Raw genomic sequence first — 224,134 nt, 5'->3', positions numbered from 1 at the left:
AGCGTTTATCGTGGGCATAGCGCACGGTGTTGCTCTCCTGGGAACAGGCTCCTCCCAGGGTATCGTGGCGACCACAGGTGTCGGCGGCGATTGTCAGCAACGGATTGCCGAGATTCGAATAGAGCACGCTGCCAGTGGTCAGATAGACCTTGCCCTGACGACGCAGCGTGCGCTGAGGATCGTAGCGTTCACGCGGGTTGTCGGTGTTGTAAAACAGGGTATCTATCGCCTGATTGCCTTCGAGGTCGAGCAGGCGCAGCGTTTGCCCTTTTTTGACTTCGAACAGCCACGGCTCGCCTGCCGGGATCACGTGCCGATAGACGGCATCTTCAGGACGACGATCAGAGTGGACAACGGTCATCGCAGCCTCCTTACAGGGCAAAAAGTTGAGTGTTGTGAAATGCACGCTGGTTTTCGCCACGATTAACGATCGCCTCGCTGACGGCCTGCATATCGTCGGCCTGATACCAGCTCAGCTGGACCGGACGGGGATGATAGTCAGTGGCCGGATCCTGCGGATGTGGCAGCGCGGTCAGCACCATCAGCACGTCCATGGGCGCGTAAAGCTCAACGAAATCCCCCGCGCGGCTGTTGTCCGTGCTGAACCCGAAACGGCCCTGCCCATCAACCGTGACCTTGCTGAAAAAGTTGACGACCATCAGCAGATCTTCCAGACCCAGATCCCATTTGCCCATCTCAACCAGCAGATTATCCACGCCGTTGCGATAGAAGCCGTTGCGCAGCTCCTGATAGCGACCGGCACCGTACTTCTCCTGTGTTTCCGCCGCATTGAGTACGCCGCCAAATGGATCGTGCCAGCCGCAGCTATCGGCAACAATCGCGGCCATCACGCGGCCCATATCGGAGTAGAAACAGTGGCCGGTGGTCAGGCGTGCGGTGTGCTGACCTTTCAGGGTGTCCGGCAGATTCAGCCGTTCACTTTTCTCGTGCGGATTGAGCATCATCATGCTGACGTTCGCGCCGCCTTCGATATCGGTCAGGCGCAGGATCTGCCCTTTACGCAGAATCAGTGAGGTATGCGCGCCACCGGGTAGCAGCTCTTCGCGCAGGCTCGGGGCTGAATGAAAAAGTTCTGTCATTGAGCGGTCTCCTTTAAAGGGTAAATGTTATTTCTGCTGCCGGTCGCCAGCTGAGACAGCCGCGTTTCATTAAGCGGGATGTCGTAGGTGATACGTGCCCCCCACGCATTGGGGGCCTGCGGGTCGATGCGCACCTTGTCGAACACCAGCAGCCGGGTGCCGAGATTGAAACCTTCAGCAAGGTCGTGCGTGACCATAAAGACCGTCATCCGGGTTTCGCTCCACAGCTGGAGCAGCAGTGCATGCATATCTTTTCGGATGCCAGGATCCAGCGCGCCAAACGGCTCATCCAGCAGCAGCACGCGTGGCTGCATCACAAACGCCTGTGCAATCGCCAGCCGCTGTTGCATTCCGCCGGAAAGCTGCGCCGGATATTTATCCAGCGAATGGCCCAGCCCGACTTTCTGCAGCATCCGTTTAGCCTGTTCGCGTGCCTGGCGTTTTCGGGCACCAAATAACCGGCCTGTAAGAGGTGACGCCGGAAGTTCGAGGCCAATGGCGACGTTATCCAGCACGTTGAGATGAGGGAAAACCGAATAGCGCTGAAACACCACGCCACGGCTGCGATCCGGCTCTCCGGGCAGTAGCTCACCGTTCAGCGTGATTGATCCCCGCGTCGGCTTCTCCTGACCGAGCAGCAGGCGTAAGAATGTCGATTTACCGCAGCCGGACGCGCCTACCAGCGAACAGAATTCGCCCTCTTTCACCTGCAGATTGATGCGCTCCAGCACCACGTGGTCGCCATACTCCTGCCAGATATTTTTGATATCGATAAAACTCATTCCCGGCCTCCTTCCGCCCAGGGGAAACAGGCTTTGTGCAGCTGACGCAGCGAGAGGTCCATCAGCCACGCCAGCAGCGTGATCCAGATGACATAAGGAATGATCACATCCATCGCCATATAGCGGCGCACCAGAAAGATGCGATAACCCAGCCCGGCGGTCGCGGAGATGGCTTCGGCGGAGATCAGAAAGAGCCATGCCGATCCCAGCAGCAGACGCAGCGAGGTGATCAGCCGCGATAACAGCTGCGGCAGCACGACCCGCAGCACCACCGTCCAGCTGTTCGCCCCCAGGGTTTGCGCTTTGATAAACAGCTCTGCGGGGATTTCCCGCGCCCGATGCTCCAGATCGCGCGCCAGCATCGGCGTAATGCCAATGACGATCAGCATCACTTTTGACAGCTCATCCAGCCCGAAGACGATAAACAGCATTGGCAGCAGCGCCAGCGGCGGGATCATCGACACCACGGTCATGAAAGGTGACAGCGCCGCGCGGGTCATCGGAAAAACGCCCGCAGCGATGCCGATGCACAAGCCAATTACCGAAGAGAGCGCCAGGCCAGTCAGCAGACGAGTTAAGCTAATCCACGTATCCGCCCACAGCAGATACTCCCCGCTGCGCTTGTCCGGCGTGAACGCCATCCGGTCGATGGCCGCGATCATCTGCGACAGGCCGGGCAGCAGTTTGTCGTGGGGATTCGCCTCCAGACGCACTGCCGAACTGATAAACCACGCGGCGATCAGCAACACAAACGGTAACAGCATCAGCGTCAGGCGCATTCCCTGCCGGGGATAGCGGTTGATGTGGCGCATGGCAAAAACTCCTGAGTCCGGTGATTACAGCTTGCCCGCAGCGGCCAGCTTCAGATAGCTGTCGTCAAAGCGCAGTTTGATGTTTGCGGTGTCGCCGACGGTGACGTTGCCCGGGAAGCGCATGCCGATGAAGTCAGCGCTTTGCGCGCCCTCACCCAGCAATCCTTTATCAAAGGAGAACGCAGCGACGCGTTGCATGGTTTTCGCCAGTTCAGGGGATGAGACAAAGGTCTGGGTTTCGGCGGGGGTCCAGAACAGGTGGGTGGTTTTCAGCTGCGCCTTATAACCGGCGAGGTCCGTACCGGAATCGGCCGCCATAGCACTCAGCGCCTGGGTGTCTCCGGCCTGCATCTTCGCCATCATCTCAAACCAGGCACCGGTCAGCGCCTTGCCGAGTGCGGGGTTATCTTTCAGGGTGTCGGTATTGACCACCATCATGTCAATTAACTCGCCCGGCACGGCCGATGAGCTGAACACTTCTGTCGTCTGCGGCGTCTTTTTGATGACCGAAAGCTGCGGGTTCCAGGCCACAGCCGCTTTAACGTTGCTGGTGCCGAACGCTGAGACGATATCGGCATCGGAGGTGTTCACGACTTTTACGTCTTTTTCCTGCAGTCCGGCCTTCTCCAGCCCGCGGACGAGAAGATAGTGCGAAACCGATAGCGCAGGCAGATAGACCGACATCCCTTTCAGATCGCTGAGCTTTTTGTTTTCGCCTTTCAGCACCACGCCGTCGTTTCCATCGGAATAACTGCCGGTGATCAACGCCGTGCTATCAATGCCGCCGGCTGCAGGAATGGTCAGGGCATCCATATTCGTCATAGTGCAGCCGTCGAACTGCCCGGCGGTGTACTGGTTGATCGACTCGATGTAGTCATTGAGCTGAGTGATACGGATTTTAATGCCATATTTGCTGGCCCATTTATCAATGATCTTCTCATTGCTGATGGCGCCCCAGGGCATCCAGCCCGCGTAAATGGTCCAGCAGATGTTGAACTCTTTTTTAACGGCGGCGAAAGACGGCGCGCTGACCAGCAGCGTCAGCGAAAGAATCAGCGTCAGGAGGGGGGATTTCTTCATGGTTGACCTCTGGTTGGCACAAAAAAACGGGAGCAGCGCAGGACACCAGATGGTGCCGCTGTCTCCCGGGCTTTTGTCCCGCCGTGTAACCTCGCAGAGGTCGCCAGCTCTCGGACCAGACATTCACCTGCGTGAACCGGAACCCTAGCCAGCTATTTGCTATCAATGTGTCATACGCTGCTTACTGCTAAGACTTCAGCAAATGGCGTGCCAGAAATAAAAACAATAAATATCAGCAATTTAGACAGTTTTCGGCACGGAAGGCACCGGGATGGTGAACCAGCAACGGGCATTGCACATAATCAGTGCTGTGTTGGGGATAAGGGCGATATGCGCAGTCAGTCTCTTTTTCTACCTGCTGCTTTCCCAAAATAATGACCCAGACCGTGACGCAGATCACCTATCGCTATATAATCAAATGCATAACGATTTTCGAGGATAGTTAATGAAGCGCTTCTGGCAGACATGCACATTCGGTTTAGTGATACTCCTTCCACTCTCTTCTCAGGCATCGCGCCAGATCACCGACCAGATTGGCCGTCAGGTTTCGATTCCTGACCACGTTGACCGCATTGTTGTGCTTCAGCACCAGACGCTGAACCTGCTGGTGCAGATGAACGCCACCGATAAAATCGTCGGGGTGATGGCGAACTGGAAGCAGCAGCTCGGCGACGGCTATGCCCGACTCGCCCCTGAGCTGAACCATATGGCTACGCTTGGGGATCTGACGCATGTTGATCCGGAGAAACTGGTGGCGCTGCATCCGCAGGTGGTGTTTATCACCAACTATGCCCCGCACGAGATGATAGACAGCATTACCGCGCTGGGGATCCCTGTCGTGGCTATCTCGCTGCGTCATGACCTGCCGGGTGAGCAGGACAAAATGAACCCGACTCTCAGTGATGAGGAAATGGCCTATGACAAAGGTCTGCGCGAAGGCATTACGCTGATTGGCGAGATCGTCAATAAACCCGCCCAAGCGAAAGCGCTGATTGAGGCCACCGATCAGGGGCGTAAAATCGTCAGCGACCGCCTGAAAGATATTCCGGCGGACAAACGTATTCGCGCCTATATGGCCAATCCGCAACTGACTACTTATGGTTCCGGGAAATATACCGGTCTGATGATGCAGCATGCGGGTGCGGTTAACGTCGCCGCGGCGACCGTGAAAGGATTTAAAACCGTGTCGATGGAGCAGGTGATCGCCTGGGATCCGCAGGTGATTTTTGTCCAGGACCGTTACCCTTCTGTCGTGAATGAAATCAACAGCTCTCCACAATGGCAGGCGATTGACGCGGTCAAAAACCATCGCGTTTATCTGATGCCGGACTACGCCAAAGCCTGGGGCTATCCGATGCCGGAAGCGATGGGGCTCGGCGAGCTGTGGATGGCAAAAAAACTCTATCCGCAGAAGTTTCAGGATGTCGACATGAACAAACTGGCTAACCGCTGGTATCAGCGTTTTTATCGCACCACTTATCAGGGGCCAGAGTAATGCAGGTACTGGCGGCGGGCAGCCTGAAAGACGTCTGGCCGACACTAATGGCGTCCTTTCCGGAGCCGGTTGGAACCCGTTTTGGTCCGGCTGGCCTGCTCCGCGAACGGATTGAGGCTGGTGAGCGGTGCGACCTCTTTGCTTCAGCCAGTGAAGATCATCCGCAGACGCTGCGGGCTGCCGGACGCGCGCTGGCAGTCATGCCGTTTGCCACCAACCGGCTCTGCATTACGGTGCGCAGCGATTGTCTTCTTCCTGGAGACGACTGGTATACGTTGCTCACCCGTGACTCGCTGCGAATCGCCACGTCCACACCTGGTGCCGACCCGTCGGGTGACTATACGCAGATTCTTTTCTCCCGGATGGGTAATGCCGGTGAAGCGGTGCGCCAGCGCGCCCTCGCGCTGGTTGGCGGGCGTGACTCAGCAGCCATTCCCGCAGGCAGGCTGGCAGCGGAGTGGATTATTCAGGCGGATATGGCGGATCTGTTTATCGGCTATGCCAGCTATCGGACAGCCCTGAGCCGGATTGCCGGACTGACGGTAGTGAATATTCCGGCGGCTGTTAATCCTGTTGCACGCTATGCCTGTGCGGTCATCACGCCACAGGCGCAAAGGCTGGCGATGTTCTTAGGTTCAGAGCAGGCAAAAAGGGTATTGCGGGATGCGGGATTTGGTTGTGAATAAAAGCGCTTTTTCAATTACTGTGCGCCCCGTCAGCCTGCCGCTTCGGGGGCGCCAAATCAAATCAGAGCTTAGCGAAATCCACTTTAAGCTTGTGACTGATGTGTTCCGCCTGTTCAGTGGCTTTGTCGCCCTCACCTGTCAGAGTAAAAGCAATGGCGAAGGCGAAATCAAACGCCGCGCCCAGATCCTGTCCGCTCAGCAGATTGCCATCTTTCACAACCGATGCATTAACGTAAACGCCATCGGTCACACCCTCTGAAGAGGTACCGGAACTGACATAACGCCGTCCCTTCAAAAGCGCGTGAGGTGCCAGCACTCTGGCCGCTGCGGAACAGATTGGGCAGACCAGACGACCCGCTTCATCATGCCGGCGAATAAAATCGATCACCGCAGCATTCGCTGACAGATTTTTGCTGCCGTCCGGGCCGCCTGGCACAATCACCGCATCAAACAGCCGCTCGCGATTCTCCTCCAGCAGCTCATCGGCCACGACCTTCACCTGATGGTAGCTGGTGACTTCCCTGTAGGGCTGACAGGCCACAGTGGTCACGCGAATGCCCAGACGTGAAAGAATATCGAGCGTGATGATGGCTTCAGCTTCTTCAAAACCGGGCGCGAGCAGCAGGGCAACATTCTTATCCATGAAAAAATCCTTTTACATTGTGGGTGTGGTTGGAGCAAAGAACGTTAATCCTGGTCTGTGCAGACACACCGTTTACTGATCCGAATCAAATCCGGGCGGGGTTTATTTCAGAGGTTAGCAACGGTAGCGAAAACACTGCCGTCATGTGTTATGGCAAACGCCGCTACTTAAAACTCTTCAGGTTCTCCCGGCAGCGGCTCGGTCAGTTCCTGCCCTTTTACTCCTGCATAGGTGATCACCAATTCAGCAGGTTCATCCAGAGTATAACCACGATGCGCGCTATTAACCGTTTCATTCAGAGCTTCACCTGCTGTAAACGTGCGCTGTTCGCCGCTCTCTTTATCCTCAACAATCAGTGCGCCAGAAAGAACAAACGCCGTATTCGGCATCGGGTGGGTGTGCCAGGGCAATGACGTATGAGCAGGCAGTGACAGTCGCATCACTGTCAGTTCAGGTTCGCCAGTGGGATAAGCATTTATCACCTCACCGTTCCAGGCCTGGCTGCTGCGCATCACTTCGACCGCGTTAATTTCGTTATCCTGCTTTGACATGGTTAATCCCTGTTGTTACTCAATAGAATGCCAGTAGTGACTGAGCAATAAGCGTAGAAGAAAATGGCGCTGAGGGTTTCATACGTGATGAATCAGTAAACGATCAGTCAGCCAGTGCAGAAAAAATAGCGGGAATGATCGGGCCAGCAGAGTGGATGGTTAATTAATGTTCGAAATGTGCTTTGCGGTTATAAGATATATTCCACCGTCAGTACGCAACCTTTGCGTTCTGTATTATCTTTGAAGCCATCTACTATCTGAGGGATTTCTGATAATGAAAGGTTTGTTTACGGCATTACTCGCCAGTTCTGTTTTATTATTATCCGCCTGCTCTAAAGACGACGATAACAAAGTTAAAGTCGCGATTAATACCGGGCCGGATGAAGCAATCTGGCAGGTGGTACAGCAGGTTGCTAAAGATAAATACAAGCTCGATGTCGAAGTTCTTAACTTCAATGATTATGTGCTGCCAAACGAAGCACTGAATAACAAAGAGGTTGATGCCAACGCCTTCCAGAGCCTGCCTTATCTTGAAGATCAGTCGAAAGAGCGCGGCTATAAATTTGCGGTGGTAGGCAAGACTTTCGTGTTCCCGATTGCGGCCTATTCGCACAAAATCAAAAACATCAGTGAACTGCAGAATGGTGCGACTGTTACTATCTCTAACGAGGCGACCACGCTGGGACGCAGCCTGCTGTTACTTCAGGCGCAGGGTCTGATTAAACTGAAAAACGGTGTGGGTTATTTACCGACCTCGCTGGATATCATCGAAAATCCAAAAAATCTGAAGCTGGTTGAAGTGGACACGCCACAGCTGACCCGCACGTTAGACGATCCTAACGTCTCTTTATCCATCATCAATACCAACTTCTCGGCTCAGGCTGGATTATCAGCACACCGCGATGGTTTATTTATGGAAAGTGCCTCGTCGCCTTACGTCAATGCACTGGTATCACGGGAAGATAATAAAGACAGCGACAAAATTCAGAAGCTGAAGTCTGCGCTGCAGTCACCAGAAGTTGCGGCCAAAGCGGAAGAAGTCTATAAGGGTGACGCCATTAAAGGCTGGTAAACCGCCCGGTAATCGATCCTGAACGATCAATAAAGGCCGCACTCTGATGCGGCCTTTTTTATTCTGCATTTTTCATCTGCACGCCTGTCGGCACGGGTTGCGTGCAGGCGACCGTCAGGAAAGCCAGAGGTGAAGTTACGCGGCTGCACCTTTAGGCTGAGCAGAGAGATGTCCCGCCCACAGACTCGCTACCCATTTCACCCCTTTTGAGGTGAAGCGCGCCTGAGAAAACGCGTGCTGGTTTTCACCGGTACCGGTATGCAGCGTAAAGTAGCCCGCCTGCAGATGGTAGTGTTGCGGCGTCAGCGTTCCTTTGGCGCGGTACATGATGTTGCGCTCCAGCAGGAACTGGCGGAACTCCGGCTCTTTCACTTTCAGCATCTTGCAGAGCTGACGAAAACCCAGCGAGTCGTCAACTTCTACGAAGCTATCAAAGAACGCCGCCTTGGGAGCCGAGAGGGCCAGCTGCTGCTCCGCTGCCTGACGCTGTTCAAACTGCTCGGCCCATGCGCGAGCCGCTTCAGCCGGGTTGGTGAAGTCAGGCAGATGCGTGGTTTTTTCACGATCCTGCCAGCGGTCCAGCACTTCAGCCGTAAAGCCGGGGGAAAGACGCGCTACAGCCAACAGAGAGTCACGCTTGCTGAGACGATACTCCTGGCGCACTTCTCCATCCCGCTCATAGTCATTTACTTTGAGTGGCTGAGAAAGACGCTGAGCCGTTTCCAGACTTTTGATTAACCGCTTCACTTCTCCGTGTGTAATGCCGGTCATCTGAGCCAGTTCACGGCTGCTCATTGTGACCGATTGTTCCAAAGATTTGAGGCTTTCAGTCGAAATCATCATGGGTTCACCCCTCGCTAACGCTACCAATACCCGGCGGGCAGTCCATTTATTATACAAATACCTGTTCAAATATCCAGTATTTTATTTAAGCAGTAACGTAAATGGAACCGGTTACGCAAACATGGGAGCAGAAGACGTTTTCCGGTCTGGAAGGCGTGTTCAGGGCGAGCTAATCGATGGCAGGCGCACATTTCCTGCAGCCAGTAAGGCTAATGACGCCATCTGTTATTTACATATAATCACATTGATGGACACAGACTCTTTACATTGCAGTATAGTGAAGGCTCTCAGCAGGTTACTGACCTGCGATGCTCACTATTTTGATTCGGTGTGCTGAGGCTCAGTCTGGCTCGTTACCACTGAATGTTATCTATTACTGGAGTAAGTCATGCAGCCGTTGAAAGTCGCCTTTATCAAAGCTAACTGGCACAGCGAAATCGTTTCTCAGGTTCTGACCGGGTTTGAACAGGAACTGGAAAGTCGGGGTGCCACATACGAGATTAAAACATGGGATGTTCCTGGCGCTTTTGAAATGCCGCTGCTGGCACAACGTCTGGCACAGACAGGCAATTACGATGCGATTGTCTGTGCGGCACTGGTGGTGGATGGCGGCATCTATCGCCATGATTTCGTCGCTCAGGCGGTCGTGAGTGGTCTGATGCAGGCGCAGCTGACGACTAACGTGCCCGTCTTCTCCGTGTCACTGACCCCACACAATTTCCAGCCATCGGCAGAATTCATCGACTTCTATACCCAGCACTTTGTTAAAAAGGGTCAGGAAGCGGCACGCGCTGTCTGTCAGATCCACGCGCTCGACCTCTGATTAACCTGTCATAGATGCGTATAACGCATCTGCCCGCGCCGTTAAGGAGAGAAAGTTGGAAAATTTACGCCCGCCCCTACCGCCATTTACACGGCCTGAACAGGCAATAGAAAAAGTACGGCTCGCTGAAGATGGCTGGAACAGTCGGGATGCTGAACGTGTCGCGCTGGCCTATTCGGCAGATAGCCGGTGGCGTAATCGCGATACCTTTCTGACCGGCCGGGCAGATATTGTCGCGTTCCTGCAGCAAAAATGGCAGCGGGAGCAGCAGTATCGGCTGATTAAAGAGCTGTGGAGTTTTGACCAGAACCGGATTGCAGTGCGGTTTGCCTATGAGTGGCACGACGAGCAGCTACAGTGGTATCGCTCTTATGGAAACGAGAACTGGGCATTTGATGAGCAGGGTTTGATGACGCAGCGTTATGCCAGCATCAACGACCTGAAAATCAGCGAAGAACAGCGGTTGTTTCACTGGCCACAGGGGCGTCGCCCGGATGACCATCCTTCCCTGAGCGAGCTCGGTCTATAACAGGCTTTTCTAGCGGAGAGCGCTGCTCTCCGCCGTTATCAACTCAGCCCTGCTCGCCCTTGTTCTCGACAAAGGTCGCTTTGTTGCGGGTGATCGTATAGGCCACTTTTTTGACATTTTCAGGTGACGTGGTCACTTCAACTGGCGCAATGGTGACACGGCCCATACCAAACAGTGTCGGCACATATCCCCCCACCTGATGCTTACCCGCCGGCACATGCAGCAGTTTGCTTTCACCATTCGGCAATCTGCCAGCCTCTTTACCATCTACCGTCAGGAATACACTGGAACCATCATCCGCGCGGGTCTTGATATGTGAGACATCGATCTGTGTCGGACCAGCAGCAAATTCATCTGGTGCATCGCTGGCGGCGTGTTTCGCACAGCCGGTCAGTACAGCAGCAACCGTCACAACGGCGAGAGTAAAACGATAACGCATTGGACACTCTTTCTCCTGATCATCAGAACCGACTATTTTAGCGGTTTGCAGGCCGGATGTAAGGGGGTGGGAAGTCAGCATGCTCTTAAAATGGACAAAACAGCGCTGCTTTTACGAGCTAATTGCGTAAAGAATCTTTACTGAATAAATACACAGTCTTTTTATGATGAGTTATAGCGCATTTAAACTGCTGATCGCGCTGAATTTAACCTGTTCAGTAACCCGAATAAGCGCAGCGTGACGCGTGCTGTTTTGCGCTTTTAACAGGCGTTAACGCTGTTAATTCACGATTATAAGGTTCATAGTGGTTGTTCATCCCCGGTTAATTCCGGCGGCCTTTCCCTCAGCAGAGGGCACGATATGCAATTTCATACTACTGATACTGTTTGTGCGATAACCGGCACGCATCCCGCGAATCTGAAGCGCTGGATGAAGCAGGGATTACTGACATCACAGCAGAATGCTGACGAGTGGAGTAATGCTCATCTTAGCGAAATCCACACCCTGGTTGGTTTAACGGCAACCGGTGCAACACTTAACGAGATCAGGCAGGGTCTGCAGGACGCCTCAGCGGTCAAGACTTACGGCTGGGCGGCGCGCAAGGGCGACATGCTTTGGCAGCTTGAATTTGGCACACCGCTGTCGCTTTCACGTCAAATGCACAACATGTCCAGTAACTACAGCGGTGATGATTTAATCACTAATTTGCTGCGGCCGCTTAGCGTCTGGCTTTATGCCGATCACCGTCAGGGCGCGTCACGACGGCTCCACCGTTTTGAGCAAACCGTCAAGCAGCAGGCGGACAAAGTGATGCGCGTCTCATCGCGCAATGAATCGTCCGTTCCTCTGTTTCTGGAAGCAGTGAGCGTACTCGATAAAACAGAAATCTGGCTGGAGGCGATTCGTCTGACGGCGATGGGCTTTAATGTCGCGGTTGACTCACGTGCCACCGGACAGCCTGCTATTAAAACCGCCATCCATCAGCATCATGTGATGTGGTGTGGTGCAGGGATCAGTCAGGTAATGCAGGACTATTTTGAACAGCAGAGTGAAGATGGTTTTCCGGTTATGCTCAGTGGACCTGATCGTAATCTGCATTTTTCACAGACCTCCTCTTCCAGCGCTGCCTGACAGCAGGCAGCTTTTCCATTCCCCCGCTTTTCCGCGCCAGTAAATAATCTTTTCCGTTAAGAATCTCTTAAGGTGGCTACGTATACTGGTGCCTCAACCTGACTCATTGACGAGACTACGATGAAAAAGACTTTACTGACCCTCAGCCTTTGCCTGTTGCCACTGACTTTCACCGCTGCGCATGCGGCATCTAATCTGACCGGTTGTGCCGCTAAAAAGCAGGAGATTGAGACCCAGATTTCCTTCGCCCGCCAGCACAATAATACCCATCAGGTTGCCGGCCTTGAAAAAGCGCTGCGCGAAGTAGATCAGAACTGCACTGAAGGGAGCCTGTTAAAGCAGCGCCAGGAAAAAGTGGCAGAGAAAAAGTTTAAGGTGCAGGAGCGTGAACAGGAGCTGGCAAAAGCGAAAGCGGAAGGACGCAGTGCCAGCAAGATTCAGAAGCGCGAAGATAAGCTGGCAGAAGCGCGTGAAGAGCTGAAAGAAGCCGAACAGGCTTTGCACCAATAAATCTTCCGGGCCAGCCTTTCAGCGCTGGCCCGCTATTTGTCTTCCCCCGCCCTCAGCAATCTTATTTAATCTAACCAGATGATTAAATTGCTTATTTCCTGCCCAATCCATTACTTATGGTAATCCTTTGATTACTTATTCTCATGCACTTAATTGGTGCACCAAAGTCAATGAAGTTAAGATCAATTATTTAACTTTTTGAACGCCCTCAAAGAATTGAAAAATAGCGAGATCCTCCCTTATATGCAGTCCGTACGCACCTGGATCGCATGATTATTCGCCTTTAAGGGGCATCTCTCAAAATCTATTCACTGAGTATGCCCCAAATTGGGGCGCAACTGCACTTTTACAGGGCAGGCATCCCATCTTATTTGTTTCAGAAGTGTTAGATTATGTCCGCGCCATACAATGCGCTCACCATCCACGGCTCCACACAATAAATAACTTCATTAAGAAAGGTTTTTTATGGATAAGTTATCTTATGCGTCTGAAAGCAGCACATCTGCCTGGTCCACCTACTTACAGCAAATCGACCGGGTTGCGCCCTATCTGGGCGACCTTTCACGTTGGATAGATACTTTGCGGCATCCAAAACGTGCGCTGATTGTCGACATTCCTCTCCAGATGGATGATGGCTCAATTCGCCATTTCGAAGGCTATCGCGTTCAGCACAACCTTTCACGCGGCCCGGGTAAAGGTGGTATTCGCTATCACCCGGCTGTCGACCTGAACGAAGTCATGGCGCTCTCTGCGTGGATGACCATTAAATGTGCTGCGGTTAACCTGCCTTACGGTGGGGCTAAGGGCGGCATCCGGGTCGATCCCTTCAAACTCTCCGAGGGTGAACTTGAGCGGCTGACCCGTCGTTATACCAGCGAGATCGGCATCATCATTGGACCGCAAAAAGATATTCCGGCACCGGACGTCGGCACTAACAGCAAAGTGATGGCGTGGATGATGGATACCTACTCCATGAACCACGGCACCACGATTACCGGTGTAGTGACCGGCAAACCGATTCACCTGGGCGGTTCACTGGGCCGCGAAAAAGCGACCGGCCGTGGCGTGTTTATTACTGGCCGGGAAGTGGCTCGTCGTTCAGGTATTGAAATCGAAGGCGCCCGCGTGGCGGTTCAGGGCTTCGGTAACGTTGGCAGCGAAGCAGCACGCCTGTTTGACGAGGCGGGCGCGCGCGTGGTGGTGATTCAGGACCACACGGCGACGATTTATAATTCAGATGGCATTGATATGGCCGCGCTGAGCGAATGGCAGATCGCCCACAAGCAGATTGCCGGTTTCCCTGGTGCGCAAAGCATTGATAAAGAGGCGTTCTGGACCACTGAGATGGATATCCTGATCCCGGCCGCGCTGGAAGGTCAGATTACCCGCGAGCGCGCAGAGATGCTGAGCTGCAAAATCGTGCTGGAAGGCGCAAACGGCCCGACCTATCCGGATGCCGATGACATGCTGGCAACGCGCGGCATTATCGTAGTGCCGGATGTGGTCTGTAATGCCGGCGGCGTGACCGTCAGCTACTTCGAATGGGTTCAGGACATGGCCAGCTTCTTCTGGAGTGAAGATGAGATCAATCGTCGCTCCGATAAGATTATGACTGAAGCGATGGTTCATATCTGGGAGAAGTCAAAGGAGAAGGATTGCTCGCTGCGCACTGCGGCGTATATCGTGGCGTGTGAACGGATCCTGATGGCACGTAAAGATCGCGGTATCTACCCGGGTTAATGCTTATGGCGCTGTTGTCTGCGACAGCGCCGTTTTTCTACTTCATCAGCACCTGAAACTGCGGATTGAATTCATCAAAGATCGGTAACGCTGCGGCCCCCAGCGCAGCGGTATCGCTGCCGGTCATGCCCGTCTTCAGTCGCATATCTAACAGGTAACGTCCACGCACCGACTGATAAAGCGGCGGCAGGCGCGCGACCATCTGCTCCAGCAACGGCGCAGGCATCATCCCGCCAATAATCACCGCCTCTGCATCAAACACTGATTCCAGAATATTGATTGCCTGACGCAACGGCGTTATCACGCTCTCAATCCAGGCGGTGAAACGCGCGGGTTCAATCTGCAGCAGATCTTCAGGCAGCGCCCGCATCGGATCGAGACCACAGAATTCATAGGCGGCCTGTAATGAGACATAACGTTCCAGGCAACCCTGATTACCGCAGTAGCAATCACGTCCGCCCGGCTCTACCACTATGTGGCCAATCTCTCCGGCATTATGAGCATGACCGGTATAGATGTGGCCATCGGTGAAGATGCCGGCACCCAGTCCGGTGCCGATGTAGAGATAGATAAAGGAGTTAAGATGGCGCGCCGTACCGTGAAAGCGTTCGCCGATGGCGGCGACCGTGGCGTCGTTTTCCAGCGTTACCGGCAGGCCGCTGAGGGCGGCGAGTTCCGCCTCGATATCCACCTGCTCCCAGCCGTTCAGCGTGGTCGGCCCGACGGATGAAATGCCCTCCACGCCAAAAGGTCCCGGCATCACCACGCCGATCCCCAGTACCTTTTTCCACTGCGTGCCCAGAAAAGCGCGCATCTCCTCCAGCACGCCAGCAATGCACGCCAGGGTGGCAGCAGGCTGAGGCTTTTGCACCAGCACGAGGCGGCGGAAATGCACTTCACCGCTCAGATCGACCAGCACCAGCAAGAGCGTCTGGTGATCGAGATGAATGCCAATCGACCAGGCACTGGTGGGATTGAGTGTGACCGGAATTGAAGGCTGACCGCGCCCGCTGCGGCGCGGCTGACGGCTGGTCAGCAGTCCGGCCTGCTCCAGTTCCGCCACGATATTCGACACAGTCTGTGGCGTCAGTGCCGTCATGCGCGCCAGTTCGGCACGAGTCAGCTCACCGTGCAGGCGAATGGCTTCAATCACAACACGCCGGTTGTGCGCCCGCGCATGTTCAAGGTTTGTACCCGAGGTTTTCATGTTGTTTTCCATTACAGCGCGACCCGACAGTATTGGTCTCTGATAGCTTTCGGGCAAACAATATCTTTGATCCTGCACGCAAATCCCGCGCATCAGAATAGGCAATTTTGCCATAAAAGCGCAGTCTGAGTTTCAGCGTTGTTACGGCACTGTTGCGTTGTTTTTAATCTTGTGGCACGCCGTTTGCTTGATACTGACAGGTCAGTTCACCCGCTGACCAGAATTATGCCCCCGATTAAATCAATCAAATTGATTTAATTAACCGACAGCCTGTTGCTGCCCTGTTGCTAACTAGTGGAGAAGACCATGTCACAGCGTTACACCCCTCAACTGAAAGCCGGTTTTGCCGCCTTACTGATGTTAAGCGCAGGCAGCGCGGTGGCGGCCAGCCAGATTAATGCCCTGTTTATGACCCAGGCGGCCTATAGCGAGAATGACATTCGCGCGATGACGCAGAATTTTCAGAAGCAGCATCCGGATGTCACCGTCAATCTGGAGTTTGTTCCCTATGAAGCGCTGCACGATAAGATTGTGGCGGCGCGTGGCGCAGGCGGCAATGGCTATGATGTGGTGCTGTTCGACGCCATCTGGCCAGCGGAATTTACCCGCTTCGATCTGTTGCAGGATGTCAGCGCGCGCATTACGCCAGAGGAGAAAGAGAAAGTCTTCCCGGGCGCGATGAACACGGTGATTTTTAAAGGTAAAACACTGGGGATGCCGTGGATCCTTGATACCAAATACCTCTACTACAACAAAGCAATGCTGGCGAAAGCCGGCATCACCACGCCGCCACAGACCTGGCAGCAGGTGCTGGATGACGCGAAAATCATCAAAGAGAAAAAGATTGTGACTTACCCGCTGGTCTGGAGCTGGTCTCAGGCGGAAGCGCTGGTATGTGACTACACCACGCTGGTATCAGGCTTTGGTGGGCAGTTCTATCAGAACGGTAAGCTCGACTTCTCCAGCCCGGCTTCACTCAAGGCGCTGAACCTGATGAAAAGCTCGCTCGATGACGGCCTGAGTAATCCGGCTTCCCGTGAATATCTGGAAGAGGATGTGCGCAAATCGTTTTCGAATGGCGATGCGGCGTTCGCGCTGAACTGGACCTACATGTACAACATGGCAAACGACCCTAAGCAGAGCAAAGTAGCCGGTGATATTGGCATCATGCCTGCGCCGGGTGATGCGCCAGGAAAAGTGGGTGCGGTGAATGGTTCGATGGGTCTGGGGATCACCAAAGGCAGCACGCATGCTAACGAGGCGTGGCAGTATATTCAGTACATGACTTCGCAGCCGGTGCAAAACCAGTATGCGAAGCTCAGCCTGCCGATCTGGAAATCCTCTTATCAGGACGAGGCGGTGAAAAAGGATCAGGAGAGCCTGATTGCCGCAGCGGACAAATCGCTAAACGTGATGCTGTCACGTCCTGAAACCGCCGACTATTCACGCCTGTCGAACCAGCTGCAGCAACAGTTACAGCAGGTCTTACTGGGTAAAACCCCGGCGCAGGACGCGATGGCGACGGTGGACAAAAGCGCCGCCCGGCTGCGTTAAGGAGTCATGATGCTGAGTCTGCGTCAACGCGAACAGCGTCAGGCATGGGTGCTGCTGGCACCCATGCTGCTGGTGATGCTGCTGTTAACCGCCTGGCCCCTGCTGCGCACCATCTGGCTCAGCTTTACCGATGCTGCGCTGATTGGCAGCGGTGAAACGCCTGCCTGGATTGGGCTGGAAAACTACCTCTATGCGCTGAGCGATCCCGACTTTCGGGCATCTATCTGGCGCACGCTCTACTTCACGCTGGTGTCTGTCACCTTTGAAGGCGTCATTGGCGTGCTGGTAGCGCTGCTGCTGAATCAGAAATTCGTCGGGCGCAACGTGCTGCGGGTGCTGGTGATTCTGCCGTGGGCGCTGCCGACCATCGTCAATGCCATGATGTGGCGGCTCAACTTTAATCCCGATTACGGCAGCATCAACGCCCTGCTCAGCCAGCTCGGCATTATTGATGGCTATCGCAGCTGGCTGGGCTCGCCGGACGCGGCGCTCAATGCGGTGATGTTTGCAGATATCTGGAAAAACTATCCGCTGGTTACGCTGCTGGTGCTGGCAGCGCTGCAGTCGATCCCTGAAGATCTGTTTGAGGCGGCACGGCTGGATGGCGCATCTGCCTGGCGGCGTTTCCGCGCCATTACCTTCCCGGCGATTGTTGCTCCGCTGGGCGTCGCGCTGGTGTTACGTACCATCGATGCCTTTAAGATCTTTGACATTATCTACGTGATGACGCGCGGCGGGCCGGTGGACAGTACCAAAACTCTGAGCTTTTTTGTCTATCAGGAGTCCTTCAGCTACCTGCGTGCCGGCAGCGGTGCCGCTTACGCGATCCTGATGACCCTGATGTGCGCTCTGCTAATCACGTTTTACCTGCTGATGTTATGGCATCAGCGCCGCCGGAGTTCCGCTTATGAAAACTAAACTGCGCCGGGTGCTGCGTTACGGCGCGGCGTTGCTGGTCGCCATCAGCATTCTGGCCCCGATGGGCTGGCTGTTTCTGATGAGCGTCAGCTCCGCCAGCGATCTCTCCCGCCTGCCACTGGAATGGCTGCCACGTCAGTGGGATTTCAGTCGCTATCAGGGGCTGGTTTCGCTGGCTCCCAACCAGCCGGGCAACATTTTCCTGCATGCACTGGGCAACAGCCTGCTGGTGGCGACGGTCGCCACGGCGATTTCGCTGCTGCTGGCGATACCGGCCGCCTTCAGCTTCTCACGCTACAGCGGTCGCGATGCCTGGCTTTCCGGCGCACTGGCGATCTACATGGTGCCACCGGTGGCGTTTGTGCTGCCGCTCTACTTTCTGCTGCAACAGCTGGGGCTGCTCAACACCCGTCCCGGTCTGGTGATGGTCTACTGCTCGCTGATCCTGCCGTTTCTGACCTGGATGCTGAAGAATCAGTTTGACTCGCTGCCGCGCGATATCGAACAGGCGGCACGGCTGGATGGCCTGCGCTTCTGGCAGGTCCTGCTGCGTATCACGCTGCCGCTGGCGAAGCCGGTACTGGGTGCCGCGGCACTGTTTGGCTGGCTGCTCGCCTGGGATGAGTTTTTCTATGCGCTGCTGTTCACCAGCAATATTTCGGCACAGACCCTGCCGGTCGCGATTGCCGGCTTCACCGCCGGACGCGCCACCGATGACGGGCTGATTGCAGCGATTGGCATTCTGGCGTCGGTGCCGCCTCTGTTTATTGCCATCTGGTTGCAGAAGACGCTGGTCAGCGGTCTTACCAGCGGCGGGAGTAAAGGATAATTATGGACAAGACCATCGCGCCCACGCTCTATGTGGTGGGCAATATCAATGTTGATTTAATCATGAGTACGCTCAGCGACTGGCCGAAACGCGGCACGGAAGTGATGCTGCAGCACAGCGAGCTACGTCCCGGCGGGTCTGCGGGTAACTGCGCGCTGGCGCTGGAGGCGATGCAGGTGCCGCATCGGGCCATCGCTAATCAGGGCGACGATGGCTTCAGCCACTGGCTCGCCAGTCACTTTCCCCACAGCGCCGCACACTGGCCGCGTTACGCCTGTGAGACCTCGCTGACGGTGGGCGTTACCCATCCCGATAACGAACGATCGTTTCTGAGCAATCACGGCCATATTACCGTGCTGACCGCGGACGATGTGCTGGCTCAGCTGCCGTTGCAGGCGACGCCGGGCGACATCGTGCTGCTGTGCGGCACCTTTCTCTGTCTTGAACTCTATGACCACTATCCGGTGCTGCTAGCCGAGCTACAAAAGCGTGGCTTCAGTGTGGCCGTGGATACCGGCTGGCCGCCTGCGGGCTGGAGCGATGAGCTTCGTCGGGAGATGGGCGGATGGCTGGCGGACTGCGACTGGCTACTGCTGAATGAGGTTGAAGCGCTGGGTTTAGCAGGCGCAGATTTGCTGGAGCAAAGCGGTAAACAGCTGGCCGCCCGTCTCAGTGGTCGCGGCGGCTGTGTGATCAAGTGTGGCGCAGAGGGCGCACGTCTCTGGTCCGCCGCCTCTGTCCAGTTTGCCGCCGCCCAGCCGGTAACGGTGGTGGATACCATCGGTGCCGGAGACAGTTTTAATGCCGGTTTTCTGGCTGCACTGCTCTACCGCCAGTCATCGCTCACCGCGCTGCGCTGGGGCATTGAAGTGGCCTCACAGGCGATAAGCAGCTCTCCGCGTCGCTATCCCAGCTGGCAACAACTCCAATTAACCAATGAGGTGCGCTGACCATGGCCAGTGTTGAACTTGTACAGGTGGCAAAGCGCTACGGAAAGCAGAGCGTGTTGCATCCGCTCGATTTAACCATTCCCGACGGCAGTTTTACCGTGCTGGTCGGCCCCTCTGGCTGCGGCAAGTCTACCCTGCTGCGGCTGCTCGCCGGTCTGGATAGCGTCTCTGACGGGGCGATTATGCTGGATAAAAAGCAGATCAACGACCTCGATCCCGCCGACCGGGATATCGCGATGGTGTTTCAGAGCTATGCGCTTTATCCACACCTGACCGTTGCCGAAAATCTGGCATTTCACATGCAGGTAAAGAAGGTGAAGCGTGAGGAGCAGAAAAGCAAAATTGCCCGTATCGCGGCTATTCTGGGTATCGATCAGTTGCTGCAGCGTTATCCACGCGCATTGTCTGGCGGACAGCGGCAGCGTGTAGCGATGGGTCGGGCGATGGTGCGCAATCCGCAGGTATTTCTGTTCGATGAGCCGCTCTCTAACCTGGATGCGCAGTTACGCATGGAGCTGCGCGCCGAGATTAAGTCTCTGCACCAGCGTTTCAAAACTACGATGGTCTATGTGACACACGATCAGGTCGAGGCGATGACGCTGGCGGATCAGATTGTGGTGATGAAAGATGGAGTGATTGTGCAACAGGGTGCGCCGCTGGCGATTTACGACCGGCCGGTTAACACCTTTGTGGCGCGGTTTATCGGTTCACCGCCGATGAATCTGCTGGATGCGCATTTCCAGCCTCGCGATGGTCTGCCCGGCGTCTGTTGTGGCGAGCAGTGGCTACCGTTGCCCGGTCGCTGGCACCACGCCGCGCGGCAGCAGGCCGATCAGCCGGTGACGCTGGGCGTACGACCCCACGATCTGATTTTTGACGCCAGCGGGCAACCGGCGACGGTGAATATTGTGGAGATTACCGGCGAGTCGACACTATTACATCTGAACTGGCAGAGTTTCCCGCTGCATATGCAGCTGACTGGTCGGAGCGATGCCGTGCCGGGCGGCACGCTGCCGGTGACCGTGAATCCGGATAAGATGCACCTGTTCGATGCCCGCAGCGGTGTGCGGCTGACGGAACAATGATAAAAAAACCCGCCGCTGGCGGGTTTTTACTCTGTGAAGCAGATATGGGCTCAGGGAGCATACGTCCGCTTTACGCCAGATGAAACTGCTCCACTGTCTGCGACAGCTGCTGCGCCTGGTCTTCCAGCGAACTGGCGGCGGCCGACATCTGCTGCACCAGTGCGGCGTTCTGCTGGGTGACGCCATCCATTTCATTGACCGCAATCGTTACCTGGCTGATGCCGCGCGCCTGTTCGCTTGACGCTGTAACGATCTCACCGATAATCCCCTGCACCGAATTCACCGCCTGCATCATCTCCTGCATGGTCTTACCGGCATCGTTTACCAGCCGGACGCCACTCTCAACACGTACGCTCGACTCTTCAATCAGTGCGCCGATCTCTTTCACCGCATTAGCACTGCGCTGCGCCAGATTTCGCACTTCCGACGCGACCACCGCAAAACCGCGGCCCTGCTCACCGGCGCGTGCTGCTTCTACCGCCGCGTTGAGCGCCAGAATATTGGTCTGGAAGGCAATGCTATTGATCATCGTGGTAATGTCGCCAATCTTTTTCGAGCTGTCATCGATCTGCGCCATGGTCTGTACCACCTCGCCCACCAGCGAGGCACCGCGACTGGCAATGTGCGTCGCGTTTTCAGTCAGGCTGGTCGCCTGCTGCGCATTGTCGGCATTCAGGCGGATCGTGGCGCTGATCTGCTCCATGCTGGCTGCGGTCTGCTCCAGTGCGGCGGCCTGTTCTTCAGTGCGTGACGCCAGATTGAGGTTGCCGCTGGCAATTTCGCCCGCGCCCTGTCGTACAGATTCACTGGAATCTTTAATCTGCCCGACAATCTGCCGGAGCTGGCTTTGCATAGTATGAAGCGCAAAGAAGAGGCTGCTGCGATCGCCGTTTTTCACTGCAATCGCGTTATCCAGCTTGCCATCCGCGACGGCCAGCGCAATATTTGCCGCTTCAATTGGCTCGCCGCCAATCGGCCGCAGCACCTTACGGCTGAAAAGCATGCCGAGTACGGTACCGACCAGCAGAATACTGACCACCATCAGCAACAGCGCCCACATCAGTTGCCGGTTGGCAGCAGCCATCACCTGACTGACCGGTGCGACGACGCCGAGATACCAGGGCTTGTCGCTGTTACCAATCACTACCGGCTGCCACGTGATTAATGCCTCTTCGCCCAGCACGGCATCAAAATGCTGTACGACTTTCGACGTAAAGCCATCTTTTTCGCCTTTCCAGGGCTTACCGGCTTCTTCTTTCACGGGCGAGGACACCACATTCCCGCCATTTGAGAGCAACAGCGCATAGCCGCTGCCCTGCCAGGGTTTGATCTGATTCACTTTCTGCTGCAGTGAGGCCAGTGAAATGTCAGAGGTGACGATCGCTTTTAAGGTGCCCTGATCGATAATCGCGGCAGCCACAGAAGTCAGAAGTGTCGGCACGCCGTTATAGGCATAGCTATAAGGTTCGGTAAGCGTATCTTTTTGTGATTTTTGCGGGATCAGATAGTAATCGCCCTGACCCGGCGTCAGATAGGAGAGCAGCGGATGCATCGCATATTTACCTGATGCGTCACGATCCACAAAAAAGGCATAGCGTCCCTGTGGCGCCTGGCCCGGCTGTGACGCGAACTCCGCATCGCGGCCATCAAACGCATTCTGTTCGAATATCACCGACATCGACAGATAATCAGGGTTGGCGCGCAGCGCATACTCCATGACTTTATCGGCCACTTTACGGTCGGTAATAGCGGCCTGAGGCAGCGCAATCAGACTTTGCCCGAGATGACTGGCAACATCACGAGCATGACCCAGCTCCTGCTGCACCTGAAGCGCACGGCTCTGTGCTATCTGCTGCAGATAGTTTTCTGCGAGTACCTTTTGTTCTTTACCCGATTGCCAGCTGAGGACGCCGATAGTCACGGTAAATCCCAGCATGATTGTTAAACCACCCATAATCAGCATCTGCGCACGGGTACTCATTCTTTTCTTATGTGTTAACTGACTGGCCATAGTGATTCCCCTGGAATTTACCTGTTTCTTTCCCTCCTTGTGATTACGTTGCTCCTGAGATCATCTATCGGCGGCGTTTTTTTGAACTTTAGTCACCGTAATTCTGGCGGGCTGCCTGTCTGACTGTGAGTCATTCAGGGAAATTGATCGCAAAGAGGATACGGCGCTGCGTATGAACAGGCTTTTTTTGATCTGCAACAATACTGCTGCCCACCTTTACTGTCAGTTTATGTCAACAGTTGCTGTAGCCCCTTGTCACTGTGGAGAGAGATCAATGATCGGTAAATCAGGATTAGCCATTGGGATGGTTGTCTGGCTGGCGTATGTTGCCTGGATCGTTCACTACTATTCAGACACCTTTATGCAGTTCTCCCGCTAAGCAAACAGGACCTTCGGGTCCTTTTATTTGTTCTTAATTCCTTACGGTTGGCCTGTGAGCCAGATATTCGCTATTATCGACTCATTCTGTGAGCCGAATAGCAAACTCTATTCGGCTCATCTCCTCTTACTATGAGTCCACTATGAGCGTTTACTGGATCTGGCAGCAGCCGGACTGGCCCGATTTTCAATGGCAGGATGCCGTTCTGCTACCGCGCCTGCGCCATCTGCAGCAGCAGCGCGGGTTGCTGCTGGGACGAGCCAGCCTGCAGTCAGACAGTGATTCGCAGACGCTGGATACTCTGCTGAGTAATATCCTTTCCTCTTCCGCGATTGAAGAGGAACGGGTAAACGTGCAGTCAGTACGCTCATCGCTGGCGCGCCGGTTAGGCGTCACGGAAGAACAGCCTTATCCGGTCTCCGACCGCTCAGAAGGGCTGGCCGCCATGATGCTGGATGCCATCAACAATCGCAGCCAGCCACTGACGCCTGAACGATTATTTCAGTGGCATCACTGGCTCTTCCCGGCAGATGAATGGACGGTACAGCGCCTGAGCGTCGGGACGCTGCGCGGCAGTGAGCCGATGCAGGTGATCTCAGGCCGCATCGATCGCCCTACGGTGCATTTTGAGGCTCCGCCGCGACAGGGACTGGAGCCGCAGCTGACACAGTTTGTTGAGTGGTTCAACAGCAGTCAGCATGACGTGATGCTGGACCCGCTGCTGCGCGCCGCCATCTGTCATCTCTGGTTTGTCACCCTGCACCCGTTTGATGACGGTAATGGGCGTATCACGCGTGCGTTAACCGATCTGGCACTGGCGCAGGCCGACAGCCAGAGCATCCGCCTGTATGCCATGTCGCCCGCCATTCTGGCGCAGCGTGCCGGTTATTACCGCATTCTTGAGCAGACGCAGAAAGGCGGCCTTGATATCACAGACTGGCTGGTGTGGTTTCTTGATATCCTGGATGAGAGCCTGAAGCAGGCGATGAACGTTATCGATCGCACCCGGATGAAAGCGCGTTTCTGGCTACGTCATCAGGGAATGGGATTGAGCGTGGAACAGGTAAAAGTACTGAACCGGCTGCTTGACGGCGGTGAGCAGGGTTTTGAACTGGGGATCAGCGCCAGTCAGTATCAGAAGGTGGCTAAAGTAAGTAAAGCGACCGCGACCCGTCATCTGGCGGATCTGGTAGAGAAAGGCTGTCTCTACCGGCTGGAGGGTGGCGGACGAAGCACGCGCTATCAGGTTGTTACCCGCGATACGCACTAAGCCGGGTGAATCTGGCTAAGGAAAGGCGTGGTACATTGCGGCGGCCGCGATGTACCACTGAGCGCGGCAATTACTCTTTGAGTGAGGCCCCGTTTGTCGCAATAACCTCTTTATACCAGTGGAAGCTTTTCTTACGGCTGCGCGCCAGCGAACCTTCCCCGTTGTCATCGCGGTCTACATAAATAAAACCGTAGCGTTTAGACAGTTCCGCTTTAGATGCGCTCACAAGATCGATCGGCCCCCAGCTGGTATACCCCATGACCTCAACACCATCTTCAATCGCTTCACGCACCTGCACCAGATGATCGTTGAGGTAGCTGATGCGGTAGTCATCCTGCACGACGCCGGTGGCATCAGGAATGTCTTTGGCACCCAGTCCGTTCTCAACGATGAACAGCGGCTTTTGATAACGCTCCCACAACAGATTAAGCAAGGTACGCAACCCGACCGGATCAATCTGCCAGCCCCATTCAGAGCTCTGAAGATGGGGATTAGGCACCATGCTCAGAATGTTACCGCGCATCTTCTCATTCAGCGCCTCATCGGCGGTAACACAGCCGGACATGTAGTAGCTGAACGAGATAAAATCGACGGTCGATTTGAGTATCTGGCGATCGGCATCCGTAATATCCAGCAGAATGTTGTTGTCGCGGAAGAAGCGCAACATATAGCCCGGATAAGCTCCCCGGCACTGCACATCGCCAAAAAATTGCCATTTCCGGTTCTCCTGCAGCGCTTCCAGCACATCGTCGGGGTTACAGCTTAGCGGGTAGACCAAACCACCCAGCAGCATATTGCCGATGCTGGCATCCGGGTTGATCTCGTGACAGGCTTTAACCGCCAGCGCACTGGCGACCAGTTGATGGTGAATCGCCTGATAAATTTCGCCCAGGCTGCTGGTTTCCGGCAGACCCACGCCGGTCATCGGCGCATGCAGAGACATGTTAATTTCGTTAAATGTCAGCCAGAGGCTGACTTTCTTCTGATAACGGTTAAACACCGTGCGTGCGTAATGTTCAAAGAATCCGATTACCTGACGGTTGCCCCAGCCACCATACTGCTTAACCAGATTCCAGGGCATTTCATAATGTGACAGGGTCACGAGCGAAGTGATGTTATGCGCTGCCAGTTCATCGAATAAGCGGTCATAAAAGGCCAGACCAGCCTCGTTGGGTTGCTGCTCGTCACCGTTCGGGAAAATACGCGTCCAGGCAATTGAAACCCGCAGACAGCCGAAGCCCATCTCTGCAAACAGCCTGATATCGTCCGGGTAGCGGTGGTAAAAATCGATCGCCACATCTTTAAGGCTCTGGCTCCCCGCAACGCGCTCCACGACCGGGCCAAAAATCCCCTGTGGCTGGACGTCAGAGGTTGAGAGGCCTTTCCCCTCTTCACGCCATGCGCCTTCAACCTGGTTAGCGGCAACAGCACCGCCCCATAAAAATGAATCCGGGAAAGTTTTCATCCTGTTCTCCTTTTATCGATGAATGATGCTGAGTAAAGGTGTTCCTGCAGTCGCAGTGTTTCCTGCGACTTTCATCACCTCACGATACTCATCGCTGTTAGTAATAATGATCGGGGTTGTCAGGTCATACCCGGCATCAAGAATGGCCTGACGATCGAACTCCAGAAGCAGATCGCCAGGCTTAAACCTGTCACCCACATTTACATGTGCAGTGAAAGGTTTGCCGTCGAGCCGGACGGTATCGATACCCACATGGATCAGCAGCTCAATCCCGCTATGACTCAGCAAGCCGATGGCGTGCCGGGTCTGAAACAGGGAGGCAACCTCACCCGCGAAGGGCGCAATGACTTTGTTGTCGGAAGGAATGATGGCCGCGCCCTGTCCCAGCAGGCCACTGGCGAAGGTTGCGTCCGGCACCTGATCAAGCGCCAGTAGGGTGCCGGTCATTGGTGAGAGAATGTCATCTTCGCCAGGCATCACCGGGGTTACTGTGTCTGGCGTGCTGTTACGAGGCATACCCGCTACCAGCGTCATGGCACAGCTCAGGAGCAGAGCCAGCAGCGTGCCGATAATTCCGCCCCATAACGTGGCATCGACACCGCCAGGCGGGATCATCTGAGCGATGGTAAAGATATTGGCGAAGCCAAAGGAATAAACGTGGGTGTTACTGAAGCCGACAACGGCACCGCCGATTGCGCCGGCTACGCAACCAAAGATAAAGGGGCGACGCAGAGGAAGATTAACACCATATACAGCAGGTTCAGTGATACCAAATATTCCCGCGGTCACGGATGACCCCGCCAGCACCTTTTGACGCGCATCACGGCTGCGCAGCAAAACCCCCAGCGCCGCACCAATCTGGCCCATGACAGCAGGTAACAGCATAGGCAGCATCGAGTCATGCCCCAGAACGGCCAGATTGTTGATCATCAGTGGCACCAGTCCCCAGTGCAGACCAAAAATCACACAGACCTGCCACAGCGCGCCCATGGCCGCCCCAGCCAGCCACGGAGCCAGCGCATAAATCCACTGGTAGCCGTTCGCCAGCAACTGGCTCAGCCACGTGGCCAGTGGACCAATTACCAGGAAAGTCAGCGGCACCGTGATGCTCAGACAGATCAACGGGGCAAAAAAGTTCTTCATAGAGGCGGGCAGCAGCCGGGTGCTCTGTTTTTCCAGCCAGCAACTCACCCACGCGGCGAGAATAATGGGTATAACCGACGCGCTGTAATTAAACCAGGTTACAGGAATACCGAGAAACGCATCCATCATGGCGCCGGACTGCTGGCTGGCATTGAAAGCAGCAATCATCGTCGGATGGGTGAGCGCCCCGCCAATCACCATGGTGATAAAGGGATTACCGCCGAACTTTTTACCCGCGGTGTAGCCTAGCACCAGCGGAAAAAAGTAAAAAAGGGCATCACTTGCCGCAAACCAGATTTTGTAGGTTCCGCTTTCAACAGACAGCCAGCCGCAAACCACGGCCAGCGCCAGCAAGCCTTTAAGAATACCGGAGGCGGCAAGAATCCCGATAAAGGGCGTGAAAATGCCGGACACAACATCGATCAGGCGACTGAAAAGATTACCTGACTTCTTATCTTCGGCTGATGCAGCGGCCTCATCCAAAAGTCCCGCTTCGGCACGGACAGCCAGCCAGACATCATGAACATGGTTGCCAATCACTACCTGAAACTGCCCGCCGCTTTCGACGACCATAATGACGCCCGGATTTTTCTTTAGTCCTTCCGCATCGGCTTTATGGTTATCTTTCAGTTTAAAACGAAGCCGGGTGGCACAATGCACCAGACTTACGATGTTCTCCCTGCCGCCAATATGGCCGAGGATATCCTGCGCCAGCGTGTGATATTCCATCTCGATTTCCTTAAACCGATGTCCATGGACATCCGTTGACTGAGCCAAAAATAAAAAAACCTGAGAACGGCCTCCTTTCAGAGGCCGCGCTCAGGTTTTGCCTGCATTAAGCAGTAACAATCCAGTTTACAGGGCTTATTACCCTTCTTTTCTCACCCGCTCGATATGAATGGCAAGAAACATGATCTCTTCTGCGGTCAGCTCACGCTGATAGCTTTGTTGCAAATGCTGCGCGATTTTCACCGCGCATTTCCAGGCTTTTGGATAGTTATCTTTTACTGCCGTATGCAACGACACATCGTCATCGTCGACCACGGTTCGCGTCAGCATCCGCTGAGCAAAAAACTTCAGATGAGTGACAAACCGCTGGTAACTCAGTGACGATTCGTTATATTCCAGCTGCAACTGATACTTCACCAGTTGCAGAATCTCCTGCATTACCCGCGTGACATCCATGACTTCCGGCATTTCGTTATGGAGCTGTGCCGTTACCAGATGAAGCGCGATAAATCCGGCTTCATCCTCAGCCAGTTCGACATTCAGCCGACGGAAAATGAGTGCCCTGGCCTCCTGCCCCAGCTCGAACTCTTTGGGATAGAGACGTTTAATATCCCACAGCAACACATTTTTAATCGCCAGACCTTTTTTTTGTCTTTCAATGGCAAAGAAGCAGTGGTCGGTCAGCGTGATATACAGGCTCTCCTGCAGTTTCCCGAGACGCTGTATCGCAAGATCAATAATGCAATTGCAGGTCGTCATCACTTCAGGCGGGATTTGATGTAACAACTCCTCCAGCCGACGGACCAGCAGATCACTTTGTGGTGCAAACACTTTCTCAATTTGCGCGTCATTGAGACTGTCACCGACGCGCTTCTGAAAGGCCAGTCCACGGCCCATAACGACCTGCTCGCGCCCCTGCTCATCCTGAACCATCACCACGTTATTATTCAGAATTTTGGCGATTTTCATCGGAACCCCAGAAACAAAAAAACCTGACATCCGGCAGAGGCCAGAAATCAGGTTTTGCCTGCCTAAGCAGTAACAATCCAGTTCCGGCACTCTATCAGTTTTCGTCGTGACCTCAATCGGTCAGAACAAAAAGCGTGACAGCGATCGTAATCCTCTTATTCGCCTAAAAATTTACGACCGTTTTAAGCTCAGTCACCCAGGCATCCTGCGTATGGGATATGCCCGCCGGATGATGCCAGTACTGAATCCCGGGTTGCAGTTCCAGCCAGGAAACGGGGCGAAAACGGTAATAGAACTCGCCGTTTAGCGAATGGCCGGGCACCGGATGATATGCCGTATCGTGGTAGTCCGAAACACCACCTATCGTATTCATATAGCGCTGATTTCGCGCGTACTGACTGCTCATGTCCGTCCAGGTCAGGCCAAAACCAATCCAGTCTTCCGGACGGGCGTCAAACAGTCCCCGATAGCGGAGTGAAGCGGCATAGACCGAATGCATGTAGTTAGTTCGCTGATCGGCCAGGCTCATACTGAATGAAGTACTTAACCCGCGACTGGCGTCATCCTGATGTCGCGTCAGTTGCTGATTAAGTCCGGCGTAAAGAAACCATGTCCGGTTATGAGAAGCATAACCGCCGGGATCACTGGCTCCTGCGCCCCCGGACCGGCCGCGATAGAGGTCAGTTTGTGGGGCATTGGTAAAAACCACCCCCAGGTTGTAGGCACCCGGCAGGTCGCTAATGATCGGGCGGGCTTCGATTTCTACCGGCAGCAGGACACCTTTGCTGCGCCTGGTTGAGCCACTCCAGGCGTGATGACGGCTGGCAGCATCCGGGTTCTGCTCCATTACTCCCCCTTTTAACGTCACAACAGGTGTAAACCGGTATTCGAGCGTGGTTCCCCACGTGTGCACGTTCCAGTTGTTCCAGGTCAGTGAGTTAGCAGATTTTCCACCGCACTGAGAAAGCATCTGGAAATCACAGGGTATGATCTGATCGAAGGTCTGAACCTTGTTCATCATTCCGATACGCCATGTCATCCTGCGGTCATCGAAACTTCGGGCAAAAGTCAGCCAGCCCAGGCGGGTGATCGATTGCCCGCCCCAGCTCTCCTGCGTAAGATCGTTAACATTCATCCGCGGATCCTGCACGCGTCGGGTGGTCAGATCGTCGTTGTGATTACGATTAACGATATTCGCTTCGATACGTGCATCGGGAATATTTGTCCAGCGCGACAAATCCTGATTAAAGGTCAAAGCAAACTGATCGATATAAGCAACGTGTGAGGCATGATTGTAGCCACCGCCGCCATTCCAGCCAATTTCATTCAGATAACCCAGGTTATAAGCAAATCCATTATCGTTAAGCGATTTACGAAGGCCATACATATCACCCAAAACAAGATCCGGTGGAGATTCAAACCCTAATACCGTTCCGCTCCATTCCTGCGCCGTCGACAAGGGTGAAAAGGTCAATAATGAGAGTGCGCACAGCATGCTTTTATATTTCATCTTAGCAACCTGTTTTGATTTTAATGATGTACGGTTCGCAGGAGAGTCCTTAACCTCCTGTCATCTACCTCATGTTTCCCCGGCCTGAAGACGCTGGGTCGTTATCGCGCAGGTTATTGATGACTTTCGCCATGCCAGAGTAAATTTAAGGCAAAAAAAAACCTAAGCACCCCACAGTGGTAAAGACTGCGGAACGCTTAGGTTTTGCCTGTTATCCAGTAACAACCCTTCGCTGAAAACGGCTCTACCCTAACACTGCTTTTTTAAATTGAATAGCACTGCCGGATTATTTCACAAAAAATGTGAGCCAATTAACAATTGATATCTCTCATTTCATATGGCTGGTGTAAATTAACAATCCAAATGAAGTAAGAAACCCATCAGGGAATGTTATATTAGTTTTCTTGCTAATTCATTTAATTAAGATTGATGGTATTTATCAGTAGAATTAAAATAGTCACCCGGCTTAAAAAGCTTAAAAATGAATGATCCAAAATCCAGATTATTGAATCCTGATTGATGCTATAGCGCTGAGTTTAAAAAAAATAGCTGGCTGGTTTGCATAATTTACAGGGAAATTGCAGGCAGGCATTCAGCGCAAGGGAACGACAGGAGGATTTGTTTTGAATGACCTGACAAAAGATCAGATGACCCGTCAATCAGAAACAGCAACGCCGGAAGGTTCGCTTCCGGCGTTGTGGCAATCAGGCAGCTTTAACGGCGCGTACTTTCTTCGCCGCTGGCTCTTCCGCCTGATCATCCGCACCCTCTTCTGCCACGGCCTCAGGCTTCGTCGCGCCTGCGGCCACGTCCGGCAGTTTGCTGGTGCGCAGAATATGCTGAACCGCATCTTTCTGCTCGGCAATCAGCAGGCCCAGCGTTTCTGCCTGAGATTCGTCCAGTGCAGGTTGATGCTGTAACAGCCAGTCAGTGAAGGCTTCGGCCATATCGAGCATTTTGTCGTAGGCATCGGCCTCTTTCTTATTGGCAAACGTCATCTTCTCTTCACCCTTTCTGACTACAACAAATTTTGTTTCAACAGCCATCTTTTCGCCCTCAGGTACTGTGTATGCATACAGTATATCATGCCGGTCATGCTTTGCCAGCAGAGAATAGAGTTTATCGGTTATGCACGAGCTAACCTTAACCGGACGCAGGTTTTTTTCTTTTTCCTGTCGCTTTTCTGCCGGACGTTACGCTGACTACACCAGCAACTCTTCAAGGAACATCGCCAGAGCCTTGCGCGGATCGTCCTCTTCGGAGACGATCACCTCGATCCCCCACTGCCCCAGCACCTCTTTGGCTACCGGGTTATTACGGTTAGTGAACAGATACGATTTTGGCCGGGCCGTCGCCAGCCCGGTGCGGCCCCACATCTTGGTCAGACGGTAAAACAGCAGGCGAATGTTGAAATCACTGATGCTGTAGCCGACAAACAGCACGGAGTTGCCCATTACGTCATGAGTCAGTTTGATGTCGAGCGGTGAGTCAAAATAGAGGCGTTCAAAATAGCTGCTCTCATCGAGCACGATAGAGGTGTCATCATCGAAGTCACCGTGCAGCTTGATGATGTGACGCTTATCCTCGGTCAGGGAGACCAGGTCAGCGGCGTTTGCCACTTTGTAATAGGGAACGCCGTGCGCCTCGTGCGCCGCTTCCAGCCAGCGATCATAATTGGTGGTGTAGATGCGCGAGAAGTTACCCTGGGTAATCATGGTATGAATTTCAGAAGACCGGACATCGATATCCGGCCGGTGCCACTCGCGATCCATCCAGCTGCGCAGCGGGCCAAGCGAGCCTTTCTTTTGCTTGTAATACTCCGCCAGCGACAGGTGCGTACCGTAGGTATTGAAGATTTTGGGATCGTAACCCAGCTCGTTAGCCAGGTGAGCAATCAGTTCATGCCACTCGGGGAGGCCAAAATTACGCGAAATACCGGCACCGGCAAACAGAATCAGCTTGCCGGAATCATAGGCGCGTTTGAGTTCAGGTTTCATGCCGCTCCCCGCGAGGTTTTTAAAAAGGTGGCGAAGCGATCCAGCGCGATGCGCCGCATCGAGATCTCATTCTTGAGTTCGCCCATTTCTGCAAAAGTCTGCTCATAGCCTTCGGGGATAAACACGCAGTCCCACTGGAAGCCGCGCGTCCCGGCGGGTTTCGCGGCGATGGTGCCGCGCAGTTCACCCGAGAACTGATACATTTTGCGGCCGTCGCAGTAGCCGAGCACCGTTTTGGCCGTCACGGCCTGGCTGTCCAGTCCCTGCACCAGCGCGGTAAAGCGCTCAGCGTCCAGGCGGTTCCAGAAGATGCGGGTCAGACCGGCGGGCAGACCATTGAGGCCATCCAGATAGAGACCGGTATGCTCAACAAACAACGGTCGCCCAATCAGCGAAAAGGCTTTAGTCAGTTTATCGCGCACCAGGTCCAGCTCGTTTTCAGTCTGAATTTCTTCGATGCGACGGGCGATGGGTAATACTTCGACCCCGACAGGCTCGAGTATCTTACGCACCTCCGCCAGCTTTTGCTCATTGGCAGAAAGGAATCTGATTTTCATGGGGCTTCCAGGTCAATTACTCCGCCACGCAGTGAGGATTTTTTACGAGAACAGGCGGGCAGGATAAATCACTAACGCTGGAGAGTGTAGTTCAATTCTGTGGTCATCAGATTGCAGAACCGGCTTCAGCAGGTGAGCCGGTTCTGCCGACTCAGTAAACAATGCCCGGCGGATTCACCGTGGAGTGCGTCACAGCTTCATCCTGTTCACCCCAGCGGACCAGCACCTGCTGATACTGCCCGCCCGTAATGGTGCCATCCAGCGCGGTCTGCAATGCGGGTGCCAGGCCATTCCCCTTTTTAGTGGTCACGGCAACCCAGGCGCGAAACGGTCCGCTGCCAACCAGCTTTGTCTGACCGCGTGACGCCACTTTCCAGGCAGCCATCGAGTGCGGGCCAAAGATCGCATCGGCCCGTCCCGACAGCAGCGTCAGCGTCGCTGAGGCATCATCGGTAAGGTAAATCGGCGTCACCGCGGGCAGACCTTTAGCCCGGTTCTGCTGATCCCAGCTCAGTAATATGCGCTCCTGATTGGTGCCCGACGACACGATAATCCGCTTACCGGCAATATCAGGCGGACTGCTGATCTGGCTGATTTTACTGTCGCTTTTTACCGCAAAGGCATGGTTATCAGCGCGATAGGTCGCAAAATCGAACTTCTTCTTACGCTCTTCAGTAACGGCAATGTTAAACATCGCGACATCATAGCGTCCGGCGCTGATGCCCAGAGGCCAGTCCTCCCACGAGGCCGGAACCAGCTTCAGCTTTAACCCCAGACTGTCAGCCAGCAGCCTGGCGATGTCCGGATCGCTGCCGATCCGCGTGACGTTGTCAGACGCCAGCAGCGATAGCGGCGGTGAGTTAGTTGCGGCGGTCGCAACCGTCAGCGTGCCAGGCTCGATAAAGTGAAAGTCAGCCGGGATTTTCGCGATCGCCTGCGGATTCGCCGGGGCATGGATTGGCGTCTCATTTTTCAGCACATCGAGCTTCTCCGCCGCCGGACAGCTCAGCGCCGGGAGCAGCGTCAGCGCTGTTAATGTCAGCGCCCTCATAACACGCGCGCCAGAAAACGGCGGGTGCGATCATGGCGCGGATTGTTCAGTACCTGCGTGGTGCTGCCCTGCTCAACAATCCGGCCATCCACCATAAAGACCACGTTGTCCGCCACTTCACGCGCAAAGCCGATCTCATGGGTCACAATCACCAGCGTGGTGCCGGAACGCGCCAGCTTTTTAATCACATCGAGCACTTCACCAACCAGCTCCGGGTCCAGCGCCGAGGTCGGCTCATCGAACAGCATAACGCGGGGATTGAGCATCAGGGCGCGCGCAATGGCGATACGCTGCTGTTGCCCGCCCGAGAGATGACGTGGCCAGGCATCAGCTTTATGGCGCAGGCCGACAATATCCAGCAGTTCGCCCGCCCGCGCTATCGCTTCAGATTTCGTCAGCTGACGATGGGCAATCGGCGCTTCAATCAGGTTATCCAGCACGCTGAGGTGCGGAAACAGATTGAAGTTCTGGAACACGTAGCCGACGTTGATACGCTGCCGCAGAATCGCCTTCTCTTTGAGTTCATACAGCTTGTCGCCGCGCTGCTGATAGCCGATGAAGTCGCCATCAATCTGAATGAATCCCTCGTCGACCCGCTCCAGATGATTGATGGTGCGCAGCAGCGTGGATTTGCCGGAGCCGGATGGCCCCAGAATCACCGTGACCGAGCCAGGCTCCAGCGACAGCGAAACATCATCGAGCGCTGTGTGTTTACCAAAACGCTTGGTCACGCCGGTAATGCTGATAGCACCGGTTGTGTGTGAAGTGCGGTAATCAATGGCTTCGGACATGGCTGATCTCCTCGGTCGGATGAAGTGGCGTGACGCGGTTGCGCCATTGTTGCCAGCGCGAAGGCTGCGGCTCACGGTTCACGCTGCGGGCCAGCCAGCGCTCAACGTAATACTGAATCACGGACAGGACGGTGGTGATAATCAGATACCAGGCGGCACCGACCATCAGCAGCGGGATCACTTCCTGATTACGGTTGTAAATCATCTGGATGGTGTAAAACAGCTCCGGCATCGCCAGCACATAAACCACGGATGTGCCTTTTGCCAGGCTGATGATTTCGTTGAATGCGGTCGGAATAATGGCGCGCAGCGCCTGTGGCAGAATGATGCGGAAGGTCCGTCGTGAGGCGGAAAGCCCCAGCGCGGAAGCGGCTTCCACCTGACCGTGATCGACACCAAGGATCCCGCCACGGATAATCTCCGCACTGTAAGCCGCCTGCACCAGCGTCAGACCAATTACCGCCGCCGGGAACTGGCCCAGCACGTTAATCGTCTGAAACGCGCCCCACGACAGGCCGGTAAACGGAATGCCAATCGACAGCGTGTCGTAGAGGTAGGAGAAGTTATAGAGAATGATCAGCACCACGATGAGCGGCAGCGAGCGGAACAGCCAGATGTAGCCCCACGCCAGGGTGCTCAGCAGCCACGACGAGGAGAGACGCGCCAGCGCCAGCAGACCGCCAAAGAAGAGGCTGAAAATAGTGCCCAGCAGAGTCAGCAGCAGCGTCTGACCCAGGCCGTGCAGGATCACCGGATCAAAAAACCACCGGGCAAACACGCCCCACTCCCAGCGCGGGTTAAAGGCCACTGACTGAATCACGCCCGCCAGGATAAACAGCGCCAGGATAGCGCCTGCGGTGCGCGCCGGATAACGTGCCGGGACCACCTGCAGATGTTGATGTTTACTCATCGTCACTCCTTAACTTGCCGCTGCGACGTTATAAACGCCGATCACTTTAATAAAGCGCAGTCGCCCGTCATGTGGCGGCTGGCCGTAACGCTCCAGATCGCCGCTCAGATCGAACTGTGGCTGATAGCCGTGACCGGTATAAAGCCGCACCGCCTCCGGCTGTCGAAAGCCGGTGGTGAGAAACAGCCGCTGATAGCCCGCCTGCAGGGCGCGCCGTTCCAGCTCCTGCAACACCACCAGCGCCAGCCCCTGACGGCGCAGATCGCTGCGGGTCCAGATGCGTTTCAGCTCAGCGGTCTGCGGGTCATAAGGTTTATAAGCGCCCATCGCGATGATTTCGCCGTCGCGCTCCAGCACAATAAACAGTCCCTGCGGCGGCAGATACCATTCGGTCAGCTCCTGCTCCTGCTCGTTACGGCGGGAGAAAAAGTCGCCATAACGTGCCGAGTATTCACCAAACAGACCACCCAGAATGGGTTGCAGCTCGGGGGCCTCCGGCGAAACTTCGCGGAAAGTTGATTCACTCATGGTCAGCTCCTTAGTCGCCCAGGCCAGCGGGGTTGATTTCAGAACGATCGATATGCTCAACGCCTTCACCCCAGCGGTTCAGTACCTTCTGATAGTCGCCATTGCTGATCACGCCATTCAGCGCGGTGCTGATCGGTTCCGCGAGGCCGCTGCCTTTCTTCACCGTAACGGCAATGTGCGCCGCTTTTGGCCAGCCGCCATCCACGCTGCCGACCAGTCGGGTTTTACCGGTCAGCGCCGCTTTCCAGGCACCAATCACGTTAGGACCGAAGTAGGCATCGGCTCGCCCCGCCTGCAGTGCCAGGGTCTGGGCGGCATCATCTTTGGTATAGACCGGCGTAAAGGCTTTCAGGCCCTTTGCCTGATTCTCTTTATCCCACGCCAGCAGAATCGCCTCCTGATTGGTGCCGGATCCCACGATGATCCGCAGTCCGGCAATGTCTTCCGCTTTGGTCAGTGACTGAATCGGGCTGCTGGTTTTGACATAAAAGCCGAGTGAGTCTTTGCGATAAGTGGCGAAGTCGAACTTCTCTTTGCGCTCTTTAGTCACGGTAATGTTGGAGATCGCCGCATCATACTTGCCCGAGGCCACACCCAGCGGCCAGTCTTCCCACGACGTGGGAACGATGTTGAGTTTTAATCCAAGGCTGTCCGCAACCAGTCGGGCAATATCCACCTCGCTGCCGAGCAGGGTTTTGTTGTCATCGGAAAACACCGTCAGCGGCGGGGAGTTCTGCGCCGCCACGGCCACGGTAAAGGAGCCCGGCACCACAAAGTGATGTCCCGCGGGCAGTTGCGCGATGGCGTCAGGATTTTTCACCGTATTAACCGGCGCTTTATTGGCTTCCAGGCTGACGCGCTGGCCGTTATAGGAAACGCTGGTGCCTTCAGCCAGCGCATGGCTGCTGGCGGCCAGAATAAGCAGGGCAAGAAGACGCGATGTTTTTTTCATGACGTAGGCTCTTATTTTGAGGTGAACTGATTAACGGGTTGTTTCAGGGCGAAGCTGTCGCGCAGGGTGCTGCCAGGGTAGTCGCGGCGCGTCAGGCCGCGAGCCTGCAGAATCGGCACCACGCGGTCGACAAAACGCTCAAAGGTATCGGGTGTGCCGCCATTAATGATGAAGCCGTCTGTGGCGTGGGTCTCAAACCAGAGCTGCAGGCCATCCGCGACCTCTTCCGGCGTGCCATGAAACAGCGGACGAGGTGTTGCCGCTTCAAGTGCCGCCTGGCGCAGTGTATGGCCATGCTGCTGTGCTTTGCGTTTGATCTCATCGGTGGTGCTGCGGAAGCTGTTCTGCCCGATGTCGCCGATGTCCGGGAACGGCTGATCCAGCGGATATTGTGAAAAGTCATGGTGGTCGAAGAAACGACCGAGGTAGTTAAGTGCATCGGTAATCGACACCAGCGCCGCCGTGGTCTGATACTGGCGTTCTACGTCTTCCGCATCATCGCCCACGATCACGCTGACACCCTGGAAGATGTGCAGATCCTCTGGCTGACGACCGTTCGCTACCAGCTGCTGTTTCACATCCTGATAAAACGCCTGGGCTTCTTCACGGGTTGGCTGATGGGTAAAGATGGCGTCAGCATGGCGCGCCGCCAGCTTTTTACCGTCATCGGACGCACCTGCCTGGAAGATAATCGGACGGCCCTGCGGCGTACGGGCGATGTTGAGCGGTCCATGCACCTGGAAGAAATCGCCGTGATGATCAAGCGTATGTAGCTTCGCGGGGTCAAAGAACTGGCCGCTTTCCTTGTCCCGTACAAAGGCATCCTGCTCCCACGAATCCCATAAGCCTTTCACTACCTGCAGATACTCGTCGGCAATGCGGTAACGCAACGCGTGTTCCGGGTGTTTCTCGCGGGAAAAGTTTTTGGCGGAACCCTCCAGCGGCGAAGTGACAACGTTCCAGCCCGCACGCCCGCCGCTGAGGTGATCGAGGCTGGCAAACTGACGCGCTACAGTGAACGGCTCGCTGTAAGAGGTGGAAACGGTACCGACCAGCCCCAGATGTTCCGTGACGCCCGCCAGTGCCGAGAGCAGCGTCAGCGGTTCAAAACGATTAAGAAAGTGCGGGATCGATTTCTCATTAATAAACAACCCGTCGGCGACAAACAGAAAATCGAGCTTGCCCTGCTCCGCCTTGCGGGCGATTTTTTTGGCGTACTCCAGATTAATACTGGCATCGGCCTGCGCCGCAGGATGGCGCCAGGCAGACATGTTTCCCGACGCGCCATGCAGAATAGTGCCCAGCCGAAGTTGTCTTGTGGTCATGATGCTCTCTCTTTTTTAGTCGTAGCGATGCCCGACGAGGGTTGTCAGAACCCCCGTGTTTTTACGGACTGCAAATGAATTCAGTTCAGAATGGCTTCCCGACATCGCGCATTGAGGTGTTGCAGCGCCTGGCGGGCCAGTCGGGCGAAGTAGTCGGCGGCGGGGGCAATCAGTGCCTCATCCGGGGTAAAGCTGGCATGGTGCAGACCGAAATCACTGGCGCTGCCGATGCTGACAAACGCACCCGGCACCTGTTGCAGATAGAACGCAAAATCCTCACCCAGCAGATGCAGTTCGGCGGATTGCACCCGATAACCAGCCTGCTGCGCGACGTCACTGCTGAAGGTTGCCCAGTGCGCATCGTTGATTAGCACCGGCGGACCGGGATGCCAGCTCAGGGTCGCCTGCGCGCCATTGGCTTCAGCAAAGTGCTCAACCAGCGTGCGCACCCGATGTTCAAGTTCGGCACGCAGTTGCAAATCGTGAGTGCGGGCCGTGCCGCCAAACTCTACGCCACCCGGCAATACGTTCCAGCTTTTGCCGCCGTCGATACGGGTAATGCTCAGCACCAGACTGTCCAGCGCACTGAAGCTGCGGCTGGTGAGTCCCTGTAAGGCCTGGATAATCTGACTGGCGGTGACAATACTGTCGACGCCCTGCTCCGGGTAGGCGGCATGTGCACCTTTGCCGGTAACGCGAATAATAAATTTGTCTGTATTGGCATAGAACGCGCCACTGCGGGTGGCAAAGGTGCCGACAGGCAGTGAAGGCTCGTTGTGCATGCCGAAAATAGCCTGCACATCATCCAGCACGCCCGCATCAATAAACTGGCGTGCTCCGCGCGCTATCTCCTCAGCGGGCTGAAACAGGATGCGCACCCGACCAGGCAACTGATCGGCCCCGGCGTTAAGCTGTAACGCCGCGCCCAGCATCACCGCGCTATGGAGGTCGTGACCGCAGGCGTGCATCACGCCGGGATGACGGGAGTGAAAACGCACGCCGCTCGCCTCATGGATCGGCAACGCATCGATGTCGGCGCGTAGCGCGATGACGGTCTCCCCGCTGCCAATTTCCGCCACAAGACCCGTTTTAAGGGGATAGTCGAGCAGCCGGATGCCCGCCGCCTGCAACCAGCCCCGCAGCCGGGCGGTGGTGGCGAACTCCTGACCCGACAGCTCCGGCCAGGTATGCAGTTCACGCCGCCATTCAATCAGTTGTGATGCATTGCTCATGATGACTCTCCAATCAGACTCAGGCTGCAACCAGATGATGCGTAGCCAGCAACTCCAGTGACTGCAGGCGGGCAACCGGCTCGGTAATCGGCGTGTCGATAACGAATTCATCAATGTCGAAATTATGGTGCAGCGCATCCAGCTGGGCATGAACCTGTGCTGCGGTGCCTTTCAGCAGTGACGGCGTGCGCGGCTCAATCTGATAATCGCGATATCCACCCTGACGCACATAGCGCTCAGCCTGTTCAAGACTGCCAACGTTGACGCCAGGCCCGTCTTTCACCGACACATGATAATGACGCAGCGTGGAAACCAGCAGGTCAGCCTCGGCGGGCGAGTCGGCCACCACGACCTGAACAGCCACCAGTGCGCGCTGGCCGTTACTGAGGCGAGAGAAGGTAATCAGTGCATGCTCCAGCAACTGGCGGTCGCCATTGATATGAGCTGCAAAGACGAACTGCCAGCCCAGACTGGCCGCCAGCCGTGCGCTCTCTTCACTGGCACCCAGCAGAAAACGGTTAGCAGGACGTGATGGCAGCGGCGTCGCGGCTAAACTTTCGTCATCAGGCTGTACCTGTGTAGGTTTAAGCCAGCTATCCAGCAGCTGAAGCTGTTCGGCAAAGCTGCCTTTTTTAGCCGCATCGACACCCTGTTGCAGTGCATGGGTAGAAAGTGGCAGTCCGCCCGGCGCTTTGCCCACACCAAGATCGATGCGGCCCGGTGCCAGTGAGGCGAGCAGGTTAAAGTTTTCCGCCACTTTATACGGGCTGTAATGCTGCAACATCACCCCGCCCGAGCCGACACGAATATGGCGGGTCTGGGCAATGATCCAGGCAATCAACACTTCCGGTGAAGGACTGGCGAGCTGTGCAGTATTGTGATGTTCCGCCAGCCAGAAGCGGTGATACCCCCACTCCTCAGCTAACTGCGCCAGCTGCAGCGTGCGCTGCAGTGCTCCTGCAGGCGACTCGCCCTGCAGTACAGGCGCTTTGTCTAACAGACTTAATCGATATGCCATTCACCTGGTCCTTGTTCATTCTGGTTGCGGACCAGTGTGCTGCGCAGTCGATTATTGGTAAAACATCATATTGTTTTATGCTTTATTGAATTCGTCATAATGGGGAGAAGTGAGCAGTGGCAGAGAAATAAATGACGCTGAAACAGGATGTCAGCCCGCCAGACAACGTTAAACGCTGTTCACCGCCTGATTTTAATATGATTTAAACCGACTAAATGGCAAAGGTTTGCAGAAAATCGTCTTATGTATGGAGAGGTGAAAAGTGTCTTTGTTGGGGTTAGCGAAACATCCGGCTGCAAAGATTCTGTACCCGAATTTTTCAGCATAAGGTAGAAGATTATAAACGGCATCAGGACCAGAGAGTGTAATAAGATTGAGATAGTCCTTAGAAATAGTCAAAAGAAGCTTCTATAAATAGTCTTTCTCTCTGGGTAGATTAACCGTAAATAATAGTTACTAAGGCCGCTGTGAATTTTGCTTCAACGGGAAATATCGGGTGTTAATAATCGCCACATTCACCTCGCAGGGAACACCATCATCAAGGAAAACCGTCTCATTGAGCTGAATGACCGCATCCCCTGCCGCTAAGTTAAGCAGAGTCAGAGTCTGTGAATCCGTGAGGTTCACGGCCGTCAGATGCTGATCCCTGAGCTGCACTTTCTTACCGGTAACCTCTTCAATATAGGCATATTTTGAGACTTCCAGCTTGCTGAATTCCAGGCTATTAAACATATTCACCGGCAGATGAATATGTTCGAGAGCCACAGGGATATCATCGAAACACATCAGGCGTAAAATTTTATAAATCTGATCGCTGTTTTTAATACGGAGCGCCTGCGCCATATCGGCTGACGGGACCTTAATTATGCTGACCGAAATGATTTTCCTGACGCCTTTATGACCTTTTCGTTGTGCCTGAAAATCAAACGGTGAAAGCACATGGTATCGGTGCGCCTGGCTGCTTATTTCAGTAGAACCTACAAAGATACCTGAACCTTTAACGCGGTAAATTCTCTGCTGCTCAACCAGAATACGTGTCGCTTCACGAACCGTGGCACGGGTAATACCGATACTTTTTGCGATGGATATTTCTGTATCCAGCTTTTCTCCGGGGCGAAGGCCATCATCCTTAATTTTATTGAGGATGTAATCTACAACCTCTTTTTGCTTTTCTGTGATGCCATCAACCATCGAATCTCTTCCTGTATGCGTGAAGGTGAAACGCCATCAATCCGTGTCAGTACAGTTCTGCCTGACATTGCCGGACAAGTACTACTTCGGCTACCTGAATATGTGACCAACTTATCAAATTGGCACTGATGTTAAGGCTGTTCAGCGATATTTTAACTTTACAGGTTGTGTCCGTACACGTCGAAGGACATCATCAGGATGACTAGACATCTTCAACATGTACAGATGTGATGACGAAGATGAAATATAACCTTAAGCCCGTAGTCAGCAACTAAGTTTTTCGTAACGCTATGAATAGTGGCTCTTTTAATAATCATATGGCCTTCATTATCCTGAGCTTCTATGGTCTGAAGGCTCAGTTGAAAAGTGGCGGAGGGAGCGTTTAAAAAAAACTGACTGTACATACTCAGGCATTCTGAGGAGGAGCAAAACGATGTCACACCTGGCGAAGTGGTTAAACAATGAGAAAGTCCAGTACGTTGAACGCGTTGCGAACTGGCAGGAAGCGATAGCGATAGCCGGGCGGCCTCTGCTCACTGAAGGCGCAATATCGCAGGATTATATTGATGCCATTATTCGACAGAAAGAGGAGATTGGTCCCTTTTTTGTTATCGCGCCGCAGATTGCCATGCCTCACGCGCGCCCTGAGGAAGGCGCACACAAGCTGGGCTTGTCGATTGTGCTGCTGGGCACAGCAGTGAATTTTGACTCTGAAGAGAACGATCCGGTAAAGGCGATTTTTATGTTTGCGGCACCGGACAGTAACAGCCATATCGAAATGATTTCCCAGCTGGCGGACGTTCTGTCCGATGAAAACATCATGGCACGGCTCTTTAATGCAAGCAGCCAGGACGCACTTATGACGATTTTATCAGGCGTCTGACCGCCCGTTAAAACGCGACTTTTAATCAACAGTGAATGAGGTTTGATATGAAGATTATGGCAGTGTGTGGTTCAGGTCTGGGCAGCAGCTTTATGATGGAAATGAACATCAAGAAAGTGCTTAAAACAATCGGCGTTGAAGCGGAAGTTGAACATTCGGATCTTGGTTCTGTTACTCCTGACGTGGCGGATGTGTTTGTGATGGCAAAAGATATTGCCTACAGCGCAAACCTGCCAGAACAGAAGGTCATCATCATTAACAATATTATCGACCTGAAAGAAGTGGAGCAGAAAATACGCGAGTATTTTGAGAAAAACTGACGCTAATAATCAGATAAACGCCTTACCTCGAGGTTAATATGTTTACTCAAAATCTTTTGCAGTTCGTCGTCGATGTACTGAAAGTGCCCTCAATCCTGGTCGGGCTGGTGGCATTTTTCGGACTGATTGCGCAGAAGAAGCCGTTTCCTGATGTGATTAAGGGCACGGTAAAAACTATTCTGGGCTTTCTGGTGCTGGCAGGTGGCGCGACCGTTCTGGTCGGTTCTCTGACGCCACTGGGCGACATTTTCAAGCATGCGTTTGATGTTCAGGGCATCATTCCAAATAACGAAGCGATGGTCTCTATCGCGCTGGCTAAATATGGGGCGCCAACCACCATGATCATGGCCTTCGGCATGGTTGCCAACATCGTGGTCGCCCGATTTACCCGACTCAAATATATCTATCTGTCAGGACATGTGACGTTTTATATGGCCTGTATGATCGCGATTATTTTATCGGTCGCTGGTTTCGAAGGTCTTCAGCTTATTTACACCGGATCATTGCTGTTGGGTATTCTGATGGCTACCTTCCCGGCTATCGCCCAGCCCTATATGCGTAAGATCATCGGAGGCGACCATGTCGCGCTGGCGCATACCGGGACCATTGGTTATGTCTTATCGGGCTGGATCGGTTCTGTGGTGGGTAAGGGATCGAAATCCACCGAAGAGATGAACATGCCAAAAAACCTGAGTTTTTTGCGCGACAGTACCATCTCTATCTCGCTGACGATGATGATTATCTATTTAATCCTGTCGGTCTCCGCCGGTAAAGCGTATGTAGAGGCTAATTTCAGCAATGGTCAGAACTACCTGGTGTACTCCTTTATTCAGGCCATTACCTTTGCCGCTGGCGTCTTTATCATTCTGCAGGGCGTGCGTTTAATTCTGGCTGAAATTGTCCCAGCCTTTACCGGCTTTTCAGAAAAACTGGTGCCGGAAGCCAGACCCGCGCTCGATTGCCCGATTGTCTTCCCCTATGCGCCGAATGCGGTGCTGGTTGGCTTTATCTCCAGCTTTGTCGGTGGCCTGGTCGGACTGTTTCTCCTGGGTCAGCTGCATTGGGTATTGATTCTGCCCGGTGTGGTTCCTCACTTCTTCTGTGGTGCGACAGCCGGTGTGTTTGGTAATGCGACCGGTGGTAAACGCGGAGCAATCTGCGGCGCCTTTGCGCATGGCCTGTTGATCACCTTCCTGCCTGTCGCCCTGCTGCCGGTACTCGGTCAGATTGGACTGACCAACACCACTTTCTCGGATACAGATTTTGGCGTCACAGGCATCCTGCTCGGTAATATGGCGCACTTTATGGATAAGGGAACCATTACCCTGATTATCACCGGCATTTTTGGCCTGCTTGTGGTTTATAACTTTATGGCTAAAAAGAAGGTTCCTGCTGAAACAAATGAAGTGTAATCAGGCGCTGTAATGCTAACCGGAAAAGGCTCTCTGCCTTTTCCGTTCTTCATATCCGACCGATTCGCCCGAACCACCGCTATTACCACGGTGACTGACCGCAGCACGCCCATCCTGATATCGATTTCTGTCAGTTTTCGCATCTTTGTTTTGCCCGCACGCTAACGCACCACGCTACTGCACCCCTCATTTCTGATTCAACCCGGTCCTGGTTTCCCTAAAAAAAGGACTATTCCGAACGCAAAAAGTGATCTGAATCACACTTTCAACATTAGACATACTAATAAATAAAATTTAACAACAAAACAATTGAATGATAATGATTAACATTTACACTCTCATCCGCATATAACAAAGCGTTAAACGCTGCCAAATCCACAAATAATATGCGGTATTTTCTCTTTTTAAGGTGAAAACACTAATCCACGTAATGGTCAGGGTTTTTATCTGGTTAGTTAGTTTTATGTTTACTGGAGTTGTTGAGCGGATTTCTAACGCTGCTGACGTTGTGTCGGCAGGGTCACTGGTATTCACGCACAGGAACTGAAAATGCTTTTACGCTCATCCACTCAGACGGCACTGGACCTCGCGCCAGCCTCCAATGCCAGCGGAGCCGAAACGGCTATTTTTAACGATCAGCAACTGGCGGCCTGGTCGCAGCAGACTCAGGAGGTGCTGGCGCTGATGACGCGCACCGTGACTGGCGTAGAGAAGCCTTTCAGCGGGATTCTGCCCCACGAACTGGCGGCGGAGTTCAGCGATGTCGATCTCGATCGTCCGCTGGGCAATAACGATGACGCGCTGGCAGAGTTGAGTCAGCTCTATCTGCGTGACGCCGTCTGGTTCCACCATCCTAAATACCTTGCGCACCTGAACTGCCCGGTCGTGCTGCCCTCTCTGATGGCCGAACAGATTATGGCGGCGGTAAACAGCTCGGTTGATACCTGGGATCAGAGTGCCGGCGGCACGCTGATTGAGCAGAAGGTGATCGACTGGACGCTGGGCCGTATTGGTCTGCCTGCCGGATCGGATGGGATCTTTACCAGCGGCGGCACTCAATCCAACCTGATGGCAATGCTGCTGGCGCGTGACAGCTGGTGCGCGGAACATCATCCGGGGCATCTGATTAAGCATCGCGGCCTGCCGGAGACGGCGTCGAAGTGGCGGGTGTTTACCTCGAAACTCAGCCACTTCAGTATTCAGAAGTCGATGGCGATTCTGGGTCTGGGCTATGACGCGGTTATCGCCGTTGATCACGATGACCACTACCGCATGGATGCAAAATGCCTGGAAGAGGAGATCGTACGCTGCCGCAGTGAAGGGCTGATCCCGATTGCTGTGGTCGCCACCAGCGGCACCACCGACTTTGGCAGCATCGATCCGCTGCCCGACATCGCCCGTCTCTGTGAAGATTATGGTCTCTGGATGCACGTTGATGCCGCTTACGGCTGCGGTCTGCTGGTTTCTGAGAATCATCGCGCACGGCTGAACGGCATTGAGCGTGCTGACTCCGTCACTGTCGATTATCACAAATCGTTCTTCCAGACCGTTAGCTGCGGCGCCTTCTTTGTGCGCGACAGCCATGACCTGAAGCATGTCACGCACCATGCAGATTACCTGAATCCACTCAGCGCGCAGCAGGAAGGCACGCCCAATCTGGTTAACAAAAGTATTCAGACCACACGCCGTTTTGACGCCCTGAAAATGTGGCTGACACTGCGCGTGATGGGCCCGGCGGCGCTGGGTGACGCCTTCGATACGCTGATAGATCTGACCCAGGCCGCGCACCAGCTGTTAACTGCGCATCCTGCCATTGAAGTGCTGCATGCGCCTGAGCTGACGACCCAGATTTTCCGTTACGTTCCCGGCAAACATGCCAGCGACGCGCAGATCGACGAGATCAACGCTGCCATCCGTAAAGCGCTGTTCCGTTCCGGTAATGCGGTGATTGCGGGCACCAAAGTCGACGGTCGTCAGTACCTGAAATTTACCCTGTTAAATCCCACCACGACCACGGCCGACATTGAAGATGTACTGAGCCTGATTGCGCACTATGGCCGCGAACAGGTGCGTGCCTCTGCGCTGAGTGCGGCGAATCATGGAGAGATCTGAAATGAATAATCCCGTTTATGACTTTATTGGTATCGGCATCGGCCCGTTCAACCTTAGCCTGGCCTGTCTGAGCGAGCCGGTTGAGGGGCTGAATGGTCTGTTCCTGGATGAGAATCCGGGCTTTGACTGGCACACCGGCATGATGCTGGAAAATGCGCATCTGCAGACGCCGTTTATGGCCGACCTGGTGACGCTTGCCGATCCCACCAGCCCGTACAGTCTGCTCAACTACATGAAGGAAAAGGGAAAGTTATACTCTTTTTATATCCGTGAAGACTTCTTTCTGATGCGCAAAGAGTATAACCAGTACTGCCAGTGGGCCAGCTCAAAACTCTCTAATCTGCGCTGGAACAGCCATGTCGAGTATGTCAGCTATGATGAGGCCGCCGGGATCTATCACCTTCAGGTGACCGACACCCGAAGTGGTGAAAAACAGCGCTATCAGGCGCGTCATCTGGTCCTCGGCACCGGGCCAAAAGCCTGGATGCCAGCGTGCAGCCAGCCGCATCGTCAGCGCCTGACGCACTCCAGCCACTATCTGGCTAACAAAGCAGAACTGCAGCAGAAACGTTCGATTACCGTACTCGGCAGCGGCCAGAGCGCCGCGGAAATCTACTACGACCTGCTGACCGATATTGACCGCTTTGGTTATCAGCTCAACTGGATCACTCGCGCGCCGCGTTTCTATCCGCTGGAGTACACCAAGCTCACGCTGGAGATGACCTCACCAGAGTGGGTCGACTATTTCCATGCCCTGCCCGCCACCACCCGTGACGAGCTGAATGCGCGCCATAAGAATCTCTATAAAGGCATCAACAGCAGCTTAATCAATGACATTTATGACCTGATGTATGTGAAACAGCTCGACGGTGATCTCAACGTCAACCTCTTCACCCACTCGGCGCTGACCGCGATGCGCTGGCTGCCGCAGGGCGAATTCGAGCTGACGCTGCATCAGGAGGAGCAGGATTGCACCTTCACCCGTCGCACCGAAGGACTGGTGATGGCGACCGGCTATCACTATCAGCCGCCGATGTTTTTAGAAGGCATCACCGCACGCCTGCGCTGGGATGACAAAGGCCGCTACGACGTGCAGCGCAACTACAGCATCGACCATCATAATCAGATCTTCGTACAGAACGCCGAGCTGCATACCCACGGCTTTGTCACGCCGGATCTCGGCATGGCCTGCTACCGCAACTCTGTGCTGCTGCGTGAACTGACCGGACGCGAGGTCTACCCGATTGAGCGCCAGATCGCCTTCCAGACCTTCCCGGCTAAATCGGAGCACTGAGATGAAATCACTACCACTGTTCAGTGCCGATCGCCCCGCAGGCACGTTCACCCTGAGACCCATGCTGGAGAGCGATGCCCCCCTAATCCACAGCTGGGTCACCCGTGATTACGCCCGCTTCTGGGGCATGCAGCAGCAGAGCCTGGAGCAGGTCGCGGCGTTCTACCAGACGCTGACGGCAACGGATCCGCATGCAGCGCTGATTGGCTGCTGCAACGATCAGCCCGTCTGCCTGATTGAGTGCTATCGCGCCGGCGACGATGAGGTCGGTAAATTTTATCCGGCCGCGCCTGATGATTACGGCATGCACATTCTGATTGCCCCGGCCAGCAAGCCGATTAAGGCCTTCAGCTGGCAGGTCTTCACGCTGGTGATGGACTACATGTTCAGCCGCCCCGAGGTGCGTCGCGTGGTGGTCGAACCGGACGTGCGCAATGAAAAAATTCACGTGCTGAATAAGCGCGCCGGGTTCCACTACCAGCACACCATCGACATGGGCCATAAAACTGCCTGGCTGGCCTTCTGCCAGCGGGAAGATTATCAACACGCTTTACAGCAGGAGTCGCAGACCATGAACATCCTCCCATCACTGACAGACGGCACGCATCTGACGGGCGACCACTGGGCGCAGGCAAACCGCATGCTGATCCGCAAAGCAGTTGCTGAGTTTGCGCATGAAAAAATCATTGCGCCGCAGGAAACGGACGATGGAAGTTATCAGCTGGCGGTGCCGGGCGGTGAAGCAACTTACCATTTCCGGGCGTCGCGGCTGGCGCTGGATCACTGGGAGATCGACGCAGATTCCCTGCGCAAGCAGGAGAACGGTCACGCGCTGCCGCTGGATGCGCTGAAATTTATCGTTGAGTTTAACGGTGAGATCGGGATTCCGCAGGCGCTGCTGGCAACTTACATGGAAGAGATCAGCAGCACGCTGTGCAGCAGTGTCTATAAGCTGCAGAAGAATAACCCCGACAGCCAGGCGCTGGTTGCAGCCGATTTCCAGACGGTAGAAGCGGCGATGACCGAAGGCCATCCCTGCTTTGTTGCCAACAACGGACGTATTGGCTTCGATGCACAGGACTATCTGGCCTATGCGCCGGAAGCGGCCGCGCCCGTACATCTTATCTGGGTCGCGGTCCACCGCCGCAACGCCCATTTCTCCAGCCTCAGCGAGCTGAGCTATGAGCAGCTGATGCGTGATGAGCTGGGCGACACTACCGTGGAACAGTTCAATGCGCAGCTGATAAAGAAAGGGCTGGCGACAGAGGACTATATCCTGATGCCGGTACATCCATGGCAGTGGCAGAACAAACTGCTGACCGTGTTTGCAGCGGACATCGCTAATCACGATATTGTTTATCTCGGCACCGGCGATGACGCATACCAGGCGCAACAGTCCATCCGTACCTTCTTTAACCGCAGCCAGCCTGAAAAGCGTTACGTGAAAACCGCGCTGTCAGTACTTAACATGGGCTTTATGCGCGGTCTGTCACCCTACTACATGGCGACAACACCTGCGATAAACGGCTGGCTGGAAAAGCTGGTGGCGGGCGATGACTGGCTGAAACGCTGTGATTTCCGCATCCTGCGTGAAGTTGCGTCGGTTGGCTATCACAACCGCTACTACGAGCAGGCGATCAAAGGCGACTCCGCCTATAAAAAGATGTTTGCTGCGCTGTGGCGCGATAATCCAGCCGCCAGCCTGCAACCGGGCCAGCGTCTGATGACGATGGCCTCTTTCCTGCACGTCGATCACCACCAGCAGCCACTGCTGCCCGCGCTGATCGCGGACTCCGGTTTACCTGCTAAGCAGTGGATTGAACGCTATCTGACCTGCTATCTCAGCCCACTGCTGCACTGCTTCTATCAGCACGATCTGGTGTTTATGCCGCACGGTGAAAACCTGATCATGCTGCTGGAGAACAACGTTCCGGTCAGCGCCTATATGAAGGATATCGGCGAAGAGATCGCCGTGATGAACCCGGACGCGGTGCTGCCGGAAGGCGTGCAGCGTCTGGCCGTCGAAGTGCCGGAGGAGCTTAAGTTGCTCTCCATCTTCACTGATGTGTTTGACTGCATCTTCCGCTTTATCAGCGCGATTCTCGATCAGTCAGAGACGCTGCCGGAAGACGATTTCTGGCAGGCAGTGGCGCAGTGCGTGAAGGATTACCAGCAGGCGCATCCGGAGCATGCGACTAAATTCGCGCGTTATGACATGTTCGCGCCCGAGTTTACCCGCTCCTGCCTGAACCGCCTGCAGCTGGCGAATAACCAGCAGATGATCAACCTGTCCGATCCCGCCGAGAACCTTAAGTTCGCCGGTACGCTGGTCAACCCGATTGCCCGTTGGCGCTAAGCGTTACACTGTCACTAAGTAATTATGCGGTCACCCTGGTGGCCGCTTTTTTAATGGTTTTATTGCAGGAATCTTCAATGGCTTCTTTTCAACCGCTGGCAAAGCTGACCCGGCGACATCTGATCTTTCCGCTTTCTCTGGTGCTGTTCGAGTTCGCTACCTATATCGCCCATGACATGATCCAGCCCGGCATGCTGCTGGTGACCCAGGAATTTAAAGTCGGGCCAGAGTGGGTCTCCACCTCGCTCACTGCCTATCTGTTCGGTGGCATACTGCTGCAGTGGCTGCTGGGTCCGCTCTCGGATCGTATCGGGCGACGTCCGGTGCTGCTCAGCGGCGTGGCCTTTTTTATGCTCTCCTGCATCGCGACCCACTGGGTGCAAAGCATTGAGCAGTTTGTCCTGCTGCGGTTTCTGCAGGGGATCAGCCTCTGCTTTATCGGTGCGGTGGGTTACGCAGCGGTGCAGGAGGCGTTCACGGAGTCGCTGAGCATCAAAATGATGGCGCTGATGGCCAACGTTGCCTTGCTCGCCCCGCTGGCCGGGCCGCTGGCTGGCGCGGCTTTTCTGACCGTGGGAGAATGGCGCACCCTGTTCTGGCTGATTGGTGCGGTTGCGGCGCTGGCGCTGGCCGGGCTGTGGTATGCCATGCCTGAAACAGCAGGCGATCGTCAGAAACCGCTGTCGCTGCGATCGATTATCAGTGGTTACGCGGCGTTGCTGAAGGATCGTCAGGTGATGCGTGGTTCACTGGCTATCGGACTGGTCACCGTACCCTGCATCGCCTGGGTGGCGCTATCACCCGTGATTTTGATCCACGGCGCGCAACTCAGCCGCATCGACTATGCCCTGCTTCAGCTGCCGGTCTTTGCCGCGATGATTGCGGGCAACCTGACGCTGGGCCGCTTATCCAGCCGTCTGCCGATTGAACAGCCGATACGGCTTGGTGCCTGGCCAGTAGTCTGCGGACTGGCTATTGCGGCGGTCGCTACCCTGCTGGATCCGCAAAGTTATCTGTGGCTCACCGCCGGAATGAGTCTTTACGGCTTCGGCACCGGGCTGATTAACGCCGGACTGTATCGCATGACACTCTATTCCAGCAATGCCGGAAAAGGCAGCGTGGCGGCAATGCTGGGCATGATAAGCATCCTGATTATTGCACTGGGCATTGAAGCCGCCAAAACCGCGTATTTCAGCTTTGGAACCGGGGGCTTCAGCCTGGTGAACCTGATCTGCGGGCTGCTGTGGCTGGGTCTGGTGAGTGCGTTCCTGCGTGCAGGCCAGCGGAAATTATGTGCCGAATTGTAATAACACCCCTGCTGGTCGTTAAGAAAATATAAACCCGCGGAATGGCAGATTTTTATTTGCCATTCCGTATATTCAAACCATTCATAAATTCCCACTCACTCCCGCATTTATTATTTTCAGATAAGCTTTGACCAAATCGTTACTTTATCTGTGTGATGCGTCATTCGATGATGATTCCGCCTGCTGAGGCAATTGATAACAAAGGAATTCACCATGACGACGTTATTTCCCCTTAAACCACGCGCACAGACGCTGGTTTTTACATTACTTGCCGGGACTCTCACTTTTAATGCAGTGGCCGCGCCGGTCAAAGGCGGCACGCTGATTTATCTTGAACAGCAGGCACATACCAACCTCTATCCGCCCGCCGGTGGCTTTTACCCGAATGGCGGCATTCTCAATCAGATTACCGATAAATTAACCTGGCAGAATCCTGAAACATTACAGGTGGAACCCTGGATTGCGGAAAGCTGGACCACCAATGCCGATAAAACCGAATACACGTTTAAGTTACGTCCTGGCGTGACTTTTTCCGACGGCACGCCATTAGATGCTAACGCGGTGGCGAAAAACTTTGATACTTACGGGCTGGGAAATAAAGCGCTGCGCCTGCCGGTTTCGGAAGTGATTAATAACTACGACCACAGTGAAGTGATTGACCCGCTGACGGTGAAGTTTTATTTCAAAAAACCCTCGCCCGGATTTTTGCAGGGCACCGCCACGATTGGCTCCGGCCTGGTGTCGCTGAGTACCCTGGCACGCAGTTTCGATCAACTGGGTGATGCCCGGCATATCATCGGTTCCGGGCCATTTGTGGTCAGTGATGAGAAGCTCGGTCGTGAAGTGGATCTGGTGGCGCGCAAAGAGTACCAGTGGGGCCCGAAAAACATCAGGCAGCAGGGGCCGGCTAACCTCGACGGAATTAAAGTGATTGTGACGCCGGAAGACAGCGTGCGCATCGGTGCGCTGCTGGCGGGCCAGGCGGAACTGATTCGTCAGGTGCAGGCTTATGATGAGAAGCAGGCGAAAGATCAGAACTTCCCGGTTTATGCCGCGCCGACCCGGGGCGTCAACGACAGCCTGAGCTTCCGCCCCGATAACCCGCTGGTGAGTGATATCCGGGTGCGTCAGGCGTTGCTGCACGCCACTAATGCGAAGCAGGTGGTTGAAACGCTCTTCTCTCCCAACTATCCGCAGGCAACCTCGGTCGTCGCGACCACCGCTGCGGGCTACGTCAATCTGGCGGACAAACTGACGTTTGATCTGGCGAAAGCGAAGACATTGCTCGACCAGGCGGGCTGGAAACCGGGCGCAGATGGCATCCGGGAGAAAGCGGGCCAGCGACTGGCTCTGACCGTCTATGAATCCCTGCCACAGCCGCAGAACAAAGAGGTGCTGCAACTGGTCGCGCAGCAGTGGCGACAGGCGGGGGTTGCCCTCACCGTCAAAGCCGGTGATGCGGGCAGCAAAACGCTGGATAACCTCGATCCCCTGAAGACGCCGCTTAACGTTACCGAAGTTGGCCGCGCCGATCCCGACGTGATCAAAAGCAGCTTCTACCCGGCTAACCGCGACAACCTGCTGCAGAAAGGTGGCTCCAGCGACAAAGTAAAAAACTTCCGTGATGACAAACTTAATCAGCTGCTGGTGGACGTCTCCTCCGAAGTTGATCCGGCAAAACGCCTGCAGCTGACCGGTGATGTTCAGCGCTATCTCCTGGACCAGGCCTATGTGATTCCGATTTTTGAAGAGCCGCAGGTTTATGCAGGCGCGCCCTGGCTGAAAGGGGTCAGTTTTGAAGCGGTAGGCCGTCCGGCGCTGTATGGTGCCTGGCTGGAAAAACAGTAACCGGAGGTGATGATGCGCCACTATCTGCTGCAACGCGCCGGTCTGGGACTGCTGGTACTGTGGGCTGCGTTTACCCTGTCATTCGTGCTGTTGCAGGTGCTGCCGGGTGATGCGGTGCTGATCAAGTTTCAGAATCCGGATCTCGGCCTGAGTCCCCAGCAGATTGCTGAGATGCGCCAGGCCTATGGCGCAGACAGCCCGCTGTGGCAACAATATCTGCATACGCTGGCGGCGATGCTGCATGGCGAGTTCGGCTATTCGGTGCAGGCGGGCGTGCCGGTCAGTGAACTGCTGACCAGCAACCTGCCGGGCACGCTGCGACTGGCGCTGTGCGGATTCCTGCTGGCAACGCTGCTGGCTTTCGTGCTGGCGACCCTCTCAAGGCTGCCCGCCCTGCGCTTCCTGCGTAATCTGCTGCAATCCCTGCCCGCGCTGTTTATCTCCGTGCCGACCTTCTGGCTCGGCATCGCCCTGATTCAGCTCTTCTCATTCCAGCTGCGCTGGATCCCGGTCATCAATCCCTCGCCCTGGCAGGGACTGATTCTGCCGATTATCACCGTCGCGGTTCCAATCTCAGCGCCGCTGGCACAGATTCTGCTGCGCAGCATTGATGAGGTTTCCACCCGGCCATTCGTGGCGGTGGCGCGGGCCAAAGGCGCCAGCGAGCACTATGTCCTGTGGCGGCACATCCTGCGTAACGCCATGCTGCCGGTGCTTACCGTGGCGGGTCTGCTGCTCGGCGAACTGATTGCCGGCGCGCTGATTACCGAAACGGTGTTTGGGCTGGGGGGGCTGGGTCAGCTGACGCAGCAGGCGGTGAACAATCAGGATGTCGCAGTTTTACAGGCGGTGGTGATGATCTCCGCGCTGGGTTTTGTAGTGATTAATCTGCTGGTGGATCTGCTGATGCCGCTGTTTGATCCGCGCTTACAGCTCTTAAGAGGTGCAACATGAGTCTGGTTGATTACGCGGCCGCCCGACAATCCGTCCCGTCCAGGCGTTACCGCTTCGCACCGGGCCTGTGGCTGGCCGTATTCGTGATGCTGCTGGCCGTGCTGGCGGCCCTTTTCCCGGCCCTTTTTACCCAGGCCAACCCGCTGGAAGGCATCGCGGGCGCACAGCGGCTGGCACCGCAGACCGGACACTGGCTCGGCACCGACCAGCTTGGCCGCGATCTCTTTGCCCGCATCGTTTACGGCGCGTCACATTCGCTTTCCGCTGCGGTCATGGCGGTAGCGATCGGACTGCTGGCCGGAACCGCGCTGGGCGTCCTGGCGGGCGCCACGGGCGGCAAAACTGAATCGATCGTGATGCGCGCCGTGGATGTGCTGCTGGCGATCCCGCCGCTGCTGCTCTCACTGAGCGTGCTGATACTACTCGGCTTCGGCACCCTGAACGCCGCGCTCGCAGTGGGCATCGCCTCCATTGCCAGCTTCGCCCGGCTGGCGCGGGCCGAAGTGGTGCGCATTCGCCACAGTGAATATATCGAGGCGGCATATGGCAGCGGCGGCCGCTTTTTTAGCGTGCTGTGGCGTCACATTCTGCCCAATGCGCTGACGCCGGTGATTGCCTATGCCGCCCTGCAGTTTGGTCAGGCGATTCTGGCGCTGTCGACCCTGAGCTTTCTCGGCTACGGCACGCCGCCGCCGGTGCCGGAATGGGGTCTGCTAATCGCTGAAGGGCGTAATTATCTGGCTACCGCCTGGTGGCTGACCACGTTTCCTGGTGTGGTGGTGGTGGCTGTCGTGCTCGCCGCGAACCGCATCAGTCAGCAACTTTCAGGAGGACGCCGATGAGCGCTCAGCCGTTACTCGCAGTCAACAACCTGACCCTAAGCTATCGCCGTGGCAACCAGTGGCTGCCGGTGGTGCATAATGTCAGCTTCGAACTGCACGCAGGTGAGATGGTGGCACTGGTCGGGGAATCCGGTTCCGGTAAAACCACCACGGCACAGGCCATTATGGGCCTGATGGCGGAAAACGGCCGCCGCGAAGCGGGTGAAATCCGGCTCAACGGCGTCGATATCAGCCAGTGGTCACAGAAGCGTTTCGACTCGCTGCGCGGTGCGCGCATCAGCCTGGTGCCGCAGGATCCTGGCAACTCCCTGAATCCGGTGAAAACCGTCGGCGAACAGGTGGAGGAGATCCTGCGCCTGCATCTGCGATTACCGGGAGCACAGCGCAAGCAGCGGGTGATCGATCTGCTGACCCGCGTCGGTCTCAGCCACCCGGAACAGCGGGTTACGCAGTTTCCGCATCAGCTGTCAGGCGGCATGAAGCAGCGTGTTTTGATCGCTATCGCCCTCGCCCTGCAGCCGGAGATCATTATTGCGGATGAGCCGACCAGCGCGCTGGATGTCACGGTGCAGAAGCGCATTCTCGATCTGCTGGATGACCTGCGGCAGGAATCCAGTACCGCCGTGCTGTTCGTTACCCACGACCTGGCGCTGGCGGCGCAGCGTGCAGACCGCATCATTGTTTTTCGCCACGGTGAGATTCAGGAATCGGGACGCACCCCCCAGGTCATCAGCGCGCCATCACATCCCTACACCCGCCAGTTACTGAACGATGCTGCGCCGGATCGACCCGCCCGCGTTAAACCTGCGGCCGCCCGATTTTCTGCCCCGGCAATCCGGGCAACCGGCGTGATGAAAAGCTTTTCGCTGGGTAAACAGCAGCGATTACAGGCACTGAACAACGTCAGTTTTCAGGTGGCACGCGGCACCACGCATGCGCTGGTCGGCGAATCCGGATCCGGCAAAACGACACTGGCACGCATCGTTCTGGGCTTTGAAACCATCGATAGTGGCGCAGTGACGCTGGACGGCATTGTGGTCAATGGATTGCGCGGCGAGGCATTGCGTCAGCTGCGCCGTAAGATCCAGTTTGTTTATCAGAACCCCTTTGCCTCGCTCGATCCCCGCCAGACGCTCTATTCAATTATCGAAGAACCTCTGCGTAACTTTGACAAGCTGAACCGCAGCCAGCGCCGCGAACGGGTGGAAGCGATCACCTCGCGGGTGGCACTGCCACTCTCCCTGTTATCACGTCAGCCGCATGAACTTTCAGGCGGCCAGCGGCAGCGTGTAGCCCTGGCGCGGGCGCTAATCTGCGAGCCTGAAATCCTGGTGCTGGACGAGGCGACTTCGGCGCTGGATGTCACGGTGCAGGCACAAATCCTCGACCTCTTGCAGCAGCTTCAGGCCGAGCTGGGGCTGACCTATCTGTTCATTACGCACGATCTGGCGACGGTGCGACAGATTGCCGACAGCGTCACCGTTTTAAAAGCGGGCGAAGCGGTGGAGCAAGGTGACGTTGTCACGATATTCAGCGCACCTCAGCATCCCTACACGCGTGAACTGATTGGTGCGATCCCTCCGCTCGTTCCGTTAACGCACAAGGAGTCAGCATGAGCCGACGTCTCGGATTTTTTACCCGACTGCTGGATAACGTCCCGGCTAAACAGCGCTATCAGCTGGCTACAGAACAGATTCAGCATGCCGAGCGCTGTGGCTTTGATACAGCATGGATTGCTCAGCATCACTTTCATGAGGATGAGGGCGGACTGCCTTCGCCGCTGGTTTTCCTGGCGCACGCCGCCGCCCATACCCGCATCATCCGGCTCGGCACTGCCATCATCACGCTGCCGATGGAAAATGCACTACGGGTCGCAGAAGATGCCGCAGTACTGGATTTGCTGTCGGACGGACGGCTGGAGATCGGGCTGGGATCGGGCTGGGATCGGGCGGCACGCCGGACTCGTTTTTACCCTTTGGCCTGACGTTTGCCGAACGCGGCGCGGCATTTGCAGACAATCTGCATACGCTGCTCAGTGCCTGGCGCGGTGATTCGCTGGGACATCCGGACAATCATCTCTGGCCCGCCGCGCCGCAGCTCGCCGGACGCGTGTGGATCGCCACCTTTTCAGTTGAGGGCGCAATCCGTGCCGGCCAGGGCGGACACGGTCTGATGCTGTCGCGCACCCAGCCACGGCCAGCAGGCCAGGCAGAACGTCCGCTCGATGCGCTGCAGAATCCGCTGATTGATGCCTATCTTGCGGCACTTCCGGTGGGAATTGAGCCGCGTATTCTTGCCTCCCGCACTGCCTTTGTCGCGGACTCAGACTACTACGCGCGTCAGATCGCTGAACCGGGCATTCGCAAGCAGGCTGCTCAGTACCGTGGCGAAATTCGCGGTGAAAGTTTTGATGACCTGCTGGCACAGTTTGATGCCCATGTTGGCGGCATCGATCAGGTCGCGCGCTCACTGGCGCAGGACAGCGTACTGCCTCGCGTCACCGATATCTCATTCCAGGTGCATTCAGCAGAGCCTTCGCATGCCGACACGCTGCGCTCGATTGAGCTGATTGCCGGACATATTGCGCCCGCACTTCGTGCTGCTGGCGAACCAGACAGGAGAATTTCATGAGTCAACCTGACGATTTGATTACCGCACTGGCGGATATCGATCCCGCTTCCGCACTGGCCCACGCGCGCCAGACACGTCATGCCGCGACGCGCCATGCCCAGGGCAGCTACAACGTGTTATTTGACCAGGGCGATGACGATTTTCCGTTAGCCGAGCGACGCCTTCTGTCCGCAAAAGTCGCAGGCTGGCATGACCGGTCGGAGCTGCAGACGCACTATCAGCCGCAGCAGCCCGTGCCCGACAGTGATCGGATTAGCGCCGCGCTGGATTTCGCGCATCGCCTCACCTTCGAGCCGGTTGCCGCTACACCTGCCCATCTGGAGACGCTGAAGCAGGCGGGCTGGAGTCCGCGTGGCATTGTCACGCTGGCGCAGCTGGTGGCGTTCGTCAGTTTTCAGAGCCGGTTAATCACAGGCCTGCGCAGCCTGCAGGGCCATGAAGCCGCGGCTGAAGCGGCACCGGTCGTCGCCGGTCACTGGCATGAGGCACTGAAGACCGCCAGCGGCAAAACGGCGCTGACCGCGTTTACGCAGCAGGAACTCGGCTGGGAGCCGTGGCTGCCCGCCAGACCGCTGGCTGAATTCAGTGAGGAGGAGCAGGCGATACTGGCAAAATTTGGTCACACCGATTCCGACTATTTCCGTCTGCTGGGGCGTAACCTGCCGCTGCTGGAGCAGCGTACCCTGACCGACAAAGGCATTTTCTACACCGCTGGCGGGCTGCCGCGCGCCGAACGTGAGCTGGCCGCCACCGTGGTCAGTAAGGTCAACGGCTGTATTTATTGCGCCTCGGTTCATGCGCGTAAAGCCAGCCAGCTTTCAAAGCAGGATGACGCAATACAGAAGCTGCTGAATGTCGCGCCCGGCGCAGTGTTATCCCACGGACACACTGCCCGCTGGCAGCCGATCATCGCCTTTTCGGCTGCGCTGTCACTAACCCCTGCGCAACCTACGCAGTCGCAGATTGCTGCACTGCGCGAGCAGGGTCTGGATACGCTCGACCTGCTCGACCTGATTCAGTCCACCGCCTTCTTTGCCTGGGCCAATCGCCTGATGCTGACGCTAGGCGAGCCTTTTCTGCCGGAATAACAGGGATAAACATGACATTGCCTTTAACTGAACAACTGGTGCAGTGGCGTCGCGAACTGCATCAGCATCCGGAACTTTCAAACCATGAATTTGCCACAACTGAGCGTATTGCCGGCTGGCTTGAACAGGCGGGTATCCGGCTGTTGCCGCTGGGGCTGAAAACTGGCGTGGTGGCAGAAATCGGTCACGGCGAATCACTGATTGCCCTGCGCGCGGATATTGATGCGTTGCCGATTGATGAAATCACCGATCGCCCGTGGCGATCGCAGGCGCCGGGCGTCATGCACGCCTGCGGTCACGACGTTCACAGCGCGGTAATGCTGGGCGTCGCCCTGCAGCTTAAACAGCAGGAAGCCACGCTGCCAGGCCGGGTGCGGATTCTGTTTCAGCCCGCTGAAGAGACGTTTAATGGCGCTCGTCAGCTGATTGATGCCGGTGCGCTGGAAGGCGTACAGGCGATATTCGGCCTGCACAATGCGCCCGACCTGCCGCTCGGTACGCTGCGTAGTCGGGCGGGCGCGTTTTATGCCAACGTCGATCGCTTTGTGATCCGCGTTGAAGGTAAAGGCGCGCATGCGGCACGACCGCAGGAGGGCATCGATTCGATCGTGATTGCCAGCCATATTGTGACCGCTTTACAGACGCTGCCAAGCCGGGTGTTCAGCTCGCTGGAGACGGTGGTGCTGAGCGTGACGCGCTTTACCGCCGGGAATACCTGGAACGTGTTGCCGCAAAGCGTTGAGCTGGAGGGCACCGTGCGCACCCACAATGGTGAGATCCGGACGCAGATCCCCCACCGCATCCGCTCGCTGATTCAGGGCATCGCCGCCGGATTTGGCGCGACCGCTGAACTGGAGTGGACCGAGGGGCCGCCTGCCCTGATTAACACGCCAGGCTGGGTGGATGTGGCACTGGACGTCGCCCAGCAGAGCGGTTATCTCGCGGAGTATGCTGAGTCGCCGCAGATGGGCGGAGAAGATTTTGCTTTCTATCTGCAACAGGTGCCCGGCGCGTTTGTCAGCATTGGCAGCGCCAGCGAATTTGGCCTCCATCACGCCGCCTTCGATCCGGATGAAGCACTGATCGGCCCGGCAGTAGAATACTTCACGCAGCTGGTCCCGCGCGCGTTGCAGATTGTGGCGGCGCAATGACCAAAAAAAGGAGTGCAGCGATGTCTGTTTCGGTTCCGCAACCGATTCTGGATCACGCAGTGATTAACGTGGCCGACCAGCTCGACAGCGCCAGCGCGCGCTTCCGGCGGCTTGGCTTTCAGCTCACAGAGCGCGGTCATCATTCGCTGGGTTCGAGTAATCATCTGGCCATCTTTGGCGAAAATTATCTTGAGTTGCTCGGTTATGAACCCGGCAAAGGTAGCCAGCGCGCCGATCTCTGGCAATCGCCGCTGGGATTGAGTGGCCTGGTGTGGAAAAGCAGTGACGCCGACAGTGAGTTTCAGCATCTGGAACGTCAGGATCTGGATGGCGATCCACCCGCCTCTTTTCATCGTCCGGTCGATCTGCCCGACGGTACGGTCACTGAAGCGCGCTTTCGTACCGTGCGGCTGCGCCCTTCGCTGATACCCAATGGCCGCAGCTTTTTTTGCCAGCACCTGACGCCTGAAGCGGTATGGCAGCCTGCATGGCAACGCCATCCCAATGGCGTGCGGAACATCAGTGAATTTGTCATTGTGGCGCAGGACCCGGCGCACTCGGCTCAGGTCTATAGTCGTCTCTTTGGTGCCGCAAAAGTGCTTGCCTGCCCTGAAGGCGCCTTTGTCCTGCGTGCCGGTGCCGCCACGGTTCGATTTGCGTCAGCAGAGTATGCGCAACGTCGTTTCGGTCCGCTGCCAGAAGACTATGATGGCAGCGCCCGGATGGTTGCGCTGGGTTTTGAGACCGGCGATCTCGCGCAGGTCAGAAACGCACTACAGGCAGGTGATATTGCGTATCAGGAGCAGACAGAGGCGATTGTCGTGGAGTCAGGTGAAGGGTTTAATCTGGCTTTGCGTTTTACGTGAAGTGCGGGCCTGCGTTGTGATGAAAAACGCCTCGGCTAAGGCGTTTTTTTATCCATCGGAGTGATAAAGCAAAATGACTTTTGGCGTTTGATCGGCCTTTAGAGTCGCCTTAAATCAAAAAAACGACGATGGTGACAGGCCAAACCGCGCACACAATGCTCGTATGTGTGACACGGTCAACTGACGTTCGCCGCTGAGGATTCGGCTGACCAGCGACTTTTTGCCAATTTCATTTTCAAAGTCACTCAGGCTGAGGTTGTGCTGCTCGATCAGTACCCTCAAAACGCCAGGCCCGGTGCTGATTTCACCCTGACGGCTATTAAAGTCGGCCATCGCAGGATCATTATCTTCATAATGAGCAATGCGGGCACAAAGCAAATCTACCAGCGGATTATCCGGCTCATGTTCAATAAGGTATTCAACTAGTTTCAGTGCTTCTTCATAATCATGTCGCTGGTTGCTGCCGGCCAGCAGTGGCACTGCTTCTGCCAGCTGATTTGACAGCCTGATAGCTTCAGTATTCATTCGGTTACCTCCCGATATTTCTAAACAAGCTTGTCGTACTCAGCGTGAGTGCAGATATGTTTGATGAAGATTTTGCTGCGCTCAAAATCCGCGAAAAATATCACGCGCAAAGGGTTGTCGCTGACGTCAATGACCCACCATTTAGCGCGATACTTCATACGATCAAGGCTTGCATAAAGCCCCCTGAGATCGTCAGGACCACAGAAATCGCCCTGTCTGAGGTGGCGGTAAAGCAGATCCAGTGCTGCCGCTGCATTGGGATGTTTTCTGGCCGCCTCGTCAAACGGCACGCGTGAAATAACATGCGCTCCATTGGCTCCTGACTGTTTCCATTATGGAAACCATCTTTCAAAATGGCTGAGCGTTGACAAGATGGAAACGCAGAAACCTGCGTGTTCCCGAGTACTTAATACGCCTTAAGCTGATGTAAAAATGCCGGCAGAGGCTTCATTAATATGAATATAGATAAAGGGTTGCTGATATAAATCATCGAAAGGCACAGGCAACATTGCACTTTGCTGTCGGACGATAATCCTGACTGTGCTCAGAAATCTTTTTCTGGAAAAATTGTGCAAACAGCGGCGAGAGATAGCGGGCTGGATAATAAAAAAACGCCTCAACCGAGGCGTTTTTCACAGGCTTACCCGCAGATAAATCAGAAGGTGTAGCTGGCGGTTACCGCGAAGTTACGTGGCTGGCCGTAAACAACAGAACTGGCCACGTTGGTGTCATACTCTTTGTCGAACAGGTTATTGAGGTTGCCCTGCAGCGACAGATTTTTGTTCACCTGATAGCGTGCAAAGAGATCAACCAGTGCATAGCTGCCCTGACGGGCGCGCCATGTGCCGTTGCCTTCCGGTCCACCGACGTCGTTCCAGATATGTGTCTGCCAGTTCACGCCGCCGCCCAGCGTAAGCTGCTGCAGCATCGGCAGGCGATAGCTGCTGAACAGATTAAAGCTGGTCTGCGGTAACTGTGGATTAAAGGTACTGCCATCCCGGTTTTCCGCTATGTAGCGTGTGCCGCCAAACGTCATCTGCCAGTTGTCGGTCAATGCGCCATTGACTTCAAACTCGACGCCACGACTCACTACGCCTTTACGGCCAATGTAGGCCACATCGCCTGAACCCTGAATGGTCTGGGTGGTGGCTTCTCCGACGTTATCCAGTTCGGTGCGGAATACAGAAACAGAAGCAGTCAGGCGACTGTCCATCCAGTCAGATTTCAGCCCGGCTTCGTAGTTTTTCCCGATAACCGGCGACAGATAAGCGCCACTGGCATCGCGATAATCCTGAGGCTGGAAGACCGAGGTATAGCTGGCATAAGCAGACCAGTTTTCAGCAAAGTCATAAATCAGCCCGCCATACGGGGTGATGTTATTTTCTTCCGCTTCCCCGCCTGGCGTTTCACGATTCCAGTTGGTGTAACGCGCGCCAAGGATCAGGTGCAGCGGATCGGCAAGCGACAGGCGGGTCGCCATGTAAGTCGACTTCTGGCGAACCAGCTGGGTATCGCTGGCGGGCAGACGTGGCGTCCAGTCTGACTCCGGGTACTGGCCATTGAAATCGTTGTAGTTGCCCAGCGACTCAGAGGAAATATTCTCAAAGGTGCTGAAGTACTTGTTATCCTGGCGGGTATAATTGACGCCCACCATCAGCTCATGCTGACGGCCCAGCAGTTCATACGGGCCGCTGGCAAAGGCATCGACGGCATCGACTTTGCGCTTCCCGGTGTTATAACCGGTTCCGCCCACCACAGGATAGTTGGCATAGGAAGAGACGCCCGCGCCCGTGTTGCGATCGAAATAGCCATCAAGATAGATCTGCTTACTGTCCAGACGCATATCGGTGTGCGTGCCGTTTAGCGTAAGGTTCCAGCCGTTGTCGAAGTCTTGCTTCAGGTTCACAAAGACTTTACGGTTCTCTTTATCGTTGTAGGCCCAGTCCGGCGCCGTGTTGTAGCCGCGTCGGGTATGAATCTGCGTGCCGTCGGTGTACCAGCGCGGTGCGCCGCCCCACATCGTGGAGTCTGTATTGACCTGGCTGAACTCATAACCCACCGACAGCGTGGCAGAGTCGGTGAGATCAGCGTCAACCACGCCATAGATAAACTGTTTTTTAGCACCATAACGCTCAATGAAGCTGTTATTGTCCTGCCAGCCGGCGACCATGCGGCCACGAACATTGCCGGACTCACTGAGTGGCGCGGAAAGATCGGCCACGTAGCGTTGCTTGTCCCAGCTGCCGTAGCTGGCGGAAACGGTGCCACCGAACTCTTTGCTGTCCGCATGCTTGCGCACCATGTTGATGGCAGCAGACGGATTGCCCGGCCCGGTCAATAGCCCGGTCGCCCCGCGTACCACTTCAACACGCTCATACAGCGCCATATCGGTCTGTGCATCGCCCAGATTCCAGCGCTCCGCAAAGGCGGTAGGAATGCCGTCGACCATGTAGTTATCGATCAGAAAGCCGCGCGCATAGTAGTTGGTGCGGTCCATATCGCCACTGATTCCATGAATGCCGGTGGTGTTGGACAGCACATCATTCAGTGACTGGAGCTGCTGATCGGCCATACGCTGAGTACTGACGATGCTGACGGACTGCGGCACATCACGTATGGTGCCCAGCATTTTGGTGCCGGCACGAGTCACCGGAACGCTGTAATCCGTATGGGGTGACGTTGTCACTGCATCATCAGCTGACGCGCTGACCGTTAGCGTCTGATCGCTGCTGGCAGCCGGTGTGGACGTTTCTGCGGCGCGGGCGACATTATGTGCCAGTGACGAGGCGACGATGACGGCCAGTAAGGAGAATTGGAGTGGGCGTTGCAGAGCAGACGTACCCGTAACCCTGGGGTTCTGAAGATCGAAAGCGTTCATTAATTCCTCAATTATCTTTATGTTTTTATGCTGCCACTGTCACGACCTTGCATCCTGCGGACATCACTGCCCTGCTTAGGGTTTGAGGAACCAGAAACCCTTTCCATGAGCGCCTGTGCGCGGGTGTGATGAACTTTCAAAGCAAATGAGAAATATACGCATTGCGATTATCATTGCAAGATTTTGTTAACAAATAATGCGAGTTTTTTCAGGATAGGGTCTGCACGTTCAGGTTTTTTAAAGCCTGCTAATAAGAAGCGGTTGTTAAAATAGCCGATGGATAAGCGAACGATGAGAGCAGCAGGAATGCCGTCTCGCTTTTATTAATTATAAAATCCTGCTTCAGCCGCTCATTGACCTGAAGTTGCCACTCTTTGTGCGACAATACCCGCCTTGATGCTTTTATTTCCTTATTTAACACCAGACTTTGCAGGTATTCGCACATGCGCAAAACTTTAACTCTTAAAGCGCTGATGATGACAACCACCGTTTTCACTGCTTTTACAGCTCACTCCGCCACGCTGGTCCAGAATGTCAGCGCAGGCTGGGAAAGCTTAAGTGATAAGGTTGCCACAACATGGCAGCAGCCAGAGGGAATCGACTTTTATCTGCCCGCGATTACGTGGCATAACCGTGCCACATACGATCGGGAACACATCAATAAATATAATGAAAGGCCCTGGGGCGCAGGCGGGGGGACCTCCCGCTACGATGAAAAAGGTAACTGGAACGGCATCTATTTAATGGCGTTCAAGGACTCCTTCAATAAATGGGAGCCTTTTGGGGGTTATGGCTGGGTAGCGACATGGCGTCCGCTGGCTGACCAGAATTTTCACTGGGGTGCAGGTTACACGGCAGGCGTTACCGCGCGGCATAACTGGGACTATATACCGGTGCCAGCATTGCTGCCGCTGGCCTCAATCGGCTATGGCGATCTCGATTTCCAGATGACCTACATACCGGGTACGCATAATAACGGTAACGTCTATTTTGCCTGGCTGCGCTACCACTTCTGATCGTGAAAACAGCAACGTCAGCGTGACATCGCCATGATGGAGAGATTGCTTAAAATGAGGGTCTCGCCATCATAGCGATGTCGCAGCAGATGATAGCTTTCGCATTCAATAATCTGCTTAACCGCATCCGAAAAGGTATTCATGGCGCTGCGCATCTGGCTCAGATAGTCATGGGTATCATAGACCCGATCGATCCCTTCCAGCGCATGGTTCATGATTTTGCGGGCGACATCATTAGGCGTGTCGAGGGCAGAAAGTTTTGATCGGGCGGTGCGGCGCAGATCGCGTGGGGTAAATGGCTCCAGTCCCAGCCCACGCGGAGCGCGGATCATCCGCCGCAGAGCCTGATTCAGCGCGCCTTTTGACAGCGGCTGTTGGGGATCGCGTGGCGCGGACACCAGCCATGGCGAGTCCGGATCGGCGGCATTAAGTAACGCTTCGATGCACTGCCGCATCAGCGGTGAAATCGGCAGCACATGCTCGCGCTGTGATTTATTGCGGGTGCCCTGCATCCACAATCCTAACTGCAGATCGAATTCCCCTTTCTGCGCCTGCACAATCTCATCCGGCCGTCGGGCGCTGACCAGACATAAACGCAGCGCCCAGCGCGCCTGCTCCGATAATGCCCAGTTATCCAGACCGTGCCAGAAAACCCAGATTTCCGCATCGGTCAGTTGCCGGCTGCGCGGTGGCGTAGCACGACCTGCGACATCCCGTTTTTTCATCGAGGCAATAGGCGAGTGATCGAGATAGCCCTGCATCTCGGCCCATGCGAGGAATTGTTTGGTCAGCGCGAACACCCGACGCGCCTCCTCCTTTTTACCGTCGGCAATCAGAATGTTGTAAAGCCGGTTGAGGCGCAGACGATTCAGCGTTTTGAGCGGCTGCGATCCGATGTTGGGCAGAACATGTTTCAGCAGAGACGAAACGGCGATTTCAGGACGCCGCCGGCTGATCAACAGTGACAGTTTTACCCAGACCTTCATCACCTGCTCTACCGTGCCTTCATCGCCAAAATTATCCAGTTCGCTCAGCGAAGCTGCTTTAACCTGCTCCAGCCAGATAAGGACATGACGACCAACATGTGCTGAGCGCGCTGCAGTTATTGTCGAATCTGTTATCACATTATTACCTGTTACCCGTTTCAGAGCCGCCATTCTACCCACCCCTAAGCTATGACTCCAGACCTAATAAGTCTGGAGTCACAATGACGTATTCTGAGCCATTCTGAGAGACTTTTCGGGTGATGACAAAGAAGTGTTTTTGCGACCTGTTTTGCTCATCTGAGTGGTCAGGCTGATGCATGAGCAGCCCACTGTCAGGGGATGTAAAGATGCCTTACCGAGATATACAATGATAACTATTATCATTATCATACGCATTTGATTACATACCTTAACGATTCAGGGAGATTTTCTAAGTGAATGTAACCATGCGTGTCCATAAGCGCCCTGCCGCACTGCTGCTGGCTGGTTTGTTGAGTACTTCTGCTAACGGCGCTACTCAGGAAGAGACTGAAAAGCTGGCTGATGATGAAACGATGCTGGTCACGGCTGAACAGGAGTTAAAACAGCAGCCCGGCGTTTCAGTCATTACCTCACAGGACATTGAAAAGAATCCGCCGGTCAACGACCTCTCCGACATCATCCGTAAAATGCCAGGCGTCAATCTCACCGGTAACAGCGCCAATGGTGTACGCGGTAACAATCGTCAAATCGATATTCGCGGCATGGGGCCGGAAAACACGTTGATTCTGATCGACGGTGTGCCAACGACCTCGCGCAATTCAGTGCGTTACAGCTGGCGTGGCGAGCGTGATTCCCGTGGCGACTCCAACTGGGTACCGCCAGAAATGGTTGAACGGATTGAAGTTATTCGTGGACCAGCGGCAGCCCGTTACGGTTCAGGCGCGGCTGGCGGTGTGGTTAACATCATTACCAAACGTCCGACAAATGACTGGAGCGGATCGCTGTCGCTCTACACCAACCAGCCGGAAGATGATAAAGAAGGGGCAACCCGACGCGCCAACTTTAACCTGAGTGGCCCGCTGGCGGGTGATGCGCTGACTATGCGGCTTTATGGCAACATCAATAAAACCGACAGCGATGCTTTCGATATCAATCAGTCGCATAACGGCTCCGGCGCGGCCGGCCGTGAAGGCGTTCGTAATAAAGACATTAACAGCGTGTTGTCCTGGAAGATTACGCCATTGCAGGTGCTGGATTTCAGCTATGGCTACAGTCGTCAGGGCAATATTTACGCCGGGGATACTCAATACAGCAACGGTGCCGGTAATAAGCTTATCGAATCTCTCGACGGGTCGGAAACTAATCGTCTTTATCGTCAAACCTGGGGCCTGGCCCACAACGGTATCTGGGACTGGGGGCAGTCAAAACTGACCTTTAACTATGAGAAGACGAACAATACCCGTCTGAACGAAGGCACCGCGGGCGCGGGTGAAGGCCGAATCAACAGCAATACGTTTTCGACCAGTCGCTTTGAAAGTTACCGGGCGGGAGGTGAAGTCAGCTTCCCGCTGGAATTGCTGCGTGAACAGACCGTTACGCTGGGCGCTGAGTGGAACCGTGATGAGCTGAACGATCCCAACTCCATGAACGGCACCAGTGCGCCGGGCATTTCGATTGATGGCATCAGCGGTGATGCGGGCAGCCGCAATAGCAAAAACAGCGCGACGCTGAGTTCGCTCTATTTCGAAGATAACATCGCCGCGACCGACAGCACTGAGGTGATACCGGGTTTGCGCTTTGATTATCACGATACTTTCGGCGCGAACTGGAGTCCGTCACTGAATATTTCTCAGGCGCTGGGAGAAAGTTTTACTCTGAAAGCGGGTATCGCCCGTGCATTCAAAGCCCCTAACCTTTATCAATCCAGCGAAGGCTATTTACTGGCTACACGAGGCAATGGCTGCCCGGTCAACGTGACGAGCGGCAGCTGTTATCTGCTGGGTAATCAAAATCTTGATCCTGAAGTCAGCGTCAATAAAGAGCTGGGTATCGAGTTCAGTCAGGATGGCTATATTGCGGGTCTTACCTGGTTCCGCAATGACTACAAGAACAAGATCGTCGCCGGGACCGATGTGTTGGGTTACGCCTCTAATGGCAACAATATTCTGCAGTGGAGCAACGGCGGCAAAGCAGTTGTTGAAGGTCTGGAGGGTAACGTTACGATACCGCTGGTCAGTGACGAACTTGAGTGGCGGACTAATGCCACTTACATGATCCAGTCAAAGGATAAAAAGACCGGCAATCCGCTGTCGATTATCCCGGAATACACCATCAACTCCATGCTTGACTGGCAGGTGACGCAGGATTTCTCTGCTAACCTGAACTGGACAATGTATGGCCGCCAGAAACCACGCCAGTATGCGGAATCCCGCACAGAAAATGGCTCAATGTCGAATCGTGAAGTCGGGGCTTACTCGGTATTCGGGGTTAATTTCAATTACGACATTTCCAAAAATCTGCGTGCCAATGTCGGTATTAATAACCTGCTGGATAAGCAGCTCTACCGGGAAGCAGATGGGGCATCGACCTATAACGAGCCAGGACGTGCTTATTATGCCGGTCTGACCATGACGTTTTAATCAACACAAGCGCTTCCGGCTGGAAGCGCTTTTTTCCTCAAACCACACTCTTCCAATTCGTTTTCAACTACTTAAAGTCAACCTGCATCAATTCGGCAATCGTTGAATCACGTGTTGTCAGCACACAGCGGTCCAGGTAATCGGTAAATCTGGAAGGCTTATTCATGCCAAGCTGTAGCAGTTTGGAGTTATCAAACACCACATTCAGGTTTGAGAAGTGGCCATACAGGTTCATTGCGCGCAGCATGATGCGTTCATTGCAGGGTCCAAACAGATCCTTAAACGTTCTTCTGCTATCTGACAGCTGTTTATAGGACACCTTCTGGTAGTCCACACCCAGCGCCTTGTTTCCTGATGCTCTGGCCATCGCCTCATCAATTTCCGCAAACGTAACACTGCTGTGTGTCCCGGCAGAGATGTGAATGACTTCATTAATGACGTTTTCTGCGTCAAGCAGCAGAACCAGTGCATCCGCGCAGTAATCAACCGGAACCACATCAATACGATCGTCGAGGTCGCAGGTGAATTTACCCAACGCCAGTGCCATTCTGAATACCCAGAAAATGCTGGCTGAAGGCAGGCATCCCTGATCGGAATGACCTACCACAATCGATGGACGGGCAATCACCAGTGGCAGGCGTGGCAACTTCTCTGTCATCAGCTTTTCAATTGAAGCCTTACTCCAGGTGTATTCAACGACATGCTGATCCCGGCTGGAGTTGAGGCCGCCCTCAGTGACCAGTGAGCCGGGTTCCGGCGCACAGGACATAGCGGTTCCAACGTGGATGAATTTCTTCAATCCTTCAACACGGCTCATTCGTTCGGCAAACCGGAACGTGCCCTCAACGTTCACTTTCCAGATAGTGGGATTATTACCAAATGAGGCGACAGCGGCGCAATTAATGACATGGGTAACGTCATTAAGTCGGGCGTCATGAATAAAATCGTCTGTAAATGCCAGGTCACCCAGAATAATATTTTCAGGTGCTATCGTATTGATTACTGACTCATTTAAGCCAAAGTTCTTCAGGTTGGCTTTAAGCCTGTTTAACCCTTCGTCAACGGTCTCGCCTCTGACCAGCAGCAGCAGTCGATCCTGAACTCTGCTCAGCAAAAGATTTGCTACGACAGCCCCGCCTAAAAACCCTGTTGAACCAGTAATAAGGATATTTTTCATGATAGTGCCATTCACGCTGGTTGAAGAAAGGAAAGCATTAACAAACGTTTTCCCGAACAGAAAACTATTCAAATAAATAAACGAAGGAATGTTGTGGTTAAACTATTTATGGCGAGCAGACCGGAAAATCAGATTTAATTCTGGACCAGTCGCTCACGCTCTGCCAGCCTGTCAGTGAGCTAGCCAGGCCAGTATAACGCTGAAAGTTAACGCCAGGCTCAACAGAACTAAAGATATTTCATCAAAATTATTCATTTAGGTTTTGTTTATATATCGACGTAAGAACATGGAATAAACAGGTGCTTTTGGCTGCCTCTTCGGACAGTCACATATAAACAACTTTTCTCATTTGGGATCAAGTTTTATTTGTTTTATTTTTACTGAACTTAGCCTGTTATTTATAACCTAACAAGATTAAGAATTTATTAAGAGAAAGGCAGTCGTCAGAATATACTCGAAAATTAAACGAAAATTGTTTAAATAATAAATCTGCAAAGTTGTTTACCTGTCGTTTAATATTCAGCATATAACCCTTGCCCGGCAGTGAATAGCGGTCACCCCGATGTCTGGCATCTGAGGCATATCATCATAGCGGCACCCTTTCACGTTTCAGGCAGATAAAGCGAGTTTTTCCGCAGAGCACTCCGCGCCCGTCTTTTCGGGTGACCGACGGGATGCCGTGCTCCTGATTAAAAATACAGCACCCATTTCATTTATTTTGTGAAAAGCGTAACGACAGGTAACTAACTTCGTGATTCCTGTATCCTGCCGAGTGAAACACCCTGATGCCTGGCTATGCTGAGCGGAGTTCAACCTGCAACTCTGACTATCAGGATATAAAAAAGATGAAAAAATTATCAGTTATTGTTATGGCTACCGGTCTGTTTTTGTCAGTGAATTTACAGGCTAACGCCGAAGGATGTCTTAAAGGCGCCGCAGTCGGCGGTATGGCAGGTCATGTTGCTCATCATCATGGTGTTGCCGGTGCCGCAGCAGGTTGCGCAGTCGGTCATCATATGGCGAAGAAAAAACAGAAAGAGGCGGAAAAAAATCAGCAGGCCCAGCCGGCGCAGAATTAAGCTGAGCTTTAATGCTGATGTAAAATAGCGGATTGCCGGACAAGGTGTTGTCCGGCAATTGGATAGGGTTATTTTTTTGTCTGCCAGTTCTTTTTAAAACAATAGATAAAGGGATTTCTCCGTTACCGAGACACAATTCATCAGAGATTATCCGGTGTATAGGGAACCACACTGCCCGGCAATATTCGTTTTTATAGTGACTCGTTAAAAAATAACAGCAACAGACTTAAAACATAACCGGCTATTCAGTCATGTTCTGAGCTGACCATGACGCTACTTCCTTCCCTGAGATTTTTTGGTTCGATGGCCTAAGCGTCGTGACTATTACGCCACTCATCAACCCTCTCCTTTGAGACTTCTTTTTTATAACAAATTGGTGCATACCCGCCCTGCTTACTCCATGCGCTGCGCCTGCCACAGCTACTGCCGTTACGTGCAGAGTTAAAGGGGCATGCACAAACACCCGGGTATGAGGCGATTGAGTCCTCGATAATGAGCTGGCGAATCTGATCATCGGTTTGCTTCGATGTTTTAGCTTCAGCTGTGCCAACCCAAAAAAGCGTCAGGGCTATAAACAGAGAAATGACGGTTTTGCAGTTATTCATGATTCCCTCCAGAAGTGAGGAGGTTACGTTAACGCAGAATAACATCGGGCAATCTTCTGAATAAAAAGGCTAAGTATTGTCAATTCTGAGGGATGTTCTTAGCCCGGGGCGAAGGTGTCTGATATTACTAAATCAGGCCAATAAGTCCTTTGAGGAAATGTTCTGAATCAGACACAAGCCGCCGGGCGGCAGCTGTGAAATTACTACAAAGGTGTTACTTTCTGCACGTGGTGCTGGAAAACGTAGGGATCGGATAACAGTTCAAACTGCTCATCATCCGGATATGTCACGGCAATCTGATACTGTTCGCCTGCAAAGGCTTTGATTGCCTCTAAGTCTTCCCAGTATGTAGCAAGAAAAAAATGCTCCCATTCACCCTGCGTTTCCCTGCGCACACAGGCTCCCAGATTGCCTGGTGTTCCTTCTGAATGCTCTACACCGGTCTTTTGCAGGTGAGTCGCAAAGCCTTCTGCATGCCTGAGCGGTACGCATCCGTGCCATGTTCTGACAATCATTTCGCTCTCCTCATGTTGTGGAACAATTTAAAACATAAATAAAGTTCATGCTATTTGTCTATCGGAAGAGCTGCGTGATAATCTTTAGCCGCAAAATATTTTCGCCTGATCTATGACTCACCGTACTACCTGCAGGTTCAGGCTACGTGCCGGTCGCGGAATTAATCGCTTGACTCATATTACTTAAAACTGACTCATGGAGAGAGTTTATGATCAATTCCTTTTCGACACCTCGTTTAGCGCTGATAATCACCAGTGCGTTGGGCTGCATATTTACTTTTTTTGTGTGGCTCAATGAAATCGAACGCACTACCTTTCTGGCACAACCCTTACTCAACGCACTATGGTGCGCTGCCATGCCTCTTGGATTGTCCGTTTTTCTGATAATAAAAAAATGGGGTAAGGGCGAGGCTGTCACTGGCATGATGAATAACATCAAACTTTTCGCAGGGGCCATTCTGATGGTTATCTTTTTAAGTTACTTGCTGCTCACCACTGTAGTCTGGCTACTTCCCGGTACCACTAGTACCTATACGGCATATAGCGAGTTTTCGGGCGGCAGTCGTAACAGCTGTTCTGGCGTAAATGTTAACGATCCAGATCTGCAAAGACGCATAAAAGTGTGTGAACCTGCGGGGAATTATTTTGGTGGTGGAATGCTTCGCGTTACCAAACGTAGCAATGCGGCAGGCATGACCATTATTAACGCCTTCCTGAAAGACTGAGGTGTACTCCGGCCCTGTTCACCGCCTTAAAATATCGGGGACTGAGAATTCGGGCCCGATAATTTCAATGTAGTAGTAACTTCAGCAGCTGCTAAACCCTGTTTCAGGAAATCTGACATACTGCCAGGCTAAATAACTGCAGAGTATGATTTATGGAACACTCCAGACCATTAACGCTTAGTATGATGTAACTAATTCCATTAACTGACTCTGCGTTATCAGTTCGGCATTCAGGGACAATCCATGTCCGTTATGAAAGCAATCTCATTATGGCAAACGAAGTCACCCAATATTTCACTCAGGCCTGATCTCATCCGCAAGCCTGCATATTAATGCTGATTTTAAAAAAATATTTTTTCATTGGCCGTAATTTTTACCACAGCCATCAGCACTATCAGTCCGGCTTTGCCCCCGATATCTTCAGCTGCGCCCTGGCATTATAAAACCGTCGATAGGATAACCAGACTGCGATGATAGTTGACAGGCTGGCGGTGCCTATCAGCATAAAGGTCACCATAATCTGATACTTAATTGCCTTTAGCGGATCGATTCCGGCGAAAATCAGTCCGGACATCATACCAGGCAGACTGACCAGCCCGACGGTTTTAGCTGCATCCACTGTCGGGATCATCGCGGTGCGAATGCTGTCAGCAATAATCCGGCCTGAGGCAAGCTTCACCGATGCACCCAGGCTCAGCATCTCCATAATTTTCTGGTAGTTGTCGCTGATGCGCTGATTCAGGTTGCTGAAACAGAGCCCTACCGCAACCATAGCATTCCCTGCGATCATGCCTGAAATGGGAATGACCTGCATGGGCACAAACGCTATCGCGCCGCTCAGTACCAGAATCGTCAGTGTGATGACGGTGCCGCTGAAGATTGAGGTAAAGGCTATCGCAAAGGCGTTATCAATATTCCGACCGCGTTTGCGGGCGTTGATCGCAGCATTCACGCAGATAAACAGCACCATCAGGACCGTCAGCCAGCTGTTATTGACATCGAAAATCGACTTCAGCACAAAGCCGACGATGACCAGCTGAACGATGGCCCGACAAACACTCCAGACAATATCTTTGCCCATGCCCAGTTTTTCTTTCTGGCTGATAAGCAGCGCTATGACGACCAGCGTCAGCGACAGCAACAGCGAGGTGTCACTGATATTATGCTGATTCACGCGCATTCTCCTTTTCTGGCGGCTCAAGGCGCAGCACATACCCGGCCTTCTGAATATCGCTGACATCATGACTGATCCGCACCACCGCCACCTTTTCTTCAGCTGCAATCCGGTTAATCAGTGAAAGTACGGCCAGCCTGTTCTCTTCATCAAGGGCGCTGGTCACTTCATCCAGTAACAGTACGTCAGGCATAAACTGCAGATTGCGGAGCAGTCCGACACGCTGCTTTTCTCCGCCTGAAAGTTGTTCAACCGGTTTATCCAGCATGTCAGGAGAAAGATTAACGCTTTCCAGCGCAGCAACGAGTTTGTCCCGTTGCGGCTTCTGACGGCGAATCTGCCAGGGCAGCGCAAGATTGTCATAAACCGTCAGACCAAACAGTTGTGGCGTCTGAAAACAGTACGACACCTGCTGACGATAGGTCTCCGCTTTAAGCATGGTGATGTCACTGTTCCTGAAGAAGATTTGGCCTGTAGTTGCGGTAATCAGTGAAGCAAGAATTTTCAGAAGCGTGCTTTTTCCGCTGCCGGATGGACCGGTCAGTAACACATAATCGCCCTGATTTAGCTGCAGAGAGATGGGTCGCAGTAACTGGCGATCCCCGACTGAAAAAGTAACATCCTTCGCATCCAGCAGGGGCAACGCTCTGTCCATATTTACGCCTCGGGACCTGATAAAATTCAGAAAGAATGGAGTTTAGTATCAGTAAAAAGCTGGCGATATGACTCACAGACTAATTACCGGTAGTGTACTTCCCTGCCCTTAAACACCACCGGAATGGCGCATCAGGGACATCTGGCTGAGAGGAAAAGGATAAGGCATTACACTGCGGTTGTTCATCTTTTGAGAACAACAGTGACCGGCCCGGCTGCAGCCGGTCAAAGCTGGAAGCGTGTCAGACCTGCTAAGCAAAACTTATTTGTTTTCCCAGTGGGTAGAAACCGGATTGGTTACGCTGTTTTTTTCCTGCGTATAGGTGCCATTTTGCTGCGCGATGGCCTCGCCGGTATCCACAATCGCGTTCTGAATAAAAACGTTCTGCTTTTTATTTCTGATAAAGGTTAACTGGTGAAAGGCCGTTTTATTGCCCCAGTCGGATGAAGGCAGTGAGATAAAGCGAACGGTGAAGGTTTCATCTTCAAACCTGCCCTGCATGACATAAACGCCGTAATGGTTTTCCCCCTGAGAAATGATCTTATAGGTGCCGTTATCGTAGTAATAAATCTCCGCATCCGGAAACGGCTTTTTGTCATACATTTTGCGGTAGTGCAGCACCTGTTTGATGGTGGGCTGACCAAAGCTGACGGTAAGCTTGTTACCCTCTGCTGGTGTCGTCAGACCTTCAGCGTGAACACTGCTCATCAGCATTAACAGGCTGGTAGTGACCATGGCGGTGGTTTTCACTCTATTTCTCCTTATCGGATTAGGGGGACAATAGCGTAAATCACCCACGAACTTACACGGCAGCGGGTGTCTGGTGAAGAGGCAGCTAACACCTTATTACACATTGTTATAATCACGACAGGTGACCAGATTATTTCAGAAGCTCAAGCAGGATAAACATTACCCGACTGTCGATTGATGAAAACAGTCTAATTAAGCAAACCAGCGCCGACATTGACCGATAGGCCCAAGATAGCCAGGTTAAAAATAAATGAGATAACAGACTGCAATAACGCCAGCTTACGCATTTCTGTTGTTCCGGTGGCGACATCTGCCGTCTGCGAGGCAACCGCGATGGTGAATGAAAAGTAGAGAAAGTCCCAGTAGCCAGGATTTTTCGTTTTATCCGGAAAGATCAGCGGACTCACGCTGTTATCCCGGTAAAGATAGTGCTGGTGGGCATAGTGCATTGCAAATGCGCTGGGTAGCATGGCCCAGGATGCAATCAGCGTCATTGCCGTCAGCAACAGATGCAGCAGTCGCGGGGTGCCGGTAAGGCCTTTTAGCGTGGGCAGTTCACTCAGGATGGCCACAATGCTGACCATACAGGCTACGATCACAATGCCCAGTACCAGTGCAGCACTCTGATCCTGCTGTTGCGCAATGCGTTTGATGCCTGTCGCATCGGTACGCAGCATGCGAAACCAGAGAATACAAAGATAAAGCCAGGCCCAGACATTCCAGCTTATCAGTAACCGCTGCATCTGCCCGGGTTGATCAGAGAGCAAAAAATAGCATATCAGTCCGGCAGTGATGGAGAGCAGCAGCCGCAGGCGTGCATAAAGCGTGGAGGTTAAAGATGTCGGCATCGTAAAACCATTGTGATGTAATCAGAGTGATATCAACTGTAGCTAAAATCAGGGGAAAATCATGCACTAAGCATTAATTCTTACACTTTTAAAGTAGAGCTGTAGTTTCGATGCCGAATCATGAAATGTGTAAAACAGGTCAGCGCAAGGTGTTATGGAGACAAACGCCACCTGACGCTGAAATTAATAAAGCATAACGCTGGCTCTGACACGATTTTAAAGCGACTGTTTCAGAGTATTTGCATAGTTACACAGCATTTAATAATCCGGCATCAGTCAATAAACATGCAAACAAATGGCTGACAGCTTTGACAGTCATCTCTGACACATTAATTCAGTCAGGCCAGTCGGCTTAACAGAAACTATTAATATCTGCTCCAAAGTGAGCAAGGAAGAAATGTTGGGCTCAGGCACACTGTTTCCTGATAATTCTGAAAGTCAGTGTCAGACTATGGAAATATAGCGCTGTGATTAAGTATTAGCCTGATTTGCTGTATAATTACGCATTCGTTTACACAAACGCTTTGTCTGTACATAGCGGTTTGTGTTTTGATCTTTGAAATTCAATGAGGCTCTGGAAATTTATGGATGATGTTGATCTGGCTCAGGAACGCGAAGAAGCGCATCTTGCCGCCTCGCTGGCAGCCCGTAAGAGCAAACTTACCAGTCCCAACGGCTTATGCGTCTGGTGCAAAGATGAAGCTGTCGTGGCCGAGACGGCTTTTTGTTCAGCCGAGTGCGATGAGGATTATCATAAGTATCGCCGTGAGCAGAGTCAGCGCATTAGCTGACATTCCTGATTGAGAGATCCTCGAACCAGCGCTGAACACCTCTCTGCACTCAACCTGATGCCCTGCCGATCCTCATTGTCACATCCGGCTGCAGGTTTTTGCTGTCACTGTCGGCAGGACCTTTTCAGAGAGCATAACAGGAACCGGTATTGTTGCCGATTCCCGGAGGTGAAGGCCTGCAGCAACTGCATGCCTCACTGATTACTTATTCAGGTATTGATTGAAGAAGTCAGTCATCTTCGCAAACGAAATTTTATCCATACGATGTATTAATCGACGTATGTAGGATCTTTGACAATCTGCCGATCTTTTTGCCTGCGTAACGCCGCCAGTACACGCTCAAGACATCGTAATGCCTTTCCGTCCGGGCATCCGGACAGGCGTAAAACGTCTGTATTGCAAAATGTCTGTATCAAAGAATAGCTTAACCGGCGAGAACTGAGTCGAGAGCTGCCTGCAGCCGGTCAGCGCTGGCCCGTTCGTCATTCTCCATAAAGAAAGCCACCAGCTCCGCAAGCTGAGACTGCGTCACGCCCACATTCATGCTTATATTCAGGTGTGCTTTCAGCTGCGGCTCGGTACCAGGCATGGCAGCCAGCATCCCTGTGGTAGCCAGCTCGCGGCTTTTCCAGTCCAGATTGTCGCGACTGAAAATATCGCCGAAAAGATGCGTCTTCAGATACGCGTCTGCAGCCGGAGCAAAGCCGAACAGGGGCCCGCTGACCGGTTTCCCGACCAGCGCGGTCTGGTTTTTAGTGCCCACTGCCAGCATCTCCTCTGGCTTTGGCAACGGACCGGGCAGCCGGCCTTCGTCGTCCTGAATGCCCTGTGCTCTGCGTGAATCGATGACCTTCATCAGCTCGCCCAGCGCGTTCAGGCTACGGGGAAAACCGGCATAAGCATAAAGCTGAACCAGAATTTCACGGCAGTCACTGATGCTCAGCCCGGCATCCAGTCCCTGCTGCAAAGCGTTGTTCAGCCCGGGCAGATTACCCGCTGCGGCTCGGGCCGCAATAACAGCCATGTTTTTATGCTGTGCGGTAAGAGGCTGTTCCTGTGTTTCAGGCAGCATATCGGTCCTTTTCGGTGAGTCAGAAAGGGAAGCTGTGGCAGCGCTGAACGGCAAAGCCAGCGCGGCACACAGCATGACAATGGAGCAGAGGCCCCGTTTCATCAGGTTACATTCATGACCTGTCGGCTGAGGCATACTGCTCATCTGTGACCTTCTCCATCCAGTCAACGACCTTGCCGTCCTGGGCTTCGGCGATGGCAATATGGGTCATGGCCGTTTCCGGTGCTGCCCCATGCCAGTGCTTAACGCCGGTCGGTATCCACACCACGTCGCCGGGCCGGATTTCACGCACCGGACCACCCCACTCCTGCACCAGGCCAGCGCCAGCCGTCACGATCAGCGTCTGACCCAGCGGATGCGTATGCCAGGCCGTGCGGGCAGAAGGCTCGAACGTCACGGTAGCCCCGCCGATACGCGCAGGCTCAGTGCCCTGAAAGGGTGAATCGATACGAACCGTTCCGGTGAAATAGTCTGACGAACCTTTGACGGAGGGTTTTGCTCCGCTTTGCATAATCGTAATCATCGGGGTGATCTCCTTTGCGTAGGTGACTGAAACAGACAGTGCCAGGAACACTGCAGCAACGGCAAGTCTCTTCATGCAGGCTCCGTTTTTCAGAACGGGAAAAGCCGGGTGCGGCCATCACACCCGGCACTTTTTAAGTGTAGGCCTGGCTGGATTGGTTGATAAGCCAGGTAAATCTGAATGCTTATGTGCATGGTATGCAACAATGACAGCTGAAAATCTGAACGACCTTCGCGCTTTCACGATCGTGGCGCGGGAGAAAAACTTTACCCGAGCGGCCGCTCAGCTTGGCATGTCACGCTCCGGGCTGAGTCATGCCATAACGGCGCTGGAAGCACGGCTGGGAGTCAGACTGCTGACGCGCACCACGCGCAGCGTGTCGCTTACACAGGCTGGGGTACGCCTGTTTAGCACCCTGCAGCCGATGCTGAGCACACTCGACAGCGAGCTGGTGGCTCTGCGCGCCCTGAGTGAGAAGCCGGCAGGAACCGTGCGCATCACCGCGCACGATCACGCTATCGATTCCATCCTCTGGCCCCGGCTACAGCCTTTACTGAAACGCTTTCCGGACATCCAGATAGAACTGAGTGTCGATTATTCGCTGACGGATATTGTGGCGCAGCAGTTTGATGCCGGCGTCCGGCTGGGTGATATCGTCGATAAAGACATGATCGCCGTGAGGATTGGCCCGGACTTTTACATGGCTGTGGTAGCTTCACCGGAATACCTGCAGGGAAGACCCTTGCCTGCGGTGCCCGCTGATTTAACGGCACATCAGTGCATCAACCTGAGGCTTCCGACACACGGAGGGCTCTACGCCTGGGATTTTGAACAGGAAGGGAAACCGATAACGGTGCGGGTGACGGGTCAGACCGTTTTTAACAACACCTATCTTATGATGCAGGCGGCCCTGGACGGTCTGGGATTTGCTTATATCCCGCTGGATCTGGCACAGCCGCATATTACATCGGGTAAGCTTATTCCGGTGCTTGAACGCTGGTGGCCGCAGTTTCCGGGATATCATCTTTATTATGCCAGCCGACATCAGCAGGCACCGGCGCTGGCGGAAGTCATTGCAGCGCTGCGTTATCGCTGATGTCAGCAATACAGTCATGCATTGAGTAAACCTGGCTTACAGGTATGAACTGAATCGCTTTCCTGAAACACCTCATCCAGAGAGTCCATTTTTATCATCAAAAAGAGAGGCGGAACATGGAACATCATTATACATCGCGTATATCCTGGACCGGTAACCTGGGTACGGGCACATCAGGCTATAAGGCCTATGCGAGGACATGGGATATCGCTATAACCGGCAAAGACATTATCCACTGCTCCAATGATCCGTTACTGGGTGGCGATGCCACTAAAATGAATCCAGAAGACCTCCTGATCTCCTCTCTTTCTGCCTGTCACATGCTCTGGTATCTGCATCTTGCGTCAGATGCCGGGATCACGGTTCTGAAATATGAAGATTCACCGATAGCGACAGGTGAAATTTTACCAGGCGGCGCGGGTCGCTTTGTTTCGGCAATTCTGAGACCTGAAATCACGTTAGCAGCGGGTAGTGATCCCGACTCAGCAATGGCTATTCATCATGAAATTCACAAAGTCTGTTTTATTGCCAGATCGGTAAATTTCCCTGTTTTTTATGAGCCTGAATTTGTCATCGGTCATCTTTAATAAGTCCATCGTCTGTAACAACGCGCAGGCTACTATTCCTGAGTCACTCAGGAGCCTGATTGAGCGGCATAAAAAAACCGGCAACAGAACGTTGCCGGATTCTTATAGCGCTACGGGATCGTTCAGCTGATCCTGAATTGATCAGCAAAAGTCACATGGAACGGCCCATTCATGACAATGCCCTGATCATTCAGGTGCGCACGCGCAGCGCAGCCTCAATCCTGTCGGCAATCTTAGTAACCATATAAGCAATCACCATGTAGAACACCACCGCAATCAGGAAGGCTTCGAGATAGTAGAAGTTCAGTGCCGCCGTTAATTGTGCCTGGGCAAAGATATCCACCACTTCAATGGCAAACGCCAGTGACAGGGCTTTCATGATCACCATAAAGGCATTCGCCAGATCGGGGATCGCCGCCACGATAATCTGCGGGAACATGACCCGACGAAACAGCTGACCCCCGCTGTAGCCGAGTGACAGGGCGGCATCCGATTGACCGCTGTCGAACGAATTCAGCGCCCCTTTCCACACTTCAGCCTGGAATGCTGCGACACAGGCGCTCAGCGCGACAATGATGATCACCCAGTTCGGCAGTGAATGGGCATTAACCTCAACGCCAATCAGCGTGGCAACAAAGTGCAGCGCCGGTGGCAGGCCGTAATAGGCGAGGAAAATCACCACCACCATCGGCACGCCTTTAAAGGCGATTTTGTAGGTGATCACCAGCTGCCGCAGCACCGGAATGCGGCGATGCTCAATAAACGCAAACAGCCCGCCCAACAGTGTCGAACAGATAAACACCGTTACCGCCATCAACAGCGTCACCGGCACAGCATCCAGAATGCTCCAGAAGTCTGGCAGCAAAACCTCAGCATCAAACATGGTTTTTCTTCCTCACTCAGACGCTGGTGGTGAACTTCACGCGTGGCGCAGACTTAGAGCTGTACTTCGCATGACGTTGTTCAAAGAAGCGGATAACCAGCCACGCCACACCGCACAGCAGTGAATAGAGCACGGCCAGCACCAGATAGGTGCCGAACTGATACTGGTTATAATCGCGTTCCATGATCAGGTGCGCGGTCGCCATCACATCGGCCGCCCCGATATACATCACCAGCGCCACGTTATGAATCAGATAGATAATGGCATTGCCGTAACCCGGTAGCGCAAAGTGCACCGCCTGTGGGCCGATGACACGCAGCATTTTCTGGCGGAAGCTGTAGCCCAGGCTGTCGGTGGCATCGTGCTGACCCCGCTCAACCGCCAGGTACGCCGGGCGCATCACTTCAGACAGATAACCGCCGTGATACAGGCTCAGACCAATCATCGCCGCCACGTTGGCCGTGAAGAAGTCGCTGAAGCCAAAGTTATTGGTAATCAGTGGCATACCGTAAAAGGCGACAAACAGCTGCAGCACCACGGGCACGCTGCGCGCATAGGAAACGTAGAGATCGGCCAGCTGGCTGATCACGGGAATACGGCGCACGCGGAAAAACGTCGCGATGAGCGCCAGAAAGAACCCGACAATCATCGCCACAAACATGATGCCGAGCGTCAGAGGCAGCGCCGACAGCAGTTCTGGAATCATGGAGGATAGATTCACGGTGAAACACTCCTGCTAAAAAGGACAGCATGCGCCCGGTTCAGCGCCGGGCGCAGTGAATCTGTTACTTCATGTACTTCGTAACGTCTTCGCCAAACCACTTCTGCGCCAGCTTATCCAGCGTGCCGTCCGCCTTAAGCTCTTTGAGGGTTTTGGCGATGTCATCATTCAGTGCCTGGTTCTCCGCAGAGCGGTGGATCAGCACATAGGTGTTGTTAATCGCCACTGGCTCGCTGGCTTTGATCGCCAGCTTCTGGTTGTCGATGACCGTCTGCTCGCCCAGATTTGAAGGCAGGATCAGCGCGTCATATTTACCGTTCTGCACTTCTTTCAGACGATCCGGGTAAGGTACACCGGCGCTGGAGGCTTTGATGGTGATTTTGTCAGTCGGGTTTTCCTGCTGCCACTGGGTGACAAACTTATACACGCCACCGCCTGCAGTTACCGGCACGATGTTTTTACCGACCAGGTCTTTCATGCCATTGATATTGCTGTCGCTGCGGCTGTAAATCTTCATCAGGCTGGCACCCATCGGTGCATCCGGGATCAGGAACTGTTTGCTGCGCGCAGGCGCTTTGTAATAGCCGCCCGTCGCCATGTCGTACTTTCCGGTCACCAGGCCGGTTTCCTGAGCGATGTCCGCCGCGCCTTCCATCACAAATTTATACTGTGGCAGTTTCGCGTTGATGGCTTTCAGCACATCCGGCTCGTAGCCCTCCGGCTCATGGCCGATTGCGCCCCATGACAGCGGTTTTGATTCTGCTGCGGTGGCGATTTTGATGGTACGCACGGCGTCAGCAAAGCTGTTACCGCTGATCAGGGCCAGCGCGATGATGCCAGGCGCGGCCAGGCGACGTAATGTAGCTTTAATTGCAGGCATGTCTCTGATTCCTTTATTTATTAGAATACTTTTTCTGAGTTGAGGAACTGGGCAAGGCGTGGCAGCGCCGGGTTATCAAACATCTCTGCAGGCGTCCCCTGCGCCGCGACCACACCCTGATCCATAAACACGATGCGATTCGAAATGCTTTTCGCGAACTGCATTTCGTGCGTCACCAGCAACGAGGTAATGCCGGATGACGCCACATCTTTAATCACTTTAAGCACTTCACCCACCAGCTCGGGATCGAGCGATGAGGTCGGTTCATCAAACAGCATTACATCCGGCCGCACCGCCAGAGCACGGGCGATACCGGTACGCTGTAACTGGCCGCCAGAGAGCTGCGACGGATAGTGCTCGCGTTTTGCCCCCAGTCCTACGCGCTCCAGCTCCTGCACAGCGATGTCGCGTGCCTGCTGCTTAGTTTTACGCTGGATAACGATCAGCGGATCCATCACGTTTTCCAGCACCGTCATGTTCTTAAACACGTTGAACTGCTGAAATACCATGGCGGTACGCAGACGGATTGCCTGAATCGCCGCTTTGTCGGGGGACTGATAGTCCATGCGAATCTGATCGAGCTGAATCGTCCCCGCGGATGGCTTCGCCAGATAGTTAATGCAGCGCAGTAACGTGGTTTTGCCGGTGCCACTTGGCCCGATAATCGATACCACATCGCCGCGCTTTACCGACAGATCGACGCCTTTCAGAATCGGGTTGCTGCCGTAAGCGAGGGTAATATTGTTGAGTTCTAACATCCGGTGCAGCCCTTATTTGTTCAGGTCAGCATGGCCGAGCACATGCATCAGACGGTTGGCCCAGCCAAAAATAGCGATGGCATGAATCAGGTCGATAATTTCCTGATCGTTCATCCCAACGGCGCGCAGCGCGGCGACATCGTCCGGCGTGGCTTCAGACGGCGTGACGGACAAACGACGGGCAAAGTGATAAATGGCCGCGTCGCGTTCCCCTAATATATCCGCCCGATCAAAATAGATGGCACTGACCACGGCGTCGCTGTCGGCCAGTTGAACATGACGGCGCGCATGCACCACCGCACAGTAGCGGCAGCCATTAACAATTGAAGCACCGAGTGCGCCCAGCTCGCGATCCGCACGGTCCAGGCCACCTTCGACGTACATAATGGCGTTGAACAATCCGGTGCGTGCGGTATAGCTCTCCGGATCGTGGACCAGCGTGCGGACGTACTCTGAGATTTTCTTGTTGGACGGCGTCACTTTCATCGCATCAAGCTGCGCCGGTGTCGCCTGTTCAACATCCACTGGCGTGATGTAGGGATGCCAGTGCAGTGGCTTGAGATTAACCGACGGAATCATGCGGACCTCATCAGACGTAAGCCAGCCGCAACGCGCGTCTGGAAGTTAACAAAGGCAATCAGTTCCGAGAGCGCAACAATCTGCGGATTGGTTAATCCGGCCTGTTCCAGCAGACGAATATGCTGTTCGGTCGCCTGAATCGGTTGCTGTGTCACCAGGTCGGTGTGGCGTGCAAGCGTGGCCAGTGGCTCTTCATTCACAACGTCACCCGCAGCGAGTGCGAGCAGCGCTTCTGACGGATTTAACGCCGCCAGTTGTGCCTGATAATCGCGCTGCAGCGGCACGTCTCTGTTCAGTACCGCCATGCGCCGGGCCAGCGCCAGGCGCAGATCAGCAGGTAAACCCTGTTCATCTTCTGGTGTCAGCACGGACAGACGGCACGCTTCTGCGCCTTCCACAAATTCGGGACGCAGGCGACGTGTCTGATACAACGCCTCTTCTGGTGTTAATCTGGCGGCCTGATCAATAGCGTCGCTCACAGCGTGTTCTCCTGTTTTAGTAGCGGGGTTGAATCCACCCATTCATCGCCCTGCAATTCAGGGGTGTCAAAGGCTTGTAAGCTGGCGAAGTGCTGATCGACATCTTCACCAAACAGCGAGGCAGCAATGCCGCGCACCAGACGATCGGCACCTGCGCTCACTGCCGGAATGTCGCCGGAGACTTTGCCGTGCGTCAGCATCGCAGCATCGTTAAAGCAGTGGATGTGTGCCAGCATCGGGCAGGCACCCGGTGTTAATTCGCGAAACTCAAACGAAGGGCCGAGATCCGGCGCTTCCAGCAGGCTGTGACGCGCAGGCCCCATCTCCGGCTGATAGCGACCGTCGGCCCAGCTACGGATATGCGGCGCGATGGCAGCAAACTCCGGGCGGCCGTGAAAATCATTGGTAAAGCCGGTGGCGGCGATCAGGAAGTCATAGCGCAGTGCGCCCTGGGTGGTTTCGATCAGCAGGCCATCGGCTTCCTGCTTAACGGCATTGATGCCGCAGTCGAGCAAGAAACGCGCATTATCATGACGGGACACGCGCAGGGTTGAGGAACGCGGCGGCGGGGTTTGTGTCGCAGCGGTGTAATCGACAAATTTCCATTTCCACGCATCCGGCAACTGATGCATGCCGTGCACCACGCCCTGGCTGCCGATGCCGGTCATCTTGTTAATTCGCGGCATCTCTTTACGACGAATCAGCAGATCTACCGCGCTCGCGCCCTGCTCCAGTGCGGTCGCCGCGTTATCCATCGACGAGGCCCCGGCACCAATCACCGCAACGCGTTTGCCCTGCAATGCCGCAAAATCGATGTCATCGGCGGAGTGAGCCCAGAACTGGCGGTCAATACCTTGCAGGAAATCCGGTACGGCAAAACCGCCGAGTCCTGAACGTCCGGTGGCCAGCACCAGACGACGAGTGTAAACACGTCCGGTTTCGGCACCGTCCAGATCCAGCGCAATGAAATCTCCGGCCTGCGCGATATTGCTGACGCGCACGTTGTTCTGCACCGGCAGATTCAGCACCCGGCGATACCAGATCAGGTAATCCATCCACTGCGCTTTCGGGATCTTGTCCAGCGCCTGCCATGCTTCATTGCCCCACTGCGCCGTGAACCACGCACGGAAGGTCAGTTGTGCCAGACCCAGTGCCGGACCGTGCAGCGATTTCGGCGAGCGCAGTGTTTCCATGCGCGCAAAGGTAATCCACGGCCCTTCCAGCCCTGCGGGTGCAGCGTCATAGGCCACGACATTGCTGATACCGGTAAGCTGTAATTTCGCCAGCGCTGCCAGACCGCACATGCCCGCACCAATCACGACTACGTCGCGCACAGGCGCAGTCTGGAAGGTGTGTTCCGGTACCCATGATTTAGCGGGCAGTTCCAGAAATTCCAGATCCTGCTGAAGCTGAGCTTCGAGCGCGGCAAGACCTTTGGCGGCATACGTCATAGAGCAATTCCCTGGTGTCAGCGATCGCCTGAGAGCAAGCGAAAACTGTTAAAACGCGCCGATGACCGCACCCTTCCTATTATCCTATATAAACATAATAGGCGGCTAACAATCATCAAAACGCATAGTAAGAGCTAAGTTTTCGCATAATCCTCCTGCCCCGGATAGGAGTCAAGAATTGTGCTCAGGGTTTAACCAATGGATTTCTTATATCTTATGCCAGATACGTTATAAGCGTTGAAAATTAAGGTTTTGATCGCGGCGTGTCCGGTCGGGCCTTAATACCTGGCTCACAAAATCCAGCGAGACTGACGGGGATCTCTCTTAAGAGTGACGGTGACCTGCATGCCGCTATCACTCCTGGTTGATGATGCGCATAATTCGCGGATGTTCACTGGCTGTCAGACGTTCAAACCCGGGTAACAGTTGCGCGGCGGCCTCCGCCAGCGCGTCCACCAGCGCCTGCGCGGCGCTGGAGATCTGTCGGCCCTGGGGGGTGATAACACCAAAGAAGTAAGGTATGTCTTCCTGAATCGGGCGGATCGCCACACCAGCCAGCGGCATCCCCCAGCCCGTGACAGGCTCGAGGATCGCCACGCCTAATCCGGCCCGCACGCAGCCCAGAATATTCGCCGATGAGTTAGTCTCGATGGTTTCCAGCAGCGGTGCTTTGACCTTTTTCAGCGCTTTTTCATAGCGTCCACGTAAGCGCTGCGGACTCCAGGGTGCAATTAAACGGCGGCCTGCCAGCTGGCTCAGCGATAGCTCACTGTTCGCCGCCAGCTCATCGTCTTCGGGCAGCGCAACCACGCACTGCGACTGCCCAATCCAGTGCAGCTCGACCGCATGATGCTCCAGCGGCAAGCTGCATAAGCCAATGTCAGCCTCTGCGGTGATCACCGCATGCGCTGTCTGTACGGCGGATTCACTGATGATTTGCACTTTATTTTGAAGATTCAGCGCGGCCAGCGCCTGCGGCAACAGACCGGCAGCCAGCGCGGGCGTCGCAGCAATGCTGAGTGGGCGATGCTGCTGATGCGCGATCTCCTGCGCGCGTAAGCGAATCTGTTGCAATGACAGCAGCGCTTTTTGCACATACTGATGCAGCTGCAACGCCTCTTCTGACGGATGAATACGCGGGCCATTGCGAATAAACAGCGGGTAACCCAGCGACTGCTCTAATTCCTGAATCAGGCGGGAAACGGCAGGCTGCGAGCGGTTCAGCGCTTTGGCCGCCGCAGTGACGCTGCCCGCAGAAATTACGGCCGAGAAAGCTTCCAGCTGACGTAAATCGAGGTCATTTAACAAGGTCATCGCGAGGGTTCTTCCCTAAGTCATTGATCGCTCCCGATAATCACCCGGGAAAAAATCCATCATAGAGAGAGTCTGGCAAATTAGCCACAGCGAAAAAGCGCCAAGCCATCGGCATTAATGATTGATTAATGCGACCGTCCGATGGCCGCGCGTCTCCTGGCATCCGCCAGTTATTACATCCCAAATCGGAACCCGCTAATCCACTGAGCCAGGTGGCATTTTCAGTCCAGGCTAGAATTCATCAGGTAAGCGTCAGCATAAAACCGGGTTAACGGCGCGGCTCATCACAAAGAGGACGGAAATATGAAATTCGGTGTGATATTCGAAGATACGGGCGTTGAAGAGGAACATGATTTTGATTCCAAACCCGTTGCCGGCGATTTAGTGACATTAACGCGCGACGGAGTTGGCAAAGATTACATTGTTATCATCGAGCCTGACCCGGACCATACCCATGATGACGGGCGTGACGGGCATCCGACGAAGGCCAGAGTCCGGCCCGCGTAGTGGAGGGTAAGATGATGTTAACCGCCTGGCGAGGCGGTTTTTTTATTACCGACTCTCATGAGGTCGTCTTGCTTACTTTAGCGGCATAGCGCTACATCAGCACGATACCAAAGCGTTTCAGAAGCAGCGCCCAGAGTGTGAAAAGCAGGATAGTGATAGCGCAGGAGATGAGCAGCGTCAGCCAGAAGCCGGTGCGCTGATAGAGAAAGGGGAACAGAATAAACATGGGCAGTGTCGGCACCACATACCAGAAGGTATACCAGGCATGAGCACTGATTTTTTCCTGCGTCTGCCCTTCCACCTTCATCCAGATAAGCACCAGCACGGTGACCAGCGGTAAGGCGGCAAGTAAGCCGCCCAGTCGATCGCTACGCTTAGCTGCTTCTGAAATCAGCACGACCATAAAAGCCGTGATGGCATATTTCGATATCAGCCAGAGCATGATTGTCCTCAATATTCCTGTTCATCCGACACCTGAGTGCCGGACCGTTTACGATCGTCCCGCTCCGGGATTTCAGCAGACGCAGTTACGGCATCATCCTGCGCAGCGTGTCATCTTTCATAAAATAGTGATGGAACAGCGCCGCCAGCGCATGCAGACCAATTAACCAGTATCCGAGCGGGGCCAGCGTTTCGTGCCAGTCAATCAGCATACTGGCAGTAGCGGGATCGGGTGATGTCGCCACAGGCATATTGATCCCAAACAGGGCCCACTCTTTTCCACGCAGGTAACGCGAGCTCAACCCGAGAACCGGTAAGACCACAAACAGCGCATAAATCAGCGTGTGCACCAGATGTGAAAGACCCGTTTGCCAGCGTGCCACGGGCGGCGTAATCGGCGGCGTTACAGAACGGGTACGCAGCCACAGGCGGGCTATCATCAGGAGCATGACGCAGAAGCCTGCGGAAAAGTGGGTGATCATCACCGCATTTCGCTGCCAGGTTCCCTTCTCTGCCATCCAGCGCAGCTCGATAGTAGCGTAGGCGACGACAATCAGTAAGACCGTCAGCCAGTGGAAAAGAATTTGCGAACCCCGATATTTCTTCAGCATAGATAAACTTCCGTCACTATTTTTTTGCGTCACTATACCAGTTAATTATTAGATGTTTATTAGGAGTTTACTGGATCATTATGACAGGCCATGCCGCTTAAACACTGAGGCTGATGCAGGCTAATCTGCCTCAAACTGAATGCAACGCAGAGTCAGCATGCTGGCACAGCGAAGCCTGCGGTTTGAGGCTGAATAGCGCTGGCACATTTTAACAAAAACCTGCAGGGCACGATTCAGTCAAAGGCATTCAATAATACTGAAAGGTCGTGATAGATTGACAATCTGGAAGATAAATCACGGGTGATCAATGTTTTACATTTCGGAAGTAAACAAAAGTGATTCTGAATTAGGTTGTCTGGTGAATGAACTCGATATTTTTTTAGCAGAACTTTATCCCGCCGAGAGTAATCATTCACTGGACTTATCAACCGTCAGTGATGAAAACCTCCGTTGTCTGATGGTCAGAGATAAAGAAGGTGTTCCAGCGGGGTGTGGTGCTGTGCTCTTTAAGGAAGCTGGCTTTGGTGAAATTAAGCGCGTTTATATCCGCCCTGAGTTCAGAGGCCGTAAGCTGGGAGAACTTATCGTCGGGTCTCTGGAGCAGCTTGCGCGGGAGAATCGGTGCCATCAGTTACGACTGGAAACGGGCATTCATCAACAACCTGCTATAGCACTCTATCGCAGATGCGGATATGAGGTTTGTGACCCTTTCCCCCCTTACCTTGCAGACCCACTGAGCATTTTCATGCGTAAGAATATCCAGTGAATCGCGGAAGCATATCAGGCTTTTAGTTCATTGCTTCTTTAGCATTCAGCGCTGCGGGTATAAGAAGTTTATGATTTAACACAGCGATAAATCTTAAACTTAATCTAATGTTCATCGTGTAAAATGACGAAAGCACGCGGCTGACGCGCTGTGTGCTGCTATAAATACACTCCGCACTGGAACGGTTAGCCGGCCCTGTGAGAATGTTTCTTTAAGTCAAATCCGCGCCCTGCCGCCATGACCCGCCTGCGCTTCGCTTAACTTTAGTGCCATCCTAAATAAGAGTAAAAATAACGCGCGTTATCGTAACCTTAGAACTCTACATTTCTCATGCAAAAACAGTAACTTCTCCTCTCATTAGAGTTCGCCTATGCTGGCTGCTCACTACATTTTGCGTCAGAGGGATTTGCTATGTTTAATGTGCCCGCAACCTACAGTGCAGAGGCTGTTGAGTGCCTTTACGAAGTTATCGACATACTCAATCTGAACGGCGCACGATGCCACGTTATCTTTGACAGTCAGGCGTCCCGCGCCGCGGTGATAGAAGCAGATACAACAGAGCAACTCGGCGAAATGCGCTACCCTGTGCTGGCTGTGCTGGAGATGGAGCGCGTCACCAGCATTAATACCCTGTTGCGTATTAAATCGTTCTGGACCGATTCAGACGGCGCTCATCCTGAAATAGCGTCAGGCAACCTGGCGAACGCGTTATATAAAGCGCTGACGATGAAGAAGCATATTACGCTGGTGGGATTGTAAAGCAGCCTAAAGCCCGTGCGGTGCGGGCTTGCTATAGTGTGCAGTGACAGGCCTGACAGCACGCATCCACGCATTACACCTGAACGTTGCTTTTCAGAGATATCCGTCTTTTCCGCCTTACACTGCCGCAGGTCATATTTTCACGTGCTTTAACCCCCACGCCTTATTGCCAGACATCTCAACCTGTTTTAATGCTCTTTTACCTGCTTCCCTCCGCTTCAGATAAATGCCCTGACCAGTAGCACGGCGCACATCACCCATATCACGATAAACACGCCTGCCGTTATGCGACTGACCGGACGTCTGCTGGCCTGCGCTGCGGTTTCCCGATGCTCACGCATGACTTCGGCTGGAATAAGACGCACCACCAGCATGATGCCCAATGGCACGATGATCAGGTCATCGAGGTAGCCGATGAGGGGAATGAAGTCGGGAATCAAATCGATGGGGGAAACGGCATAGGCAGCGACAATCAACGCCAGCACTTTAGCCAGCAACGGCGTCCGGGGATCGCGGGCGGCAAGCCATACCGCGTGTACATCCCGTTTAATGTTTTTCGCCCACGTTTTGGCGTCAGCGATAAATCTGATTGTCATCAGGGTGCTTTTCCATAGTCAGGGCAATCGGCTTTACGCATCTGCATCGCTGCACCTTTGATACTCGCGCTGTGTGCTGAAAACGATCTTACTCATCAATTCTTCGCATCAGGGATGTTTGCATCCCACAATTTCATCACGGCTGATACCGCCGCATCCAGCTCTTTACCGCTTGCCCCATCCCGGGCTTCTGTTGACAGGCCGAGTTCAAAACTGTGGAGAGTGATGGCCAGCGCCCGCACGTTTGTATCGGTAGCCAGCTGTCCCGCCTCTTTCGCTCTTGTGACGCATCGCAAAAATCCCGCCCTTGTCCGTTCGCGTTGCACCGCCAGAATTTTACGGATGTGATCATTCGCGGGTGAACAGGTATTTACGGACAACGCAATCAGGCAGCCGCTGGGATGCCCCGGTTCTGTCTGCATTTTTGCCGAACGGCGCAATGCCAGTTCGACAGCTTCACGAGGTTCAGGCGTGTCATCCCACAGGCAATTGTTAACTTGGCCGTAAGTCGACGCATAGCATTCAACCACTTCTTCAAACAGCGCCTCTTTTGAACCAAACGCAGCATAAAAACTCGGTGCAGTAATGCCATTACCGAGGTTCGACTTGAGCATGGCAAGCGAGGTGGACTCGTAGCCATACTGCCAGAAAAGGGTCATCGCCTGACGAATGGCCTCATCACGATCAAATGTCCGTGGACGTCCCATCTGAGCCATGTCCGCTCCTGTTTGTACATATCAGATATAAATACTAATCGATACATATGTGCTTGACAAGGCTCAGACCGGTCTATAGCTTCAGATATATACCAATCGATACATTAATCAGAAAATCTTTTGCCACAAGGTTTTCACGCTATCAACGATTTTAAAGAGGCTCACGTGCACACCACTTCAGAATACAGTGAAACCACCACCCAGCGGGGTCTGCCTCTGGCTTCCCTGCTGGCCTTTGCCATGACAGGCTTTATTGCCATCCTGACAGAGACGCTGCCGGCAGGTCTGCTTCCGCAAATCGGAGAAGGCCTGGGTGTTACCCAGGTGATGGCGGGCCAGCTGGTCAGTATATATGCGCTGGGATCGCTGCTTGCGGCGATCCCGTTAACGGTGCTGACCAGTGGGTGGCGGCGTAAAAGAGTGCTGCTGCTTGCCGTCGGCACCTTTCTGATTTTCAACACCATTACTACCCTGTCATCCAGTTACTGGCTGACGATGGCGGCCCGTTTTATGTCGGGTGTGGCAGCCGGACTGGCATGGGGGATCCTGGCGGGCTATGCGCGCCGCCTCGTTCCTGCTGCGTTACAGGGTCGCGCACTGGCTGTTGCTATGGTGGGTATTCCTGTTGCTCTTTCACTGGGTACACCGGCAGGCGCATGGCTGGGCAGCCTGATGGGATGGAGAGTGCCGTTTGGGATTATGGCAGCCCTGGCCGTGATTCTGTTTATCTGGACATGGATCGCGGTGCCTGACCTGCCGGGACAGCAGTCTGGTCGTCGCCTCCCTGTGTGGAAAGTTTTCCTGATGCCCGGCGTCACACCCGTTCTGGCGGTTATCTTTCTGTGGATGACGGCACACAACATTCTTTACACGTTTATCGGCCCGTTCCTGCAGCTGTCGGGACTGGCTGCAAACGTGGGGCTCATTCTGCTGGTTTTTGGCATTGCGGCACTTATTGGCATCTGGATTACCGGAATGCTGGTGGATCGCCATCTGCGCAATCTGGTTCTGCTCAGCCTTGCGGCCCTGGCGGTTGTCTCTGTGGTGCTTGCAGCAGGCATGCGGGAACAGGTTGTTGTCTATCTGGCCGTCATCGTCTGGGGATGGTCGTTTGGCGGCGCGTCAACCCAGATGCAGACCGCCGCCGCCGACTCGGCGGGCAATCATGTCGATGTCGTTCAGGCGATGGTAACGACCGCATGGAATCTGGCCATTGCCAGCGGTGGCGTCGCTGGCGGGCTGCTGCTCAATAATGCCGGTGCTGAATCATTCCCCTGGGCGCTTCTGGCCTTTATGGCTGTTGCGTTTGTCATCGCCTGGCGCGCGAAAAAGCACGCTTTCAGGCCTGGCGCCAGAGGCGGTTCAGTCAAGTCGTAACCGCGTAAATTGTCTGAAATCACGCGACTCTTTCACCTGCTTTGCAATCTGCGACAGGGATGTCCGCCTGAAAACGCTGAGCAGAATGGCGTTCTTGCGTTGCCTGAAATGTTTTAACCCGGCGCAGTGGTGTCACCACGCGCCGGTCGGACATCGGTGATGACTCTTCTCTGACACCAGCCGCGTGATGACTGAGTCAGTCTGAACAACATCACGGTTTCATTATTTTTTGAATAATCCATTCACAGAATATTTGCATCGACTGGGTCATTTTTCGGGCTTTCTGCCATGTTAACCAGTAACCATCATTGCCTGAATAAATATCAAAAGGCCTGACAAGCTGTCCGCGTTTTATTTCCGTTTCAAACATAATATCAGGTGCCAGTGCGATGCCACCGGTGATCAGGACAGCATCAATAATCAGACGTGATGAATCGAAAACTGGACCGTTAACTCTGAATGAGGGTATGCCTGCTGCCACAAACCAGTTATCCCACTCGTCATGACGATAAGATCGTAATAATGTCTCACCGATGATATCCGCAGGCTTTGCCAGCCTCTTTGCTGTTTCAGGTCGGCACAATAGCGTCAGAGGTGCATCAAACAGAAGTTGATTATGTGATGATGCCCAATTGCCAGAACCAAATCTTATAGCGAAATCGACGCCCTCTCCGGCAATGCTCACAACGTTGTTGTTAGTCTGAATACTCAGCTCGATAGCAGGATGTTGCTGCTGGAAATCTTCGATTTTTGGCAGCAGCCAGCCCAGCGCGAAGGTACCCACACAGGATAGCGTCAGAGCCTCCCTGAAGTGCCCGCCTTCAAACTGGCGATAGGCTTTCTCAATACGATGAAATTGTTCTGAAATTTCAGAAAAAAGCAGCCGGGCTTCATCGGTTAATTCAAGGCCGCGTGAAAGTCTTTTAAATAACGTCACACCTAATCTTTCTTCGAGCAGCCTGACCTGCTGGCTGACAGCAGCCTGAGAAACGAAGAGCTCCATGCCTGCACGAGTGAAGTTGAGGTGACGGGCAGAAGCTTCAAATGCGCGCAGAGCATTGAGCGGGATATCACTTTTCAATGCTGACCCCAGAAAAAGTTATGACAGACATCAATTTATACCGTTTTTTCTCATCGTGAAATTGATTTATTTTGGCGCACATAACTTAAGCGAAGCGAAGTCTTTCAGCATGTTTTGTTTGGCACCATGATGTTATTAATCTCAGAACAAGGTGATTCCTGATGGTAAATTTTAAAGTAAGTCTGACCAGCCTGTTACTGATCGCAACAGCAGGTTGTTCTGTGTCAGCCTGTGCTGCTTTTAACCAGCAAACCCTGACGAGCCAGCTTGAAACACTTGAAAGTAAATCAGGAGGAAGACTCGGCCTGGCCGTCATTGACACAGCGGATGGTTCGAAATATGCATGGCGTGGCAATGAAAGATTTCCACTCTGCAGCACAAGTAAAGTGATGGCGGTTGCAGCGATATTAAAGAAAAATGAACGTGACCCTCATCTGCTTGATAAGAAAATTCATATTAGTAAAAGTGACATGGTAAATTATAACCCTGTTACCCGGAAGCATATTGACTCATATATGTCAGTCGCTGAGCTGAGTGCAGCGGCGCTGCAATACAGCGATAACGCCGCGATGAATAAACTCCTTTCCTATCTGGGTGGTCCGCAGCAGGCCACGCACTTCGCCCGGACAATCGGTGATAAGGATTTTCGTCTGGACAGAAACGAGCCGGGGCTTAATACCGCCATCCCCGGCGATGAGCGCGATACAACGACACCTTCAGCGATGGCTGAAAGCCTTAAAAAAGTGGTTCTGGGTACGGCGCTTAAGGAAGAGCAGCGAGCGAAACTTTCAGACTGGATGAAGGGGAATACTACCGGTTCTGACAGTATTAAAGCGGGTCTTCCGGACGACTGGATTGTGGCAGATAAAACAGGCAGTGGAGACTACGGTTCTACAAATGATATCGCCGTTATCTGGCCAAAAAATCACGCACCTGTCATCCTCACCACTTACTTTACACAGCGCGATAAAGATGCGGCCACACGCAAAGACGTACTCGCCAGTGCAGCAATGCTGGTGGCCGATGCAGTCGATAAATAGTCAACGCTGAAAGTTGACGATTCAGTCCGGGAAACGGCTCAGCGTGAGCCGATTTCTCTCTTGCCCCCCAGTTAATCATTAACAGGCGAATCCAGTGTTTACGCCCCCTCGCCGTGTGTAACCTGATTCATAAAGGTCAGCCCACATTGATAACGATTTTTCCAAACGCACCATTGTCGAGTTGATCCAGTGCCTGCATAAGTTCGCTGAAGCTGTACCTTTTATCGATAACCGGTTTCAGTTTAATACTGTCAACAGCCCTGACGAGATCTTCAAGCGCACGGCGGTGACCCACACCAATGCCCTGCACCGTGGGTGACTTAAGCAGCAGCATCGATCCGGAAACAGTGATATCGTCTTTATCCATCATGCCGATCAGCGAAACTCGTCCATGAGAAGCCACAGCACGAACAGAATCGGCAACGTTACTTCCCCCTACAGTATCCACAACGTGGTCGATGCCACGTTCGCCGGTTAAACGATGAACCGCGTCGACCCAATCCTCCTTCTTACGGTTAATACCGTAATCGGCACCGAGCGCCTTCGCAGCTTCCAGCTTCTCATCGCTGGATGAGGTGATAAACACCTCAGCGCCCACCGCTTTTGCAATCTGTAACGCAAAAAGCGCCACGCCGCCGGTTCCCTGAATCAGTACGGTTTCGCCAGCCCGCAGACCTCCGCGTTCAACCAGTGCGAACCAGGCTGTCAAACCTGCACAGACCAGCGTGCTGGCTTCCGCATCAGAAAGCGACTGCGGTGATTTCACCAGCCACGTTTCATTCATGACCACGTATTCAGCAAGGACTCCCTGAAACGCATAGCCTGTGGTGTCGTAGCGCGGATTTCTGGCAGTGTTGGGAAGTTTTCCGTCTATCCAGTCCGGGAAAAAGGTGGAGATAACACGTTCTCCGGGACTGAAGCGGGTTGTGCCCGGCCCGACAGCCTCCACCACACCGGCCATGTCCGATCCTGGGGTAAAAGGCATCGGCATCCCGTTACCCATTCCACCTTCAATAATGACCTTGTCCCGGAAGTTGAGTGAAACGGCGCTGACCCGGACGAGCACTTCGTTCTGCCCTGGCAGAGGGATCTCTGCTGAAATCATTTTCAGGTTCTGACGACCAGGCTGGTCTAATGTCCAGCGTTTCATTGTACGATTCATAGGGGTTCCTGTGGTTAATATTTCATAGTCAGGATTTTAGCATTGCTATTTATTTGACAGTGGCGATAGTATTTCCGGTCATTGATTCCTTATTGGCGACAATATGAAAAGCGAGATGAATACTATTCCTGTTTTTGTGGCTGTCGCGGAGTCGGTGAGTTTTTCGCAGGCAGCTGAAAAACTGCACGTCACACGCTCAGCCGTTGCTAAAACCATTTCCCGACTTGAAGAAAGGCTTGGCGTTACGCTTTTCAACCGCACAACCCGCAGCCAGAGCCTGACTGCTGAGGGCACGCTCTATTATGAATCCTGCCGTCGGGCGCTGGATGAGATCAACAGGGCAGAAGATATTCTGGAAGGCGGTAAGCTTCAGGTAAGCGGAAAACTCAGAGTTTCTGTGCCGGTTCTGCTTGGACAAATGTGTGTGTCACCCATCCTCTTGACGCTGGCGAAACAACATCCCGGACTTGAACTGGAAATATCGTTCAGCGATCGGCCAGTGGATTTGCAGGAAGAGGGATTTGACCTGGCCGTTAGAATCGGCGTACTGCCTGACAGCAGTAGTCTTGTCGCACGGTATCTTGGATCTCATAGCATGGTTTTCTGCGCCTCACCTGGATATCTTCGGGATGCAGGCGAGCCGATTTCACCGGATGAACTGAATCAGCACGCCGCCGTGGCTTACATCCGTTCCGGACGCATTCTTAAGTGGCGCATTAAAAATGAAAAGGATGAAATAACAGATTTAATCCCTCCAGCCAGATTCACAATGGATGATATGCAGGCGGTCAGAGACATTACTGTAGCTGGCGGTGGTATCGCCTCACTGCCTTACTGGCTTGTACGGGAAGAACTTGCGACTGGCAGTTTGACAGAAATATTAAAAGACCGGTCGGCTGGAAGCTGGCCTGTCTATGCAGTATGGCCGCGTACGCCTCACCTCACACTGAAAGTCAGACTGGCCGTGGATAAACTGGTGAGTGATTTTCCGGCAATGATGGCGACGCTTTGAGGTTTGGTTTCATGTCTGACTTAAGCCTCAGCGGTTGTTGATTTGATAATTTTCATAGCATGCCAGTTCACGCTGCAAGTGTGCGACGAAATTTTCTTGATCTGTTAACGCCAGAAGATCTCCCTGAACTGATCGCCATTAACGAACGGTTGCGACAGTCCGGGAGCCATATTATGAAATGATGAGACAGGCTTTATCTTCTCCAGCACCGTCTTTTGAAAGACTTTTATCCTGACTGAAAAATCAGTACCTCGCGCGGCTACTGCTCAGTCGTGGAAAAGTCGCCTGCGGCGGCAACGCTTCCGGGTCAGCAGGCACGTTGTTCAGCATCCGCAAAAATGACGCAGCCCAGTGATGGCTGTTGTGCATATGCAGGCCTTTCATCAGACGGGCGTGCAGACAGCGCCGTTCGTGTAACGGCATCTGCAGGGCGCGATGGACCGCACTGGCCATAGCATCAGGATCATAAGGATTGACGATGATGGCACCGTCCATCTGCCCGGCGGCACCGGCAAACTGCGACAGGATTAGCACCCCTGGATTTTTCGGGTCCTGCAGTGCGACGTACATTTTGGCCATCAGGCTCATGCCCGCCATGAGCGGCGTGACCAGCGCAACGCGTGAGGCACGATAGATACCGGCCTGCTCTTCCCGGCTGTAAACGTGAGTCAGATAGTTCACCGGATACCAGTTCATGGTGCCATGCACACCATTAAGTTCTCCACATAGCGCTTCCAGAGCGTGACCGAGTTTTGACGCATCATGTGCGTGTCCGGCTGCCGGCGGCGCAAGCTGCAACAGCGTGATATTTTTCTGGTAACAATCATGCCTCCGCAGCAGCACCTCCAGCGTGCTGATTCGATAAGGCAGTCCTGAACTCTCATCAAGATGACCGCCGCTCAGCACGCTATTTTCGGGCAGACTTTCGCGACACTGAATTTCCATAAAGGCGCAGCTGTTACTCTCCCGCAGAGACTCAACGTCGTCGAGGTCGATCCCGACCGGGAACACACCAACGTTGATGATCCGGCCATGAATACGAAAGCTGTCCGCTTCCAGTCGCTCCAGCCGGAATCCGCTCTCCAGCCAGACGAGGAAGTTATTCATATCCTGCGCGGTCTGAAAGCCAATCAGGTCACAACACAGCAGCGACTCTGTAAACCAGCGCCACTCGGGTATGGTTTCAAACATTCTGCCAGCCGGGAAAGGCTGATGCAGAAAGATGCCGACTGAATTGGGCAGGCCCTCTTCGCGGATATAGCGGGCACAGCCCAGCAGGTGATAATCCTGAATCCAGATAACATCGTCTGGTGTGGCATTTTCACAGATGGCCCGCGCATAGGCTTTATTAATGTTTTTATATTCCTGAAAGCCATTGGTGGAAAAACGGGCCATATCCGGACGCTGGTGGAAAACAGGCCAGAGCCCTTTATGAATGTAATTATGGTATCCCTCATTAAGCTCGCCCGGCGTATAGGGGAAGGTCACGGTTTCATACTGATCGTGCTGCTGCATATCGCAGGGTCTTGACGCATCCTGAGAGATAACTGTGCTTTCACCATTCCAGCTAATCCAGAGGCCGCCCAGCCGGGAGAGTATCCCGTCATAAACTGCAGTAAGCGTCGAGCGTTGCGATTGGTTATGAGAAACAAGGATAAGGCCTGACATGGTGTGTTCCCTGATTGAAGGCTGTGGACAGGCGATCAAGCCTGGCAGCCTGCGGCTGTTAAGCTGAGGTCGGAGGATAAACTGGAGAAAACCGCTCATGAATGCGCACCCTGTCCGCTTAATGCCTGCTGGCGCTTCTGGCGCAGATTGAATCATTAATCCCATCGTGCAGAGTCGTCACCCAGAAGCCAGGCAGTGAGGGAAAGGCGATGAATCCGTTACGCTCAAAAAAATCCGGCACGGGTTCACCCATGGCAATAATACGGCGGCAGCCTCTGGCGCCAGGATGAGAAAGACAGCAGTGCAGCAGCCATGATCCAAGCCCGACAAAGCGATACTCCGGCGAGATAAACAGATTCCGGATTACCCAGGTTTCAGCCATGTCAGTGACAACCCGCGCAAAACCGATTTGTCGGCCATTACGATAAAGCCCGAAGCAGAGGCTGTTGTTGAGAGCCAGAATCAGCGCGCGGCTGTCGGGTATCGTTGTACCCAGCCATTGCGCAATCAGACGATAGTTCAGCAGTGACGGATCGGTACTGGCCTCAATAGCATCCCGGAACCACTTGCGGGGCGAAATAAGGCGAAGGCGCTGCTGCTCAGCAAGATCGGCTAATGCCGCCTCGCGGCAGCCCGGTATGGACCAGGGCTTATTGATGCATTTCATTCACGGCTTTCCGATAAGAGGCGCATAAGCGCCCGGTGCCGTCAATTAAACCGGGAGGCCCGTAAAAATGGCGTAAAAAAAGGCTGATGAAGTGTAAAAACGCTGCAAAACAATTTCCCGCTGTAGCATCAGTTATCGCTCAGGTCGTTGAAAACCAGCTGCTTAATAACTGTTAGCCATGCCGTTTTAGTCCAGGATGGTAATCATGCATCTCCCAGTCCCCGCACTGTTTTGAGAAAATGAGTAGCCGGATAGTTTTAAAATAAAACACAGAAAGATGAAAATTTCTTTTCACTTTTAACTCAGCGATAAGCAATCCATATCCGTAATACCACCTCACAAAAACCTGACCACCCGCATTCTCCTGAATCCTCTTCTTGTATTGAGTAGACCAGTAAATAATGAAGATTGTGCAGTTATTTCCTGTCCCGGCTCGGATCACAAACGGATGCATCATATTTTTCGATGTGAGCGGAGCGCTCCTGCAGCGGTAATATCTTCAGAAATTTTAATGGGGTTATTTATTGCTCTGCTTTAGCAGAGTTTTCATCAGGTAAACCAGCTCATTCTGCTGATTTTGCCCCAGTCGATTAAGGAAATGCGAGTCTACTTTATCGGCGAGGGGCATCGCCTTTATCAAAATTTTTTCGCCCGCTGCAGTTAACGTAATAAATCTCCGGCGTCTGTCTTTCTCGCCTTCCTCGCGCCTGATGAGTGCTTTTTTTTCCATGCGAACCAGCAATTCTGCCAGCGTCGCTTTCGAACTCAGCGCTGCTTCCATTAATTCCATCTGCTCAATGCCTGGTTTGGCTGATACTGCGCACAGCACTGCAAACTGCTGTTTAGTGAGATCCGGCAGGTTCTGCTGCCACATAGCTGTATGTTCCTGAAGAAGCTGCCGGGAAAGATGAAAAAACACGTTGCCTAAATCATTGTTCATACGCCTTTCATTCCCATTCTTCTCCGCTGCTGGTCGCTCGATGTTAAATCATAACATTAAGAGATCAAAAAAAATTGGCACAGGATACTGCATAGTTAGTTTTGAAATAGTCACGCTATAAACTTGTTGCGTCGCACCTGTCGCAAGTGTACGGTCTAATTTGTTCGTATACGAACCATAACTGAGGTACATCTAATGAGATTGATCATCGGCATGACGGGCGCAACCGGTGCACCTTTGGGCGTCGCATTACTCAAAATCCTGCAGGAGATCGAAGACGTTGAAACCCACCTGATTTTAAGCAAATGGGCAAAAACCACGGTTGAACTCGAAACGCCCTATTCAGCACGCGAAGTTATGGATATGGCTGACTTTGTACACGGACCCGCCGATCAGGCCGCGACCCTTTCATCCGGCTCTTTTCATACTGACGGGATGATCATCATTCCCTGCAGTATGAAGTCATTAGCCGGTATACGGTCTGGCTACGCTGAAGGACTGATCGGTCGAGCCGCTGATGTCACGATCAAAGAAGGCAGAAAACTGGTTCTGGTCCCCCGGGAAACGCCACTCAGCACGATCCATCTTGAAAATATGCTCGCACTTTCACGCCTGGGCGTTTCAATGATCCCGCCCATGCCCGCTTTTTATAACCACCCGGCAGTGATCGACGACGTGATTGACCACGTGGTAGCGCGTGTTCTCGATCAGTTTGGCCTCGCCTCACTGAGAGCTCGTCGCTGGGAAGGTATTAAACAATCCTCACATATCCATCATCAGGGAGAAAAAAATGGCTTTTGATGACCTGCGTAGTTTTCTGAAGGCTCTGGATGAACAGGGGCAGCTTCTTGAAATTGATGAGGAAGTGTTACCTGAACCTGATATCGCGGCTGCGGCAAATGCAACCGGCAGGATCGGTGACGGTGCGCCCGCACTTTCTTTCAAAAGAATAAAAGGCTTTCGTCATGCCCATGTGGTGATGAACACCATAGGCTCATGGCAAAACCATGCCATTTCGCTGGGGCTTCCGCCGAATACCCCCGTCAAGCAGCAGATAGAGACATTTATTCAGCGCTGGGACACCTTTCCCATAGCACCCGAGAGACGTGAAAATGCTCCCTGGTCCGAGAATACGGTGGATGGCCATGAGATCAATCTGTTCGACATTCTACCGCTCTTTAGACTTAACGACGGTGATGGGGGCTTCTATCTGGATAAAGCGTGCGTTGTGTCACGCGATCCGCTTGATCCTCAGCATTTCGGTAAGCAAAACGTCGGCATTTACCGCATGGAGGTTAAAGGCAGGCGTAAGCTTGGGCTACAGCCCGTCCCGATGCATGACATCGCCCTGCACCTGCATAAAGCCGAAGAGAGAGGCGAAGATCTGCCCGTCGCCATTACTCTGGGCAATGATCCCATCATTACGCTGATGGGCGCCACACCACTTAAATACGACCAGTCTGAATATGAGATGGCAGGCGCTCTGCGTGAAAAGCCTTATCCGATTGCAAAGGCACCTCTCACAGGTTTCGATGTTCCATGGGGTTCGGAAGTCATTCTTGAAGGGGTAATCGAAGGGCGTAAACGCGAAATAGAAGGTCCTTTTGGGGAGTTCACCGGCCACTACTCAGGTGGCCGTAATATGACGGTAGTTCGCATTGATAAAGTTTCATACCGCACCAAACCCATTTTTGAGTCACTCTATCTTGGTATGCCGTGGACTGAAATCGACTTTCTGATTGGGCCAGCCACCTGCGTGCCATTGTATCAGCAGCTGAAAGCTGAATTTCCTGAGGTACAGGCTGTCAACGCCATGTACACACACGGTCTGTTAGCCATTATCTCAACCAAAAAGCGTTATGGCGGTTTTGCCCGTGCAGTCGGCGTGCGTGCAATGACAACTCCACACGGCCTGGGCTACGTAAAGATGGTCATCATGGTCGATGAGGACGTTGATCCCTTTAATTTGTCTCAGGTGATGTGGGCGCTCTCTTCTAAGGTCAACCCTGCGGGTGATCTGGTACAACTGCCAAACATGTCAGTTCTGGAATTAGATCCCGGTTCAAGCCCGGCAGGCATCACCGATAAGCTGGTGATAGATGCAACGACACCCGTCTCACCGGATAATCGCGGCCACTACAGCCAGCCGGTCAAAGATCTGCCTGAAACCGCCGCCTGGGTTGAGAAACTGACCGCCCTGTTAAGCAATCGTCATTAAGGAGAAGTTATGATCTGTCCACGTTGTGCTGATGAGCACATTGAAACCATGGCGACCTCACCAGTGAAAGACGTATGGATTGTTTATCAATGTCAGCACTGTTTATATACCTGGCGTAATACCGAGCCGGCAAGAAGAACAGAGCGAGAACACTATCCTGAAGCATTTCGTATGACACAAAGTGATATTGATAATGCGCCCGAAGTCCCGTCCATTCCACCGTTGTTAACGAGATAACAATTGAGCCTGTGGGCTTCAGTCCACAGGCATAACGTTATTCTTCTGGCAGATTATTCCCGTTTCACCCGGCAGGCTAAAGCTTTCATCAAACTGAACCCCGCTAAGCTCACAACGCTGGCCACCTTGATTAATTCAAAAGGTGATCCAGCCTTAAAGTCGTTAATCAAAGCAACAGGCTTATATTGCATATTCCTGTCTCGCTTTTCAAAACTGCGCCTTCTGTTTTCATCTGGACCACTTTCACGGAATTGTGAGTCACATCGAATTTACATCACAAACAATCTCGCAACACTGGCACCCTCATGAAGCAGGCAGATATAGTAATTTCAGCATGTACAACATGGTTGTATTCAGTAAAACAAACGTGAGAATTGCTATGTCTGCTTATAAAAAAACCTTAAACAATTATTGTGTTATGCATAAACGCACTGATTACGACCGTCATAACAAAGAATATCAGGTCGCAATTATTGATAAGTCTGGCCAAAAAAGCAGAATTTATGGCTCTTTCGGGCTATCGGGCGACGGCATGAAAGGAAGTATGCCTTCACTGGTGAACGTGAGTAATGGACCAGATGAAAGGGCCACTATTTTATGATGTCCCTGACACAGGCCGAGGTCAGGCAGACATCGATTTTTACCCGCCTGCCAGACCGTTTTCGCTTACCGGATAGCAACAATGCCTGGGCCGTCGCGAATCGCGGGGGACAGCTTACCGACTCGTTCCTTGAAGGGCCGGTCTGGCATCCTTCAGGCTGTCTGTATCTGACCGATATTCCCTATGGCCGCATATTCCGGGTTGATATGACAGGCAACTGGGCGCTCGTCGTGCAATATGACGGCGAACCTAATGGCATGAAACTCGCCGATCCGGATACGCTTTTGATTACGGATTATCGTCATGGGATCATGAAACTCTGCCTCAAAACCCACAGCGTGTCGCCATGGCTGGCTCGCCGTAATAGCGAGAGTTTCCGTGGTGTTAACGATTTAACCACCGACAGCCAGGGGAACCTCTATTTCACCGATCAGGGGCAAACAGGACTACACGATCCCACCGGTCGTGTTTACCGGCTGAGCCAGAACGGACGACTGGATATGCTGCTGGATAACTGCCCAAGCCCGAATGGACTGGTTCTGTCCCCGGACGAAAAAGTACTTTACGTCGCGATGACGCGCGGCAATGCCATCTGGCGCGTACCGCTTCAGCGTGATGGTTCAGTCAGCAAAGTCAGTCAATATTTTACCTCACACGGTCCCAGCGGCCCTGATGGACTGGCTATGAACGCCAATGGCGAGTTGCTGATAGCCAACCCTGGTCTGGGTCGCATCTGGCTGCTTAACGATCTGGCTGAGCCCGCAGAAATTCTCACCAGCCCTGCCGGGCGCTCCACGACCAATCTCTGCTTTGGTGGCGAAAGCCTGCAACAGCTTTTTATTACCGAATCGGTAAGCGGCAGCATTCTTACCTGCCCGATGAAAACACCCGGTCACCCATTGCCCTTTATTTCCACCGAATTTCTTTGAGAATAATTCTGCGTTTCTGAACGCAGCGGAGGCACCCATGAATCTGCAATCTGTAAGCGCTGACTCACCTGTTAAGACGGAAGCCGGGTCTGAACCCCATGATGCAATGAATCAAATCGATTTTGACCAAAGTGAACGGGCCGTAGGTAAAGCGTTCCGTCGTATCCTGCCGTTTATTTTCATCTGTTATGTTGTGAGTTATCTGGATCGCACCAACGTCAGCTTCGCTGCTCTCGGCATGAATGCCGATCTGGGGATTACAGCTGAGCAGTTCGGGTTCGGAGCCGGGATGTTTTTTATTGGCTATTTCCTGTTTGAGGTGCCAAGTAACCTCATCATGCAAAAGGTGGGCGCACGTATCTGGATCGCCCGCATTATGATCTCATGGGGAATCATCTCCATGGCGACCGCCTTCGTCACCGGGCCCACAAGCTTCGCCTTTGCCCGTTTTTGTCTGGGGGTGGCCGAAGCCGGATTTACACCCGGTATCTATCTGTTCTTCACCTACTGGTTTCCCGGAACCTGGCGCGCAAAAATTACGGCAGCCTTTTTAGTGGGTATCCCTGTAGCGAATATCATCGGCGCGCCGTTATCCGGGATGTTGATGCAAATCACCGGGCATGAGCACATCCGTAACTGGCAGTGGTTGCTGGTGCTGGAAGGTTTCCCGGCGGTTATCCTGGGCATTATCTGCCTGTTCTATCTGAATGACCGTCCGGCAAAGGCAAACTGGTTAACTGATGCGGAAAAAACATTGCTGACCAGGCGACTGGAGAATGAGCAGCAGAAAATTGAGAAGGCGCACGGTTCCAGCATGCGCGATGCGCTGCGTAATCCCTTGCTTTACCTGCTGGCCTTTATTAACTTCTGCGGCATTGTCGGTTCTATCGGCGTGGGCCTCTGGATGCCGCAGATCATTAAGCAGATGGGCGTCAGTCATACCGCCACCGGTTTCCTGACCGCGTTACCTTATATCTGTGGCGCGGTCGGGATGCTGCTCTGGGCACAGCGGGCCAATGCATCCGGCAACCGCATTCGGTGGATCAGCGCGGCGTTGGTTATTGCTGCTGTTGCACTGGCGTCGAGTGCCATCGTGGATCAACCGGTTATCAAGATGATTGCGCTCTGTTTCACCGTAAGCGGCATTCTGGCTTTCCAGGCTTCATTCTGGGCGCTGCCTTCCGGTTTTCTGACAGGAAGCGCAGCCGCAGGTGGCTTAGCGATGATTGTCTCTGTCGGAAACCTGGGCGGTTTTGTCGGGCCGTCCCTTATTGGCTACATCCGGCAGTCAAGCGGTGAGTTTATGTGGGCGCTGCTGGCGGTTTCCGCCGTGTTATTGGCTGGCGCGCTTGCCGTAGCATTGGTTAAAGATCCTTATCGCAAAGGCGTGTGAAGTGAAGGCGCTCAGGCGCCTTTTAATTCTGGCGGGCTGCTATCTGGCGGGCCTGGAGTGAAGAGCGAATTCCTTTAATATCATTAAACTGCATCACTAAGAATAGCGTCAGGTAAAGGCTGGTCAGGAAAGTAAATATTATGAGCTTGTGATGACTTTGATTTTTCCGGAGATGAACTATGCCGTCCTGACGAAAGCCAGCACGAACCCATCCCAGCCCTTTTCACCCACGGTCTGAATCGCCGTGGCATCAAGTCGCTTATCCTCAGAGATCATCTCAATAAAATTTCGCAGGCCACTGACATTTGGATCATCACTTTCAGAATCAATAATGCTGCCGCCGCGCACCGTGTTGTCACCCACAATAACGCTACCTGCACGTGATAATCTGATTGCCCATTCCAGATAATGTGGATTATTCACCTTATCGGCGTCGATAAAAATCAGGTCAAAGGGGCCTTTAAGAGTGGGCAGGATATCCAGTGCAGTACCCGTGTGCAGCATCACGCGTTCAGTCAGCCCGGCATTGCTTATATTCTGGCGGGCCACTTGTGCATGATGTTTATTGAACTCAATCGTTGTTACGCGTCCATGTGGCGGCAAAGCCCTGGCCATCCATAGGGTGCTGTAGCCACCAAGCGTACCAATTTCCAGAACGCGCACAGCGCGTGACATCTGGATGAAGATGGACAGCATTTTTCCCTGTAAAGCAGAAACATCGTGTGTCGGTAAACCCTGTTTAACGTTGTTATGAAGAGCATTAATCAGCTCAGGTTCTTGTGGTGCGAGTTTTTCAGAAAACCAGGCGTCTACCTGTGCCCATTTATCTGAATCCTGTGAGGGATAATCAGGCGTTCTCATTAGTAATACTCCTCATCATAAGGACCAATGAAAGCATATACGCTTTTTGTTGCAACTGCCGACAGCCAGAGTCAGGTATGGAGCAGAGACAGGAAGTAATCAGCTTAATACGGAATAATGTTCACCGGACTAAAGATATTAAAGCTAATCTCATGCATTAAAGCTTCAGCCATTAATCACATGCGACCTGTCACCGCTAAAATAACGCACAACATTATCAAATGCCGCTCTGAAATAGAGCGCATAGCTGGCCTTCTCCACATATCCCAGATGTGGTGTACACAGCACATTCGGCATCTGCAGGTAAGGATGCCGGGTGTTGTAGATCGGTTCCTCTTCATAAACATCCAGTGCCGCAAATCCAGGCCGCCCCTGTGTCAGGGCATTCTGCAACGCGCCGTCATAAACCAGTTCAGCCCGGCTGGTATTCACAAATAACGCATCAGTTTTCATCAGCGCGAGATCGGCTGGCGTGATGTTGCCTTGCGTCGCAGCCACCAGTCGCTGGTGCACGGTTAACACATCGCTGGTGGCGAAAAATTGCTCACGGCTTTCGGGGACCGTCCATCCGTCTGCTCGTGCCTCTTCCTGCGCACGGAGACTTCCCCATACCTGCACCTGCATGCCAAAAACGGCGGCATAGGAAGCAAGACGTTTACCAATTTTTCCATAGCCCAGAATGCCGATGACCTGATTGTGAACCGCAGATCCGATTTCTGTTTGCCAGTGCCCTTCGGCCATTGCATTGACCGACGAGACAAATTTTCGGCGGGAGTTCATGATCAACAGCCAGGTCAGCTCAGCAGGTGCAACCGGAGAGCCACTCCCTTCCACAAGGGCGACACCTGCCCGTGTACAGGCATCGATATCAACATTTCTCGCCAGCTTACCCGTCTGACTGATCAATTTAAGATGTGGCGTGCGTTGCAGAAAGGCTTCGTCAATGACAGTCCTTTCGCGGATAAGTATTAATGATTCAGCCGATGACAGCTTTTCATCTGCCATCGGGTCTCTGCTGAGATCGCCCAGTGCAGCGCAGTGAAAGTTGTTATTACTGTGGAGAAAATCCAGTTTTTGAGTGGCAAACTGATAATCATCCGGGATGACGATATGAATGGTCATTAAGAAACCTCATTATTTGACAGTTGTGCACACATTGAAACTTCAATGATTAAAACCTTTATCAGTTTTATGACTTTAGGACTCATTACCTTTGCTAATATTCATTGTCAGCCTGTATCGTTATTTACCCTGTTTATTATCAAAACGATTAGAGGTAACTTTTTCCCACTAAATCTTATTCATCTGCTATAAGCTAAACGACCATTTTAAATGTGGGTCAATACCCGCGTCGGTGTCATGCTATTACGATGTAATGAAAAGTAATTCCAGGCCGATAACGATAGTGAGTAAGTAGTCTTACTCGCCAGCATAAGATATGAACACACAGCGAATGTAATAAAATATTGCCGAATTAAACAGTAAGCCAGCATATGAAACTGGTTATCATAATGATTATGCTGAAAAAAGATTAAAATAGTATGCGACCGTCGATAGAGTTCGCTGAGTTTATAAAGCCTGATTTGCAGAGACATTATCGTTAACAGGCTGAAAATCATGTATTTACGGGAATGAAATGAAACCTGGTGTCAAGAATGATGAAACGCGCGAACTTCTGCAGCAGCGTATTAAGCTGGGCGAGTTTCACCCGTTTTTTCAGCCTATAGTTTCTCTGGAAGATTTGCGCGTGATGGGGTTTGAGATGCTCGCGCGGCACATATCCCCGGAGGGTATTGTTACGCCTCCAGCAGACTTCATTCCGGCCATGGAGCGAAGTGGTCTGCTCGACGAGCTGATGCTCAGCCTTATGGCACAGGGTTTCAAAGTTGCTGCCACATGGCCAGAACAGCAGTTTTTATCAATGAACGTTTCTCCTTCACAGCTTGATGGCAGGTATCTTACTGAAATTATAAGGAATACAGCCCGTGAATTTCAGTTCGATCTCGCAAGGCTGAAGATTGAGATTACTGAAACAGCCCTGTTAAATGACATCAATACCGCCCGGACGGAGATTGAAGCGTTGTCGGGTATGGGCTGTACGATAGCAATGGATGATTTTGGAACAGGCTATTCCAGCCTCGCCTGGCTGATTCAGTTACCGGTTAACACGCTTAAAATTGACAGCAGTTTTATTCGCTCCATGCTGCACAAAAAAGACAGCCGCAAAATCATTTCCAGCGTCGCCGGTCTGGGCCGGAGCCTTGATATGGATGTGATCGCGGAGGGCGTGGAAACCGAAGAACAGGCTGAAATGCTAAGGGGGATAGGTTGCCTCTATGCGCAGGGCTATTTGTTCGGGAAGCCGGTCTCAGGAGCGGAAAGCTGCCGAATGCTTAATGCAGTACCGGATAAAGGATCTCTCCGGCGGGTTGCGCGTCTTTCCCTCGATCAGCGAGCACATCAGATTTCATCCATGTATGCGATTCCCGGCACGTCCATTTGCTTTCTTAATCCGGAATTAGTGATTGTTGATGCCAGCGACACGTTTGCCGAACGGGTCGGCTGGGCTCCGCAGGATCTTATCCATAAATATATTTATGAAGTTATTCCGTCACAGGCGGAAAAACTACTCTGGCTGCAGGAATTCCGATTGAAAGGACTCCCTTATCCACCTTATGAGGTTGTGCTGCCCGACGGCTCGTCCGATCTGGTCATGGTGACCCGGGTGGAAGATGAAGCCAAGGATTTACTGGGCTTTTGTGTATTTGGTGTGAAGATGAGCGATCGCAAACGTCATTAAGCTGAACGTTTTTCTGGGTGATGACAATCATTAACGCTCAATATCGCAGATTGCGTTGTGTATCTCTCACCTGCGCTTCATGTGCCTTCAGGATTTATCTCTTTAATAAGCGTCTCGCCCTGATTATGGATGTTCCCGACTTTGGCTGAAAAAGGGTGCCAGGTGAAATCCTTCTCGGGTAATGCGGCTTCATGGGCAATGTCCTGCGCCCGCTGTGATGAGGTTTCAACACTGAGCCACTCCCGAACCGCGTCCGCCCGTAAAACCAGTGGCCGGCGGTCATGAATATCAACCATGCCTTTATTGCTCGCCGCAGTGACGATAACAAATCCCTCCAGTCCATGGTCCTTACCATAAGGCGCCCGGCCAATAGCGGCAAAAAACAGCGGTTCCTTTTCTTTGTGATGAATAAAGTATGGCTGTTTCCTGTCACCCTCACGCTTCCACTCATACCAGCCATCGGCAGGAACAATGGCGCGTCCCTGCTCCCATAGCGGCTTAAACATACGCCCGGTTGGGGCTGTTTCACTTCGGGCGTTGATTAGCGGCTGCTTATTCCACCACTCAGGACCGTAGCCCCAGTAAACCGGGTCCAGGTGAAATTCATCGTCCCGCTCATTGAGCAGCAGCACGTTGGTACCTGGCGCAACGTTGAAACGCCCTATCGGCTCCGGATCATAAATGATTTCATTGGGCTTGAGTCCCAAAGAGTCGAAGTAATCGTCCCGGCTACTGTACTGCGCAAACCGTCCACACATAGGCACCTCCTGGCATAAGGATAGTCCGGTGTTGATTAAGTCATGATCAAAATATTAACTTTCTGGCTGAAGATATCGCGCCAGCTGTCGAGAATGTAGTAAAGGAAATGAAGAGAACCGAATAACCAGGGCTACGAGGCGTTCAGCTTTGCTGATGGCCAGCCAGATTACCCAAATTTGCCTCTCTGCCCTGGAAGTAATTATTGCTTGCTGAGCCTGTCGACCGAAGAACGACGTTGGATCGGTGTTACTGAGCAACTGCAATGTACAGCCCGTCATTAAGGAGCTATGTGATTTCGGTTATTAGTAACAGCGTGATATTTAACCATCAGGAAAATAAATAATGAGCCTCGTTTATATACCTGCCCTCATTCCACTCTTGCTGAACAAAGAGAATGAGAAAGGAAGCCCGCTTACAGAGGAGGAAGTCAGCAGCATCAAAGATAGTGCCACCTGTATTGAAGTAGCGCGTGATGTTGCTTTTACAATGGCGGAATGCCGCGGTTACTTTGATATCAATCCTGAAAAATGCTGGGAAGAATGGAGAGCGTACCCGAGTGAGCGACTGCACCAGAGTGGTCACCGCTAAATCACATTCATCTCCGGCATTCGCTTTTGCGGGATAAATACCTGAAACAGACCTGGCTAATGCCGTGTTGATCGCATCGCCGCAATGGCCGATTCCTGCTGATTATCAGGCTCTGCGCGTAACGTGCACATACGGATAGCGGCAGGCCATGCGGGAGTCGGGAACGTCGACGTATAGCCATGCTAAGTGAAAGGAGGTAGAGTAATATTTTTATAATGTGAGTGTTATTATGAATCGTAGCGAGGAAATTCTTGAGGCAGCAGAATACTGCATGCGACAGAAAGGCTTTTATCAGACATCGGTTCAGAATATAGCCCGACAGGCAAATGTCAGCGTCGGTCTGATTTATAAATATTATAAAAATAAAGAAGCGATTATCGAAGCACTGATTAAAAACGTGGTGCAACGGATGATTGATTCACTCAAAAAGGCTCTCGACAATCTTGCTCATGCAGGTAACGTCGCCCATTCTGCGCACGGCGTTGTGTCAGTCGACGTTGAAAAAAGCATTGTACTGCTCATTGATATATCTGCAGAAGCCACACGTAATGAGCGGATCCGTCAGATTATTTACGATGCCTGGCAGACTTTGAAAGAGAACTTTATTACTCAGGAGCAGGTGCTTAATCCGTCGCTGGATGCTGAGATTATCCAGACACGCCTGTATATTATGTCACTGATCATAGACGGTATGATTATTCGCCGCTATATGAAACAGCGTGAAATCGATGGCCGCGTGATGTCATTCCTGGATGTCATCAGTCATGACATTAATCAGAACGGTGTCGCCTGACTCACGAGAAAAGATGGCCGGCGAGAAGGGTGTTAATCCGCGCTAACTCCTGCTGATTAAGGTGTTTGTCGCCAAACGTACGACAGGCCACACCATCCACCAGCATCAGCAAAAACTGAATACGGTCACTACGCTCTTCAGGGGTCGCTGCTGGCATCTGCCGCTTAAAAACCTCTTCCAGCTCTGTAAAAAGCAATTGTTCTTCATGTGCAAGCAACGCGCGAACTGATTTATTACGTGATGCCTCTGAATACATTTCCAGCAGTAAACAACGATCCCTGAAAGACCAGTCCCGCCAGAAGTCGGATTCCGTATTGATAATATTTGAGACGCTGGTTTGTAGCTGAAGATTTTTAAGTAAAAACATTCGCCAGTTTTCTGCGATACTTTTTATCGTCTCACTGACAATTGATTCTTTGCTACTGTAATAGCGATAAATCTGCCCGGCACCCAGACCTGACTCAAGGCTTATGTCAGCCATGCTGGCACCATGAAAGCCAGAGCGACTGAAACAGTTTTTCGCTGCCGAAATGATCTGCTGCTGTCGCTGCTGCAGGAAATCCTTACTGTCTGACCTGCTCAAATAACCTCCTGTTAACTGACGTCACACTAGCCCTGATATTAATTCTCCAATGATAACCGAGGCAGGGGTGCGAGAACATATCAGCCGGAAATTCAGACATCAGATATGATGATTTCACCTTCTCATCTCCTGAAATTTACGCTGAGATTACGCTTTAACATGGGTGCGCATTCCCTCCTGAATGCGCACCCTTTTTTACATTTTCAGTTGCGACTCCTGCAACGCCGTGCCGCCGCCCATCACCTTGTAAAACGTGTTCAGATTTTGATAGTACGCCTGCTCAGCGCTGACCAGACTGGTTCTGGCGGTATAGAGCGTACGCTGAGCGGTTAACGCATTCAGATACGTGTCCACCCCATTCTGATAACGCAGATCGGCCAGATGATAATATGTCTGTGAAGCAGCAACATTGTTGCGCTGGCTGTTCAGCTGATCTGTGATGGTGCCCTTACGAGCCAGAGCATCTGCGACTTCCTGAAAAGCGGTTTGCACCGCCTTTTCATACACTGCCACATAATACTCTTTTTGCGCTTTGGTGTAGTTCAGGTAAGAAACGTTGTAGCCACCTTTAAAGATCGGCAGCGAGATGGTGGGCGCAAAAGACCAGATGCCTGCTCCGTTTTTAAACAGTGAAGAGAGATCGGAACTGCCGACGCCACCGCTCGCCGTCAGTGAGATGCTCGGGAAGAAATTTGCACGCGCCGCACCGATATTGGCATTTGCTGCCTTCAGGTTATGCTCAGCCTGTAAGACATCAGGACGATTAATCAGGGCTTCAGATGAAACACCCGCCGGCACGTCACGCAATGCCTGACCAACAGATTCGATGTTTTGCGGCAGCAGATTATCAGGCACGCTTTTACCCACAACCAGGTCCAGGGCATTCTTATCCTGCGCCACGCTGGTGGTATAGCTGGCTACATCTGACAGTGCAGACTGCCAGGTGGTTTCTGCTGAAGCGACATCCACCATTGAAGCCACGCCATTTTGCAGACGTTTGCGTGTCACCTCCAGTGACTGGCGCGTACTCTCTGCTGTCTCTTTCGCAATCTCAAGATTGCTGCGGTCGGCCGCCAGCTGTAACCAGTAATCCACCGTGTTATAGAGTAAGGTCAGGCGCGTACTTCGCGCCCCTTCCAGCGTGCCGAGATAGGTTTCATACTGCTGGCGTGACAGGCTTTGATTTTTGCCAAACAGATCCAGTTCAAATGAACTTACGCTCCCTTCTGCCGAGTAACTGTTGCCCAATGCAGTCTGATTACCCTCTCCTGTCAGCGCGCGAGAGCGGGTTCCACTCACATCGGCGCTGAGCGTGGGGAAGAGATTAGCCCGCTGCTCACCATATTGTGCATGTGCAGACTTCACACTTGCCACGGCTTCCCGCAGGTCGCGGCTATTGTCCAGAGCCATTGCGACAACCTGACGAAGCCGGGGATCCTGCACATAATCCTGCCAGCCCACATCGCGATAATTAATCGCGTTCTGTTGCAGGTTGCGGTAAGCCTCACCGCCCGGGGTTGCGGCAACTACGGCATTATCTGGGCGTGCATAATGCGGATCGAGCGAAACACATCCCGCAAGGAAGCAGGGCAAAAACACCGCTAAACATTTTGCAGATATTGTCATTATTCTCTTACCCTTACTGCGGATTCTGAAGACTGTGTTTCCTCATGCAGTCTGGCCGGAAACAGACGGCGGACCAGCACAAAGAACAGCGGAACAAAGAAGATGGCCAGCAGCGTCGCGGTTAAGGTCCCGCCAATAATGCCGGTACCAATGGCGATACGACTGTTCGCGCCCGCGCCTGTCGAGATAGCCAGCGGCAGCACCCCTGCGGTAAAGGCCAGTGATGTCATGATGATGGGACGCAAACGCATCGTTGCTGCATGCGTCGCGGCCCTGACCAGACTCTCTCCTTTGCGATATTGCTCTTCAGCAAATTCCACGATTAGAATGGCGTTCTTCGCCGAGAGTCCGATGATAGTGAGCAACGCGACCTGGAAATAAACGTCGTTTTCAAGTCCGCGCAGCGTCGTCGCCAGAAGGGCACCGATCACGCCTAATGGCACCACCATCATGACCGAAAAGGGTATTGACCAGCTCTCATACAAAGCAGCAAGGCACAGGAACACCACAATCAGTGAGATGCCATAGAGCGACATTGCCTGATTGCCAGAGAGTTTTTCCTGATACGAGAGGCCACTCCATGCAAAGGTGTTTCCTACGGGTAACTTCGCCACCAGCTTTTCCATCGCGGTGATAGCATCCCCCGAACTTTTGCCGGAGGCCGGCGAACCCTGAATTTCGTAAGACGCCAGGCCGTTATAACGTGACAGGACATCCGGACCATACGCCCATTTCATCGAGGCAAAGGATGAGAACGGCACCATCGTAGTGTTACTGCTGCTGTCCGTTCCGCGCACATACCACTGATCAATATCTTCCGGCTTGCTGCGGAACTGCTGTTCCCCCTGTATGTAGACTTTTTTCACACGACCACGGTCGGTGAAGTCATTGACGTAGCTCCCTCCAATCGCCGCACTTAAGGTGCTGTTAATATCGCTGATCGTCAGACCCAGCGACTGGGCTTTAGCGTCATCAATGTCGACGTCCAGCTGTGGCAGGCTCGGCAGTGAGTTGGCGCGAACGGCACTGAGGTCGGGATCCTTATTGGCCTCGGCAATCAGCTGATCGCGCAACTTAAGCAGTTCGTCGCGACTGGTCGCCCCGCGCGCCTGCAGTTCAAAGGTGAAGCCATTCGACTGGCCCAGCCCGGAAACCGGCGGGGGCGTGAGTACAAAAATTTGCGCATCGCGGATGCCCGACAGCGCCTTCATCGCGCGGCCTGCAATGGCATCAGCACTGTTTTCGCTGCCTTCCCGTTCACTCCAGTTCTTCAGCGCGATAAAGCCAATACCGGCGTTCTGACCATTACCCGCAAAACTGAAGCCGTTGACCAGCATGCTGACGTTGACGTTATCTTTCTCCTGGGTGGCAAAGTAGTGCTGAACCTGACGACGCACGTCACTTGTCCGGTTTTCCGTGGCGCCGGGAGCAAGCTGATACTGCACCATGATATAACCCTGGTCTTCAGTAGGCAGGAAGCCCGTGGGCAGGCGCATATAAAGCACTGCACAGCCGATCAACAGCACGCCATACAGAAGCAGATAACGAACTGAACTGTTCACAACATGACCAACACCATTCTGATAGCGTGCCTGGACTCTTTCATAGCTGCGATTAAACCAGCCGAAGAAGCCCGTGCTGCCGCTTTCGTGATTATGCGGTTTAAGCAGGGTGGCACAGAGTGCGGGCGTCAGCGTCAGCGCCACAATCACCGACAGCACCATCGATGAAACAATGGTGATTGAAAACTGACGATAGATCACACCCGTTGAGCCGCTGAAAAAGGTCATAGGCAGGAACACGGCTGAGAGCACCATCGCGATACCAATCAACGCACCGGTAATCTCCTTCATCGATTTTTCCGTCGCCTGACGCGGGGGTAAGCCCTCCTCACGCATCACACGTTCGACGTTTTCAACTACGACGATCGCGTCATCAACCAGTAAGCCGATGGCAAGCACCATCCCGAACATAGTGAGGGTATTAATCGAGTAGCCAAAGAGGGACAGCACGCCAAAGGTGCCCAGCAGCACGACCGGAACAGCAATCGCCGGGATGAGCGTAGTACGGATGTTTTGCAGGAAAACAAACATCACGATGACCACTAAAATCACCGCTTCGATGAGCGTTTTCACCACTTCTTCAATGGAGATTTTAACGAAATCGGTGCTGTCGAGCGGATAAGCGATCTCATAGCCCGCAGGCATAGTGCTGCGAAACTCATTAATTTTCGCTTTAACCTGCTCGGCGGTTGAGAGCGCATTGGCACCTGACGCCAACTGCACGGCAATACCGGATGCAGGATGACCGTTGGCCAGAACGTTAGAACTGTAATCTTCATTACCCATCTCAACGCGTGCGACATCACTCAGTCGTACTACTGACCCATCCGCCTGGCTTTTCAGCACGATATTGCGGAACTGCTCGGGGGTTTGCAGTCGGGATCGTGAACGGACCGTCGCCACCAGCTGTTGTTCTTTGCTGGCGGGTTGTGCCCCTAACTGCCCCGAGGAGACCTGAGTGTTCTGACTCTCAAGTGCCGTTGTGACGTCGGAAGGCATCAGAGAAAAGGAAGTCAGCCTGGCGGGATCGAGCCAGATACGCATCGCATATTCAGCACCGAATACCTGAACGCTGCCTACTCCCGGCACACGCGCCAGGCTGTCTTCCATGTTACTCACCATATAGTCGGCGACATCTGATGAGCTGCTTTTATTGGTTTTATCGTACAGCGCCAGGATCAGCAAAAAGTCACTCTGCGCTTTCTGCACGGTCACACCCTGTGACGTGACTGCGGTCGGCAGGCGGCTCTCGGCCTGCTGAACCTTGTTCTGCACCTGAACCTGCGCAATATCCGGGTCGGTTCCCTGCTGGAAAGTGACGTTGATTTTTACCTGGCCGGTGGAGGCAGTGCTGGTGGCATCGAAATAGAGCAACCCATCCAGCCCGGTAAGCTGCTGCTCAATGACCTGAGTCACGCTGCTCTCCAGCGTTTCAGCAGAAGCACCGGTATAGGTTGCCTGAATACTGATTTGCGGCGGTGCCACATCCGGATATTGCGCCACCGGCAGGCTGTTAATGCTCAGGATGCCGAACATCATGATGCACAGGGCGATTACCCAGGCGAAAACCGGGCGACGAATAAAGAACTGAGCCAGCATATCATTTGCCCTCGCCGGTTGCGGCTTTCGCGTCTGGCGTCACTTCGACAGCCTTGACGCGCATGCCCGGCTGAACTTTAGCGGTGCCTTCCACAATCAGCTTGTCACCGCGGTTCAGTCCCGAGGTAATCAGCCATTTGTTGCCAATCACGCGATCGGCTACGACGTCCCGGCTTTCAACTTTGCTCTGGTTATCCACCACCAGCGCAGTGGCGTTGCCCTTCGCATCCCGGGTAATTCCCTGCTGCGGCGCCAGAATCGCATCGTTCTGTACGCCATTGGTGACGCTGGCGCGAACGTACATGCCAGGCAGAAGTTCATGTTGCGGATTAGGGAAGATCGCGCGCAGCGTTACTGTACCCGTGGCTTCATCCACTGAGACTTCGGTCAGCTCCAGCTTTCCGGGATGCTTATAGGCAGTACCATCTTCCAGATTCACCGTCACGGGAACGGCATCGGCACTTTGCTGCAGCGACGCCTGCTGGCGCTTCAGTTTCAGCAGTTGCACACTGGATTGGGTGAGATCGACGTAGATGGGATCGAGCGCGCGTATCGTTGCCAGTGCAGAAGTCTGGCTGGCGGTGACCAGTGCACCTGGCGTCACCGATGAGATCCCAATACGACCACTGATCGGTGCTTTGATTTGGGTGTAGTTCAGACTGATACGGGCACTTTCCACGGCAGCGCGATACTGGTCGACAGAAGCGACGTTCTGCTGATACGTTGCCTGGGCATCATCAGCATCCTGCCGTGACACACCATTCTCTTTAACCAGCGCAGCATAGCGTTCGGCTTTTAATTTACTGCTTTTCACCAGCGCCTGAGCATTCTTCAGCTGTGCCAGGGCCTGATCGTAACTGGCCTGATAGCTGGCGGGATCGATCTGGTAAAGAATCTGCCCGGCTTTAACTTCCTCACCCTCTCTAAACAGGCGTTTCTGGATGATGCCATCCACCTGGGGCCTGACATCTGACGTCATACTGCCCGTTACGCGTCCGGCCAGCTGACTATCCAGCGTCACAGATTCGGTTTGCAATGTTTTCACACCGACTTCTGTGGTCATGTTTCCATCTGGCTGCTGACTGTTTTGATCGCAGGCCGCCACAATCATCACAAGTCCGGCGATGATACTGCGCTGAAATTTTCTCATAAAAATCCTGTAATGAACGTTCATTCTCAACATGCAGTTTAATTAATCAGCAATAAAATGTATGTCAGCAAAACGAAAAGAAGGATGTCAGGAAGTATGTGAAAGCTGGCTTGTAATTATTGTCAGGCGTCAGGCCAGCGCACGGATGAACAGACGTTGAGCAGTGTCCTCCACCGACTTAGAGTGTGACACTGGTTTCGAAGGGTCAGGCTGAACAATCAATGTTAAAAAAGGCGGATGCAGGAACTGATGAGGTCAGTTATGGGCAGCTTTACAGGACTTATATCCGCTAAATAGTCTCTTTAGTGAGGAATAACTTGCTCAGTTTTCAGTTAAGGCGTCCCTGCTGGCGGAGGCATTTATTGGATCAAGAGCCGATCCAGGCAGGTAAACATTTCATCGCTTTGCAAATCGGCCCGCACGCGTTACTCTATACGAAACATATTTGTCCTAAAGCCAACGATTAGTTAAGTTATTTCAACGAGATACGCGTATATTGCCTGCTCATTGTTGATAGCAATGCTTACCAATGCATCCCTTTATGATCAGAGAGTTAGCATTTTTCTCGACTCTGTTCGGACAGGTTTCGGATTAAAATATTTTTGCCTGAAGCCTCTTTACTACTGACCGACTCTCGCGATCTGCCTTTGCTTCATCAGGTTAAATCCTTTTATTCCCGGAATATCTTTCAGACTCGTTTATAGCGTGGAGACAAATTTTCGCGCTTCATCTGCCATAAGCTGTCGCGCGCTCACTGCCCCGCAAACCAGACCTTGCCTTTCCCTGAGCGATTAATGCCTTCCAGTGCCGCCATTAAAGCATCTGCGTTTGCACGGGGCTGCTGCTCACTGAACAGGTCAAACTGCGTCATGCCGGACGGGTAAAAATCTCCCAACATCACCCCTGCTCTGGCATAGCGGAAGCCCTCCCGCCAGATAGAGCCCAGACCGCGAAGCGCCGGGTCAATTATGTCAGCCGTATCAGCGCTCATTCTTAAACAGCGGGGCAGCCATTTTGATGCCCATGCGCTTTGCCTCAGCTGAGCGCGCAATAAAGCAGCCATCGTTATTCGACACGACCACGATGGGTTATCCACGCAGGTCGGGCCGGAATACCGTTTCACAGTGGGCGTAGAAATTATTGGCATCGGCCAGTGCAAACATCCCTACTCTCCTGCCGGCCCGTTGAATCCCGCCCCGGCCATATCAGTGAGCGCATAGGCAACCACACCCCAGACGGGGAGCGTCTGGTTCACATCCAGCACTGTTACGGTTTCGTCCGCGTCCAGCGCCTGCATGGCGGGAACCGGATTGAGCAGCAGTCGCCTCAGCGTCACTTCCCCGTCAACCTCAGCAACGATTATCTGGCGGTGTACAGGCTTCAGTGCTTGATTAATAGCCAGTACGGATCCTTTCACAATACCGGCGTCGGGGCAGTCGCTTTCGCTGCGCATCAGATAGGTTGAGTGAGGGGAAAGGTGAACGAGATCGCCCAGGTTAAGGCGCGTTTCGGTGTAGTTCTGAGCGGGATTCTGAAAGGCCATACAAATGCTCCATTCTGACCAGCATTGCTTCCTGTCTGTTAATGCCTGCGCATCCAGCCGGCATACATATTTATGACTCCTGTGATGAGTATAAGCCGTCACAGCCGGCAATGCTCATGTGTGCACGCCCGTGTCCGCTATGAGCGAAAAGCGGACACACGTTCATAAATCTTTTTCATAATCAATAGCCTCTTTAATCGTAGTGAGTGCCTCGCTTAGCTGGGTCATGGTGACTGAGCCAAGAGCGAGGCGAATAGCATGCGGCACGCTATCTGAGGTGCCGAACGGTTCTGCTGTGGAGACGGAGATGCTTTGCTGCATCAACCGGTGGACAAGTCTGTCAGCCCTAACCTCCTGAGGCAGCAGTAACCAGATAAAATAAGAGTTTGCATGACTTACCCATTCACTGTTCGTAAGAATTTTTCGGGCCAGCGCCTGACGCTGGCGGGCGTCGCGTCTTTTCAGCGACTCAAAGCGCTTTATGGTGCCATTCTTAATCCAGCCGCAGACAATCGAAACCATGAGAGAGGGGGTATTCCAGGTCGTTGCCCTGATGGCCCGCTCCAGGGCGATACGCATGCCAGCGGGGCAGACTACGGCACCTACACGCAGGCCAGTGGCAATGCTCTTGGCAAAACCGGTTACGTAAACCGTTCTTTCAGGCGCATAAGTGGCAAGCGGCGGTGGAGGACGTCGGACAAGAAAAGCATAGGCCGCATCTTCTATGATTAGCAGATCGAACGTTCTGGCAATAAGGGCCAGTTCGCTACGCTGGGCATTATTCATCACCCAGCCAAGCGGGTTATGCAGCGTCGGCATCGTATAAACCGCACGGAGGCGCCTGCGCTGGCAGATACGCCGGAGTGCAGTCAGATCCGGTCCGCCAGCACTGGCGGGTATCGCCACAAGTTCAAGGTGGTACAGGCTGGCCAAAGCTTTGAAGCCGGGATAGGTCAGCGCGTCAACAGCTATTACATCGCCTGGCTTCAGCAGCCCCATCACCGCAACGCTTAAACCGTGCTGCGCGCCATTAACGATTAAAATATTATCGGCTGAAGTATTCAGGCCGGTGCCATGAAGCCATGTCGCGATTGTCTCTCTGTCGCTTTGTCTGCCTGCATGAGGCTGGTATCGCATCAGGGAAGCCAGGTCGCCTGATGTGGTCAGCTGACGCATTGCTTCGCGTAACCGTTCTGACTGATCTGGCAGGGAAGGATAGTTGAAGTTCAGATCGAGCACATCTGATGTCACTGCATGCTGATCTAACCCCAGCCCTGCAGGCAGAGAAATCTCCCTGACGAAAGTCCCTCTTCCGGTTTCTCCGCTTACAAGCCCCATGGCTTCCAGCTCAGCGTAAACGCGGGTAGCCGTTGCAAGAGACATGTGTTTTTCAGCCGACAGCGCTCTGTGAGTAGGCAGACGTGTACCCGGCAGAAGCGTGCCGGCCCGGATAGCGGATGCGAAGTCATCCACGATGATTTTGTATCGCGCTTTCATAAAATGTATCTATGACAATTATTTGATTGTAATGAATGCTGGAACTTAGCATGGGGGATGTCAACTTTATTAAAAACGCTGTATGAGCTGAAAGAGGTCTGGTGTGGCAAAAAATAGTGTAAGTAAAAACCGTTCAGGTCTGAAGTCAGGCTGGTTAAGCGGGCTGGCGGGCGTGGTCATTTTCAGTGGTTCTTTGCCCGCAACCCGCATAGCCGTACAGGAAATGGATCCCTTTTTCCTAACTTTTTTACGTGCTTCAGTTGCCGGTGTTCTGGCCATTATGCTGATTCTTTTCCTGAGACAGACACGTCCGCAGCGGAGCCAGCTGATTTCCCTGATTATCGTTGCCCTGGCCGTAGTAGTTGGTTTTCCTCTTCTGACAGCAATGGCGCTGCGACATGTTTCCTCGGCTCATTCCATAGTGTTTTTAGGGCTTCTGCCGATGGCAACCGCTATTTTTGGCGTTGTCAGAGGAGGCGAAAGGCCCAGGCTGGCTTTCTGGATATTTTCTGTAACCGGCAGCCTGCTGGTGATGGGGTTCGCCTTATTCCAGGCTGGGGCTATATCTGCAACCGGCGATCTGCTGATGCTGGCCTCGGTCGTAGTGTGTGGCTTCGGCTATGCCGAAGGCGCGAAGCTTACGCGTGAGCTGGGGGGATGGCAGGTTATCTGCTGGGCGCTGATCATTGCGCTGCCTGTGATGTTGGTTGCCACCATTGAGACAATACCGGAGGGCATTAGTGATATAAGCCTGCCGGTATGGCTTGCGCTGGGATATGTATCCCTGTTCAGTATGCTGATCGGTTTTATTTTCTGGTACAGGGGGCTGGCCTCTGAGGGCATCGCCGCTGTAGGGCAATTACAATTGCTGCAGCCATTCTTCGGTCTCGGACTTTCGGCAACGCTGCTGTCTGAAACGGTTAGCCCGGTGATGATTATGATAACGCTGGGGGTGCTCCTTTGTGTAATCGGCTCGCGCAGATTTGCACATTAAGCCACAGCCACTTTTCCTGTTTTTTGAGATTCCTTAACATGTCCGCTTCTGGCACAGAGCGGAATGTACGGTACGTAACTCTTCGCCTCAAAGAGCGGATCATAGTCAACAGACTATGAAATTGATATCGGGTAAGTTAAGCCTGAACAAGGTGCTGGATATAAATTATTGACCGGAACAGCCACCATGCCGTTAATTTAGCCACCCTTTCAGGCTGAGATCAGGATGGCGGAGCCAGTCTGTGACAACCGATATACTTTATTCAGGTCACAGGGAGGTAACAAAGACAGGATTTCATATTCTTTTGAAATGTGCTGTTGTCAGCAACAGCACATTTCAGGGTTTTATCGACTAAATGAAGGTCTGATGCGAATCAGGCTAATTCCGTTTTGTAACGTTCAGCCTGTGCCGCAATTTCTTCGTCGGTTATCGTCGCACTACCGCCGGTAATGAAAGGTTTAAGATAACGCATACCCAGATATCCAGAGATGGTTTCAAAGGACAACAGATATTCGCTGACCGCATGTCCGGCTGCACCATCAGGCTGATAAGCAGACTCTGCACCACCCAGCGAAACGGCCAGCATAAGTTGTTTGTCACGCAGTGCCTGTGTTTCGCCACCATGTGACCAGCCGTAGGTCAGCACATCATCAAGCCACTGCTTGAGCAGTGGCGGCGTGCTGTACCACTGCATAGGGAACTGCAGCACGATACGGTCGCTGTTTTCCAGAGCAGCCTGTTCAGCGGCTACGTCAATTTTGCCGTCCGGATAGAGGTCATACAGATAACGCACTTCAGTATCGGGTAGCGATGCTGCACTTTTTGCCAGCGCCGAGTTAACACGGGAACGATGAATGTCTGGATGAGTAACAACAATTATGGTTTTCATTTTCTTATCTCTTGTCTTTAAAAAAAGGTTTCGTCAATATCAAGCCGGGCTAAAGCGGCATTGATTTCATCTAATTCAGCATCACTGAGCTGTACTTTTGCGGCATTAAAATTCTCTTCCAGCCGGTGCAATTTGGTTGTTCCCGGAATCGGTACGATATAAGGCTTCTGAGCCAGTTCCCATGCAAGGACAACCTGTGCAGACGTTGCAGTGTTTCTTTCAGCAATGTCCGCGATCAGATTAAGAAGCGCCTGGTTGTTTTCCATTACCTCGGGTTTAAATCGCCCCATCATGCCCCGGTAATCGCCCTCACCATAGGTTGTATCCGCGGTCACCTGACCACTCAGGAATCCATTACCCAGCGGGCTGTAGGCCATAAAGCCGATATCGAGTTCGTCGCAGACTGTAAACAGATCCTGCTCAGGCTTACGCCACATCATCGAATACTGATCTTCAACGGCGGTAACCGGGCACACTGCATGGGCGCGCCGGATATAAGACGCGGGCGCATTAGACAATCCCCAGTACTTTATTTTCCCTTCGGCGATTAACTCTTTCATCAATCCTGCGACCACTTCCGGCTCAACCGCGGGATCAACGCGATGCTGGTAAAACAGGTCAATATAATCGGTTTTAAGACGGTCAAGAGAACCTTCCAGCTGCTTTCGAACAGACGCCGGGCTACTGTCCAGAACCGGTACCAGCTGACCATCGATATTTTCCATTCCGGTCACGCCAAACTTGGTCGCAATGATGACACTCTCCCTGTGTTTACTGAGAGCAGTACCCAGCAGTTCTTCGTTTTCAAATCCGTAAATAGGGGCAGTGTCGAAAAGGTTGCAACCCAGCTCAATAGCCTTGTCTATCAGCTTTATCCTTTCCTTGATTTCAACTGAATGACCATAGCCATGATCCATGCCCATGCACCCCAGCCCCATCTCTGAGACCAGAAGCCCCTGGCTACCTAACCTTCTAATTTTCATGATTATTTCACCCTTATTTAAGTCGATGATGATTTTGAGTGATTAAGTATACGGCTGGATTTATTGCTGAAAAATTGTTAATTTTGAAAGTCAGAATTGCTTAAAACACAATAATCATGAATAAACTTGATGCTCTGCGATTTTTTGTTGCCGCTGCGGAAACGATGAATTTTCGCGAGGCTGCGGTAAAGCTAGCCATTTCTCCCTCCGTGGTAACGCGAACAATTGCTGAGCTGGAAAATCAGCTTGGCGAGCCACTGTTCAAGCGGAATACCCGATCGATTGTGCTGACCAGCTTTGGCGAACTTTTCCTGCCAAAGGCTGTGCGCCTTCTTGAAGACTCACAAGCGCTGTTTCAGACGGCCAGAGATGACAATGAGATGAAGGGGATTGTGAGGATCACACTGTTCCGCTTTCCCGGACACGAACAGGTGCTGTTTGAGCTTCTGACTGCGCTTCGCCCCTATCCTGAGCTGTTTATAGACTGGCGGCTGGACATGATGAAGCTGGATTCGGTACAGAACCGCATTGATATGGGGATCCGCATTGAACGCGAGCCAAATCCGAACTTTATTATCAGGCCCATCAAGCTCGTTCATCACGCGCTGATGACATCGCCTGAACTCGTTGAGAAGCTGGGTGCGCCGGAAAACTTCGACGATCTGCGCCAGCGTTATCCTTTCAGTGGGCTGCTGAATCCTGAAACCGGCAAAGTATTCGAATATATGCTCGATGGCGTCGATACGTTTGTACCGCGCCATCTTGAGTTTTTTACCACCGACTCCCAGTCTGAGATTCAGGCTGCTTTAGCCGGGAAAGCCGTTATCCAGTCTAGTAATCTGGCCTGCAGGGAATATCTGGAAGATGGCAGGCTGGTGAATGTCCTGCCGGAACTGAAACTGGAAACCTGGCAGCTTTATCTTTACCGGCCCTATCAGGCACTTGTACCGCAGCGCATCAGGACCGTTTTTCGCATTCTGGAAGATATTTTACTCCGGCACTTCAGCTGAGTGCGTGCCCGGATGCGGCTGGCACCTTCAGACGGCGGTGCCACTTACCCGTAGAGGTGAATGTCCGGGTATAGCCCTTTCCCCGGTAAGTCGCTGCTCCGGGATGCACGCATACGCCAGACACAGACTTTCGTCTGTAACGGCCGGAAGGTATCAGTTAACGATTTCATCTATCCAGTCTGCAAATGCGCGAACGGCGGGTGACAGAAAACGCTGATGGGGGTAAAGCAATGTGACAGGAACAGACGACGGCTGCCAGTCGGCCAGGACTTCAACCAGCGTTCCTTTCTGCAGATGTTCTGCGACCACATTCTCAGCAAGCTGCGCCAGTCCGAACCCTTCAAGGCACATTTTTATATAAAGTCCCGTCTCGTTGACGGCGGCCTGCCCGCTGACGGAGACAGACAGCGTTTCCGTTCCCTGCACAAAACGCAGTTCGTCCGTGCGCCGGCTCTGGCCGGAAAAATAGTGAATGGCCCGGTGATGAGATAACTCGTCAGGTGACTGCGGAATACCATATGCCCTGAGATAGTCTGGAGAGGCACAGGTGATCCAGCGAAACTGCCCGAGCGGACGGGCAACCAGCGTTGAGTTAAGCAACTCTCCGGTTCTGATTACGCAATCCACCCCCTCCTGAACCAGATCGACCTGCCGATCGCTGACGCCGATCATCAGGTAGATATCAGGATACCGGCTGCAGAACGCTTTCAGATTAGGCATAACGACGAACTGGGCTATTCCTCCGGGCATATCAACGCGCAGACGGCCCCGGGGCCGTCTGTTCGCATCGGCCAGACTGTCTTCCGTATGTTCGATCAGGGCCAGTATTTCTCTGCACTGCGCCAGATACTGCAGGCCTTCGGGAGTCAGACTGACCCGTCTAGTGGTCCGGTTCAGCAGACGCACCTGCAGATATTTCTCCAGATTTTTGATGGTGCTGGTCACCGTCGAGGCAGGCAGGGAGAGTGTTTCCGCTGCCCGCACAAAGCTTCCGGCCTCAGCCACCCTTAAAAAAATCTGCATAGCCTGAATGCGATCCATCTGGCTGCTCTCCTGGATATCCTGTGAAGGTGATAAGCATCATTATTCGTTAATTCTGAATTATGAAAACGCGTTAGTCATCTTTTTCGACTTAATCGGAGGGCGTATCGTTTTCCTGTTCACACATAAAGAGACGATGACAATGACCGGTTACAACAGAGATATTGTTAATAATCAGTACGAAAACCCGCCGGTAACGCTGATTCGCGGGGCCACCATACTGAGTATGGACGAGAATGTAGGAAACCTTGACCGTGGCGATATTCTTGTCACTGGATCAACGATTACCGCCGTGGGACAGAACCTTCACGCGCCGGGTGCTCACGTCATTGATGCTACAAACATGATCGCCATGCCGGGGATGGTCGACTCTCACCGTCACGCCTGGGAAGGTCAGCTGCGCCGTATCAACCCCAACGCCACCTGTCTGGACGACTACAGCAACGCCACGCACTTTTCGTTCGCTAAGTATTACCGTCCGGAAGATATCTATGTGGGTAACCTTCTTACGGCGCTGGGCGCGATTGACGCGGGCATCACCACAATGATTGATAACTCGCACAACAGCCGGACCGCAGCGCACGCCGATGCCGCCGTTGAGGCCCTGCTTGATGCCGGTATTCGCGCTATCCATGCTTCGGGCGCACCGGTGGCCGGCGAATGGGATAAGGCGCACTGGCCTGGCAACTGGCAGCGCCTGCAGGAAAAATATTTCGCGGACAACCCTGGTAGTCTTGTGACGCTGGGCGTCATGGCTCAGCTGGAACCCGAATTGTGGGCTGAGGCGCGCAGGCTGGGGCTGCCGATTGTCACCGAGTTCTTTGGTGCTGAAATGGCCTCCGAGCTTCAATCACTGCATCAGCAGGGTCTGCTCGGTCCGGACAATATCTTCAACCACTGCACCGCCGTACCTGATGAGGGATGGGAGATCCTGCGTGATGCCGGTGTCCGGGTGAATGTCTGCCCGCGCTCAGATTCCCACTATGGTATCGAAAGCGGGATGTTTGCTATCGAAGCCGCGCAGCGTCATGGTATCCATCCTGGCCTTAGCGTGGACAATGAAACCTCTTACAGCACAGACATGTTTATGGAAATGCGCGTGGCGTTCTATCTACAGCGCGTGATGGGGATGCACAAGCAGCACTGCTGTGATTCAGCGCATTCGCTGACGACGCTTCCGGCTGCGCAGCTGCTTAAATCGGCCACCGTCGATGGTGCTTTCTGTGCAGGAATGCAGGACAAAGTAGGCAGCCTGACGCCAGGTAAACAGGCTGATCTGGTGCTGATTAACGCGGCTGACCTCAATCTCTATCCCAACGGAAATGCGTTTGGTACGGTGGTACATGCAACCGAGCGCAGTAACATCGACACCGTGATGATCGGCGGGCGCATCGTCAAGCAAAACGGCAAAGTGCTGGGTGTGGACAGTGAGCGCCTCCGCGCCGCCATTGATGAATCACGCGAGCACATCTTTGCGGCGGCAGGGTATGAGCCAGACATCTTTGCGGAAAAATTCCTGCCGCTGGTTCAGGCTAACTGACAGAGACGAACAGCATGAGCGCGATTTATTACGTGATAGCTTTTGCAGCAGGTCTGGGGATTACCCTGCAGACGACCCTGAACAGTCAGCTTGCAAAAGGACTCGGAGGCGACTCTGTCACCGCCGCGTTGTTTTCCTTTACGGCCGGGGCGTTCAGCCTTGGGATTTACTCGCTGCTGCGTGGAGGGTTATTTACCTCCCTTTCTGCCATTCCTTCTCAGCCTGTCTGGAGTCTGGCAGGCGGACTGATAGGTGCCTGCGCGCTGTTCAGCTACGTGGTGCTTGCACCGAAAATTGGTTTTTCAGCCCTGCTCGGACTGGCGATTGTCGGACAGCTGCTCTCATCACAGGTGATAGACCATTTTGGCCTGCTGGGCGCGGTCAGGCGGCCGGTCTCGTTGCTGAAGCTGGGAGGGATGCTGGTAATGCTGGCCGGTCTCGCCGTCATGCTTTTCGGCGATCGGCTTTCCGCACGTTTTCTGCAGTAAGGGCTTTCCCCCGTTTGCTACCACGCAGGCGGGGGCAGGTCTGGTCTGGCGAAAAACACGACCTTTATGTATAGAGACGATTCACATGTTTTCAATCGCAGCTGATATCAGAAATACGCTGGGGGAGTGTCCCCTGTGGTGTGAAATAACCCGCAGGCTTTACTGGACTGACATTGAATCCAGCGAACTGCTGGCATTAGAAGAAAGTAAGGACACTGTAATGCGCTGGTCGCTGCCTGAACGCCTGGGTTCCTTTGCTCTGACTGACCGAAGTCATATTCTGCTGATGGGGCTTGAATCCAGGCTGGCTTTGTACGACCTCAATACCGGGTTTCTTTCCACGATAGCCGCCTCACCGGGAGGCTCGGATACCCGCATTGGGGATGGACGATGTGACCGTAGCGGTAATTTTGTCTTTGGAACAATGGATGACGGTTTTCCCGCGAAAGTCATCGGTAAATTTCACAGGCTTAATGCGGCAACGCTGACAGTTGAGACGCTTGCACTGCCCGATGTCGCCATTCCTAACAGCATCTGTTTCAGCCCCGATGGCGGCACCCTCTATTATTGTGACTCGATGCAGGGTCGCATCATGTGCTGTAATTATCCCTCGCTGCAAAACCAGCGCGTATTCACAAGTATCGAAGGTGAAGGTGCCCCTGATGGGTCCTGCGTGGATGCTATGGGCTATCTGTGGAATGCTGAGTGGGGAGGGAGTCGTGTGGTCCGCTACCGGCCGGATGGAACCAGAGACGCAATTCTGTCGTCGCCAGGCATTCAGAGCACCTGCCCGGTACTGGCCGGTGAGAACTTCGCCCGCCTATATTGCACCACAGCGTCTATGGGGCTCACTACGGTTTCTGAAAATGACGGTAAATTACAGAAAGCAAAATCTGATGTCAGTTCCGGTTTGCCTGAAAACCGTTTTACTGCAAACATCTTTTAACTGTTTTGATACTGAAACAACTTAGGCAGTTCAGGCTAAAAGAAATTGTCCGCTTTTGGCACAAAGCGGACATCTGAGAATTATTCCAATAACCTTCAGACAACTGAAAGCACAAAGTCTTATGCCCGGTTTCTCCAGCCGGCAAGCTGCACATAATTGCCAGATGTACTGTTGATCTTTTTTTAAGCCTTATGGGACCTGAGTGTCATTATCGAATCGGAGTAAGCTCATGACGGGCGAACCGAATTGGAGTGGAATTATTGTCAGGTGCAGGCTGTGAGCTGGGTATTTTAGAAGTATACCCAGATTATTTTGTACATAGCTATGAACACGGGCTGATGAATTTATGTTCATAGTAGTCTTCTTCCCAGCCTGCTTACACTGTGTTTTATTGGTTTTTCAAGAAGATGATTCTTGAGAGAGTCATCTGAGTCTGGCAGTCGACCATTTTCTTAACTTCAGCATCCATACCCTGCATTGAAACCTTACCGCACATGGCATCCTTGGTTTTGATCCACTGGCGTTGAGAAGGCAGTAACTCTTTTTTCTTCGCCGGCGTTAACGTGCTCCAGGCCGTATTCAGATCAGAGTCGGCATTCGCGAATGCCATCCGGGATTGATCAAGGTTGTCAGAATTTTGTTGCTGCAAGGATTGTGACGGAGCCTGATGCTGCGCTTGATGTTCAGCTTTTTCTTGCGTCTGAAGCTGTGCCTGTCTCTGAGCTTGTTGATCCGCTTCATACTGCGCCTCTTGCTGAGCTCTTAACTGTGCCTGCTGCTGTGCTTCAACCTGACGCTGCTGGGTATCTTTAGCTTGCTGGACTTTCTGCTGCTCAACGATCGGATTGATGATTGACAACGATGTCATTAAAGCTGCGCCTACTGATATTGGATTTTCCAAGGGCGCTTTTACAAAAACGTTCTTTTGATCGTCGGTCGCCTGTGCGGTGTACGCGATACGTTTCGAAAAGGCGTTTGCCTTGTTCTCCAGTGACAGGCTTTCCATTTGCTTGTCGAGATTCCGGTTAAAATTCTTCCTGTAATCATCAGAAAGCTCGGCGTATTCCTTAGCTGGCAGGCTCATGGTCACGGTACCTTCACAGGTTTTCATTGTGCTGCCCGTGTCACTGGAGGTTGTGGAGATCTCAGAAATGATCAGTTTAATTTTATCAAGCGCGCTGCGTTTGGTCTGGCTCGTGACGTCAGGGTATTTGTCGACCTGTTCAGACAGGTCCTCATAAGCGGATTTCTTGAGTAAATCCATCAGGGCAGATTGGGTTATTTCAGACGAACAGCCAATCACGTCTTTTTTGTTATCACAGCCAGTAATGGCAATAGCGAGGAGAAGTGCTGCGTATTTTAATCTCATGAGTTCCCTTTAGAGTTAAGGCATGGCGCTTTCGATGACAACCTGTACTCGGTCCTGAAAGCATAAATGCCTCCGGACTCTTAGCGCATCACCAGCGAAGACCATAGATGTATCGGCGGGACCAATGAAAACTTTAGTTCAGCTGATGAGCTAGTGAATTGTGCGCATTAGGTAAACTGGTGCCAGTTTGTTTCTTAGCCACCCCATGCTCCTGGAAGATGGCAATATGTTTAACATTCTTCTATTCATGAGTTCAGCCTGATTTTAGAAACATCTTTTTTGGCACAAAGCGGACTAATGGCAGGCAACTTCCGCTATGAGCAAAAAGCGGACATTGCTAACAGCAGTCTGTGTGAATCAACAGGGAGCAGGTCAGTCTGGTTGAAATGTGTCTTGAAGAACTAATGCGGGACTGAAAAAGATAGTCGCTACTACGTAAAAGAGCCATTTTGATCCATGCGGATAAAACCGCTCTGGTTCCCTTCGTCAGTTCAAACTAAACAGGGCTGCCCGTTTTTTGCTGCACCACAGTCGCTCTGCCTGAAACAGAGTGCCCATAGGCCACATCATAAACTTTTAGCTTAACCAGACACAGCCCCGAAGTTTACTGTCCAGAGCCATGTTAAACAGAGCTAAATCGCGTACATTTCCTTCCAGCTCAAGTCTGATACGGATTCCCCAGACATGAGATATCTGCAGTGGTCTTTTTTGGCCGATGATACGGTCTATGTTCCACGGTGACGTGTTCATAATCAAATCTCCTAAAATGTTAGAGATTTAAGTGTGGTTGTCCCTTATGTGCGTATTACTGTCTTTGGCAGATATTTCCACTCTACAACCCTGAGCTACTGAAAATTGGGGGATGGCTTACAACCTTGAGCATGATATTTTACTGAGGGAAGAACCAACGCAAGCAGTATGCTCTCGATGTAGCTGCAGTGCACCCAAAACGTTGCGCTTATTTAGTATGCCCTGTTACGTGTATCGTAACTCTGAAGAGGAATCTATGGTCCAATATTTTTCTGAAAAAAACACCCTTGAGAATAGAGCATTACAAATATGGCAAATTCTTATCGGATTCTCTTATGAGCGTAAGATAACTACATATGGAGAGATTGCTGATATTCTTGGTTATAAAGGCGCAGGTACGATGGATCGTCAACTAGGCCATATACTTCATTTTTGTGCGCAAAACAAATTACCACCATTAAGTGTATTGGTTGTAAATTCTGAGACAGGATTACCTGGAAATGGGTTTGATACGACAGGTGATTTACATAAACAGAGAGAAAAAGTATTTAATTTTGACTGGTTTGATATCATTCCACCAACGCCAACTGAGTTTGCTTCCGCGTGGGAAATAGCAGAAAAAAACGATTATAGTGTTCACTCATAACAATCCGATGCAATTGGTGGTAATACTCCCAATTTAATGATTCGGTTATAGCACTTCCTTCAATGAAGGAGTAAGTATCCAATCCAAGCGGGTCATATACGTCTAGAAATCAGTCCTAACTAACCTAGCATTTGTAACGTCCGCTTTTGGCACAAAGCGGACATGGGTAGCTTACAGGACTGGAGCATCTGCCCGCAGCGTCTATTTTTAAGCCTGCCTCTATGATGAGAGTGCAATACTTGTCGTCAGATAATCACAATACTCTGGGCTAGCAACAGCTTTTCCGGCAATTGCCTCCTGAGATACGTTTTTATTACTGGCCACTAACTGCCAGACGGTCTCACCCACCACCGTGCATGCTGCCTTACACGCCTGTTCTGAAACCTAATTATCTGAATCGAGCTCAAAACTGAATGTAAAACCATTATGCGCCACTGCAAATCTTGATCACTATATTGCGCACACCTCCCTGAGCTGTCTGGTCCCGGCTTCTCCATACAGAATCAGGTCATTATGCCCGCGAATAAGGATTGCCGACTTCAAACTGACACGCTGCTTTCATCACTCATGATTTATTACTATTACCCCGCTTTTCTCAAGTGAAATTTATATAAAATACCTTCTGCAAAGCATTTTTAATGTATTGAAAATATTGGTTAATTTTCACTTTTCTGAACTTCACTCTGGATATAAATGGGTCTCCCTCAACGGGTATGCATGCCGAAATCAGCATCCCATGTTTAAAAGGAGTTCAGATGTTGTTCAGAAAATCATTATCAGGTCTCGTGATCGCTGTGATTACGTGCTCCGCCACGATGGCGTACGGGTCACAGGAAAGGCCGACCATGTCTTTAGGTTATGAACAGGGGCATATCAGAGATTTTGGAGATGTCAGAGGCGGGAACTTCAGGTTTCAGTATGAAAATGCGAAACCCTGGGGTGTGATGGGGTCGCTGACCGCGATGAAGAATAGCTGGCAGGATGAACTCTCCTCATGCAGACAGGCTGATAAAACCTGCAGAGAGAGTTACCGAAAAAAACATAACCTTGATAGCAAGGCTGAATATTACTCCGTAATGGCAGGGCCAACCTACCGGCTATCTGAGAATTTAAGCGTATTTGCTCTTGGGGGTATTTCTCATTCGAGAGTCGAATTCCCTGCCCGAAGCGTCAAGCCTGTTTCTGCTTCTGACAACCCGCACGGTCAGTCATCCAGTCAGTATGCATACAGCACCGGTATTACGCTTAATCCTGCTGATAATCTGGCGCTGACTGCAGGCTATGAAGGCTCGCGCGCCAGTTTTGATGATAAAAAACACCCGGTCAAAAGCGTTTTCATGGATTTTGGTTATCGCTTCTGAGTTTTTGTTTTATGGTCCACAGGATGTGGGCCATTTCATGCCTTGCCCGGCGCACGGGGCCAGTCAACCTTATCCTTACTGTTTATTTCCATCCTGTAGACATCCGCTAAATATTTTTTCCAGTCAGCGAGTTTTCCTTTTTCCTCATTACTCAGTCCATAAACGTCCTGAACAATTGTCAGCATGCGTATTTCTTCGACCGCCTTTTCCAGCAGGTCACTCTTTAATGCAAAACGCCGGTCTGCCTCCCTTTTTTCCCGATCAGGAATATCAACCCATTCAGGCATGCCGTTTTTTCCTGCACCTCGTGTTTTGCCTTCCGGTGGCTGACTGACAAACCGACGCCAGAGGTCTTCCGTAACGGGAATAATATCATCCTGCCAGTTGCCACCTGCCCTGTAAGCCTCTTCATCATCCAGCAAAAAAAATGCATTCACTTTTGCACTGTAACCAGTCTGCATATTCAGTATCCTATTGCCAGCCAGTAGAAAGCCGTTTCTCCATGCCCTGCATGTAACTGAAATCCGTTAATGTCGATATCGGATACACGTGGGTTCTTTATGCTCTTACCCTGTTTGTCGCATTGTGTGATTAATGCAAGAAAACAGTTTGCAGGAAAGGTTGCGGGAAAAGCGACTTTCCCTCCGGATGACCTGTGTTCTCCTCCCTGAATAATGAGTTTACTCACCGGGTCTTTCCAGATTAAAGGAGCTTTAACCTTTTTCAGCGATGCTGACCGCGCATTCAGCCACGAATACAGACTTCCCCCCCATGTTTTGCCGGAAATGTCACCCTCGATCGTGACTTCTGCTTCACCTATCCGGAGTGGCATGTCTGTACTCAGCACGCCATCTACTTTTAGTGGTCCTTTAACCTCGCCACCACTGACAGGGATATAACGGCGATCAGACTCATCCCAGTCAAAATTCTGCAGATTATTACGCAGGATCCATGCCGTCAGAGACGCATTCCATTCAACTTCAATTTGCTGGCAGGTGCTGAGCATGCCCTTACTGATTTCCTTCGCAGCATTATCATGGACAGGATAAGCCGGCAGGTCGCTGACACGAAGCGTACAGGGCCCGGTATTCGTCGATGTTGTGCGAAAAAACAGTCGCATGCCATCATGCAGCTTTGTCACTGGCGGATGACAGACTAAGTGATAATGGTCTTTCTCCGATGTAGCCTTGCCGGTGCTTAAATCGCCCTGCCGGATCGCATTGATGAGGCCTTCTCCGGGGATAAATGGTGCGCTTTCAGCAATGTGAATCGCTGATTCCTCAACTGAAAGTGCGCCATATTCAACGGTTATAACCCATGTAGATGTATATCCCGGATCGGCAGCAGGCGTCTTCTGGTCACCTGTTCTCGCGGCTAAACCCGCTTTTAAAGTTAACTGGCAGATTCCGGACCTGACGGTGCTCTGCGGTGCACCCGAATTATCCGGTCCGCTGAAGGCTACAGAGGGGTTTGCTGCATTGTAATAAGGCAGCACAGCCGGTCCCGTATCCCTGTCGCCATAAGCCACCTGGATCAGATAATTGATGCTCTGACCGGGCATGCCCGGTGCTTCCAGTCTGAATAACCGTGGTGCGGTGTTCAGGCCCTGCTTGAGAATCGTAGCGGTGTTATCGGCGGCCAGCGTTGAATAGGGTAAACCATCAACAGGTTCCAGGGCATAGATCTGCCCTTCCCCGACCTCAATACTCATGGATGGCGGGGCAGTCGGTTTACATGCGAGCCCCTGTAGTAAGGTATTTTCACCTAACATGGCTGATGCAAGCTTAGCCAGACCAATCATGGCAAATTTGTTTGTGTTAAGCAGGTCAGTTTCGAGCGGAATCGCGCCCGGATATACAATCTGACGATCCATATAGCTTCCTGTAAAATAGCCACCTGGTGATGCCCGGACTGTGGCTGGACTGAAATTCACATTACTTCAGCTGTACCCAGACGAGCGTCCCTTCCATTTTCACTGCCGCGACAGCGGCATATATCTGTTGATCGGTAATACTTCCTGTAACCATACTTCGTGAAACATATTGTCCGCGTGAGGCGACGCTGTATCCCGCCACAGAACTGCCATAGCCCGCCACCCACGGAATGCCCTCCCCCCCGGGACGTCTGACTCTGACGAATGCCTGATAAGGCAGTCTGCGCGAGCCATAGCCTCCTGCGGTACCATAGCCTGCTGAGGGGTGTCCGTATGCGCCGGTATCGGCAGGCCGGAGGGGTTCAAATACATCAGGCTCGTTTCCGGTCAGTGCCTGAAGTAAATCTGTGATTGCCCTGCGCGTTCCCCGCTCACTGAACAGACTGACTCTGATGTGATTACGGAAGTTGTCATCAGACATCTCCGCAGGGCGCTGAAGTCTGTGACGGAAGAAATCGAATGCTGCGAGGTCAAGCCAGCCACCGGTGGCGGTGGAAAGTCGCGTCTGTGTCCGGGCATAAAGAAAAAGTGAATAACACCAGGACAGCGATACTGCACAGGCCGAAAGCGCGCCGTGCAGGACAGGGCTGCTGTCCGCAAACCAGCCTGCAGGAAGAAGTGCCTGTAAGCGGACATAGAAGTCGTTCCGATCGCCTCTGGCCATTCAGATCACCTGTACGGTACCGGGACGAATGACCTGCCTGGAGGTGGCAGCCATGTCCGCAGTCCCGCCATTCAGCGTCAGAGAAGAAACATTCGTCACCAGTGGGCTTGCGCCATAAGCCGCTTTTATCAGCTGAGTGTAGGACAGCAGTTCGCCGAGTTTCAGTCCCGCAACATACTGTATAAGCGCCGTTCTGACCTCGGTGATCCGCTCGGCGTGACTTGCCGAAACGTCGGTCGTAATCGCAAGAATAATATCCGCTCTGATAACCTCAGGCGGGAAAACGCTGAAATTAACAGTAAACCCCCTCACGGCATCAATTACGATGGAAGCCCTGTTAAGGAACGCTGCCGGTGGCTGGCCGCTTCCGTCATCGACAACAGCATAGAAATAGCCGGGCTGAGGCGTACCGTCCCAGGCACTATTTTCCGTCAGGGTATAACTGACACCATTCTGCAGATTGCTGATGGCAAACCCGACAGCCGCTCGGGTAGCTTTTGACAGTGAGGCTATCCAGAGCGCAAATCTCACCCGGTAACTGTCATCACTTTCTGCATCTTTACCGTTAACAAACGCATCTGTGTTGGTAACCGTATCGACATACATAATCGAACCTGAGATAACCGTGATGGTGCAGGGCTGCACATTACCCGCTGCACCGCCGGTATCTGCCAGTACCGGTACAGCAAGGGAGCGTGCGCCTGCGGCAAGCACATAACCTGACCGGGAGGCGTCCCAGGCCTTGATTCTGCGGTCTTCAGTGACAGAGTAATGGCGGGTTCCGTCTGCTGAAGTTACCTTCGCGCCTGCAGGGATCAGGGCCTGATGGGTTGCCGTAAAGCGTCCGAACGTTACCAGTCCGGTAGCCTGCACGGCAGAAAGGCGCGGAAAGCTGAAGTCCGCCATCCAGCTGTCGAGATCTTCACCGGAACATGTTGCGGCGCGGGTCGTCACCAGCAGCTTTACAATCAGCTGCTGGATCCACATGGCCACACCCGCATTCGACTCCGCCAGCGACCGAAGAATGCTGCCAATGGAGAAATCCACCAGCTTCAGTGCCCGGGCCTGTATCGCTGTGACCTGTTCACCCACAAGCTCGGTGAAGGATTTAATATTGAGGCGTGCCATGACTTACCTTGTGATATCGAAAGTGAGAGATTCCGGAGAACCGGTCATGGCATCCGTGTAAGACACTGAAATACTGATACCGCCTTCAATGGATATCAGTTTCACAACCGGAGGGGGGTCGGATGCCACGGCCTTTTCCAGTAACATCTGGCCGATGATGAGTGCCCTCCACTCGCCGGGCTCTGCGGTTTCGCCGATTTTTTTTCCGAGTCCGGCACCGTATTCCGGATGAAAAATATAGTCGCCAGGATTGGTCAGCAGCCGCCGCAGGATGCGCTGCTTTGCGCGGTCACTGCCGGAAGCCGTGCGCAAATCGCCTGCTGAAGAGGAGTCGAGGTCTCCACCTGTGAAGTGATAGAGGTCGTGCATGATTTATTCCTGCAGAGTGGCAGACATTTTCTGTTGCGGTGGGGCGGTAAAATTGCCCTTTCCTTTTTCGAGATGTGTATGGCCGCCATAAACAGTGCGGATGCGGTGAACAGTGCCATACAGCCCATTGTTGTCGCGGATGTCTTTAATGACCGTCAGATTGCCGTCCATCCGGACATCACCGCCGGTAAAGTGGTGTGCCGGTGCGTCATAGGTGAGTTTATCCTTCGCACTCAGCAGAACTTCCCCGCTGTTAAGAAACTTCAGCAGCGACCCGCTCCGATGTACCAGCCAGAACTCACCGGACGGTGGTCCCGGACAGCGATCCGTATCGTTATAGAACTGTCCTTCTGCCATCCCTGCGCCCGGCAGACCGGAATCAAATCCCACTTCCGCTACTGCGCCGATCACCGGCCCTGCTGCCAGCCCCCAGCCATTACCCGCCCACGGCGTACTGAGCGGTATCCAGCCGGTTTCCTCACCGGTCGGCTGAAGCTGAACTTTCACTGCATAACTGACCGGGTCGTAGGCGGTGATGATGCCCTGACGGGTCCCGCTTACACCTGCAGCGGACTGGCGGGCTGTGGCCGCCATGACATTCAGCAGCGCTCTCACCGTCCGATGTCCAGTGCCGGGCTGTGGTTTTTGCCGGAGATATGCATTCTGTAGCCTGTTTCCCAGCTCAGCGTACGCCGTACCCGATCACAGTGATAAACCTGGTCAAACGGGCTTTTGGTGCCTTCAATACGTATGTATGTATCAGGCATGAGCAGATTGTCGCCCGGTACAGAACCGCTGAACGTCATTTCATGCTGAACGATCTGGCTGTAGATCGACCGGGCCAGCTCAAAAGCAGCGGCGGGGGTTAATCCGTTTCGTATCACGCGATAGACCTGATTTTCGGCTATGGCTTTGCCCGGTCGGGCTCCGTAGGCCGGCCCTGGATAACTTGCGATAAACTGCCTGTTCTTCAGCTTTGCATTCCAGCTCAGGACTTCCACCGTTACCCCTTTTGAAATGGTCAGTGCACGTGAAAATGACAGGTCATCAGAGACATTGCACCGCGGATACCCCTGCTCACCAGGCGGCTGCCAGCGGATAATATAGTGTCCATCACTGGCAGGTGCCCGCCCCGGTTCGAAGTGAAGGTTTTCACCCTCCACATAAACTGAAAAGTTTTCAATCGCTGCGAGCCCGGTAATGAGGTCCCATTCACTCTGCTCGCCGGTCAGATGTGTTAAATCAATCTGGTAATATTCGCCAACACGCTGTGTCGTCGCTTTCACAACCGGTGTCAGGCCATGACGCTGCGCAAGTGCGGAGGCTATCTGTGAACTGGTGAGGTTTTTAAAGCTCTCGCCCGCTGTTTTCGCATCAATCAGCCTTGCGGTGTAATCGCGCCCCTCTGCTGTGATTTCAAATCGCGCCGGTTCGTAATGCCAGGTATCGATATTGCCGGTAATGTGTTTTTTTTCATCAATGCCTGCCGGGGTCACGCTTGAGATAAACAGCTCAACCCTGATGGTGGTCTGCACCGCCCACCAGCTGAGCAGCTGCATGGCGGGCGGCAGCGCTGAAATCGCCAGCGTCAGCTCAAACGTGCCCGCGCCGCGAAACGCATTGCTCTCAATGCTGAAGGATACAAATGGCACACTGATGCCGTTTAAAAGACAGCGCCCGCTGACGTGCCGGGCACTGGATGCTGTTATGGGATGATAAACGTCCATCGCTATTGCCTCGGGCTGGCGGGTATCTTCAGCGTGTGAATGCCGCTCAGCTGCGGATCGGCCAGGTCATTGGCATCAGCGACGCTGGTCCATAAAGAGGCGTCTCCATACTGCTCTGATGCCACCTGGTAAAGGTTGCCGCCCGACAGCGTAACAGCCTTTATTCCAGCGGCAGACTGCCCTGCCCTGACGTTTTTATGCAGTCTTCCCAGCACGTCCTGAATGCGGTAGAGAGCAGGAATGCGGGTCACGTGGTCTGACTGAAGGAGCAGATTACTGACGGTTCTGGAGACGGGGTTGCCGGGTACCAGTCCGCCCAGTGAGGTGATGTCACGCGCTGCAGCTTCAAGCAGCGCCAGCTCATGGTGAATGATATTCCGGGCAGCAATCATCAGCCTGACAACGGCCTGTACCTGCGCGACCGTGGCATGTGCAAAGTCGGTGACCTGCTTAACAGCCTGATGCAGGTCTTTAACGGTCTGCGTTACGGCATCAATATTAATCAGATCAGCCAGACCCAGTGCCCGGCCCAGGTCACTGTCAATCAGTTCCCGCAGTGCGCCGGTAAGAGCATCCACTTTCTCTGGCGAACCCTCATTACGGACGACTGCGACTTCAATGGAGTACGGGCGACGCCAGATCAGCTTATAGACCGCTCTGAAAGCCGTGATGACCACCGTGAAACGGTAATCATCAAGCGTCAGCAGTACCGGGTGCCCGGCATCACGCATCCGCTCCAGTGCACTGACGCGTGCACCTGCCTGAGCTCCTGTGATGATGCCGGACCAGGTGAGTGGCTCATATTCGGTGCCCAGCACATCAATGACCCGCCTGCCCCCAATAAGCTGATGCTGTACGGTCTTCTGCCTGCCATGAATGGCAACCTGCTCAGGCACTTCAAATTCCATAAACTCGAAGTCGCCCAGCATCAGACGGGTTACAGTCGGATCGATACCCTGTGCGAACTGTGACAGTGAATTAAGAAATGACATACCGGGTGTGCCTGTCTGAGGGGCCACTGAAAGTAAGGGGAGTAATCTGCAGGCTCAGCTGTGTGCTCTGCAAGGGCATGGCTCATGGGGAAGATATCCCCGGACATCCATTTAGCAGCTAAATGACGTGCTTACTTTGGTGGTTACTGTGTTCTGATTTTGTGCTCTTTCAGGACGGTGAGATGTTTCTCGTTCCTGATATCGTTCAGGGCAATTCTGACAGCGTCTTCCAGGGCCTCATAACTCACCGGGCCCTGCAATGTTTTATCCCCGATAATGGTTGCCGGTGTGCCTGGCAGGTGCAGTACTTTCAGAAACTGTTTGTTCACATCGATGATGTGCTGGGTATCAGGCCGGTACATGCTCAGTTTCATACCGGCGGCTCTGTAAGCTGAATAGATACGCACATCGTCAGCCATGCCCCTGTATGACATCAGCGCATGATGAAACGCATGGAATTTTTCGGGCTGCTCAATCCAGACCGAAAGTGCCCGGCGCGTGACAGCAGTAGATGATTCCGGGCCCCATGAAAGCAGCTTGTAGGTGACGGCGATACGGGGATAAGCCTTCAGCAGTTTTTCCAGATTACCGTCAACCTCTTTGCATTCCAGACAGTCATAGTTAGTGAAACTTACTACCGTCAGTTCCGGATACGCTGCACCCACTCTGGGCGACAGCGGGTCGTTCAGCAGTTTATTGTGAATCAGCACCTCTGTCTGTGGCGAACGCTGAGGCTTTACAGTTTCCACGCTGGCTCTGACCAGCGCTGGGGGTACCTCTGATGATGCCTGCCCTGTGCCCATGAGCATCAGCATTAAAAAATAATCTTCGAGCATATCCCATACTCCCGGATGACTTTATGGCAGCTGCTAAGGCTGAGAATGAGGAAGTAAGCATGCCCGGCGCGACATTCAGAATCCTGAAAACCGGCCGTCCTGAGAGCATCTGTTGCAGATCGGGCAGACAGTGCTGCCAGCCGCATTAAATGAACGAATCAGTATGCCGTCAGGGCAGTGAGAGGCTGCCAGCCTGACCGGGATACACCATCAGCATGGTCGGATCAAAGTTACTGGTGGACGCAGGCGCTCTGGCGGCCTGTTTACTGATACCGCTCATGACGGTGGCCACCAGGACCTGGCGCCCTTCATGCGTCATGAGAAGGTTAACGGGCTGCAGTGCCTGGCCGCCGGTCACTGGCGGTATGGGCGGATACTGTCCGGTTTTACGATACGTCTGCTCCCGAGCGTGTTGCCGGTCGAAGTCAGCCTGAGAAGGCATCCATGGCTTGTAAATGACTCCGTTATCCCGCGCATTCTGCCGGGCCAGCCTGTCACGCTCGGCCATTTCACGGCTCTGCGAGACCGTGCTGCCAGGGTACAGTGCGGCCAGCGTTACAGCAGATATAATGCCCGGCAGCCCGTTAAGCGCGGCGGTGAGGCCGGTCAGGCCCGTGGTAGCACTTCTGCCAGTCAGCAGGTCAATGCCCCAGCCTGCCAGCTTCAGCGGTGTCAGCAGTGCCCCTGCCGCATGTTTAATTACCCAGAGCCCGCCACTGATGCCTGCAAGCCCGGTTACGGCCATTGCCGCCTGCCCCGCAAACTTCGCCATCTCAGGATGCCGGTGTGCGATATCTGCCATCTGCTGAAGAGAGTGCGTGAGCGTGTCCAGCCCCTGCGTGAACGTGTCCAGCAGGCCGCCATCTTTCCCCATCACCCGCTGCAGGTTCTGCCATTTCTTGTGAAAGTCGATCGCTTTGCCGTTATAGGTGCTGCCGACCGCGACATAAGCATCATTCAGCCCGCGCGCAATGCCGTATGCGTCGATACGGTGGTGGATGGTCTCAAGCTGTTTGTCGATGAGACTGAACATCTTGCCGCCGGTCCGCCCGAATATCAGGGCGTTCTCACGCTGCTTCTGTTCTTCGGTGTAATGGTGCCTGCGATAGAGTGGCAGGATGACGTTTTCATAGTATTCGACAGGCGACTGGCTGAAGAGCTGCGCGTTGATAAGCGGATTGCCCCGGAAACGCTTCACCCCGCCCAGGCTGTTAAGTTCAATCTTACTGGCATCCCAGATGCCCATCGTCATCAGGTCATGCGTGACCTGATTGGGCAGCTTTATAATCCCGTTTAAACGGTTATAGGCCGTCATCAGCGCATCACCTGCAGCACTGCCCTTCAGTTCACCGATAATCGGCTCCAGCTCAGCAAACAGGGCTTTATTGCTCAGGTTAAAGGCCGAGGTCCCCGCTTTAGCCATGAACTGGCGGTACTGCGTGAAATCGACATTGCCGCCTGAAGACTGAATGGCGCGAAACGCTGCGTCCATCAGTTCATTAAAGCGCTCCGGGCTTTTCAGACCGCCCGCCGTCTCGGTGAAGCGCAGCATGTCCATCTGCTTCGCCGTGGTGGCCTCTCGCTGATGCTCATCCAGCCCGCGTGAGGCGAAGTTGATTCGCGCCAGCACCGGTGCTGCCAGTTTTGCCGCGCGCAGCTGCTCCTCCACGGACTTTCTGCCGGATTCGCTGAAGACACCCTGCGCTTCCACCAGATATTTCAGCATGTCAGTGGCCGAGGAACCACGAACCCGCGTGGTTTCGGCGAAACGCAGTGCTCCCTCTGTTGCCGCCTGACCCATGCCGAACTGCCTGAACTTCTCCGTCATGGTCTGGTAGCGGGCCGCCTCATCAACAAAGCCTTTCAGCATTCTGAAACCCAGATAGCCGGTGGCCAGATTGGTCATACCGTCTGAAAAGGAGCCTCCGCCAGGTGGCCGGCCATTGCCGCCACCGTGGCCAGAACCGCCGCCGCCCCAGCCGCCCGGGGGCACACCGTTATGCCAGCCATGCCACCAGCCACCCTGTCCTGAAGGCGGAGGCAGTGCAGGTCTTCCGCCACGGTTGCCATATCCACCGCTGCCGCCTGCAGCTGCGGCACCCGCGGCCAGAACGGGCAGCATCATGGCGGCACCAAAGCTTCCCGCCGCCAGTGGCGCATGCCGGGAGGCACGGTTGATGCGCTGCGTCTGGTCAGCTATCTCACGGATGGCACCGGCATATTCACGCGCCCCGCGGGACGCACCTGAGAACTCATTATTGAGGGAGCGATTCAGGGCCCGCAGTGCGGAGGTTGCCTCACGGGCCGCACTCGTCAGTGCTTTAATGTTCCGGGTGATGGTGACGAACTTCTTATTAAGCTCAATCGCATCATGACTCACCTGCAGCAGGTTGCGTGTAATCTGGTCATCCAGCGCCAGCCGCACGGCTACGCGGTAAGCCTGAACATCCATGGGAACCTCAATTTACCGGCATAAAAAACCCGCCGTAGCGGGAAGTGTTTATAAAAAACTTTTAGAATCTTATTTGAGTTTATCAGTGAGTTGAGGCCCTTTTATGTTATTAGCTAGTCTTTTCTGGAAATAGTCATGTGCCGATGAAGAAATATCGTTACCTAAAAAGCAACGTTCAAGTTCAGACGCAGCAATTAATGCCGATCCCGAACCAAAGAAAGGATCACACACAGACTCACCCTCAATAGTGCTTTGTTCTATAAGGACTTTTAATAGCTCTACTGGTTTTTCTGTCGGATATCCACGCATTACCCGCTTAGCATCCAGTATATCCGGAATGCCTAAATTATTGAGCTTACGCTTACCTTTTTCAAAAAAAAGAATAAACTCATATTTTGCTCTGTAATGATATCCCATTCCAATAGCCATTTTATTCCAAACAATTGGTTTCCAAAATTTGAATCCAACTTTTTCAGCAGCTGGCTTTAAATGAAACATCGTTTCTTGGTCGCAGAAAATGTACATGTGCCGATTGTTCTTCAACACACGGTACATTTCAGTCAGTAGCTCATCAAATCGGCTGTTTGGAAAAATGGCAAACCACTCGTTGCTTGACGATTTGCTAACTTTCAGACGAGTTGTTGTACCAATCTTGCGATGTTTTTCAAGAGATTCATAAGGTGGGTCAGTTACTACGAGGTCGACACTCCCGGAAGGGAGTGTTTTCAACCATTCAACTGCATCTAATTTTTCTAAAAGCATTAAATTTTCACTGTGTTACACAATCTCTGTTGGGTGAGATCGACCGGGGACGATTGTCCTGTATCTACACCACGGCAGTCAACACAATAGCTTTGAGCTCCATCTGGGTTATTCGCTGTAACACGAGCTTCAGTTGTGCCAAAGTCCTCAGGATAGCGACGGAAAATATGCTGCCCTCCTTGAGTAGTCGAACATAAAGGACAACTTTTATGCTTACCATCAAGTGTCCAAATTCCACGATTAAGTGCTTTCCCGCAACAACTACAACTAGCCATTCATAACTCCTCAGCTATATGAAAACCTATAAATAGGATTAATCTTAGAAGTTATATTTATCATTCATTAGCAATAAATAGTCAAGGGTTAAAATATATATAAGTGAACCTCTATCAAAGAAAGATTAAGTAATTGATACTTATACCTTTAATAACAGTTGGCTTTTGATGATTCTTAGTTAAGACATCGGAACCATCAATTAAAATCACTTAATAGCTCACGTTTTGAGCACTGGCATCTTGATTAAAACGTTAAAACTAAACCCTGCTATAGGAGCCATACAATTATTTCAACGGCTGTTGTGCACTGCTAGAGGTGAAAAGATGACAGCAGCAAGATTACGCATTACATATAAATGATCACAGCTCACTGCCGATGCTAAGAAACATAAAGCTTATGGAGAATTTCTAATGGAACAGCCCAAACCCCTCGCAGCACTGTCCTTAATCATCTGGTTTCTAATGTTCATACCTTGCTTTCGCATGGCTCAGAAAGCTGGTTTCGGATGGAAGATGGCGCTGTTGCTCTCATGCCCGTGTATCCATTTCGTCATGCTCTACTTTTTTGCTTACAAGAAGTGGCCGACTGCGCCTTATCGATAATCACTGTTAGTGGACTTAGCGTGACGATATACAAGACATTAAAAACCCGCCTAATGGCGGGTTCTGTTTATCATGATTTTAATGGTGAGAACTAAGCGGCTTTAGGCCCAAACTTCACAGTAAACTCCTGCTTTACCTGAATATCAAAATCAGTGAAAAGTGCTACGGGTTTAACTCCACGCCCCTGCTTTTCGAGACGAACAAATCCTCGTGAGCTAAGGGTTTTTAGAGTTACAGAAAGATTACTTTTCTGGCGCCCAGACATCTCAGCTAGCTCTGTGATTGACTCTGGCTTTTGATCTTCCATCAGTCGCAGAAGTTCAATATTCTCATTACTCAGGACTTGAGCCAGTGAGTTTACAGATGTAAACCACACTTTTGGCTCTCCCGGCTCAGGTTTGTACTCGCCTTTTACGATAGCAAGCATCCTTTGACGGATGTGCTCTTCAGGCATCACACCAATAAGAGCTTTCATATTTTAACCTCGGTTTTCTCGTTGCGCGATGACTTCATCTGACTTTACGAAGAAGTCTTCAATAAGCTGCGCTGCAGACACAAACTCGTAAGGATACCCTTTATCATGTGGGGTACGATGCATGTGGTCATAGACCATCCGTCCTGAGTAACAGCCTTTTTTAGGCAGTTTTATCCCATGGGCGTTGTCTATACCAAAGACACGAGTGTTGTATTTGTCATGTAGCGTTAAGCTGTAACGTATCCCATGAGGAATGAAAGATGTTGGCTTAACTTCCCAGACCTCAACTTTCCACCAATACCCATCATCCCGGTATACTGTTGATCCATGTAGTGAAAGTAAATAGTCTAAACCGTCATCTTTTTCCATAAGGGCTTCCGTTAATGTTATGACCTAATCATAACTATAAATGCAGCGATGTCAAACGAAGCCGAACTAACTCGAACGAATTAGCACATACGATAACCTTCTTAGCTCTATAGCCTTCAGTAAACCTTAAATCCACTTGAAAAAGCCCCTTCAATTGCTTCTATCAGCGGATCAATCTTCCTCACATATGCTGGTCCAATGAAAGGCCTTGGCGGAATGTGGCTTGTGCCCACTTCCTGCCACAGCCCGATTTCACTCTTGGTCCCGACTATGGCTGCCAGACCAACCACTTCACTTTCGATTGAGTCTCTGAGTTCGCCTGAGCGCAAAAGCGGTTCGTCTTCGCTGTAACCCCGGCGAACGCGGTCGGCTTTGGTTGATTCAGCCAGCGGTGCCCAGGCATCAAAGGGCCCGTAAGCGGGCTGGTATATGCCGATTTCTTCCTTCGCCGTTTCCTCAATCTCTTTCACGATGACGCGGAAACTGGCCTCCAGCCCGGTAGCGATGGTGGCTGAGGCAGACGACAGCTTACGCGCAAACTGCTCAAGGTCCACTACTTACCCTCCTCCCACTTTCGTGTGCTCCAGTTGTAAGTGCCACCCTCAAGCTCGCCGATGACCACACCCATGGCAATACGCTCATGGGGCATAAGTACTGTCAGGCCCGGGAAAATCACGCTGAACGGAACCCCGGCTTTCATCAGCCAGCACTGGTTAATAAACCCGGGGTTCTGCGCTAGTTTTTTGCGGCGGTCGCCGTGGCCTCATCGTCCTCGTCTTTCGACCTGGCGCGCAGGCTGGCACTGACCGCTTTAAGCCCGCTTTTGCCCAGGATAGCGAGCATGCTTTCAATCTGCTTCGGGTTTAGCGGCAACGGGTATTCGTCGCCGTCAATGTCAGCCACAGCAGCCGCCGGAAAGGCGTACATGTTCATGTACATCACGTTGATGGCCATCTCAGGACCGACAGCAACCGTCAGGCGGGATTCCTGCACCGGATCGAGCTCACGCAGGGTGATGACGCGCCCGCTGGCATCACGGACCTGGTCTGATTTAACCGGCGATTCTGCCACGGCGGACGGGGTTTCATGCACTCTGACCTGCACCATTGTTTATTCCTCAGTTCACTTTTTTACGGCGGTTCGCCGTCCATGACAGGGTCTGGTTCACTGTCTTCTCGCCCTGCTTGTTACCGGCATCGGTGAGGTGAAACGACACGCCCTCATAGCGGTATACGCTGATGGTGCCGTTTGCCTCGGTGATGGTTTCGGTGATGGTGCCGCGGGGCTGATCGATGCCGTTGTAGTAGTTGTCTTCCCACCGGGCCCAGAAGTCGTCGAGCGTGGCATCCATGCGTTCAGCGGAGATGGTCCCATTCCAGCCGACGGGGATCTGCAGTTCGTCAGTAATGCCATTGAGTGGCGTGATTTTATGGGTTGAGACCTGCGGTTTTGAGTCAAAGCTTATGATTTTGGGAATACGCAGTTTTCCCGTCGGCGTGTTGATATCGACAGCAATATCACGCCCGACGGTATAGCCAAGGGTTGGCATGGTTTATCTCCGGGGTAATGAGTCAGTCAGTGTTCAGCGAGATAAGCTGTCTGAGACGGAAATGGACACGCTGCCTCCCCCTTCGAGGTTCACCAGGAAGTAGCGCACCACATTGAGATATTTCACCTGCACATCGGCTGTCATATAGCCCAGCGCCACACGCGCATCCGGGTTGTTGGCCGCATCGAGGCGCACAGCAAAGGCCGGTCCGCCATTCGGATCGCCAATCATCTTCAGCGTCTCCAGATTCGACAGGAAAGACTCTAACGTGCTTTTTGTTTCACGGCGCAGGTCCGTGGTCTGGTTGTCACCCACGACACTGCCGAACCCCGCCGCAATCGTCAGCGACAGGAAATTGGTCATGCGGGTGTAGGTGTCATCGTTCTGGGTCGGATTCGATGAGGTATTGCGCCCGGAGCGCATGCCGAAGTAACTGCCGCTCGGTGGCGATGATGCCGGGGATGCGTTTGTTGAGCGTGGAGATATGTGGTGATCGGGACGCAATATTGGCCGCTTCAAACGTGGCGGGCGCAATCATTCGGTTTATACCGTTTGCCGTATCCTTCCAGTAGGGCCAGTCACCCACGAGCAGCTTGAAATGCCAGTCATCCACGCCAGAGCTGTTGAGTGCTTCGGACACCACCCTGCATCCGGCGGAGGCCGGGCCCTGGGCAATGGCATAGGCACCTTCGGAGCGTGCAAACGCTGCCATGGCGGGCCAGCAGGTTTTATCGGTCACATCGGTAAGATTAATGACCTGTGAATTTGTGCCACGCAGGGCATACATGCCTTTACGGGGAGCATCAGTGCCATCCTTGCCCAGGAGCGTGGTATCCGTGATACCGGTTGCGCCGTCGGTACCGCCGCTGAGTGTGACCTCTTTCACCGCGTCCTGCGCTGGCGCTTCAGTTTCGGCAACGTTCGCGCGCACCAGCTGGCTGGGACCGCGGATATTCATCTGGCCGTGATTCACCGCCTCCGCCATCGCTTTCCAGAGTGCATCCCCTTCACCCTGCAGATTATCGAAAACTTCCGCACTCACACCCGGCAGACTGACCGTGAGCTTGCGTGTATTCACGGCGGTGCCCGGACTGATGCCTGCGCTGATATGATTACCGCGTGTGCCGCTGTAGAGTGCGGTCAGCAGCAGGCCTGATTTGCTGGCATTTTCACAGAGCCGCCCACTCGCAGCCTTGTCCTGACCGTTTGTCACGCGAACACAGTTCAGGTTTGCGGCACCGAGCTGCAGTGAAATCGCCGCTGCCGTGGCAAGGTCATACTGACGGACTCTGGGGGTGCCAAGAAAAAATGCCATATCGTTATCTGACGTGATACAGAAAGCGCTGTTAACCGGACCCCAGTCTGCCACCCCCACCAGCCCAAGACCGTCGGTGGGTACACCGTTAATGTAACGGGCCCGGGGCGGAACAACCTGAACATAAAGGTCCGGTGCCGTGAGTGCAGACGTGTTGAGGTCGCCGGTTGAATAAATCGGCATGAGAGAGACTCCGTAAACTTAAGCGAATGATGAAAAAGCAGGTTTACTGCGTGACCGGGTGCCCGTTCAGGGTGACTGCAATCTCGGTCACTTCAGGTGCGCTGATGGTCTGGGTGGTGGCGAAATTCACGCTGAAGATCAGGTCACGCCGGTAGACATGCCAGTTCTCTGACCTGTCCGAATCAAACTGACGCGTATAAAGGAGCTGCGCGGGGGCGCCGTCGTCAAGGTCGATATGGCACTGTTCAGAGAGTGCCGCATCAATGGCACTGCCGATGCGGTCTCTGAGCCCGGGCGCAGGTGCCCAGACAGTGATCTGGAAATCCTTTATCTGCCTGCGCAGTTCCCTGACAGCCTTTCCCGCAGTCGTGACAGAGAGGCTGAGTTGTGTCACCAGCATGATGCAGAGGCTGCTGCCTATAGTGAATGACCCGGGCAGTCTGACAGAGAGAACATAAAGCGCCTTTTCGGCTTTAGTGCCTGCCCGGAAGTGGAAGGTGTACGTTTTCCCGTTAAGGGCTATCTGCACGTTAGTCAGTGCGGACGCCACACCGGCAACACTTATCGTTGTGCCGTTCACTGTAAACTGCAGCGTGGGTTTTCCCTGCGCCAGAGTGAGGTAAGGCCTGCCCAGCGCCGTGCTGATTTTACGCTCTGCTGGCAGCGGCCAGACGGAGACATGCACGCCTCCCTTCTCAATATCCTGCTGCAGTGTGCCCGGCACCGGCCAGCCCGGATAAATTTTCACGGAGGTATTTACGATGCCCGGTAACTGGCTGCCGCCCGGATAAACTACGTCTGCAACACGACGGGCAAGATAACGGGCAACATCATCGGTACTTGCCATGTTACACCGTCACCAGAAGCGCCGTCAGACGCCAGCCCATGTCTGTGAGTTCCGTGCCGCTGACGACATAACGCTGCCCGGCTGCATCCGTCACAAAATCCCCGGCATGAAGAGACAGGCCTCTGAATGAAGGCATCAGAATATTGTGCCAGGCACTGCGCGTCTCACCCGGCAACTTAAGCGGGCTGTGCTCACCGCCACGGCTGAGCAGAATACTGGCAGGCCAGCCTGACATTATAAGCTTCTCACTGGCGGCTGTAGTGCCACTGTAATCCTGCACTCCGCTATCGGAACCTGCCTGCGAGGTGCGCCGGATGCTCACAAGCCGCTCAGTCCTGACGCAAAGAACGGGCTGCAGCAACGGCATGGCGGCCACGAAAAAGGTCCCCCCGGTGGACACCATGATATCGCCCGCCTCAAACCCTTCCGCATCAAAAATACCAATACGGGTAGCCTGCCCAAACCGGACTGCCCGCGCATAGTGGTAATCAGTGGCAAATGAGGCCGACAGCTCCCGCAGCGGCTGCGCATCCAGCGGACTGAACGGTGATACTGCCCGGTAATGACGGGCAGTACTGCCCAGGCGTTTCGCGGCCTTCCCGTTACCCTGGTTCACCTTCGCCGCCAGCTGCTGTGCGTCCATGTCAGCACCGGGTCACAGGTGTGGTGCCATTGCTCAGCGACGGACCCGGCGGGATACCAAGGAGTCCGCAGAGCTGGCGACGCCACTGATTGTAGAGGCGGGTACGGTCTGACACTTCTGACCGGTTGCGCTGCCAGACAGCCGCTTTATCCGTATCAAGGTTGTCTGCCGCATGTGTAATCCCCCATTCCAGACTGGCCAGTGTCGTCAGATAGTTCACCACGATGGCTTCATCCTCAGCCCGCAGCGACGTCAGCCGGTGAGCCAGCGTCTGGAACCGGCCTGAGGTGACCTGTGCGTAAGCCGCATCACTGCGATCGTCAGGAGACGTGTCGCCGGTCATGGGATAGCCCATATAGCGACGTGCATCTACCTGCTGCTGGGGAGTCAGCATGTATGACCTCATCTGAAAGGGTTTTGGCTGAAATGGCTGAGCAGGACTAACCCAGGAGCAGGGCAGTATGCTGAGGCTTGATGTTCTGACAGCCCCAGGCCGCGGCGATTTCGTAGCGAACGCGGCGGTACTGTTTGTACATTGAGACTTCGAACGACATGTTGGTGCGCGGATCGGTGATCATCATGCGGTCATCCGCCATGTCGCCTTCTTCCGGCAGCGCCGGGGCGCGTGTGGCCAGGATGATGGCAGAGCGGCTGAAGGCGAAGTTGGCGGTAAATTTACCGACGACTTTGAGCTCAGCACCTTTCAGAATGTCTTCGCGCAGGCCCGGAGCAAAAATGTGGACACCTTTGTCCGCATCCACACGGGCAATGATGTATTTCTGGCTGCCTGCGATGATCACATCACCGGGGGAAATCTGTCCTGCTGGAATCGCGACCGGGATATAATGTGACCCGACAGCAATTTTGTCATCTCCGCCGAGTTTATACGCAGTCCCCGCCGGGCCATTCAGCGATGCCACACCTGCCGACTCACGCAGGGTAAAGCCATGCAGTTCGAGCAGCGTGCCCTGCGCACGTAATGCCGTGGTGCCTGCCTCATTGGCTTTAGTCAGCTGCGCCATGGTGCGCAGTGCGGCACCGGCTGTGGTGTCGATAACGCATTGCAGATCGCTCAATGGTGCGCCATTGTCAGTGAGGATTTTACGCACCTGCGCCGTATCGGTAAGCGTGTCTTTGAACGGTGTTTTACCCGCTTCACCGGCTGCACGAGATGCGCGACGAAACAGTTGCCCCAGGTCAGATTCAATTTCATTGACCAGGGTACGCATCGCCTGTGTAACCTGGTCACGGCGGATGCCATGATAACCCGGTCCGTATTTGATTCTTTTCTGCTCTTCACCTTCCCAGCGGAACGGCACCATTCGCGATTTCGTAATGGCCAGCGGCACATTACCAATATCCTGGTCACCGTCATCCGGCGGCAGCTGTCCGGGTTTCACATCTTCAGCCTTTGAGGCAGGCGTCATCGGAATGCGGATCGGCTGATTGAGTGCCGCACGCTCTGCGGACGCATCCAGCGTAATGGACGGAATGAACCCGCAAAGTTCACGGGACACAATGTCCAGCGACTGATACAGGTCGGGAATGAGTTGAGTCAGGGTATTAGACATGCAGGGTTATCCTGTTAATCAGTAATCTGTACACCCGCACAGGCCCGTTCGCTCTGCTCCTGAGGGCTGAGGGATTCGAACTGTGCACGGGTAAGTGTGTTTGAGCTGCTGTTGCCATTTCCGCCGGAGGAGCCGCCGCCTGATGCGCCGGTTCCTTTGAGGATCTGGTCTTTATACGGATAGTGCTCAACGAGAATGCTCAGCGCTTCATCAAACCCCGCTGCTTCACCGGGTCTGACCGCACTGAAGATTTTGTTTCCGTCGCGATCAAACGCCGTGACGGCGTCACCGACGACCTGAAAGTTGCTGCCGAAACGGGCTTCCACCAGGTCAGCCGGAATACTCATCTTCTCGGCGATGAATTTTGAACGGGCAAAACTGCCGCCAATTTTCTCCGCCGTGAGCTTCTGGCTCAGGTCGTCGCGTTCTTTCACAATGGGGGCATACTTCTCCTCCAGTGCACGAACAGCTTCAGTACGGACCTTATCGATTTCACCGGCATCCACCAGCGTCTTGTCTTGCAGGTTCTTCACGGTGTCCAGTGCCGCCAGCGCAGCAGCCGGATCATCAATCCCTTCAAAGGTCTTAAGCTGCGTTTCCGCACTCTCAGCACGTTCACGGTGAGACTTAGCCTCACCATTAAGGCGTGAGATGGTCTGCAGGGTGCCGGGAACATCAAATGGCAGTTCCTTGCCGTCGTCCTGCACGTACACGGGTTTGCCATCGTTTACGACCACATGGCCGTTCTCATCGAGTTTCAGTTTCATCAGGGTCATCCAACCGTATAAGAGCCATCCGGCCCGTGACGCCGTGCTGCATCCGCAGCGGCCGGCAATAAAAAAGGCCCCTGCATGTGCACGGGCCCGGAAAGCGTTAAACCGGCGGTGTGGTGACCGGCTTAACTGGCAAAGGTGGTGGCATGGCACGTATCCGCGCCTGCTCTTCCGACCAGCGGAGCTCGCTGTTGATGAGGCCGCGGCGCTGTATCTCGTTAAACAGCGTCTCATCGGACAGCGCCCGCGTTTTATACATGTCCACCAGGAAGTCAGCTGACGCTTCAGCAAGGGTAGTGGCACCAAAATCGCTGAAGATGGTGACGTGCCCGCCTTCAGGCTCACCCGTCCATTCCGCCAGATACTGCAGTGCAAGACGCGCTGCATCGGTAAGGTCGCAGACCATGCGCTGCAGAGCACTGGTGCTCGCCTCGTTATCGGTCAGCGTCTGCACCACGGTGCGGTGGCCGGGTTTTACCACCAGCAGTTCTGCCCCCACCTGGCGCATCTTTTCCTCAAGGTCGAGGATGTCTGTGCGACCGGCCTCGATAGCTTTGCCGCTGTGCTCAACATAACGCAGGTCGGCGTCATCTTCTTCTGACAGAATGGCCGATGCCGCACCAACCGAAATGGGACCATCACCGAGCTTTTTACCGAAGAGCACCGGTACGCGGGCGACATGCAGGATGGTCTGCTGATCACTGCGGGACTGCCAGTGTTCGACGTTGAGCCAGGCCAGTTCAGCCAGCGGCGGCCGGCCGTTCATAAAGCCGCGTTTGTCGCCGTAGACCGGGACAAAAGTGATTTTTTTCAAGCTGGTGGTGCCTTCGTCATGCAGCTGCCATTCCAGTGCACCGGTTATGGCATCAGGCTTTTCGCGGTAAACCCGCCAGCGGCCGGGAGTCAGTACCCTGACCTGCTCAATGTTTTTCACGACAAACTCATTCTGCGGGTCACGCTCACTGATCGTTTCGACAAAGCGCAGCAGCGTGAACGTCTCCTGCCCGTTGATCCGTTCTGAGTCGTAATCCAGCAGGCTGGTGGCATTCACCCTGACGAAATAAGGCCGCAGCCCGCGCAGGCGCTCTTCAGCCAGAGAGAGCTTTTTATCCGCAGGTGGATGTTCGACAAGGATGCCGCAGAGGCCAAAGGCCATCGCCTCTTCAAAGGTGTCAGCAAGAAAGGAGTGCAGATTGGTGCCCTGCAGGTCCACATCCCGGAACATCTCACGTATGCGTGCAGGCACAGCTTCATCATTCCAGGTCACCGGTCGGGAAAAGGGTTTGCCGCTGAGTACCTCCACCGTGCGGGAGAACGCCGGAAACAGCGTGGCCACTGCGAGCCGGTTCTGGTAGAACGCCTCTTCTTCGTTAGGCCATCTGGGCAGGTAGGTTTTGCCTGACTGCCGCATCGCGGCAGTGCCGCCAAGCAGCGTGCTGATCATGGGCCAGCATCCGGCCATCGACTCGATTTTTGGCGATCGCTTACGGACGTCGTTGCTCATGATGAAGTTCAGTTATGCTGAAAAGGGACGCACTGTCGTGCCTTTCGGCTGGAACAGTTCTGTGATGGCCCAGACCAGCGCATCCAGCCGGTCAGGCGATTTCTTCGCGTTAGCGGGCACATATTCCAGCAGCTGGTTTTCGAGCTGGTAGAGGTTGCCGCGGTGAGCAACCCGCCCCTGTTCATAAAGCGCAGAGATGGGCTCTGCCCGGGCAAATTTGCCCCTGCTGGCATGGACGCGGACGATGCGCCCGCGAAAGCCCGCATTGCGCAGGGTATCTTCGGCCATATCACCGCCCTGGTTGGTTTCAATGACGATGGCTTCAGCGTGGTGCTCCTCATACGCCCTGATGGCGCGCTTCGCCCAGCCATTGGGCGAGTACTTCCCGGAGTAATCGGCATCTGCAGAGAACAGCCGGTCATTGCCGCGCCCGTAACTGCTCGCCACGACAATACCGGTTTCGTCACTCTCTTCGCTGTTTGTCGCCTGCGGGTCGATGGCAACGACCGTCCGCGACGGCTGCAGGGTGATATCCAGCGCACGCGCACAGGACATCATCGCTTCGGTCCAGAGTGCGCCATCAGCATTAAACCGGCGGGGCCGCTGCATGTACTGCGCTTCCGCGGTACGCCGGTGTGAAAACAGAGAGACGCGATGCGATTCGTTGTGCTTGTAAGGCCAGAGCCAGCCGTCACGCAGACCATGATCGATGGGGATCGCGTGCGTGTTTTCCGGGTAAACCAGCGAATACGGTTCGCTGTTATCAATCAGCACCGGCAGGTTCAGGTGGTGCCACTGTTCGCCGCTGCCACCACGCAGCAGGTATCCGCTGAGATCGTGGTAGTGAATGCGCTGCATGATGACCACGATGGGCGTGGTCTCAATAGCCAGACGGGAACGAATGGTTTCGTTGAAGCGGGTGTTGACCCCGACGCGTATGGTTTCGCTGTAGGCGTCGTCAGGTTTGACCGGGTCGTCAATGATCAGACTGCCCTGCCACCCCGGCTCCATGTGTCCGGCACGAAAGCCGGTAACCTGCCCCGCAGCGGACGAGGCATACACCCCGCCGCCGTGTTCGGTCCACCACATGGCTTTACTGTCGGCATCATCGCGCAGCGCCATCGGCCACATGGCCTGAAAGGCAGCAGACTTCACGATGCTGCGCGTGGTTGACGAGTTCAGTAATGCCAGGTTGTGGGAATACGACAGGTGCATGAAGCGTGCACGGCGGTTCAGCGCCAGCCCGCGGCCCATCATGTTGATGGTGGCCAGTTCCGTTTTAGTGTAGCCCGGGGGCACATTGATGATGAGTCGCCGGATGTCGCCATCAATCACCCGGTCCAGCGTCCGCTGAATCACCTGATGATGAGGCGCGACGATCATTCTGCTGCCAGTTCGCTGCTTAAAGAAGTAGCGGGTAAAGTACATCCCGTCCTCTTCACACTCTATGCGGCGTGCAGCGGTCTTAAAGTCAGCAGTCGTCATCCTCCAGCATTTCCCGGCGCGCCTGCCGGTATTCCTCGCGTGAAAGCAGCGCAACCTCAAGCGGGCCGCCGTCTCTGCCGGTCAGTGATGTCGCGGCCTGTTCGCGGAACGCCTGCACTGAGATGTGTTTGCCGAGCAGCTCCAGATTTCTGACTTTGTCCGGCCACTTAATCTTTTTCAGGATACCGACCATCTCGCGCTCTTCGCCACGGCCTTCAAACATCTCGGCCAGATCGAATCCGCTCAAGTAGCGTCGCCATGATGAAGGCCATTGCGACACAGGTTTGATGCTCATGTCATCGGTCATAATGTCGAGCACGTCCATCTGGTCAATTTCGATCAGGCGGTTAAGAACATATGCAGCATCAATGTTTATTTGTTTATTACGCTGTAATTTGAGATCTGAAATACGGTTCTGAATATTAATCTTTGATAAGTTTTGAGCACCCTGCACATTCGCGGCCTTTGCACTGTATCCCGCCCGGATAGCAGCCTGGGTGGCGTTCAAATCGATGAGGTACTCGCGACAGAACATTTCTTGTTTGTCGGTGAGTGCCATAGTTTTTTCTCATAAATATATGGAACATGGAGAATTTGATGGAGAAGCATACTTTTAAAAGCATCGAGTATGACATTGAGGTAGTAGACGGTAAGCCTGTTGCTGCCTACCTTAACGGCAAACGCATAACTGGTCCGCTAGCAGAAGAAATATTAAAAGATTTTGAAAAAAAACAACCACAACTTACCCCCACACCAAAGAGACCTAAGCCCTAAACATTAGATGCCGCCTCCCATAAAAAAACCTCCCGGAGGCGGCTTAATTTAATTCTTTATTATTACACCAAAGGCGCAAGCGACCTTGTATGGATCTGAATTTGCATACTTGGCTGTCCTTGGATGTGCCCCTCAAGGATGTGGTACCCCATGACAGGCTTAACTTTTAGCTCAAGATGAAATTCCTTGATTGGGCCAAAAACAGAGGTGGCCTGATCATTGAACCTAGTCACTTTAAGCAGAGCAGATTCTTCAGTGATATCACCTTGGTAAAAGTATGCATAATCGCCACCGTTAACCTTTCCATCTTTAACAGTAACAATGCCAACACCGAAGTCCTGCTGATTACTCTTGAAATTCACATGATAAAGTCCGTCTTTCATTGTAATCTCCGAATGTTTAAGGAAACTACACATTACCCTCAGGATTAATCCCAGTGAAGCAAATCTTTCTCACAGCTTCGCGACGATTTACATCGCGGCTAACCGTTAGCCCTTGTCGAAGAGATTCGTCATCAGGTGCACTCTCAAAAGCGCCTTGAGATAATATATTAGGGATTAGTCGGCTTTTGTGTCTAACCAGTCTGCTGCAGATCTCATTTGTTTGATTGCTTCGGTTTTAGCCAACTTTTCTAACTCAGCTAAAGTTGTTTCCACTTCATACGGTAACTTCAGATACAAAGCCACGTTTTCACCACCCGAGTCAGGGTCAGTATAAATCGTCACTTCCGCATAGACGGACTTCCCTTCAACTCGGGTAAAATTTCCAATCTCAATTTCCATAATTCACTCAGGTAAAAACCATTTACTGAGGATTATGCATTACTGCCAACTGAGCTGAAACGTGAAAAAGAGCGATATCATTTTAGGTTTTGTTCTCTGATGTACTGCTGCAGCCCAGCTATTTGCTTTCCGGCGACTTCGATTCGCTCTCTGAGGGTGAAATAATCCCGTTGAGCGGAGTCATCAGGTCGGGTGCAGGCTTCATTAACCATGCAGGCGGCGGCACGCTTAGCAGGCGACATGGTGGAACCACGGGTCTTGAACTGCAGCCGACGCTTGCCAGCAGTAACATCATCACGCAAATGATCGATAGTCGCTTTAGCATCTGCTAATTCCTTCGTGTATTTCTCATCGAGAGCAGCAACATCACGTTGACGTGTCTGCATATCAGTGATGATTTCGTTTGCCTGCTTGAGGCTTACAACTGCCCTGTCCCACCGAGCCTTATAGTCGATAGCGTTGCCACGATAAAACAGGGCAAATGCAGTAACAGTTATTATTGAAGCCAACGAAATCAGTATGACCGCAATAACTGCTTTAGACTTACAGGTCATCGCTGCTCTCCGCCAGGCAAAGTGCACGTTCAGTTTCGCGGCGATTCATCAGCCCTCTCCACTTTCTGCCGCCCGCAAAGACCCATCGGCGCATTTCACTGCACGCACCCGTCTTGTCGCCTGCGTTGAGCTTTTTCAGAAGGGAAGACCGGGAAAAAGCGTCAGTACCGGTGTTATAGGCAAAGCTGTAGAGTGCGGCGCGCTGGTAATCGCTGAGGGGGACCATGACAAGACTGTCAACGACGGCCTGAACAGGTTTCAGGTCTGCGTGAAGCAGACTGTCGCATTCCTGGTCGGTGTAGGTTTTATTTCTGACAATGTCGGGGCCGGTGTGACCATCACATACCGTGAGCACACCGGCGACATCCCGATAGGGAACATAACGACGCCCTTCCAGACCATCCGGACCGCCGAGCAGCGTAATTGCCAGAGTCAGGGCACCCGCACCGGCTGCAGCCAGAAGTCTGTTACGCAGCGCTGCCGGTATGGCCATTTTCAGCGCGGCTCTTCATGGCAGGCGCAGCGCAGTGCCTTGATTTCTGCCAGTGTTGCCTTGCGCCGGTAATACCCGTTGGTGATGCAGGTGATAGTCGCGAGGCTTATGCCGGCCAGAACGCCGACGGCGCTCCATTCTTCCGGGCTGAAAAAGGTCAGGACGCCATGGACAACTTCGCCTGCGGATACGCCGTATGCGATGCCGGTAGTGAGTTTGCTCATCAGGAGTTGCCGCGCAGAAAGGGAGAAAGAGAGCCGGAGCCGGTGGATGAGCAGGATACGCTGACGGCAGCCGGCCATAAAAAAAGCCCTGACAAAAATGCCAGGGCTGAATTGAAATTTCTCAAGGGTCATTTACCCATCGTTGGAGTCAATCTAACACAAAAAATGGAAAAGTAAATAGCGAGCTATCACATCGCTACGTTAATTATCGCTCGCTATTTAGTAATGCGCGATAACATCTTCTCAGCCCAGGCTTCTTCCCGGTGCAGCTCGGCGACCAGAAACTCCAGCAACTGCTTCATGCTTTTGTTCCACGTATCCAGCGTAACAGCCTGCGTGACCTGACACACCGCCCTGAACACAACAGCGGAAGGTATACGTTCAAAGCCGCGCCCGGAACACCGCTTACAGGGCTGATAAACCGGCACACCCTGGAATCGTGTCATCACACGGTTAACCGCTTCCCCTCGCCCTTTGCAGTCCTTGCAGGCTGCCCGCACGACACCTTTTCCGTTACATTTGCTGCAGCACTTTCCGTTGTGCAGCCCTGTGCCGTGACAGGCATGACATGGCGATTCGGTATCCGGGCTGCGCGCATAATCAAGAAAGGCATAGCCCGCGATGACCGTAACCACCGCCATTCGCTCATCTTCGGGCAATTTAGAGAGGGCCGGATAATGCACTGATGCCGTCATTCCGGTCTTAGTGAGCAACTCTACAGCGCGGTCTCTGTCATGGTGACTGAGCTGCATTTTGCCAAAGAAGGCAGAATAACCGAGAGGGGCTCGCTTTTGTGTCATACCCAGTGCAGCCATCACATCGCTGCCGGTCATGTCATCAGGTGAACGGGAGGACGGGCGGGTGAAAGGCGAAACGGAGCGCGGGTTGTGATACTTAACAACACTTTCAAGTTTCATCGTAGTGACTCTGTGCCGGTAAGAAAGTTACCGGCACTATGAGTCGGTTAAGATTCATTTTTCTGAATGCCTGCAGACGCGTTCCCGCGAATGAAAAATGAATTTCTGAACAAATTTTTCCCTGGGCAGCTGGTGTCTGCCCTTCTCCGTCACCCGGCACCACAATTCAATGAGCGCTTCACCAGAATGGTGACGGGGGCTGGCCCCTTTCTTCCACCCGATAAGTGTGGAAGCCACCACATCCAGTTCGTCTGCGATGTCCTGCAGAGAGTAACCGGAACGGCTCAGGTCGGTGAGGATCCGAAACCAGTCGATTTTATGAATATTGATGACAGGCACGCGACTTCCCCTGCTGTTAGAGCCTGAGTAAATCTTTAAGATTCCTGACGCCCAGCTTATTGGCACAGTTTTTCCGGTGCTGATAGACCGTCCGGATTTGGATCCCCAGCAATGAAGAGTGATGCCGGACATCCATTCCGTTCAAAAATCCATCAATAACGGCATGCTCGCGCAGGGTTATTCTGCAGTTTTCTCTTTCAGAACGCTTTCTCTCCAGATAGCGTCTGAGCACAAACGCGATGTATGAAACGGGCATGGATACATCCAGAACAAACTCCATATCACAGACGCGGTTCAGAAGACTCCTTTTCCGGCTGTCCAGAAGAGCCTGACTGTCTGAAAAAACCAGCACGTTACCGTTTGTTTTACGCACCAGCGTGAGAAATAAGCTAAACCAGTCCGGAAAGAAGTCATCGTACCCCAGGCAGATAACGGCGAGATGATAGCGACCCGGATATCTGTTCGCTTCATGACTGCTGAATTTCAGGCCGTTTCCGCACGTTAATACTGTCAGATTTCTTTTACTGCATGCGGCGTGTATAAGACTGAATAGTCCATAATGTAAAACATTGTTGTCTCCGATGACGACAATACGGCCTTCTTTGCTTTTCATATCCTGCCTTCCGTATTAAGCAGTTCATCCCAAAAGGATTTACATCCACCCTCCTAATGACGCGTATTATTACTACTCATATCCTGCAGGACATTCAATGCAATCGTTTGCCCGACAGAAATGCCAAACAAAACCACCCCTTTAACCTGTTGATTAAAATAAGTTAAAGTCATACCAGGAAAAGTATTAGGAGTAACTTTCAGACTCCTGTTAGCACCCATTCCTACCCAAAATGAATTCTGACGAGCCTGAATAATAGAAGGCGGATTTATACTTTCATACAGACACTCACATATCGGTTAAATTCACATCGTGAAAATTACCTTTCAGTCATGAAAAAATAGGGAAGATAATGAGAGGAGTACTGTTTTTCCACTCCCGGAAAGGAAGTGTTACATGATGCTATGGGGTATCTTAAAACCATCCTGAGACAAACTGAAAAAACAAAGCCCATATTACTTCAGATGAGATGGCTGGCATGACCGAGGGTGCCGACGCGGAACAATACTGAAACAGCTGACACCATTACGCGTGCAATTCAGTGACTGCGTGATAGCACTATTGACAGTATAGCCTGCTCCAATTGTCTTAAATTCATTGAACAGCAGATGAAATGAAGTCTGGCGACCGCCGGAAGCCGATCAGGATGATCCCGTTGCGTCTTTGAGGCCCATCAGAATTACCCTACAGCAGCGCAGCACAACAGGACTGAGAAGGTCAATACACATCTCCCTTTAAGTCATCAGAGAGAACATGCCCCCTGTCGGGATACCTCTGCAGACACCGCACGCAGGGCACTGTACTGTCATCAGCAAAAAGGGATATGAAAAGACGATCAATGCCAGGTCAGGTCATCGTAACTGTCGGTTGAGTTCATGGTGAATTCTCCCATGGCACTTCTCTGTAGTGCATCGCGCCTTTTGATTTCGTCGCTGACATCATTGATTGCCAGTTTCAGGGCATCAATCCTGTGTATATCACTCTCTGTTTTGAGAAAACTGTTCAGCTTGTTCAGTATGCCCGGCCATGAGACACGTGTGTTGTCATTGAGTATGGCGAGAGTCGCTTCCCCGATGAGCACATCACGCAGCAATTGCATATCCTGTTCTGTCATGACTGCAGCTGGTCTCCTGTCTCACGACACCGAAAAGGTGGGCAGTAAAATCACACTCATTTGCTGAACAAAAGCTCAATCAGCGCATGCAACTGCTGTTCTTCTGCATCAGATGAAGCCTTATCAAGACGTACAATCAGCCTTAAGCAGATAGCTTTGCGATTCAGTGTCTGACCTGAACGGAGGATCTCAGCAACAACTGAACCAAGCGTTTCCTGCTGCGAGAGCAGATTTGCACGGCTGAAATAGTCAGCGATATCGCTGTTGGAACCTGTGCTGCTCAGATTCAGTTGCATGACTAACTCCACTGTATGATTCGAAAATGACGTATTTTGCGTAAATTATACAAAATATGTAAATCTGTACAGGTATATCCGCTTCGCTTACAATAATTACTGGCCAGGACAGATGCCGGAGAGTATCCATCCGGATGTTGTACTGCTACAGCCTGATTTGAGCCCTATCTGGCCCATGGCAAATCAGACACACGGGTTGTGTAGGCAGGGGACAGCATGTCTCTTTTCATCGACCAGGATTTCTGGATACCCTGCCCCGCAAAAAAGAGACTGGCCTTGCCACTCTGATTAAGCCCGTCAACCACCCGCATCAGAGCATAACTGTTCGCCAGCGGACGGTATTCATCAAACAGACTGAGCTGGGCCACACCCTGGCTATAGAAGTCGCATTGAGCTTTTTACTGATACGAAGCCCCCACTCCCCATACATCCTCAACAGGCACAAGCGCCATTAGCTTTCGCTGCCGGTCGATATTCGACAGGTCGACGACACCGCCAGTCTGCTTCCACTTCTTGGCGGCGTGATTTGCCAGCTTGGCCAGCGTTTTGGTCTGGGTACGATGCTAGCCTTAAAATTGCCACATACGCCATTCAGGTCAGGTCTGCCGGCTGCAGAAACCGCATACCCACTGACCAGGCAGGTTGAAACCGAGTCATTCGGCAAGGCAACTACGCTATTATTATGATTTATCATCTGTAACTTAATGGCTGCTCATCAGCTTTTCGACTCTAGAGTTATTTCATTATAAATCAGAGAACTGTATCAGGCTTCCTACTTACGACTGGTTTTCTTTAAAACATTTTACTTTTCGTACACCATAAGCCAAACCTTGCAAATGCGCGATTTGTGCTGACATACTTCTCTGCATTGATTCACAGCCACCAATGGGTAATTCGTGAGATTTTCACTTCATGATATGTCGATTTTTATCAGTTTCATTTTTTGTGCATTAGCTATTTTACTTTCCTTTTTCTTCGCAAAAAAAGCCCTAATCCGCTTTAAATACGCCAGAAATCTGAAAGACTTTAAATCCATCAGGCATATGTTAAATAAACTCTCTCACAGGAATGGTGGAAGTCCGAATTCGGAATCGCTCAGAATAGAGTCTGTGAAGAGTATTCTTTATGTCATTACTTATTTTACGGCATCCTTACTGGTCCTGATTTTTACAGGCTGGGTATTATCACAAATCTGATTACTGACATCCTTCGGCATCTATGCATAACTCACAGGCCCTTTCTTAATTCATAGGGCGAAATGCACTTTTTTGTTCAAAATACGTTTACAAACATGGTGAGCTTACTCTTATCTTAACGCCCAGAATTCCTTTGCGTTAGTTAAATGTGCAAAGTGATGCAATCAATGATGCAATCAAGTTACACATTGATTCAGGTTGTGCTATTACTGGTTCCATGCTTCATTTCCTGATTAAAAAAATGGTTAACTCGCTTTTTATACGCTGGGCTATGCAGATTCGGCAACAGACTCAGCGCCCTGCTTATCTTCGCATAGCTGACTTCATTGCTGAAGGTGTGGCCTCGGGTGAGCTGCCTTCGCGCTATCGTTTGCCTCCGTTACGTGAGCTGGCAGAGATGCTTGACCTTAACTATTCAACAGTAACACGGGGTTACGCTGAAGCTCGCCGCAGGGGTCTGATTGATTCCCGACCGGGTTTAGGCAGCTTTATTCGCAATAAAGCCTCTTCCGCTTCAGCCTTACCTGTCAGCAGTTATGAAATGACGATGAATGCGCCGGTTGAGCCTGCTGTTCCCGCTCTGGAAGAAGCGTTAAGAACGGGGGCGATAAACCTTTTCAACACAACGGATATGCTGAGCCTTATGCGTTACCAGAATTTTGGAGGTAACTCAGAGGACAAAGCCGCCGCAATAATCTGGATGAATCGTAAACTAAACATCTCCAGCGATGCTGAAGTCCTTGTCTGCCCGGGAATACACAGCGCGCTGTTTGGGCTGATGACACTGTTCAAACGCAGAAAAGGATATATTTGTGTTAGCAGTCTTGTATATCCAGGTATGAAGGCAATCGCAAACCATCTTGATATCAGGCTGAAAGCAGTGCTTTGTGATGAATATGGCCCGGACCCATCTGTACTTGACGCCCATTGCAGAGCGGGTGAAGTGACTGCATTGTATATCAACCCGACACTTCACAATCCGACTACGTTAACCATCCCTGAATTCAGGCGGCGGGAACTGGCGGAAGTCTGTCGGCGTTATAACATTTCAGTAATTGAAGACGATGCGTATGCAGCGCTCAGCGATAACCACTTGCCGGCGTTTGCAGAACTGCTACCGGAACTGACATGGTACGTGACTGGCATGTCCAAGTGTTTCGGCCCGGGACTGCGTATTGCTTTTCTTAAGGGGCCAGGTGGCCGCGCAACAGAACGCCTGTCCGTTGTTCTGCGGGCGCTCACAGTAATGTCCAGCCCGTTTACGAATGCGCTGGCGCGACAGTGGATAAATGACGGTACGGCTGACCGCATGCTGATTGAAATTAAAAATGAGGCAAAAGTGAGACAAAAGATGGCCTCATTCTACCTCTCCACCTGTCAGTATCAGGCCGATCAGAATGGATATCATCTCTGGATGCCCCTTCCCAAGATAATTAATTCAAACTCTTCTGATGTGGCAGCCAAACTCAGGGAAAAGGGGATTAGTGCTGTGTCAGGTGTTGCCTTCTGTACGGATAATAACCCTGTCGAAGCATTACGCCTCTGCCTGGGTGGCTCTCAGACCCGTGAACAATGTGAAGAGAAACTTAAAACCCTGTCTGAAATGCTGGCTGATCCCTTTTATTTTTCAGGGATGGCCATATGAAACATTTAATTAACGCATCAGATTGTGCTGTAACGTTATGGCTTCTGTTCGCAGCCTCAACAATCTAATGACCATTAAATACAACTGGCTGATAAGGCTTTAGAAATGATAAATGACCTCAATAGCGTCCTGCAGAATGAGTTAAACAGAATTAACAAAGCGGAGAATCGTAACGATCGTCCCTATTTCGATGTATCCTTCATAAGGCAATACCCTGGCCTTTACGGCTTAATGTGTTTTTTGTTTGTTCTTACAATGAGTCTTCTGCTGTATTCTGACTCTTTCGGCAACATCGAATACATTGTTTGTGTCCTGATATTTGCGGTCTGCAACTTCTTTTTCTTTTTCCACATTAATCCCTCTTATCAGGTCAATGATATTGATAGAGGTGCCTGGAAAAACTGCTATACAGGTGACTGGTATATGGAAGTCCATGTACGTAAAGAGTTCATAGATTCGCTTCTGAACGGAAATATACTCACTGAGGCAGAAAAAAAGACTCTCATATCTCATTATGAGAAAAAAGGTCATCTTTACTTCGCAGACATTTATCGCCTCCGGAACAGATAATTCTGCGCTCAGGGTTGCATGCAACCCTGAACCCTGCCTTTGATTCAGCGCTGAAGCGTATCTTAAGTACGTAAAGCGCCATTTTACTGAGCGCTTTCATTGGTGCAGCACAGCCCTCAGCAATGATATGTACCTTCAAACCATGAGCCTTCAGTGAAAGCGCGGTGTGCGTGACATAGTGCTGCGTGAGCATGTCTGTCAGGTAGAGTTCGTTAGCCATTATCTTTCAGAAGTGCCTCAGGATAGGTTTCGAAAAAGCTGTCAGCTTCTTTTCACTATTATCGGCGCACCCAAAAGTGGAGCTAAGATGTCAGGATGGATATTCACCCCCTCATTGTCAGGTGTGCAGAACGCGCCATAAGGTGAAGTAACATGCTGAATGCAAATAATCAGCCACCCTGCTTCACTTGCTTTCTCAAAGCACGCATACCGGCTTTACAGGCAGCATGCGTTTCCTCACGCGGAAATGCTCCTCCAGGGAAGTAATCATTCTGGATAAGGACAACTATCTGCGCATTTTTCATATTTATCTTCAGGCTGATGCTGGCAACTGACAAATTGAGTTAGTCTGTGTAGGTTAAGGGTAATTTCCGCGTTGAAAGGAGCCTGATGGTTTCTTGCCAGTGCTATTCAGCATTCGCCTAGAGATTCAATAAGCCTGCCAGTTCAAGCGCAACCCGTAAAGTTAACTTCGGGTCATATTTTACTGAACCCAGCCATGGTTCATCTGCCGCAGAGCATACACTCCCACATGAGCCGGTCCGTCTGACATGATCGCACTTCATTTACAGGTCACTATGTAATACATGCGGTGATAAGCGTAACGCTTTGCCACACAGAATGCAGTTTCCCTGCCCTGCTGCATTACCACCTCGGTGGTATTCAGTATCTGCTGCCAGTAGTCTGTGAAGTTGTCGTGAGCTGAACGCATTTCTGGTTGCAACTACAGCTCTTTTGATTCCCTCTGCGCGAGCTGACTATGCTCTCATTAGAACAGGAGATTTCGATGTCCTGAAAGCACAGAAGCCATCCCGAGGATGGCTTCTGAAGTACGTGAGCAGCGAATAATGTCCTGCAGCACGCCCTTTAAGGTTGTATTAAAAAAGCGATAAGTAGGTTTATCAAACAGTATTTGTGCGGAATACGCTGACAGCATCCCTCAGATTAGCTGCCCGGCTTGCAAGCTCATCAGCGGACGATGCTGATTCTTCAACCAGCACAGCATTCTGCTGCGTCACCTGATCCATCTGCGTCACCGCAATATTTATCTGCGATACGCCGGCGCTCTGCTCTTCAGAAGAAGATGAAATTTCCCTGACCAGCTGCGCTGTCTGTTCAATCGCATCCATACTTTCCTTAACTTTTTCACCGGCATCCCGTGCCATTGAAATGCCCTGCTCCGCATTCTCCACCGACTGTTCGATCAGCCCTTTAATTTCCTTCGCCGCACCAGCCGAGCGCTGTGCCAGTGCCCTGACTTCCGACGCAACAACGGCAAAACCTTTGCCGTGCTCACCGGCCCGCGCAGCTTCAACGGCCGCGTTTAACGCGAGAATATTCGTCTGAAACGCAATCCCGTCAATGACAGAGATAATTTCCTTGATCTGCCCTGCACTGCTGCTTATTTTTTCCATAGAACCCAGCACGGATTCCATGGCCTGGCCACCACGCAGTGCCGCGCTGGTAGCGGAGCCAGCCATTTCAGCTGCATGGCGGGTATTTTCAGCATTGTTGCCGATGATTGAAGAGAGCTGTTCCATACTGGCGGCCGTTTCAGCCAGCGATGCAGCCTGCTCTTCCGTTCGCGCAGAGAGATCGCCATTACCGCGGGCAATCTCCTCAGATGAGGTGGCAATAGTGACAGCATTACTTTTAATATTCTCTACTGTCACTGTCAGCCGCTGACTCATCTGCAGTAATGCCCTGAGCAGTCCGGCTGTTTCATTTCGCCCTGTCACGGAAAAAGATGTGGTCAGATCGCCTCCTGCCACTTCAAGCGCAAGCTTTGACGCTGCCCCGATAGGCCGGGTAACAGAACGGATAATGATCAGTGCGAAAACAACAGAAAGCAGGACCATAAAGAGAAGAACGCCAAGCAAACCATACTGTGCATGCCGGTGGTCCGTTATCTGCTGATTCAGCAGATCATTCAGTTCATTACCGCCGGCAATTGCATAGGTACTGAATCTGTTTATCGAGCTGGTAAAAAGCGCAGCATAGTCCTGCGGACTCTGATTCGTCATACTGCGGCTGATAAACAACGCCCCGGCGGTTTTCAGGGCATTAGTTGCTTCCTGTACGGCCGCATCTGCATCAGTACTGAATTTTTGCTTCAGTCCGGCATCAGAGGAAAAAAGCTTTTCTGAATCCTGCTCAAACAGCCCCAGGTCATAAGCACCCGTACTGAGTAAAGATTCCATGCGGACGGAGTCCGCCTCGCTTACGGCTTCCTTTCTGGCAAGCAGTGAAGTGCCAAAAGCGCGGATTTTTCCGAGGCTTTCGGTCAGTTCAGGCAGAGAGGCAAAGTTACTCGTAATCAGGCGATAGGTACTGATATCCGAATCAAGTGAAAGACCGTAGAAATCCAGCACGTCACGGTTTACATTCAGAAGTCTGCGGATGAGCAGCGCATGTGCGTTAAGGCTGGCCGTCTGATCCAGTTTCGACGCATCAATGTCCTGCTGCAGTGCGTCCCATTGCGCGCGTACACCGTTGATTTTCTCAATGACCCCGGCACTGCCCTCAGTCTGTGCCATGTCTTTTGTAAGAGCATCAGAGACACTGACAATGTCATCCCGTACCCGCAGACGTGATGAGGTGGCAGGATTTTTCTGTGCAATGGCAAGGGCAGTCTCAGCACGATGGCGCTGTATCAGATTCAGCAGAGCCAGAATCCTGTTCTCAACAGGTACCCCTGTCACTTCCCGTTGCTTGTCATGAATATATTTATTGCCCTCTGATACAAAAAGCACAGTAGGAACTGAGAAAAGGACAAGACAGAACAAGCCGAGAATCGCAAACTTGGCCGTAAGGTTAATATTGTTAAGAATGTTATTCATTTTTAATTCCTGCTGAATTAATTAGTTTCTCTCAAAAGATGCAAAGTAAAACATCATAAAAACGTTATCGGTTGGCATTTAGCTAACTTTACAGGCCGTAAAAAATATAATGCTGTGAGCTTGAGTTTAAATAATTTATTCTTACATGAAGTCACAACACACCAAGAAGGCAAACGATTGCATTCCTGTTTTAAAAATGTGTGTATCAGCTTACTAAGTATTACGCCGCTTAGCTTGCCAGTTTCATACATTAAAAACCCGGATAATAACTATTTTTGGGTATATGGAACGTGTTGCCCGTACTGATACTCATACGCTTAACATTGACCTGCCCCCAGGATTAAATACAAAACTCAGTTAGTAATGTCGAATCCTTCACTCTCAGAATTACCCTTTCTCCAGCTCGCTGCAAATTCAGACGGCGTCTGATAATTCAGCGTGGAGTGCGGGCGACATTCGTTATAATCCTGACGCCATTCGCTGATGGTTTTCCTGGCATGATTTACGTCGCTGAACCAGTGTTCATTCAGGGATTCATCGCGAAAGCGTCCGTTAAAACTCTCAATAAATCCGTTCTGTGTTGGCTTGCCGGGCTGGTTAAGCTGGAGCTCTATGCCATGCTCAAAGGCCCACTGATCGAGCACGCGGCAGGTAAACTCCGGGCCCTGATCGGTTCTTATCCTAGCCGGATAGCCGCGAAACAGCGCAATGCTCTCCAGAATACGCGTGACCTGCACGCCTGAAATCCCGAAGGCAACAGTGACCGTCAGGCATTCCTTTGTGAAGTCATCAACGCAGGTAAGGCACTTGATCCTGAGACCAGTAGCCAGCGCATCCATGACGAAATCCATCGACCAGTTCATGTTGGGCGCCGCCGGGCGGAGCTGTGGCAGACGTTCTGTTGCAAGCCCTTTACGACGACGTCTGCGTTTAACGCCCAGCCCGTTCAGATGATAAAGGCGGTACACGCGCTTGTGATTAACCAGAAGCCCTTCACGGCGCAGTAACTGCCATATGCGGTGGTAGCTAAAATGCCTGCGCTCCAGTGCCAGTTCAGTAATGCGCCCTGATAAATGGGCATCAGCCGCCGGACGCTGAGCGTCATAGCGGCAGATTGACAGGGACAAACCTGTGAGTCTGCAGGCACGACGTTGCGACAGACCGGTCGCATCACACATCAACACCACGACTTCGCGCTTCTGGTCTGTCGTCAGTACTTTCGCCCAGGAGCCATCTGAAGCGCCTCCTTCTCCAGCATGGCCTCGGCGAGCAGCTTCCTGAGTCTGGCGTTCTCTTCCTCAGGTGACTTCAGGCGCTTAACCTCAGGCACCTCCATGCCGCCATACTTCTTACGCCAGGTGTAGAAAGTAGCGTCAGAAATAGCATGCTTACGGCAGAGTTCCCGGGCAGAAACGCCGGCTTCAGCCTCGCGGAGAGTACTGATGATCTGTTCGTCGGAAAAACGCTTCTTCATGGGGATGTCCTCATGTGGCTTATGAAGACATTACTTACATCGCGGTGTATTAATCAACGGGGAGCAGGTCATAATAGAGTGAATCCTGATTAAGGCTGGATCGTCATAATAAAAAGCCGCCCGGAGGCGGCTTGTAATTATTTATGTGGTTTACCTGCATCCGAGCGCTTCTCGCGAACTCTTCCATCGTTGTTACGGTCGCGGGGCTGGGTTCCACCGCCAGGTTTAGGAACAAATACGCCAGGATTGAGAGGTCTTCTGTCCGCCATGATTCCGTTTCCTAATAGAATGGCAATAGTGCCGCCTTTTTAGATACGCCTGGCATCGTGACCTTTCAACACCGATAAGAAGATATGTTGCGCGGCTTCAACTTTTTTCCGCGTTTCGTTCGAAGCGAGCGATGCTAGCTAAATGCCGTCACTTCATCGCCCTTGTAACAATTAATTCAAGGACCAGCAGTAGTATTCGCAATAGCTTCATAGCGTGGTGCTCTGCTGTCTCTAAACTCATGTCCTTTGACAAATGCTTAACAAGCGTCAGATTAAACAACGCTCCTGAATTTTCGTCATTAGAAGTAGATTACTGTTCCCGGGATGTATCGTTCAATTCAAGTTCAAATGTGCCACCTTTACGTGGCATCACCTGGTCAACCATTTTTATAAAACGATTCCATCCATACCCGTTAGCGATGGCTAAACGCTGAATCATAATCAAAGAATGTAAATGCTGTGATAACATAGGGTTGCCAACATCATCAGTAAGCCATTGATGCATTTTGTTTTTTCGATGGCCATTAGATTGTTTTGGCGTTTTTTTCTCAAGTTCCTGAAGGATAGAGTCACCGAGTCGTTCATAAACAAGGTCCCGGGTGTAATGGGCAACCACGCTGAATCGGTTTTTACTCATGCCACTCCATGGCCAGTTTCTCAACTTATAGATGTTTTCATAAAACTCATCTGGGAACTTTTTCGCCCACGCAGCGAGTTCTTTGCTAATGATTTTGTCCAGATAAGCTTGTAATGCATCTTTGGGACGGATTTCCTGATAGCCCGTTGCTTCATCGACAAGGGCAATGATCCCTACCTTTGCAAGAGAGCGAACCAGGATTTCAGCTTTTTGGGCAGTATCCATCTGGTTTGCTTTAAGTGCACCGTCCTGACGGGCTTTCAGATAAACATCACATACTAATGGCAAAATTGATGCATCATATCCTTCAAGCGTTGCACCTGAATTATCGGTAAAACGCTCGCGTTTGATCGCTTCCATAAGGTCATGATTAACATAAGGAAGTAGGTTCGCAGCATCCATAAAAGCAGGCAGTTTGATCTCGCCGTCAATCGTTGCTCTGACACCGCGACTTGGTCGACCAAGAGCTTTGAAAACGGAGGACTGAGAGATGATGCGCTTGCCATTATTAAGAACGGCCACTTCCAATTCAGTGTCATTGATTTTTAGTACACCTTCGAACTGAGCGGATGGAAGATTATTTTTGATTTTTTCCCAACGCTTATTGGCAGCATTTTGAGCGACAGCTTTTCGCTCATCAGCCGTCATTTTCTCCGCTCGGGCTTTTCCGCCTTTAGCCTGAGGTGATTCGTCTTTGATAGTCATATTGAATTCCGCGCTGATGTGATGAGGATATTGTCTTCATCATCATATGCCTTAGCAAGCAAAAACTAAAAAATGCTTGCTAAAGCACCCAAAATGGAGGGTTCAAAATGGCAACTCTGACGATAATTATGGCTGAGTAAGCACCTTCTCTATAAGCCGTGCCAGTTTTAGCTTCCACAGTGCGTGCGGGCCCTGAAGCGAGGGTGCACGTCCGCTTTGTGCCAGAAGCGGACATTAGAGATTGTATTTTGCTTCAATGGTTAAAATCCGCTCAAAAGCATATACAGCGTGAACCATTAAACCGAGCGGAACTCTCCGCGGAGACTATTCGTGCCGGAATTTATCACCAACTTCTTTATGGATGAGAAATATCAACCTTATGTGATCGGCGGCGCTGCCGTAGGTGCAGTGATTACCATTACAATAATGATGATAATTCTTATCAGGGCATTCAGGGACAAATAGGTCGTGTTTGGCGGATGAATTGTTATGTTCATTTAGCAAAGCTACTTTCTCGTCATTATTTAGACATCCACTTTTTGCTCACGACGGACAATTAATACTGCACAGTGAGATATATGCATCTTAGTTAAGAAACTGGTTGTAGGTTAAGAGAGGTATCTTATCGAAAATTCAGATGATGCCTAAAAGTCTACTGCTGTGTTGCATTTGCTCTGACAAAAGAGAAAAGTAATGAATTCAACACCCGGTCTAAAGGTTAAGTCTGAGCACAATGGTGGATAGTAGATGATTTCATAACTGTCTGTAAAATCGACATCAGGCATCCACAGTAACATCTCATCGTTCATGCCGAAAATCATGAACAGTGTTGTGCGGATTTATTAAGAAGGAACATTACGATGGCGACGCAATTAAGTTATTCAGAAGACAGTGATGATATCCATAAAGCCATAGGGCTGGCCGTTTCACGTGTGATTTCTTCAGGAAAGCCTATGAACAAAGAAAATATTCTGGCGCAACTAAGACAGGCGGAAGAGCATAGCGTGGACGGTACGAGAAAAATTTATGCTGATGCCATCCGCAAAGTCACTCAGAATAATGAGTAGCGCTTCCGAAAGAACCCTTTAGGCCAGTCAGACGGCCAACGTCCGCCCTTCGCTCATAGCGGACTGTGCATCTGCAGATTTGTTTTATATCGACGCCCAAATTCTCTGTATCAGTTATTTGATCAGGTCATGAAGGCTTAAGAGATTTCATCTTTATGCTGAAGTTGCTGCAGCCAGTCCTCCTGAACATACCGCGCCTGTTACAGGCGCGGTGCAGTCATCAGAAATGCGTCCAGCCATCGTCCCCGGCTTCCACGCGGGCTTTTACTGACGCAGTGCGAACATCCGGCCTCACTATAGCTGCGGGGACACTAACAGCAGCAGACATGGCCTGATTACCGAGGCTGAAAACAGATACCGCCTGAAGAAGCAGCGCTGCCTGCTCCCGCAGGCCTGAAGCAGCAGCGGCCGACTCTTCTACCAGCGAGGCATTCTGCTGAGTGGTCGTGTCCATTTCGGTAACGGCAATGCCGACCTGTTCAATTCCGCGGGCCTGTTCGGCACTGGCTGAGTTGATTTCTTCAACCGTATCCGTCAGTTTCCCGACCGCTGAGAGAATGCCCGACATGGTCTCAGAAGCATGAACCACCAGTTCATTACCCTGCCCGACGGTCGTTGCATTGACCGCAATCAGCTGGCGTATCTCCCCGGCAGCCGCAGCGCTGCGCTGCGCCAGTGACCTGACTTCGCTAGCCACCACCGCAAAGCCGCGGCCATGTTCGCCGGCACGCGCCGCTTCCACCGCGGCATTGAGCGCCAGAATATTGGTCTGGAAAGCAATACCGTCGATAACCGCGGTGATTTCACCGATGCGGCCGGAGCTTTCGCTGATTGACTTCATTGTGCCGGTGATGGCCGCAGTCGCCTCACTGCCTTTATTCGCGACATCGCGCACGCTGACTGCGAGCTGGCCTGCCTGGCGGGCGTTATCGGCGTTGTTTTTAACCGTCATACCCAGCTGTGTCATGGTTGCGGCCGTCTGCTCGAGCGCGCTGGCCTGTTCTTCAGTACGCTGCGAGAGGTCAGCGTTACCCTGCGCAATTTCGGTGCTGGCTGACGCCACGTTTTCGGCATTGCTCCTCACCAGACTGACGGTATTAATCAGTGAGTCCTGCATCTCACCGATGGCCGACAGCAGTTTGCCGGTTTCGTCCCGGTTGTCAGTACGGACCACACCACTCAAATCTCCGCGGGATACGCGCTGTGCCGCGTCCACCGCATCCTTAAGGGGGCGCGTGATACTCCGCGTGATAATCCAGGCGGATACTGCCGCCAGGAACAGGGCCACCGCGCCGGCAGTGATTAAGATCATCAGTGCACCGGCCCTGTCATCGCGCGCCTGTGCAGCGGCAGCACTCATGCGCGCTTCCTGAAAGGTCTGCATTTCTTTCAGTGAGGCCATATAGTCGCCCTGAGTCTGGTAGCGTGGGCCGAAAAGCAGCTGCGTGGCCTCATCACTTTTACCCTGCTGCGCGAGTGTGACCACATCATCGATAAAGGGCAGGAAGAGTGCAGAGCGGGCCTTAAGGAGTTCAAAAATTTCCTTTCCCTGAGGCGTGTTTACCTGACTGCCGATAAGAGCAATGAGACTGTCCACCTTATGTCTTTCGTCACGGTAATCGCTGATAGCTTTTTCCCGTTTGGTGACGTCGCTGAGAAGGATTGCGTTTCGGGCAAGGCGGCTCATGTCTGAGGTGTAATAGCGGAGTGAAAGGGAGGTAGAGGCTTTGGTATAGAGGTTGCCGGATATTGCGTCGTTAGCATGTCCGAGAGAATTTATTTTTACGATGCCGATGAGCACCATAAACATGACAAGGAGCGCCATAAAGCCGAAGGCTGCGCCGAGCCGGATGCCTATTCTGATGTTGTTCATACTGATTCCTGGGTGTAGAGCATCAGCCTTAATACATAGCGCTGATGCAAAAATTCCCCCGTTCAACGGGAGGGTATTGTTATGTTGTACCGCAGCATCTGGACGCGGCATCAGCGTTATCGGCAAATTTCAGCAAATGTTCAGGGCGGCTGTCCTGCCGGGAATGTTGATCGCTTAAAGCATGGAAAATGAAACGGTAATCCAGCCCTCTTTCATAAGAGCAAGGGGGCTTAAAAAAGAACGGCACAGATTTAGTTTCCTGGAAAACGGCATGCATCGCTGTTTCATCGGCGCAGACAGCTGTATCCGGGCTGCGTACCGTCCGGCTTATTCAGGGCTTAATTTTTTATTTATAGTCCGAAGCTCTCATGCAGCGGCAAATTCTGCCGATTACACTAAGGTGCCTGACGACTGAACACTAATCTGAACTGTTTTATCTGGGGTTTATGTCTGGCTCACCTTTACAGGGGGCCATTTTTTGCACGGCTGGTCGGTGCCGAATATCTGAGATGTGTGAAAGGAAGAAATGCCGTCGTGTAAGTGCCACGGATAACTGGTTCCAACGCCAACGTCCGCCTCTCGCTCACAGCGGACAATAAGCGCCTACAGTCCAATTAGTGCCAGAAGCGGACGTTTCCAGCATCAGCATGCACTAACCGGTGGAGAACAGATCTTATTGCATAGCCATGCAGACTCGCCGGAATCATCAAAGGCATTTTTCAGGGTTTGAGCCGAAAAGTGCCAGTAACGCCCCTCTGGCCTCAGAAACGCGCTGAGGGCCTCTCAGGAGGCGCCTAAGCACTGTTATGTTAAATACAGCAGGCGGGCGTGTACAAAAAAATTTTGCTATCAGAGCTTATGTCCGGGCCGGACATGCCGATAATCAGAATGCGCCTTGCTGGAGGCTCAATAATATTATAACTCTGATGTGACACACTTCAGCTCCTCCTCCCCTGGCGGAGCTTTTTTTTTGCTGACGGCGGCGTTCCCGTCTTGCGGAGCCGAATTAATTTTCCATGCCGAGGATGTGTCGTTTCCCCTGCTGGACACGGCGCGTTTGCCGAAAATGTGAACGTTTTCTTCTTGTTCAGCCCGCTGAGATGGCGGGTTTTTTACCGGTAAAATCCCGCAACGTCAGTACTTATGCTCTGCCGTCCCGGCATGAAAGCCGTTTTTTTCCCGCTTACGCTTGTTATCGTGGCAATCGTTTTTATCATTAGGACCGACCGGCGGCTCCGGCTACCGCGATAAAAGCAAGCGTCACCGTATTCCTCTTTGTACCGCCTGTACGGCGGTTTTTTTTGCCCTGAAAACAGGCACGCCGCTGCCCGCGTCCGCTGTCTGAGGTGCAGGGGCGTGGTCATGATGTTGCGATGAGCTCCGGGGCAGCCACCCGGGACATCTGTCCCGGATGGCTGAAAAAAATCCCGAAACCTGGCCTGCGGGGCCGGGAAGGAAGTGAGGCAGTGAAATTCGCGTTAAGAAAAACCACCCCTTACTGTATCACGCCGTTTTCAGGGATGCGCAGAGGTTCAGCAGGTCTGCTGCCGGTTGTCCGGGATTCGTGATCGGGATGTTATGTTCAACAGAGTGAAGGTACTCGGTCGTCATCAGTTAAACGTCTGCTTTTCGCTCATAGCGGACTTTAGCCTGCTGTACGTCCGTTTTGTGCCAAAAGCAGAATTTTTCTGCTGTTGAACTCATAGTGCAGTAAAAATAATCTGCTACTTTTATCAATACAGGCTTAGTGTGAACTAAAGCCATAAAGGGTCATTAATTCAGTCGGTTACTTCTCACAACCATCTATATCTCAGGCAAAACTGCTTGATTAGTCAAAGGATTAGACCAATTGAACACTTTCATATTCAGAAATAATGATGAGATAGGAAAACTAGAGGCCGAATCAGACAATTATTTGGACTCTTGTTTTTTAGAAACAGATATATTTAAAGGGATTATGAATTTTGATTCATCAGAACGGAATCCAGACTTCACAAAACGAATAATAGTTGGGCGAACCGGCAGTGGTAAATCCGCTCTTTTAAAAAAGATCTTAGATGAAGGAAGCATTAAGGTTTATGAAAAGATTGAAGCGGAAAATACAATATTCGAACATGTAAAAAACAATGTTTTTATTTCATCCTTAAGTGATAGCGGCATTGATTTAAGAGTATTTTATAAGTCCCTATGGCTACATGCCCTCTTAATAAAAGTAATCCCTGCCTTGCACCGTTCAACTTATCAAAGTTTTTTTAATAAGGTGCAAGACTTAATTGGAGGGAAAAAGAAGCCTTATAATCCGGAACTGGCAAATGAATACATTGAACAATTCAAGGACGTTTTTTTCAATGATAAAGCGTTGGTTGAAATAAGTAATAAAATGCAAAGTGAGTTGTCTACAAAGGTAGGTATAAAAGGGATAGATCTAGGAGGTAAGTTAGGTCGTGAAGATGCTCAGAAAGTTCAATCCGAAACATCCAGCTACGTAAGTAGAGAGTTAATTAGAAAACAAAAAGAATTGATAAAGATATTAAATGAAGAATTCTCTGAAGTTGGTCAGTTCAGGATTATTATAAGCATTGATGATCTTGATCGCTCATGGCTGAGTTCAAGCGATATTAGGTATGACTTCATTAACGCATTGTTAGAAGCTTTTAGAGAATTACTTGATGTAAAATCTGTTAAGATATTGATATCTATAAGAACTGACATACTTATGGGGATTTATAATAAAACACTAAGACAAGATGAGAAAGATCAATCTCTTATTTACTCTGTTTCATGGAATAAAGCTGAAATTAGAAAAATAATTGATATGCGTATAAATCATCTGATTAAGAATAAATATCAAGGCTCCCGCGTCATTACAATGAAGGATATTTTCAACTTTAATGTCGACGATACTCAAGCTGATGAGTATATTTTAGATCGAACTATGCTTAGACCAAGAGATGCCATTAGCTTTGTAAACTATTGCTTGAAGGAATGTGATGGCCACATTGAAATTAATCAAGATATAGTTTTAATGGCAGAAGAGAAATTTTTCTCTTCTAGAAAGAGGGCATTAGTATCGGAATGGGTGACTATTTATAAAAATATTTCTGAATATATTGATTCCTTATCCATATTGAAAAAACATGAGTTCTCATTAGAATCAATTAGTGAGGAAGATAAAAATTCAATTCTAACTTATATTTTCGATAGGGTTTCATCTGACGATGAGAATGATTTACATTCCAAGATAGTAATGAACTTCGATGAACTCATGAAAGTATGGTTTATTGTTGGTGTGATAGGAATTAAACGGACTGAAACTCTTATAATTTACTCTTCATATGACAAACCTGACCTTGACATAACTGACCTTAATCGCAACTTCATTATTCACCCATTATTCAATAGGCGGCAAGTGTGAGTGTTATTTTTTATTTGCACTAAGACTAATCTTGAAGTCTGCTGTTCGCTATTAACAGACCCCACACCCGTGTCAGTCCGCTTTGTGCCAGAAGCGGACATTGCAAAAAAGGGTTGTTTGCATCATTAAGGCGCATGTCAGCGGAAATCTTTCACACAGCCATGAGGAAAAAAGAACATCTGATTCCAGACATCTGTTCAGCCATTTAAAACCGAAATGATTGACAAAGCGCTTTTGAAAGCAGATCTACAGCTTCGTCCTCACATGATGCGGCGCTTCGTATGAACACGATATTATGGTCAGGAATAGCAGGCATATTCTCAAGAATTTGCATGCGGCCTGATACCTTACCCCGATCCATTAAACTTACCGCCAGTCCTGCCTCGACACACGCCTGGACCGCCTTACTCGAATGGCTTTCCAGCACTATACGCGAACGTCGACCTGAAGCTTTCAGGGAGGCGGTAATAGCCTTGCGATAAATACATGGCTCTGCGTAGACAGCCAGGGGCAAGGGATTTTCAAGCGCCACGTTACTGTTCAGAGGACCCACCCAGACGGGCGTGGTTGACATTAACAATTGCGCAGCGGGACTGGTTTTTTCTTTAGGCTGGACAACCAATGCCGCATCCAGTTTTCCTCGCTCTATCCACTCTTCAAGCTCGGTACTGGGCCCCATTTTCAACTCCATTACTACGTTCGGCCATGCCGCACTAAATGAAGGAAGTATCTCCCGGATAACCTGAGCAGCATACTCATCGGGCATGCCAAGGCTGATCCGTCCGGAAAGATTCGAACCATGAAGGTCAGACAGTATCCGATCGTGCGAGCGCAGGAGCTCTGCTGTTGAGCGCAGAAGCTTTTTCCCCAGAGCAGTCAGCATCACAGACTGATTGTCGCGGTGCAGTAACTGCCCACCTGCAACTGCCTCCAGACGCTGAATATGAATGCTGACAGCTGCAGGACTCTTGTGGAGGATATTAGCTGCCGCGCTGAATTTTCCTGTCCGTACGACTGCATGAAAGGTGCGAAGTAGCTCGATAGAAAGTGTTGTGGTCAATGTTTACCTTCTTTAAACCAGTCCTACATATCATTTTGATTTAACAGATTACACTAATCTATTACCTTCTTTAAATGAGCAAAATAAATCAATCCCAAAGAAAAAATACGTTAAGCCTTAACTGGCTTTATACCGTTCCTTTGCCCCTGCTTGAGGTTGCCTTACTTTTTTCCTGGAGTTCAGGTTTCATCGGCGCACGCTTTTCAATTAATTACGCCCCGGCATTACTGGTCGTGTTCTGGCGCTATGTTTTGTTAACGCTGGTCCTTTTACCATTCGTGTTCCGTTCCCTGTTAAAAACACCTCCCAGGGTGCTAATGATAAATGCCGGAATCGGTCTGTTGGCCATGGTCGGATACATGATCGGTGTGACCGAAGGAATTGCATTAGGTGTCCCGGCGGGACTCGCAGCCCTGTGTGCTGATCTCCTTCCGTTGGGAATGGCGCTGCTGTCGACAGCATTTTTAGGGGAACGGTTAGCCATCCGGGTCTGGCTTGGGCTATTCACGGGACTGCTCGGCGTGATATGGGTGACCCACAACGTGCTTACGTTTGGCAACGCCCCACTCTGGGCTTATGGTTTGCCGGTGGCGGGTATGCTGTCGCTTGCAGTTGCAACGCTTTGGCAGAAACGCAGTAATGAATCACAATCTATGGATATTCTGCCCAATCTCTGGCTACAGTGTTTCGTTGCGGTGATAAGTTTTGCGGTTATTGAAAGCTTTAACGGTAGCCTGGCGCCAATCCCCTCACTGGGATTCACGCTCAGCGTCTTCTGGACGGCAACTCTGCCAACTTTTGGTGGCTACGGTCTCTACTGGATTTGTTTACGCCGGAGCTCAGCAACCCGTGTTACCACAGTGCTGTACCTCAGCCCACCTGTCACAATGATTTGGGCATGGGTTATGTTCAATGAGCCCCTTTCCTGGCAGATGGCTTTCGGTATGGCGATCTCTTCTCTCGGGATCTGGATGGTCATACGTGGCGAGGCAGCAGAGAAAAAAACTCCTTCATGAGCCGACGTTTTAATCTTTATGGCTAATTAGCCTGGGATAACTCTTAGCGGGGATATCAGAATATAAGTCTGTGACCTGCTTTCTTAAGATTTATACATGGCGATATCTGCAATGTCCGCTTCTCGCTCAAAGCGGACGATTTCCATCAAAAAAGTCGCCTTCTTCGACAAGAGGCTAGGTACCGCCCTTACCCACCTCTGAACCCTTCAGGTATTTCATAGTTCATCTCAGATACCCGCGTGCAGTCTCGTCTTTCTCTGGAGCGCTTTGAGGAAAGGTGTTTGCGCACTTTTTCAACATAGCGTGCCAGTTTCATTTCCCGCTGAATCTGGTTGTAAGCCGCGCCATCAGCCACCCAGTAAATAACAAAATCCGCAAGCCTGGCCGGATCTGGAGGGCCTGAAAGTTCTATGCCGATTTTGCTTGCCGTTCCGCGCAGGCTCGACGACGGCTGCCAGCCCGCGAACATCACAAATTTTTCTGCAGGATGACTTGCTGCGCGTTTGCACCGGTCCGCGATAGATTATGTTCTTGATGTACAGAGTTCGCGCGCGACGCTGGCGGCGTGAAAGAGAGGTGAAGGGCTTGTACTTGCGGGTCATGGTTCGCTCTGCGCATCGTTCGCTGGTAGGAATCCAGCCGCGCAGTTTAGCGAACGCTAAAGATGTAAGCCATGAAAAAAGAGTAGTTATACAGCGCGCGCGGCCAGAACGATTTGTTCCAGAGCACGGTGTGTAGGGCGAAAGCCCAGACGCTCAAGCACTCTGGGAGAGATAACGGCGTGTGGGTCGCCCCAGATGGTGTCACCAGCCTGTTCCAGCGCATCTATCTCACCGATGTAGGTTTCAGGTACACCGTCTTTTAATCGATATTCAAGGCGATCATCACGAACCAGCATGATATTGAGCTGTACGGTGTCATCCTCACCCATAAGCAACCAGATGAGCATTCCACCAGGAGTCTGGTGCGTATCACTGACCACTGCACCATAATGCTTCATTATCATACGATAAACGTGCTGGGAGAGTTTTACCCTGCGATAATCCTCGCCGACAAACGCACTCGAGACTTGCGGAATGCGTACAGGAAAGCCCTGGGGCGGCTCAAGGTTGAACTCAAGGACGAAATTGGCCGATACGTTGCCGGAATCAACATGGCGCAGGAATAACATAGCCATGTCGCCTCCGTCATCTTGAAGGATGGCTTCGTGTTCGGCTCCATCATCATCGCTAATGTTGTTTAATGACTGGTAGGACTGGCCTGGTTCAGTAAGATCATCAGGCCAGATAAGTTTCTTTTCGTGCGTGCTAATTGCTAGTGGTGACATACCTGTTTGCCGTGTCCTTTGCACTCAAGAAATTCCATAGCGCGACGGCTGAGGTCTGCCAGATCCACTTCTTTGAAAGGAATATTATCTTGCTGCTTAATGCACTTGTTACGGCCATCGGCTTCAAACTGAAACACCACTACCGGCGCAATGCGTTCGCGGCGTGTAGCATCCTTCCAGTTTTCATGCACGACGATGAAGCGTGGACGCTCAGCGCGTTCGGTGAGAGAGCGGACTTCAAACTGTCCCTGAACGCCGGGTACGCGTAAACTGCCCAGGAGAGCGTAGCTATCAGCGATAGTGAATCGAGTATGTGTAATCATATTCACCTCCGTTGTTCAAAATATTAGTCAGGGAAACGAAACCCGTTACGCGGCAACCGGTTGTCGGTTGACGTATATTAATAGTAGTAGATTAATTTGCAACTTGTTTGTCCAGGAATTAGCCAGAAGCGGCTATATGCGGAATCCCTTTAGGGGCGTCAGACCAACTAAACACGCTTCAAGTTCAAGTCTCTGCGCAGGGCAACTTCTCTACTTCCAGTGACGGCTAACAGTACGGATGCTTATACCCAGCTCTTTGGCCGCCCCCGTTGTGTCAATCCCTTTTCTTTCAGCTCCTGAACAAGCTTTGCAGTTTTGTCCGCTACTGGACGGTCAAGGGTCTTGCCTTCCTTGCGCACGCGATTCAAGCTTTCGCGGGTACGTTCAATGATTTTATCGCGCTCCAAGGCCGCGAAGACGCTGAATAAACCCAGCATCAATTACCCTGCGCCGTGCTTAGGTCGGGGCAAGGCAAGTCCTGGCAAATGATTTTGATCCCCCTTCCTCTAGCATTTTGACGGTGGAAAGCACATCTATGGCATCACAGCCAAGGCGATCCACTTTCAGGACCACCAGCGAATCACCAAGCTTCAGCTTGTGTTTCACCATGTTTTTGAACTCTCGACGCTGAATAGCGTGCGCGCTGCCGGAAATAGTTTCGCTGATTACGCGATAATCTTCCACGTCATAACCCGCATTGCGGATGGCTAACACTTGGTCAGGCGCGCGCTGTCGCTGTTTTCAGGGAACGCGCCAGTTTCATTTCCCGCTGAATCTGGTTGTAAGCCGCGCCATCAGCCACCCAGTAAGTAACAAAATCAGCAAGTGCGGCCGGATCTGGAGGGCCTGAAAGTTCTATGCCGATTTTGCTCGCAGTACGAATCAGCTCTGGCGAGTGCCTCCCCAATAACTGACACCACACTAACCCGAACCGCCCCGGTATCTGTTCGTTCGTGGGGCCGACAGCGGGCCTTGTGGATTACACCAGCGATCGCCTGACTCGCCCCACAACCAGAACGGGCCGCCTCAAAGCCACAGCGATTACGTTTCTTCCGCCATTGTGTTTATCTCTGCTTTTCCTGGATGGGTTTACGGCGATGAACATAGAAAACAGAATCCCGTTATCCCTCTCACTGCTACCGTTGATAACTTGTCCGGATGATGGCCAGAATGGTGAACCATCGACATGATATTAGTCGATTAGAGGCAAATGCTTTACGTTGCTCCTGTAGCTCTCCCAGTCGAAATTTACCCAGATGCCACTGTCCATTTTCAGCCGGTCCATAATTCTGAAACCCAGTACCTCGCTGGTCTGCTGATGGTTCAGATTCGTCAAAACTCCCACCGGCCTGAGCGCAGAAAGACGACGGTCAATTATCTGATTAAGCAGCACCCATTCATTTTTCGTAAGACGCTGAACACCGACGTCGTCCAGTACCAGCAGGTTTACCCGGCAGATATCTTCCAGCATCGCATATTCCGCTCCTCCCCCGGCTTCATAGGTCGAGCGGATTTTTGCTGACAGGTCAGGAATGGTGACCATAAGAGCCATGCGGTTTGTCTGCAGCAGATAGTTACAGATAGCGGCTGCAAGATGATTCTTTCCTGTGCCCGGCTTGCCGCTGAAGACAAAACCGCCGAAACCCTTTCCAAAATCGTGTGCGTAACGCCTCGCCATACTCAATGCATGCCGCTGCCCGTCACACGTAACCACGTAGTTATCAAACGTACAGTGCCGGTGTAGTTCCTGGATTCCACTTCGGTTCAGAATACGCTCTGCACGTATCTGCTCGTTGAGCCGCATGACTTCGCAGGCGTACCGGCGACCTTCCTGAGCCTGCCATATTTTCCATTCCTGCGCGGTCGTAAATTTGGGCTTGATACCTCGTGGCATAAGTTTATTCAGGCGCTTAATCACGCCTCCAGACGAAGCGATATTTTTCATGACAGATACCCCGTAAAGCCATCGGGAATCGTCCTGTCAGGCTCAGAAATCGCGATGTACATGCCAGGTTCTTTCGAGCCTGCAACATGCGACACGCAGGTTTTTTCCCAGTTCTCGTCAAAGTGACGATCGGGACCAAAAAACGTTACCGCATGTTTGACGTACTGCGTTCCGGCACTTCCTGTCGCACGAGCATAGTTTGCGTACCGTTTCACACCCGCCAGCATATCCTCTGGCCTGACACCCTCACGTAACCGAGCTGACCAGGCTTTCCACGCAGAAAGCTTCGGATTACCCCCTGCACGTTTTGGATACGCCTGCCAGGCTTCTTCAAACACAGGTGAATAATTTGTTTTGCCCGGTGCAGCCATGACAGCCGCTTTAGCGGCGGGTGTTTTATTTATAGGTTCTATGTTGGGTTCTAATGACTGATTCTGTGTCCCGTTTTTGGGATCGTTCAAAAGCCCGTTTTTGGGATCATTCGATGGCTTAATTGAAACAGGCCCGATTTTGGGAACATTCCCGTTTTTGGGACCATTACCTTTTACTGAACCCTCCCGTTTTTGGGCACATTTAAAATCGAGGTTCAGCTTCAGGACACGCACCCGTTTTGTGGGACCTTTCCGCTCACCGGTATCGGAAAGCAGACCATCCTCAATCATCTGATTGATCCATTTCCCGATAGTCTTTCTGTCGAGCCCTGTATCATTGACGAGCCTCATGATGCTGGGATAACAGCAGTGGTATTCGTCGGCCCGGTCAGCCAGTGAAAGGAGAAGTAGTTTTTGGGAAGCCTTGAGATTAAGACTCCAGGCCCAGTCTGTTGCTGCGCGACTCATTTAATATGTCCCTCCAAAATAAAAATTTTAAGAAGTTTCATTGCATTCTCGCTATGTGTGCAGAGGCTAAGATCTGACTCTCGTTGCAACTCTTGTCCCTTCCCTTCCCCCCTCACACTGAATTAAGCGAAGTCCTGAAACCACCAGCTCATGGACAGGATTGTCTGTGCTGATGCTCATCGCCTTCCTCATTACAGGTTCGTTCCAGTTCATACTCAGCAAACCTGATAGCGACCTGCATCAGCCAGCGATATTGTTCCTGGGGTATTTTCATCTCCCCCTTCATCACGAAATCCTCAATACCGCTTGCAGCCAGCGTTTCCATGATTTCGGGATATTTTTCAGTGCGTCTCAGAATGGTTGAGTCTGCAACATTAAGACGACGGGCAACCTCTGTCTGTCGCGTAGTGAACAAAGCTTTTAGGGCCAGCGTATGAAGATGTCGTCCCTGAACTGATGGTTTCTGTTTGCGTGTGTTTGCGGCATCCATTTTTTATTGTCTCAGATAGTGTGATGAACCGGGACCGATTGCATATGCATAACGCTAAGCATGAATCTGCCCTGATTGGCCAGAAATCAGTGAAACTTCTCCGGTAATCCGTCCTTCTTACCAGGGTAGTCATCACTGTTAAGTTCGTGTGGCGTAACCTGCCAGCCAGTTACTGCAGACCATTTGATGGCGTTGCTTCCTCTGGGCCTGTACTTCCCGGCAATTACCTGACTGACATAGCCCTGGCTGACCCCTGCTGCTTTAGCGAAATCAGTCTGTCTGATACGATTCAGTTTTAAGTAGTCAACCAATTTCATGATGAATTCCCATAGACCGAAAACCACATATTAGTGCTACTTATTGACAAGATCAACAGTGCAACTATTTGCATAGTATTAGTGCTACAAATAATAATGCCTTATGACAAAAAAGAACCTTATTACCGATGAAGACATTCTCGTTTCGAAGCGCTTGCGCGAGATTTGGGATGCGAAAAAAGAAGAACTTGGCCTTAGCCAAGAGAAAGCGGCTGGCCGAATGGGCTTCAGTACTCAGGCTGCAGTCAGTCAGTTCCTGAACGGGAGAATCGCTCTAAATAAAGAAAATGTACTGAAATTTGCTGAACTTCTGGGTGTATCTCCTGAAGAGATAGATCCTTCTATTGAACCCCTATTGAAACCCATTCGCCTCGCTGAAAGAAAAAAAAACAGCGTCATTGTCAATAATGTAACAAAGTTCCCTTTCTACACTAGTGAGCAGGTTTTAGAGATATATAAAAACGGAAAAACCTTAACTCCAATCAGCTACATACCCGCCGTAAAAGAAGCCAGCAAAGATGCTTTTTGGATCGCTGTATCCGGGCACTCGATGACAGCAGCTCAAGGCATAAAGCCCAGTTTTCCAGAAGGCGTAATTATACTGGTAGATCCTGGTATACCCGTAATAACAGGTGGTTTTTGTGTTGCATCGCTTGATAAAAATACATCGCTGACATTCAAAAAATACGATCTTGATGCGGGATTGGGATATCTGGTGCCTTTGAATGCAGCATACCGAACGCTGAAGTGCGATGATGATACGAAGCTGATTGGCAGTGTCATCCACACGCAATGGCCAGAAGAGCTCTTTAGATGATTGTAAACGACTGAACTTTTTTAATCCGCCATGCCACTCTCCATGCTATTACTCGTGTTCTGAAAAATCCCCCTCAAATAAATTAGTGCAACTATTGACATAAATAATTAGCGGCACTATTTTACACCTGTACCTGCCAATCTGCTTCTGTCTTAATCAGTACACGCGAAGCAGGCATAACTGGAGAGAAATGATTGGCTGCTGAACGGCACAGCATACTGTCGGGCGGGAGGAGTGCAGAAGCGCGAGATCCCGAAGTGGCAAAACCCACCTTCCTCTCAACAAATGAGATGGCACTGCCCAGTGTCATTTCCTTTGTTGATGGAGGTTAGTATGAAAAAGCACAGCGTTCTGTGCCCGGTCTGTGGAATCAACTTTGATCCCAGAGCACCTGGAGTTCATATAAAAAAGCATCATAGCGCAGCATCACGCCATGAGTTAATCCTGATACGCGACGCCCGGCGTCTCTGTTTCGGGAAGAGTAAGCCCTACAAAAATAAATCACCCTGCTTACTCTGACTCATCACGACATTGACAGCTTATCTCAAACCTTTTTCGCAATTTAAACGAGGTGTCAGTGCGAAGGGTTTTTCCATTCATTCAGATTTATGAAACGGAATACCTCTATAACGTCACTGTCAGCAAATGCCTGACAGCCTGAAGTACCGAAAGTAGTGGCATCCTGATTGTATAATTATGAGTGTGATTTGTCTGACCAAGTGCCTGAATGACTTTCCCGCCTCGTGCGGGATTTTTTTTGCCCCGGATATGTTACGTCCGGCCGGGCATCAAAGCCTCTCTGGCTCAATCACCCTTTCCGTAATGCCTGAATGGCAAATCCACTCAAGGAGTAACGATGTTATATCGCGATGCTGCTGTGCGTATCAGCCAGACTGTGTTGTTGCTGTCCCGTGAACTGAGTGTTTCTGCTGATCAGATGTTTGAGTACCAGCAGGAAGGCAAAGTCACGGAAGAGCAGGCTGCGACACATATGCATAAAGTCCAGGTTGTTCTCGACGTGCTCTTCACCGAAATCCTGGATCCCATCATGACTGAGCACCCTGACTTACTGCCTGGATGTTGCTGTAGCGACGTTTCAGAGACAGACAGGGACGGCCAGTCGTGATCGCTCTCTTACCTGTCCACATGACCGCCATTATGGCGGTTTTTTTACGTCCGGAACCGGAGAACACCATGCATAAAGAAAAACCTTCATGCGTTCTGAATCCAAAAGAAATGCGCCGCCTCGCCCTTGCTCATGTACAGGCGTATGTAAATGCCTGTCACTGTCAGTCCCGTCGTGACGTCCTGATGGCACTGTCTCACTGGCACGATGTAGGCGTGAACATGAGCGATTTCATCAAAAATACGCGCCTCATCATTATTGATGAAGATGGCATCCATGAACGCTGAGATGTCATTCGGAAACCCCGCCCGCAAGGGCATTACCTGACCCGGAGGTCATTATGCAACATCGTGAAACTGCAGAGAAAGTCACTGAAACACTGCTGGAAGTGGCAAACAAGCTGGTGGCATCGGTAAGGATGGTTGATGCCAGTGAGAAAGACGGAAAAGTCAGTATGGACGAAGCAGACGCATACCGTAAGGGTGTGATGGGATCACTGGATGAATTGCTTCAGTCAACTCTCACAACCATTTTCGCCACACACCCTGATTTACGACCAGCATGCAGCTGCGCTTCTTCTGCCTCGGAAGACAACAACCAGCCGTAACTGCCTGCCTGAATACGTCAGAGTAAACCGTCCGCCAGGGCGGTTTTTTTATATCTCAACGGAGACAAAGCATGATTATTCATATCCGGAACGGCAGGTTCATCTTCACCGCCAGTTCTTTAAACCGAAGCCGCCGTTTTGTCTGTTTCAGTGAAGGCATCGCCTGGACGTATGTGCAGAAGCTTGCCACTGCCTGTGCCGCTGAAATGAGGTAACGGTGATGTCCAAGCCACATGCCCCCGTCCGGATAATGAGGCGTGCTGAGCGCATTATGCGCTTATGGCGTACCGGGCAAATCCGGGCGAGGCGAACCTATCGGGGTCAGTATCTTACGTTAAGGGTTACGCCGCAGTGGAGACTGTTATCGAAAGACAATGGACAGAACTGGGAATTACTCAGTCATGCGGATTACGACAATCAGATTTAGTCCCGATGTTTCAGCCGTAATGACCGGCACGGGGCAAAACAGAGAAAATCGGTCATGGACGCTCAAGAGTGACAGCATCGCCCTGCTGTCCATAAACGCTGGCTCGCAAATGCGGAGACCCGAAGCTTCGCTCCGATCAGAGCGGGCGGCATCCGGGAGAAACCAGGTCCGGGATAACAGCCAGATCAGGCGGGTCACCAACCCCGAAGTTAAACGGTTATTTTCACTTAAAGGAGATTAAAAGATGAAAATTCAGTACATCGCGACCTCAACAGAGGGCACGCTCCATATCAAATCCTGCGTTCTTCGGGCATTTATCCATGAACGTGTTGTCAGGGCGGCTCTCATGGCCGCACCGGATGCCCGGGTGACCCACACTGGTACGTTTGTTATTCATACGCGCATAGCAGGAGACCCGGCACAAATCCTTGCAGCCACCCGCGAGGCCCGTCGTGAAGAAGAAGAGTAAACCAGGTCTGATGACGTCGTGCCCGGTCTTACTGACACCTGAGTAAACACGTCATCCCTGCCCCTCGTCATACTGCCGGGCTTATCAGAACCGGAACAGGTTAACTGACTATTCAAAGGACCATTTCCCATGATGCAACCAGACATCAGGGGCGATGCTGCTTTTGCTCGCCCCTTTAATGCCATCCGCGATATCGAGTTTGCGCCTGAAAACATTGTCAATGGTGCCAGCTTTTCATCGCCCACATCCCCGGCATTGCCACCCCAGCCACCTTTGCCCGTGATGCAGGTGGTGTTTGACCGTTTTGTCGGCATCCTTCTTCAGGAGGGGAAGCCATGATCACACCGTATGCTTTGCTGGAACGTCACAAAGACCACCTGGATGCCCAGGAGCAGGACGCAATCAGGAAAGAACAGTGGATCGATGACGAAGCCCAGCGCCTGCTGTCCTGTTTTCCTGACCACCTACACCTGTTCCGTCACTGGAACCTGCATCCTGATGCGATGAAGTGCTGTGCCCATCCTGAAGCCGCTGAGGAATACATCAGCTTTATCACGAATCTGGCCTACCTGCAGGCGGCCCGAAATTACGACCTTCAGGTGCTGCTTGGCTGGGAGGAACCAGCATGATGAAACCGGGTATCTATGAAGGCCTCAGCAATGAGGCCTATCACGCCGGTCCCGGCGTCAGTAAATCGCAGCTCGATGACATTGCGGTTAACCCGGCCATTTACCTCTGGCGCAAACATGCGCCTGTGGATACGGATAAAACAGCCGCACTGGATATGGGAAGCGCGCTGCACTGCATGCTGCTTGAGCCTGAACAGTTTGATAAGCGCTTTATTGTGGCTCCTTCCTTTAACCGGCGCACCTCTCAGGGTAAAGCAGATGAAGCAGCATTTCTGAATGAGACACGCATCCGGAATATGACGGTCATGGATGCAGAACAGGGCCGGAAACTTCAGCTCATGAGAGAGAGCGTAATGGCGCATCACGCCGCACGCTTTTTTCTTGAAGCTGACGGCCACTGCGAATCCTCCTTCTACTGGTCAGATGCAGAGACAGAGGAACTCTGTCGCATCCGGCCAGATAAATATCTGACGAATCGCCCTCTCATCGTCGACGTGAAAAAGGTGAGTGATATGTCGCGCTTTGCCCGCCACATCGAAGCGTTCCGGTACCACGTTCAGGCAGCCATGTACTGCGAGGGCTTTTATCACTGCACTGGCACATATCCGCAGTTCGTTTTTATTGCGGTCAGTGAAGCGATCGACTGTGGCCGTTATCCGGTTCGTGTGTTTGAGCTGCACGACAATGACATGAGCGCGGGATCCGCCCTCTTCCGTCGGGACCTGTGCACATTCCATTCCTGTCGCCTCGGCAATAACTGGGGCGGCATAGAAATAATTCAGCGCCCTGCATGGGCACATTAACAGGAGTAGGCGTTATGCAAAATCAACCGATGATCTCTGCGCCCGACAGCACTGACACAACTGCCACTATTTTCAGCCCCGATGCCCTGGATAAACTGGTGCGCTTTGCAGAAATCATGGCCAGCAGCAGAGTCACTGTCCCGGCGCATCTCGCGGGCAAAGCCGCGGACTGTCTGGCTGTGACCATGCAGGCCCTGCAGTGGCGTATGAATCCGTTTGCCGTCGCCCAAAAAACCTTCACCGTCAACGGTGTTCTGGGATACGAGGCACAGCTGGTGAATGCAGTGATCAACACCATGGCCCCTGCACGGGATCGGCTCCATTACGAATGGTTTGGGCCATGGGAAAATGTTATCGGCAGATTCACCGAGAAAACCTCATCCAAAGGCAATAAATACATCGCACCGGACTGGACACTGCAGGATGAATCCGGATGCGGTGTTCGGGTGTGGGCAACAATGAAGAACGAGCAGGAGCCGCGGGTGCTGGAACTGCTGCTCTCACAGGCACAGGTACGGAACTCAACACTCTGGGCGAGCGATCCGCGTCAGCAGCTGGCTTATCTCGCTGTTAAACGCTGGGCCCGTCTGCACTGCCCGGACGTCATTCTGGGGGTGTACACACCGGATGAACTGGAAACCTTATCTCCTGCAGAACGCGACGTGACACCGCCAGCTCGTGAAGATCTGAATGCGTTCATCAATCAGTCAGCCAGCCGAGATAACTGTGTTGCGCTGCAAAACCATTCTGTCCCGGACCTGCGAACTGAAGAGATTAAAGCAGAAACGCCCGTACCTGCAGCGCCACCAGCCAGCCCGGTCAGATCGCCTGACCAGCCGGCGAGCGCACCCCCGCCCTCGCCTAAACACTGTCCGGGTAAAGAACAGGAACGCGCTGAGGACAGGAAACGTTCTTCAGAAGAACTTCTCGCTGATTTCTGTGAGGCAGCCATGAAAAGTCAGTCGGTCAGCGCACTCGCCCGCTGCTACGCCTACGCATCAAAGGTACTTAAACCTGTGCCACCGCTGCTGGATAAAGCCACAGATGTGTTTCTGGTCAGGAAAGCCGAGATTGAAGAAGCCAGAGAATAAATGCCATCTGAACCCCGTTAATTCAGGAGTTATCGATGAATCAGAGAAAGACCGACCGCAACCAGCGTTATTACGCCGTCGCCGAGGCGGCTGCATTTGCCGAACGCTGCGAAAAGTTTGATCAGGCGGGAAAACTCTGGCTGCGGGCAATGAAGCTGGCCTTAAGACCGATGAATGCCCAGTGGGCAGAACACCGCAGTCAGTGTTGTATGAGTGCATTACGTAATGGATGGTCTTATATCAGGGATTAAGCCAGCAGTGATTATCCAGAGGCACCCTCATCATTATGAATATTATATTCACTTTTCTGACTTCACTGATATGAAAGTGAGTGTTAGTTTCTTTACAGAAGGCGAATAAATATATACATAAAATTAAAACTCCGCGCGCTCCCTGAGTGTAACATTAATTAAGAAGACGCCACCTATGAACACAAGACTGTTAAGCTATATCGACACCTTTTTATACCATTCTTCTACCGAGCCACTGCAGCAACTGGTTTATATCATCGCAAAACTGTGCCTCATTACTGCACCCGCAGCCTGGGTCGTCAAACGCCCGACTGGCAAAGACGACAGACTCTTTACGTCTCAGGAAGAGGCACTGGAGTTTCTTGAAAAGCAGGGCCACAGCGATGACTATGTCGCGCCACTTTTCACAACAGTAAAAGTGGATATGAGTGCAGGAGAAATCCGGCATCTGCTTTTGACGCCATTACCTGATGAAGAAGATTAGTCTCTAATTAAAAGCAGGCAATGGTTATCTTATATCTGCAAATTTAACGCGTCATGATTGTGGCTCGAAATAAAAAACAACACCAGGGCAGTCAGGAACAATTCAATGACCAGAACAACGAATGCCATTATTATTGTGGCGGCTATACTGTGCTCGTTCCAGCTTGCAAGGGGAGAAAGTATGCCGCTGGAAAATGAACTCCAGTCCTTTTCTGTAAAAACAGGCGCAACCCGGATTATATATTCTGCGGGTTCGAATGGTGCATCAATGACCGTGATGAACCCCCAGGCGTATCCGATGCTGGTGCAGTCGGAAATCATGATGGAAGACCGGAAAACCCGGGCCCCGTTTATTGTCACCCCACCACTGTTCCGTCTGGACGGGCATCAGCAGAGCCGGATAAAGGTTATCGCAACCAGCAGCCACAATAATGACACGAAAGAGTCACTTTACTGGCTTTGCGTAACAGGCATCCCCCCTGAGGCGGATGCGGACTGGACGGGTGATGCGTATAGAAAGAAAAAGGCCGGACAGCACGCTACCCTTCTGACGCAACTGCGTATCAAAAGCTGCCTGAAACTGCTTGTACGCCCATCCTCCCTCAGAGGCACACCCGAAGACTTTGCCTCCAGCCTGACCTGGGCAAAACGCGGTAAGACGCTCACGGTCAGCAACCCCACGCCCTTTTTCATGAATCTCAGAAGTGTTCAGCTTGGAAAATCGAGTGTGGCCAACCCTGAATATGTTCCTCCGATGGGTAAACGGCAACTGCGCATACCTGCGGATGCGTCAGGTCAGGTGCACTGGCGACTGATTACCGATTATGGCGGAGACAGCAAAGCGTTCACGTCCGACCTGAGCACTGATCCTGTTTCTCACTGAGAGTACTCCCTGCCAGGATTAAAACGATGACTGTTTACAGACCACTTTTCGTGGCCGGTCTGACGCTGGCTGCGGTTCAGGCAGAAGGCAAAGTCTATACCTTTAACCCGGCTCTCATTACCGGAAGCAATAAAGAAACAGACCTGATGCTTTTCAGTCAGGGCAGTCAGCTACCGGGCATTTATCCGACTGACATCTACCTGAACAATACACTTATCGACTCCCGGCCAGTCAGTTACATATTAAGGGCGGATAAATATGGTCGTCAGGGACTCGTCCCTCACCTCAGCAGATCCATGCTGTCAGGTTACGGAGTACGCATGAAGAGCTTCAAGGTTACTGAGAAGGAAAAACGCTCAGGCTTTTTTGATCTGTCGCAGATACCGGGCGCTCAGGCTGATTTCCACTTTGATGAGCAGTCACTGCATCTGAGTATTCCTCAGGTTTATCTGAAGCCCGGATTTAAAGGCATCGCACCCCGTACTCTTTGGGACGACGGCATACCTGCCTTCATCATGAATTATCGTGCCGGGACGAGCCAGAGTGTTACCCGTGGCCCCTCGGGAGGAATTATCAGTACTCCTGGCTGCAACTGACGCCAGGCGTCAACATCGGTGCCTGGCGGCTTCGCAACGTCACCAGCTGGCAGCAAACACGTGGAACGCCCGGACGCTGGCAGGCCATGACGACTTATCTGGAGCGCGGTATTAATGGCATCAACAGCCGCCTGACGCTGGGTGAGCGTTATACCGCCTCTGAGATTTTTGACAGCGTTCCCTTCAGAGGCGTCATGCTTGCCTCTGACGATCGGATGGTACCTTCCAGCCAGTATATGTTTGCGCCGGTCATACGTGGCGTGGCGAGAACCCAGGCCCGCGTTGAGGTAAAACAGAACGGCTACACCATTTATAACCAGGTCGTCGCACCGGGTCCGTTCGCCCTGACTGACTTCAATCCCACCGGCGCAGGTGGTGATTTTCAGGTTACGGTATGGGAGGCGGAGGGCGTTCCTCAGGTTTTCACTGTTCCTTTCCAGACGCCAGCAATCGCCATTAAAGAGGGCTACCTGCGTTACAGCCTGATGGCCGGGCAGTATCGTTCGTCTGACAGGAGAGTAACAAGAGCGCCGGTCATGGAAGCCACCGCCATGTACGGTCTTCCCTTTGGATTCACGCTTTATGGCGGAATCCAGGCAGCCCGGCACTATCAGTCTTCATCCCTGGGTACCGGGCTGAGCATAGGCAACTGGGGTGCACTCTCTTCAGATGTCACACTCAGCCGCGCACAGCACGCGGGTCATGACCCGGTAAACGGTTATTCCTGGCGTATGCGGTACAGCAAAGAGTTTGTCGGGACAAATACTTCGCTGTCACTGGTCAATTTACAGTTCAGCCAGCCGGACTATCTCACACTGGCTGAATCTCTGGAGAGCTGGCGGATTGATGGAATAGCTCCAGGCATTCGCAGAAAAAGGAGAAAAAGTCGTACCGGACTATCCATCAGTCAGGGACTGGGTAAATGGGGTTACCTGAACGCAGGTGCTTATCAGGATACCTACTGGAACCGCGGCCTGCGCGAAAGCAGCCTTAACGCGGGATACTCTGTTGCGTTCAGGGATATGACGCTGTCATTAAACTGGTCTGCCAGTCAACGTGCCCGGCACCATCCCAGGGAACAGATGATGAGCCTCTGGCTCTCTGTTCCGCTGAAAAAATGGATGGGTGGCAACACGCGCGCGTCTTACCGGTACATACATTCAGCATCTCGTCAGGGCAGTCACTCAGTGGGATTAAGTGGTGATGCGTTTGATCAGCGCCTCAGCTGGAATGTTGATCAGCGTTATACCGCCGGACACGCAGTAAGCCGTAGCAATGGCGACATATCTCTGGGATGGGCCGGAACCTACGGGCACATCGCAGGTGATTACAGCTATGGTCGGCATTACCAGCAGCGTACCGTTGTCATGGACGGCGGCCTTATCGCCCATCGCCATGGCATGACTTTCACGCAGGCCCTTGGCGAAACCAATGCACTCATTGAAGCCAGACGCGCTTCAGGTGTGAAGGTATCGGGTTTTCCGGGCATCGCTACGGACTATCGTGGTTATACAGTACAGCCCTGGCTGAACCCCTACCATGAAAATTCTCTTTCATTAGATCCAACGACGTTGCCGTCGGAGGCTGAAATAACTATCACTGACAGTAAAGTTGTGCCTACAGCAGGGGCTATCATTCCTGTTAAATTTAAAACACGAGTGGGTGCGAAGGCAATCATTACACTTTTGCAGCCTGATAGTACAAAAGTCCCTTTCGGCTCTGTGGTGCGAATTAGTTCAGATTCAGGAAATGAGGGTATTGTTGACAATGATGGGAAAGTCTATATGTCAGGATTACCACCGGAAGGAAATCTTACCGTCATAGGTAAAACACAATCACTCAAATGCCCTTACCATTTGATAAAAAATGACGAAGCGCACGGACTCAACTTCTTTACCGCAAAGTGCAAGTAAAGGAAAGGAGAGGAAAGCTTTATGCATCATCGATTAAAAAAAATATCAAGTCTTCTGGTCATAATGTTTATTGTTTCTTTTCAGAGTCCTGAAGCAAATACTCTTAAACTCACAATAACACCAGAACAGAATTTGCATGCTGGCAGAATGAATGATGGAGCAGAACTGGCAACAATCCACGTATCAGGGATGTCAGAATCCTGCGTGCTCAATGTGTGGATTGAACCACCCGGTAAAGAGATTATGCCGGGACACTATATATTAACTGACCGCAAGAAAGGAGGAGGTGAACTGAATGTAAGACTATCAGGTGATAACTGGAAACCTGACGTTCAGGCCGGAAAAGGCGTGATGTCAAAATTTACATCAAAACTCGCCACATTAAATGTTGTGAGTAATGGCGACCAGTTTATAGCAAGCCATATTTCTTCCATGCAAATTTCCGCTCAATGCCGTAATAACTAAATAACCAACATTACAAAACCAATTCAAACTAACAACTTAAATTAATACACCACTCCAAAGGAGTTAAAATGAAATTACTTCCCATAGCATTCTCAGTAGCAATATTATTTATGTGCACTCCGGTCGCAGCTAAAGATGAATTCAAACCTGTAGGCGATCCGGTAAGTCGTTCCGTTGATCTGGTTTTCAGAGAAAATCCTGAATTAATGTTCAGGCTTACACCAAGGCCGGACCTGGAGGCTGGAGTCAATGTAGACAATAGCCCCGTAGCGTTTTTCAGTATTTCTGCAAAATCACCAATGAATTTAGGTATACGCTGGACCCCCAACTCCGGAATCATACAAAAAGACAATTTTTTTAATATAAAAATACCCGGTAAAAATAACCCAAAAAACCAGATCAAGCTTGGTATCACTGGCTATCATGGAATGACAGGATTTGAAACGGGAGGTGGCCATTGGGCATTTTTATCAGAAGGTCCGGTAAAAGTATTCACGGGAATCATTACCATTGAGGGTGACCAATCTGTCACTGCTGATACGTACACGATTAGCCTGGATGCCGCGGCATTTGTTTCCTAGTGTTATCACATCCGGTACGATTAACATACCAATCGTACCGGTATTGTATTCCTATCTATGAAGCTGGTTCATTCTGATGAGATGAAAAAAGATTTTTTGTCCCCGACGAGGCTCACCTCATGGTTAATTTTCGGCTGGCATAATCGCAAGACCCTGAGCCTGCAGTGGCCTCAGCGTAAGACGTGCAGCCGCTTTTTCACCGCGGGGACAGATAAGGATTATAACGTTATCATTAAACCTGACACGGGACACAACCATGACGACAAACGTGATGGGCATTAAGCAAAGACCTGTGTCCGCCAGCATAAGGCGGGGGAAGACTCAATCAGCTGCCTCATCTGGCCGCTTTGTTCTGCCCTGTATCAGTCAGACTGCATGTTAGTGTTCACATGCACCCTAATGGTTTTATAATAACTTTTTAATGCTCAAAATATGGATATTGCATGCTTAAATCCGCGCTCTTTCTCGCTGCCCTTCTCTTTCCTGTAGCCTCTGTCGCCGGGCCAGGTAGTTTTATATTTGAAGTAAATGGCACGAAGGAGACATACTCACCAGAATGCATAAAATCAATAAGTTACGTGGATAGTGATGAGATTGGTTCTGAGAATGTAAATTTCTCTCTAAGTGATGAGTGTGGGAAAATGCTCAATGTAACTACAAAGCAGAACATTGGTAAGAAGTTGTCTATTTATTACAAAGGCAACCTGCTTTCCAGCGCGAATATTGTCTCTCTACTCAGGAATAATTTCAGAATCTCCGGTAAAGAGATGCCACGCATGGTTCTGATGCAGCTTCTTTATGACTATGGGGTTAAGCATAATTAGTGGAAAGGTAGAGGAATTAAGCATGGACGAACGCGACAGGATTAACTTAGATTTTAGTCGTGAGATAAGTATTACCGGAGCTTTGGGCTGCAGTATCCGGGCGGCACTGGCACGATTAATCACAAGGAGAAAAAGCGGTGAGGTGGATTTTTTTATCTGGAATGTTAGTTTCCATGACAGTCGTAGCAGAGGACCGCTCATTCGAAACGCCAGAGGTGAAATGCCTGAATGACCACACCATCCCATTCATCAAGTCGGAAATCCCGCCTAAAGAAATTGTTGATAAGGCCTATGTAATCTGCAGGCCAGAACTGGATGAATGGAAGAAATCGCTGGAACCGTTGCCTGATGAAATGAAGCAGCACATGCGCAAAGAGCTTTATGACTTCTACATCAGGATGATTGAAAAACGACGAAATTATGAAGTCAGCAAAGCTGCAAAAGCTTTTCATCGTGACAATCTTTAACGTCTCCGCGACTTAGGTCCTGAGGTCATTGATCGATGCCGTTTCCACGGAAATCAGACCTGATTTTACACAAGGAGGTTGAAAATAGCTTACAGACCGAGAACATGTCCCTTCTGCAATTTCTGGGGACCCCGCAAGCGCCCAGATGGGAAGTTTTCCTGCGATATGTGCGGGCTTGAATGGAAGCCAGAGCAGGATAATCGAGACAAAGATAAACTATGAAACCCCGCTTCTGCGGGGTTTTTTAATGGACCGAAATCCGGAGGTAAATCATGGCTAAGCTGCTTACCCTGACCGAGTGGGCGAGCGAAACCTATTCTCAGCCACCTTCCCTCTCTACTTTGCGCCGCTGGGCACGCGAAGGGCGAATCTACCCGTGCCCGGAGATACACGGCAAAGAGTACCGGCTTCATCCGGAAGCGGTTTATCTCAACCCCGGTAAACGCGTCAGAAATCCGAATGCTCTTTCGCATAGTGTTATCGGGCGTAATCTGCTGATGGAAAAAATGATATATGATCAAAAGGCCTGAATCTTATGATGCTAACCTCCCCCGTAATCTGACCTACCGCCGCGCCCGCAAAACTTATCACTGGCGCAATCCTCACACCGGAAAAGAGTATTCACTGGGTAATGTCTCACGCCGGGAAGCGATTGCTCAGGCTATTGAAGCCAACCATTATCTGGACCGGAATTATGTTCCCCCCGCCCTTCTGAATAAATTACAGGCGCGCCCCGTAATGATAGTGTCTGAATGGCTTTCAGCCTATGAAACAATCCTTATCAGGCGCAACGTAAAGCCGGTCACCCTGCGGCTGCGCAAATATCAGCTAAACGCAATCAGGAAATCTTTAGGTGACCTGGCAATGACCGCAGTCACGACCCGCGATATTGCCCTGTTTCTGGATGTCTATGTCAACGAAAATAAACAGACAATGGCAGTCATTCTGCGCAGTGTCCTGAATGATGTGTTCCGTGAGGCGATTGTGGCGGGCGTGGTCGAAAGAAATCCGGTTGAACCCACACGGGCAAAACAGCCCAGGGTTCAGAGGAGCCGGCTTTCAGTTGAGCAATTCCGGATGCTGCTGGAGGCCGTACGTGAATCTGAACCCTGGTTTTACCGGGCCCTGCTGGTCGCCGTGGTTACTGCTCAGCGCAGGGAGGATATCAGCCGCATGACGTTTTCCGACATTCGTGATGGCAGACTGTTTATCACACAGAGTAAAAAAGGTAATAAGTTAGCCATCCCTGTTGATCTGGCGCTGCCCGACATCGGCATGACACTGAACGACGTGACTGAGTTATGCCGACGGAATAATCCTTCGCAGTATTTAATCTATTCCGCTACACGACGTCATGGGCGCAGACCTGGCCCCGTTCGTCCGGAAAACCTGACGCAGGCATTTACGCGCACGCGGGCCCGCTGCGGTCTGGACACATTGCCAAACCCGCCAACCTTTCACGAGATCCGCAGCCTGTCCGGAAGATTATATGAGGCACATTACGGTCAGGCGTTTACACAGCGGCTGCTGGGCCATAAGAATCTCACCATGACGCAAAAGTACCTGGACTCCCGTGGTGATACGTACGTAATGGTTTGATGCGTATAATTTCGGACAAATTTCGGACATTTTCGGACGGAATGAAATTTGCCATTGCAACTCATGGAGTTATCGATAAACTATATACGAAACATATACGTTTCATATAAGGCTCATATGGGTATCGTAAAAATCTCTGACCTGATGCATGAAAATCTGCGCATCGCCAGTCAGGCGATGAGTCGCTCGATTAATGCACAGGCTGAACACTGGCTGAAACTCGGCATGCTGGCAGAACTCTATCCGCAGCAGACCCAACACCAACTGGCGCAGATGCTGATCCGGCTTGAACTGGACGGCAGCGCTGATATCCGAAATATGCTCCATAAAGAGAGCCTCACCACACAAGGAGACGTGTCATGAACACCGTTAAAATTCATACCGCCGCAGAGATTGAGATGGCGCGCGCAGCCGGGCAGGCTGCGGCGCAGGTACTGGCGATGATTACACCGCACGTTCGCCCCGGCATTACCACCGAAGAGCTGGATGATATCTGTCACGACTTCATTGTGAATGAACTCAGAGTGACGCCCGCGAATATCGGCTATCACGGCTATACCCGCACGACCTGCACGTCGGTCAATCACGTGGTGTGCCACGGTATACCAGCCAGCAAAAAGCTCAAGGATGGCGATATCGTTAATATCGATGTAGCGGTCATCAAAGATGGCTGGTATGGCGATACCAGCAGGATGTATTTTGTCGGCACACCGTCAGTCCGTGCAAAACGTCTGGTCGATATCACCTATCAATCGATGGTTGCGGGGATCAAAACTGTCCGTCCCGGCGCGACGCTGGGCGATGTGGGCGCGGCAATTCAGCGTGTTGCAGAAGCTGCCGGTTTTTCTGTCGTACGGGAATATTGCGGGCACGGCGTGGGTGAGATTTATCACACCGATCCGCAGGTGCTGCATTACGGCACCCCAGGTGAAGGAATGCCCCTGAAGGCCGGTATGATCTTCACTATCGAACCGATGATTAATGCCGGTAAAGCCGGAACCAGCGTGCTGTCAGATGGCTGGACGGTCGTGACTAAAGATCGCTCGCTCTCGGCGCAATGGGAACATACCGTCGCCGTCACTGGAGAGGGTTTCGATCTGCTGACACCGTGGCCTGAAGGCACTGGCGACTACCCGGCGATTTGATTACTCAGCCTGAGACGCGACCTCAGGCTGCCTTCTTCATTTGCTCCTGACTGCACTGAGTGTGTTCAGCGAATCGGAATGCCATATCTGCACATTGTTGCGACCCGCGCGCTTCACCTGATAAAGCGCCTCATCAGCACATCTCAGCCACTCATGAATCGATGCCGCATCACGTGCTGCCGCAATCCCAATACTCACCGAACACTGAAAGGTGGATGACGCTGGCAGCCGCAACAGGGCAATGCCCTGCCTGATTTGCTCTGCCAGCAGCAGGATGCTGGCTTCATCCGCATCCCGTACGATCACACACAATTCATCGCCGCCAAAGCGGGCGGGCACATCTTTCAGGCCGACGCTGTCACGCAGCAGTGCCGAAATCTCTGTCAGCAGAAAGTCACCCGCTTCATGTCCATAAGTATCGTTAACCTGTTTAAAGTGGTCGACATCCAGCAGCATTAACCAGGCCTTGCCCTCGCCTCGCTGCGTTCGCAAAAACTCACTTTCCAGCCGCCGTTCAAACAGCCGGCGATTAGGGATTTTCAGGCCGGGGTCCATCAGCGCGATGCGTTCGAGTTCGCGGTTCTTCTGGCGCAGAGTCAGGGTCAGGTTGTGCGAGACTACGCTGAGTGCCAGCAGATACAGGCTGGCCAGCGGCAGTGTCAGCCAGACGGTTCGGGTACTGAACGTCAGCACCAGGGGTGCCTTTTCCGCTGACCAGACCAGCACAAAGGCAAACAGAAAGGCCTGCAGCGCGGACTTCAGCTGAACCCAGCCGCCTGCCGAGTAGCGATCGGAGATCAGCACCGCCATGATAATAATTGAAGGCAGCGGACTCAGTGCCATCGCAGCAACCCAGACGCCGCCAAACGCGGCATCCAGCGTGAGATTCTTACGCTCAAAACCGGTCGGATCGCACGACCGCAATGCCAATCGATAGGCAGCGTAAGGCCAGATAAACGCATTGGTAAACAGAAGAGCACAAAGTGCCGCGCTTTTTCCCATCTCCATCAGAACTGACAGAATGGGCAGAAAACAGAGAAAGGTACCGAGCTGGCGCATCATAAACATTCGTCGCACAAATCGCGTCGAACGGCGCTTCAGTTGAACATCATCGGGAGTGTAATAATTCATATGCACACTGAAGCAGCCACGGGTTACGGCAGTTTATCGGCAAATGCTGGAACAGGGTTAATTATTTGCAGAATATTCTTATTGCGTAACTAATGTTTTTCTAAGCGCCATATGCAACTCAGGCAACCGATGCTGGCCGAGAAAGAGTGTGTGCGCGCTATGACAGCACGCACAGGGAGACTATCGGCGGCCTTTCACAATTGAGGCCGACCAGTTGAAATCGCTGACTTCACTGGCGGTAAGTGATTCAGGTTTCTTTTTACGCAGCGGTTTTTTCTTTTCCTTTTCGGCCTTTGCTTTCTCCTTCTCCAGCTTACTGGCCATCACCATCTGCCGTGCTTCACTGTTGAATTCTTTCTCTTTTTTACTATCCGGCTCTTTACCGGTTCGCTGACGGTACTTTTCAGCCAGCCCTTTATAGGTTTGTTCGACGGCCAGACGTTCGTCAACACTGAACTGATCAATGGAAATCATCTTCTTATCGCTCATAGCGGCGTGTCCTGTGGCAAGTTGTCCGGTCAAGTGTACCGCATTCAGGGCCCATTAACGCAGCGAATGGCAGCCGTTCTGCAGACTCATGTTCCCCCACGTTCCTGCTATCAGGTAATTTCTCTGAAAGGTGGGCCTTAGCCCTGTTAAAAATAAGGTTATCTCTTAATATAAAACTAATGTTCATCAGGTTTACTGGTAGTGACCACGTACTGCCGAGGAGCTGAGGGAATGATTAAAGAGACCGATCGCCTGTCACAGGCGTTATTACGGCGGCATGGGATTGGCGTTAAGCAGAAACGTATACACTTTCGTGGCCGCGATTTATTGTTTCAGCTGCATAATGCCCGTTATGAAGTTTTCAACGGCGATCGCTGTATCGCGACCGTTGAAACAAATAATATCAATGAAGCGATTAAGCAGTTTAAAGCGCTGGACAACCCTGCGGAGAAATAAGCATGCCAGATTATCGCCTGTTTCAGAAGGACCAGACAGTCAGGGCCGTGAATCATGTAAGCCAGGATCAGCAGGATCTGTTAGCAGCTGAAGGCTATAAAGTGGTTTGGGACGTAGTCAATGCCGATAACACTGATGCGGCGCTTTTGCGCTATCAGCAGTTGCGTCACGATGAGGGTAACGCTGCGCAGAACTTTGCAACGGATTCGCTTTTCAGCTCTCTTCTGGGTCTGTTATCCCGCTAAGTCAGCATGGGGCTGCGAGTTTACGGGCGAAGTTACTGTTAATTCATGCTGTGCTGATTAAAATAGAGAAAATTTCCCGCACACAGGTTTCTGATGAAAATCACTATTAACAAAGAAGATGAGCTGTTTATGCACAACTTCTTTGCTGCACCCTGCGACACCTTCGATACAGACTCACTTCAGGCACAACATATTCAGCAATCGCTTCAGCTGGCCATTCAGCAGAAAAGTGCAGAGGCAGACAGCGACTGGAAGCGCAGCCTGACTTTTCTGCTGCTGTTTCTCTTTTTATATGCTGCGCTGGGAGCCTCGCTGACGCTGGATCTCAGCACCACAGGCGCGGCACATAAGAGTATCGAGTATGCGCTGGAAGCGATTCCGGTGCTCATCGCCTTCTCTGGTTTCTTCGTCTCCATTCTTTATCTCTTCCTGACCCGTGCCAGTGCGCGTAAGCAGCATAACTGGGAAAAAAGTATTCTGGTGCTGGAGAAGTACGCCATCGGTAACCTGTTTAAAGCCACCCATACCCAGGGCGGTGGCACCAGCAATTACTCTGTGCCCAATCTTTCTATTTCGCTCGCGCTGTTTATCTGTGTGACCTGGCTGGTGATTTATAACTATCTGACCTTTACCACCAGTGGCGTGTTTGGCAGTGTCATCTCGCTTTTCATCAGCACCATGGTTTATGTCATTCTGGATATCCAGCTGCTTAAGCCCTTTATTCATGCTGTTGAAAAAGACGAACCCGAAAAGAGTAACGCGGATAAAGAGCAGGATTAACGACCTTCCCTGACGTTAAAGCAGATACCCGGCCAGTGAGTCGGGTATTTTTTTGGCTGCTAAAAGACGCTTTCGCTAAATAGCTTTTGCCGCGCAGAGACAAATGGAACGGCGAATTGACAGCAAATTGCATGTTGTAACTATATATAACCTCCACCTTTTACATTGCAACTTACTGAACGCTGCCTGAAGGCCCGCTTTCACCGCGGGCCAGGCGTGTTACCAGCGCGTTTTCTGCATATCGATGACGAAACGATATTTCACATCGCTGGTGAGCATGCGTTCAAAGGCAGTCTCCACCTCTTCACCGGTAATCATCTCTACGTCAGCCGTGATGTTGTACTCACCACAGAAGTCGAGCATCTGCTGCGTCTCCTGAATGCTGCCGATTGAGGTGCCCGTGATACTGAGGCGGCGGAACACCATTGGCGTGACATTCGGTGACGGATGCGGTTGATCGGGGATCCCCACCAGCACCAGCTGACCGTTGGTTTTCAGCGCGTTCAGATATGGATCGAGGTCGTGAGGTGCCGCAACACAGTCCAGGATAATATCCAGCGACGCCTGACACCCGGCCATTTGTGCCGCGTCTCGCGAGACCACCACATGTTTAGCCCCCAGCCGACGCGCATCCGCCCCTTTCGCCGGAGAGGTCGTAAACAGAGTTACCTCCGCACCCAGCGCGCTGGCCAGCTTAACCGCCATGTGGCCCAGGCCGCCAAGACCGACCACACCCACACGATCGCCTGCTTTGACGTTGAAGTGCTTCAAGGGTGACCAGACGGTCACGCCTGCGCACAGCAGTGGAGCCACCGCGTTCAGCGCCAGATTATCCGGCACCGTGACCACAAAATGCTGGTCGGCGATAACGTGCTGCGCATAGCCGCCAAACGTCGTGTTGCCGGTATATTTATCGGTGCCGTTATAGGTCGGCGTGAAACCCGCCTCACAGTACTGCTCTTCTTGCTGCTGGCAGAAGTGACACTCCCGGCAGGAATCGACCATCACGCCAACGCCAACCGTCTCTCCAACAGAGAATTTAGTGACATTGTCACCTGTTGCAACCACACGACCAACAATCTCGTGACCGGGCACCAGTGGATAACGGCTGACGCCCCATTCATTGCGCGCCATATGCAGGTCAGAGTGGCAGACACCGCAGTAGAGAATCTCAATTTTTACATCATCAGCCTGCAGATCGCGTAACTCAACCTCGCCTGCCTTGAGCGGTTGACCTGCTTGGGTAGCTACCAGCGCGTTAATTTTCATCTGTTGCCTCTTCTTACCTGATGGTCGTAAAGAAAGCGGCACACTATAGACACACGAAGCTCCTTTTGGTAGTAGTTACCTTTTGGTTACCATGAAATCGTGAGGTGATTATGCCGGTCTGGGTTGATGGAAAACTGTGCTTTTATGCGGACTCACCGCCGCGCCGCCTGCTGGAACTATTTTCGGTGAAGTGGAGCACAATGGTGCTGCATGCGCTTTTTCACTGGCCGGACAATCGGGCACGCACGGGCGAACTGGAGCGCAGCCTGCAGGGCATCTCGAAGAAGATGCTGATCCAGACGCTGCGTGAGCTGGAACAACGCGGACTGGTGTCACGTCAGGTGTGGCAGGTGGTGCCGCCAAAAGTGGAATACAGCCTCACGGCGCTGGGCCATACCTTCGCACAGCCGATTGAGCAGATGTATCAGTGGGGGCTGGAGAATCAGGCTGCGCTGGATGAAATGGAAAATCATGCGCGCAGCCATCAGGAAAGTGGCGGATAAAACGCCGCCCCATATGCAGGTTACCGCGTCTTAGTCGAACGGGAATTCGCGCGCCAGCACGCGCGCAATCACATTCAGCGCGCCCTCGTCATTGTTGCTCTGCGTCTGGTAGCGCGCCACGGCGGCGACAGCGTCGGCCGCATTGGCCATTGAGAAACTGAAGCAGGCCTGGCGCAGCATTTCGATATCATTCCCGCTGTCGCCAATCGCCAGCACTTCACAATCACTGATGCCCCATTTTTCCTGCAGCAGCGCGATGCCGTGGGCTTTATGGCAGCCGGGAATGATGAGGTCAATAAAACCAAAGCCGCTGGAAACCGGATGCATGATATTTTCCAGCTCGCCCAGACGCGCATGCAGGCGTTGCAGCAATGCTTCCACCCCTTCATGTTCCAGCTTCAGCGAGAACTTGAAGATGGTGTCATCAATGGCATACAGGTCATCGCGCTTTTCCAGACGGTGATAGTGGTTTGCCAGCTGGTCCATCACCTCGTCAGAGGCAGAAGAATGCATATAAGCACCATTTCGTCCGCACACCACTACCGCGATGTCCGGTTCATGCGCCAGAATATCGAGGATCTTATGCACCTTCTCCTGCGCTAACTCGCCGCAGAAAATCTCTTCATTACAGTCAGAGACCCAGGCGCCATTTTCTGCCACGAAAGCGATCTCATCTTTGATGTCGGGAAAATAGCGCTGCAGCTGGTAATACTGATTACCACTGGCCACCACAAAACGGATGCCCTTCTGCTTCAGCAGCGCATACTGACGTGAAAACCGCTGAACGTTGTACTGCTTATTATCGTCCAGAAAGGTGCCGTCCATATCCACCGCAATCATCTTAACCGCCATCTCGCCTGCCCCTATACGTTCGCCGTTCTGTCCTGCCGGCTGATTGATTTGATTCATAAAGCTTACTCGCTGTGTGGATTAATGAGAATGCAAATAGTGACTTTGCTAACGGCTTTCAGAGCGTTCCGGTTCAGAAGTTGTGTTACAACGCACGTTTTTTATCGTTAAAAGAATGTTAATCTCAGCCGCACTTTACGAATGAAGATTATTTCAATTGCATTCGTAACTCAATCCCGAACTTTGAGGAGTGTGAAATGCGTAATGAATCCCGAGCAACACCTTTGCCTGATGACGTTAAAAGCGCTATCCGCAAAATGAAACAGCAGCTACGCCAGCAAATTGGCGACGTGGATGCCCTGTTTCGGCAGGTGTGCGACAACATTACTGCCGCGATTGCAGAGGCAAAAGCGGACGAAGCGCGAACCGGCAGTGCCTGGCCGGTCGTGCCGATACAGGACATAACAGAAGGGAAGGTTTCGGATGAAACCCGATCGCTGATTAAACGTCGCGGCTGTGTCGTGATTAAGCAGCACTTCGCGCGTGATCAGGCAATGGCATGGGATAAGTCGATGCTCGACTACCTGGATCACAACCGTTTTGATGAGCAGTACCGCGGTCCCGGTGATGACTTCTTTGGCTCACTTGCGGCCTCACGCCCCGAAATATACCCGATTTACTGGTCGCAGGCGCAGATGGAAGCGCGGCAGAGTACGGCGATGGCTGATGCGCAGTCTTTTCTGAACCGGTTATGGACGTTTAACTCTCAGGGCAGACAGTGGTTTGATCCCGATGTCAGCGTGATCTATCCCGATCGCATTCGTCGCCGTTTGCCCGGCACCACGTCGAAAGGATTAGGTGCCCATACCGACTCCGGTGCGCTGGAACGCTGGTTACTGCCCGCTTATCAGCAGGTTTTCAGCAAGCTGTTTCACGGTGATTTTGCCGCTTACGATCCCTGGGATGCGGCACACCGTACCGAGGTTGATGAGTATGATCTGCCTGGCACGACCAAGTGTTCAGTGTTCCGCACATTTCAGGGCTGGACCGCACTCTCCGATATGATCCCTGGCCAGGGGCTTCTGCATGTGGTGCCGGTGCCGCAGGCGATGGCGTATATCCTGCTGCGTCCACTACTATCCGATGTGCCTGAAGATGAACTCTGTGGCGTCGCGCCGGGTCGGGTGTTACCTGTCAATGAGCAGTGGCATCCGCACCTGATCGCCGGACTCTGTTCAATCCCGGCTCTGGAGGCGGGCGATTCAGTGTGGTGGCACTGTGATGTGATCCATTCCGTTGCACCGGTGGACGATCAGCAGGGCTGGGGCAACGTCATGTATATCCCCGCAGCGCCGATGTGTGATAAAAACCGCGTCTACGCCCGCCAGGTTGCGCAGGCGCTGGAGCAGGGACGTTCACCAGGCGATTTTCCGCCGGAAGATTATGAAGCCGGGTGGGAGCAACGTTTTAAGCCGGAAGATCTTAATATTAACGGACGTCGTTCACTGGATTTAGCCTGACTCTGACCCCGCGTTGTGCACCAGCGCGGGGGATTCCCTGATACACTGCACGTTTTATTCCTGACGAAACCCAATTATGAATCCGCGACATCATCAGATTATTCAACTGGTTAATAGCCGGGGCAGCGTAACGGTCAGTGAACTGGCGCAGCTGACCGGTGTTTCTGAAGTGACGGTGCGTCAGGATCTCACGCTGCTGGAACGCGACCGGCTGCTGCGTCGGGTGCATGGCTCCGCGCTGGCGCTGGACAGTGACAATGTTGGCACCCGCATGAACACCCGCTATTCCACCAAGCAGGCGCTGGCGCAGCACGCCGCCAGCCTGGTGCAGACGGGTGAATCGGTATTCATCGAAGGGGGCAGTACCAATGCGCTGCTGGCGCGTGCGCTGGCTGACCGTGTCGATCTGACGCTGATCACCGTCAGCCACTATATTGCCCAGCTTCTGCGGGACGCCACCTGTGAAGTGATTGTGCTGGGTGGATTGCTGCAGAAAAGCAGTGAGTCGGTAGTCGGCCCGCTGACGCGTTACTCCATTCAGCAGGTGCATTTTCACAGAGCGTTTGTCGGTGTGGATGGCTGGCACCCGGAGACCGGCTTCACCGGCCGCAATATGCTGCGCTGTGACGTGGTGGATGCGGTGCTGGCGAAAGGCGCTGAAAGCTATGCCCTGACCGATGCCTCTAAATTCGGGCAGATTCACCCTTATCCGCTCTCATCCGGTTACCAGGTCGGCCATGTGATTACCGATGAAACACTGGATGCGGGGACCGTCACGCAGCTCAGGGAACAGACCATTGAGGTGATACAGATTGCGGCGAATTAAGCCGACCACGGGCCCTGAGTAACGGAATCGCGCAGCATCAGGCTGGCCGTAAAAGGCGCCTGACTGTGCCAGTCACCGCCATCCAGCATGGTCAGCAGGCGGTTAATCGTCTCATCGATCATCTCCGTCACCGGCAGTTTCATACTGGATAACGACGGCGTGATATAGGGTGCCAGCGGGATATCATCGAAGCCTATTACCGATACCCGAGCGGGCACCGCGATGCCGCATTCAGTCAGCCGCTTGATGGCACCAATCGCCATCTCATCATTACTCGCCACCAGCGCCGTGAATGAGGCGTTGCGTTCCAGCAACTGGTCCACAGCGGCCATACCGCTCTGTGCCGTCCATTTACCCGCCACGACGCGGCTTTCGTCCGCTTCCAGCCCCTTAGCAGCCAGCGCAGCGTGATAGCCTGACAGACGTTCGACGCCGGTCGGGGAATCCAGCGAACCGGTGATAAAGGCGATGTCGCGATGGCCCTGATTCAGCAAATGAGTTACCGCTGTGGCGCTGCTGGCGTGCTGATCGCTGTAAATGCAGTAGCTCTGGTTGACGCGCAACCTTCGGTTGATGACCAGTATCGGCTGTTTATGGCGGGAGATAATTGCATCCAGCGCGTCGATACTCAGAAAGCGCGGGTAGATAATGATGCCGTCACAGCGCAGGTCGAGCAAAAACTGAATCGCCGCTTCTTCCTGCTCAGCGGTGTGTTTGCCGTCCGCCAGAATCAGCTGGCGGCCCTGCTGCTCCATCATGCGCGCGGAGTGCGCCATTAACTCAGTGAAGTAGCTGCCGCTGTAGAGCGTATTGGTGATCACCAGTCCGATAGTCTGCGACGTTTTAGTCGCCAGGTTGCGCGCCAGCAGATTGGGCCGGTAGCCGGTTTCCGCAATCGCTTTTAACACCCTTTCACGCTTCTCCTGCCCGACATAGCCATTGCCGGACAACACACGTGACACCGTCGCTTTTGAGACGCCCGCCCTGTCTGCCACTTCCTGAATCGTTGCCATGGTGAAGCTCCTTTGCTGCGTCGCTCTGCAGTCTACCTAAGCCTCTCAATGTTGGAAATATTTACCCTGCCCGCTGGCGCAGATACCCGGCCCGCCGGAGGTGATGAAGTTCACAAAAAACAAATCTGACTGATTTACCCTCTTGTCGGCCCACTGAAAGCACTTCATGATTTTGTGAAACCGGTTTCCTATTTGCCTGTCAGCAGCCGATAAAAACATAAAAACGTAACCGATTTACCCTACAGAGAAGAGCGACCATGCCTATGAACTATGCCGAGGTGTCACGCGCCATTGTCGATGCGCTAGGCGGCCTCACCAATATCGAAGCCGTAACCCACTGCATGACCCGCCTGCGGTTTGTGGTGAAAGACGAATCCCAGGTCGACTATCCCCGCCTCAAAGCGATCAGGGGCGTTATGGGGGTGGTGCACAACGACACGCAGTGCCAGGTGATCATAGGGAATAACGTTTCGCAGGCTTATCAGGCGGTACTGGCACTGGGATCGCCCGGCGCGGTAACGACTGAACCGGTGAAACGCAAAATTACCCTGCGAGGCATCGGCGCGGGCATTCTGGATGCGCTGGTGGGCACCATGTCGCCGCTGATCCCGGCAATTATTGGCGGGTCGATGGTTAAGCTGCTGGCGATGATTCTGGATATGGCGGGGGTGTTTGAAAAAGGCTCGTCAACGCTGGTGATCCTCAACGTGATTGGCGACGGCGCATTCTTCTTCCTGCCGATTATGGTGGCCGCCTCTGCGGCGCTGAAATTCAAAACCAATATGTCGCTGGCAATCGCCATCGCCGGTGTCCTGGTGCATCCCAATTTTGTTGAGCTGATGGCAAAAGCGGCGCAGGGTCAGCCGGTCGAGTTCGCTTTCATCCCGGTCACCGCGGTGAAATATACTTACACGGTGATCCCGGCACTGGTGATGACCTGGATCCTGTCCCATATTGAGCGCGGCGTGGATCGCATTACTCCGGCCGTTACCAAAAACTTCCTGAAACCGATGCTGATTGTGCTGATTGCTGCCCCTATTGCGATTGTGCTGATTGGTCCGATCGGCATCTGGATCGGCAGCGGTATTTCGGCGCTGGTCTACACCATCCATGGCTATCTTGGCTGGCTTTCCGTCGCGATTATGGGTGCCATCTGGCCGCTGCTGGTGATGACCGGGATGCATCGTGTGTTCACGCCGACCATCATCCAGACCATTGCCGAAACCGGCAAAGAGGGCATGGTGATGCCGTCAGAAATTGGTGCCAACCTGTCGCTGGGCGGATCGTCGCTGGCAGTGGCGTTTCGCACCAAAAATCGTGAACTGCGCCAGACGGCACTGGCAGCAGCAGCGTCTGCCATCATTGCCGGCATTTCTGAACCGGCGCTGTATGGCGTGGCGGTTCGTCTGAAACGGCCGCTGATCGCCTGTCTGATCAGCGGTTTTATCTGCGGCGCGGTCGCGGGCATTGGCGGGCTGGCCAGCCACTCGATGGCCTCGCCAGGCCTCTTCACCAGCGTACAGTTCTTCGACCCGGCTAATCCCATGAGTATCGTCTGGGTCGGCGCGGTCATGGTGTTGTCGGTGGTGCTGTCGTTTGTGCTGACGCTGCTGCTAGGGTTTGAAGATATTCCTGAAGCGCAAACTGAAACCAAATCCGAATCCAGTCCCGCCGCGCAATCTGCGCCTGTTACCGAACGCACCAACGCGATTAATAGCCACTAAAGGAAAGGGTCACGCTGACCCGGAAAAGAGGATTGCATGTCTGATTCAAGGTTCCCGCAAGGGTTTTTATGGGGCGGCGCGTTAGCCGCCAACCAGAGTGAAGGCGGCTATCGTGAGGGCGGAAAGGGCTTAACCACCGTCGATATGATCCCGCATGGCCCACACCGACTGGCGGTCAAACTGGGTCTGGAAAAGCACTTTACGCTGCGGGATGATGAATTTTATCCCAGCCATGATGCCATCGATTTCTATCACCGCTATCCGGAAGATATTGCGCTGATGGCGGAAATGGGGTTCAGCGTGTTTCGCACATCAATTGCCTGGAGCCGCCTCTATCCCAATGGCGATGAACTGACGCCCAATCCGGAGGGCATCGCTTTTTACCGCGCGGTGTTTAAGGAGTGCCGGAAATATAATATCGAACCGCTGGTTACGCTCTGTCATTTCGATGTGCCGATGCATCTGGTGACCGAATATGGCTCATGGCGCAATCGTAAAATGGTCGACTTCTTTGCCCGCTATGCCCGTAGCTGTTTCGAGGCGTTTGATGGCCTGGTGAAATACTGGCTGACCTTCAACGAGATCAACATCCTGCTGCACAGCCCGTTTTCCGGTGCGGGTCTGGTGTTCGAACCGGATGAAAACAGGGAGCAGGTGAAGTATCAGGCGGCACATCACGAACTGGTCGCCAGCGCGCTGGTCACGCGAATCGCGCATGAAGTCAATCCGACGAATCAGGTCGGCTGCATGCTGGCAGGCGGCAACTTCTATCCGTGGTCCAGCAAACCGGAAGATGTCTGGGCAGCGCTGGAAAAAGATCGTGAAAACCTGTTCTTTATTGATGTCCAGGCACGCGGTGCTTATCCGGCTTATGCTGCGCGCGTGTTCCGTGAAAAAGGTGTCACGCTTGAGATCGCTGACGGCGATGCCGATATCCTGAAAAACAGCGTCGATTTTGTCTCGTTCAGTTATTACGCCTCTCGCTGCGCCTCGGCGGAGATGAACGAACAGAACAGCAGCGCGGCCAATGTGGTGAAATCCCTGACCAACCCTCATGTGCCACGTAGCGAGTGGGGCTGGGGCATCGATCCACTGGGCTTACGCATTACCATGAATATGATGTACGACCGCTATCAGAAGCCGCTTTTCCTGGTGGAAAATGGTCTGGGCGCGCGCGATGAAATCGATGCGAATGGCGAGATCAATGACGACTACCGCATCAGCTATCTGCGCGAGCATATCCGCGCCATGGGCGATGCCATAGAGGATGGTGTCCCGGTGATCGGCTACACCAGTTGGGGCTGTATCGATCTGGTGGCCGCTTCGACCGGTGAAATGAGCAAGCGCTACGGTTTTGTCTATGTTGATAGGGACGATCTTGGGAACGGTACGCTGGCGCGCACGCGAAAGAAATCGTTCTGGTGGTATAAGAAAGTGATTGCCAGTAACGGGGCAGATCTTGAGTGACACCGTCACTTAAAAGTAATATCTGAGCGCCCTGCTCCGCATCAGCCGGGCCAGAGCAGAACGCTCACGCATGCGTTGTGCTCCGGCAATAATTATCGTATAACGAATGTCTCCGAGGGGTGTCCTGTAATGGGCTGAGATGGCGCAAGCCGAACCCTTTGAACCTGATCTGGGTCATGCCAGCGAAGGGACGGGTCGGCAGATTTTCTGCCCTATCTCCTGCACTATCCCCTGTTCCAGACCGTATGCCCGGATCTCCCTGCTACTGGAGATCCTATGACACATCCGCTTTTCGAAACCGGCTTTTATGGTCGTCTGCGCCAGCAGGCGGGCACGCAATGGCACGATTATGTCAGGCACAATTTTGTGCAGCAGCTCGGACACGGCACGCTGCCACCCGCCGCTTTTCGTCACTATCTCACCCAGGATTATCTGTTTCTGCTGCACTTCGCCCGTGCATGGGGTCTGTTGATCAGCAAACTCTCAGAACCGGCTACATTACGCAGCGCGACGGCATCGCTGAACGCCATTATCAGCGAACTGCCGCTGCATCTGGCTTACTGCCAGCAGTGGGGCATCAGCGAAGAGGCGATGGCGAGCGAAACGGAGGCAATGGAAACGATCAACTACACCCGTTACGTGCTGGACGTGGGTCACACCGGAGATGCGCTGGAGCTGATGACGGCGCTGATGCCATGCGTCGCCGGTTATGCGGAAATCGGCCTGAGGCTGCTGGAGGATCCCGCGACCCGCTTCGGGGGGAATCCTTACGCGGCATGGATTGAGAATTACGGTGATGAGTCCTACCTGGCGGGCGTCGGTTCTTCACTGATGCTGTTTGAAACTCTGGCTCAGCAGCGCGCCGGTGAACAGCGTATTAACTCACTGTCGGAGATATTTACCACCGCAACCCGACTGGAAGCGGCATTCTGGCAGATGGGGCTTAATTATGCTGACTGTCTGCAGGTCAGCTCATGACGCGGCTGAACGCTGCCGTGCCGCCGGGTATTTCCGTTCGCCAGCTCTGCCTGACGCTTAATCAGCAGCAACTGTTCAGCGAGCTTAATCTGGAAATCGCGGGCGGTGCATTGACCGCTTTACTGGGGGCCAGCGGCGTGGGTAAAAGCAGCCTGATGCGGGTGATTGCCGGTCTGACGCCACCCACTTCGGGACAGATTAACGGCAGCGATGGTCTGCCGCTGGCCGGGCGCATCGCCTGGATGGGGCAGCAGGATTTGCTCTATCCGTGGCTGACGGTGGAACAGAACGTCTGCCTCGCCAGTCGTCTGAAAGGTGAGAAAGCCGATCGCGACCTGGCGCAGCATTTGCTGGCGCGGGTGGGCCTGAGCCACTGTGCCCGTGCGCGACCTGCGACACTTTCGGGCGGTATGCGTCAGCGTGTGGCGCTGGCGCGAACACTCTACACCCGACAGCCGATTGTGCTGATGGATGAGCCTTTTTCCGCGCTGGATGCACTGACCCGCACGCAGATTCAGACCCTGGCGGCAGATGTGCTGGCCGGGCATACCGTGCTGCTGATCACTCATGATGCCGCGGAAGCCTGTCGCCTCGGTCATCACCTGCTGGTAATGGGTTCCGCAGGCATCGAAACCTGCCCGCCACTGCAGGGCCAGCCACCGCGGGCGGCAGATGACATCAGCGTGATTCAGAGTCAGGCCACCTTGCTGAAACAGCTAAGCAGGCTGGCCGGATGAAATTACGTTTCGCCGCGCTTCGCCGTGGAGTCATGCTCTCAGCCGGGTTAATTGCGCTGTGGTGGCTCGCCACGCTCACTTCCGTTCCGGCCTTTCTGCTGCCCTCGCCCGCTGCGGTTGCTACCGCACTGTGGGACAACACTGGCTATCTCGGCCATCACAGCCTGATCACCCTGACTGAAATCCTCAGCGGTATGGCGCTCGGCGTGCTGCTGGGCGCGGTGCTGGCACTGGGCATGACCTTTTCACCGTGGTTACAGCGCTGGATGATGCCGCTGGTGATCACCAGTCAGGCGATTCCGGTATTTGCCCTGGCACCGCTATTGGTGCTCTGGTTTGGCTTTGGCATGAGCGCCAAAGTCGCAATGGCGGTACTGGTGATCTTCTTCCCTGTTACCTCCGCCTTTTTTGATGGCCTGCGTCGCGTCACGCCCGGCTATCTCGATCTGGCTCGCACGATGGGCGCTTCACGTGCAGCGCAACTGCGCCATGTCCGGCTGTTAGCCGCACTGCCCGCCCTGGGTTCGGGCTTGCGGATGGCAGCCGCCGTCGCGCCCATTGGCGCCATCATAGGTGAATGGGTCGGTTCGGCTGAAGGGCTGGGCTACGTGATGCTGAATGCCAACGCCCGGATGCAGAGCGATCTCTGTTTCGCCGCCCTGTTTATTCTGGTGCTGATGACACTGACCCTCTGGTTGATCATCGATCTTCTGCTTCGCCGCCTGATTACCTGGACTCCCGAGCCACACTGACGACCCTACTGATGAGAAAACCTATGACTAAAACGCCCCTGATTGTCCTGCTGTTCAGCGCCACCTTAGCCTCGCAGGCTCAGGCAATTGAAAAACTGACGCTGGTGCTCGACTGGTATATCAATCCCGACCATGCACCCATTATGGTGGCGCAGCAAACCGGAGCATTTGCGGCAGAGGGTCTGGAGGTTAACATTGTGCCACCTTCCGACCCCGCGCTGCCGCCGCGGCTGGTGGCTGCTAAGCAGGCGGACTTAGCGATAACGTATCAGCCGCAGCTGCATTTTTTCGCCGACCAGGGACTGCCGCTGATGCGGGTGGGCACGCTGATTAATTCGCCGCTGAATACGCTGATGACGCTGGACAAAACGGTAAGAAAACCAGCGGACTTAAAAGGAAAACGCATCGGCTATTCCGTCAGCGGCATTGAAGAAGCGACGCTGGCGACGATGCTGAGCCATGACGGTATCAGGGCCGATCAGGTAAAGCTGGTTAACGTCAATTTTCAGCTTACCAGCGCCCTGATGACCGGACAGGTTGATGCGGTGATTGGCGGCTATCGCAATATCGAAGCCCTGGAGATGACGCTTGCTGGCAAAGATCCGGTAGTGCTTAACGTCGAGGATTATGGCGTGCCGGCCTATGACGAGCTGATCATCGTTGCTAACCGCGATGAGGCGCATTCGGAGAAAATTAAAAAGTTTCTGCGGGCACTGAAGAAGGGAAATGCCCAGTTGCAGGCACATCCTGAAGAAAGCTGGCAGGCATTTGCACAGGCGCATCCAGAGCTGAATACACCGCTAAACCATCAGGCATGGCAGGCTACGCTGCCGCTGTTCGCCGCCGATCCGGCCAGACTGGATCGCGCACGCTATGAGGCTTATGAGCAATTTTTGTTTGATAACAAGCTGATTAAGCACATCACTCCGGTTGAGCGTTACGCCATCGGCAGTGAGTGATCAGCGCGCCCGCAGCCGGTGCTGCGGGCGGGTTGACTAACGTGACTTTGGATAAAGCCAGTGTTCAATGTCGCTGGCTGGCAGCGGTTTTGAAAAGAAGTAGCCCTGAATCTGATCGCAGCCGTAGGTTTTCAACAGTCCCAGCGTGGCTTCTGCTTCCACACCTTCGGCCAGCACGGTGTAATTCAGCTCTTTCAGCATCCCGATAATGCATCTGACGATGATTTTGGATGCGTCGTCCTCGCCCATACGCGAGATCAGCGATCGGTCGATCTTAATCACATCCAGCGGGATATCCTGCAGGTAGCTGATATTGCTGTAGCCAACGCCGAAATCATCCAGCGAGATCACAAAGCCATGCGATTTCAGCGCTTCCAGCCCTTTAATCGCCACATCGCTTTTGGTGATCAGTTCATTCTCCAGACACTCAATACCCATAATCGAGTTAGGTAACTGTGCCGCCGCTAATTTCGCCACCAGTTGGTCGGCAAAATCAGGCCTGGCGAAGTCGCGTTCACTGACGTTGATCGAGACCGGAATCAGGTTGTAATCGCGATTCCAGCGCGCCAGTTGCTCAAGCGCATGATCAATAACCCAGTTGGTCAGATCGGAGATCAGGTTGGTTTTACCCGCTAGCGGAATGAACTCTGATGGGAAAAGCTCACCCCGATCAGGATGATTCCAGCGAATCAGCGCCTCCAGCCCGACCGTTTTACCGGTTTTGAGACACACTTTGGGCTGCCAGGCGAGATACAGCTCTTCATCTTTCTTCAGCGCCTGAGCCAGATCGTTCATGATCATAAAATCATCGGTGCGCCGCGAGTCGTAACTCTCGTCAAACGACATCGCACTGATGTTCTCATCAATCGCTTCATGTAGCGCGCTGACGGCCTGACGCACCGTTTCGTTGGCATCCATCTGTCCCGGTACAAACTCTGTTTCGCCGGTAAAAACATCCAGGTCGAGCGTGATATTTTCCGCCAGATCGGCCCGCATGCCTTTGAACAGATCGATCATGTTATGCGCTGAATAACGACCTGAGTAAGGCTGAACAATGGCGAAACGGCCAGGAGCAAATGTGTAAAGCGTCTCGTTCTCCGGCAGGTTAAGCCGCTGTGCGGCATCCTGCGCCATCTGCCTGAGCAATTTCTCCATCGGCGCAATGCCCACTGCGCGGGAAAGCTCATACGCGCGAATAATGTCGAGACAGTCGATAAGAATCAGGCGAAAACGGCTGTGGGGCGCGGTAACGGTCAGTTGCTGCAGATCACGAATCAGGCGGGGCCGGTTTGGCAGATGCGTTATAACGTCGGCAAAACCCGCATTGTTCCAGGCATCCAGAAAAGAGGTCACCAGCGTGGCCAGTGAGCGCAGCGTAGCGAGTTTTTCATCCGCAAAGGGATGAGGTTGTGTATCGGTTACGCAGAGTGTTCCCAGCATCGCGCCGTCAAGGTTTTGCAGCGCCACACCGGCATAGAAACGAATATGCGGGTCACCTTCCACAAAAGGATGCGTAACAAAGCGTTCATCCAGTAAGGTGTCAACCACCACCAGATGTCCCTCACCATCAATGACGTGGCGGCAGAGTGACTCATCACGGGTCGATTGTTTTAGATCGAAGTTCCGTGACGCTCTTATGTATTGATTATGATCGTCAATAATCGAAATGAAGCTGCCTGAAATACCCAGCACCTGACTGGCGAGATTCACGAATCTCTCCAGCACTCTGTCACGGGCTTCATCCGGCGACAAAAGTGCCTTGATCGCACTCAGACGTTTTACGTCGCTGCCATTTTGCTCGTTATGCACTGAAACCTCTCCTTTGCAGGCGCAAAAATCGAAAATAATTTAGCTTAAGAATGCTCAATTAGCGCCCAATTATCAGATAAATAGCGGCTCAATCTGACAGTACTTTCACAATGAAACAGTGTCGCACGATATCTGATCGCTGTCGAAATCATTTAACGGGCTGACTTCATATGCGCAACCTGTGGCGACTCTGTTCTGAAGCCCAGACCGATCAGGCGACCCAGCACAAAACGCAGAAACGGCAGGCGACGGATAATTGCCGGAACCTTGCTGCTGCCCGCAGGTTTTCTTCTGGCTTTGTTGCGGCTCATTTTAATCTGCAGAAACTGCGTGGCGACAGTGGGGAACTGACGACGCTTCTGCACTTTTTCCAGATCGCGCAGCTGCAGTTCACCGCGTTTCAGTGGGGCGGTAAGGAGATTCGCCGTCGCCACCGCATCCTGAATCGCCAGATTAACGCCAACTCCGCCTATTGGCGACATGGCATGCGCAGCATCACCAATACAGAGCACGCCAGGTTTCGCCCACTTCTCCAGCCGGTCGATACGTATCGACAGCAGCTTAAACGCCTCCCAGCTTTCGATTTCCAACATGCGCGTCGCCTCAAAAGGCGACACTGCCGCCACGTCTGCTTTAAACGCGTCGAGACCGGCGGCCTGTTTCGCCTCAAACTCCCCTTTCGGAATGGTCAGACCGCACTGCCAGTAGTCACCACGATCGATAACGATGAAGTTCTGCTTCGGCCCTTTATGCCCCATGCCCAGCTCGGGATCCTGCGGCTGCTTACTTAAGCGGAACCAGATGACATCGCGCGCGGCGCCAAATTCCTGTCCGATCAGCCCGGCCGCGTCGCGCACGCGCGAATGGCGACCATCCGCACCGACCACCAATTTGCAGCGAATATGCAACTGCTGATTGCCGCGTGAGGCCGTCACGCCGCTGACCGTGCCATTTTCTTCGATCAGCGACTCGAAGGCAGTCGACTGCAGCAGGCTGAAGCCCGGATAGCGGGCACTCTGCTCTGCCATATAGTTCAGGAAATCCCACTGCGGCATGAAGGCGATAAAACGACACTGAACCGGCAGACGTGAGAAGTCGGCCATCGTAATGCTTTGTCCTGCAATTTCTGCCTCCAGCTTTTCGGCTCGCTGATGCGGCAGCTTCAGGAAAGATTCCAGCAGTCCGAGCTGATGCATTATTTCCAGCGTCGAAGGGTGGATGGTGTCTCCGCGAAAGTCGTGAAGAAAGTCAGCGTGCTTTTCGATGACGACTACGCGCAGGCCTGCGCGGGCAAACAGATAACCCAGCATTAAGCCGGCCGGGCCACCGCCGACGATACAGCAGTCAGCGGTAAGAATTTCAGTGGAATGTGGCTGCATGTCAGCTCCCTGTCGCGCCAGTATTGCTATGATTATTGCGTCAACCGTGGCGACATTGCTGCACACGGTCGATGGTGCTGTGCTCAGGCTAATCACTCAATGCGATTAAACTCAACTGAAACTGCCGAAGAGCCTTTCCTGTCCTCAGCAGTCAGGAGATCATCATGAACGTGATCCGCAATACGCTGTTTATGCTGCTGTCAGTATGCCCCATGCTTGTGGCCGCCGGGCCGTATGAAACGCTGCAGTTTACACTGCGTCAGCAGCAGATAACCGACGATCTGCGCCAGAAGTGTCAGTTACCGCCAGCCTTCTCCGATGAAAAACTGCACCAGACGTTTCTCAATGACAAGCAGAACCTGCAACAGAATCAGCTCACGCTGACCGCCGCGGCTCAGGCGCTGAAAAATCAGGACAACCCAGCCTACCGCGAACGCATGGCGCAAGTGGTTTGTCCACCGCAGACCGATTAACTCTTTTCCCGGCTGAAATTGATCCTGACGTTTGTTTTCACCTTATCACTCAGTAAACTGGCACGCTGGTCTGGTTGAACAAGAATGCCTCTCAATGAATGAAGAATCACCGCAGCCGGTTTATGTTCCCCGTTCCCTCGCGGCGCGCAGCCGGATGTTTCGCGCCCTGCTCTATCGTGACAAAACACCGCTGGCGATGCTGTTTTGCGCCGCGCTGGTCGGTACGCTGGTCGGTCTGGCGGGCGTAGCGTTTGCCCGGGCCGTTGAAGCAATACAGCAGTGGCGCGCCGATACGCTTATCCCCGCGCAGTTTCAGGGCTGGATGCTTTACACCGCCGCTTTTGCCATTTCGGCGTTGCTGGCGATGGTCGGCTATTTTCTTGTCAGACGCTTTGCGCCCGAAGCGGGTGGTTCCGGCATTCCCGAAATTGAAGGGGCGCTGGAAGAGCTGAGACCTGTGCGCTGGTGGCGGGTGATTCCGGTGAAATTTTTTGGCGGCATGGGCACGCTGGGTGCAGGAATGGTGCTGGGCCGTGAAGGCCCGACGGTGCAGCTGGGCGGCAACATTGGCCGCATGGTGATTGATGTTCTGGGGATGCGCAGCAACGAAGCGCGTCATACGCTGCTGGCAACGGGCGCGGCTGCGGGCCTGGCCGCCGCGTTTAACGCGCCGCTGGCGGGCATACTGTTCATCATCGAGGAGATGCGTCCGCAGTTTCGCTATAACCTGATTTCTATTAAAGCGGTGTTTACCGGTGTGATTATGGCGAGCATCGTATTTCGCTGTTTCAACGGCGAACAGGCGGTGATCTCCGTTGGCAAACTGGCTGATGCGCCAGTGCAGACGCTGTGGATGTATCTGGTGCTGGGTATGATCATTGGCATGGTCGGCGTACTGTTCAACCGCCTGATATTCATAACGCAGGATCTCTTTGCCCGCTTTTATGCCGGCAAAACGGCTCGCGTGGTGCTGGCGGGTGCATTGCTCGGCGGCGGCTGCGGTATTCTGGCGCTGCTATTCGCACCTGGCGCAGGCGGCGGCTCAGAACTGATTCCGCAGGCGGTTCATGGCGTGTTCCCGTTCACCCTGCTGCTGCTCATCTTCATGGTCAGGCTGGTCACTACCCTGCTCTGTTTTGGCTCGGGTGCGCCGGGCGGTATTTTTGCGCCGATGCTGGCACTGGGAACGCTGCTCGGGACAGCTTTTGGAGTAGCGATGACGGATCTGTTCCCGTTGTATCATCTGGACGCGGGAACCTTTGCGATTGCCGGGATGGGCGCACTGTTTGCCGCTTCGGTGAGGGCACCGCTCACCGGGATCGTGCTGGTGCTGGAGATGACCGATAACTATCAGCTGATATTGCCGATGATTATTACCTGTCTTGGGGCTACGCTGCTGGCGCAGTTTCTGGGGGGAAAACCACTCTACTCATCCATACTGGCCCGCACGCTGGCACGCCAGGCAGAAGCGACCCGCCCATAGCGGCGGGTCGTACTATCAGTTACTTACCATCAAAATAGTCAGCAGGCATCTGCCCCGGTGCCTGATTAATGACTTCATCGTTATCCGGCCCTTCGTTTTTCATGTAAGTCACTTTCGCAAACTCAGGAATGATCACATAAGGATAGGCCGGGCCTTCGTCGCGGAAGCGGTGCATATCTTCAATGAAATCATTCTGGTAGCAGATGGTTTTTTCCGGATGCTGACCTTCTCCGGCAATCCACTGCGGGAAGAAAATTGTCCCGTGAAGCAGGGTGCGATTCAGATCAAACAGCAGGCTGACGCAGGTGCCGGTGGGTTCATGCCAGTCAACTTTGTAAATGCCGGGCGCAAACTGCACTGCGTGCATTTTCTGGTTGGTCACCCAACGACCGCCCACCAGCCCCTGGTGAATACGGTAGTCACAGGTCGTTTCATTGCGGGCGTACCACTCATATTTCCAGCCATTATCATAGGTATAGACAAAATGTGTGCCAACGAACTGGGACAGGTCGCTGGAGATATCTTCCGGAGATTCTGTAGACATTTTAACCTCTGTTAAATAGCGCGTAACCTATGCGCCGATGGATTTAATAAAAGCTAAAGCGCAATTAATCGATGAATATTGACTATGGCGCAGATTATCGATTTTGCCATAAGCGACCCGGCAGACATTTGATCTTCCCAGTGCTTATTGCTGTACGCCATCACTCTGACTGATTTTTATCAGCGCATAGCGGTTCAGCAGCTGAGTAAACTGCATATCAACCTGCGCCAGCTGTGCTGCTCTACCTGATTCGGCATTTTCTGACTGCCCCAGTTGATAAAGCTGCTCTTCGAGAGGAACTGACCGGCTGAAGTTCTGCGTTATCGTGAACACCATCGACTTCAGCTCCGAGCCGGTGAGATACCTGCCATTGCGCTCACCAAGCGTATTCAGGCGGTGTGTCAGTGCCTGCAATCCGTCCATCCCCTGATGCCAGCCGGATAATGATTCAGTGGGTAGCGCGTTTCCCATAAGGTACTGCTGCCACTGCGCTTTTAGCGTCACTGTTTCGGCAGGTTCAGCTCTGGCGGCGAGCAAAAAGCCATATTCCTGTCGCCACAATGGCGGCAGCTGCGCCAGCGTTGTCAGTGCTAAGTTCTCAAGGCCATGCGCAGGGTAAATGCCAGCAGTCACTCCTGATGACAACGCTAAAGCCACACCTTGTGAATACTCTTAGCAGAGCATGGAACCTTAATGCGAAGCGATGAAGAAGATGTGCAAACTGAAGAGAATTAAAGCATCCATGAATGCGGCAAAGAGTGACTAATGAGAAAGAATTTGAAATGACAATCAATAATGACAACCCTGCAAAATCTGAGAGACATGCTTAAATGATAAAAGCCCTGACTTAAATAATCAGGGCTTTTAAGGTACTACAGATTTAACATTAAACATTAACTAACTTAATTGATAGGTACTGCTTCGATACTACTATTTATGAACAGATCCTGCGGATAATAATGATCACAATAATCAAATGTCATTATTATTAGCGGTTTCAACCACCTGATAGTCTTTCAGGAGACAAAGACAGGTCAGGCCCGTATAAATCTGTACACCCCCATCGCGATATATATTCTTTGATGCGTTGCCTTACTTTCATTACGACGTTTAAACCGCAATCGTATCCTGTCGTAAAGTAACGTTCAGAACTACGAGGCCTTACATCATCGCGACGCGATACTACTTACTTCTCGAAGATTTACTCAGACTCCATCTAACAGCGTCGTCATTAACTTATCTGCGATTAATAACAACTTCGTTTAACAGAACCATCGGCAACTTATATTTACAAATTGTCGACACCATTAACGCTAACACCAGGGATTTTTTGGTGTATCAGGGCAACTTGACGCCGCTGATGTCTCTTACTTTACGGATCTGATAAACGATGTCAACACTGTTTTTAAAGACATGTTTATATTTTCAGTAGACTTACTCTTCTGAGCGTTAATAAGAGATACCAGCGCTGTAATTATTGGCATCTATTTAAATTTAGTCCTAATCTATTTGATCTGAATAATTCATCAGGTAACTATCTGCACTGTGTCTTGAGTTCAGCAATAAAAAAAGGCGCCCTGGGGCACCTTTCGAAACGTCTTAGCTACAGACGCTTTAACTCGCCAGACTTGAGAGTAAGACTTTAGCAGTCTCAGCCGACGAACCTGGGTTCTGTCCGGTAATCAGTAAGCCGTCCTGCACAGTGTAGGATTGCCAGTCATCACCGCGTGAGTAAAGACCGCCATTCTGTTTCAGCACATCTTCCACCAGGAAAGGCACGACGTTAGTCAGGCCAACGCCCTCTTCTTCGCTATTAGTAAACCCGGTTACTTTCTTGCCTTTCACCAATGGTGTGCCATCAGCGTTTTTCACATCACGCAGAACACCAGGTGCATGACAAACCAGCGCCACCGGCTTGCCAGCCTGCAGGGTTTGCTCAATCAGTGAAATGGAGTGTTTGTCGTTAGCCAGATCCCATAACGGCCCATGGCCCCCAGGATAGAACACGGCATCAAACGTTTCCTGATTAACCGTATCAAGCCTTACGGTCGAGGCCAGCGCGGCCTGAGCTGCAGAGTCAGCATGAAAGCGGCGGGTCTCATCTGTCTGAGATTCAGGTTCATCAC

Annotated in this window: 233 protein-coding genes, 5 pseudogenes and 2 riboswitches (2 of these 240 only partly in view); of the genes and pseudogenes, 103 read left to right on the top strand and 135 right to left on the bottom strand. The window is 52.6% G+C overall.

The window, feature by feature from the left end; genetic code table 11:
* The 5 genes in view from AC6I8E_RS20260 to AC6I8E_RS20240 are tightly spaced (at most 24 nt apart) and all read right to left on the bottom strand, a layout consistent with a single transcriptional unit that may run on beyond the window.
* Positions 1-361 carry the 5' portion of an urea amidolyase associated protein UAAP2 gene (locus AC6I8E_RS20260; RefSeq protein WP_013196260.1) on the bottom strand. The gene continues 275 nt to the left of window position 1, outside the view, so 361 of the gene's 636 nt are visible here — the first part of the coding sequence; it begins with the start codon at positions 359-361; its stop codon lies beyond the left edge, outside the window.
* A gap of 10 nt (positions 362-371) precedes the next feature.
* Complete coding sequence (locus tag AC6I8E_RS20255; protein ID WP_095707790.1) at positions 372-1,100, bottom strand: urea amidolyase associated protein UAAP1; 729 nt, start codon at positions 1,098-1,100, stop codon at positions 372-374.
* Positions 1,097-1,882 carry an ABC transporter ATP-binding protein gene (locus AC6I8E_RS20250; RefSeq protein WP_497824720.1) on the bottom strand — a complete coding sequence of 262 codons (786 nt, stop codon included), beginning with the start codon at positions 1,880-1,882 and terminating at the stop codon, positions 1,097-1,099. The genes AC6I8E_RS20255 and AC6I8E_RS20250 overlap by 4 nt, the downstream gene beginning before the upstream one ends.
* Entirely contained in the window at positions 1,879-2,694 is an 816-nt protein-coding gene (locus AC6I8E_RS20245; RefSeq protein WP_370425631.1) for an ABC transporter permease, read from the bottom strand. The genes AC6I8E_RS20250 and AC6I8E_RS20245 overlap by 4 nt, the downstream gene beginning before the upstream one ends.
* Positions 2,695-2,718: 24 nt before the next feature.
* Positions 2,719-3,774 carry a putative urea ABC transporter substrate-binding protein gene (locus AC6I8E_RS20240; RefSeq protein WP_497824719.1) on the bottom strand — a complete coding sequence of 352 codons (1,056 nt, stop codon included), beginning with the start codon at positions 3,772-3,774 and terminating at the stop codon, positions 2,719-2,721.
* A 60-nt stretch (positions 3,775-3,834) separates the two neighbouring features.
* Positions 3,835-3,933: riboswitch (guanidine-I (ykkC/yxkD leader) on the bottom strand.
* A gap of 286 nt (positions 3,934-4,219) precedes the next feature.
* Between AC6I8E_RS20240 and AC6I8E_RS20235 the strand changes: the two genes are divergently transcribed.
* Positions 4,220-5,269, top strand: a complete 1,050-nt coding sequence (locus tag AC6I8E_RS20235; protein WP_497824718.1) for an ABC transporter substrate-binding protein — start codon at positions 4,220-4,222, stop codon at positions 5,267-5,269.
* Positions 5,269-5,955: a molybdate ABC transporter substrate-binding protein gene (locus tag AC6I8E_RS20230; protein WP_497824717.1), complete on the top strand. Its 687-nt coding sequence runs from the start codon at positions 5,269-5,271 to the stop codon at positions 5,953-5,955. The genes AC6I8E_RS20235 and AC6I8E_RS20230 overlap by 1 nt, the downstream gene beginning before the upstream one ends.
* A gap of 61 nt (positions 5,956-6,016) precedes the next feature.
* Here the strand turns inward: AC6I8E_RS20230 and AC6I8E_RS20225 are convergent, their stop codons facing one another.
* Positions 6,017-6,598, bottom strand: a complete 582-nt coding sequence (locus AC6I8E_RS20225; protein ID WP_033785094.1) for a DJ-1/PfpI family protein — start codon at positions 6,596-6,598, stop codon at positions 6,017-6,019.
* Positions 6,599-6,765: 167 nt separating this feature from the next.
* Positions 6,766-7,149, bottom strand: a complete 384-nt coding sequence (locus tag AC6I8E_RS20220) for a cupin domain-containing protein (protein WP_013196270.1) — start codon at positions 7,147-7,149, stop codon at positions 6,766-6,768.
* Between the two features lie 274 nt (positions 7,150-7,423).
* Here AC6I8E_RS20220 and AC6I8E_RS20215 point away from each other — a divergent pair, with 274 nt between their 5' ends.
* Complete coding sequence (locus AC6I8E_RS20215) at positions 7,424-8,221, top strand: MetQ/NlpA family ABC transporter substrate-binding protein (RefSeq protein ID WP_497824716.1); 798 nt, start codon at positions 7,424-7,426, stop codon at positions 8,219-8,221.
* A 135-nt stretch (positions 8,222-8,356) separates the two neighbouring features.
* On the opposite strand, the gene AC6I8E_RS20210 is transcribed toward AC6I8E_RS20215, so the two are convergent.
* Entirely contained in the window at positions 8,357-9,064 is a 708-nt protein-coding gene (locus AC6I8E_RS20210) for a phage antirepressor KilAC domain-containing protein (protein ID WP_013196273.1), read from the bottom strand.
* 388 nt (positions 9,065-9,452) lie between these two features.
* Here AC6I8E_RS20210 and AC6I8E_RS20205 point away from each other — a divergent pair, with 388 nt between their 5' ends.
* Positions 9,453-9,887 carry a 6,7-dimethyl-8-ribityllumazine synthase gene (locus tag AC6I8E_RS20205; RefSeq protein ID WP_013196274.1) on the top strand — a complete coding sequence of 145 codons (435 nt, stop codon included), beginning with the start codon at positions 9,453-9,455 and terminating at the stop codon, positions 9,885-9,887.
* 55 nt (positions 9,888-9,942) lie between these two features.
* A complete protein-coding gene (locus AC6I8E_RS20200; RefSeq protein WP_278498414.1) occupies positions 9,943-10,416 on the top strand; it encodes a nuclear transport factor 2 family protein in 474 nt (157 codons plus the stop codon).
* A gap of 43 nt (positions 10,417-10,459) precedes the next feature.
* On the opposite strand, the gene AC6I8E_RS20195 is transcribed toward AC6I8E_RS20200, so the two are convergent.
* A complete protein-coding gene (locus tag AC6I8E_RS20195) occupies positions 10,460-10,855 on the bottom strand; it encodes a hypothetical protein (protein ID WP_497824903.1) in 396 nt (131 codons plus the stop codon).
* A 360-nt stretch (positions 10,856-11,215) separates the two neighbouring features.
* Here AC6I8E_RS20195 and AC6I8E_RS20190 point away from each other — a divergent pair, with 360 nt between their 5' ends.
* The 3 genes from AC6I8E_RS20190 to AC6I8E_RS20180 all read left to right on the top strand — a co-directional run bounded on the left by AC6I8E_RS20190 (position 11,216) and on the right by AC6I8E_RS20180 (position 14,236).
* Complete coding sequence (locus AC6I8E_RS20190; RefSeq protein WP_013196278.1) at positions 11,216-11,986, top strand: MerR family transcriptional regulator; 771 nt, start codon at positions 11,216-11,218, stop codon at positions 11,984-11,986.
* A gap of 120 nt (positions 11,987-12,106) precedes the next feature.
* Positions 12,107-12,496 (top strand): DUF1090 domain-containing protein, encoded by a 390-nt coding sequence (locus AC6I8E_RS20185; protein ID WP_033785099.1) that lies wholly within the window; start codon positions 12,107-12,109, stop codon positions 12,494-12,496.
* A 465-nt stretch (positions 12,497-12,961) separates the two neighbouring features.
* Positions 12,962-14,236 carry a Glu/Leu/Phe/Val family dehydrogenase gene (locus tag AC6I8E_RS20180; protein WP_033785101.1) on the top strand — a complete coding sequence of 425 codons (1,275 nt, stop codon included), beginning with the start codon at positions 12,962-12,964 and terminating at the stop codon, positions 14,234-14,236.
* Positions 14,237-14,273: 37 nt separating this feature from the next.
* Here AC6I8E_RS20180 and AC6I8E_RS20175 read toward each other — a convergent pair whose 3' ends face one another.
* Positions 14,274-15,443, bottom strand: coding sequence for an ROK family transcriptional regulator (locus AC6I8E_RS20175; RefSeq protein ID WP_033785102.1), 1,170 nt, complete (start codon positions 15,441-15,443; stop codon positions 14,274-14,276).
* Between the two features lie 306 nt (positions 15,444-15,749).
* On the opposite strand from AC6I8E_RS20175, the gene AC6I8E_RS20170 reads away from it, so the two are divergent.
* Genes AC6I8E_RS20170 through AC6I8E_RS20150 form a run of 5 tightly spaced genes read left to right on the top strand, consistent with a single transcriptional unit; the run spans position 15,750 to position 20,779 of the window.
* A complete protein-coding gene (locus AC6I8E_RS20170; protein WP_033785103.1) occupies positions 15,750-16,997 on the top strand; it encodes an extracellular solute-binding protein in 1,248 nt (415 codons plus the stop codon).
* A 9-nt stretch (positions 16,998-17,006) separates the two neighbouring features.
* On the top strand, positions 17,007-17,915 hold the full coding sequence (locus AC6I8E_RS20165; protein ID WP_497824907.1) for a carbohydrate ABC transporter permease: 909 nt from the start codon (positions 17,007-17,009) through the stop codon (positions 17,913-17,915).
* Complete coding sequence (locus tag AC6I8E_RS20160) at positions 17,905-18,744, top strand: carbohydrate ABC transporter permease (RefSeq protein ID WP_110332236.1); 840 nt, start codon at positions 17,905-17,907, stop codon at positions 18,742-18,744. Before AC6I8E_RS20165 ends, AC6I8E_RS20160 begins: the two co-directional genes overlap by 11 nt.
* 2 nt (positions 18,745-18,746) lie before the next feature.
* Positions 18,747-19,694 carry a carbohydrate kinase family protein gene (locus tag AC6I8E_RS20155; RefSeq protein WP_497824902.1) on the top strand — a complete coding sequence of 316 codons (948 nt, stop codon included), beginning with the start codon at positions 18,747-18,749 and terminating at the stop codon, positions 19,692-19,694.
* 2 nt (positions 19,695-19,696) lie between these two features.
* Entirely contained in the window at positions 19,697-20,779 is a 1,083-nt protein-coding gene (locus AC6I8E_RS20150; RefSeq protein WP_110332234.1) for an ABC transporter ATP-binding protein, read from the top strand.
* A gap of 70 nt (positions 20,780-20,849) precedes the next feature.
* Here AC6I8E_RS20150 and AC6I8E_RS20145 read toward each other — a convergent pair whose 3' ends face one another.
* Positions 20,850-22,790, bottom strand: coding sequence for a methyl-accepting chemotaxis protein (locus tag AC6I8E_RS20145; protein WP_147788851.1), 1,941 nt, complete (start codon positions 22,788-22,790; stop codon positions 20,850-20,852).
* Positions 22,791-23,311: 521 nt separating this feature from the next.
* On the opposite strand from AC6I8E_RS20145, the gene AC6I8E_RS20140 reads away from it, so the two are divergent.
* On the top strand, positions 23,312-24,439 hold the full coding sequence (locus AC6I8E_RS20140; RefSeq protein WP_033785112.1) for a Fic family protein: 1,128 nt from the start codon (positions 23,312-23,314) through the stop codon (positions 24,437-24,439).
* Positions 24,440-24,509: 70 nt separating this feature from the next.
* Here AC6I8E_RS20140 and AC6I8E_RS20135 read toward each other — a convergent pair whose 3' ends face one another.
* From AC6I8E_RS20135 to AC6I8E_RS20060, 16 genes are all read right to left on the bottom strand, one after another.
* Positions 24,510-25,904, bottom strand: a complete 1,395-nt coding sequence (locus AC6I8E_RS20135; protein WP_497824901.1) for a glycoside hydrolase family 1 protein — start codon at positions 25,902-25,904, stop codon at positions 24,510-24,512.
* Between the two features lie 12 nt (positions 25,905-25,916).
* Positions 25,917-27,776 (bottom strand): PTS beta-glucoside transporter subunit IIABC, encoded by a 1,860-nt coding sequence (gene bglF / locus AC6I8E_RS20130; protein ID WP_497824900.1) that lies wholly within the window; start codon positions 27,774-27,776, stop codon positions 25,917-25,919.
* A gap of 138 nt (positions 27,777-27,914) precedes the next feature.
* On the bottom strand, positions 27,915-28,745 hold the full coding sequence (gene licT, locus AC6I8E_RS20125; RefSeq protein WP_013196291.1) for a BglG family transcription antiterminator LicT: 831 nt from the start codon (positions 28,743-28,745) through the stop codon (positions 27,915-27,917).
* A 163-nt stretch (positions 28,746-28,908) separates the two neighbouring features.
* A complete protein-coding gene (locus tag AC6I8E_RS20120) occupies positions 28,909-30,240 on the bottom strand; it encodes a carbohydrate porin (RefSeq protein WP_497824906.1) in 1,332 nt (443 codons plus the stop codon).
* 719 nt (positions 30,241-30,959) lie between these two features.
* A complete protein-coding gene (locus tag AC6I8E_RS20115; RefSeq protein WP_013196294.1) occupies positions 30,960-31,301 on the bottom strand; it encodes a YebG family protein in 342 nt (113 codons plus the stop codon).
* A gap of 156 nt (positions 31,302-31,457) precedes the next feature.
* Entirely contained in the window at positions 31,458-32,252 is a 795-nt protein-coding gene (locus AC6I8E_RS20110) for an SIR2 family protein (protein WP_010247078.1), read from the bottom strand.
* The gene (locus AC6I8E_RS20105; RefSeq protein ID WP_201251337.1) at positions 32,249-32,809 is read right to left on the bottom strand and encodes a non-canonical purine NTP pyrophosphatase; all 561 of its coding nucleotides are present in this window, start codon (positions 32,807-32,809) and stop codon (positions 32,249-32,251) included. Before AC6I8E_RS20105 ends, AC6I8E_RS20110 begins: the two co-directional genes overlap by 4 nt.
* A 151-nt stretch (positions 32,810-32,960) precedes the next feature.
* Positions 32,961-33,860, bottom strand: coding sequence for an ABC transporter substrate-binding protein (locus tag AC6I8E_RS20100; RefSeq protein ID WP_107320331.1), 900 nt, complete (start codon positions 33,858-33,860; stop codon positions 32,961-32,963).
* A complete protein-coding gene (locus tag AC6I8E_RS20095; protein ID WP_107320330.1) occupies positions 33,857-34,651 on the bottom strand; it encodes an amino acid ABC transporter ATP-binding protein in 795 nt (264 codons plus the stop codon). The genes AC6I8E_RS20100 and AC6I8E_RS20095 overlap by 4 nt, the downstream gene beginning before the upstream one ends.
* On the bottom strand, positions 34,635-35,561 hold the full coding sequence (locus AC6I8E_RS20090) for an amino acid ABC transporter permease (RefSeq protein ID WP_033785119.1): 927 nt from the start codon (positions 35,559-35,561) through the stop codon (positions 34,635-34,637). The genes AC6I8E_RS20095 and AC6I8E_RS20090 overlap by 17 nt, the downstream gene beginning before the upstream one ends.
* Positions 35,562-35,570: 9 nt before the next feature.
* Positions 35,571-36,089 (bottom strand): GNAT family N-acetyltransferase, encoded by a 519-nt coding sequence (locus AC6I8E_RS20085; RefSeq protein ID WP_033735754.1) that lies wholly within the window; start codon positions 36,087-36,089, stop codon positions 35,571-35,573.
* A gap of 10 nt (positions 36,090-36,099) precedes the next feature.
* Complete coding sequence (locus AC6I8E_RS20080) at positions 36,100-37,041, bottom strand: ABC transporter substrate-binding protein (protein ID WP_013196301.1); 942 nt, start codon at positions 37,039-37,041, stop codon at positions 36,100-36,102.
* A gap of 11 nt (positions 37,042-37,052) precedes the next feature.
* On the bottom strand, positions 37,053-38,366 hold the full coding sequence (locus tag AC6I8E_RS20075; protein WP_013196302.1) for an LLM class flavin-dependent oxidoreductase: 1,314 nt from the start codon (positions 38,364-38,366) through the stop codon (positions 37,053-37,055).
* 80 nt (positions 38,367-38,446) lie between these two features.
* A complete protein-coding gene (locus AC6I8E_RS20070; RefSeq protein ID WP_497824899.1) occupies positions 38,447-39,598 on the bottom strand; it encodes an amidohydrolase in 1,152 nt (383 codons plus the stop codon).
* A 19-nt stretch (positions 39,599-39,617) separates the two neighbouring features.
* Positions 39,618-40,616 (bottom strand): MsnO8 family LLM class oxidoreductase, encoded by a 999-nt coding sequence (locus tag AC6I8E_RS20065; RefSeq protein ID WP_497824898.1) that lies wholly within the window; start codon positions 40,614-40,616, stop codon positions 39,618-39,620.
* A 456-nt stretch (positions 40,617-41,072) separates the two neighbouring features.
* A complete protein-coding gene (locus tag AC6I8E_RS20060) occupies positions 41,073-41,807 on the bottom strand; it encodes a GntR family transcriptional regulator (protein ID WP_013196305.1) in 735 nt (244 codons plus the stop codon).
* A gap of 433 nt (positions 41,808-42,240) precedes the next feature.
* Here AC6I8E_RS20060 and AC6I8E_RS20055 point away from each other — a divergent pair, with 433 nt between their 5' ends.
* The 15 genes and pseudogenes from AC6I8E_RS20055 to AC6I8E_RS19985 all read left to right on the top strand — a co-directional run bounded on the left by AC6I8E_RS20055 (position 42,241) and on the right by AC6I8E_RS19985 (position 60,871).
* Positions 42,241-42,690 (top strand): PTS sugar transporter subunit IIA, encoded by a 450-nt coding sequence (locus tag AC6I8E_RS20055; protein WP_033785124.1) that lies wholly within the window; start codon positions 42,241-42,243, stop codon positions 42,688-42,690.
* A gap of 47 nt (positions 42,691-42,737) precedes the next feature.
* Complete coding sequence (locus AC6I8E_RS20050) at positions 42,738-43,010, top strand: PTS sugar transporter subunit IIB (protein WP_003855084.1); 273 nt, start codon at positions 42,738-42,740, stop codon at positions 43,008-43,010.
* Between the two features lie 38 nt (positions 43,011-43,048).
* Entirely contained in the window at positions 43,049-44,422 is a 1,374-nt protein-coding gene (ulaA, locus tag AC6I8E_RS20045) for a PTS ascorbate transporter subunit IIC (RefSeq protein ID WP_147788842.1), read from the top strand.
* Positions 44,423-44,971: 549 nt separating this feature from the next.
* Complete coding sequence (locus AC6I8E_RS20040; RefSeq protein ID WP_147788841.1) at positions 44,972-46,534, top strand: pyridoxal phosphate-dependent decarboxylase family protein; 1,563 nt, start codon at positions 44,972-44,974, stop codon at positions 46,532-46,534.
* Position 46,535: 1 nt separating this feature from the next.
* Positions 46,536-47,828 (top strand): lysine N(6)-hydroxylase/L-ornithine N(5)-oxygenase family protein, encoded by a 1,293-nt coding sequence (locus AC6I8E_RS20035; protein WP_095707818.1) that lies wholly within the window; start codon positions 46,536-46,538, stop codon positions 47,826-47,828.
* Between the two features lies 1 nt (position 47,829).
* Positions 47,830-50,184, top strand: coding sequence for a GNAT family N-acetyltransferase (locus AC6I8E_RS20030; protein WP_497824897.1), 2,355 nt, complete (start codon positions 47,830-47,832; stop codon positions 50,182-50,184).
* 77 nt (positions 50,185-50,261) lie between these two features.
* Entirely contained in the window at positions 50,262-51,491 is a 1,230-nt protein-coding gene (locus AC6I8E_RS20025; RefSeq protein WP_201251341.1) for an MFS transporter, read from the top strand.
* 213 nt (positions 51,492-51,704) lie between these two features.
* Complete coding sequence (locus tag AC6I8E_RS20020; protein WP_201251342.1) at positions 51,705-53,339, top strand: TIGR04028 family ABC transporter substrate-binding protein; 1,635 nt, start codon at positions 51,705-51,707, stop codon at positions 53,337-53,339.
* A gap of 12 nt (positions 53,340-53,351) precedes the next feature.
* On the top strand, positions 53,352-54,293 hold the full coding sequence (locus tag AC6I8E_RS20015; protein WP_201251510.1) for an ABC transporter permease: 942 nt from the start codon (positions 53,352-53,354) through the stop codon (positions 54,291-54,293).
* Entirely contained in the window at positions 54,290-55,135 is an 846-nt protein-coding gene (locus tag AC6I8E_RS20010; protein ID WP_201251343.1) for an ABC transporter permease, read from the top strand. Before AC6I8E_RS20015 ends, AC6I8E_RS20010 begins: the two co-directional genes overlap by 4 nt.
* On the top strand, positions 55,132-56,751 hold the full coding sequence (locus AC6I8E_RS20005; protein ID WP_497824896.1) for a dipeptide ABC transporter ATP-binding protein: 1,620 nt from the start codon (positions 55,132-55,134) through the stop codon (positions 56,749-56,751). Before AC6I8E_RS20010 ends, AC6I8E_RS20005 begins: the two co-directional genes overlap by 4 nt.
* Positions 56,748-57,766, top strand: a pseudogene (locus tag AC6I8E_RS20000) (putative FMN-dependent luciferase-like monooxygenase). The gene AC6I8E_RS20005 and the pseudogene AC6I8E_RS20000 overlap by 4 nt, the downstream one beginning before the upstream one ends.
* Positions 57,763-58,854 (top strand): alkylhydroperoxidase domain protein, encoded by a 1,092-nt coding sequence (locus tag AC6I8E_RS19995; protein ID WP_497824895.1) that lies wholly within the window; start codon positions 57,763-57,765, stop codon positions 58,852-58,854. Before AC6I8E_RS20000 ends, AC6I8E_RS19995 begins: the two are co-directional and overlap by 4 nt.
* An 11-nt stretch (positions 58,855-58,865) precedes the next feature.
* Positions 58,866-60,005, top strand: a complete 1,140-nt coding sequence (locus AC6I8E_RS19990; RefSeq protein ID WP_201251347.1) for an amidohydrolase — start codon at positions 58,866-58,868, stop codon at positions 60,003-60,005.
* Positions 60,006-60,025: 20 nt separating this feature from the next.
* Positions 60,026-60,871, top strand: a complete 846-nt coding sequence (locus tag AC6I8E_RS19985; RefSeq protein ID WP_315312737.1) for a VOC family protein — start codon at positions 60,026-60,028, stop codon at positions 60,869-60,871.
* A 114-nt stretch (positions 60,872-60,985) separates the two neighbouring features.
* Here the strand turns inward: AC6I8E_RS19985 and AC6I8E_RS19980 are convergent, their stop codons facing one another.
* The 3 genes from AC6I8E_RS19980 to fhuE all read right to left on the bottom strand — a co-directional run bounded on the left by AC6I8E_RS19980 (position 60,986) and on the right by fhuE (position 64,274).
* Positions 60,986-61,396: a helix-turn-helix domain-containing protein gene (locus AC6I8E_RS19980; protein WP_095707827.1), complete on the bottom strand. Its 411-nt coding sequence runs from the start codon at positions 61,394-61,396 to the stop codon at positions 60,986-60,988.
* 20 nt (positions 61,397-61,416) lie between these two features.
* Positions 61,417-61,695 carry a type II toxin-antitoxin system HigB family toxin gene (locus AC6I8E_RS19975; RefSeq protein ID WP_312216311.1) on the bottom strand — a complete coding sequence of 93 codons (279 nt, stop codon included), beginning with the start codon at positions 61,693-61,695 and terminating at the stop codon, positions 61,417-61,419.
* Positions 61,696-62,051: 356 nt separating this feature from the next.
* Positions 62,052-64,274, bottom strand: coding sequence for a ferric-rhodotorulic acid/ferric-coprogen receptor FhuE (gene fhuE, locus AC6I8E_RS19970; RefSeq protein ID WP_497824894.1), 2,223 nt, complete (start codon positions 64,272-64,274; stop codon positions 62,052-62,054).
* 443 nt (positions 64,275-64,717) lie between these two features.
* Here fhuE and pagP point away from each other — a divergent pair, with 443 nt between their 5' ends.
* Positions 64,718-65,290: a lipid IV(A) palmitoyltransferase PagP gene (pagP, locus tag AC6I8E_RS19965; protein WP_497824893.1), complete on the top strand. Its 573-nt coding sequence runs from the start codon at positions 64,718-64,720 to the stop codon at positions 65,288-65,290.
* A 17-nt stretch (positions 65,291-65,307) separates the two neighbouring features.
* On the opposite strand, the gene AC6I8E_RS19960 is transcribed toward pagP, so the two are convergent.
* Positions 65,308-66,447 (bottom strand): tyrosine-type recombinase/integrase, encoded by a 1,140-nt coding sequence (locus AC6I8E_RS19960; protein ID WP_497824892.1) that lies wholly within the window; start codon positions 66,445-66,447, stop codon positions 65,308-65,310.
* Between the two features lie 275 nt (positions 66,448-66,722).
* On the opposite strand from AC6I8E_RS19960, the gene AC6I8E_RS19955 reads away from it, so the two are divergent.
* A complete protein-coding gene (locus AC6I8E_RS19955; protein WP_497824891.1) occupies positions 66,723-68,897 on the top strand; it encodes a TonB-dependent siderophore receptor in 2,175 nt (724 codons plus the stop codon).
* Between the two features lie 67 nt (positions 68,898-68,964).
* On the opposite strand, the gene AC6I8E_RS19950 is transcribed toward AC6I8E_RS19955, so the two are convergent.
* Positions 68,965-70,074, bottom strand: coding sequence for an SDR family oxidoreductase (locus AC6I8E_RS19950; protein ID WP_312216116.1), 1,110 nt, complete (start codon positions 70,072-70,074; stop codon positions 68,965-68,967).
* Between the two features lie 845 nt (positions 70,075-70,919).
* Here AC6I8E_RS19950 and AC6I8E_RS19945 point away from each other — a divergent pair.
* Complete coding sequence (locus tag AC6I8E_RS19945; protein WP_312216310.1) at positions 70,920-71,153, top strand: hypothetical protein; 234 nt, start codon at positions 70,920-70,922, stop codon at positions 71,151-71,153.
* Positions 71,154-71,461: 308 nt separating this feature from the next.
* Here AC6I8E_RS19945 and AC6I8E_RS19940 read toward each other — a convergent pair whose 3' ends face one another.
* Both AC6I8E_RS19940 and AC6I8E_RS19935 read right to left on the bottom strand, forming a co-directional pair.
* Complete coding sequence (locus AC6I8E_RS19940; protein ID WP_095708098.1) at positions 71,462-71,758, bottom strand: hypothetical protein; 297 nt, start codon at positions 71,756-71,758, stop codon at positions 71,462-71,464.
* Between the two features lie 203 nt (positions 71,759-71,961).
* Positions 71,962-72,273 (bottom strand): antibiotic biosynthesis monooxygenase family protein, encoded by a 312-nt coding sequence (locus AC6I8E_RS19935; protein ID WP_107320308.1) that lies wholly within the window; start codon positions 72,271-72,273, stop codon positions 71,962-71,964.
* Between the two features lie 209 nt (positions 72,274-72,482).
* On the opposite strand from AC6I8E_RS19935, the gene AC6I8E_RS19930 reads away from it, so the two are divergent.
* Positions 72,483-72,998 carry a hypothetical protein gene (locus AC6I8E_RS19930; protein WP_261985062.1) on the top strand — a complete coding sequence of 172 codons (516 nt, stop codon included), beginning with the start codon at positions 72,483-72,485 and terminating at the stop codon, positions 72,996-72,998.
* 394 nt (positions 72,999-73,392) lie between these two features.
* On the opposite strand, the gene fetB is transcribed toward AC6I8E_RS19930, so the two are convergent.
* The 4 genes from fetB to AC6I8E_RS19910 form a co-directional block, all read right to left on the bottom strand.
* Positions 73,393-74,172, bottom strand: coding sequence for an iron efflux ABC transporter permease subunit FetB (fetB, locus tag AC6I8E_RS19925; protein WP_147788822.1), 780 nt, complete (start codon positions 74,170-74,172; stop codon positions 73,393-73,395).
* A complete protein-coding gene (gene fetA / locus AC6I8E_RS19920; protein WP_147788821.1) occupies positions 74,159-74,827 on the bottom strand; it encodes an iron efflux ABC transporter ATP-binding subunit FetA in 669 nt (222 codons plus the stop codon). Before fetA ends, fetB begins: the two co-directional genes overlap by 14 nt.
* 261 nt (positions 74,828-75,088) lie before the next feature.
* Positions 75,089-75,562, bottom strand: a complete 474-nt coding sequence (locus AC6I8E_RS19915) for a hypothetical protein (RefSeq protein WP_187266196.1) — start codon at positions 75,560-75,562, stop codon at positions 75,089-75,091.
* Positions 75,563-75,765: 203 nt separating this feature from the next.
* Complete coding sequence (locus tag AC6I8E_RS19910; RefSeq protein ID WP_107320304.1) at positions 75,766-76,425, bottom strand: DUF1345 domain-containing protein; 660 nt, start codon at positions 76,423-76,425, stop codon at positions 75,766-75,768.
* Between the two features lie 584 nt (positions 76,426-77,009).
* Between AC6I8E_RS19910 and AC6I8E_RS19905 the strand changes: the two genes are divergently transcribed.
* Positions 77,010-77,216, top strand: coding sequence for a TraR/DksA C4-type zinc finger protein (locus AC6I8E_RS19905; RefSeq protein ID WP_033735188.1), 207 nt, complete (start codon positions 77,010-77,012; stop codon positions 77,214-77,216).
* A 424-nt stretch (positions 77,217-77,640) separates the two neighbouring features.
* Here the strand turns inward: AC6I8E_RS19905 and AC6I8E_RS19900 are convergent, their stop codons facing one another.
* Together AC6I8E_RS19900 and AC6I8E_RS19895 are read right to left on the bottom strand one after the other, a co-directional pair.
* The gene (locus AC6I8E_RS19900; protein WP_261985061.1) at positions 77,641-78,240 is read right to left on the bottom strand and encodes a carboxymuconolactone decarboxylase family protein; all 600 of its coding nucleotides are present in this window, start codon (positions 78,238-78,240) and stop codon (positions 77,641-77,643) included.
* A gap of 160 nt (positions 78,241-78,400) precedes the next feature.
* Positions 78,401-78,886 carry a (R)-mandelonitrile lyase gene (locus AC6I8E_RS19895; protein WP_013196345.1) on the bottom strand — a complete coding sequence of 162 codons (486 nt, stop codon included), beginning with the start codon at positions 78,884-78,886 and terminating at the stop codon, positions 78,401-78,403.
* A 130-nt stretch (positions 78,887-79,016) separates the two neighbouring features.
* On the opposite strand from AC6I8E_RS19895, the gene AC6I8E_RS19890 reads away from it, so the two are divergent.
* Positions 79,017-79,907 carry a LysR family transcriptional regulator gene (locus AC6I8E_RS19890; RefSeq protein WP_041456520.1) on the top strand — a complete coding sequence of 297 codons (891 nt, stop codon included), beginning with the start codon at positions 79,017-79,019 and terminating at the stop codon, positions 79,905-79,907.
* A gap of 116 nt (positions 79,908-80,023) precedes the next feature.
* Positions 80,024-80,494, top strand: a complete 471-nt coding sequence (locus AC6I8E_RS19885; protein WP_110332198.1) for an OsmC family protein — start codon at positions 80,024-80,026, stop codon at positions 80,492-80,494.
* Positions 80,495-80,684: 190 nt separating this feature from the next.
* On the opposite strand, the gene AC6I8E_RS19880 is transcribed toward AC6I8E_RS19885, so the two are convergent.
* The 8 genes from AC6I8E_RS19880 to AC6I8E_RS19845 all read right to left on the bottom strand — a co-directional run bounded on the left by AC6I8E_RS19880 (position 80,685) and on the right by AC6I8E_RS19845 (position 87,559).
* Positions 80,685-81,377 carry an amino acid ABC transporter permease gene (locus tag AC6I8E_RS19880; protein WP_147788818.1) on the bottom strand — a complete coding sequence of 231 codons (693 nt, stop codon included), beginning with the start codon at positions 81,375-81,377 and terminating at the stop codon, positions 80,685-80,687.
* Between the two features lie 16 nt (positions 81,378-81,393).
* On the bottom strand, positions 81,394-82,098 hold the full coding sequence (locus AC6I8E_RS19875) for an amino acid ABC transporter permease (protein ID WP_497824890.1): 705 nt from the start codon (positions 82,096-82,098) through the stop codon (positions 81,394-81,396).
* 64 nt (positions 82,099-82,162) lie between these two features.
* Positions 82,163-82,978: a transporter substrate-binding domain-containing protein gene (locus AC6I8E_RS19870; protein ID WP_013196349.1), complete on the bottom strand. Its 816-nt coding sequence runs from the start codon at positions 82,976-82,978 to the stop codon at positions 82,163-82,165.
* 20 nt (positions 82,979-82,998) lie between these two features.
* Positions 82,999-83,736 carry an amino acid ABC transporter ATP-binding protein gene (locus tag AC6I8E_RS19865; RefSeq protein ID WP_497824889.1) on the bottom strand — a complete coding sequence of 246 codons (738 nt, stop codon included), beginning with the start codon at positions 83,734-83,736 and terminating at the stop codon, positions 82,999-83,001.
* Between the two features lie 12 nt (positions 83,737-83,748).
* Entirely contained in the window at positions 83,749-84,315 is a 567-nt protein-coding gene (locus tag AC6I8E_RS19860; RefSeq protein WP_201251359.1) for a peroxidase-related enzyme, read from the bottom strand.
* Entirely contained in the window at positions 84,312-84,794 is a 483-nt protein-coding gene (locus tag AC6I8E_RS19855; RefSeq protein WP_497824888.1) for a CMD domain-containing protein, read from the bottom strand. Before AC6I8E_RS19855 ends, AC6I8E_RS19860 begins: the two co-directional genes overlap by 4 nt.
* Entirely contained in the window at positions 84,791-86,245 is a 1,455-nt protein-coding gene (locus tag AC6I8E_RS19850; RefSeq protein WP_497824887.1) for an NAD(P)-binding domain-containing protein, read from the bottom strand. The genes AC6I8E_RS19855 and AC6I8E_RS19850 overlap by 4 nt, the downstream gene beginning before the upstream one ends.
* Before the next feature lie 354 nt (positions 86,246-86,599).
* Positions 86,600-87,559: a LysR family transcriptional regulator gene (locus AC6I8E_RS19845; protein ID WP_095707843.1), complete on the bottom strand. Its 960-nt coding sequence runs from the start codon at positions 87,557-87,559 to the stop codon at positions 86,600-86,602.
* Positions 87,560-87,862: 303 nt separating this feature from the next.
* On the opposite strand from AC6I8E_RS19845, the gene AC6I8E_RS19840 reads away from it, so the two are divergent.
* On the top strand, positions 87,863-88,066 hold the full coding sequence (locus tag AC6I8E_RS19840; RefSeq protein ID WP_013196355.1) for a hypothetical protein: 204 nt from the start codon (positions 87,863-87,865) through the stop codon (positions 88,064-88,066).
* Between the two features lie 91 nt (positions 88,067-88,157).
* Here the strand turns inward: AC6I8E_RS19840 and AC6I8E_RS19835 are convergent, their stop codons facing one another.
* A complete protein-coding gene (locus tag AC6I8E_RS19835; protein ID WP_013196356.1) occupies positions 88,158-88,508 on the bottom strand; it encodes a DUF3147 family protein in 351 nt (116 codons plus the stop codon).
* Positions 88,509-88,593: 85 nt separating this feature from the next.
* Positions 88,594-89,118: a cytochrome b561 gene (gene cybB / locus AC6I8E_RS19830; protein WP_013196357.1), complete on the bottom strand. Its 525-nt coding sequence runs from the start codon at positions 89,116-89,118 to the stop codon at positions 88,594-88,596.
* A gap of 307 nt (positions 89,119-89,425) precedes the next feature.
* Here cybB and AC6I8E_RS19825 point away from each other — a divergent pair, with 307 nt between their 5' ends.
* Positions 89,426-89,884 carry a GNAT family N-acetyltransferase gene (locus AC6I8E_RS19825; protein ID WP_312216104.1) on the top strand — a complete coding sequence of 153 codons (459 nt, stop codon included), beginning with the start codon at positions 89,426-89,428 and terminating at the stop codon, positions 89,882-89,884.
* Between the two features lie 411 nt (positions 89,885-90,295).
* A complete protein-coding gene (locus tag AC6I8E_RS19820) occupies positions 90,296-90,643 on the top strand; it encodes a hypothetical protein (RefSeq protein WP_013196359.1) in 348 nt (115 codons plus the stop codon).
* Positions 90,644-90,861: 218 nt separating this feature from the next.
* Here the strand turns inward: AC6I8E_RS19820 and AC6I8E_RS19815 are convergent, their stop codons facing one another.
* Positions 90,862-91,239 carry a YkvA family protein gene (locus AC6I8E_RS19815; RefSeq protein WP_147788813.1) on the bottom strand — a complete coding sequence of 126 codons (378 nt, stop codon included), beginning with the start codon at positions 91,237-91,239 and terminating at the stop codon, positions 90,862-90,864.
* A gap of 95 nt (positions 91,240-91,334) precedes the next feature.
* Entirely contained in the window at positions 91,335-91,955 is a 621-nt protein-coding gene (locus AC6I8E_RS19810; RefSeq protein WP_107320300.1) for a TetR/AcrR family transcriptional regulator, read from the bottom strand.
* A gap of 165 nt (positions 91,956-92,120) precedes the next feature.
* Between AC6I8E_RS19810 and AC6I8E_RS19805 the strand changes: the two genes are divergently transcribed.
* On the top strand, positions 92,121-93,332 hold the full coding sequence (locus AC6I8E_RS19805; protein ID WP_370425665.1) for an MFS transporter: 1,212 nt from the start codon (positions 92,121-92,123) through the stop codon (positions 93,330-93,332).
* A gap of 211 nt (positions 93,333-93,543) precedes the next feature.
* On the opposite strand, the gene AC6I8E_RS19800 is transcribed toward AC6I8E_RS19805, so the two are convergent.
* A complete protein-coding gene (locus AC6I8E_RS19800) occupies positions 93,544-94,413 on the bottom strand; it encodes a LysR family transcriptional regulator (RefSeq protein WP_095707846.1) in 870 nt (289 codons plus the stop codon).
* A 161-nt stretch (positions 94,414-94,574) separates the two neighbouring features.
* Here AC6I8E_RS19800 and bla point away from each other — a divergent pair, with 161 nt between their 5' ends.
* Complete coding sequence (gene bla, locus AC6I8E_RS19795; RefSeq protein ID WP_107320298.1) at positions 94,575-95,453, top strand: class A beta-lactamase; 879 nt, start codon at positions 94,575-94,577, stop codon at positions 95,451-95,453.
* 136 nt (positions 95,454-95,589) lie between these two features.
* Here bla and AC6I8E_RS19790 read toward each other — a convergent pair whose 3' ends face one another.
* Positions 95,590-96,615, bottom strand: coding sequence for a zinc-dependent alcohol dehydrogenase family protein (locus AC6I8E_RS19790; RefSeq protein ID WP_497824886.1), 1,026 nt, complete (start codon positions 96,613-96,615; stop codon positions 95,590-95,592).
* A 103-nt stretch (positions 96,616-96,718) separates the two neighbouring features.
* Between AC6I8E_RS19790 and AC6I8E_RS19785 the strand changes: the two genes are divergently transcribed.
* Positions 96,719-97,627 (top strand): LysR family transcriptional regulator, encoded by a 909-nt coding sequence (locus AC6I8E_RS19785; RefSeq protein ID WP_497824885.1) that lies wholly within the window; start codon positions 96,719-96,721, stop codon positions 97,625-97,627.
* 243 nt (positions 97,628-97,870) lie between these two features.
* Here the strand turns inward: AC6I8E_RS19785 and AC6I8E_RS19780 are convergent, their stop codons facing one another.
* The 3 genes from AC6I8E_RS19780 to AC6I8E_RS19770 all read right to left on the bottom strand — a co-directional run bounded on the left by AC6I8E_RS19780 (position 97,871) and on the right by AC6I8E_RS19770 (position 100,902).
* The gene (locus AC6I8E_RS19780) at positions 97,871-99,295 is read right to left on the bottom strand and encodes an alpha,alpha-trehalose-phosphate synthase (UDP-forming) (protein ID WP_497824884.1); all 1,425 of its coding nucleotides are present in this window, start codon (positions 99,293-99,295) and stop codon (positions 97,871-97,873) included.
* A 118-nt stretch (positions 99,296-99,413) separates the two neighbouring features.
* Positions 99,414-99,962, bottom strand: coding sequence for a GNAT family N-acetyltransferase (locus AC6I8E_RS19775; protein ID WP_312216095.1), 549 nt, complete (start codon positions 99,960-99,962; stop codon positions 99,414-99,416).
* A gap of 517 nt (positions 99,963-100,479) precedes the next feature.
* Positions 100,480-100,902: a MarR family winged helix-turn-helix transcriptional regulator gene (locus AC6I8E_RS19770; RefSeq protein ID WP_013196373.1), complete on the bottom strand. Its 423-nt coding sequence runs from the start codon at positions 100,900-100,902 to the stop codon at positions 100,480-100,482.
* A 195-nt stretch (positions 100,903-101,097) separates the two neighbouring features.
* Here AC6I8E_RS19770 and AC6I8E_RS19765 point away from each other — a divergent pair, with 195 nt between their 5' ends.
* The 6 genes from AC6I8E_RS19765 to AC6I8E_RS19740 all read left to right on the top strand — a co-directional run bounded on the left by AC6I8E_RS19765 (position 101,098) and on the right by AC6I8E_RS19740 (position 106,280).
* A complete protein-coding gene (locus AC6I8E_RS19765) occupies positions 101,098-101,703 on the top strand; it encodes a non-oxidative hydroxyarylic acid decarboxylases subunit B (RefSeq protein WP_497824883.1) in 606 nt (201 codons plus the stop codon).
* Positions 101,693-103,120 (top strand): non-oxidative hydroxyarylic acid decarboxylases subunit C, encoded by a 1,428-nt coding sequence (locus AC6I8E_RS19760; RefSeq protein WP_497824882.1) that lies wholly within the window; start codon positions 101,693-101,695, stop codon positions 103,118-103,120. Before AC6I8E_RS19765 ends, AC6I8E_RS19760 begins: the two co-directional genes overlap by 11 nt.
* A 9-nt stretch (positions 103,121-103,129) precedes the next feature.
* Positions 103,130-103,357 carry a non-oxidative hydroxyarylic acid decarboxylases subunit D gene (locus AC6I8E_RS19755; RefSeq protein ID WP_013196376.1) on the top strand — a complete coding sequence of 76 codons (228 nt, stop codon included), beginning with the start codon at positions 103,130-103,132 and terminating at the stop codon, positions 103,355-103,357.
* Between the two features lie 379 nt (positions 103,358-103,736).
* Positions 103,737-103,958 (top strand): hypothetical protein, encoded by a 222-nt coding sequence (locus AC6I8E_RS19750; protein ID WP_147788806.1) that lies wholly within the window; start codon positions 103,737-103,739, stop codon positions 103,956-103,958.
* Positions 103,955-104,887: an SMP-30/gluconolactonase/LRE family protein gene (locus AC6I8E_RS19745; RefSeq protein WP_147788805.1), complete on the top strand. Its 933-nt coding sequence runs from the start codon at positions 103,955-103,957 to the stop codon at positions 104,885-104,887. Before AC6I8E_RS19750 ends, AC6I8E_RS19745 begins: the two co-directional genes overlap by 4 nt.
* A gap of 37 nt (positions 104,888-104,924) precedes the next feature.
* Positions 104,925-106,280: an MFS transporter gene (locus AC6I8E_RS19740; RefSeq protein ID WP_147788804.1), complete on the top strand. Its 1,356-nt coding sequence runs from the start codon at positions 104,925-104,927 to the stop codon at positions 106,278-106,280.
* Positions 106,281-106,457: 177 nt separating this feature from the next.
* On the opposite strand, the gene AC6I8E_RS19735 is transcribed toward AC6I8E_RS19740, so the two are convergent.
* Both AC6I8E_RS19735 and AC6I8E_RS19730 read right to left on the bottom strand, forming a co-directional pair.
* Complete coding sequence (locus AC6I8E_RS19735; protein ID WP_147788803.1) at positions 106,458-107,141, bottom strand: O-methyltransferase; 684 nt, start codon at positions 107,139-107,141, stop codon at positions 106,458-106,460.
* Positions 107,142-107,306: 165 nt separating this feature from the next.
* Positions 107,307-108,263 (bottom strand): D-2-hydroxyacid dehydrogenase family protein, encoded by a 957-nt coding sequence (locus AC6I8E_RS19730; protein WP_497824881.1) that lies wholly within the window; start codon positions 108,261-108,263, stop codon positions 107,307-107,309.
* Between the two features lie 514 nt (positions 108,264-108,777).
* Between AC6I8E_RS19730 and AC6I8E_RS19725 the strand changes: the two genes are divergently transcribed.
* Positions 108,778-109,941, top strand: a complete 1,164-nt coding sequence (locus AC6I8E_RS19725) for an EAL domain-containing protein (protein WP_110332176.1) — start codon at positions 108,778-108,780, stop codon at positions 109,939-109,941.
* Between the two features lie 77 nt (positions 109,942-110,018).
* On the opposite strand, the gene AC6I8E_RS19720 is transcribed toward AC6I8E_RS19725, so the two are convergent.
* Positions 110,019-110,699 carry an SOS response-associated peptidase family protein gene (locus tag AC6I8E_RS19720; RefSeq protein WP_497824880.1) on the bottom strand — a complete coding sequence of 227 codons (681 nt, stop codon included), beginning with the start codon at positions 110,697-110,699 and terminating at the stop codon, positions 110,019-110,021.
* A 343-nt stretch (positions 110,700-111,042) separates the two neighbouring features.
* On the opposite strand from AC6I8E_RS19720, the gene AC6I8E_RS19715 reads away from it, so the two are divergent.
* Together AC6I8E_RS19715 and AC6I8E_RS19710 are read left to right on the top strand one after the other, a co-directional pair.
* Positions 111,043-111,288, top strand: a complete 246-nt coding sequence (locus AC6I8E_RS19715) for a hypothetical protein (protein ID WP_497824879.1) — start codon at positions 111,043-111,045, stop codon at positions 111,286-111,288.
* 229 nt (positions 111,289-111,517) lie between these two features.
* Complete coding sequence (locus AC6I8E_RS19710) at positions 111,518-112,081, top strand: TetR/AcrR family transcriptional regulator (protein WP_107320285.1); 564 nt, start codon at positions 111,518-111,520, stop codon at positions 112,079-112,081.
* Between the two features lies 1 nt (position 112,082).
* Here AC6I8E_RS19710 and AC6I8E_RS19705 read toward each other — a convergent pair whose 3' ends face one another.
* From AC6I8E_RS19705 to AC6I8E_RS19670, 8 genes and pseudogenes are all read right to left on the bottom strand, one after another.
* On the bottom strand, positions 112,083-112,664 hold the full coding sequence (locus AC6I8E_RS19705; protein WP_107320284.1) for a TetR/AcrR family transcriptional regulator: 582 nt from the start codon (positions 112,662-112,664) through the stop codon (positions 112,083-112,085).
* 195 nt (positions 112,665-112,859) lie between these two features.
* Positions 112,860-114,290 (bottom strand): efflux transporter outer membrane subunit, encoded by a 1,431-nt coding sequence (locus tag AC6I8E_RS19700; RefSeq protein ID WP_418163280.1) that lies wholly within the window; start codon positions 114,288-114,290, stop codon positions 112,860-112,862.
* Positions 114,290-117,451, bottom strand: a complete 3,162-nt coding sequence (locus tag AC6I8E_RS19695) for an efflux RND transporter permease subunit (protein WP_418163279.1) — start codon at positions 117,449-117,451, stop codon at positions 114,290-114,292. The genes AC6I8E_RS19700 and AC6I8E_RS19695 overlap by 1 nt, the downstream gene beginning before the upstream one ends.
* A 1-nt stretch (position 117,452) precedes the next feature.
* A complete protein-coding gene (locus AC6I8E_RS19690; RefSeq protein ID WP_312216083.1) occupies positions 117,453-118,601 on the bottom strand; it encodes an efflux RND transporter periplasmic adaptor subunit in 1,149 nt (382 codons plus the stop codon).
* A gap of 751 nt (positions 118,602-119,352) precedes the next feature.
* Positions 119,353-119,592, bottom strand: coding sequence for a DNA polymerase Y subunit UmuC family protein (locus AC6I8E_RS19685; protein ID WP_258196019.1), 240 nt, complete (start codon positions 119,590-119,592; stop codon positions 119,353-119,355).
* Between the two features lies 1 nt (position 119,593).
* Positions 119,594-119,764, bottom strand: a pseudogene (locus AC6I8E_RS19680) (Y-family DNA polymerase); the annotation flags it as partial.
* Positions 119,765-119,766: 2 nt separating this feature from the next.
* Entirely contained in the window at positions 119,767-120,144 is a 378-nt protein-coding gene (locus AC6I8E_RS19675) for a S24 family peptidase (RefSeq protein ID WP_140029429.1), read from the bottom strand.
* A 162-nt stretch (positions 120,145-120,306) separates the two neighbouring features.
* A complete protein-coding gene (locus AC6I8E_RS19670; protein WP_140029428.1) occupies positions 120,307-121,641 on the bottom strand; it encodes an aminotransferase-like domain-containing protein in 1,335 nt (444 codons plus the stop codon).
* 103 nt (positions 121,642-121,744) lie between these two features.
* On the opposite strand from AC6I8E_RS19670, the gene AC6I8E_RS19665 reads away from it, so the two are divergent.
* Complete coding sequence (locus AC6I8E_RS19665) at positions 121,745-122,635, top strand: DMT family transporter (RefSeq protein WP_140029427.1); 891 nt, start codon at positions 121,745-121,747, stop codon at positions 122,633-122,635.
* Between the two features lie 373 nt (positions 122,636-123,008).
* On the opposite strand, the gene AC6I8E_RS19660 is transcribed toward AC6I8E_RS19665, so the two are convergent.
* Positions 123,009-123,524 carry an NAD(P)H-dependent oxidoreductase gene (locus AC6I8E_RS19660; protein ID WP_140029426.1) on the bottom strand — a complete coding sequence of 172 codons (516 nt, stop codon included), beginning with the start codon at positions 123,522-123,524 and terminating at the stop codon, positions 123,009-123,011.
* Positions 123,525-123,541: 17 nt separating this feature from the next.
* Positions 123,542-124,507, bottom strand: a complete 966-nt coding sequence (locus AC6I8E_RS19655) for an aldo/keto reductase (protein WP_140029425.1) — start codon at positions 124,505-124,507, stop codon at positions 123,542-123,544.
* A gap of 116 nt (positions 124,508-124,623) precedes the next feature.
* On the opposite strand from AC6I8E_RS19655, the gene AC6I8E_RS19650 reads away from it, so the two are divergent.
* Positions 124,624-125,517 carry a LysR family transcriptional regulator gene (locus tag AC6I8E_RS19650; RefSeq protein WP_140029424.1) on the top strand — a complete coding sequence of 298 codons (894 nt, stop codon included), beginning with the start codon at positions 124,624-124,626 and terminating at the stop codon, positions 125,515-125,517.
* A gap of 153 nt (positions 125,518-125,670) precedes the next feature.
* On the opposite strand, the gene AC6I8E_RS19645 is transcribed toward AC6I8E_RS19650, so the two are convergent.
* Positions 125,671-126,558, bottom strand: coding sequence for a LysR family transcriptional regulator (locus tag AC6I8E_RS19645; protein WP_140029423.1), 888 nt, complete (start codon positions 126,556-126,558; stop codon positions 125,671-125,673).
* 142 nt (positions 126,559-126,700) lie between these two features.
* On the opposite strand from AC6I8E_RS19645, the gene AC6I8E_RS19640 reads away from it, so the two are divergent.
* The 3 genes from AC6I8E_RS19640 to AC6I8E_RS19630 all read left to right on the top strand — a co-directional run bounded on the left by AC6I8E_RS19640 (position 126,701) and on the right by AC6I8E_RS19630 (position 129,532).
* Positions 126,701-128,098 carry an amidohydrolase family protein gene (locus AC6I8E_RS19640; RefSeq protein ID WP_140029422.1) on the top strand — a complete coding sequence of 466 codons (1,398 nt, stop codon included), beginning with the start codon at positions 126,701-126,703 and terminating at the stop codon, positions 128,096-128,098.
* A 14-nt stretch (positions 128,099-128,112) separates the two neighbouring features.
* On the top strand, positions 128,113-128,586 hold the full coding sequence (locus AC6I8E_RS19635) for a DMT family transporter (protein ID WP_140029421.1): 474 nt from the start codon (positions 128,113-128,115) through the stop codon (positions 128,584-128,586).
* A gap of 85 nt (positions 128,587-128,671) precedes the next feature.
* The gene (locus AC6I8E_RS19630; protein ID WP_140029420.1) at positions 128,672-129,532 is read left to right on the top strand and encodes an SMP-30/gluconolactonase/LRE family protein; all 861 of its coding nucleotides are present in this window, start codon (positions 128,672-128,674) and stop codon (positions 129,530-129,532) included.
* Between the two features lie 388 nt (positions 129,533-129,920).
* Here the strand turns inward: AC6I8E_RS19630 and AC6I8E_RS19625 are convergent, their stop codons facing one another.
* Together AC6I8E_RS19625 and AC6I8E_RS19620 are read right to left on the bottom strand one after the other, a co-directional pair.
* The gene (locus tag AC6I8E_RS19625) at positions 129,921-130,901 is read right to left on the bottom strand and encodes a lysozyme inhibitor LprI family protein (RefSeq protein WP_140029419.1); all 981 of its coding nucleotides are present in this window, start codon (positions 130,899-130,901) and stop codon (positions 129,921-129,923) included.
* 376 nt (positions 130,902-131,277) lie between these two features.
* Positions 131,278-131,651, bottom strand: a pseudogene (locus tag AC6I8E_RS19620) (site-specific integrase); the annotation flags it as partial.
* Between the two features lie 256 nt (positions 131,652-131,907).
* On the opposite strand from AC6I8E_RS19620, the gene AC6I8E_RS19615 reads away from it, so the two are divergent.
* Positions 131,908-132,297, top strand: coding sequence for an MGMT family protein (locus tag AC6I8E_RS19615; protein ID WP_140029418.1), 390 nt, complete (start codon positions 131,908-131,910; stop codon positions 132,295-132,297).
* Positions 132,298-133,010: 713 nt separating this feature from the next.
* Entirely contained in the window at positions 133,011-133,658 is a 648-nt protein-coding gene (locus tag AC6I8E_RS19610) for an Ail/Lom family outer membrane beta-barrel protein (RefSeq protein WP_140029417.1), read from the top strand.
* Between the two features lie 35 nt (positions 133,659-133,693).
* Here the strand turns inward: AC6I8E_RS19610 and AC6I8E_RS19605 are convergent, their stop codons facing one another.
* The 26 genes from AC6I8E_RS19605 to AC6I8E_RS19480 form a co-directional block, all read right to left on the bottom strand.
* A complete protein-coding gene (locus AC6I8E_RS19605; RefSeq protein WP_497824878.1) occupies positions 133,694-134,119 on the bottom strand; it encodes a tail fiber assembly protein in 426 nt (141 codons plus the stop codon).
* A 2-nt stretch (positions 134,120-134,121) separates the two neighbouring features.
* Positions 134,122-135,531 carry a gp53-like domain-containing protein gene (locus tag AC6I8E_RS19600; protein WP_497824877.1) on the bottom strand — a complete coding sequence of 470 codons (1,410 nt, stop codon included), beginning with the start codon at positions 135,529-135,531 and terminating at the stop codon, positions 134,122-134,124.
* Positions 135,532-135,592: 61 nt separating this feature from the next.
* Positions 135,593-136,255: a UCP028438 family phage-derived protein gene (locus AC6I8E_RS19595; protein WP_497824876.1), complete on the bottom strand. Its 663-nt coding sequence runs from the start codon at positions 136,253-136,255 to the stop codon at positions 135,593-135,595.
* On the bottom strand, positions 136,256-137,383 hold the full coding sequence (locus AC6I8E_RS19590) for a baseplate J/gp47 family protein (RefSeq protein ID WP_497824875.1): 1,128 nt from the start codon (positions 137,381-137,383) through the stop codon (positions 136,256-136,258). It lies immediately after the preceding gene.
* A 3-nt stretch (positions 137,384-137,386) separates the two neighbouring features.
* Complete coding sequence (locus AC6I8E_RS19585; protein ID WP_337021814.1) at positions 137,387-137,752, bottom strand: phage tail protein; 366 nt, start codon at positions 137,750-137,752, stop codon at positions 137,387-137,389.
* Between the two features lie 3 nt (positions 137,753-137,755).
* Positions 137,756-138,367, bottom strand: a complete 612-nt coding sequence (locus AC6I8E_RS19580) for a phage baseplate assembly protein V (protein ID WP_337021815.1) — start codon at positions 138,365-138,367, stop codon at positions 137,756-137,758.
* Positions 138,364-139,404: a phage late control D family protein gene (locus AC6I8E_RS19575; RefSeq protein WP_497824874.1), complete on the bottom strand. Its 1,041-nt coding sequence runs from the start codon at positions 139,402-139,404 to the stop codon at positions 138,364-138,366. Before AC6I8E_RS19575 ends, AC6I8E_RS19580 begins: the two co-directional genes overlap by 4 nt.
* Positions 139,405-139,481: 77 nt before the next feature.
* Entirely contained in the window at positions 139,482-140,471 is a 990-nt protein-coding gene (locus tag AC6I8E_RS19570) for a LysM peptidoglycan-binding domain-containing protein (RefSeq protein WP_337021817.1), read from the bottom strand.
* A gap of 143 nt (positions 140,472-140,614) precedes the next feature.
* Entirely contained in the window at positions 140,615-141,307 is a 693-nt protein-coding gene (locus AC6I8E_RS19565) for a thioredoxin domain-containing protein (RefSeq protein ID WP_497824873.1), read from the bottom strand.
* A 169-nt stretch (positions 141,308-141,476) separates the two neighbouring features.
* Positions 141,477-143,759: a hypothetical protein gene (locus AC6I8E_RS19560; RefSeq protein WP_497824872.1), complete on the bottom strand. Its 2,283-nt coding sequence runs from the start codon at positions 143,757-143,759 to the stop codon at positions 141,477-141,479.
* 69 nt (positions 143,760-143,828) lie between these two features.
* Positions 143,829-144,521: a DNA-methyltransferase gene (locus tag AC6I8E_RS19555; protein WP_337021820.1), complete on the bottom strand. Its 693-nt coding sequence runs from the start codon at positions 144,519-144,521 to the stop codon at positions 143,829-143,831.
* A gap of 969 nt (positions 144,522-145,490) precedes the next feature.
* The gene (locus AC6I8E_RS19550; RefSeq protein WP_337021821.1) at positions 145,491-145,874 is read right to left on the bottom strand and encodes an HVO_A0114 family putative DNA-binding protein; all 384 of its coding nucleotides are present in this window, start codon (positions 145,872-145,874) and stop codon (positions 145,491-145,493) included.
* Between the two features lie 3 nt (positions 145,875-145,877).
* Complete coding sequence (locus AC6I8E_RS19545; protein ID WP_337021822.1) at positions 145,878-146,243, bottom strand: toxin-antitoxin system TumE family protein; 366 nt, start codon at positions 146,241-146,243, stop codon at positions 145,878-145,880.
* Between the two features lie 116 nt (positions 146,244-146,359).
* Positions 146,360-146,797, bottom strand: coding sequence for a phage virion morphogenesis family protein (locus AC6I8E_RS19540; protein WP_337021823.1), 438 nt, complete (start codon positions 146,795-146,797; stop codon positions 146,360-146,362).
* A 181-nt stretch (positions 146,798-146,978) separates the two neighbouring features.
* Positions 146,979-147,350 (bottom strand): hypothetical protein, encoded by a 372-nt coding sequence (locus tag AC6I8E_RS19535; RefSeq protein ID WP_337021824.1) that lies wholly within the window; start codon positions 147,348-147,350, stop codon positions 146,979-146,981.
* A gap of 10 nt (positions 147,351-147,360) precedes the next feature.
* On the bottom strand, positions 147,361-147,792 hold the full coding sequence (locus AC6I8E_RS19530) for a hypothetical protein (RefSeq protein WP_058776299.1): 432 nt from the start codon (positions 147,790-147,792) through the stop codon (positions 147,361-147,363).
* Positions 147,793-147,825: 33 nt separating this feature from the next.
* A complete protein-coding gene (locus tag AC6I8E_RS19525; RefSeq protein WP_497824871.1) occupies positions 147,826-148,215 on the bottom strand; it encodes a hypothetical protein in 390 nt (129 codons plus the stop codon).
* Entirely contained in the window at positions 148,169-149,290 is a 1,122-nt protein-coding gene (locus AC6I8E_RS19520; RefSeq protein WP_497824870.1) for a hypothetical protein, read from the bottom strand. Before AC6I8E_RS19520 ends, AC6I8E_RS19525 begins: the two co-directional genes overlap by 47 nt.
* A gap of 43 nt (positions 149,291-149,333) precedes the next feature.
* Positions 149,334-150,137 carry a hypothetical protein gene (locus tag AC6I8E_RS19515; protein WP_140029398.1) on the bottom strand — a complete coding sequence of 268 codons (804 nt, stop codon included), beginning with the start codon at positions 150,135-150,137 and terminating at the stop codon, positions 149,334-149,336.
* A 1-nt stretch (position 150,138) separates the two neighbouring features.
* A complete protein-coding gene (locus AC6I8E_RS19510; RefSeq protein ID WP_497824869.1) occupies positions 150,139-150,780 on the bottom strand; it encodes a hypothetical protein in 642 nt (213 codons plus the stop codon).
* A gap of 1 nt (position 150,781) precedes the next feature.
* Positions 150,782-151,174 (bottom strand): hypothetical protein, encoded by a 393-nt coding sequence (locus tag AC6I8E_RS19505; RefSeq protein ID WP_140029396.1) that lies wholly within the window; start codon positions 151,172-151,174, stop codon positions 150,782-150,784.
* A 46-nt stretch (positions 151,175-151,220) separates the two neighbouring features.
* The gene (locus AC6I8E_RS19500; protein ID WP_140029395.1) at positions 151,221-152,351 is read right to left on the bottom strand and encodes a major capsid protein; all 1,131 of its coding nucleotides are present in this window, start codon (positions 152,349-152,351) and stop codon (positions 151,221-151,223) included.
* Between the two features lie 14 nt (positions 152,352-152,365).
* Positions 152,366-153,118, bottom strand: coding sequence for a DUF6651 domain-containing protein (locus AC6I8E_RS19495; RefSeq protein ID WP_140029394.1), 753 nt, complete (start codon positions 153,116-153,118; stop codon positions 152,366-152,368).
* 106 nt (positions 153,119-153,224) lie between these two features.
* Positions 153,225-154,568, bottom strand: a complete 1,344-nt coding sequence (locus AC6I8E_RS19490) for a DUF4055 domain-containing protein (RefSeq protein WP_140029461.1) — start codon at positions 154,566-154,568, stop codon at positions 153,225-153,227.
* Between the two features lie 72 nt (positions 154,569-154,640).
* Positions 154,641-156,113 carry a phage terminase large subunit family protein gene (locus tag AC6I8E_RS19485; protein ID WP_140029393.1) on the bottom strand — a complete coding sequence of 491 codons (1,473 nt, stop codon included), beginning with the start codon at positions 156,111-156,113 and terminating at the stop codon, positions 154,641-154,643.
* The gene (locus AC6I8E_RS19480; RefSeq protein ID WP_140029392.1) at positions 156,100-156,672 is read right to left on the bottom strand and encodes a terminase small subunit; all 573 of its coding nucleotides are present in this window, start codon (positions 156,670-156,672) and stop codon (positions 156,100-156,102) included. The genes AC6I8E_RS19485 and AC6I8E_RS19480 overlap by 14 nt, the downstream gene beginning before the upstream one ends.
* A gap of 38 nt (positions 156,673-156,710) precedes the next feature.
* Between AC6I8E_RS19480 and AC6I8E_RS19475 the strand changes: the two genes are divergently transcribed.
* Positions 156,711-156,887 (top strand): hypothetical protein, encoded by a 177-nt coding sequence (locus AC6I8E_RS19475; RefSeq protein ID WP_181161942.1) that lies wholly within the window; start codon positions 156,711-156,713, stop codon positions 156,885-156,887.
* A gap of 62 nt (positions 156,888-156,949) precedes the next feature.
* Here the strand turns inward: AC6I8E_RS19475 and AC6I8E_RS19470 are convergent, their stop codons facing one another.
* The 12 genes and pseudogenes from AC6I8E_RS19470 to AC6I8E_RS19415 all read right to left on the bottom strand — a co-directional run.
* Complete coding sequence (locus tag AC6I8E_RS19470; protein WP_181161941.1) at positions 156,950-157,270, bottom strand: GrlR family regulatory protein; 321 nt, start codon at positions 157,268-157,270, stop codon at positions 156,950-156,952.
* 174 nt (positions 157,271-157,444) lie between these two features.
* Positions 157,445-157,669, bottom strand: coding sequence for a hypothetical protein (locus AC6I8E_RS19465; RefSeq protein WP_140029390.1), 225 nt, complete (start codon positions 157,667-157,669; stop codon positions 157,445-157,447).
* 77 nt (positions 157,670-157,746) lie between these two features.
* Positions 157,747-158,223: a lysis protein gene (locus AC6I8E_RS19460; protein WP_140029389.1), complete on the bottom strand. Its 477-nt coding sequence runs from the start codon at positions 158,221-158,223 to the stop codon at positions 157,747-157,749.
* Positions 158,213-158,716, bottom strand: a complete 504-nt coding sequence (locus AC6I8E_RS19455) for a lysozyme (RefSeq protein ID WP_140029388.1) — start codon at positions 158,714-158,716, stop codon at positions 158,213-158,215. Before AC6I8E_RS19455 ends, AC6I8E_RS19460 begins: the two co-directional genes overlap by 11 nt.
* A gap of 2 nt (positions 158,717-158,718) precedes the next feature.
* On the bottom strand, positions 158,719-159,072 hold the full coding sequence (locus tag AC6I8E_RS19450) for a phage holin (RefSeq protein WP_321184172.1): 354 nt from the start codon (positions 159,070-159,072) through the stop codon (positions 158,719-158,721).
* Positions 159,073-159,155: 83 nt separating this feature from the next.
* Entirely contained in the window at positions 159,156-159,857 is a 702-nt protein-coding gene (locus AC6I8E_RS19445; protein ID WP_140029387.1) for an antitermination protein Q, read from the bottom strand.
* A 54-nt stretch (positions 159,858-159,911) separates the two neighbouring features.
* Positions 159,912-160,196, bottom strand: a complete 285-nt coding sequence (locus AC6I8E_RS19440) for a hypothetical protein (RefSeq protein ID WP_140029386.1) — start codon at positions 160,194-160,196, stop codon at positions 159,912-159,914.
* 16 nt (positions 160,197-160,212) lie between these two features.
* The gene (locus tag AC6I8E_RS19435; protein ID WP_140029385.1) at positions 160,213-160,809 is read right to left on the bottom strand and encodes a helix-turn-helix transcriptional regulator; all 597 of its coding nucleotides are present in this window, start codon (positions 160,807-160,809) and stop codon (positions 160,213-160,215) included.
* A gap of 835 nt (positions 160,810-161,644) precedes the next feature.
* Positions 161,645-161,923 (bottom strand): hypothetical protein, encoded by a 279-nt coding sequence (locus AC6I8E_RS19430; RefSeq protein WP_010670499.1) that lies wholly within the window; start codon positions 161,921-161,923, stop codon positions 161,645-161,647.
* A 56-nt stretch (positions 161,924-161,979) separates the two neighbouring features.
* Complete coding sequence (gene ycgZ / locus AC6I8E_RS19425; protein ID WP_010670500.1) at positions 161,980-162,219, bottom strand: regulatory protein YcgZ; 240 nt, start codon at positions 162,217-162,219, stop codon at positions 161,980-161,982.
* A 164-nt stretch (positions 162,220-162,383) separates the two neighbouring features.
* Positions 162,384-162,530: a DUF4113 domain-containing protein gene (locus tag AC6I8E_RS19420; protein ID WP_497824905.1), complete on the bottom strand. Its 147-nt coding sequence runs from the start codon at positions 162,528-162,530 to the stop codon at positions 162,384-162,386.
* Positions 162,531-162,595: 65 nt separating this feature from the next.
* A pseudogene (locus AC6I8E_RS19415) lies at positions 162,596-162,773 on the bottom strand (DNA polymerase V subunit UmuC); the annotation flags it as partial.
* 790 nt (positions 162,774-163,563) lie between these two features.
* On the opposite strand from AC6I8E_RS19415, the gene AC6I8E_RS19410 reads away from it, so the two are divergent.
* Entirely contained in the window at positions 163,564-165,060 is a 1,497-nt protein-coding gene (locus AC6I8E_RS19410; protein WP_258196016.1) for an aminotransferase-like domain-containing protein, read from the top strand.
* A gap of 105 nt (positions 165,061-165,165) precedes the next feature.
* Positions 165,166-165,630: a YlaC family protein gene (locus AC6I8E_RS19405; RefSeq protein WP_140029383.1), complete on the top strand. Its 465-nt coding sequence runs from the start codon at positions 165,166-165,168 to the stop codon at positions 165,628-165,630.
* Here the strand turns inward: AC6I8E_RS19405 and AC6I8E_RS19400 are convergent.
* The 4 genes from AC6I8E_RS19400 to AC6I8E_RS19385 form a co-directional block, all read right to left on the bottom strand.
* A complete protein-coding gene (locus tag AC6I8E_RS19400) occupies positions 165,563-165,850 on the bottom strand; it encodes a cysteine hydrolase family protein (RefSeq protein WP_181161951.1) in 288 nt (95 codons plus the stop codon). The genes AC6I8E_RS19405 and AC6I8E_RS19400 overlap by 68 nt on opposite strands.
* 901 nt (positions 165,851-166,751) lie before the next feature.
* Positions 166,752-168,689, bottom strand: coding sequence for a methyl-accepting chemotaxis protein (locus AC6I8E_RS19395; RefSeq protein WP_140029382.1), 1,938 nt, complete (start codon positions 168,687-168,689; stop codon positions 166,752-166,754).
* Positions 168,690-169,042: 353 nt separating this feature from the next.
* Positions 169,043-170,163, bottom strand: a protein-coding gene (locus AC6I8E_RS19390; protein WP_140029381.1) for an IS3 family transposase whose coding sequence is annotated in 2 segments (ribosomal slippage) — positions 169,043-169,905 and positions 169,905-170,163 — 1,122 coding nt in all. Because the reading frame shifts where the segments join, the coding sequence is not laid out codon by codon here.
* A 579-nt stretch (positions 170,164-170,742) separates the two neighbouring features.
* Positions 170,743-171,774: a P63C domain-containing protein gene (locus tag AC6I8E_RS19385; RefSeq protein ID WP_140029380.1), complete on the bottom strand. Its 1,032-nt coding sequence runs from the start codon at positions 171,772-171,774 to the stop codon at positions 170,743-170,745.
* Between the two features lie 860 nt (positions 171,775-172,634).
* Between AC6I8E_RS19385 and AC6I8E_RS19380 the strand changes: the two genes are divergently transcribed.
* Positions 172,635-172,841 carry a hypothetical protein gene (locus tag AC6I8E_RS19380; RefSeq protein WP_140029379.1) on the top strand — a complete coding sequence of 69 codons (207 nt, stop codon included), beginning with the start codon at positions 172,635-172,637 and terminating at the stop codon, positions 172,839-172,841.
* A 220-nt stretch (positions 172,842-173,061) separates the two neighbouring features.
* Here AC6I8E_RS19380 and AC6I8E_RS19375 read toward each other — a convergent pair whose 3' ends face one another.
* Positions 173,062-174,714 carry a methyl-accepting chemotaxis protein gene (locus tag AC6I8E_RS19375; protein ID WP_140029378.1) on the bottom strand — a complete coding sequence of 551 codons (1,653 nt, stop codon included), beginning with the start codon at positions 174,712-174,714 and terminating at the stop codon, positions 173,062-173,064.
* Positions 174,715-176,563: 1,849 nt separating this feature from the next.
* Between AC6I8E_RS19375 and AC6I8E_RS19370 the strand changes: the two genes are divergently transcribed.
* Positions 176,564-178,129, top strand: coding sequence for a P-loop ATPase, Sll1717 family (locus AC6I8E_RS19370; protein ID WP_140029377.1), 1,566 nt, complete (start codon positions 176,564-176,566; stop codon positions 178,127-178,129).
* Positions 178,130-178,334: 205 nt separating this feature from the next.
* Here AC6I8E_RS19370 and AC6I8E_RS19365 read toward each other — a convergent pair whose 3' ends face one another.
* Positions 178,335-179,189: a LysR family transcriptional regulator gene (locus AC6I8E_RS19365; RefSeq protein ID WP_140029376.1), complete on the bottom strand. Its 855-nt coding sequence runs from the start codon at positions 179,187-179,189 to the stop codon at positions 178,335-178,337.
* 74 nt (positions 179,190-179,263) lie between these two features.
* On the opposite strand from AC6I8E_RS19365, the gene AC6I8E_RS19360 reads away from it, so the two are divergent.
* A complete protein-coding gene (locus tag AC6I8E_RS19360) occupies positions 179,264-180,205 on the top strand; it encodes a DMT family transporter (protein WP_140029375.1) in 942 nt (313 codons plus the stop codon).
* A gap of 187 nt (positions 180,206-180,392) precedes the next feature.
* Here AC6I8E_RS19360 and AC6I8E_RS19355 read toward each other — a convergent pair whose 3' ends face one another.
* From AC6I8E_RS19355 to AC6I8E_RS19340, 4 genes and pseudogenes are all read right to left on the bottom strand, one after another.
* Positions 180,393-180,674 carry a DnaT-like ssDNA-binding domain-containing protein gene (locus AC6I8E_RS19355; RefSeq protein ID WP_140029374.1) on the bottom strand — a complete coding sequence of 94 codons (282 nt, stop codon included), beginning with the start codon at positions 180,672-180,674 and terminating at the stop codon, positions 180,393-180,395.
* Between the two features lie 219 nt (positions 180,675-180,893).
* The gene (locus AC6I8E_RS19350; protein WP_140029373.1) at positions 180,894-181,532 is read right to left on the bottom strand and encodes a hypothetical protein; all 639 of its coding nucleotides are present in this window, start codon (positions 181,530-181,532) and stop codon (positions 180,894-180,896) included.
* Positions 181,520-181,855 carry a hypothetical protein gene (locus AC6I8E_RS19345; RefSeq protein ID WP_033779854.1) on the bottom strand — a complete coding sequence of 112 codons (336 nt, stop codon included), beginning with the start codon at positions 181,853-181,855 and terminating at the stop codon, positions 181,520-181,522. The genes AC6I8E_RS19350 and AC6I8E_RS19345 overlap by 13 nt, the downstream gene beginning before the upstream one ends.
* Positions 181,856-182,065: 210 nt before the next feature.
* Positions 182,066-182,587 (bottom strand): annotated as a pseudogene (locus AC6I8E_RS19340) (recombinase family protein); the annotation flags it as partial.
* 221 nt (positions 182,588-182,808) lie between these two features.
* Between AC6I8E_RS19340 and AC6I8E_RS19335 the strand changes: the two are divergent.
* The gene (locus AC6I8E_RS19335; protein ID WP_081113830.1) at positions 182,809-183,045 is read left to right on the top strand and encodes an aromatic amino acid transport family protein; all 237 of its coding nucleotides are present in this window, start codon (positions 182,809-182,811) and stop codon (positions 183,043-183,045) included.
* A gap of 2 nt (positions 183,046-183,047) precedes the next feature.
* On the opposite strand, the gene AC6I8E_RS19330 is transcribed toward AC6I8E_RS19335, so the two are convergent.
* From AC6I8E_RS19330 to AC6I8E_RS19315, 4 genes are all read right to left on the bottom strand, one after another.
* Positions 183,048-183,800 (bottom strand): ATP-binding protein, encoded by a 753-nt coding sequence (locus AC6I8E_RS19330; protein ID WP_140029372.1) that lies wholly within the window; start codon positions 183,798-183,800, stop codon positions 183,048-183,050.
* Positions 183,797-184,639: a helix-turn-helix domain-containing protein gene (locus tag AC6I8E_RS19325; RefSeq protein ID WP_497824868.1), complete on the bottom strand. Its 843-nt coding sequence runs from the start codon at positions 184,637-184,639 to the stop codon at positions 183,797-183,799. Before AC6I8E_RS19325 ends, AC6I8E_RS19330 begins: the two co-directional genes overlap by 4 nt.
* A 148-nt stretch (positions 184,640-184,787) precedes the next feature.
* Entirely contained in the window at positions 184,788-185,129 is a 342-nt protein-coding gene (locus AC6I8E_RS19320) for a hypothetical protein (RefSeq protein WP_140029371.1), read from the bottom strand.
* Between the two features lie 86 nt (positions 185,130-185,215).
* On the bottom strand, positions 185,216-185,446 hold the full coding sequence (locus tag AC6I8E_RS19315; protein WP_140029370.1) for a helix-turn-helix domain-containing protein: 231 nt from the start codon (positions 185,444-185,446) through the stop codon (positions 185,216-185,218).
* Between the two features lie 103 nt (positions 185,447-185,549).
* On the opposite strand from AC6I8E_RS19315, the gene AC6I8E_RS19310 reads away from it, so the two are divergent.
* From AC6I8E_RS19310 to map, 24 genes are all read left to right on the top strand, one after another.
* Entirely contained in the window at positions 185,550-186,263 is a 714-nt protein-coding gene (locus tag AC6I8E_RS19310) for a S24 family peptidase (RefSeq protein WP_140029369.1), read from the top strand.
* 856 nt (positions 186,264-187,119) lie between these two features.
* Positions 187,120-187,389, top strand: a complete 270-nt coding sequence (locus tag AC6I8E_RS19305; protein ID WP_140029368.1) for a hypothetical protein — start codon at positions 187,120-187,122, stop codon at positions 187,387-187,389.
* A gap of 68 nt (positions 187,390-187,457) precedes the next feature.
* On the top strand, positions 187,458-187,676 hold the full coding sequence (locus AC6I8E_RS19300; RefSeq protein ID WP_140029367.1) for a hypothetical protein: 219 nt from the start codon (positions 187,458-187,460) through the stop codon (positions 187,674-187,676).
* Positions 187,677-187,729: 53 nt separating this feature from the next.
* Complete coding sequence (locus tag AC6I8E_RS19295) at positions 187,730-187,996, top strand: hypothetical protein (protein ID WP_061703265.1); 267 nt, start codon at positions 187,730-187,732, stop codon at positions 187,994-187,996.
* A 71-nt stretch (positions 187,997-188,067) separates the two neighbouring features.
* Positions 188,068-188,211, top strand: coding sequence for a hypothetical protein (locus AC6I8E_RS19290; protein WP_181161939.1), 144 nt, complete (start codon positions 188,068-188,070; stop codon positions 188,209-188,211).
* A 5-nt stretch (positions 188,212-188,216) separates the two neighbouring features.
* On the top strand, positions 188,217-188,423 hold the full coding sequence (locus AC6I8E_RS19285; protein WP_140029366.1) for a ParE family toxin-like protein: 207 nt from the start codon (positions 188,217-188,219) through the stop codon (positions 188,421-188,423).
* A gap of 244 nt (positions 188,424-188,667) precedes the next feature.
* Positions 188,668-188,892, top strand: coding sequence for a hypothetical protein (locus AC6I8E_RS19280; protein WP_010670528.1), 225 nt, complete (start codon positions 188,668-188,670; stop codon positions 188,890-188,892).
* 129 nt (positions 188,893-189,021) lie between these two features.
* Positions 189,022-189,231, top strand: coding sequence for a hypothetical protein (locus AC6I8E_RS19275; protein ID WP_010670529.1), 210 nt, complete (start codon positions 189,022-189,024; stop codon positions 189,229-189,231).
* Positions 189,228-189,521 (top strand): host nuclease inhibitor GamL, encoded by a 294-nt coding sequence (gene gamL, locus AC6I8E_RS19270; protein ID WP_033779864.1) that lies wholly within the window; start codon positions 189,228-189,230, stop codon positions 189,519-189,521. Before AC6I8E_RS19275 ends, gamL begins: the two co-directional genes overlap by 4 nt.
* A complete protein-coding gene (locus tag AC6I8E_RS19265) occupies positions 189,521-190,324 on the top strand; it encodes a PD-(D/E)XK nuclease-like domain-containing protein (RefSeq protein WP_140029458.1) in 804 nt (267 codons plus the stop codon). The genes gamL and AC6I8E_RS19265 overlap by 1 nt, the downstream gene beginning before the upstream one ends.
* 14 nt (positions 190,325-190,338) lie before the next feature.
* Complete coding sequence (locus AC6I8E_RS19260; protein WP_140029365.1) at positions 190,339-191,415, top strand: RecT family recombinase; 1,077 nt, start codon at positions 190,339-190,341, stop codon at positions 191,413-191,415.
* 35 nt (positions 191,416-191,450) lie between these two features.
* On the top strand, positions 191,451-191,666 hold the full coding sequence (locus AC6I8E_RS19255) for an ANR family transcriptional regulator (RefSeq protein ID WP_010670533.1): 216 nt from the start codon (positions 191,451-191,453) through the stop codon (positions 191,664-191,666).
* A 175-nt stretch (positions 191,667-191,841) separates the two neighbouring features.
* Entirely contained in the window at positions 191,842-192,150 is a 309-nt protein-coding gene (locus tag AC6I8E_RS19250; RefSeq protein ID WP_010670534.1) for a hypothetical protein, read from the top strand.
* Between the two features lie 105 nt (positions 192,151-192,255).
* Positions 192,256-193,032: a fimbria/pilus periplasmic chaperone gene (locus tag AC6I8E_RS19245; RefSeq protein ID WP_140029364.1), complete on the top strand. Its 777-nt coding sequence runs from the start codon at positions 192,256-192,258 to the stop codon at positions 193,030-193,032.
* Positions 193,033-193,082: 50 nt separating this feature from the next.
* The gene (locus tag AC6I8E_RS19240) at positions 193,083-193,628 is read left to right on the top strand and encodes a FimD/PapC N-terminal domain-containing protein (protein WP_497824867.1); all 546 of its coding nucleotides are present in this window, start codon (positions 193,083-193,085) and stop codon (positions 193,626-193,628) included.
* Positions 193,520-195,541 carry a fimbria/pilus outer membrane usher protein gene (locus AC6I8E_RS19235; RefSeq protein ID WP_497824866.1) on the top strand — a complete coding sequence of 674 codons (2,022 nt, stop codon included), beginning with the start codon at positions 193,520-193,522 and terminating at the stop codon, positions 195,539-195,541. Before AC6I8E_RS19240 ends, AC6I8E_RS19235 begins: the two co-directional genes overlap by 109 nt.
* 21 nt (positions 195,542-195,562) lie before the next feature.
* Positions 195,563-196,006, top strand: a complete 444-nt coding sequence (afaD, locus tag AC6I8E_RS19230; RefSeq protein ID WP_140029362.1) for an AfaD family invasin — start codon at positions 195,563-195,565, stop codon at positions 196,004-196,006.
* Positions 196,007-196,074: 68 nt separating this feature from the next.
* Positions 196,075-196,587, top strand: coding sequence for a hypothetical protein (locus AC6I8E_RS19225; protein WP_140029361.1), 513 nt, complete (start codon positions 196,075-196,077; stop codon positions 196,585-196,587).
* A gap of 443 nt (positions 196,588-197,030) precedes the next feature.
* Entirely contained in the window at positions 197,031-197,411 is a 381-nt protein-coding gene (locus AC6I8E_RS19220) for a SecDF P1 head subdomain-containing protein (protein WP_140029360.1), read from the top strand.
* A gap of 173 nt (positions 197,412-197,584) precedes the next feature.
* Positions 197,585-197,878, top strand: a complete 294-nt coding sequence (locus AC6I8E_RS19215; protein ID WP_061703488.1) for a hypothetical protein — start codon at positions 197,585-197,587, stop codon at positions 197,876-197,878.
* 272 nt (positions 197,879-198,150) lie between these two features.
* On the top strand, positions 198,151-198,408 hold the full coding sequence (locus tag AC6I8E_RS19210; RefSeq protein ID WP_140029359.1) for an excisionase: 258 nt from the start codon (positions 198,151-198,153) through the stop codon (positions 198,406-198,408).
* A complete protein-coding gene (locus AC6I8E_RS19205; RefSeq protein WP_497824865.1) occupies positions 198,392-199,477 on the top strand; it encodes a tyrosine-type recombinase/integrase in 1,086 nt (361 codons plus the stop codon). Before AC6I8E_RS19210 ends, AC6I8E_RS19205 begins: the two co-directional genes overlap by 17 nt.
* Positions 199,478-199,594: 117 nt before the next feature.
* On the top strand, positions 199,595-199,840 hold the full coding sequence (locus AC6I8E_RS19200; RefSeq protein WP_013196391.1) for a ParD-like family protein: 246 nt from the start codon (positions 199,595-199,597) through the stop codon (positions 199,838-199,840).
* Positions 199,837-200,622: a type I methionyl aminopeptidase gene (gene map / locus AC6I8E_RS19195; RefSeq protein ID WP_013196392.1), complete on the top strand. Its 786-nt coding sequence runs from the start codon at positions 199,837-199,839 to the stop codon at positions 200,620-200,622. Before AC6I8E_RS19200 ends, map begins: the two co-directional genes overlap by 4 nt.
* Positions 200,623-200,658: 36 nt before the next feature.
* On the opposite strand, the gene AC6I8E_RS19190 is transcribed toward map, so the two are convergent.
* Both AC6I8E_RS19190 and AC6I8E_RS19185 read right to left on the bottom strand, forming a co-directional pair.
* On the bottom strand, positions 200,659-201,753 hold the full coding sequence (locus AC6I8E_RS19190; RefSeq protein ID WP_095707868.1) for a sensor domain-containing diguanylate cyclase: 1,095 nt from the start codon (positions 201,751-201,753) through the stop codon (positions 200,659-200,661).
* A gap of 180 nt (positions 201,754-201,933) precedes the next feature.
* Complete coding sequence (locus AC6I8E_RS19185; RefSeq protein WP_147788793.1) at positions 201,934-202,242, bottom strand: hypothetical protein; 309 nt, start codon at positions 202,240-202,242, stop codon at positions 201,934-201,936.
* A 231-nt stretch (positions 202,243-202,473) separates the two neighbouring features.
* On the opposite strand from AC6I8E_RS19185, the gene AC6I8E_RS19180 reads away from it, so the two are divergent.
* From AC6I8E_RS19180 to AC6I8E_RS19170, 3 genes are all read left to right on the top strand, one after another.
* On the top strand, positions 202,474-202,698 hold the full coding sequence (locus AC6I8E_RS19180) for a hypothetical protein (RefSeq protein WP_013196395.1): 225 nt from the start codon (positions 202,474-202,476) through the stop codon (positions 202,696-202,698).
* A 2-nt stretch (positions 202,699-202,700) separates the two neighbouring features.
* Positions 202,701-202,943 carry a hypothetical protein gene (locus tag AC6I8E_RS19175; protein WP_312216080.1) on the top strand — a complete coding sequence of 81 codons (243 nt, stop codon included), beginning with the start codon at positions 202,701-202,703 and terminating at the stop codon, positions 202,941-202,943.
* 93 nt (positions 202,944-203,036) lie between these two features.
* Positions 203,037-203,723: a RipA family octameric membrane protein gene (locus AC6I8E_RS19170; RefSeq protein WP_201251384.1), complete on the top strand. Its 687-nt coding sequence runs from the start codon at positions 203,037-203,039 to the stop codon at positions 203,721-203,723.
* A 219-nt stretch (positions 203,724-203,942) separates the two neighbouring features.
* Here the strand turns inward: AC6I8E_RS19170 and AC6I8E_RS19165 are convergent, their stop codons facing one another.
* Positions 203,943-204,992, bottom strand: a complete 1,050-nt coding sequence (locus AC6I8E_RS19165; RefSeq protein WP_497824864.1) for an NAD(P)-dependent alcohol dehydrogenase — start codon at positions 204,990-204,992, stop codon at positions 203,943-203,945.
* A 110-nt stretch (positions 204,993-205,102) separates the two neighbouring features.
* On the opposite strand from AC6I8E_RS19165, the gene AC6I8E_RS19160 reads away from it, so the two are divergent.
* The gene (locus tag AC6I8E_RS19160) at positions 205,103-205,495 is read left to right on the top strand and encodes a winged helix-turn-helix transcriptional regulator (RefSeq protein ID WP_013196399.1); all 393 of its coding nucleotides are present in this window, start codon (positions 205,103-205,105) and stop codon (positions 205,493-205,495) included.
* Positions 205,496-205,525: 30 nt separating this feature from the next.
* Here the strand turns inward: AC6I8E_RS19160 and AC6I8E_RS19155 are convergent, their stop codons facing one another.
* Positions 205,526-206,347: a Cof-type HAD-IIB family hydrolase gene (locus AC6I8E_RS19155; RefSeq protein WP_497824904.1), complete on the bottom strand. Its 822-nt coding sequence runs from the start codon at positions 206,345-206,347 to the stop codon at positions 205,526-205,528.
* Positions 206,348-206,601: 254 nt separating this feature from the next.
* Here AC6I8E_RS19155 and AC6I8E_RS19150 point away from each other — a divergent pair, with 254 nt between their 5' ends.
* Positions 206,602-207,864 (top strand): DUF1479 domain-containing protein, encoded by a 1,263-nt coding sequence (locus tag AC6I8E_RS19150; RefSeq protein ID WP_497824863.1) that lies wholly within the window; start codon positions 206,602-206,604, stop codon positions 207,862-207,864.
* Between the two features lie 76 nt (positions 207,865-207,940).
* Positions 207,941-208,690: a DeoR/GlpR family DNA-binding transcription regulator gene (locus AC6I8E_RS19145; RefSeq protein WP_147788789.1), complete on the top strand. Its 750-nt coding sequence runs from the start codon at positions 207,941-207,943 to the stop codon at positions 208,688-208,690.
* Here the strand turns inward: AC6I8E_RS19145 and AC6I8E_RS19140 are convergent.
* Positions 208,687-209,703: a LacI family DNA-binding transcriptional regulator gene (locus tag AC6I8E_RS19140; RefSeq protein ID WP_497824862.1), complete on the bottom strand. Its 1,017-nt coding sequence runs from the start codon at positions 209,701-209,703 to the stop codon at positions 208,687-208,689. The genes AC6I8E_RS19145 and AC6I8E_RS19140 overlap by 4 nt on opposite strands.
* A 257-nt stretch (positions 209,704-209,960) precedes the next feature.
* Here AC6I8E_RS19140 and ascF point away from each other — a divergent pair, with 257 nt between their 5' ends.
* The 6 genes from ascF (at position 209,961) to AC6I8E_RS19110 (ending at position 216,320) form a co-directional block, all read left to right on the top strand.
* On the top strand, positions 209,961-211,427 hold the full coding sequence (gene ascF / locus AC6I8E_RS19135) for a PTS cellobiose/arbutin/salicin transporter subunit IIBC (RefSeq protein WP_107320274.1): 1,467 nt from the start codon (positions 209,961-209,963) through the stop codon (positions 211,425-211,427).
* Between the two features lie 36 nt (positions 211,428-211,463).
* Entirely contained in the window at positions 211,464-212,894 is a 1,431-nt protein-coding gene (locus AC6I8E_RS19130) for a 6-phospho-beta-glucosidase (RefSeq protein ID WP_497824861.1), read from the top strand.
* Positions 212,895-212,999: 105 nt separating this feature from the next.
* Positions 213,000-213,102, top strand: a riboswitch (TPP riboswitch).
* A 68-nt stretch (positions 213,103-213,170) separates the two neighbouring features.
* Positions 213,171-213,872 carry a thiaminase II gene (tenA, locus tag AC6I8E_RS19125; RefSeq protein ID WP_095707878.1) on the top strand — a complete coding sequence of 234 codons (702 nt, stop codon included), beginning with the start codon at positions 213,171-213,173 and terminating at the stop codon, positions 213,870-213,872.
* Positions 213,869-214,609: an ABC transporter ATP-binding protein gene (locus AC6I8E_RS19120; protein ID WP_313677228.1), complete on the top strand. Its 741-nt coding sequence runs from the start codon at positions 213,869-213,871 to the stop codon at positions 214,607-214,609. Before tenA ends, AC6I8E_RS19120 begins: the two co-directional genes overlap by 4 nt.
* Positions 214,606-215,361: an ABC transporter permease gene (locus AC6I8E_RS19115; protein WP_013196409.1), complete on the top strand. Its 756-nt coding sequence runs from the start codon at positions 214,606-214,608 to the stop codon at positions 215,359-215,361. The genes AC6I8E_RS19120 and AC6I8E_RS19115 overlap by 4 nt, the downstream gene beginning before the upstream one ends.
* Positions 215,362-215,384: 23 nt before the next feature.
* The gene (locus AC6I8E_RS19110) at positions 215,385-216,320 is read left to right on the top strand and encodes an ABC transporter substrate-binding protein (protein WP_095707881.1); all 936 of its coding nucleotides are present in this window, start codon (positions 215,385-215,387) and stop codon (positions 216,318-216,320) included.
* 36 nt (positions 216,321-216,356) lie between these two features.
* On the opposite strand, the gene AC6I8E_RS19105 is transcribed toward AC6I8E_RS19110, so the two are convergent.
* Both AC6I8E_RS19105 and AC6I8E_RS19100 read right to left on the bottom strand, forming a co-directional pair.
* A complete protein-coding gene (locus AC6I8E_RS19105) occupies positions 216,357-218,129 on the bottom strand; it encodes a putative bifunctional diguanylate cyclase/phosphodiesterase (protein WP_377797313.1) in 1,773 nt (590 codons plus the stop codon).
* 152 nt (positions 218,130-218,281) lie between these two features.
* Entirely contained in the window at positions 218,282-219,508 is a 1,227-nt protein-coding gene (locus tag AC6I8E_RS19100) for an FAD-dependent oxidoreductase (RefSeq protein WP_497824860.1), read from the bottom strand.
* 164 nt (positions 219,509-219,672) lie between these two features.
* Here AC6I8E_RS19100 and AC6I8E_RS19095 point away from each other — a divergent pair, with 164 nt between their 5' ends.
* Together AC6I8E_RS19095 and clcA are read left to right on the top strand one after the other, a co-directional pair.
* Positions 219,673-219,981, top strand: coding sequence for a YicS family protein (locus AC6I8E_RS19095; protein WP_497824859.1), 309 nt, complete (start codon positions 219,673-219,675; stop codon positions 219,979-219,981).
* A 154-nt stretch (positions 219,982-220,135) separates the two neighbouring features.
* A complete protein-coding gene (gene clcA, locus AC6I8E_RS19090) occupies positions 220,136-221,464 on the top strand; it encodes a H(+)/Cl(-) exchange transporter ClcA (RefSeq protein WP_497824914.1) in 1,329 nt (442 codons plus the stop codon).
* Between the two features lie 19 nt (positions 221,465-221,483).
* On the opposite strand, the gene AC6I8E_RS19085 is transcribed toward clcA, so the two are convergent.
* From AC6I8E_RS19085 to AC6I8E_RS19075, 3 genes are all read right to left on the bottom strand, one after another.
* A complete protein-coding gene (locus AC6I8E_RS19085) occupies positions 221,484-222,008 on the bottom strand; it encodes a phenolic acid decarboxylase (RefSeq protein WP_013196415.1) in 525 nt (174 codons plus the stop codon).
* Positions 222,009-222,152: 144 nt separating this feature from the next.
* Positions 222,153-222,653, bottom strand: coding sequence for a VasL domain-containing protein (locus AC6I8E_RS19080; protein WP_497824858.1), 501 nt, complete (start codon positions 222,651-222,653; stop codon positions 222,153-222,155).
* Between the two features lie 969 nt (positions 222,654-223,622).
* Positions 223,623-224,134: the 3' portion of a type 1 glutamine amidotransferase domain-containing protein gene (locus tag AC6I8E_RS19075; protein ID WP_497824857.1), read on the bottom strand. Its footprint extends 169 nt past the window's final position; the window shows 512 of its 681 coding nt (coding positions 170-681); the start codon falls outside the window, past its right edge — the gene reads right to left on this strand; its stop codon occupies positions 223,623-223,625.

The sequence above is a fragment of the Pantoea sp. X-Soil-YNGN-785 genome, assembly GCF_059730585.1.
Note: the sequence above shows the minus strand (reverse complement) of the source record. Positions and strands in the feature narration are given on the sequence as shown.

What these genes read in the sequence shown, in the direction of transcription:
- AC6I8E_RS20145 (WP_147788851.1), bottom strand. Translation starts at nt 22,790, where the DNA reads ATGGCCAGTCAGTTAACACATAAGAAAAGAATGAGTACCCGTGCGCAG.
- AC6I8E_RS20080 (WP_013196301.1), bottom strand. Translation starts at nt 37,041, where the DNA reads ATGAAAAAAACATCGCGTCTTCTTGCCCTGCTTATTCTGGCCGCCAGC.
- AC6I8E_RS19435 (WP_140029385.1), bottom strand. Translation starts at nt 160,809, where the DNA reads ATGAAAAGCAAAGAAGGCCGTATTGTCGTCATCGGAGACAACAATGTT.
- AC6I8E_RS19565 (WP_497824873.1), bottom strand. Translation starts at nt 141,307, where the DNA reads ATGCTCGAAGATTATTTTTTAATGCTGATGCTCATGGGCACAGGGCAG.
- AC6I8E_RS19610 (WP_140029417.1), top strand. Translation starts at nt 133,011, where the DNA reads ATGCATGCCGAAATCAGCATCCCATGTTTAAAAGGAGTTCAGATGTTG.
- AC6I8E_RS19655 (WP_140029425.1), bottom strand. Translation starts at nt 124,507, where the DNA reads ATGAAAATTAGAAGGTTAGGTAGCCAGGGGCTTCTGGTCTCAGAGATG.
- AC6I8E_RS19245 (WP_140029364.1), top strand. Translation starts at nt 192,256, where the DNA reads ATGACCAGAACAACGAATGCCATTATTATTGTGGCGGCTATACTGTGC.
- AC6I8E_RS19190 (WP_095707868.1), bottom strand. Translation starts at nt 201,753, where the DNA reads ATGAATTATTACACTCCCGATGATGTTCAACTGAAGCGCCGTTCGACG.
- AC6I8E_RS19900 (WP_261985061.1), bottom strand. Translation starts at nt 78,240, where the DNA reads ATGGCTGTTATTGCGGCCCGAGCCGCAGCGGGTAATCTGCCCGGGCTG.
- AC6I8E_RS19595 (WP_497824876.1), bottom strand. Translation starts at nt 136,255, where the DNA reads ATGGCCAGAGGCGATCGGAACGACTTCTATGTCCGCTTACAGGCACTT.
- AC6I8E_RS19160 (WP_013196399.1), top strand. Translation starts at nt 205,103, where the DNA reads ATGCCGGTCTGGGTTGATGGAAAACTGTGCTTTTATGCGGACTCACCG.
- AC6I8E_RS19310 (WP_140029369.1), top strand. Translation starts at nt 185,550, where the DNA reads ATGACAAAAAAGAACCTTATTACCGATGAAGACATTCTCGTTTCGAAG.
- AC6I8E_RS19940 (WP_095708098.1), bottom strand. Translation starts at nt 71,758, where the DNA reads ATGAATAACTGCAAAACCGTCATTTCTCTGTTTATAGCCCTGACGCTT.
- AC6I8E_RS20230 (WP_497824717.1), top strand. Translation starts at nt 5,269, where the DNA reads ATGCAGGTACTGGCGGCGGGCAGCCTGAAAGACGTCTGGCCGACACTA.
- AC6I8E_RS19740 (WP_147788804.1), top strand. Translation starts at nt 104,925, where the DNA reads ATGAATCTGCAATCTGTAAGCGCTGACTCACCTGTTAAGACGGAAGCC.
- AC6I8E_RS19115 (WP_013196409.1), top strand. Translation starts at nt 214,606, where the DNA reads ATGAAATTACGTTTCGCCGCGCTTCGCCGTGGAGTCATGCTCTCAGCC.
- pagP (WP_497824893.1), top strand. Translation starts at nt 64,718, where the DNA reads ATGCGCAAAACTTTAACTCTTAAAGCGCTGATGATGACAACCACCGTT.
- AC6I8E_RS19945 (WP_312216310.1), top strand. Translation starts at nt 70,920, where the DNA reads ATGAAAAAATTATCAGTTATTGTTATGGCTACCGGTCTGTTTTTGTCA.
- AC6I8E_RS19745 (WP_147788805.1), top strand. Translation starts at nt 103,955, where the DNA reads ATGATGTCCCTGACACAGGCCGAGGTCAGGCAGACATCGATTTTTACC.
- AC6I8E_RS19330 (WP_140029372.1), bottom strand. Translation starts at nt 183,800, where the DNA reads ATGAAAAATATCGCTTCGTCTGGAGGCGTGATTAAGCGCCTGAATAAA.
- AC6I8E_RS20155 (WP_497824902.1), top strand. Translation starts at nt 18,747, where the DNA reads ATGGACAAGACCATCGCGCCCACGCTCTATGTGGTGGGCAATATCAAT.
- AC6I8E_RS19445 (WP_140029387.1), bottom strand. Translation starts at nt 159,857, where the DNA reads ATGAAACTTGAAAGTGTTGTTAAGTATCACAACCCGCGCTCCGTTTCG.
- AC6I8E_RS19845 (WP_095707843.1), bottom strand. Translation starts at nt 87,559, where the DNA reads ATGACCTTGTTAAATGACCTCGATTTACGTCAGCTGGAAGCTTTCTCG.
- AC6I8E_RS19185 (WP_147788793.1), bottom strand. Translation starts at nt 202,242, where the DNA reads ATGAGCGATAAGAAGATGATTTCCATTGATCAGTTCAGTGTTGACGAA.
- AC6I8E_RS19710 (WP_107320285.1), top strand. Translation starts at nt 111,518, where the DNA reads ATGAATCGTAGCGAGGAAATTCTTGAGGCAGCAGAATACTGCATGCGA.
- AC6I8E_RS19305 (WP_140029368.1), top strand. Translation starts at nt 187,120, where the DNA reads ATGTTATATCGCGATGCTGCTGTGCGTATCAGCCAGACTGTGTTGTTG.
- AC6I8E_RS19825 (WP_312216104.1), top strand. Translation starts at nt 89,426, where the DNA reads ATGTTTTACATTTCGGAAGTAAACAAAAGTGATTCTGAATTAGGTTGT.
- clcA (WP_497824914.1), top strand. Translation starts at nt 220,136, where the DNA reads ATGTTTCGCGCCCTGCTCTATCGTGACAAAACACCGCTGGCGATGCTG.
- AC6I8E_RS19715 (WP_497824879.1), top strand. Translation starts at nt 111,043, where the DNA reads ATGAGCCTCGTTTATATACCTGCCCTCATTCCACTCTTGCTGAACAAA.
- AC6I8E_RS19360 (WP_140029375.1), top strand. Translation starts at nt 179,264, where the DNA reads ATGAGCAAAATAAATCAATCCCAAAGAAAAAATACGTTAAGCCTTAAC.
- AC6I8E_RS19625 (WP_140029419.1), bottom strand. Translation starts at nt 130,901, where the DNA reads ATGAGATTAAAATACGCAGCACTTCTCCTCGCTATTGCCATTACTGGC.
- AC6I8E_RS19095 (WP_497824859.1), top strand. Translation starts at nt 219,673, where the DNA reads ATGAACGTGATCCGCAATACGCTGTTTATGCTGCTGTCAGTATGCCCC.
- licT (WP_013196291.1), bottom strand. Translation starts at nt 28,745, where the DNA reads ATGAAAATCGCCAAAATTCTGAATAATAACGTGGTGATGGTTCAGGAT.
- AC6I8E_RS19110 (WP_095707881.1), top strand. Translation starts at nt 215,385, where the DNA reads ATGACTAAAACGCCCCTGATTGTCCTGCTGTTCAGCGCCACCTTAGCC.
- AC6I8E_RS20040 (WP_147788841.1), top strand. Translation starts at nt 44,972, where the DNA reads ATGCTTTTACGCTCATCCACTCAGACGGCACTGGACCTCGCGCCAGCC.
- AC6I8E_RS19535 (WP_337021824.1), bottom strand. Translation starts at nt 147,350, where the DNA reads ATGGTGCAGGTCAGAGTGCATGAAACCCCGTCCGCCGTGGCAGAATCG.
- AC6I8E_RS20195 (WP_497824903.1), bottom strand. Translation starts at nt 10,855, where the DNA reads ATGCGTTATCGTTTTACTCTCGCCGTTGTGACGGTTGCTGCTGTACTG.
- AC6I8E_RS20205 (WP_013196274.1), top strand. Translation starts at nt 9,453, where the DNA reads ATGCAGCCGTTGAAAGTCGCCTTTATCAAAGCTAACTGGCACAGCGAA.
- AC6I8E_RS19700 (WP_418163280.1), bottom strand. Translation starts at nt 114,290, where the DNA reads ATGACAATATCTGCAAAATGTTTAGCGGTGTTTTTGCCCTGCTTCCTT.
- AC6I8E_RS20245 (WP_370425631.1), bottom strand. Translation starts at nt 2,694, where the DNA reads ATGCGCCACATCAACCGCTATCCCCGGCAGGGAATGCGCCTGACGCTG.
- AC6I8E_RS19480 (WP_140029392.1), bottom strand. Translation starts at nt 156,672, where the DNA reads ATGGCACTCACCGACAAACAAGAAATGTTCTGTCGCGAGTACCTCATC.
- AC6I8E_RS19860 (WP_201251359.1), bottom strand. Translation starts at nt 84,315, where the DNA reads ATGATTCCGTCGGTTAATCTCAAGCCACTGCACTGGCATCCCTACATC.
- AC6I8E_RS20015 (WP_201251510.1), top strand. Translation starts at nt 53,352, where the DNA reads ATGCGCCACTATCTGCTGCAACGCGCCGGTCTGGGACTGCTGGTACTG.
- AC6I8E_RS20025 (WP_201251341.1), top strand. Translation starts at nt 50,262, where the DNA reads ATGGCTTCTTTTCAACCGCTGGCAAAGCTGACCCGGCGACATCTGATC.
- AC6I8E_RS19100 (WP_497824860.1), bottom strand. Translation starts at nt 219,508, where the DNA reads ATGCAGCCACATTCCACTGAAATTCTTACCGCTGACTGCTGTATCGTC.
- AC6I8E_RS20090 (WP_033785119.1), bottom strand. Translation starts at nt 35,561, where the DNA reads ATGAGTAAACATCAACATCTGCAGGTGGTCCCGGCACGTTATCCGGCG.
- fhuE (WP_497824894.1), bottom strand. Translation starts at nt 64,274, where the DNA reads ATGAACGCTTTCGATCTTCAGAACCCCAGGGTTACGGGTACGTCTGCT.
- AC6I8E_RS20190 (WP_013196278.1), top strand. Translation starts at nt 11,216, where the DNA reads ATGCAATTTCATACTACTGATACTGTTTGTGCGATAACCGGCACGCAT.
- AC6I8E_RS19870 (WP_013196349.1), bottom strand. Translation starts at nt 82,978, where the DNA reads ATGCCTGCAATTAAAGCTACATTACGTCGCCTGGCCGCGCCTGGCATC.
- AC6I8E_RS19500 (WP_140029395.1), bottom strand. Translation starts at nt 152,351, where the DNA reads ATGTCTAATACCCTGACTCAACTCATTCCCGACCTGTATCAGTCGCTG.
- AC6I8E_RS20070 (WP_497824899.1), bottom strand. Translation starts at nt 39,598, where the DNA reads ATGAGCAATGCATCACAACTGATTGAATGGCGGCGTGAACTGCATACC.
- AC6I8E_RS19150 (WP_497824863.1), top strand. Translation starts at nt 206,602, where the DNA reads ATGCGTAATGAATCCCGAGCAACACCTTTGCCTGATGACGTTAAAAGC.
- AC6I8E_RS19290 (WP_181161939.1), top strand. Translation starts at nt 188,068, where the DNA reads ATGATTATTCATATCCGGAACGGCAGGTTCATCTTCACCGCCAGTTCT.
- AC6I8E_RS19850 (WP_497824887.1), bottom strand. Translation starts at nt 86,245, where the DNA reads ATGACGTATGCCGCCAAAGGTCTTGCCGCGCTCGAAGCTCAGCTTCAG.
- cybB (WP_013196357.1), bottom strand. Translation starts at nt 89,118, where the DNA reads ATGCTGAAGAAATATCGGGGTTCGCAAATTCTTTTCCACTGGCTGACG.
- AC6I8E_RS20185 (WP_033785099.1), top strand. Translation starts at nt 12,107, where the DNA reads ATGAAAAAGACTTTACTGACCCTCAGCCTTTGCCTGTTGCCACTGACT.
- AC6I8E_RS19085 (WP_013196415.1), bottom strand. Translation starts at nt 222,008, where the DNA reads ATGTCTACAGAATCTCCGGAAGATATCTCCAGCGACCTGTCCCAGTTC.
- AC6I8E_RS19420 (WP_497824905.1), bottom strand. Translation starts at nt 162,530, where the DNA reads ATGCGGGTGGTTGACGGGCTTAATCAGAGTGGCAAGGCCAGTCTCTTT.
- AC6I8E_RS19265 (WP_140029458.1), top strand. Translation starts at nt 189,521, where the DNA reads ATGAAACCGGGTATCTATGAAGGCCTCAGCAATGAGGCCTATCACGCC.
- AC6I8E_RS19280 (WP_010670528.1), top strand. Translation starts at nt 188,668, where the DNA reads ATGAAAATTCAGTACATCGCGACCTCAACAGAGGGCACGCTCCATATC.
- AC6I8E_RS20120 (WP_497824906.1), bottom strand. Translation starts at nt 30,240, where the DNA reads ATGCTGTGCGCACTCTCATTATTGACCTTTTCACCCTTGTCGACGGCG.
- AC6I8E_RS19460 (WP_140029389.1), bottom strand. Translation starts at nt 158,223, where the DNA reads ATGACCTGTAAGTCTAAAGCAGTTATTGCGGTCATACTGATTTCGTTG.
- AC6I8E_RS19725 (WP_110332176.1), top strand. Translation starts at nt 108,778, where the DNA reads ATGAAACCTGGTGTCAAGAATGATGAAACGCGCGAACTTCTGCAGCAG.
- AC6I8E_RS19255 (WP_010670533.1), top strand. Translation starts at nt 191,451, where the DNA reads ATGAATCAGAGAAAGACCGACCGCAACCAGCGTTATTACGCCGTCGCC.
- AC6I8E_RS19880 (WP_147788818.1), bottom strand. Translation starts at nt 81,377, where the DNA reads ATGTTTGATGCTGAGGTTTTGCTGCCAGACTTCTGGAGCATTCTGGAT.
- AC6I8E_RS20140 (WP_033785112.1), top strand. Translation starts at nt 23,312, where the DNA reads ATGAGCGTTTACTGGATCTGGCAGCAGCCGGACTGGCCCGATTTTCAA.
- AC6I8E_RS20170 (WP_033785103.1), top strand. Translation starts at nt 15,750, where the DNA reads ATGTCACAGCGTTACACCCCTCAACTGAAAGCCGGTTTTGCCGCCTTA.
- AC6I8E_RS19685 (WP_258196019.1), bottom strand. Translation starts at nt 119,592, where the DNA reads ATGAGCGCTGATACGGCTGACATAATTGACCCGGCGCTTCGCGGTCTG.
- AC6I8E_RS20235 (WP_497824718.1), top strand. Translation starts at nt 4,220, where the DNA reads ATGAAGCGCTTCTGGCAGACATGCACATTCGGTTTAGTGATACTCCTT.
- AC6I8E_RS19735 (WP_147788803.1), bottom strand. Translation starts at nt 107,141, where the DNA reads ATGAGAACGCCTGATTATCCCTCACAGGATTCAGATAAATGGGCACAG.
- AC6I8E_RS19400 (WP_181161951.1), bottom strand. Translation starts at nt 165,850, where the DNA reads ATGGCTAACGAACTCTACCTGACAGACATGCTCACGCAGCACTATGTC.
- AC6I8E_RS20075 (WP_013196302.1), bottom strand. Translation starts at nt 38,366, where the DNA reads ATGACCACAAGACAACTTCGGCTGGGCACTATTCTGCATGGCGCGTCG.
- AC6I8E_RS19140 (WP_497824862.1), bottom strand. Translation starts at nt 209,703, where the DNA reads ATGGCAACGATTCAGGAAGTGGCAGACAGGGCGGGCGTCTCAAAAGCG.
- AC6I8E_RS19570 (WP_337021817.1), bottom strand. Translation starts at nt 140,471, where the DNA reads ATGTCATTTCTTAATTCACTGTCACAGTTCGCACAGGGTATCGATCCG.
- AC6I8E_RS19215 (WP_061703488.1), top strand. Translation starts at nt 197,585, where the DNA reads ATGACAGTCGTAGCAGAGGACCGCTCATTCGAAACGCCAGAGGTGAAA.
- AC6I8E_RS19755 (WP_013196376.1), top strand. Translation starts at nt 103,130, where the DNA reads ATGATCTGTCCACGTTGTGCTGATGAGCACATTGAAACCATGGCGACC.
- AC6I8E_RS20060 (WP_013196305.1), bottom strand. Translation starts at nt 41,807, where the DNA reads ATGGTTGATGGCATCACAGAAAAGCAAAAAGAGGTTGTAGATTACATC.
- AC6I8E_RS19935 (WP_107320308.1), bottom strand. Translation starts at nt 72,273, where the DNA reads ATGATTGTCAGAACATGGCACGGATGCGTACCGCTCAGGCATGCAGAA.
- AC6I8E_RS19980 (WP_095707827.1), bottom strand. Translation starts at nt 61,396, where the DNA reads ATGAATACTGAAGCTATCAGGCTGTCAAATCAGCTGGCAGAAGCAGTG.
- AC6I8E_RS19815 (WP_147788813.1), bottom strand. Translation starts at nt 91,239, where the DNA reads ATGACAATCAGATTTATCGCTGACGCCAAAACGTGGGCGAAAAACATT.
- AC6I8E_RS19405 (WP_140029383.1), top strand. Translation starts at nt 165,166, where the DNA reads ATGATAAATGACCTCAATAGCGTCCTGCAGAATGAGTTAAACAGAATT.
- ycgZ (WP_010670500.1), bottom strand. Translation starts at nt 162,219, where the DNA reads ATGCAACTGAATCTGAGCAGCACAGGTTCCAACAGCGATATCGCTGAC.
- AC6I8E_RS19320 (WP_140029371.1), bottom strand. Translation starts at nt 185,129, where the DNA reads ATGGATGCCGCAAACACACGCAAACAGAAACCATCAGTTCAGGGACGA.
- AC6I8E_RS19760 (WP_497824882.1), top strand. Translation starts at nt 101,693, where the DNA reads ATGGCTTTTGATGACCTGCGTAGTTTTCTGAAGGCTCTGGATGAACAG.
- AC6I8E_RS19430 (WP_010670499.1), bottom strand. Translation starts at nt 161,923, where the DNA reads ATGACAGAACAGGATATGCAATTGCTGCGTGATGTGCTCATCGGGGAA.
- AC6I8E_RS20030 (WP_497824897.1), top strand. Translation starts at nt 47,830, where the DNA reads ATGAAATCACTACCACTGTTCAGTGCCGATCGCCCCGCAGGCACGTTC.
- fetA (WP_147788821.1), bottom strand. Translation starts at nt 74,827, where the DNA reads ATGGACAGAGCGTTGCCCCTGCTGGATGCGAAGGATGTTACTTTTTCA.
- AC6I8E_RS19345 (WP_033779854.1), bottom strand. Translation starts at nt 181,855, where the DNA reads ATGATTACACATACTCGATTCACTATCGCTGATAGCTACGCTCTCCTG.
- AC6I8E_RS19670 (WP_140029428.1), bottom strand. Translation starts at nt 121,641, where the DNA reads ATGAAAGCGCGATACAAAATCATCGTGGATGACTTCGCATCCGCTATC.
- AC6I8E_RS19915 (WP_187266196.1), bottom strand. Translation starts at nt 75,562, where the DNA reads ATGGTCACTACCAGCCTGTTAATGCTGATGAGCAGTGTTCACGCTGAA.
- AC6I8E_RS19910 (WP_107320304.1), bottom strand. Translation starts at nt 76,425, where the DNA reads ATGCCGACATCTTTAACCTCCACGCTTTATGCACGCCTGCGGCTGCTG.
- AC6I8E_RS20240 (WP_497824719.1), bottom strand. Translation starts at nt 3,774, where the DNA reads ATGAAGAAATCCCCCCTCCTGACGCTGATTCTTTCGCTGACGCTGCTG.
- AC6I8E_RS19350 (WP_140029373.1), bottom strand. Translation starts at nt 181,532, where the DNA reads ATGTCACCACTAGCAATTAGCACGCACGAAAAGAAACTTATCTGGCCT.
- AC6I8E_RS19180 (WP_013196395.1), top strand. Translation starts at nt 202,474, where the DNA reads ATGATTAAAGAGACCGATCGCCTGTCACAGGCGTTATTACGGCGGCAT.
- AC6I8E_RS19780 (WP_497824884.1), bottom strand. Translation starts at nt 99,295, where the DNA reads ATGTCAGGCCTTATCCTTGTTTCTCATAACCAATCGCAACGCTCGACG.
- AC6I8E_RS19225 (WP_140029361.1), top strand. Translation starts at nt 196,075, where the DNA reads ATGAAATTACTTCCCATAGCATTCTCAGTAGCAATATTATTTATGTGC.
- bla (WP_107320298.1), top strand. Translation starts at nt 94,575, where the DNA reads ATGGTAAATTTTAAAGTAAGTCTGACCAGCCTGTTACTGATCGCAACA.
- AC6I8E_RS19145 (WP_147788789.1), top strand. Translation starts at nt 207,941, where the DNA reads ATGAATCCGCGACATCATCAGATTATTCAACTGGTTAATAGCCGGGGC.
- AC6I8E_RS19675 (WP_140029429.1), bottom strand. Translation starts at nt 120,144, where the DNA reads ATGGCCTTTCAGAATCCCGCTCAGAACTACACCGAAACGCGCCTTAAC.
- AC6I8E_RS19495 (WP_140029394.1), bottom strand. Translation starts at nt 153,118, where the DNA reads ATGAAACTGAAACTCGATGAGAACGGCCATGTGGTCGTAAACGATGGC.
- AC6I8E_RS19515 (WP_140029398.1), bottom strand. Translation starts at nt 150,137, where the DNA reads ATGGCAAGTACCGATGATGTTGCCCGTTATCTTGCCCGTCGTGTTGCA.
- bglF (WP_497824900.1), bottom strand. Translation starts at nt 27,776, where the DNA reads ATGGAATATCACACGCTGGCGCAGGATATCCTCGGCCATATTGGCGGC.
- AC6I8E_RS19385 (WP_140029380.1), bottom strand. Translation starts at nt 171,774, where the DNA reads ATGACTATCAAAGACGAATCACCTCAGGCTAAAGGCGGAAAAGCCCGA.
- AC6I8E_RS20215 (WP_497824716.1), top strand. Translation starts at nt 7,424, where the DNA reads ATGAAAGGTTTGTTTACGGCATTACTCGCCAGTTCTGTTTTATTATTA.
- AC6I8E_RS19695 (WP_418163279.1), bottom strand. Translation starts at nt 117,451, where the DNA reads ATGCTGGCTCAGTTCTTTATTCGTCGCCCGGTTTTCGCCTGGGTAATC.
- AC6I8E_RS19130 (WP_497824861.1), top strand. Translation starts at nt 211,464, where the DNA reads ATGTCTGATTCAAGGTTCCCGCAAGGGTTTTTATGGGGCGGCGCGTTA.
- AC6I8E_RS20055 (WP_033785124.1), top strand. Translation starts at nt 42,241, where the DNA reads ATGTCACACCTGGCGAAGTGGTTAAACAATGAGAAAGTCCAGTACGTT.
- gamL (WP_033779864.1), top strand. Translation starts at nt 189,228, where the DNA reads ATGATCACACCGTATGCTTTGCTGGAACGTCACAAAGACCACCTGGAT.
- AC6I8E_RS19465 (WP_140029390.1), bottom strand. Translation starts at nt 157,669, where the DNA reads ATGGAAATTGAGATTGGAAATTTTACCCGAGTTGAAGGGAAGTCCGTC.
- AC6I8E_RS19885 (WP_110332198.1), top strand. Translation starts at nt 80,024, where the DNA reads ATGGAACATCATTATACATCGCGTATATCCTGGACCGGTAACCTGGGT.
- AC6I8E_RS20160 (WP_110332236.1), top strand. Translation starts at nt 17,905, where the DNA reads ATGAAAACTAAACTGCGCCGGGTGCTGCGTTACGGCGCGGCGTTGCTG.
- AC6I8E_RS19395 (WP_140029382.1), bottom strand. Translation starts at nt 168,689, where the DNA reads ATGAATAACATTCTTAACAATATTAACCTTACGGCCAAGTTTGCGATT.
- AC6I8E_RS19315 (WP_140029370.1), bottom strand. Translation starts at nt 185,446, where the DNA reads ATGAAATTGGTTGACTACTTAAAACTGAATCGTATCAGACAGACTGAT.
- AC6I8E_RS19955 (WP_497824891.1), top strand. Translation starts at nt 66,723, where the DNA reads ATGCGTGTCCATAAGCGCCCTGCCGCACTGCTGCTGGCTGGTTTGTTG.
- AC6I8E_RS20035 (WP_095707818.1), top strand. Translation starts at nt 46,536, where the DNA reads ATGAATAATCCCGTTTATGACTTTATTGGTATCGGCATCGGCCCGTTC.
- AC6I8E_RS19790 (WP_497824886.1), bottom strand. Translation starts at nt 96,615, where the DNA reads ATGAATCGTACAATGAAACGCTGGACATTAGACCAGCCTGGTCGTCAG.
- AC6I8E_RS19720 (WP_497824880.1), bottom strand. Translation starts at nt 110,699, where the DNA reads ATGTGTGGACGGTTTGCGCAGTACAGTAGCCGGGACGATTACTTCGAC.
- AC6I8E_RS20165 (WP_497824907.1), top strand. Translation starts at nt 17,007, where the DNA reads ATGCTGAGTCTGCGTCAACGCGAACAGCGTCAGGCATGGGTGCTGCTG.
- AC6I8E_RS19560 (WP_497824872.1), bottom strand. Translation starts at nt 143,759, where the DNA reads ATGGATGTTCAGGCTTACCGCGTAGCCGTGCGGCTGGCGCTGGATGAC.
- AC6I8E_RS19635 (WP_140029421.1), top strand. Translation starts at nt 128,113, where the DNA reads ATGAGCGCGATTTATTACGTGATAGCTTTTGCAGCAGGTCTGGGGATT.
- AC6I8E_RS19775 (WP_312216095.1), bottom strand. Translation starts at nt 99,962, where the DNA reads ATGAAATGCATCAATAAGCCCTGGTCCATACCGGGCTGCCGCGAGGCG.
- AC6I8E_RS19505 (WP_140029396.1), bottom strand. Translation starts at nt 151,174, where the DNA reads ATGCTGACTCCCCAGCAGCAGGTAGATGCACGTCGCTATATGGGCTAT.
- AC6I8E_RS19950 (WP_312216116.1), bottom strand. Translation starts at nt 70,074, where the DNA reads ATGAAAAATATCCTTATTACTGGTTCAACAGGGTTTTTAGGCGGGGCT.
- AC6I8E_RS20100 (WP_107320331.1), bottom strand. Translation starts at nt 33,860, where the DNA reads ATGAGGGCGCTGACATTAACAGCGCTGACGCTGCTCCCGGCGCTGAGC.
- AC6I8E_RS19450 (WP_321184172.1), bottom strand. Translation starts at nt 159,072, where the DNA reads ATGACCCTTGAGAAATTTCAATTCAGCCCTGGCATTTTTGTCAGGGCT.
- AC6I8E_RS19555 (WP_337021820.1), bottom strand. Translation starts at nt 144,521, where the DNA reads ATGCTTTTAGAAAAATTAGATGCAGTTGAATGGTTGAAAACACTCCCT.
- AC6I8E_RS19210 (WP_140029359.1), top strand. Translation starts at nt 198,151, where the DNA reads ATGGCTAAGCTGCTTACCCTGACCGAGTGGGCGAGCGAAACCTATTCT.
- ulaA (WP_147788842.1), top strand. Translation starts at nt 43,049, where the DNA reads ATGTTTACTCAAAATCTTTTGCAGTTCGTCGTCGATGTACTGAAAGTG.
- AC6I8E_RS20110 (WP_010247078.1), bottom strand. Translation starts at nt 32,252, where the DNA reads ATGAAACCTGAACTCAAACGCGCCTATGATTCCGGCAAGCTGATTCTG.
- AC6I8E_RS19470 (WP_181161941.1), bottom strand. Translation starts at nt 157,270, where the DNA reads ATGAAAGACGGACTTTATCATGTGAATTTCAAGAGTAATCAGCAGGAC.
- AC6I8E_RS20135 (WP_497824901.1), bottom strand. Translation starts at nt 25,904, where the DNA reads ATGAAAACTTTCCCGGATTCATTTTTATGGGGCGGTGCTGTTGCCGCT.
- AC6I8E_RS19590 (WP_497824875.1), bottom strand. Translation starts at nt 137,383, where the DNA reads ATGGCACGCCTCAATATTAAATCCTTCACCGAGCTTGTGGGTGAACAG.
- AC6I8E_RS19630 (WP_140029420.1), top strand. Translation starts at nt 128,672, where the DNA reads ATGTTTTCAATCGCAGCTGATATCAGAAATACGCTGGGGGAGTGTCCC.
- AC6I8E_RS19490 (WP_140029461.1), bottom strand. Translation starts at nt 154,568, where the DNA reads ATGATCAGCACGCTGCTTGGCGGCACTGCCGCGATGCGGCAGTCAGGC.
- AC6I8E_RS20175 (WP_033785102.1), bottom strand. Translation starts at nt 15,443, where the DNA reads ATGAAAACCTCGGGTACAAACCTTGAACATGCGCGGGCGCACAACCGG.
- AC6I8E_RS19455 (WP_140029388.1), bottom strand. Translation starts at nt 158,716, where the DNA reads ATGGCCATACCGGCAGCGCTGCGTAACAGACTTCTGGCTGCAGCCGGT.
- AC6I8E_RS19165 (WP_497824864.1), bottom strand. Translation starts at nt 204,992, where the DNA reads ATGAAAATTAACGCGCTGGTAGCTACCCAAGCAGGTCAACCGCTCAAG.
- AC6I8E_RS19485 (WP_140029393.1), bottom strand. Translation starts at nt 156,113, where the DNA reads ATGACGACTGCTGACTTTAAGACCGCTGCACGCCGCATAGAGTGTGAA.
- AC6I8E_RS20115 (WP_013196294.1), bottom strand. Translation starts at nt 31,301, where the DNA reads ATGGCTGTTGAAACAAAATTTGTTGTAGTCAGAAAGGGTGAAGAGAAG.
- AC6I8E_RS19375 (WP_140029378.1), bottom strand. Translation starts at nt 174,714, where the DNA reads ATGAACAACATCAGAATAGGCATCCGGCTCGGCGCAGCCTTCGGCTTT.
- AC6I8E_RS19585 (WP_337021814.1), bottom strand. Translation starts at nt 137,752, where the DNA reads ATGCACGACCTCTATCACTTCACAGGTGGAGACCTCGACTCCTCTTCA.
- AC6I8E_RS20010 (WP_201251343.1), top strand. Translation starts at nt 54,290, where the DNA reads ATGAGTCTGGTTGATTACGCGGCCGCCCGACAATCCGTCCCGTCCAGG.
- AC6I8E_RS19835 (WP_013196356.1), bottom strand. Translation starts at nt 88,508, where the DNA reads ATGCTCTGGCTGATATCGAAATATGCCATCACGGCTTTTATGGTCGTG.
- AC6I8E_RS19250 (WP_010670534.1), top strand. Translation starts at nt 191,842, where the DNA reads ATGAACACAAGACTGTTAAGCTATATCGACACCTTTTTATACCATTCT.
- AC6I8E_RS20180 (WP_033785101.1), top strand. Translation starts at nt 12,962, where the DNA reads ATGGATAAGTTATCTTATGCGTCTGAAAGCAGCACATCTGCCTGGTCC.
- AC6I8E_RS19220 (WP_140029360.1), top strand. Translation starts at nt 197,031, where the DNA reads ATGCTTAAATCCGCGCTCTTTCTCGCTGCCCTTCTCTTTCCTGTAGCC.
- AC6I8E_RS19960 (WP_497824892.1), bottom strand. Translation starts at nt 66,447, where the DNA reads ATGGCGGCTCTGAAACGGGTAACAGGTAATAATGTGATAACAGATTCG.
- AC6I8E_RS19325 (WP_497824868.1), bottom strand. Translation starts at nt 184,639, where the DNA reads ATGAGTCGCGCAGCAACAGACTGGGCCTGGAGTCTTAATCTCAAGGCT.
- AC6I8E_RS19260 (WP_140029365.1), top strand. Translation starts at nt 190,339, where the DNA reads ATGCAAAATCAACCGATGATCTCTGCGCCCGACAGCACTGACACAACT.
- map (WP_013196392.1), top strand. Translation starts at nt 199,837, where the DNA reads ATGAACACCGTTAAAATTCATACCGCCGCAGAGATTGAGATGGCGCGC.
- AC6I8E_RS19530 (WP_058776299.1), bottom strand. Translation starts at nt 147,792, where the DNA reads ATGCCAACCCTTGGCTATACCGTCGGGCGTGATATTGCTGTCGATATC.
- AC6I8E_RS19520 (WP_497824870.1), bottom strand. Translation starts at nt 149,290, where the DNA reads ATGCCGATTTATTCAACCGGCGACCTCAACACGTCTGCACTCACGGCA.
- AC6I8E_RS19765 (WP_497824883.1), top strand. Translation starts at nt 101,098, where the DNA reads ATGAGATTGATCATCGGCATGACGGGCGCAACCGGTGCACCTTTGGGC.
- AC6I8E_RS19785 (WP_497824885.1), top strand. Translation starts at nt 96,719, where the DNA reads ATGAAAAGCGAGATGAATACTATTCCTGTTTTTGTGGCTGTCGCGGAG.
- AC6I8E_RS19120 (WP_313677228.1), top strand. Translation starts at nt 213,869, where the DNA reads ATGACGCGGCTGAACGCTGCCGTGCCGCCGGGTATTTCCGTTCGCCAG.
- AC6I8E_RS19175 (WP_312216080.1), top strand. Translation starts at nt 202,701, where the DNA reads ATGCCAGATTATCGCCTGTTTCAGAAGGACCAGACAGTCAGGGCCGTG.
- AC6I8E_RS19895 (WP_013196345.1), bottom strand. Translation starts at nt 78,886, where the DNA reads ATGAAGAGACTTGCCGTTGCTGCAGTGTTCCTGGCACTGTCTGTTTCA.
- AC6I8E_RS19200 (WP_013196391.1), top strand. Translation starts at nt 199,595, where the DNA reads ATGGGTATCGTAAAAATCTCTGACCTGATGCATGAAAATCTGCGCATC.
- AC6I8E_RS19355 (WP_140029374.1), bottom strand. Translation starts at nt 180,674, where the DNA reads ATGTTCGCGGGCTGGCAGCCGTCGTCGAGCCTGCGCGGAACGGCAAGC.
- AC6I8E_RS19690 (WP_312216083.1), bottom strand. Translation starts at nt 118,601, where the DNA reads ATGAGAAAATTTCAGCGCAGTATCATCGCCGGACTTGTGATGATTGTG.
- AC6I8E_RS19475 (WP_181161942.1), top strand. Translation starts at nt 156,711, where the DNA reads ATGGAGAAGCATACTTTTAAAAGCATCGAGTATGACATTGAGGTAGTA.
- AC6I8E_RS20065 (WP_497824898.1), bottom strand. Translation starts at nt 40,616, where the DNA reads ATGGCATATCGATTAAGTCTGTTAGACAAAGCGCCTGTACTGCAGGGC.
- AC6I8E_RS19930 (WP_261985062.1), top strand. Translation starts at nt 72,483, where the DNA reads ATGATCAATTCCTTTTCGACACCTCGTTTAGCGCTGATAATCACCAGT.
- AC6I8E_RS19205 (WP_497824865.1), top strand. Translation starts at nt 198,392, where the DNA reads ATGATCAAAAGGCCTGAATCTTATGATGCTAACCTCCCCCGTAATCTG.
- AC6I8E_RS19295 (WP_061703265.1), top strand. Translation starts at nt 187,730, where the DNA reads ATGCAACATCGTGAAACTGCAGAGAAAGTCACTGAAACACTGCTGGAA.
- AC6I8E_RS19905 (WP_033735188.1), top strand. Translation starts at nt 77,010, where the DNA reads ATGGATGATGTTGATCTGGCTCAGGAACGCGAAGAAGCGCATCTTGCC.
- AC6I8E_RS19995 (WP_497824895.1), top strand. Translation starts at nt 57,763, where the DNA reads ATGAGTCAACCTGACGATTTGATTACCGCACTGGCGGATATCGATCCC.
- AC6I8E_RS20250 (WP_497824720.1), bottom strand. Translation starts at nt 1,882, where the DNA reads ATGAGTTTTATCGATATCAAAAATATCTGGCAGGAGTATGGCGACCAC.
- AC6I8E_RS20225 (WP_033785094.1), bottom strand. Translation starts at nt 6,598, where the DNA reads ATGGATAAGAATGTTGCCCTGCTGCTCGCGCCCGGTTTTGAAGAAGCT.
- AC6I8E_RS20150 (WP_110332234.1), top strand. Translation starts at nt 19,697, where the DNA reads ATGGCCAGTGTTGAACTTGTACAGGTGGCAAAGCGCTACGGAAAGCAG.
- AC6I8E_RS19660 (WP_140029426.1), bottom strand. Translation starts at nt 123,524, where the DNA reads ATGAAAACCATAATTGTTGTTACTCATCCAGACATTCATCGTTCCCGT.
- AC6I8E_RS19275 (WP_010670529.1), top strand. Translation starts at nt 189,022, where the DNA reads ATGATGCAACCAGACATCAGGGGCGATGCTGCTTTTGCTCGCCCCTTT.
- AC6I8E_RS20050 (WP_003855084.1), top strand. Translation starts at nt 42,738, where the DNA reads ATGAAGATTATGGCAGTGTGTGGTTCAGGTCTGGGCAGCAGCTTTATG.
- AC6I8E_RS19645 (WP_140029423.1), bottom strand. Translation starts at nt 126,558, where the DNA reads ATGGATCGCATTCAGGCTATGCAGATTTTTTTAAGGGTGGCTGAGGCC.
- AC6I8E_RS19510 (WP_497824869.1), bottom strand. Translation starts at nt 150,780, where the DNA reads ATGGACGCACAGCAGCTGGCGGCGAAGGTGAACCAGGGTAACGGGAAG.
- AC6I8E_RS19605 (WP_497824878.1), bottom strand. Translation starts at nt 134,119, where the DNA reads ATGCAGACTGGTTACAGTGCAAAAGTGAATGCATTTTTTTTGCTGGAT.
- AC6I8E_RS19840 (WP_013196355.1), top strand. Translation starts at nt 87,863, where the DNA reads ATGAAATTCGGTGTGATATTCGAAGATACGGGCGTTGAAGAGGAACAT.
- AC6I8E_RS19990 (WP_201251347.1), top strand. Translation starts at nt 58,866, where the DNA reads ATGACATTGCCTTTAACTGAACAACTGGTGCAGTGGCGTCGCGAACTG.
- AC6I8E_RS20210 (WP_013196273.1), bottom strand. Translation starts at nt 9,064, where the DNA reads ATGATGATTTCGACTGAAAGCCTCAAATCTTTGGAACAATCGGTCACA.
- AC6I8E_RS20085 (WP_033735754.1), bottom strand. Translation starts at nt 36,089, where the DNA reads ATGAGTGAATCAACTTTCCGCGAAGTTTCGCCGGAGGCCCCCGAGCTG.
- AC6I8E_RS19550 (WP_337021821.1), bottom strand. Translation starts at nt 145,874, where the DNA reads ATGAAAGCTCTTATTGGTGTGATGCCTGAAGAGCACATCCGTCAAAGG.
- AC6I8E_RS19820 (WP_013196359.1), top strand. Translation starts at nt 90,296, where the DNA reads ATGTTTAATGTGCCCGCAACCTACAGTGCAGAGGCTGTTGAGTGCCTT.
- AC6I8E_RS19890 (WP_041456520.1), top strand. Translation starts at nt 79,017, where the DNA reads ATGACAGCTGAAAATCTGAACGACCTTCGCGCTTTCACGATCGTGGCG.
- AC6I8E_RS19300 (WP_140029367.1), top strand. Translation starts at nt 187,458, where the DNA reads ATGCATAAAGAAAAACCTTCATGCGTTCTGAATCCAAAAGAAATGCGC.
- ascF (WP_107320274.1), top strand. Translation starts at nt 209,961, where the DNA reads ATGCCTATGAACTATGCCGAGGTGTCACGCGCCATTGTCGATGCGCTA.
- AC6I8E_RS20020 (WP_201251342.1), top strand. Translation starts at nt 51,705, where the DNA reads ATGACGACGTTATTTCCCCTTAAACCACGCGCACAGACGCTGGTTTTT.
- AC6I8E_RS19650 (WP_140029424.1), top strand. Translation starts at nt 124,624, where the DNA reads ATGAATAAACTTGATGCTCTGCGATTTTTTGTTGCCGCTGCGGAAACG.
- AC6I8E_RS19730 (WP_497824881.1), bottom strand. Translation starts at nt 108,263, where the DNA reads ATGACCATTCATATCGTCATCCCGGATGATTATCAGTTTGCCACTCAA.
- AC6I8E_RS19285 (WP_140029366.1), top strand. Translation starts at nt 188,217, where the DNA reads ATGTCCAAGCCACATGCCCCCGTCCGGATAATGAGGCGTGCTGAGCGC.
- AC6I8E_RS19750 (WP_147788806.1), top strand. Translation starts at nt 103,737, where the DNA reads ATGTCTGCTTATAAAAAAACCTTAAACAATTATTGTGTTATGCATAAA.
- AC6I8E_RS19545 (WP_337021822.1), bottom strand. Translation starts at nt 146,243, where the DNA reads ATGGAAAAAGATGACGGTTTAGACTATTTACTTTCACTACATGGATCA.
- AC6I8E_RS20255 (WP_095707790.1), bottom strand. Translation starts at nt 1,100, where the DNA reads ATGACAGAACTTTTTCATTCAGCCCCGAGCCTGCGCGAAGAGCTGCTA.
- AC6I8E_RS20095 (WP_107320330.1), bottom strand. Translation starts at nt 34,651, where the DNA reads ATGTCCGAAGCCATTGATTACCGCACTTCACACACAACCGGTGCTATC.
- AC6I8E_RS19615 (WP_140029418.1), top strand. Translation starts at nt 131,908, where the DNA reads ATGGTCCAATATTTTTCTGAAAAAAACACCCTTGAGAATAGAGCATTA.
- AC6I8E_RS19380 (WP_140029379.1), top strand. Translation starts at nt 172,635, where the DNA reads ATGGCGACGCAATTAAGTTATTCAGAAGACAGTGATGATATCCATAAA.
- AC6I8E_RS19155 (WP_497824904.1), bottom strand. Translation starts at nt 206,347, where the DNA reads ATGGCGGTTAAGATGATTGCGGTGGATATGGACGGCACCTTTCTGGAC.
- AC6I8E_RS19170 (WP_201251384.1), top strand. Translation starts at nt 203,037, where the DNA reads ATGAAAATCACTATTAACAAAGAAGATGAGCTGTTTATGCACAACTTC.
- AC6I8E_RS20105 (WP_201251337.1), bottom strand. Translation starts at nt 32,809, where the DNA reads ATGAAAATCAGATTCCTTTCTGCCAATGAGCAAAAGCTGGCGGAGGTG.
- AC6I8E_RS19770 (WP_013196373.1), bottom strand. Translation starts at nt 100,902, where the DNA reads ATGAACAATGATTTAGGCAACGTGTTTTTTCATCTTTCCCGGCAGCTT.
- AC6I8E_RS20220 (WP_013196270.1), bottom strand. Translation starts at nt 7,149, where the DNA reads ATGTCAAAGCAGGATAACGAAATTAACGCGGTCGAAGTGATGCGCAGC.
- tenA (WP_095707878.1), top strand. Translation starts at nt 213,171, where the DNA reads ATGACACATCCGCTTTTCGAAACCGGCTTTTATGGTCGTCTGCGCCAG.
- AC6I8E_RS19865 (WP_497824889.1), bottom strand. Translation starts at nt 83,736, where the DNA reads ATGTTAGAACTCAACAATATTACCCTCGCTTACGGCAGCAACCCGATT.
- AC6I8E_RS19810 (WP_107320300.1), bottom strand. Translation starts at nt 91,955, where the DNA reads ATGGCTCAGATGGGACGTCCACGGACATTTGATCGTGATGAGGCCATT.
- AC6I8E_RS19600 (WP_497824877.1), bottom strand. Translation starts at nt 135,531, where the DNA reads ATGGATCGTCAGATTGTATATCCGGGCGCGATTCCGCTCGAAACTGAC.
- AC6I8E_RS19985 (WP_315312737.1), top strand. Translation starts at nt 60,026, where the DNA reads ATGTCTGTTTCGGTTCCGCAACCGATTCTGGATCACGCAGTGATTAAC.
- afaD (WP_140029362.1), top strand. Translation starts at nt 195,563, where the DNA reads ATGCATCATCGATTAAAAAAAATATCAAGTCTTCTGGTCATAATGTTT.
- AC6I8E_RS19640 (WP_140029422.1), top strand. Translation starts at nt 126,701, where the DNA reads ATGACCGGTTACAACAGAGATATTGTTAATAATCAGTACGAAAACCCG.
- AC6I8E_RS20005 (WP_497824896.1), top strand. Translation starts at nt 55,132, where the DNA reads ATGAGCGCTCAGCCGTTACTCGCAGTCAACAACCTGACCCTAAGCTAT.
- AC6I8E_RS19525 (WP_497824871.1), bottom strand. Translation starts at nt 148,215, where the DNA reads ATGCGCTCCGGGCGCAATACCTCATCGAATCCGACCCAGAACGATGAC.